General features: G+C 64.3%; 204 protein-coding genes, 1 tRNA gene, 4 pseudogenes and 1 riboswitch (1 of these 210 only partly in view). Of the genes and pseudogenes, 117 read left to right on the top strand and 92 right to left on the bottom strand.

What is annotated here, in order from left to right; genetic code table 11:
- A protein-coding gene (locus ACW7G0_RS11455; protein ID WP_456989719.1) for a hypothetical protein crosses the window boundary here: on the top strand, nt 1-344 show its 3' portion. The gene continues 121 nt to the left of window position 1, outside the view; 344 of the gene's 465 nt are visible here — the last part of the coding sequence; the start codon falls outside the window, past its left edge; its stop codon occupies nt 342-344.
- 233 nt (nt 345-577) lie between these two features.
- Complete coding sequence (locus ACW7G0_RS11450) at nt 578-2,794, top strand: hypothetical protein (protein ID WP_456989718.1); 2,217 nt, start codon at nt 578-580, stop codon at nt 2,792-2,794.
- A gap of 76 nt (nt 2,795-2,870) precedes the next feature.
- On the opposite strand, the gene groL is transcribed toward ACW7G0_RS11450, so the two are convergent.
- Together groL and groES are read right to left on the bottom strand one after the other, a co-directional pair.
- Nucleotides 2,871-4,520: a chaperonin GroEL gene (groL, locus tag ACW7G0_RS11445; protein ID WP_456989717.1), complete on the bottom strand. Its 1,650-nt coding sequence runs from the start codon at nt 4,518-4,520 to the stop codon at nt 2,871-2,873.
- A gap of 76 nt (nt 4,521-4,596) precedes the next feature.
- The gene (gene groES / locus ACW7G0_RS11440) at nt 4,597-4,884 is read right to left on the bottom strand and encodes a co-chaperone GroES (protein ID WP_456963359.1); all 288 of its coding nucleotides are present in this window, start codon (nt 4,882-4,884) and stop codon (nt 4,597-4,599) included.
- 579 nt (nt 4,885-5,463) lie between these two features.
- Here groES and dsbD point away from each other — a divergent pair.
- The 5 genes from dsbD to accC all read left to right on the top strand — a co-directional run bounded on the left by dsbD (nt 5,464) and on the right by accC (nt 11,114).
- Entirely contained in the window at nt 5,464-7,992 is a 2,529-nt protein-coding gene (dsbD, locus tag ACW7G0_RS11435) for a protein-disulfide reductase DsbD (RefSeq protein ID WP_456989716.1), read from the top strand.
- A complete protein-coding gene (locus tag ACW7G0_RS11430; RefSeq protein ID WP_456989715.1) occupies nt 7,989-8,585 on the top strand; it encodes a TlpA family protein disulfide reductase in 597 nt (198 codons plus the stop codon). The genes dsbD and ACW7G0_RS11430 overlap by 4 nt, the downstream gene beginning before the upstream one ends.
- A gap of 143 nt (nt 8,586-8,728) precedes the next feature.
- Nucleotides 8,729-9,172 (top strand): type II 3-dehydroquinate dehydratase, encoded by a 444-nt coding sequence (locus ACW7G0_RS11425; protein WP_456963356.1) that lies wholly within the window; start codon nt 8,729-8,731, stop codon nt 9,170-9,172.
- 69 nt (nt 9,173-9,241) lie between these two features.
- Nucleotides 9,242-9,736: an acetyl-CoA carboxylase biotin carboxyl carrier protein gene (accB, locus tag ACW7G0_RS11420; RefSeq protein WP_456989714.1), complete on the top strand. Its 495-nt coding sequence runs from the start codon at nt 9,242-9,244 to the stop codon at nt 9,734-9,736.
- A 10-nt stretch (nt 9,737-9,746) separates the two neighbouring features.
- Nucleotides 9,747-11,114 (top strand): acetyl-CoA carboxylase biotin carboxylase subunit, encoded by a 1,368-nt coding sequence (gene accC / locus ACW7G0_RS11415; RefSeq protein WP_456989713.1) that lies wholly within the window; start codon nt 9,747-9,749, stop codon nt 11,112-11,114.
- 29 nt (nt 11,115-11,143) lie between these two features.
- Here the strand turns inward: accC and ACW7G0_RS11410 are convergent, their stop codons facing one another.
- Both ACW7G0_RS11410 and ACW7G0_RS11405 read right to left on the bottom strand, forming a co-directional pair.
- Nucleotides 11,144-11,521, bottom strand: a complete 378-nt coding sequence (locus tag ACW7G0_RS11410) for a hypothetical protein (RefSeq protein ID WP_456963353.1) — start codon at nt 11,519-11,521, stop codon at nt 11,144-11,146.
- A complete protein-coding gene (locus ACW7G0_RS11405) occupies nt 11,518-12,477 on the bottom strand; it encodes a hypothetical protein (protein ID WP_456989712.1) in 960 nt (319 codons plus the stop codon). The genes ACW7G0_RS11410 and ACW7G0_RS11405 overlap by 4 nt, the downstream gene beginning before the upstream one ends.
- A gap of 116 nt (nt 12,478-12,593) precedes the next feature.
- Between ACW7G0_RS11405 and prmA the strand changes: the two genes are divergently transcribed.
- From prmA to purH, 4 genes are all read left to right on the top strand, one after another.
- Entirely contained in the window at nt 12,594-13,517 is a 924-nt protein-coding gene (gene prmA, locus ACW7G0_RS11400) for a 50S ribosomal protein L11 methyltransferase (RefSeq protein ID WP_456989767.1), read from the top strand.
- 420 nt (nt 13,518-13,937) lie between these two features.
- Nucleotides 13,938-14,381, top strand: coding sequence for a DUF3426 domain-containing protein (locus tag ACW7G0_RS11395; RefSeq protein ID WP_456989711.1), 444 nt, complete (start codon nt 13,938-13,940; stop codon nt 14,379-14,381).
- Nucleotides 14,382-14,499: 118 nt separating this feature from the next.
- Nucleotides 14,500-14,769 carry a DNA-binding transcriptional regulator Fis gene (fis, locus tag ACW7G0_RS11390; RefSeq protein ID WP_456979970.1) on the top strand — a complete coding sequence of 90 codons (270 nt, stop codon included), beginning with the start codon at nt 14,500-14,502 and terminating at the stop codon, nt 14,767-14,769.
- 124 nt (nt 14,770-14,893) lie between these two features.
- Complete coding sequence (purH, locus tag ACW7G0_RS11385; protein ID WP_456989710.1) at nt 14,894-16,492, top strand: bifunctional phosphoribosylaminoimidazolecarboxamide formyltransferase/IMP cyclohydrolase; 1,599 nt, start codon at nt 14,894-14,896, stop codon at nt 16,490-16,492.
- A gap of 129 nt (nt 16,493-16,621) precedes the next feature.
- Here the strand turns inward: purH and ACW7G0_RS11380 are convergent.
- A pseudogene (locus ACW7G0_RS11380) lies at nt 16,622-17,803 on the bottom strand (type VI secretion system Vgr family protein); the annotation flags it as partial.
- 125 nt (nt 17,804-17,928) lie between these two features.
- Nucleotides 17,929-19,374, bottom strand: a complete 1,446-nt coding sequence (locus ACW7G0_RS11375; protein ID WP_456989709.1) for an alanine/glycine:cation symporter family protein — start codon at nt 19,372-19,374, stop codon at nt 17,929-17,931.
- Nucleotides 19,375-19,496: 122 nt separating this feature from the next.
- Here ACW7G0_RS11375 and purD point away from each other — a divergent pair, with 122 nt between their 5' ends.
- On the top strand, nt 19,497-20,792 hold the full coding sequence (purD, locus tag ACW7G0_RS11370; protein ID WP_456989708.1) for a phosphoribosylamine--glycine ligase: 1,296 nt from the start codon (nt 19,497-19,499) through the stop codon (nt 20,790-20,792).
- Nucleotides 20,793-20,851: 59 nt separating this feature from the next.
- A complete protein-coding gene (locus ACW7G0_RS11365; RefSeq protein ID WP_456989707.1) occupies nt 20,852-22,768 on the top strand; it encodes an MFS transporter in 1,917 nt (638 codons plus the stop codon).
- 36 nt (nt 22,769-22,804) lie between these two features.
- On the opposite strand, the gene ACW7G0_RS11360 is transcribed toward ACW7G0_RS11365, so the two are convergent.
- From ACW7G0_RS11360 to ACW7G0_RS11335, 6 genes are all read right to left on the bottom strand, one after another.
- Nucleotides 22,805-23,734 carry a cobalamin biosynthesis protein gene (locus ACW7G0_RS11360; protein WP_456989706.1) on the bottom strand — a complete coding sequence of 310 codons (930 nt, stop codon included), beginning with the start codon at nt 23,732-23,734 and terminating at the stop codon, nt 22,805-22,807.
- 150 nt (nt 23,735-23,884) lie between these two features.
- Nucleotides 23,885-24,802 carry an NAD(+) diphosphatase gene (nudC, locus tag ACW7G0_RS11355; RefSeq protein ID WP_456989766.1) on the bottom strand — a complete coding sequence of 306 codons (918 nt, stop codon included), beginning with the start codon at nt 24,800-24,802 and terminating at the stop codon, nt 23,885-23,887.
- A gap of 80 nt (nt 24,803-24,882) precedes the next feature.
- Nucleotides 24,883-25,272, bottom strand: a complete 390-nt coding sequence (gene erpA, locus ACW7G0_RS11350; RefSeq protein WP_456963341.1) for an iron-sulfur cluster insertion protein ErpA — start codon at nt 25,270-25,272, stop codon at nt 24,883-24,885.
- Nucleotides 25,273-25,326: 54 nt separating this feature from the next.
- Entirely contained in the window at nt 25,327-26,103 is a 777-nt protein-coding gene (locus tag ACW7G0_RS11345) for a DUF6776 family protein (RefSeq protein WP_456989705.1), read from the bottom strand.
- Between the two features lie 54 nt (nt 26,104-26,157).
- Nucleotides 26,158-26,595 carry a bactofilin family protein gene (locus ACW7G0_RS11340; RefSeq protein WP_456989704.1) on the bottom strand — a complete coding sequence of 146 codons (438 nt, stop codon included), beginning with the start codon at nt 26,593-26,595 and terminating at the stop codon, nt 26,158-26,160.
- A 1-nt stretch (nt 26,596) separates the two neighbouring features.
- A complete protein-coding gene (locus ACW7G0_RS11335; protein ID WP_456989703.1) occupies nt 26,597-27,328 on the bottom strand; it encodes a DUF6776 family protein in 732 nt (243 codons plus the stop codon).
- A 64-nt stretch (nt 27,329-27,392) separates the two neighbouring features.
- Between ACW7G0_RS11335 and ACW7G0_RS11330 the strand changes: the two genes are divergently transcribed.
- Nucleotides 27,393-27,986 carry a DUF4126 domain-containing protein gene (locus ACW7G0_RS11330; protein ID WP_456989702.1) on the top strand — a complete coding sequence of 198 codons (594 nt, stop codon included), beginning with the start codon at nt 27,393-27,395 and terminating at the stop codon, nt 27,984-27,986.
- On the opposite strand, the gene bfr is transcribed toward ACW7G0_RS11330, so the two are convergent.
- The 4 genes from bfr to ACW7G0_RS11310 form a co-directional block, all read right to left on the bottom strand.
- Nucleotides 27,987-28,457, bottom strand: coding sequence for a bacterioferritin (gene bfr, locus ACW7G0_RS11325; protein WP_456963336.1), 471 nt, complete (start codon nt 28,455-28,457; stop codon nt 27,987-27,989). It lies immediately after the preceding gene.
- Nucleotides 28,458-28,586: 129 nt separating this feature from the next.
- Nucleotides 28,587-28,790: a bacterioferritin-associated ferredoxin gene (locus ACW7G0_RS11320; RefSeq protein ID WP_456989765.1), complete on the bottom strand. Its 204-nt coding sequence runs from the start codon at nt 28,788-28,790 to the stop codon at nt 28,587-28,589.
- Nucleotides 28,791-28,869: 79 nt separating this feature from the next.
- Complete coding sequence (locus tag ACW7G0_RS11315) at nt 28,870-29,469, bottom strand: RNA pyrophosphohydrolase (RefSeq protein ID WP_456989701.1); 600 nt, start codon at nt 29,467-29,469, stop codon at nt 28,870-28,872.
- Between the two features lie 114 nt (nt 29,470-29,583).
- A complete protein-coding gene (locus ACW7G0_RS11310; RefSeq protein ID WP_456989764.1) occupies nt 29,584-35,112 on the bottom strand; it encodes an autotransporter domain-containing protein in 5,529 nt (1,842 codons plus the stop codon).
- Between the two features lie 424 nt (nt 35,113-35,536).
- Here ACW7G0_RS11310 and ACW7G0_RS11305 point away from each other — a divergent pair.
- The 3 genes from ACW7G0_RS11305 (at nt 35,537) to ACW7G0_RS11295 (ending at nt 39,068) form a co-directional block, all read left to right on the top strand.
- A tRNA-Met gene (locus ACW7G0_RS11305) sits at nt 35,537-35,613 on the top strand.
- A 1,059-nt stretch (nt 35,614-36,672) separates the two neighbouring features.
- A complete protein-coding gene (locus ACW7G0_RS11300; protein WP_456989700.1) occupies nt 36,673-37,485 on the top strand; it encodes a hypothetical protein in 813 nt (270 codons plus the stop codon).
- Between the two features lie 398 nt (nt 37,486-37,883).
- Nucleotides 37,884-39,068 (top strand): lysozyme inhibitor LprI family protein, encoded by a 1,185-nt coding sequence (locus ACW7G0_RS11295; protein WP_456989699.1) that lies wholly within the window; start codon nt 37,884-37,886, stop codon nt 39,066-39,068.
- A 259-nt stretch (nt 39,069-39,327) separates the two neighbouring features.
- On the opposite strand, the gene ACW7G0_RS11290 is transcribed toward ACW7G0_RS11295, so the two are convergent.
- Nucleotides 39,328-40,149 (bottom strand): hypothetical protein, encoded by an 822-nt coding sequence (locus tag ACW7G0_RS11290; RefSeq protein ID WP_456989698.1) that lies wholly within the window; start codon nt 40,147-40,149, stop codon nt 39,328-39,330.
- Nucleotides 40,150-40,405: 256 nt separating this feature from the next.
- Between ACW7G0_RS11290 and ACW7G0_RS11285 the strand changes: the two genes are divergently transcribed.
- The gene (locus ACW7G0_RS11285; RefSeq protein ID WP_456989697.1) at nt 40,406-41,458 is read left to right on the top strand and encodes a DUF3800 domain-containing protein; all 1,053 of its coding nucleotides are present in this window, start codon (nt 40,406-40,408) and stop codon (nt 41,456-41,458) included.
- Between the two features lie 99 nt (nt 41,459-41,557).
- Entirely contained in the window at nt 41,558-44,182 is a 2,625-nt protein-coding gene (locus ACW7G0_RS11280; protein ID WP_456989696.1) for an AAA family ATPase, read from the top strand.
- A gap of 112 nt (nt 44,183-44,294) precedes the next feature.
- Here ACW7G0_RS11280 and ACW7G0_RS11275 read toward each other — a convergent pair whose 3' ends face one another.
- The 6 genes from ACW7G0_RS11275 to ACW7G0_RS11250 form a co-directional block, all read right to left on the bottom strand.
- A complete protein-coding gene (locus tag ACW7G0_RS11275) occupies nt 44,295-44,912 on the bottom strand; it encodes a hypothetical protein (protein WP_456989695.1) in 618 nt (205 codons plus the stop codon).
- A 140-nt stretch (nt 44,913-45,052) separates the two neighbouring features.
- On the bottom strand, nt 45,053-45,979 hold the full coding sequence (locus ACW7G0_RS11270) for a hypothetical protein (RefSeq protein WP_456989694.1): 927 nt from the start codon (nt 45,977-45,979) through the stop codon (nt 45,053-45,055).
- A gap of 3 nt (nt 45,980-45,982) precedes the next feature.
- On the bottom strand, nt 45,983-47,794 hold the full coding sequence (locus tag ACW7G0_RS11265; protein WP_456989693.1) for a hypothetical protein: 1,812 nt from the start codon (nt 47,792-47,794) through the stop codon (nt 45,983-45,985).
- Complete coding sequence (locus tag ACW7G0_RS11260) at nt 47,787-48,809, bottom strand: PD-(D/E)XK motif protein (protein ID WP_456989692.1); 1,023 nt, start codon at nt 48,807-48,809, stop codon at nt 47,787-47,789. Before ACW7G0_RS11260 ends, ACW7G0_RS11265 begins: the two co-directional genes overlap by 8 nt.
- Entirely contained in the window at nt 48,799-51,444 is a 2,646-nt protein-coding gene (locus ACW7G0_RS11255) for a Z1 domain-containing protein (protein ID WP_456989691.1), read from the bottom strand. The genes ACW7G0_RS11260 and ACW7G0_RS11255 overlap by 11 nt, the downstream gene beginning before the upstream one ends.
- Nucleotides 51,445-51,486: 42 nt before the next feature.
- Complete coding sequence (locus ACW7G0_RS11250; RefSeq protein WP_456989690.1) at nt 51,487-53,043, bottom strand: DNA cytosine methyltransferase; 1,557 nt, start codon at nt 53,041-53,043, stop codon at nt 51,487-51,489.
- 32 nt (nt 53,044-53,075) lie between these two features.
- Here ACW7G0_RS11250 and ACW7G0_RS11245 point away from each other — a divergent pair, with 32 nt between their 5' ends.
- A complete protein-coding gene (locus ACW7G0_RS11245; RefSeq protein WP_456989689.1) occupies nt 53,076-53,564 on the top strand; it encodes a very short patch repair endonuclease in 489 nt (162 codons plus the stop codon).
- Between the two features lie 177 nt (nt 53,565-53,741).
- On the opposite strand, the gene ACW7G0_RS11240 is transcribed toward ACW7G0_RS11245, so the two are convergent.
- Nucleotides 53,742-53,978 (bottom strand): helix-turn-helix domain-containing protein, encoded by a 237-nt coding sequence (locus ACW7G0_RS11240; RefSeq protein ID WP_456963325.1) that lies wholly within the window; start codon nt 53,976-53,978, stop codon nt 53,742-53,744.
- A 130-nt stretch (nt 53,979-54,108) separates the two neighbouring features.
- Between ACW7G0_RS11240 and ACW7G0_RS11235 the strand changes: the two genes are divergently transcribed.
- From ACW7G0_RS11235 to ACW7G0_RS11215, 5 genes are all read left to right on the top strand, one after another.
- Complete coding sequence (locus ACW7G0_RS11235) at nt 54,109-54,363, top strand: hypothetical protein (protein WP_456963324.1); 255 nt, start codon at nt 54,109-54,111, stop codon at nt 54,361-54,363.
- The gene (locus ACW7G0_RS11230) at nt 54,356-55,645 is read left to right on the top strand and encodes an Arm DNA-binding domain-containing protein (RefSeq protein ID WP_456989688.1); all 1,290 of its coding nucleotides are present in this window, start codon (nt 54,356-54,358) and stop codon (nt 55,643-55,645) included. Before ACW7G0_RS11235 ends, ACW7G0_RS11230 begins: the two co-directional genes overlap by 8 nt.
- Nucleotides 55,646-55,659: 14 nt before the next feature.
- The gene (locus tag ACW7G0_RS11225) at nt 55,660-56,565 is read left to right on the top strand and encodes a hypothetical protein (protein WP_456989687.1); all 906 of its coding nucleotides are present in this window, start codon (nt 55,660-55,662) and stop codon (nt 56,563-56,565) included.
- A 133-nt stretch (nt 56,566-56,698) separates the two neighbouring features.
- Complete coding sequence (locus tag ACW7G0_RS11220; RefSeq protein ID WP_456989686.1) at nt 56,699-56,959, top strand: BPSL0761 family protein; 261 nt, start codon at nt 56,699-56,701, stop codon at nt 56,957-56,959.
- A complete protein-coding gene (locus ACW7G0_RS11215) occupies nt 56,956-57,213 on the top strand; it encodes a BPSL0761 family protein (protein WP_456989685.1) in 258 nt (85 codons plus the stop codon). The genes ACW7G0_RS11220 and ACW7G0_RS11215 overlap by 4 nt, the downstream gene beginning before the upstream one ends.
- A 708-nt stretch (nt 57,214-57,921) precedes the next feature.
- Here the strand turns inward: ACW7G0_RS11215 and ACW7G0_RS11210 are convergent.
- Nucleotides 57,922-58,209 (bottom strand): HAD family hydrolase, encoded by a 288-nt coding sequence (locus ACW7G0_RS11210; protein WP_456989763.1) that lies wholly within the window; start codon nt 58,207-58,209, stop codon nt 57,922-57,924.
- Nucleotides 58,210-58,594: 385 nt separating this feature from the next.
- On the opposite strand from ACW7G0_RS11210, the gene ACW7G0_RS11205 reads away from it, so the two are divergent.
- Genes ACW7G0_RS11205 through ACW7G0_RS11195 form a run of 3 tightly spaced genes read left to right on the top strand, consistent with a single transcriptional unit; the run spans nt 58,595 to nt 60,787 of the window.
- Nucleotides 58,595-58,999 carry a DoxX family protein gene (locus ACW7G0_RS11205; protein ID WP_456989684.1) on the top strand — a complete coding sequence of 135 codons (405 nt, stop codon included), beginning with the start codon at nt 58,595-58,597 and terminating at the stop codon, nt 58,997-58,999.
- 13 nt (nt 59,000-59,012) lie between these two features.
- Nucleotides 59,013-59,720 carry a pirin family protein gene (locus tag ACW7G0_RS11200; RefSeq protein ID WP_456989683.1) on the top strand — a complete coding sequence of 236 codons (708 nt, stop codon included), beginning with the start codon at nt 59,013-59,015 and terminating at the stop codon, nt 59,718-59,720.
- Nucleotides 59,717-60,787, top strand: coding sequence for a lipid A deacylase LpxR family protein (locus ACW7G0_RS11195; protein WP_456989682.1), 1,071 nt, complete (start codon nt 59,717-59,719; stop codon nt 60,785-60,787). Before ACW7G0_RS11200 ends, ACW7G0_RS11195 begins: the two co-directional genes overlap by 4 nt.
- On the opposite strand, the gene ACW7G0_RS11190 is transcribed toward ACW7G0_RS11195, so the two are convergent.
- On the bottom strand, nt 60,784-62,625 hold the full coding sequence (locus ACW7G0_RS11190) for an esterase/lipase family protein (RefSeq protein WP_456989681.1): 1,842 nt from the start codon (nt 62,623-62,625) through the stop codon (nt 60,784-60,786). The two genes, ACW7G0_RS11195 and ACW7G0_RS11190, sit on opposite strands and share 4 nt — an antisense overlap.
- 20 nt (nt 62,626-62,645) lie before the next feature.
- The gene (gene wrbA, locus ACW7G0_RS11185; RefSeq protein WP_456961539.1) at nt 62,646-63,245 is read right to left on the bottom strand and encodes an NAD(P)H:quinone oxidoreductase; all 600 of its coding nucleotides are present in this window, start codon (nt 63,243-63,245) and stop codon (nt 62,646-62,648) included.
- A 189-nt stretch (nt 63,246-63,434) separates the two neighbouring features.
- Here wrbA and ACW7G0_RS11180 point away from each other — a divergent pair, with 189 nt between their 5' ends.
- The 7 genes from ACW7G0_RS11180 to ACW7G0_RS11150 all read left to right on the top strand — a co-directional run bounded on the left by ACW7G0_RS11180 (nt 63,435) and on the right by ACW7G0_RS11150 (nt 72,499).
- Nucleotides 63,435-64,316: a LysR substrate-binding domain-containing protein gene (locus ACW7G0_RS11180; protein WP_456989680.1), complete on the top strand. Its 882-nt coding sequence runs from the start codon at nt 63,435-63,437 to the stop codon at nt 64,314-64,316.
- Nucleotides 64,317-64,377: 61 nt separating this feature from the next.
- Complete coding sequence (locus ACW7G0_RS11175) at nt 64,378-66,030, top strand: MFS transporter (protein WP_456989679.1); 1,653 nt, start codon at nt 64,378-64,380, stop codon at nt 66,028-66,030.
- 143 nt (nt 66,031-66,173) lie between these two features.
- Nucleotides 66,174-67,538, top strand: a complete 1,365-nt coding sequence (locus ACW7G0_RS11170) for an alginate export family protein (protein WP_456989678.1) — start codon at nt 66,174-66,176, stop codon at nt 67,536-67,538.
- Between the two features lie 93 nt (nt 67,539-67,631).
- Nucleotides 67,632-67,973: a carboxymuconolactone decarboxylase family protein gene (locus ACW7G0_RS11165; RefSeq protein WP_456961535.1), complete on the top strand. Its 342-nt coding sequence runs from the start codon at nt 67,632-67,634 to the stop codon at nt 67,971-67,973.
- Between the two features lie 197 nt (nt 67,974-68,170).
- Complete coding sequence (locus tag ACW7G0_RS11160) at nt 68,171-68,950, top strand: isochorismatase family protein (protein ID WP_456961534.1); 780 nt, start codon at nt 68,171-68,173, stop codon at nt 68,948-68,950.
- An 84-nt stretch (nt 68,951-69,034) separates the two neighbouring features.
- Nucleotides 69,035-70,867: an amidohydrolase gene (locus ACW7G0_RS11155; protein WP_456989677.1), complete on the top strand. Its 1,833-nt coding sequence runs from the start codon at nt 69,035-69,037 to the stop codon at nt 70,865-70,867.
- 132 nt (nt 70,868-70,999) lie between these two features.
- On the top strand, nt 71,000-72,499 hold the full coding sequence (locus tag ACW7G0_RS11150) for a catalase (RefSeq protein ID WP_456989676.1): 1,500 nt from the start codon (nt 71,000-71,002) through the stop codon (nt 72,497-72,499).
- A gap of 41 nt (nt 72,500-72,540) precedes the next feature.
- Here ACW7G0_RS11150 and ACW7G0_RS11145 read toward each other — a convergent pair whose 3' ends face one another.
- Both ACW7G0_RS11145 and ACW7G0_RS11140 read right to left on the bottom strand, forming a co-directional pair.
- Nucleotides 72,541-73,224: an oxidoreductase gene (locus tag ACW7G0_RS11145; RefSeq protein ID WP_456989675.1), complete on the bottom strand. Its 684-nt coding sequence runs from the start codon at nt 73,222-73,224 to the stop codon at nt 72,541-72,543.
- 130 nt (nt 73,225-73,354) lie between these two features.
- Nucleotides 73,355-74,263, bottom strand: a complete 909-nt coding sequence (locus ACW7G0_RS11140) for a LysR family transcriptional regulator (protein ID WP_456989674.1) — start codon at nt 74,261-74,263, stop codon at nt 73,355-73,357.
- Between the two features lie 116 nt (nt 74,264-74,379).
- Between ACW7G0_RS11140 and ACW7G0_RS11135 the strand changes: the two genes are divergently transcribed.
- A complete protein-coding gene (locus ACW7G0_RS11135; RefSeq protein ID WP_456989673.1) occupies nt 74,380-75,483 on the top strand; it encodes an alkene reductase in 1,104 nt (367 codons plus the stop codon).
- A gap of 249 nt (nt 75,484-75,732) precedes the next feature.
- Here the strand turns inward: ACW7G0_RS11135 and ACW7G0_RS11130 are convergent.
- Both ACW7G0_RS11130 and ACW7G0_RS11125 read right to left on the bottom strand, forming a co-directional pair.
- A pseudogene (locus tag ACW7G0_RS11130) lies at nt 75,733-76,299 on the bottom strand (MFS transporter); the annotation flags it as partial.
- Between the two features lie 207 nt (nt 76,300-76,506).
- The gene (locus ACW7G0_RS11125) at nt 76,507-77,625 is read right to left on the bottom strand and encodes an alkene reductase (protein ID WP_456989672.1); all 1,119 of its coding nucleotides are present in this window, start codon (nt 77,623-77,625) and stop codon (nt 76,507-76,509) included.
- A 119-nt stretch (nt 77,626-77,744) separates the two neighbouring features.
- On the opposite strand from ACW7G0_RS11125, the gene ACW7G0_RS11120 reads away from it, so the two are divergent.
- The 6 genes from ACW7G0_RS11120 to ACW7G0_RS11095 all read left to right on the top strand — a co-directional run bounded on the left by ACW7G0_RS11120 (nt 77,745) and on the right by ACW7G0_RS11095 (nt 82,561).
- Nucleotides 77,745-78,383: a TetR/AcrR family transcriptional regulator gene (locus ACW7G0_RS11120; protein WP_456989671.1), complete on the top strand. Its 639-nt coding sequence runs from the start codon at nt 77,745-77,747 to the stop codon at nt 78,381-78,383.
- A 195-nt stretch (nt 78,384-78,578) separates the two neighbouring features.
- Nucleotides 78,579-79,283, top strand: a complete 705-nt coding sequence (locus tag ACW7G0_RS11115) for a pirin family protein (RefSeq protein ID WP_456961526.1) — start codon at nt 78,579-78,581, stop codon at nt 79,281-79,283.
- 98 nt (nt 79,284-79,381) lie between these two features.
- Nucleotides 79,382-79,954 carry an NADPH-dependent FMN reductase gene (locus ACW7G0_RS11110; RefSeq protein ID WP_456989670.1) on the top strand — a complete coding sequence of 191 codons (573 nt, stop codon included), beginning with the start codon at nt 79,382-79,384 and terminating at the stop codon, nt 79,952-79,954.
- Between the two features lie 39 nt (nt 79,955-79,993).
- The gene (locus tag ACW7G0_RS11105) at nt 79,994-80,932 is read left to right on the top strand and encodes a rhodanese-like domain-containing protein (protein WP_456989669.1); all 939 of its coding nucleotides are present in this window, start codon (nt 79,994-79,996) and stop codon (nt 80,930-80,932) included.
- Nucleotides 80,933-81,000: 68 nt separating this feature from the next.
- Nucleotides 81,001-81,894 (top strand): pirin family protein, encoded by an 894-nt coding sequence (locus tag ACW7G0_RS11100; protein WP_456961523.1) that lies wholly within the window; start codon nt 81,001-81,003, stop codon nt 81,892-81,894.
- A 133-nt stretch (nt 81,895-82,027) separates the two neighbouring features.
- Complete coding sequence (locus ACW7G0_RS11095) at nt 82,028-82,561, top strand: porin (protein WP_456989668.1); 534 nt, start codon at nt 82,028-82,030, stop codon at nt 82,559-82,561.
- Nucleotides 82,562-82,635: 74 nt separating this feature from the next.
- On the opposite strand, the gene ACW7G0_RS11090 is transcribed toward ACW7G0_RS11095, so the two are convergent.
- The 5 genes from ACW7G0_RS11090 to ACW7G0_RS11070 all read right to left on the bottom strand — a co-directional run bounded on the left by ACW7G0_RS11090 (nt 82,636) and on the right by ACW7G0_RS11070 (nt 86,889).
- The gene (locus tag ACW7G0_RS11090; protein ID WP_456989667.1) at nt 82,636-83,583 is read right to left on the bottom strand and encodes a glutathione S-transferase family protein; all 948 of its coding nucleotides are present in this window, start codon (nt 83,581-83,583) and stop codon (nt 82,636-82,638) included.
- Nucleotides 83,584-83,804: 221 nt separating this feature from the next.
- Nucleotides 83,805-85,019, bottom strand: a complete 1,215-nt coding sequence (locus ACW7G0_RS11085; protein WP_456989666.1) for a PQQ-dependent sugar dehydrogenase — start codon at nt 85,017-85,019, stop codon at nt 83,805-83,807.
- Between the two features lie 171 nt (nt 85,020-85,190).
- A complete protein-coding gene (locus ACW7G0_RS11080) occupies nt 85,191-85,673 on the bottom strand; it encodes a DoxX family protein (RefSeq protein ID WP_456961519.1) in 483 nt (160 codons plus the stop codon).
- Between the two features lie 66 nt (nt 85,674-85,739).
- Nucleotides 85,740-86,303: a YceI family protein gene (locus ACW7G0_RS11075; RefSeq protein WP_456961518.1), complete on the bottom strand. Its 564-nt coding sequence runs from the start codon at nt 86,301-86,303 to the stop codon at nt 85,740-85,742.
- 1 nt (nt 86,304) lies between these two features.
- Complete coding sequence (locus tag ACW7G0_RS11070) at nt 86,305-86,889, bottom strand: cytochrome b (RefSeq protein WP_456961517.1); 585 nt, start codon at nt 86,887-86,889, stop codon at nt 86,305-86,307.
- 299 nt (nt 86,890-87,188) lie between these two features.
- Between ACW7G0_RS11070 and ACW7G0_RS11065 the strand changes: the two genes are divergently transcribed.
- Nucleotides 87,189-87,782 (top strand): YceI family protein, encoded by a 594-nt coding sequence (locus ACW7G0_RS11065; RefSeq protein ID WP_456961516.1) that lies wholly within the window; start codon nt 87,189-87,191, stop codon nt 87,780-87,782.
- A 340-nt stretch (nt 87,783-88,122) separates the two neighbouring features.
- Here the strand turns inward: ACW7G0_RS11065 and ACW7G0_RS11060 are convergent, their stop codons facing one another.
- From ACW7G0_RS11060 to ACW7G0_RS11045, 4 genes are all read right to left on the bottom strand, one after another.
- Nucleotides 88,123-89,517, bottom strand: a complete 1,395-nt coding sequence (locus ACW7G0_RS11060) for a carbohydrate porin (protein ID WP_456989665.1) — start codon at nt 89,515-89,517, stop codon at nt 88,123-88,125.
- Entirely contained in the window at nt 89,501-92,047 is a 2,547-nt protein-coding gene (locus ACW7G0_RS11055; protein ID WP_456989664.1) for a membrane-bound PQQ-dependent dehydrogenase, glucose/quinate/shikimate family, read from the bottom strand. The genes ACW7G0_RS11060 and ACW7G0_RS11055 overlap by 17 nt, the downstream gene beginning before the upstream one ends.
- Before the next feature lie 9 nt (nt 92,048-92,056).
- A complete protein-coding gene (locus tag ACW7G0_RS11050; protein WP_456989663.1) occupies nt 92,057-92,476 on the bottom strand; it encodes a DoxX family protein in 420 nt (139 codons plus the stop codon).
- Nucleotides 92,477-92,610: 134 nt separating this feature from the next.
- Nucleotides 92,611-92,853, bottom strand: a complete 243-nt coding sequence (locus tag ACW7G0_RS11045) for a pirin family protein (protein ID WP_456989662.1) — start codon at nt 92,851-92,853, stop codon at nt 92,611-92,613.
- Between the two features lie 278 nt (nt 92,854-93,131).
- Between ACW7G0_RS11045 and ACW7G0_RS11040 the strand changes: the two genes are divergently transcribed.
- Together ACW7G0_RS11040 and ACW7G0_RS11035 are read left to right on the top strand one after the other, a co-directional pair.
- Nucleotides 93,132-93,560, top strand: coding sequence for an OsmC family protein (locus ACW7G0_RS11040; protein ID WP_456961512.1), 429 nt, complete (start codon nt 93,132-93,134; stop codon nt 93,558-93,560).
- 89 nt (nt 93,561-93,649) lie between these two features.
- Nucleotides 93,650-94,861 carry an alpha/beta fold hydrolase gene (locus tag ACW7G0_RS11035; protein ID WP_456989661.1) on the top strand — a complete coding sequence of 404 codons (1,212 nt, stop codon included), beginning with the start codon at nt 93,650-93,652 and terminating at the stop codon, nt 94,859-94,861.
- A 77-nt stretch (nt 94,862-94,938) separates the two neighbouring features.
- Here the strand turns inward: ACW7G0_RS11035 and ACW7G0_RS11030 are convergent, their stop codons facing one another.
- Nucleotides 94,939-95,097 carry a hypothetical protein gene (locus ACW7G0_RS11030; RefSeq protein ID WP_456989660.1) on the bottom strand — a complete coding sequence of 53 codons (159 nt, stop codon included), beginning with the start codon at nt 95,095-95,097 and terminating at the stop codon, nt 94,939-94,941.
- Nucleotides 95,098-95,265: 168 nt separating this feature from the next.
- Between ACW7G0_RS11030 and ACW7G0_RS11025 the strand changes: the two genes are divergently transcribed.
- Nucleotides 95,266-95,550: a hypothetical protein gene (locus ACW7G0_RS11025; protein ID WP_456989659.1), complete on the top strand. Its 285-nt coding sequence runs from the start codon at nt 95,266-95,268 to the stop codon at nt 95,548-95,550.
- Between the two features lie 98 nt (nt 95,551-95,648).
- Here the strand turns inward: ACW7G0_RS11025 and ACW7G0_RS11020 are convergent, their stop codons facing one another.
- From ACW7G0_RS11020 to ACW7G0_RS11010, 3 genes are all read right to left on the bottom strand, one after another.
- Complete coding sequence (locus ACW7G0_RS11020) at nt 95,649-96,437, bottom strand: metallophosphoesterase family protein (protein ID WP_456989658.1); 789 nt, start codon at nt 96,435-96,437, stop codon at nt 95,649-95,651.
- Nucleotides 96,438-96,841: 404 nt separating this feature from the next.
- Nucleotides 96,842-97,267: an antitoxin Xre/MbcA/ParS toxin-binding domain-containing protein gene (locus tag ACW7G0_RS11015; protein WP_456989657.1), complete on the bottom strand. Its 426-nt coding sequence runs from the start codon at nt 97,265-97,267 to the stop codon at nt 96,842-96,844.
- A gap of 236 nt (nt 97,268-97,503) precedes the next feature.
- Nucleotides 97,504-97,773, bottom strand: a complete 270-nt coding sequence (locus ACW7G0_RS11010; RefSeq protein WP_456989762.1) for a BPSL0761 family protein — start codon at nt 97,771-97,773, stop codon at nt 97,504-97,506.
- 217 nt (nt 97,774-97,990) lie between these two features.
- Here ACW7G0_RS11010 and ACW7G0_RS11005 point away from each other — a divergent pair, with 217 nt between their 5' ends.
- From ACW7G0_RS11005 to ACW7G0_RS10965, 9 genes and pseudogenes are all read left to right on the top strand, one after another.
- The gene (locus ACW7G0_RS11005) at nt 97,991-98,635 is read left to right on the top strand and encodes a hypothetical protein (RefSeq protein WP_456989656.1); all 645 of its coding nucleotides are present in this window, start codon (nt 97,991-97,993) and stop codon (nt 98,633-98,635) included.
- A 14-nt stretch (nt 98,636-98,649) separates the two neighbouring features.
- Nucleotides 98,650-98,913 (top strand): annotated as a pseudogene (locus ACW7G0_RS11000) (integrase); the annotation flags it as partial.
- 36 nt (nt 98,914-98,949) lie between these two features.
- Nucleotides 98,950-99,225, top strand: a complete 276-nt coding sequence (locus ACW7G0_RS10995; RefSeq protein WP_456989655.1) for a hypothetical protein — start codon at nt 98,950-98,952, stop codon at nt 99,223-99,225.
- A 140-nt stretch (nt 99,226-99,365) separates the two neighbouring features.
- Nucleotides 99,366-99,779 (top strand): hypothetical protein, encoded by a 414-nt coding sequence (locus ACW7G0_RS10990; protein ID WP_456989654.1) that lies wholly within the window; start codon nt 99,366-99,368, stop codon nt 99,777-99,779.
- A 117-nt stretch (nt 99,780-99,896) separates the two neighbouring features.
- Nucleotides 99,897-100,436: an HAD family hydrolase gene (locus ACW7G0_RS10985; protein WP_456989761.1), complete on the top strand. Its 540-nt coding sequence runs from the start codon at nt 99,897-99,899 to the stop codon at nt 100,434-100,436.
- A gap of 385 nt (nt 100,437-100,821) precedes the next feature.
- Nucleotides 100,822-101,891: pseudogene (locus ACW7G0_RS10980) on the top strand (IS3 family transposase).
- A gap of 531 nt (nt 101,892-102,422) precedes the next feature.
- A complete protein-coding gene (locus ACW7G0_RS10975; RefSeq protein ID WP_456989653.1) occupies nt 102,423-102,599 on the top strand; it encodes a hypothetical protein in 177 nt (58 codons plus the stop codon).
- A gap of 656 nt (nt 102,600-103,255) precedes the next feature.
- Entirely contained in the window at nt 103,256-103,912 is a 657-nt protein-coding gene (locus ACW7G0_RS10970; RefSeq protein WP_456989652.1) for a hypothetical protein, read from the top strand.
- A gap of 43 nt (nt 103,913-103,955) precedes the next feature.
- Nucleotides 103,956-104,681: a hypothetical protein gene (locus tag ACW7G0_RS10965; RefSeq protein ID WP_456989651.1), complete on the top strand. Its 726-nt coding sequence runs from the start codon at nt 103,956-103,958 to the stop codon at nt 104,679-104,681.
- On the opposite strand, the gene ACW7G0_RS10960 is transcribed toward ACW7G0_RS10965, so the two are convergent.
- Nucleotides 104,678-110,065 (bottom strand): hypothetical protein, encoded by a 5,388-nt coding sequence (locus ACW7G0_RS10960; protein ID WP_456989650.1) that lies wholly within the window; start codon nt 110,063-110,065, stop codon nt 104,678-104,680. The two genes, ACW7G0_RS10965 and ACW7G0_RS10960, sit on opposite strands and share 4 nt — an antisense overlap.
- A gap of 430 nt (nt 110,066-110,495) precedes the next feature.
- Entirely contained in the window at nt 110,496-111,317 is an 822-nt protein-coding gene (locus ACW7G0_RS10955) for a flavodoxin family protein (protein ID WP_456989649.1), read from the bottom strand.
- A 90-nt stretch (nt 111,318-111,407) separates the two neighbouring features.
- On the opposite strand from ACW7G0_RS10955, the gene hemN reads away from it, so the two are divergent.
- The 5 genes from hemN to ACW7G0_RS10930 all read left to right on the top strand — a co-directional run bounded on the left by hemN (nt 111,408) and on the right by ACW7G0_RS10930 (nt 117,886).
- Nucleotides 111,408-112,799: an oxygen-independent coproporphyrinogen III oxidase gene (hemN, locus tag ACW7G0_RS10950; protein WP_456989648.1), complete on the top strand. Its 1,392-nt coding sequence runs from the start codon at nt 111,408-111,410 to the stop codon at nt 112,797-112,799.
- A gap of 19 nt (nt 112,800-112,818) precedes the next feature.
- On the top strand, nt 112,819-113,571 hold the full coding sequence (locus ACW7G0_RS10945; protein WP_456989647.1) for a helix-turn-helix domain-containing protein: 753 nt from the start codon (nt 112,819-112,821) through the stop codon (nt 113,569-113,571).
- 171 nt (nt 113,572-113,742) lie between these two features.
- A complete protein-coding gene (locus ACW7G0_RS10940) occupies nt 113,743-116,040 on the top strand; it encodes a nitric-oxide reductase large subunit (RefSeq protein ID WP_456989646.1) in 2,298 nt (765 codons plus the stop codon).
- Between the two features lie 149 nt (nt 116,041-116,189).
- Nucleotides 116,190-117,425, top strand: coding sequence for an NnrS family protein (locus tag ACW7G0_RS10935; RefSeq protein WP_456989645.1), 1,236 nt, complete (start codon nt 116,190-116,192; stop codon nt 117,423-117,425).
- Between the two features lie 59 nt (nt 117,426-117,484).
- Nucleotides 117,485-117,886, top strand: coding sequence for a SirB2 family protein (locus ACW7G0_RS10930; protein WP_456989644.1), 402 nt, complete (start codon nt 117,485-117,487; stop codon nt 117,884-117,886).
- A 172-nt stretch (nt 117,887-118,058) separates the two neighbouring features.
- Here ACW7G0_RS10930 and ACW7G0_RS10925 read toward each other — a convergent pair whose 3' ends face one another.
- From ACW7G0_RS10925 to ACW7G0_RS10905, 5 genes are all read right to left on the bottom strand, one after another.
- Nucleotides 118,059-118,886, bottom strand: coding sequence for an OmpA family protein (locus ACW7G0_RS10925; RefSeq protein WP_456989643.1), 828 nt, complete (start codon nt 118,884-118,886; stop codon nt 118,059-118,061).
- Nucleotides 118,887-118,954: 68 nt separating this feature from the next.
- The gene (locus ACW7G0_RS10920) at nt 118,955-126,082 is read right to left on the bottom strand and encodes a hypothetical protein (RefSeq protein WP_456989642.1); all 7,128 of its coding nucleotides are present in this window, start codon (nt 126,080-126,082) and stop codon (nt 118,955-118,957) included.
- Nucleotides 126,083-126,695: 613 nt separating this feature from the next.
- On the bottom strand, nt 126,696-127,931 hold the full coding sequence (gene fabB, locus ACW7G0_RS10915) for a beta-ketoacyl-ACP synthase I (protein WP_456989641.1): 1,236 nt from the start codon (nt 127,929-127,931) through the stop codon (nt 126,696-126,698).
- A gap of 2 nt (nt 127,932-127,933) precedes the next feature.
- Entirely contained in the window at nt 127,934-128,449 is a 516-nt protein-coding gene (fabA, locus tag ACW7G0_RS10910) for a 3-hydroxyacyl-[acyl-carrier-protein] dehydratase FabA (protein ID WP_456963259.1), read from the bottom strand.
- Nucleotides 128,450-128,653: 204 nt separating this feature from the next.
- Entirely contained in the window at nt 128,654-130,060 is a 1,407-nt protein-coding gene (locus tag ACW7G0_RS10905) for an aminotransferase-like domain-containing protein (RefSeq protein WP_456989640.1), read from the bottom strand.
- 178 nt (nt 130,061-130,238) lie between these two features.
- Between ACW7G0_RS10905 and ACW7G0_RS10900 the strand changes: the two genes are divergently transcribed.
- The 13 genes from ACW7G0_RS10900 (at nt 130,239) to ACW7G0_RS10840 (ending at nt 140,969) form a co-directional block, all read left to right on the top strand.
- A complete protein-coding gene (locus ACW7G0_RS10900) occupies nt 130,239-130,613 on the top strand; it encodes a hypothetical protein (RefSeq protein ID WP_456989639.1) in 375 nt (124 codons plus the stop codon).
- A gap of 287 nt (nt 130,614-130,900) precedes the next feature.
- On the top strand, nt 130,901-132,367 hold the full coding sequence (ccoN, locus tag ACW7G0_RS10895; RefSeq protein WP_456963417.1) for a cytochrome-c oxidase, cbb3-type subunit I: 1,467 nt from the start codon (nt 130,901-130,903) through the stop codon (nt 132,365-132,367).
- A gap of 10 nt (nt 132,368-132,377) precedes the next feature.
- Nucleotides 132,378-132,992: a cytochrome-c oxidase, cbb3-type subunit II gene (ccoO, locus tag ACW7G0_RS10890; RefSeq protein ID WP_456989638.1), complete on the top strand. Its 615-nt coding sequence runs from the start codon at nt 132,378-132,380 to the stop codon at nt 132,990-132,992.
- A gap of 3 nt (nt 132,993-132,995) precedes the next feature.
- Nucleotides 132,996-133,193 carry a cbb3-type cytochrome oxidase subunit 3 gene (locus ACW7G0_RS10885; RefSeq protein ID WP_456989637.1) on the top strand — a complete coding sequence of 66 codons (198 nt, stop codon included), beginning with the start codon at nt 132,996-132,998 and terminating at the stop codon, nt 133,191-133,193.
- Nucleotides 133,190-134,143 carry a cytochrome-c oxidase, cbb3-type subunit III gene (ccoP, locus tag ACW7G0_RS10880; protein WP_456989636.1) on the top strand — a complete coding sequence of 318 codons (954 nt, stop codon included), beginning with the start codon at nt 133,190-133,192 and terminating at the stop codon, nt 134,141-134,143. The genes ACW7G0_RS10885 and ccoP overlap by 4 nt, the downstream gene beginning before the upstream one ends.
- A gap of 41 nt (nt 134,144-134,184) precedes the next feature.
- Complete coding sequence (locus ACW7G0_RS10875; protein ID WP_456963416.1) at nt 134,185-134,436, top strand: hypothetical protein; 252 nt, start codon at nt 134,185-134,187, stop codon at nt 134,434-134,436.
- Nucleotides 134,437-134,446: 10 nt separating this feature from the next.
- Nucleotides 134,447-136,006, top strand: a complete 1,560-nt coding sequence (locus tag ACW7G0_RS10870) for a 4Fe-4S dicluster domain-containing protein (RefSeq protein WP_456989635.1) — start codon at nt 134,447-134,449, stop codon at nt 136,004-136,006.
- Nucleotides 136,006-136,560: a FixH family protein gene (locus ACW7G0_RS10865; RefSeq protein WP_456989634.1), complete on the top strand. Its 555-nt coding sequence runs from the start codon at nt 136,006-136,008 to the stop codon at nt 136,558-136,560. Before ACW7G0_RS10870 ends, ACW7G0_RS10865 begins: the two co-directional genes overlap by 1 nt.
- An 8-nt stretch (nt 136,561-136,568) precedes the next feature.
- A complete protein-coding gene (locus tag ACW7G0_RS10860; protein ID WP_456989633.1) occupies nt 136,569-139,031 on the top strand; it encodes a heavy metal translocating P-type ATPase in 2,463 nt (820 codons plus the stop codon).
- Entirely contained in the window at nt 139,028-139,282 is a 255-nt protein-coding gene (ccoS, locus tag ACW7G0_RS10855) for a cbb3-type cytochrome oxidase assembly protein CcoS (protein WP_456989632.1), read from the top strand. The genes ACW7G0_RS10860 and ccoS overlap by 4 nt, the downstream gene beginning before the upstream one ends.
- Before the next feature lie 2 nt (nt 139,283-139,284).
- Nucleotides 139,285-140,013 (top strand): sulfite exporter TauE/SafE family protein, encoded by a 729-nt coding sequence (locus tag ACW7G0_RS10850; protein WP_456963249.1) that lies wholly within the window; start codon nt 139,285-139,287, stop codon nt 140,011-140,013.
- Between the two features lie 47 nt (nt 140,014-140,060).
- Complete coding sequence (gene queD / locus ACW7G0_RS10845; RefSeq protein WP_456989631.1) at nt 140,061-140,414, top strand: 6-carboxytetrahydropterin synthase QueD; 354 nt, start codon at nt 140,061-140,063, stop codon at nt 140,412-140,414.
- Nucleotides 140,415-140,531: 117 nt separating this feature from the next.
- Entirely contained in the window at nt 140,532-140,969 is a 438-nt protein-coding gene (locus ACW7G0_RS10840) for a phasin family protein (RefSeq protein ID WP_456963247.1), read from the top strand.
- 73 nt (nt 140,970-141,042) lie between these two features.
- Here ACW7G0_RS10840 and bioD read toward each other — a convergent pair whose 3' ends face one another.
- Nucleotides 141,043-141,732, bottom strand: a complete 690-nt coding sequence (gene bioD, locus ACW7G0_RS10835; RefSeq protein ID WP_456989630.1) for a dethiobiotin synthase — start codon at nt 141,730-141,732, stop codon at nt 141,043-141,045.
- Nucleotides 141,733-141,783: 51 nt separating this feature from the next.
- On the opposite strand from bioD, the gene ACW7G0_RS10830 reads away from it, so the two are divergent.
- The 3 genes from ACW7G0_RS10830 (at nt 141,784) to btuB (ending at nt 144,969) form a co-directional block, all read left to right on the top strand.
- A complete protein-coding gene (locus tag ACW7G0_RS10830; protein ID WP_456989629.1) occupies nt 141,784-142,266 on the top strand; it encodes a GAF domain-containing protein in 483 nt (160 codons plus the stop codon).
- A complete protein-coding gene (locus ACW7G0_RS10825) occupies nt 142,263-142,625 on the top strand; it encodes a TfoX/Sxy family protein (protein WP_456989628.1) in 363 nt (120 codons plus the stop codon). Before ACW7G0_RS10830 ends, ACW7G0_RS10825 begins: the two co-directional genes overlap by 4 nt.
- Before the next feature lie 50 nt (nt 142,626-142,675).
- A riboswitch (cobalamin riboswitch) is annotated at nt 142,676-142,937 on the top strand.
- 136 nt (nt 142,938-143,073) lie between these two features.
- Nucleotides 143,074-144,969 carry a TonB-dependent vitamin B12 receptor gene (gene btuB / locus ACW7G0_RS10820; RefSeq protein ID WP_456989627.1) on the top strand — a complete coding sequence of 632 codons (1,896 nt, stop codon included), beginning with the start codon at nt 143,074-143,076 and terminating at the stop codon, nt 144,967-144,969.
- Between the two features lie 145 nt (nt 144,970-145,114).
- Here the strand turns inward: btuB and glmS are convergent, their stop codons facing one another.
- Nucleotides 145,115-146,944, bottom strand: a complete 1,830-nt coding sequence (gene glmS / locus ACW7G0_RS10815; protein ID WP_456989626.1) for a glutamine--fructose-6-phosphate transaminase (isomerizing) — start codon at nt 146,942-146,944, stop codon at nt 145,115-145,117.
- 202 nt (nt 146,945-147,146) lie between these two features.
- Between glmS and ACW7G0_RS10810 the strand changes: the two genes are divergently transcribed.
- The 8 genes from ACW7G0_RS10810 (at nt 147,147) to ACW7G0_RS10775 (ending at nt 157,126) form a co-directional block, all read left to right on the top strand.
- Nucleotides 147,147-148,421 carry an efflux RND transporter periplasmic adaptor subunit gene (locus ACW7G0_RS10810; protein WP_456989625.1) on the top strand — a complete coding sequence of 425 codons (1,275 nt, stop codon included), beginning with the start codon at nt 147,147-147,149 and terminating at the stop codon, nt 148,419-148,421.
- A gap of 28 nt (nt 148,422-148,449) precedes the next feature.
- Nucleotides 148,450-149,172 (top strand): ABC transporter ATP-binding protein, encoded by a 723-nt coding sequence (locus ACW7G0_RS10805; protein ID WP_456989624.1) that lies wholly within the window; start codon nt 148,450-148,452, stop codon nt 149,170-149,172.
- A 9-nt stretch (nt 149,173-149,181) separates the two neighbouring features.
- Nucleotides 149,182-150,507: an ABC transporter permease gene (locus tag ACW7G0_RS10800; protein WP_456989623.1), complete on the top strand. Its 1,326-nt coding sequence runs from the start codon at nt 149,182-149,184 to the stop codon at nt 150,505-150,507.
- Between the two features lie 10 nt (nt 150,508-150,517).
- Nucleotides 150,518-151,732, top strand: a complete 1,215-nt coding sequence (locus ACW7G0_RS10795) for an ABC transporter permease (RefSeq protein WP_456989622.1) — start codon at nt 150,518-150,520, stop codon at nt 151,730-151,732.
- Between the two features lie 96 nt (nt 151,733-151,828).
- Nucleotides 151,829-153,145, top strand: coding sequence for an ABC transporter permease (locus tag ACW7G0_RS10790; protein WP_456989760.1), 1,317 nt, complete (start codon nt 151,829-151,831; stop codon nt 153,143-153,145).
- Between the two features lie 8 nt (nt 153,146-153,153).
- Nucleotides 153,154-154,383: an ABC transporter permease gene (locus tag ACW7G0_RS10785; protein ID WP_456989621.1), complete on the top strand. Its 1,230-nt coding sequence runs from the start codon at nt 153,154-153,156 to the stop codon at nt 154,381-154,383.
- A gap of 25 nt (nt 154,384-154,408) precedes the next feature.
- Nucleotides 154,409-155,764, top strand: coding sequence for a sigma-54-dependent transcriptional regulator (locus tag ACW7G0_RS10780; protein WP_456989620.1), 1,356 nt, complete (start codon nt 154,409-154,411; stop codon nt 155,762-155,764).
- 6 nt (nt 155,765-155,770) lie between these two features.
- The gene (locus tag ACW7G0_RS10775; protein WP_456989619.1) at nt 155,771-157,126 is read left to right on the top strand and encodes a sensor histidine kinase; all 1,356 of its coding nucleotides are present in this window, start codon (nt 155,771-155,773) and stop codon (nt 157,124-157,126) included.
- Nucleotides 157,127-157,172: 46 nt separating this feature from the next.
- On the opposite strand, the gene glmU is transcribed toward ACW7G0_RS10775, so the two are convergent.
- Complete coding sequence (gene glmU / locus ACW7G0_RS10770) at nt 157,173-158,537, bottom strand: bifunctional UDP-N-acetylglucosamine diphosphorylase/glucosamine-1-phosphate N-acetyltransferase GlmU (RefSeq protein WP_456989618.1); 1,365 nt, start codon at nt 158,535-158,537, stop codon at nt 157,173-157,175.
- A gap of 206 nt (nt 158,538-158,743) precedes the next feature.
- On the opposite strand from glmU, the gene ACW7G0_RS10765 reads away from it, so the two are divergent.
- Entirely contained in the window at nt 158,744-159,127 is a 384-nt protein-coding gene (locus ACW7G0_RS10765; RefSeq protein ID WP_456989617.1) for a GtrA family protein, read from the top strand.
- Between the two features lie 101 nt (nt 159,128-159,228).
- Here ACW7G0_RS10765 and ACW7G0_RS10760 read toward each other — a convergent pair whose 3' ends face one another.
- The 12 genes from ACW7G0_RS10760 to ACW7G0_RS10705 form a co-directional block, all read right to left on the bottom strand.
- Nucleotides 159,229-159,654: a F0F1 ATP synthase subunit epsilon gene (locus ACW7G0_RS10760; RefSeq protein WP_456989616.1), complete on the bottom strand. Its 426-nt coding sequence runs from the start codon at nt 159,652-159,654 to the stop codon at nt 159,229-159,231.
- A gap of 23 nt (nt 159,655-159,677) precedes the next feature.
- Nucleotides 159,678-161,087 (bottom strand): F0F1 ATP synthase subunit beta, encoded by a 1,410-nt coding sequence (gene atpD, locus ACW7G0_RS10755; RefSeq protein ID WP_456963230.1) that lies wholly within the window; start codon nt 161,085-161,087, stop codon nt 159,678-159,680.
- A gap of 84 nt (nt 161,088-161,171) precedes the next feature.
- Nucleotides 161,172-162,035 (bottom strand): F0F1 ATP synthase subunit gamma, encoded by an 864-nt coding sequence (atpG, locus tag ACW7G0_RS10750; RefSeq protein WP_456989615.1) that lies wholly within the window; start codon nt 162,033-162,035, stop codon nt 161,172-161,174.
- Nucleotides 162,036-162,048: 13 nt separating this feature from the next.
- Complete coding sequence (atpA, locus tag ACW7G0_RS10745) at nt 162,049-163,596, bottom strand: F0F1 ATP synthase subunit alpha (protein WP_456989614.1); 1,548 nt, start codon at nt 163,594-163,596, stop codon at nt 162,049-162,051.
- Nucleotides 163,597-163,665: 69 nt separating this feature from the next.
- On the bottom strand, nt 163,666-164,193 hold the full coding sequence (locus ACW7G0_RS10740) for a F0F1 ATP synthase subunit delta (protein ID WP_456989613.1): 528 nt from the start codon (nt 164,191-164,193) through the stop codon (nt 163,666-163,668).
- Nucleotides 164,194-164,220: 27 nt separating this feature from the next.
- Nucleotides 164,221-164,691, bottom strand: coding sequence for a F0F1 ATP synthase subunit B (locus tag ACW7G0_RS10735; protein WP_456963226.1), 471 nt, complete (start codon nt 164,689-164,691; stop codon nt 164,221-164,223).
- A gap of 85 nt (nt 164,692-164,776) precedes the next feature.
- Nucleotides 164,777-165,046: a F0F1 ATP synthase subunit C gene (atpE, locus tag ACW7G0_RS10730; RefSeq protein ID WP_456963225.1), complete on the bottom strand. Its 270-nt coding sequence runs from the start codon at nt 165,044-165,046 to the stop codon at nt 164,777-164,779.
- 96 nt (nt 165,047-165,142) lie between these two features.
- Nucleotides 165,143-165,973, bottom strand: coding sequence for a F0F1 ATP synthase subunit A (atpB, locus tag ACW7G0_RS10725; protein ID WP_456989612.1), 831 nt, complete (start codon nt 165,971-165,973; stop codon nt 165,143-165,145).
- A complete protein-coding gene (locus tag ACW7G0_RS10720) occupies nt 165,966-166,340 on the bottom strand; it encodes a hypothetical protein (RefSeq protein ID WP_456989611.1) in 375 nt (124 codons plus the stop codon). The genes atpB and ACW7G0_RS10720 overlap by 8 nt, the downstream gene beginning before the upstream one ends.
- Before the next feature lie 429 nt (nt 166,341-166,769).
- Nucleotides 166,770-168,662, bottom strand: coding sequence for a dihydrolipoyl dehydrogenase (gene lpdA / locus ACW7G0_RS10715; RefSeq protein ID WP_456989610.1), 1,893 nt, complete (start codon nt 168,660-168,662; stop codon nt 166,770-166,772).
- A gap of 12 nt (nt 168,663-168,674) precedes the next feature.
- Nucleotides 168,675-169,808 carry a mechanosensitive ion channel family protein gene (locus tag ACW7G0_RS10710; RefSeq protein ID WP_456989609.1) on the bottom strand — a complete coding sequence of 378 codons (1,134 nt, stop codon included), beginning with the start codon at nt 169,806-169,808 and terminating at the stop codon, nt 168,675-168,677.
- 43 nt (nt 169,809-169,851) lie between these two features.
- On the bottom strand, nt 169,852-171,297 hold the full coding sequence (locus ACW7G0_RS10705; RefSeq protein ID WP_456989608.1) for a dihydrolipoyllysine-residue acetyltransferase: 1,446 nt from the start codon (nt 171,295-171,297) through the stop codon (nt 169,852-169,854).
- A gap of 319 nt (nt 171,298-171,616) precedes the next feature.
- On the opposite strand from ACW7G0_RS10705, the gene ACW7G0_RS10700 reads away from it, so the two are divergent.
- Together ACW7G0_RS10700 and ACW7G0_RS10695 are read left to right on the top strand one after the other, a co-directional pair.
- Nucleotides 171,617-172,300 (top strand): OmpW/AlkL family protein, encoded by a 684-nt coding sequence (locus ACW7G0_RS10700; RefSeq protein WP_456989607.1) that lies wholly within the window; start codon nt 171,617-171,619, stop codon nt 172,298-172,300.
- Nucleotides 172,301-172,483: 183 nt separating this feature from the next.
- A complete protein-coding gene (locus tag ACW7G0_RS10695) occupies nt 172,484-172,681 on the top strand; it encodes a hypothetical protein (protein WP_456963218.1) in 198 nt (65 codons plus the stop codon).
- A gap of 114 nt (nt 172,682-172,795) precedes the next feature.
- On the opposite strand, the gene ACW7G0_RS10690 is transcribed toward ACW7G0_RS10695, so the two are convergent.
- Together ACW7G0_RS10690 and ACW7G0_RS10685 are read right to left on the bottom strand one after the other, a co-directional pair.
- Nucleotides 172,796-173,089 carry a hypothetical protein gene (locus ACW7G0_RS10690; protein WP_456989606.1) on the bottom strand — a complete coding sequence of 98 codons (294 nt, stop codon included), beginning with the start codon at nt 173,087-173,089 and terminating at the stop codon, nt 172,796-172,798.
- 69 nt (nt 173,090-173,158) lie between these two features.
- A complete protein-coding gene (locus ACW7G0_RS10685) occupies nt 173,159-174,040 on the bottom strand; it encodes a DMT family transporter (RefSeq protein ID WP_456989605.1) in 882 nt (293 codons plus the stop codon).
- Between the two features lie 112 nt (nt 174,041-174,152).
- On the opposite strand from ACW7G0_RS10685, the gene ACW7G0_RS10680 reads away from it, so the two are divergent.
- Both ACW7G0_RS10680 and ACW7G0_RS10675 read left to right on the top strand, forming a co-directional pair.
- The gene (locus ACW7G0_RS10680; protein ID WP_456989604.1) at nt 174,153-174,635 is read left to right on the top strand and encodes a YajQ family cyclic di-GMP-binding protein; all 483 of its coding nucleotides are present in this window, start codon (nt 174,153-174,155) and stop codon (nt 174,633-174,635) included.
- 60 nt (nt 174,636-174,695) lie between these two features.
- Nucleotides 174,696-175,256: a DUF1415 domain-containing protein gene (locus tag ACW7G0_RS10675; protein WP_456989603.1), complete on the top strand. Its 561-nt coding sequence runs from the start codon at nt 174,696-174,698 to the stop codon at nt 175,254-175,256.
- A 543-nt stretch (nt 175,257-175,799) separates the two neighbouring features.
- Here the strand turns inward: ACW7G0_RS10675 and ACW7G0_RS10670 are convergent.
- Both ACW7G0_RS10670 and ACW7G0_RS10665 read right to left on the bottom strand, forming a co-directional pair.
- Nucleotides 175,800-176,507 (bottom strand): pseudouridine synthase, encoded by a 708-nt coding sequence (locus ACW7G0_RS10670; RefSeq protein WP_456989602.1) that lies wholly within the window; start codon nt 176,505-176,507, stop codon nt 175,800-175,802.
- Complete coding sequence (locus ACW7G0_RS10665) at nt 176,504-177,622, bottom strand: class I SAM-dependent methyltransferase (protein WP_456989601.1); 1,119 nt, start codon at nt 177,620-177,622, stop codon at nt 176,504-176,506. The genes ACW7G0_RS10670 and ACW7G0_RS10665 overlap by 4 nt, the downstream gene beginning before the upstream one ends.
- A gap of 181 nt (nt 177,623-177,803) precedes the next feature.
- On the opposite strand from ACW7G0_RS10665, the gene ACW7G0_RS10660 reads away from it, so the two are divergent.
- Nucleotides 177,804-178,061 (top strand): hypothetical protein, encoded by a 258-nt coding sequence (locus ACW7G0_RS10660; protein WP_456989600.1) that lies wholly within the window; start codon nt 177,804-177,806, stop codon nt 178,059-178,061.
- Nucleotides 178,062-178,092: 31 nt separating this feature from the next.
- Here ACW7G0_RS10660 and ACW7G0_RS10655 read toward each other — a convergent pair whose 3' ends face one another.
- Nucleotides 178,093-180,702 carry an ABC transporter permease gene (locus tag ACW7G0_RS10655; protein WP_456989599.1) on the bottom strand — a complete coding sequence of 870 codons (2,610 nt, stop codon included), beginning with the start codon at nt 180,700-180,702 and terminating at the stop codon, nt 178,093-178,095.
- Nucleotides 180,699-181,439 (bottom strand): ABC transporter ATP-binding protein, encoded by a 741-nt coding sequence (locus ACW7G0_RS10650; protein ID WP_456989598.1) that lies wholly within the window; start codon nt 181,437-181,439, stop codon nt 180,699-180,701. Before ACW7G0_RS10650 ends, ACW7G0_RS10655 begins: the two co-directional genes overlap by 4 nt.
- 165 nt (nt 181,440-181,604) lie before the next feature.
- On the opposite strand from ACW7G0_RS10650, the gene ACW7G0_RS10645 reads away from it, so the two are divergent.
- The 3 genes from ACW7G0_RS10645 to ACW7G0_RS10635 all read left to right on the top strand — a co-directional run bounded on the left by ACW7G0_RS10645 (nt 181,605) and on the right by ACW7G0_RS10635 (nt 183,627).
- Nucleotides 181,605-182,228, top strand: coding sequence for an arylesterase (locus ACW7G0_RS10645; protein ID WP_456989597.1), 624 nt, complete (start codon nt 181,605-181,607; stop codon nt 182,226-182,228).
- Nucleotides 182,229-182,362: 134 nt separating this feature from the next.
- On the top strand, nt 182,363-182,911 hold the full coding sequence (locus ACW7G0_RS10640) for an RNA polymerase sigma factor (RefSeq protein ID WP_456989596.1): 549 nt from the start codon (nt 182,363-182,365) through the stop codon (nt 182,909-182,911).
- Nucleotides 182,908-183,627, top strand: a complete 720-nt coding sequence (locus tag ACW7G0_RS10635; protein ID WP_456989595.1) for a serine/threonine protein kinase — start codon at nt 182,908-182,910, stop codon at nt 183,625-183,627. Before ACW7G0_RS10640 ends, ACW7G0_RS10635 begins: the two co-directional genes overlap by 4 nt.
- A gap of 189 nt (nt 183,628-183,816) precedes the next feature.
- On the opposite strand, the gene ACW7G0_RS10630 is transcribed toward ACW7G0_RS10635, so the two are convergent.
- From ACW7G0_RS10630 to ku, 5 genes are all read right to left on the bottom strand, one after another.
- Nucleotides 183,817-184,578, bottom strand: coding sequence for a M23 family metallopeptidase (locus ACW7G0_RS10630; protein ID WP_456989594.1), 762 nt, complete (start codon nt 184,576-184,578; stop codon nt 183,817-183,819).
- Nucleotides 184,579-184,618: 40 nt separating this feature from the next.
- Nucleotides 184,619-185,554, bottom strand: coding sequence for a L,D-transpeptidase family protein (locus tag ACW7G0_RS10625; RefSeq protein ID WP_456989759.1), 936 nt, complete (start codon nt 185,552-185,554; stop codon nt 184,619-184,621).
- Between the two features lie 153 nt (nt 185,555-185,707).
- A complete protein-coding gene (locus ACW7G0_RS10620) occupies nt 185,708-186,457 on the bottom strand; it encodes a murein L,D-transpeptidase catalytic domain family protein (RefSeq protein ID WP_456989758.1) in 750 nt (249 codons plus the stop codon).
- A 183-nt stretch (nt 186,458-186,640) separates the two neighbouring features.
- A complete protein-coding gene (gene ligD, locus ACW7G0_RS10615) occupies nt 186,641-189,109 on the bottom strand; it encodes a DNA ligase D (protein WP_456989593.1) in 2,469 nt (822 codons plus the stop codon).
- 12 nt (nt 189,110-189,121) lie between these two features.
- A complete protein-coding gene (gene ku / locus ACW7G0_RS10610) occupies nt 189,122-190,081 on the bottom strand; it encodes a non-homologous end joining protein Ku (RefSeq protein ID WP_456989592.1) in 960 nt (319 codons plus the stop codon).
- Between the two features lie 169 nt (nt 190,082-190,250).
- On the opposite strand from ku, the gene ACW7G0_RS10605 reads away from it, so the two are divergent.
- On the top strand, nt 190,251-190,565 hold the full coding sequence (locus ACW7G0_RS10605) for a DUF3247 family protein (protein ID WP_456989591.1): 315 nt from the start codon (nt 190,251-190,253) through the stop codon (nt 190,563-190,565).
- A 118-nt stretch (nt 190,566-190,683) separates the two neighbouring features.
- Here ACW7G0_RS10605 and ACW7G0_RS10600 read toward each other — a convergent pair whose 3' ends face one another.
- Nucleotides 190,684-190,893, bottom strand: a complete 210-nt coding sequence (locus ACW7G0_RS10600; protein WP_456963202.1) for a cold-shock protein — start codon at nt 190,891-190,893, stop codon at nt 190,684-190,686.
- 289 nt (nt 190,894-191,182) lie between these two features.
- Here ACW7G0_RS10600 and ACW7G0_RS10595 point away from each other — a divergent pair, with 289 nt between their 5' ends.
- On the top strand, nt 191,183-191,446 hold the full coding sequence (locus ACW7G0_RS10595) for a DUF3297 family protein (protein ID WP_456989590.1): 264 nt from the start codon (nt 191,183-191,185) through the stop codon (nt 191,444-191,446).
- 47 nt (nt 191,447-191,493) lie between these two features.
- Here ACW7G0_RS10595 and ACW7G0_RS10590 read toward each other — a convergent pair whose 3' ends face one another.
- Entirely contained in the window at nt 191,494-192,285 is a 792-nt protein-coding gene (locus tag ACW7G0_RS10590) for a ZIP family metal transporter (RefSeq protein WP_456989589.1), read from the bottom strand.
- A gap of 202 nt (nt 192,286-192,487) precedes the next feature.
- Between ACW7G0_RS10590 and ACW7G0_RS10585 the strand changes: the two genes are divergently transcribed.
- Together ACW7G0_RS10585 and ACW7G0_RS10580 are read left to right on the top strand one after the other, a co-directional pair.
- On the top strand, nt 192,488-193,255 hold the full coding sequence (locus tag ACW7G0_RS10585) for a HipA family kinase (protein ID WP_456989757.1): 768 nt from the start codon (nt 192,488-192,490) through the stop codon (nt 193,253-193,255).
- A gap of 10 nt (nt 193,256-193,265) precedes the next feature.
- Entirely contained in the window at nt 193,266-193,682 is a 417-nt protein-coding gene (locus ACW7G0_RS10580) for a DUF3037 domain-containing protein (RefSeq protein ID WP_456989756.1), read from the top strand.
- Here the strand turns inward: ACW7G0_RS10580 and ACW7G0_RS10575 are convergent.
- Nucleotides 193,672-194,433: an ABC transporter permease gene (locus tag ACW7G0_RS10575; protein WP_456989588.1), complete on the bottom strand. Its 762-nt coding sequence runs from the start codon at nt 194,431-194,433 to the stop codon at nt 193,672-193,674. The genes ACW7G0_RS10580 and ACW7G0_RS10575 overlap by 11 nt on opposite strands.
- Nucleotides 194,430-195,371 (bottom strand): ABC transporter ATP-binding protein, encoded by a 942-nt coding sequence (locus ACW7G0_RS10570; protein ID WP_456963198.1) that lies wholly within the window; start codon nt 195,369-195,371, stop codon nt 194,430-194,432. The genes ACW7G0_RS10575 and ACW7G0_RS10570 overlap by 4 nt, the downstream gene beginning before the upstream one ends.
- A gap of 192 nt (nt 195,372-195,563) precedes the next feature.
- Here ACW7G0_RS10570 and ACW7G0_RS10565 point away from each other — a divergent pair, with 192 nt between their 5' ends.
- The 5 genes from ACW7G0_RS10565 (at nt 195,564) to ACW7G0_RS10545 (ending at nt 199,976) form a co-directional block, all read left to right on the top strand.
- A complete protein-coding gene (locus ACW7G0_RS10565) occupies nt 195,564-196,280 on the top strand; it encodes a glycosyltransferase (RefSeq protein WP_456989587.1) in 717 nt (238 codons plus the stop codon).
- A gap of 99 nt (nt 196,281-196,379) precedes the next feature.
- Entirely contained in the window at nt 196,380-197,309 is a 930-nt protein-coding gene (locus tag ACW7G0_RS10560; protein WP_456989586.1) for an alpha/beta fold hydrolase, read from the top strand.
- Entirely contained in the window at nt 197,306-197,890 is a 585-nt protein-coding gene (locus tag ACW7G0_RS10555) for a hypothetical protein (RefSeq protein WP_456989585.1), read from the top strand. Before ACW7G0_RS10560 ends, ACW7G0_RS10555 begins: the two co-directional genes overlap by 4 nt.
- Entirely contained in the window at nt 197,887-198,081 is a 195-nt protein-coding gene (locus tag ACW7G0_RS10550) for a helix-turn-helix transcriptional regulator (protein WP_456963192.1), read from the top strand. Before ACW7G0_RS10555 ends, ACW7G0_RS10550 begins: the two co-directional genes overlap by 4 nt.
- Before the next feature lie 200 nt (nt 198,082-198,281).
- Complete coding sequence (locus ACW7G0_RS10545; RefSeq protein ID WP_456989584.1) at nt 198,282-199,976, top strand: hypothetical protein; 1,695 nt, start codon at nt 198,282-198,284, stop codon at nt 199,974-199,976.
- Between the two features lie 64 nt (nt 199,977-200,040).
- Here the strand turns inward: ACW7G0_RS10545 and ACW7G0_RS10540 are convergent, their stop codons facing one another.
- From ACW7G0_RS10540 to ACW7G0_RS10530, 3 genes are all read right to left on the bottom strand, one after another.
- Entirely contained in the window at nt 200,041-200,628 is a 588-nt protein-coding gene (locus ACW7G0_RS10540) for a DUF6630 family protein (protein ID WP_456989583.1), read from the bottom strand.
- 66 nt (nt 200,629-200,694) lie between these two features.
- Nucleotides 200,695-201,984, bottom strand: a complete 1,290-nt coding sequence (locus tag ACW7G0_RS10535; RefSeq protein ID WP_456989582.1) for an RNA polymerase sigma factor — start codon at nt 201,982-201,984, stop codon at nt 200,695-200,697.
- 69 nt (nt 201,985-202,053) lie between these two features.
- Nucleotides 202,054-202,533 (bottom strand): YciI family protein, encoded by a 480-nt coding sequence (locus ACW7G0_RS10530; RefSeq protein WP_456989581.1) that lies wholly within the window; start codon nt 202,531-202,533, stop codon nt 202,054-202,056.
- Nucleotides 202,534-202,725: 192 nt separating this feature from the next.
- On the opposite strand from ACW7G0_RS10530, the gene ACW7G0_RS10525 reads away from it, so the two are divergent.
- Nucleotides 202,726-203,100, top strand: a complete 375-nt coding sequence (locus ACW7G0_RS10525) for a YciI family protein (RefSeq protein ID WP_456963411.1) — start codon at nt 202,726-202,728, stop codon at nt 203,098-203,100.
- Between the two features lie 9 nt (nt 203,101-203,109).
- Here the strand turns inward: ACW7G0_RS10525 and ACW7G0_RS10520 are convergent, their stop codons facing one another.
- The 3 genes from ACW7G0_RS10520 to ACW7G0_RS10510 form a co-directional block, all read right to left on the bottom strand.
- Nucleotides 203,110-204,309 (bottom strand): HD-GYP domain-containing protein, encoded by a 1,200-nt coding sequence (locus ACW7G0_RS10520; RefSeq protein WP_456989580.1) that lies wholly within the window; start codon nt 204,307-204,309, stop codon nt 203,110-203,112.
- 75 nt (nt 204,310-204,384) lie between these two features.
- Nucleotides 204,385-205,758, bottom strand: a complete 1,374-nt coding sequence (locus ACW7G0_RS10515) for an MFS transporter (protein WP_456989579.1) — start codon at nt 205,756-205,758, stop codon at nt 204,385-204,387.
- Entirely contained in the window at nt 205,755-206,183 is a 429-nt protein-coding gene (locus ACW7G0_RS10510; protein ID WP_456989578.1) for a hypothetical protein, read from the bottom strand. Before ACW7G0_RS10510 ends, ACW7G0_RS10515 begins: the two co-directional genes overlap by 4 nt.
- 194 nt (nt 206,184-206,377) lie before the next feature.
- Between ACW7G0_RS10510 and ACW7G0_RS10505 the strand changes: the two genes are divergently transcribed.
- Entirely contained in the window at nt 206,378-207,673 is a 1,296-nt protein-coding gene (locus tag ACW7G0_RS10505) for an MFS transporter (protein ID WP_456989577.1), read from the top strand.
- Nucleotides 207,674-207,687: 14 nt separating this feature from the next.
- Here ACW7G0_RS10505 and ACW7G0_RS10500 read toward each other — a convergent pair whose 3' ends face one another.
- Nucleotides 207,688-208,359 (bottom strand): SDR family oxidoreductase, encoded by a 672-nt coding sequence (locus tag ACW7G0_RS10500; RefSeq protein WP_456989576.1) that lies wholly within the window; start codon nt 208,357-208,359, stop codon nt 207,688-207,690.
- 303 nt (nt 208,360-208,662) lie between these two features.
- On the opposite strand from ACW7G0_RS10500, the gene ACW7G0_RS10495 reads away from it, so the two are divergent.
- The 8 genes from ACW7G0_RS10495 to ACW7G0_RS10460 all read left to right on the top strand — a co-directional run bounded on the left by ACW7G0_RS10495 (nt 208,663) and on the right by ACW7G0_RS10460 (nt 218,903).
- Entirely contained in the window at nt 208,663-209,991 is a 1,329-nt protein-coding gene (locus ACW7G0_RS10495; RefSeq protein WP_456989575.1) for a metallophosphoesterase, read from the top strand.
- Nucleotides 209,992-210,055: 64 nt separating this feature from the next.
- A complete protein-coding gene (locus tag ACW7G0_RS10490) occupies nt 210,056-210,403 on the top strand; it encodes a RidA family protein (RefSeq protein WP_456989574.1) in 348 nt (115 codons plus the stop codon).
- Between the two features lie 167 nt (nt 210,404-210,570).
- On the top strand, nt 210,571-210,873 hold the full coding sequence (locus tag ACW7G0_RS10485) for a hypothetical protein (protein WP_456989573.1): 303 nt from the start codon (nt 210,571-210,573) through the stop codon (nt 210,871-210,873).
- Between the two features lie 26 nt (nt 210,874-210,899).
- Entirely contained in the window at nt 210,900-211,544 is a 645-nt protein-coding gene (locus ACW7G0_RS10480) for a CPBP family intramembrane glutamic endopeptidase (RefSeq protein ID WP_456989572.1), read from the top strand.
- A 299-nt stretch (nt 211,545-211,843) separates the two neighbouring features.
- Entirely contained in the window at nt 211,844-213,094 is a 1,251-nt protein-coding gene (locus tag ACW7G0_RS10475; RefSeq protein WP_456989571.1) for an alpha/beta hydrolase, read from the top strand.
- 237 nt (nt 213,095-213,331) lie between these two features.
- Complete coding sequence (locus tag ACW7G0_RS10470; protein WP_456989570.1) at nt 213,332-215,554, top strand: CocE/NonD family hydrolase; 2,223 nt, start codon at nt 213,332-213,334, stop codon at nt 215,552-215,554.
- 179 nt (nt 215,555-215,733) lie between these two features.
- A complete protein-coding gene (locus tag ACW7G0_RS10465; RefSeq protein ID WP_456989569.1) occupies nt 215,734-217,881 on the top strand; it encodes a M13 family metallopeptidase in 2,148 nt (715 codons plus the stop codon).
- Between the two features lie 14 nt (nt 217,882-217,895).
- Entirely contained in the window at nt 217,896-218,903 is a 1,008-nt protein-coding gene (locus tag ACW7G0_RS10460; RefSeq protein ID WP_456989568.1) for an extracellular catalytic domain type 1 short-chain-length polyhydroxyalkanoate depolymerase, read from the top strand.
- A gap of 79 nt (nt 218,904-218,982) precedes the next feature.
- Here ACW7G0_RS10460 and ACW7G0_RS10455 read toward each other — a convergent pair whose 3' ends face one another.
- The 4 genes from ACW7G0_RS10455 to ACW7G0_RS10440 form a co-directional block, all read right to left on the bottom strand.
- Nucleotides 218,983-220,815 (bottom strand): 2Fe-2S iron-sulfur cluster-binding protein, encoded by a 1,833-nt coding sequence (locus ACW7G0_RS10455; RefSeq protein WP_456989567.1) that lies wholly within the window; start codon nt 220,813-220,815, stop codon nt 218,983-218,985.
- Nucleotides 220,812-221,504: a PepSY domain-containing protein gene (locus ACW7G0_RS10450; RefSeq protein WP_456989566.1), complete on the bottom strand. Its 693-nt coding sequence runs from the start codon at nt 221,502-221,504 to the stop codon at nt 220,812-220,814. Before ACW7G0_RS10450 ends, ACW7G0_RS10455 begins: the two co-directional genes overlap by 4 nt.
- Nucleotides 221,505-221,580: 76 nt before the next feature.
- On the bottom strand, nt 221,581-224,373 hold the full coding sequence (locus ACW7G0_RS10445; RefSeq protein ID WP_456989565.1) for a TonB-dependent receptor: 2,793 nt from the start codon (nt 224,371-224,373) through the stop codon (nt 221,581-221,583).
- Between the two features lie 34 nt (nt 224,374-224,407).
- The gene (locus ACW7G0_RS10440; protein ID WP_456989564.1) at nt 224,408-224,818 is read right to left on the bottom strand and encodes a CopL family metal-binding regulatory protein; all 411 of its coding nucleotides are present in this window, start codon (nt 224,816-224,818) and stop codon (nt 224,408-224,410) included.
- Between the two features lie 149 nt (nt 224,819-224,967).
- Between ACW7G0_RS10440 and hutC the strand changes: the two genes are divergently transcribed.
- The 5 genes from hutC to ACW7G0_RS10415 all read left to right on the top strand — a co-directional run bounded on the left by hutC (nt 224,968) and on the right by ACW7G0_RS10415 (nt 230,377).
- Nucleotides 224,968-225,693 (top strand): histidine utilization repressor, encoded by a 726-nt coding sequence (gene hutC, locus ACW7G0_RS10435; RefSeq protein ID WP_456989563.1) that lies wholly within the window; start codon nt 224,968-224,970, stop codon nt 225,691-225,693.
- An 11-nt stretch (nt 225,694-225,704) separates the two neighbouring features.
- Nucleotides 225,705-227,396, top strand: coding sequence for a urocanate hydratase (gene hutU, locus ACW7G0_RS10430; protein WP_456989562.1), 1,692 nt, complete (start codon nt 225,705-225,707; stop codon nt 227,394-227,396).
- A gap of 7 nt (nt 227,397-227,403) precedes the next feature.
- Nucleotides 227,404-228,933: a histidine ammonia-lyase gene (gene hutH / locus ACW7G0_RS10425; RefSeq protein ID WP_456989561.1), complete on the top strand. Its 1,530-nt coding sequence runs from the start codon at nt 227,404-227,406 to the stop codon at nt 228,931-228,933.
- Between the two features lie 15 nt (nt 228,934-228,948).
- Nucleotides 228,949-229,857, top strand: a complete 909-nt coding sequence (gene hutG, locus ACW7G0_RS10420; protein ID WP_456989560.1) for a formimidoylglutamase — start codon at nt 228,949-228,951, stop codon at nt 229,855-229,857.
- Between the two features lie 115 nt (nt 229,858-229,972).
- Nucleotides 229,973-230,377, top strand: coding sequence for a CopL family metal-binding regulatory protein (locus ACW7G0_RS10415; protein WP_456989559.1), 405 nt, complete (start codon nt 229,973-229,975; stop codon nt 230,375-230,377).
- Nucleotides 230,378-230,686 lie beyond the last annotated feature (309 nt).

The following is a 230,686-nucleotide window of genomic DNA, read 5'->3' as shown; positions in this document are numbered from 1 at the left end:
TGGTGAAGTGCTCGGGTTCGAACCTCTCCGACGTCGCCGTCAAGAAGGACTGCACGGTCACCATCGAGAAGTTCGACCGGCAGGCCTCGGCCAGCATCAAGGTCAATACCAAGCGGCGCCAGGCGTTCGTGACCGGACACTTCACCGTGCAGCAGGGCACGGTGCGGATCGAACTGCGGGGCAACACCGGCACCAAGGCGGAGGTGATCGTCAGCCCCGGTCACCCGGGCAGCATGGAGAGCACCCTGCGCCTGAACAAGCAGAACAGCAGCTTCCGCCTCCGCTTCCATCCGGAGGGTGAAGTCGCCGGCCTTGACGGCCAAGTGTCCTACGAGGCGCGCTGAGCCACCAGGCTCGAAAAGACGAGGCTGGGTGGGTGAGCGAGATGGACGCCGTCGCCGGCCCTGGACGACGACAAGCGGGGGACGGTGGTCGTGGAATGGCACTTCACGCCGAAGGCTGAGAAAGGCCATTCACAAAAAAAGTCTCATCCCTGTCAGTTCTTGCCGCCCGTTTGCGTGGTTGGAGGGTCCGGCGCTCGTGCGCGGCACGTTCATCCACTACGGAGAGAGACCTCATGCAGTACCCCGCCATCCCCCGCACCCTCAAACTCGTGCCGCTCGCCTTCGCGCTCGGCCTGGCCATCGCGATGCCGGCCCAGGCGGCCGTCGGCGGCCCCGACTGCTGGGTGTACAACACCACGACCAGCGAGTGGGAGCAGGACACCTCGATCGACAAAACCCAGGGCCAGGAGCACGGCGAGGGCAACAGCACCTGCCACGCCGGCGCCAGCGCTTACGGCGAAGGCAACAACGCCAGCGGCACCAACGCCAGCGCGTTCGGCTTCGAGAACATCGTCCGGGGCAGCAACAGCACCGCGATCGGCTACAACAATATCGCCGAGGACAACGAAAGCACCGCGGTCGGCTACCTCAACACGTCCGGCCACCAGGCCAGCGCCGTCGGCCGGTCGAACTCCGCCACGGGGCCGCAGAGCAGCGCCTTCGGCGGCGGGAACGAGGCCAGCGGCAGCACCGCGGGCGCATTCGGCTTCTCCAACACTGCCAGCGGCGATGACAGCACCGCGTTCGGCCGCAGCAACACCGCCAGCGGCAGCTCCAGCATCGCTTTTGGAAACAACAACATCGCCTCGCTCGATCGCAGCACTGCGATCGGCTACGGCAACAACGCGTCCGGCAGTGGCAGCAATGCGATCGGCGGCGGGAACGAGGCCACCAGCACCACCGCAAATGCCATCGGTAGCGGCAATACCGCCAGCGCCAGCTCCAGCAGCGCGTTCGGCCGCAGCAACGAGGCCGGAGGCGATCTCAGCAGCGCGTTCGGCTTCTCCAACAGCTCGTCCGGCCAGCACAGCAACGCGTTCGGACGCCTCAACGAGGCGGCCGGCTTCGGCAGTACGGCATTCGGCTACAGCAACATCGCCGAGGGTTCACAGACAACCGCGTTCGGCCTGCGCAACACCACCACCTCGGAATACAGCACGGCGTTCGGCGCCGACAACGAGACTGCCGGCAACGGCAGCGTCGCCTTCGGCAACGGCAACACCACCACCGCCGACCAAGCCAGCGCCTTCGGCCGCGGCAACACGGCGGGGGGCGCCCTGAGCAGCGCGTTCGGTTACGGCAACACCACCGACGGCGAGCACACCAATGCCTTCGGGCACAACAACACGGCCACCGGCGCCCGCAGCAGTGCATTCGGCAGCCGCAATATCGCCAGCGGCGCGCGCAGTACCGCCCTGGGATACAGCTCGGTGGCGACCGGCGATGACAGCCTGGCCCTGGGCTCGGAAGCTAACGCAGCGGGCCCGAACGACATCGCCATCGGCTCCCGCGCTGCGGTACTGGCCGACAACAGCGTTGCCTTGGGTGCGCAGGCCCAGGTAACGGTTGATGCCACCAACTCGGTGGCGCTCGGCGCCTCCTCGGTCGCCAGCGAGGCCAACACGGTCTCGGTCGGCGCTGTCGACAACGAGCGTCGCATCACCAACGTCGCCGATGCCACCACCGGCACCGATGCGGTCAACCTGCGCCAGATGCAGTCCGCGCTGGACGGGGTGGTCGGCGGTGGCGGCATCAGCGAAGCCCGAGTGCAGGAGATCGCGGACACCGGTGACGCGGCCACCCTGACCAGCGCGAATGCGCACTCCGATGCCGGCGATGGCGCCACCCTGGCCACTGCCACTGCCTACACCGATACCCGCGAGACCGCCATCCGCGCCGACATGCAGACCGGTGATGCCACCACCCTCGCCGGGGCCAACAGCTACACCGACGGGCGCGAGGTCGCCATTCGCGCCGACATGCAGTCCGGTGATGCCGCCACCCTCGCCGAGGCCGGCGAGTACACCGACACCCGCGAGACCGCGGTGCGCGGTGACATGCAGTCGGGCGACACGGCCACCCTGTCGGCTGCCAACACCTACACCGACTCCGCGATCCAGCAGTTGGTCGGTTTCGATGTCGGCGGGATCAACGATCGCATCACGCTGCTGGAGGACCGCTTCGAGGACGTTGATCGCCGCCTGCACCAGCAGGATGGCCGGATCGACCGCATGGGTGCCATGAGCGCGGCGATGCTGAACATGGCGATGAACGCCGCTGGCGGCCAGAGCGAGAACGGCCGCATCGCCGTAGGTGCGGGTTTCCAGGGCGGGGAGAAGGGCCTGTCGATCGGCTACGGCAAGCGCATCGGGCGGGCCTCGTTCTCATTCGGAACCGCCTTCAGCGGCAGCGAACGATCGGCGGGCGTGGGCTTCGGCGTCGACCTGTAACCCCGGCTCGCAGACAAACAAAAACCCCGCCTCGCGGCGGGGTTTTTGTTGGTGCATCCGGAACGGTCGGGCTGGCTTAGAAGCCCATGCCGCCCATGCCACCCATCCCACCCATGTCCCCGCCGCCACCCATCGCGGGCTCGTCCTTCTTCGGCAGCTCGCCCACCATCGCTTCGGTGGTGATCATCAGACCAGCGATCGACGCAGCGTTCTGCAGCGCGGTGCGGGTGACCTTGGTCGGGTCCAGGATGCCGAACTCGAGCATGTCGCCATACTCGCCGTTGGCGGCGTTGTAGCCGTAGCTACCCTTGCCTTCCATGACCTTGTTGAGGATCACCGAGGCTTCTTCACCAGCGTTGATGACGATCTCGCGCAACGGCGCTTCCATCGCCCGCAGGGCAATGGCGATACCGTGGTTCTGGTCTTCGTTGTCACCCTTCAAACCGGTGATCGCGGCCAGTGCACGGATCAGGGCAACGCCGCCGCCCGGGACCACGCCTTCTTCCACCGCAGCGCGCGTGGCGTGCAGGGCATCTTCGACGCGGGCCTTCTTTTCCTTCATTTCCATCTCGGTCGAGGCACCGACCTTGATCACCGCCACGCCACCGGCCAGCTTGGCCACGCGCTCCTGCAGCTTCTCGCGGTCGTAGTCCGAAGAGGTCTCTTCGATCTGCGCCTTGATCTGCTTGATGCGCGCCTCGATGCCACCGGTCTCGCCGGCGCCGTCGATCACGGTGGTGTTCTCCTTGGAGATCTGCACCTTCTTGGCGCGGCCCAGGTCGGCGATGGTCGCCTTCTCGAGCTGCAGACCGACTTCTTCGGAGATCACGGTGCCGCCGGTGAGCACGGCCATGTCTTCCAGCATCGCCTTGCGACGGTCGCCGAAGCCCGGTGCCTTCACCGCGCAGACCTTGACGATGCCGCGGATGGTGTTGACCACCAGGGTCGCCAGCGCTTCGCCTTCCACGTCCTCGGCAACGATCAGCAACGGCTTGCCAGCCTTCGCCACGCCTTCCAGGACCGGGAGCAGGTCACGCACGTTGGAGATCTTCTTGTCGTAAAGCAGGATGAACGGGTCTTCCAGGTCGGCCTGCATCGACTGCTGGTTGTTGATGAAGTACGGCGACAGGTAGCCACGGTCGAACTGCATGCCCTCGACCACGTCCAGCTCGTTGTCCAGGCCCGAACCGTCTTCAACGGTGATCACGCCTTCCTTGCCGACCTTGTCCATCGCCTTGGCGATCAGGTCACCGATGTTGGCATCGGAGTTGGCCGAGATGGTACCGACCTGGGCGATTTCCTTGCTGGTCGAGGACGGCTTGGAAAGCTTCTTCAGCTCGGCGACGGCCTCGGTTACGGCCTTGTCGATGCCGCGCTTGAGGTCCATCGGGTTCATGCCGGCGGCGACCGCCTTCATGCCCTCGCGGATGAACGCCTGGGCCAGCACGGTCGCGGTGGTGGTGCCGTCGCCGGCATCATCGGAAGTGCGCGAGGCGACTTCCTTGACCATCTGCGCGCCCATGTTTTCGAACTTGTCGGCCAGCTCGATCTCCTTGGCGACGGACACGCCGTCCTTGGTGATCGTGGGGGCGCCATAGCTCTTGTCGAGCACGACGTTGCGGCCCTTCGGGCCCAGAGTTGCCTTGACGGCATTGGCGAGCGTGTTGACACCGCGCAGCATCTTGGAGCGCGCGTCTTCGCCGAAACGAATTTCCTTGGCAGCCATTGTCTAAAACCTCAAAAACGTAAATTGGAGAAAAGAGTGGGTGACCGGCCGGGAAACCCCGGCCCTGGCGCCCGGATCAGTCGAGGATCGCGAAGATGTCGTCTTCCTTCACCACCAGCAGGTCGGTGCCGTCCAGCTTGACCTCGGTGCCGCTGTACTTGCCGAACAGCACCTTGTCGCCGGCCTTGACCTTCGGGGCGCGCACGCTGCCATTGTCCAGGGTCTTGCCTTCGCCAACGGCGACAACCTCGCCCTTGATCGGCTTCTCGGTGGCGGAGTCCGGGATCACGATGCCGCCAGCGGACATCTTTTCTTCTTCCATGCGTTTGATGACCACGCGGTCGAACAGCGGCTTGATATTCATTTGCAGCAACCTCGTAGATGGTTGAAAAAATCGTAAAACGGTGGGATTTCGACGCTCGCGCCGACCCGACCGATACCGGATCAACTGCCAGCGCGCCCGACAAGCCGGGACTGCACACGAAGATGGGGCGTGCGGCAGGGCTTTCAAGGGCTCGTCCGCGGATTAATTGCCCACGGCGGCGGCAAGCTCGAAGCCGGCGGTAACCGATAAAGAAAGAGCGCGCCTCCCATGGAAAGCGCGCTCTTCCTGGCTCGGGAATGGCATCCAGCTCGGCGCATCCTGCGCCCCTCCCCTGACCTGACCCCCTCGTCAAAGCCGACTCCTTGTCGGCCAGCGGCAATATTGGCCGATTTTCGTCACTTTTGCCATAGGCAACCACTATCGGCCACCGCCGTCACGAGCAGCTCGCATCAGTACAATCGTCCGCATGTCGGTCGTGATCGTTTATTGCTCAAGAACTCCTGGAGTTGATCGCGGTCGAAGCCGTCGGCGGACACGCCCCGTACCTGGCGTGGATCGCCGAACAGATAAATGATGACGATGACTGAACCGAACCCTTCGCCGCGCTGCATTCGACGCATGGGTGGGTGGACGACCTGGGTCAGCGCCTTTGTCGTGTTGGCGGCTCTGGCATTGCCCGCAGGTGCGGCGATCAATCCCGATGACCTGCTGCCGGTCGACGAGGCATTCGCGGTCAGCGCACGCGCCGGAAGCGCCGATGCGGTCGCCATCCAGTGGAAGATCGCCGATGGCTACTACCTCTACCGCCATCGCATCTCGGTGACCACCGACGCCGGTTTCGAGGCAAGGCCGCTGCAACTGCCCAAGGGCCAGGCCCACGAAGACGAGTTCTTCGGCAAGGTCGAGACTTATCGTGACCGGCTCAGCGCCAGGCTGCCGGGCACGGCGGCGGCCGCCAGCACGACGTTGACGGTCAAGTACCAGGGCTGTGCGGACCTGGGCATCTGCTACCCGCCCCAAACCCGCACGCTGACGGTAGCGTTGCCGGCGCAGCCAGCGCCACTGGACCCATCCGCCGCGGACCCGGAAAACGCGGTGTCGCCGCGTTCCGGGATCGGTCTGTCGAACACGACCAGTGCCAATCCGCTGCTGTCGGGCTCCCGATCATCGGGCTCGTTGCTTGGCGGCTGGACGAACAGCGGCACCGACCCGCTGCCATTGCCGCCCGAGCAGGCGTTCGGCTTCGAGGCCATTGCCGGCGACGGGGACTCGTTGTTACTGCGCTTCACTCCTGCGAGCGGGTATTACCTGTATCGCGACAACACCACGCTGGCGTTGGCCGCAAACGACGCCGGCATCCGCCTGGGCAAGCCTCAATGGCCGCGCGGGACGGACCACAGCGACGAGCATTTCGGCGATGTTGTGGTGTACTTCGACCAGATCGACGTACGCCTGCCACTGATGCGCCAACGCGCGGATGCGACCACGGTCGCGCTGACCGCAACCTTCCAGGGCTGCCAGAACGATGGCATCTGTTATCCACCGATGACGCGAACGGTCGAGGTGGCGTTGCCGACCGGCACGGTGGCCACCGCCACGGCAGCGGCAAACCAGGCGGCGAGCACCGCTGCCGACGCGCCTGCCGCAAACGAAGCGGCCGCCGATACTCCGGATTCGCCGGTAGCGAGCAATGCCGGCCAAGGCTCCAAGGCCGCGATCGGGACATCCACCCCCGAGGCCGCCACGACGGGCACCGACGAGTTTGCCTCCCCCGGCAGCACCGACGGTGCCGGCGCACCAGACGCCAACCAGCTACCGCAAGCGCAGGACAGCCTGCTGGCCGACGCTTTGTCGGGACCGAGCCGCTGGTGGGCGCTGCTGAGCTTCTTCGGATTCGGCCTGTTGCTGGCATTTACGCCTTGCGTGCTGCCGATGATCCCGATCCTGTCGGGACTGATTGCCGGCGCATCCGCCGGCCACGACAAGGGTCTGGGTGCCGGGCGCGCATTCGGGTTGTCCTTCGTTTACGTGTTCTCCAGCGCGCTGGTGTTCACGGTCGCCGGCGTGGTGGCGGGACTGGTGGGCGCGAACGTGCAGATCGCCTTCCAGAACCCGTGGGCATTGGGGACGTTCGCCCTGCTGTTTGTCGCCCTGGCACTGTCCAGCTTCGGTCTGTACGAGCTGCAGCTGCCGTCAGGCCTGCGCAATCGGCTGGGCTCGCTGGCCGACCATCAGCGCGGTGGCTCACTGGCCGGCGTGGCCGTGATGGGCGCGCTGTCGGCGCTGATCGTCGGCCCCTGTGTGGCACCGCCACTGGCCGCGGCCGTGCTCTACATCGGCCAGACCCAGGACCCGATATTTGGTGGCGCCGCACTGTTCCTGCTGGCGATGGGCATGGGCGTGCCGCTACTGGCGTTCGGCGTCGCAGCCGGCAAGGGACTACCGACCAGCGGGCCGTGGATGGTCGCGGTGCAGCGCGCGTTCGGCTTTGTGTTTCTCGGTTTGGCGATATGGATGTTGTCGCGGGTGCTGCCCGACTCGTGGACCCTGGCGCTGTGGGGCTTGCTGTTGATTGCAGCGGCGGCGTCGCTGGCACTGGCAGCCACCAAACCCGCCGTCCGCGACGTGCTGCGAGTGCTGGGCTGGACCGCCGCCATCGCACTCGGCGTGGTCGGGGCGAGCCAGCTGGTCGGCTCGCTGGCCGGCAGCAGCGACCCGATGCGTCCGCTGGACGGCCTGGCCTCGCGCACGACCACTGAATCGCGCGAGCTGCCGTTCCGTCCCATCAAGTCCGTGGCCGACCTGGAACGTGAGGTCGCTGCCGCACGCGAGGCCGGCCAACCGGTACTGCTGGATTTCTATGCCGATTGGTGCGTGGCCTGCAAGGAAATGGAGAAATACACCTTCCCCGAGCCGCAAGTGCACGCAGCGCTGGATGGCTTCGTCCTGCTCAAGGCCGATGTCACCGCCAACGACGCCACGGACCAGGCGCTGATGAAGGCGCTTGGCATCATCGGCCCGCCGGCCACGTTGTACTACGTCGACGGCGCCGAGAAACGCGAATTACGGCTGTTCGGCTTCGAAAAAGCCGGCAAGTTCGCCCAACGCGCGCAATATGCACGCAGCTCGATGGGAGCTGGGGCATGAAGTCCGGCACCCGGATCGTGTTGGTCGCGGTGGCCGCCGGCGTCGTGGGCGCCGCTGCCGGATTGTGGTTCAACGGTTCCGATCCATTGCTGCGCAGTGCTCTCGGCCAGCGCGCCCTGCACCAAGCGATCTCGGCCACGGCACCGCCCGCGCCGGCCGGGCTTGCAGTCGCCGAGCGCGGCGAGACGATACCGACCCTGCACCTGCCGGACCTGGACGGCCGCATCATCGAATTGCCAGCGGCGCACCTCGGCCGTCCCCAGCTGATCAACTTCTGGGCCAGCTGGTGTGGCCCGTGCATCGAGGAGATGCCGGAACTGGACCGTTTTGCCACCAGTCAGGCCGCTGATGGGACGCAGGTCATCGGCATCGCGCTGGACGATGCGGACGCCGTGGACGCGTTCCTGCAGAAGATCCCGGTGAGTTATCCGATCCTGATCGATGCCGCCGGACCGGCCGATTCCGGCGTGCAGTTGGGCAATCTGCGAGGCGTGCTGCCATATACGGTCCTGCTGGATGGCCAGGGTCGGCTGGTCAAGCAGAAGATCGGCCCGTTTCAATCCGGCGAGATTGATCACTGGGTACGCCAATAACCGCCGGGACAGCGGCGTTCCGGACCCTGGCATTTTTCAAACAGCCGCTTAATTTGCGACAACTTCGGCGAAACAACTGCGAACTTCTGGACAGCTGCCCCGCGCTCCGCCACACTGCCGACCTTTCCGATAGCCGGCCCAACATGGCGAAATTGCTGCTCCTGCATGGCCCCAACCTCAATTTGCTTGGAGAGCGCGAGCCGGCCATCTACGGCAGTGCCACCCTGGCCGAGATCGATTCCCGCTTGCGCGCCACCGCCATGGCCGCGGGTCATCAACTCGACAGCCTGCAGTCCAATGCCGAGCACGAACTGGTCGAACGGGTGCAAGTGGCACGCAGTGATGGCACCGCACTGATCCTGCTCAACCCGGCCGCCTTCACTCATACCAGCGTAGCCCTGCGCGATGCACTCGCCGCCGTTGGGATACCTTTTTACGAAATTCATTTGTCCAACCCGCACGCCCGTGAGCCGTTCCGCGCCCACAGTTACTTCAGCGACCTGGCACTGGGCGTGGTCGCAGGCTTCGGTGCCGACAGCTACCGTTACGCCCTCGATGCCGCCCTGTTGCGGCTGGCGGCCGCCTGACCCCCAGGCACATCGACCATTTATTCCGTCGCCTCGGCGGCACCCGATCAAACACCAAGAGGGCCCACCATGGACCTGCGAAAAATCAAGAAACTGATCGACCTGCTGGAAGAGTCCAACCTGGCCGAGATCGAGATCAAGGAAGGTGAGGAATCCGTCCGCCTGGCGCGCACGCCGCGCGGCGGCTTTCCGGCGGTTGCACCAGCGTATGCGCCGGTGGCTGCTCCCCTGCCGCCGATGCCGATGGCCTCGCCAGTGGATGCCGCCACCGGCGGCAGCAAACCGGCCGACAGCGACGCCGAATCGACTCCGGGGCAGGCGTTGCCCGAGGGCCACGTCGTGCGCGCACCGATGGTCGGTACGTTCTACTCGTCCCCGGCACCGGACAAGCCGCCGTTCGTCACCGTTGGCCAGACCGTGGCCGCCGGCGACACCATCGGCATCATCGAGGCGATGAAGATGTTCAACCCGATCGAGGCCGACGCCTCCGGGACCGTGCTCAAGGTCGTGGCCGAGAGCGGCCAGCCGGTCGAGTTCGACCAGCCCCTGTTCGTGATCGGCTGAGGCCGCGGCGATGCTGGACAAAGTCGTCATCGCCAACCGGGGCGAAATCGCACTGCGGATCCTGCGTGCCTGCCACGCATTGGGCATCCACACGGTCGCGGTGCATTCCACTGTCGATCGCAACCTCAAGCACGTTGCCATGGCCGACGAGTCGGTCTGCATCGGCCCGGCGCCATCGACCGACAGCTACCTCAACATGGCCTCGCTGATTGCCGCGGCCGAAGTCACCGACGCCCAGGCGATCCATCCCGGCTACGGCTTTTTGGCCGAGAACGCGGATTTCGCCGAACGCGTGGAGGAGTCGGGCTTCATCTTCATCGGCCCCAAGGCCGAGACCATCCGCCTGATGGGCGACAAGGTCGAGGCCATCCGGGCCATGAAAGAAGCCGGCGTGCCGTGCGTGCCGGGCAGTGGCGGTCCGCTGGGCGATGAGCCGCAGGCCAATATCAAGATCGCCCGCGAGATCGGCTACCCGGTGATCGTCAAGGCCTCCGGCGGCGGCGGCGGGCGCGGCATGCGCGTGGTCCACACTGAAGCCGCGCTGGTCACCGCGATCCAGACCACCAAGGCCGAGGCCAAGGCCGCGTTCGGCAACGACATGGTCTACATGGAGAAGTTCCTGGAGAACCCGCGCCACGTGGAGATCCAGGTCCTTGCCGACGGCCAGGGCGGCGCGATCCACTTGGGCGAGCGCGACTGCTCGATGCAGCGCCGCCACCAGAAGGTGGTCGAGGAAGCGCCGGCCCCCGGCATCAGCGACCAGCAGCGCGCCGACATCGGCCAGGTCTGCGTCGATGCCTGTATCCGCATTGGTTACCGCGGCGCGGGCACGTTCGAGTTCCTGTACGAGGACGGCCGCTTCTACTTCATCGAAATGAACACCCGCATCCAGGTCGAGCACCCGGTCACCGAGATGATCACCGGCATCGACCTGATCCGCGAGCAGCTGATGATCGCCAGCGGTCAAAAATTGAGCATCAAGCAGGAAGACATCGTGGTCAACGGTCACTCGATCGAGTGCCGGATCAATGCCGAGGATCCGGAAACCTTCATGCCCAGCCCCGGCCTGATCCAGGAATTCCACGCCCCGGGCGGCCCGGGCGTGCGCGTGGATAGCCACATCTATGCCGGTTACCGCGTGCCACCGAACTACGACTCGATGATTGGCAAGCTGATCGTGCACGGCCCCGACCGCGAAACCGCGATCGCCCGCATGCGCGTGGCGCTCAGCGAGATGGTGATCGACGGCATCAAGACCAACATCCCCCTGCACCAGCGCATCCTGGCTGATGTCGGCTTCCAGCAGGGTGGGCAGAACATCCATTACCTGGAAAAGCGATTGAAGGAGCAGAAGGAAAAATCGCTCTCGATCGTCTGACCGGGCTGTCGGGCTGTCGGCCCAGCGGGCTATCGCGGCTCGCCGGCCTCTCCCGGTGCCGGCCGCTGCGTCCCCGCGACCGGCTGCACACCGTCGCTCGAGGACACACTGACCACCGTCACGTACTCGCTTGAACCGTCGGGCCAGACCACCTTGAAGGTGCTTCCGGTCGGCAGCGCGGAAAACGGCGCGCCGCTGCCGGCCCGGTAAGCAGCGGCTACCTGCGCGGCCCCCGCCATCCGTTTGTCCAGCGGCGAATGGATCGAGGTAACGGCAACGGCCGACATCTCGCGGTAATCCTGTCCCAGCACGTCGATCATGACCCCGGTGGCGGCGACGGAATACGCCGCGAGCAACAACGTCCAGAACATCATCTTGATCCTGCGCACGGTGGCTTCCTTCTTCATTTCGGCACCTTCTCCTCGCCTGTCAGCGAGTTGACCATTTCATTCACCACGTCCGCCCCCTGTCGCGGAACTGCAGCATCGAATACAAAACTACGGAAATCCTGACCGGGATTCCGCGAACAGATCCCACCATTGGCGCACTGCGACGTCATCAACGTGCTGCCGGCGCTGCAATCCATTCCCAGCTCGCACGCAGCGACCTTCCAGGCCACCTCCGCCAGCTGCGTGCCCGCCACCTGCCCGGCGAAGGCCTGCTGGCCGCTGGCACGGATGCCCATCGCCGGCGACAGCGCGGCAAACGATTCCGGGTCACGGGAGCGCTGCACCCGCTCGACCAGGTCATGCTTGTACGCGTCGCTCGTGTCGAGCGGCTCGCCGACCGCCAGCAGGGCTGCCTCCGCGGCGAGGCTGCCGGCCTCGGCCGCCTCGGTTGTCCGCACGAGGATCGCCGCATAGGACAGGTCATCGCGCGGCACGAACCGGGCACAACGCCCACTTGTTCGGGTTCGGGCGGCGACCACCGCTTCGGAGCTCCGCAGTTGCATCTCGCCGATCGCCTGCGTGTCACGGGCATAGTCGGCCGGTGCCATCGCATAAGCCGAACAGTATTCGTGAACCCGGCTCAGCATCCAGGCCGCCTCCGGATCCCCGGCCCGCACGGCGGGAGCCAGGGTGTTGGCATAGGCATACAGGTCTGGCGCGCTTTCAAGTCCCGCGCGGCGACCGGACTTGCCTGGTAACGTGACTCGGTGCGCCTGGCGACGCAGGTCGAGGGTGACGTGATCGGCTGATGCTCGCTGCGCATTCGCGGGTACCGGAACCGCGATATCGGCCTCGACCGGTCCCGGGCCGGTGGAGGCGATCGTGCCTTCCCCGCCTGGATACGCCAGGACCGCCGCCAGCAACAGCAACGACGCCAGACAGAGCAGGAGCAGTTGGCGAGGTATTGCTGGCAATGGAACGGCGACTCCCGGGTTCGGCCCGGCGCCATCATAAATCAAACCCCGATCGGCCGGTTGCCTGCGCCCGCCCTACGCCCCAACATGCGATGTCCCACATCCACCCCGCCGATATGCCTTTCCTCGAACTCACCCTGCCCTGCACCGAGGCCGACCAGCCGCGCCATGAGCGCGCGCTGGAAAGCGTCGGCGCACTCGCGGTCACCTTGACCGATGCCAACGCCGACGCGCCCGACGAGCAGGCGATCTTCGAACCGGGCGTCGGCAAGACCCCGCTTTGGGGCGAATTGTCGCTGACGGCGTTGTTCGAAGGCGACGCTTTGCCGGAGTTGTTGCTGCATGCGTTGTCGGCCGCCGACGAGGGCATCGACTGGTCGCGCGCAACGTTCCGTGAGGTCGCCGACCAGGACTGGGAGCGCGCGTGGATGGACCAGTACGAGCCGCTGAAGTTCGGTCAGCGCACCTGGATCGTGCCGTGGAACCACGATCTCCCCGACGGCGCGGATGCGGCCGACGCTGCGGTGGTGCGGCTTGATCCCGGTCTGGCATTCGGCTCCGGCACCCACCCGACCACCGCGCTTTGCCTGCAATGGCTGGACGGGCTCGCCAGCGACGGCGTGTTGCCCGGCGCGAGCGTCCTGGACTTCGGTTGCGGTTCCGGCATCCTCGCTCTTGCCGCGCTGAAGCTCGGCGCCTCGCGGGCGACCGGGGTCGACAACGATCCCCAGGCGCTGACGGCCACCGCCGACAATGCCCACCGCAACGGGGTGGAAGCACACTTGGTGGTGTACCTGCCAGAAGATGAGCCTGCCGGGATCCGCTACCCGGTGGTAGTCGCCAACATTCTTGCCACCGCGCTGATCACCCTGGCCGACGTGCTCGCCGCGCGAGTCGCGCCGGGCGGCCACATCGCCCTGTCGGGCATCCTCGCCGGACAAGAGAACGAGGTTCTGGCCCGCTATGAGGCGGACTTCGAGCAACTGCAGGTTGCGCAGCACGAAGACTGGATCCGGATCAGCGGCGTCCGGCGCCGCTGATCCGACGGACAAACCATGGCCATGGTCATACTGATGCGCCGGTCTCGCCATTCGACAGACCGTCCGCAAGCCAGTGCGGAAGCCGGCTTGCCAGTCGGTGTCGGCTAGACTGCGCCGATGTTCGTTCCGTGCCCACACTGTGGCTTCCTTGTTGCACTGATCGTCTCTGGCGCCGGTGCGCCGCAGCGTTGTCCACGTTGCCAGACTGAATTGCGAAGTGAAGCCCACTCGACCAGCCCCCCTCCAAGCGGCCCTGTCGCGGCGGCAACCAAAGCCTCCTCCCTGACCGCATCGAAAGCGCCAGCCGACACCGCTTCGATGCGCACTGGGCGTGGTCGCACAAAGCGGGGCATTCCCAGCTTTGCCCGCATCGCCTCACGGTCCCGGAAGACTGGCCCTCGTTGGCCAAAAGTGCTGTGCGTGTCCGCGCTGGGTCTGTTACTGGTCGCGCAACTGGTACTGGCGCAACGCAATGAGCTCGCCGCCAACGAGCGCTGGCGCCCGGTGATCGGCGCCATCTGTACCGCGCTGTGGTGTGACTTGCCCGCCTGGCACGAGCCGGGCGCATACACCATGCTGGCTCGCAGCGTGCAGCCGGCCCCCGGCAAGACCGGCGTACTCCGCGTCCGGGCCAGCTTCCGCAACGACGCGCGCTGGCCACAACCATGGCCCGCACTGGTGCTGAACCTGTCGGACATCAACGGACAGCCCGTCGCCGCGCGCGTGTTCGACGCGTCGGAGTACCCGCATCCGGGTTCAGGCGATGCCCGCAGCGAGCTGGCGCCGGGCCAGAGCGCCAGCGTCGAATTCGAGATCATCGAACCGGCCGTGCCGGTCGTCGCGTTTGCATTCGACTTCCGCTGATGCGGAGAAAATCGATATGTTGCAGGGCAATCGCACGTTAGACTCCTAGGCCGTCGTCGTCTCGCGCCTCGCGATGGAAACACACGATGACGGACGCCACACGCTTTGGGGGACACCATTGAACGCTGCAAGCCGTACCGACTCTTCCCGTCCCGGGCCACGGGTGCCGTTGCGTGATCACGTTGCCACGTCGATCCGGCGCTACCTGGGAGACCTGGACGGTTGCGACAACGGCGATCTGTATGAGATCGCCCTGCGCGAGCTGGAAATCCCGCTGTTCGCCGAAGTGCTCGGTCATTGCGACGGCAACCAGAGCCGCGCGGCGGCGATGCTGGGTATCCATCGCGCGACCCTACGCAAGAAACTGCGTGAGTACGGGCTGGCCTGATACCCGCTGACGCAAAGCGCGCTGACCAGTCGCCCGGCACTGCCGCCGGCAAGAGCGCAACCGGCCGGACCAGTCGGGTGCCGGCCGGTATAATTAACGGCTTTCCCGACCAAAGCCTGCCGCCATGACCGCAACCTCCACGCTCGGCCCGGTGACCCACCATCCGGTCAAGATTCGCCGTGCCCTGTTGTCTGTTTCCGACAAGACCGGGCTGATCGAACTGGCTCGCGCCCTCGTCGGTCATGGCGTCGAATTGCTGTCGACCGGCGGCACCGCGAAGGCGATCCGCGACGCCGGCCTGACGGTCAAGGACGTCAGCGATGCCACCGGTTTCCCGGAGATGATGGATGGCCGGGTCAAGACGCTGCACCCGGTCGTGCATGGCGGCCTGCTGGGCCGCGCCGGGACCGATGATGCGGTGATGGCCGAACACGGCATCGATGCGATCGACTTGCTGGTGCTGAACCTGTATCCGTTTGAGCGGGTCTCGGCCGACCCGGACAGCTCGATGGAACAGATCATCGAGAACATCGACATCGGTGGGCCGGCGATGTTGCGCTCGGCGGCGAAAAACTTCGCCCGCGTCGCAGTGGCGACTGATCCTGCACAGTACGCGGCGTTGGCCGAGGAGTTGGCGAGCAGCGACGGTGCGCTGTCGGCGCAGACACGTTTCGCGCTCTCGGTCATCGCGTTCAACCGCGTCGCCTTCTACGACGCCTGCATCAGCAACTACCTGTCATCGATCAACGACGACGGCAGCCGCGCCTTGTTCCCGGCGCAGAGCAACAGCAGCTTTGTCAAAGTCATGGACCTGCGCTACGGCGAGAACCCCCACCAGTCGGGGGCGTTCTACCGCGACCTGTGGCCGGTGCCGGGCACGCTGGCCACTTTCACCCAGTTGCAGGGCAAGGCGCTTAGCTACAACAACCTCGCCGATGCCGATGCCGCGTGGGAATGCGTGCGCCAGTTCGACGCTCCGGCCTGCGTGATCGTGAAGCACGCCAACCCCTGCGGCGTGGCGGTGGCGGCAAATAACGGCGACGCCTATGAGGCCGCCTTCGCGACCGATCCAACTTCCGCGTTCGGCGGCATCATCGCCTTCAACCAGACGCTCGACGAGGCCACCGCGAAGTCCATCCTGGACCGCCAGTTTGTCGAAGTCCTGATCGCACCCGACTACGAGCCGGCGGCGCTGGATTACTGCAACAAGAAGGCCAACGTCCGCGTGTTGAAGATTCCCCACGGCAACGGTCGCAACAACATTGACGTCAAGCGCGTCGGTTCCGGCTTGCTGATGCAGACCAGCGACATCCGAGAGGTGACGCACGACGAGCTCAAGGTGGTCACCCAACTGGCCCCGACCAACGCCCAGCTGGCCGACCTGATGTTTGCCTGGCGGATCGCCAAGTTCGTCAAATCCAACGCCATCGTCTACGCCCGCGACCAGCGCAGCATCGGCATCGGCGCCGGCCAGATGAGCCGCGTGGTATCGGCGAAGATCGCCGAATTGAAGGCCGATGAAGCCGGTTTGAGCGTGCCCGGCTCGGTAATGGCCAGCGACGCCTTCTTCCCGTTCCGTGACGGCATCGACGCCGCCGCGGCCGCCGGCATCAAGGCGGTGATCCAGCCCGGCGGCTCGATGCGCGACAAGGAAACCATCGCCGCCGCCGACGAGCACGGCATCGCAATGGTGTTCACCGGCGTGCGGCACTTCCGGCACTGATAGGGCTTTGCTGCGGAAGTTGTCGGCTCTGTGGCGCCGCGGGTTCAAGCGGGTACCGGTATCGTCGGTCAGGATCGGCCGCCACGACAGGTCGCGCGGCACTGCGGTGAAGGCGTTGCCATAGCCGACGGCTTCGGCCCGCACTTGCACCGCGGCCCAGGTGGTGCGGGACAGGTCGGCGACCGGGCTGGCACCGGCGTCGCCAAACAGGCGGGCGGCGCTGTCGCGGACGGTGTCGGGCAGGTTATTGATGCCAGCCTGGTGGACGACGACCAGCAGCAGCTCGTCGGGCGTCGCCTCGCCGTCGGTAGGTGCGTCGATGACGGCGAACCACTGGCCGGCGCGAAAGCTGCGCACGCTGGACTGGCCGAACCACTGGGTGGCCTGGGCGGCGCGGGCCTGGCCGATCAGTTCGGCGTAGCGGCTGGCCTCGGTCTGGTTGGCAAAGGCGTAAGCGCCGGACGGGTCGTAGTCCTCCAACATTGCCGCGCTATCGATTGCCGCGCCCAGTGGCAGGATGGCGCTGAGGCTGTGGCTCTTGTAGTCGTCGCTGAGCAGGGTCAGTACGGTCGACTCAACGCCGTGTGCAATCCCAAGCGCCTGGATGGTATCGCTCGATTCAGTGGCATCGCTGCGGTGGAAACGGACGCCGTTGCCGGCCTCGGCAGTGGCGTCCTGCAAGCCCTGCCCGCTCGCCGCGAACAGCACCATGGCGTGGCCGCCGGGAGCGTCGGCGGATTCTTCCAGCCGCCAACCCAGACCCTCCTCGGCCAACAGACGGCTGATGAAGTCGAAGTCGCTTTCGCGGTACTGGCAGCAATAGCTGCGGGGGCGTACCTCGTTGAGGAACGGGCCGACCTCGTCGCCGACCTGCCACGCCGCCAGCGGCGCGTAGTCGGCGAACACCGCCTCGACGATCTCGATCACGGTCTTGTCCTGGAACACCCGGCTGTGCCGGCCCTGACTCAGCAACCACGTCCACGGAACCACACATAGCCGGTAGCGGGCCAGGCCGCCGTCGGAGCCGACGCACGTGGCCTCGCGGACCAGCCCGCTGCGCGGCAGACGCGTGCCGCCGGCGCTGCGGGTCAGCAGGGTTGCGCGCTTGCCGAGCAGGTCATCCAGCGGCAACTGGGCGTCGGTCGACAACAGGTCGACCCACCATTCAAAGCCCGATGACAGCGACTCCCAGCCCTGCCAACGCTCGACAGTGAGCGAACCGGCGGCCAGCCCATCGAGTTCGAATGCATACAGTCGGTTTGCATCGACATACCGGGCCAATGCCGCCAGTACCGATTGCGCCGCGTCCATGATGTTCACGCCCGTCGCTCCTTGACCGGGGCACTGCCCCGACACGTCCTGTGTGGATGCGCAATCCTACCTCATGGACGGGACGGAGATTCTGTTATCTGGCTATGCGGTCCCGGCACGCATCGCTACCCGCGGTCCTTCCAGATCTCATGATCCACGCCATCGCCGAGCTCGGGATAGTCGGCGATGTGGAATACCGGCGACTTGCCCGCGTCGAGCTGCCGGTCGTAATCGCGGGTCAACTTGACCACCACGCCCGACAACCCCAGCAGCGCGACCAGGTTGAGCGTCGCCATCATCGCCATCGCCGCGTCGGCCGCGTTCCAGACCAGTTGTACCTTCGAGTACACGCCCCAAACGATCACCCCGAGCGCCGCGACCCGCAGCACGAACAGCCCGCGATCACCGCCACCGAGATACAACAGGCCGCTTTCCGCATACGCGTAGTTGCCCAGGATCGTGGTGAACGCGAAGAAAAACAGCGCGATCGCCGCGAACCAGCTGCCCCACGGACCGAAGAACACCACCAGCGCGTTCTGCGTGATCACCACCCCGTCGCCCCCGTCGGCCAGCACGCCCGACAACAGGATCATCAGCCCGGTCGCGGTGCAGATCAGCAAGGTGTCGATGAACACCCCGAGCGACTGCACCAGCCCCTGGCTGGCCGGATGGTGCGGCACCGGTGTCGCCGCTGCGGCAATGTTGGGCGCGCTGCCCATGCCGGCCTCGTTCGAATACAGCCCGCGCTTGACGCCGTTGAGCATCGCCGCGGCCAACCCACCCATCAGTCCGCCGGCCGCAGGCTCCAGGCCGAACGCGCTGCGCACCACCAGCGCCAGCACTGCCGGCACCTCGGTGATGTGGGTGATCACCACCCACCCCGCCAGGCCGAGGTAGGCGACCGCCATGAACGGCACCACCCACTCGGCCACCCGCGCGACCGAGCGCACGCCGCCGAAGATGATCACCGCCGTCAACAGCACCAGTCCGGTCGCGATCTGCGCCTGGCTGAAGCCAAACGCGAGATTCAGCGACTGCGCCATCGCGTTGGCGTGTACGCCACTGAAGATCAGCCCGTAGGAAAACACCAGGCAGACCGAGAACGCCACACCCAGCCACGGCAGCTTCAATCCGCGCGACATGTAATACCCCGGCCCGCCGCGGTACTGGCCGTCCTCGTCGCGGACCTTGTACAGCTGCGCCAGCGCGCTCTCGGCATACGCCGTGGCCATGCCGACCACGGCCACCATCCACATCCAGAACAATGCCCCGGGCCCGCCCAGGCTCAGCGCAATCGCGACCCCGGCGAGGTTGCCGGTCCCGACCCGAGAGGCCAGGCTGGTGCACAGCGCCTGGAACGGCGAGATGCCGGCGGCGTCACCATCGGTGCCACGACCGATCACATGCAGCATGTGCGGGAACCGGCGCAGCTGCAGGAACTTCAAGCGCACGGTGAAGAACACCCCGACCGCGAGCAGGCCGTACACCAGCACGTAGTTCCACAACACCGTGTTGATCAACTCGATCACCGGCGCCAGTAGCGCCTCGATGCCGCCGAGGATGAACTCCATCGCGATTTCCGTTGTTGTCACCGAAGCAGGGGATGCTAGCAGCCGGCAATCCTCCCGCTCCGGTAAAATCTGACAAATCAACGAACCAGCCGATCGACAGACCTATCTACAAGGACCACGCAATGAAAATCCTCGTCATCGGTGCCGGCGGGCGCGAACACGCACTGGCCTGGAAGCTCGCGCAATCGCCCCGTGTCACCGAGGTAGTGGTCGCCCCCGGCAACGCCGGCACCGCGACCGAGGGCAAGTGCCGCAACGTGGATATCGCAGCGACCAATATCGATGGCTTGCTGGCATTGGTCGAGCGCGAGGGCGTTGCGGTGACGGTCGTCGGCCCCGAGGCACCGCTGGTAGCCGGCGTGGTCGACCGTTTCCGCGCGGCCGGCCACCGGATCTTCGGCCCCACCGCCGCAGCCGCGCAGTTGGAAGGCAGCAAGGCATTCGCGAAGGATTTCCTCGCCCGCCACGGTATTCCGACGGCGTTCTACGCGGTGCATACCGAAGTCGACGCGGCGCTGGCCTACGTCCGTGGGAAGGGTGCCCCGATCGTGGTCAAGGCCGACGGCCTGGCTGCCGGCAAAGGCGTGATCGTGGCGATGACATTGGCCGAAGCCGAGGCCGCGATCATCGACATGCTAGACGGCAACGCGTTCGGCGCCGCCGGGGCGCGGGTGGTGATCGAGGAGTTCCTGGATGGCGAGGAAGCCAGTTTCATCTCGATCGTCGATGGCACCACCGCGCTGCCGATGGCGACCAGCCAGGACCACAAGCGCGTCGGCGATGGCGACACCGGCCCCAACACCGGTGGCATGGGCGCGTATTCGCCGGCGCCGGTAGTGACCGACGAAATCCACGCGCGCGTGATGCGCGAGGTGGTCGAGCCCACCGTGCGAGGTATGGCTGCCGACGGCATCGCGTTCACCGGCTTCCTGTACGCCGGGCTGATGATCGACCAGACCGGCGCCCCCAAGGTGATCGAGTTCAACGTCCGCTTCGGCGACCCGGAAACCCAGCCGATCCTGATGCGCCTGCAATCCGACCTGCTCGACATGCTCGAGGCCGCGATCGACGAGCGCCTGCACGAGGTCACCGCGCAATGGGACCCGCGCCCATCGCTGGGCGTGGTGATGGCCGCCGAGAACTACCCCGACACCCCACGCACCGGCGACCCGATCAGCGAACGGGATGTGCCCGATATCGCCGATACAAAAGTCTTCCACGCCGGCACAAAACTTGTCGACGGCCAAGTAGTAACCGCCGGCGGCCGCGTGCTGTGCGTGTGCGCGCTCGGTGACACCGTCGCCGCCGCGCAGGAACACGCCTACGAAGCGGTTGCGAAAATCTCCTGGGAGGGCGAGTTCCATCGCAGCGACATCGGCTGGCGGGCGATTGCCCGCGAGCGTGCCGCGCGTGGATAAAGCGTGGGGGATCGAAAACGCAGTGGTCTGCTAGGCTCGCCGCAGATCCCGGGGGCCGCATGTCGAACAACCAGTACGCATTGCTTGGACAACGCCGTTTCCTGCCGTTCTTCGCGACCCAGTCGCTGGGGGCTTTCAACGACAACGTCTACCGCCAGGCGATCATTGGCCTGCTGTTCTGGTTGGGGGTCAGCAGCGAGCAGAAGACGCTGTATACCAACCTGGCGCCGGCACTGTTCATCCTGCCGTATTTCCTGTTCTCGGCACTGGCCGGGCAGATCGCCGAGAAGACCGAGAAGTCGACGCTGATCCGGATCACCACGGCGATGGAGATCGGCATCATGTCCCTGGCGGCGGTCGGCTTCGTCTTGCAAAGCATGACCGTGCTGCTGGTGGCGTTGTTCTGTACCGGCTTGCAGTCGACCCTGTTCGGGCCGGTGAAGTATTCGATCCTGCCGGCGGTGCTGCACCCGCGTGAGTTGACCGGCGGCAACGGGCTGGTCGAGATGGGCACTTCGTTCTCGATCCTGTTGGGGATGATCCTGGGTGGCTCGATCTTCGCCATGGCCGGCGCCAGCGGTCCGTGGGTCGCCGGCGCGGCCGTGGTCACGCTGGCGATCATCGGTCACCTGGTCAGCCGGGCGATTCCCAAGGCCGGTGCCGGCGCGCCCGGGCTGAAGATCAACTGGAACCCGATCCCCGAGTCGATTGCCGTGTTGCGTCTGGCCAAGAAGCAGTTGGCGGTGCGCAATGCGGTGCTGGGGGTGTCGTGGTTCTGGTTTGTCGGCACCGTGCTGACCTCGCAACTGCCGACCTACGCCGAGGTCAACCTGGGCGGCTCGGCGACGTTGTACATCTTCGCCCTGGCGTTGTTTTCGGTCGGTACCGGCGTGGGTTCGCTGCTGTGCGAGCGGCTGTCGGCACGGACGGTGGAGATCGGGCTGGTACCGCTGGGCGCATTCGGCATGACGGCCTTCATGCTCGACCTGTACTTCGCCCGTCCCGGCGCGGCGACGGTCAGCGGGCTGGATGTGCTCGGCTTCATGCAGCAACCGGGCAGCTGGCGGATCGTGGTCGACCTGCTCGGCATCGGGCTGTTCACCGGCTTCTTCGTGGTGCCGCTGTTCGCGTTGATCCAGAGCCGCACGCCAAAGTCGGAGATGTCGCGGGTGTTCGCCGGGCTCAACATCCAGAACTCGGGTTTCATCGTGTTGGCCGCGGTACTCGGGCTGGCGTTGCAGTTGCCACCATTCGAACTGGCCGGCATGCGCGTGCCGATGCCCGACCTGGACATCCCGCAGGTATTCCTGGCCTTGGCGATCGCCAATGCGCTGGTCGCGATCTGGATCTTCACGATCGTGCCCGAGTTCCTGATGCGCTTCCTGAGCTGGGTACTGGTGCGCACCTTGTACCGGCTTCGGGTGCAGGGGATCGACCACATTCCCGACGAGGGCGCGGCGCTGGTGGTGTGCAATCACGTCAGCTACATGGACGCGTTGCTGCTGGCCGCCAGCATACCGCGGCCGGTGCGTTTCGTCATGTACTACAAGATCTTCAACGTGCCCGTCATGCGCTGGATCTTCCGCACCGCCAAGGCGATCCCGATCGCCGGCGCGAAAGAGAACCCCGAGTTGATGCAGCGCGCGTTCGACGAGATCGACGCGGCGCTTGCGGACGGCCAGGTGGTGGGAATATTTCCCGAAGGCCGGCTGACCAGCGATGGCGAAATTGCCGCGTTCAAGTCGGGGGTGGAGAAGATACTGGAACGACGACAGGTGCCGGTGATCCCGATGGCATTGCGCGGAATGTGGACCAGCATGTGGAGCCGGCGCGAAACACGTTTGGGCCGTATGCGTGTGCCGCGGCGCTTCCGCGCGCAGGTCGAAGTGGTGGTCGGTAGCCCGCTGGAAGGCGCCCACGTGGATGCGGGAGTGCTGGAGGCGAAGGTGCGTGCGCTACGTGGGGATGCCGCTTAAGGACCCCGGCTCCTTGCCCCGGCTTTGTCGCAAGCTCTAGCTCACGAAGCCGGCAATCACGAACAGCGCCAGCGCGGCGAGCCAGACCAGCAGGCAGCGCCAAACCAGGCTCATCGCGTCGTGCAATTCGGGCAGTGCCGCCACGCCCGGCCCGGCCGCATCGGCGTCACCATCGATACCGGCGGCGGGATAATCCAAAGCCGCTCCGTCGGATGCCTCTTCGGCCAGCTCACTTCGCACGCTGGCGCGCGCCGCGGCCCCGAGGAATCGGTTATCGAGCCGCGCCGCGGCCCCTCCGCCGGAACGCCATGCGTCCAGCACGCTGTCGAAGTTTCCAACCAGCGCCAATGACAGGGTCACCAACTGTGCCACCGGCCATTCCAGCACGGCCAACCAGGTTCGCGCTCCACGCCGGGCCTGATCCGGCACCCGGGCGGCGATATCGCCCACCGCCGACAGCACGCTCAAGCGATACAGCACCGCGCCAAACGGACCCAGCACCAGGAACCAGAACAGTACGCCGAACCAGCGTCGCACCGCGCTGCGGAATACCGGCTCGACCAAACCCGCTCCATCCACGGGTGCGTCGGTTTCCTTGCCCGTCAGATTCGCAATGGCATCCCGGCGGGCGGTCGAATCGGTCGCATCCAGGACTGCACCGACATCGCGGTCCAGGTCACGTGGCCCCCATGCGTAGAACAGCATGGCAACGCCGAACAGCAGTTCGGCAATACCCGCCAAGCGGCCTTCGAGCGAGAGTTGCAACAGCCCGACGATCAACAGCCCAGGCGCCAGCGCCAACACGATGCCCCAGCGGCTGCGCCAGAAGGTCTGCTCGCCGAAGCGCCCGTTGAGCCAGCCAGCCAGGTCGCCATACCAGGCGTGCTGACGTACCGCAGCCGCAAACGACGGCGCGAGATGGCCGAGCACGAGCGCGACGACCGTGGCGATCAGGGCGATGGACATGTTGGCTTCCCTCCCAGCGTCGCTGTGGTTGCGACCGAGTGCATTGAGGCCTGATTCTAACGGGGAAACTCCAGCGGGGAAGCCGCTATCGGGATTGCCGACCGGGTACAGGGTGGCGCATCCCGATCGGCGCGGGTTCCGGTATCCGCGTCAGTCGCCCGACGCCGCTTCATCCATGGCGGCCAGCCAGTAATCGATCAGCCAGCGCGAGATCGAGATCGAAGGCGATAGCCGCAGGCCGTCTCCGGCTTCGTCATCGCCGGCCAACACGGCGGCCCGGATCTCATCGACACTGAACCAACTCGCATCCTCCAGCTCGTCATCAACCCGTGGCTCATCGGGATGGGCCAGCGCGATGAACCCCAGCATCAGCTGACCGGGGAACGGCCACGGTTGAGACGCCAGATAGCGCGACGCCCGCACCCGGACCGCGGATTCCTCCAGGACCTCGCGCGCAACGGTTTGCTCGAGTGATTCCCCCGGCTCCACGAACCCGGCCAGGACCGAGTAGCGCCGCGGCGCCCAACCAGCCTGCCGACCGAGCAGCAAACGCTTGCCATCGGTCACCGCGACGATCACCGCCGGGTCGGTGCGTGGGTAGTGTTCCAGACCACAGCCGCTGCAGCGGCCCAGCCAGCCGCCACGCGAAAAACCGATCTCACCGCCGCATACGCCGCAATAGCGGTGTCGGGTGCGCCAGTGTTGCAACGCCCGGGCCTGGGCAAACACGCAAGCGTCGAACGCCGGCCACTGGGCGGCCGCGGTACGCAGATCGATGCAATTGGGTGCGTTGGCGGCGGTCAGCGCGGCATCCAGCGCAAACCAGCCGCGACCATCTCCGTCCTTGCCCAGGAAAATCGCCGCACCGGTGCCTCCCGGGCCCTGGCTGAGGTCTTCGCCCAACGGGGCGTACAGCACGCCGTCGGCATCGGCCAGGGCCTGGCCATCATCGGTGAGCAGAATTACCCGTGCGTGCGCCCAGAGCGCTGACAGCGCTTCGGGATCATCACGCAGGTGATCGGCGCGGTCGAGCGCACCAGATGAGGACGGGTCGTCCCGGGTGGGGATGGCTCTTGCCCGGTTCCCGATGGCGTCACCGGTGGCGAATGCACCCGCCTCGACGAATGCGAAAGGCGTGCGGGCGGCACTCACGCGGCGAACGAGGAACCGCAGCCGCAGGTGGTCTTCGCGTTCGGATTGCGGATCACGAACTGGGCGCCATGCAGGCTTTCGGTGTAGTCGACCACCGCGCCCATCAGGTACTGCAGGCTCAGTGGATCCACCAGCAGCGTGGTTCCGTCGGTTTGCACGGCCAAGTCGTCTCCGGCCTGCTCCTCGTCGAACTCGAACCCATACTGGAAGCCCGAGCAACCACCGCCCTGGATGAACACCCGCAATTTCAGTGCCGGGTTGCCTTCTTCGGCCACCAGCTCGGTGACCTTGGCTGCTGCGGCGGAGGTGAATTGCAACGGGCGATCCAGCGATTGATAGTCCGGCGCGCTGTCGATGCCGGGTAACGGGATGATCTGGCTTTCCATGTGCTCAGGATGGGGGGTTCGACGGGTGCATTCAAGCCGGCGGCGCGAAAAGGTTCATTCCACCGCTGGCGCCTTCGCCGGTGGCACTGCCCCGGTCGCCTCCGCCCAGGTAAATGACTTCTCGACCTGCGCACCGGAACGGGGTTGCAACCGCACCGTTACCCGCACCGGTGTGAAGCCTTCGGGCAGGAACACATCCCCCTGGACCTGCTGGAAATACTTGAAGGAAAATTCCACATCGTCGGCATCGGGCTGCTGACGCAAGGCATCCCAATCGACGGTCTGCAGCTTGTCATTGCGCGAGCCTTCGATGGACAGGCTCAGTTGCCCGCTGCTGACCGCGCCGCGGTTCAGGTTCTGGGTCAGGGTGGTTTGGAAGTGCCAGACGCTGTCGCTTTGCGGCTCCACCTTCAACGCGTGCACGCTCAGCCCACGACGTTGTGCGGTGGCACCTACCAGACGCTCGTAGAAGGCGACATCGGCGCGCAAACCGGCAATCTCCTCGTCACGCTCGGCCAGGGTGCCCTGCAGATCCTGGTTGGCGTCGCGGCTGATCTGGTCGGAACGGCCCAGCGTGGCGACGCGCTGTTGCAGTTCCTCAACGCTCCCCTGCAGTTGCTCGGCGGCATCCTCACTCACGGCCAGTCTGGTGCGCACGTCGGCCGATCCCGGTGCCAGTACCCGCCACAGTCCCCAGCCACCAAATGCCAAAGCGAACACGAACGCCACCAACGCGCCCATCCGTAGCCGGCGGCGCCAATCCACGCCGGCTTGCGCCCCCGTACTGGCGCCGGCTTCATCAGGGGTCTGGGCAGATTCAGGCTCGGTCATGGCGGTCGCCGGCAGTTGCGCGGCGACCAGATTACAACGTCAGTCCCGTGCCGGTCAGCCGCCGACCACCGCGAAGTCGGCGGTTGTTTCCGTTTCATGCAGCTGGGCCCCATGCGGCTCGGTTGCCTGGGCTGCCGCTTCCACGTGCAACAGCCGACCGGTGAGTACCGAGCCGGCGGTCATCTCGACCACCTTGTAATAGACATTGCCCTCCACCCGCGCCTTCGCGCCCAGCTCGATTCGCTCGCTGGCGTGGACATCGCCATCGATCCGACCGTTGACCACCATGACCGGCGCACGCACCTCGCCCTCGATGCTGCCGCTGTCGGCCAAGGTCAGCACGGCCTCCTTGCCCTCCTCGGCAATCAGCTTGCCGACGACCCGGCCTTCGATATACAAGCCACCACTGAAATGAAACTCGCCGTGGATCACCACGTGCGCGCCAATCAACGTGTCGATGTGGCCTGCGGGCACGGATTTGTTCTTGAACATGTCAGATGTCTCCGGTTTGCGCGGGCTGCACCCATGCCAATGCCTGGTCGAACGAGGCATTCTCGCCCCGCAACGACACTCGCACCCGCTGGGGCGTGAAGCCCACGGGCAACATCACGCTGCCCTTGATCTGCTGGAAGTAACGAAATGAATACCCATGCGCGGGTGCGTCCTCGCGCTGGTGAAGCTCGTCCCACGCGATCGACGTGAGTTTTCCGTCGCGTACGCCATCGATGGAAAAACGCAATTTCCCGGCACTGACCGTGCCACGCTCCAGACTCTGGGTCAGCACGATCTGGTAACGCCAGGTGCCGCCGCGCTCGGCGCTGAACTCGGCCGAATGCACACTCAGCCCCTTGGGCTTGCCGGTTGCCCCTGCCAGCCGCTCGTAAAAAGCCAGGTTGGCCTGCAGGTCGGCGATCTCTTCCTCGCGCTCGGCCAGCGATTGCTGGAGTTTGCGGTTGGCGGCACGACTGATCTGGTCCGATCGCTCCAGCGTGGCCTGTTGTTGGCGCGACGCCTGCAACTGCTCCTGGACCTGGTGCAGATGCCCACGACTCGACGTGAGTGCCGAGCTCAGGCCCGGCAGGATCGGCGTGGTATTCCAGTTGGTGACCGCCCATAGCGCCGCCAGCGACAGCAGCCACGCCAGTGCCAGCGCAGCCCACAGCTGCGTGCGGTGGCCGGGCCGGTGCGGCACGATCACGTAACGAGAGTTGTTTTTCTTCCCCATGGTGCAAAGGCGAGGACATCGCCGAAGTTCCCTATACTCGACCCGAGTCTAGCGAGATTGCCCGATGACGGATGCGCACCTGTTCGCAATTGGCATAGTTCTGGCCTGGTTGGCCGGCATTCGCGCCTACATGACCGTGTTCGGAGTCGGCCTGGCGGGGTTCTTTGGCTGGCTCGACCTGCCACAGGCGCTGGAAGTCACCACCTCGCCCTGGGTGATCGGCGTGTCCGGGCTGCTGGCGGCGGTCGAATTCTTCGCCGACAAGATCCCGGGCGTCGATTCCGTCTGGGACCTGCTGCACACCCTGATGCGGGTGCCTGCCGGCGCGTTCCTTGCGGCGGCCACGCTGTCGCCGGACGGCAATCTCGGCGTCGGCGCGCTGGCCACCGGCGCCGGCGTCGCATTGGCCAGCCATGCGCTGAAATCGGGTTCTCGCGCCCTGCTCAATACCTCGCCCGAACCGGTGACCAACTGGACCGCCAGCCTCACCGAGGACCTGACCGCCGTCGGCGGATTGGCGCTGGTGTTCAGTTACCCGTGGATCGCCCTGTCGATCGTGGTGCTGGTCAGCGTGACCATGGCCACCGTGTTGTGGTGGCTATGGCGGACGCTGTTCCGGCGCCGGGCGAAAGGCCCGGTCAGGCCGGCGGCGCGATGATCAACTTTCGGTGCGCGTCAACAGGTAGTTCTGCTCGCCCAGGCGATCCATCAGGCTGAGGTGGGTTTCGATCCAGTCGACGTGCTCTTCCTCCGACTCCAGGATGTCGGCGAACAACTTGCGGCTGACGTAATCGCTGACGCTTTCGCAATACGCAATCGCTTCGCGCAGCACCGGCAGTCCGTCCATCTCCAACGCCAAATCACACTCCAGGACTTCACGTGGGCCCTGGCCAATGCGCAATTTCCCCAGCGACTGGAAGTTCGGCAAGCCGTCCAGGAACAAGATCCGCTCCGACAACAAATCGGCATGCTTCATCTCGTCGATCGACTCGTGGTACTCGTGCTCGGCAAGTTCCTTCAAGCCCCAGTTCTTCAGCATCTTGGCGTGCAGGAAGTACTGGTTGATCGCAATCAACTCGTTGTAGAGCGCCTTGTTGAGAAACTCGATGACTTTGGCGTCGCCTTTCATGGACACGCTCCGTTGGGGGAATGCGACCACTGTAGACGCTTCAGACAGACGCTGACGGAATGCGAATCGAGTGCGCCCGCAGACGCGAATCATTGTCCTGAAGGCTGCGCGGCAAAGCGCGCGGCGGCGTCAAGCGGCGTGACGCAGGACCGGCAGCGGCAGCTCGCGTGCGGCGCGGGTTTCTTCCAGCAAGCTGGTCGCCATGTCCACGCAACTGCCGCAGCAGGAGCCAGCGCCGGTGCGCATGGTCAACTCGGCGAGAGAATTGCAACCGGCCTGCGCAGCCTCACGGATGTCGTGGTCGGTGATCCCGTTGCAGATGCATACATACATACGGACAAGGCCGCGCGGCGACGGCAGGTTGGCAACCGGACTGGCTGCAACGCCATTCAACTACGAATGAGAATGATTGTCAATTCGAAGGAATTCCGCCACCACCATCACCGCGCAATGGGGGCCTCAAGGGGCGGGGGCGGGGTCGTGGGCGATTCCACCCACCATGCCCCGGACCTGGCAGCGGCACCGCCTGTGGGCCCGCCACGTGCCGGGCGAATGGGGCCAGATGTTGCAACGCGCTGGCATACACGCCGCGCTTGAACACCACGACATGCTCCAACGGGTACCAGAAGTCGACCCAGCGCCAATGGTCGAACTCCGGCTTGCTGGTCGCGTCCAACTGCAGGTCCGTTTCCTGCCCGGTCAACCGCAGCAGGAACCAGACCTGCTTCTGGCCGATACAGACCAGCCGGTCGTTGCGGCGAATGGAGCGTTGCGGCAGCCGGTAGCGCAACCAGCCCGGGGTCGCCCCCAGCACTTCGACGTGCCGGGGCCGCAACCCGGTCTCTTCGCGCAGTTCACGGTACATCGCCTCGATCGGCGTCTCATCGGTGTTCATCCCGCCCTGCGGGAACTGCCAACCGTCGCGATGCACCCGACGCGCCCAGAACAGGCGTCCATCGGAATGCATCAGCACGATGCCTACATTGGGTCGATAACCGTCCGGATCGATCACGACGCGGACTCCTGATTTTATTTGACTTGCGTCACTGGTTCCGACTCTGCCACGGGGTTCGCGGTACGACAAGCGTGGAATGGACGCGACCTGCCGCCGCGCACGTCTGCGTGTCTAGGGCTGCATCGACTGGCCCGTGCGTGGGTCAGTGGTCTGTGTGGGGTCCAGGCCGGGGAACACAGTCGACGCCTGCCCGTGGGTAAAACGCAATCCAAAACTGTTGGCGGAGCCGGCTCCCGAAGACTGTTCGCGGCGCAGCAGGAACGACAGGCTCCATCCCGAGTCCAGGTCGATATCCAGTCCGGCGCCAAAGGCCAGGGTGTCGTCGTTGTAGCTGCGCATGCCCAGCAGGTAGTCCTGCGCCACCGGCAGCAGCACGTAGTTCAGCCCTGCGTCGCCGCGGTTTTCCAGCGCCTGTCGGTACTCGATCGACCAGAACGGTCGCAGCGATGCCGAGGTGGTCTTGAACTGGTGGCTGCCCTCCACGCCCAGCGCCAACGTGCTGTTGTCAATCGTTTGCCGGTCATAGGAAAGGTCGTAGATGCCCAGCCCGCGTTCACGGTAGGCGTCGAGCGTGGTGTGGCTCGCATCGTAGCGGCCGTATCCGGCCAGGCGGCCGTGTTCGCCGGCGTGTTCGTAGCCAAAGGTCAGCCCGCCGAACAGCTGGTCGCCATCTCGCCTCGCCCGGGCGGTGGCATCGGCCACTGTGCTCCAGCGCCACAGGTCGAAGTCCAGGCGTCCCAGTCCCAACTGACCGTCGACGAACAGGGGGCCGTCGCCACGCCACAGACCGTAGAACGCCACGCTGCGCTGGCGCGCGTCCTGTTGCGAGGGCGAGTCGTCGAAGTCGGTGTCGTTCCAGCCCAGGCCACCGGCCACGCCCAGCACCAGTTGTTCTCCGAACAGGCGGTCCACGCCGAGAGTCACGCCGTCGCTGCGGAAATCGAAGCCGTTGGCCCCGCCGCGGGTGTCGCGCTCGCCCAGCGCGACGGTGCCCGCCATCCATAGGCCCCAGCCGTGCGCCAGGGTGGGCATGCCACCAGCCACTTGCTCCGCACCCAGCGATAGCCCCGGACCGCGGCCCGCACTCACGCTGAACGCCAGGCTGTTGGCCGAGGGATTGCCGCGGCCGTCGCGCAGCTGGCGCAGGCGGTCGCGGATGTTGTCCTGCTGCGCATTGGCGAAGCGCACGCTGGCGTCCACCTGCGCCTGCAGCCCGCCCACCACTTCCGGGTCGAGCGTCGGGTCCGGGCGCGTCATCACGGCGAGGATCAGGCTCACGGTGCCCTCGGTGTAGTTGCCTTGCGCGGCCTGCGTGGCCACCAGCGTGGTCGTACCGGTACCAATGATCGTCACCGTGGACCCGCTCACCGTCGCCACCTCCGCGTTGCTGCTCTCGAAGCTGAAGGCGCCGGCGCTATCGCTGCTGGGATCGGGCAGGTCGAAGGCCGGTTCGCCGAGGACCTTCTGCAGGTCATCGAGCCAGGCCAGCGTAGGCGTGGCCGCGGCGATCGCCACCTCGAGCGTGGCCTGCGCCGCCGCGGCGTAGTCGTCGCTGCCGGCCTGGTCGGCGGTCAGCGCGCAGGTGCCGGCCGACTGCATCGTCACCGTGCTGCCGCTGACGGCGCAGACCTGCGACGAAGTACTGGTGAAGACCACCGGATTGGCGGAGTCGCCACCGGTCGCCGATACCGCGAACGTGCCGCCCGATGCGTAGGTCGGCGCCTCCGGATTGGCGACGAACCCGGTGATCGCTTGCCCGGCCTTGCCGATCGCGATGGCCCGGCTCACGGTCGCCGCGGCCACGTAGTCGTCGCTGCCCGCCTGGTCGGCGGCGATGGTGCAGGTACCGGCCGACTGCATCGTCACCGTGCTGCCGCTGATGGTGCAGACGGTCGCGCTCTGCGTGGCGTAGCTCACCGTCAACCCGCTGCTGGCGGTCGCCACCGGGTCGAGTGCAAATGTGCCACCGCCGACGAACGTCCTCTCCGCCTGCACGCCGAAGGTGATCGCCTGACTGCCCGCGCCGATGACGACATCCAGACTCGCCTGCGGTGCCGCGCTGTAGTTGGTATCACCGGCCTGGTCGGCGGTCAGCGCGCAGGTGCCGGCCGATTGCATCGTCACCGTGCTGCCACTGACGGCGCAGACCTGTGTCGAAGTGCTGGTGAAGACCACCGGATTGCCGGAGTCGCCACCGGTCGCCGATACCGCGAACGTGCCGCCCGATGCGAAGGCCGGCGCCTCCGGATTGGCGACAAACCCGGTGATCGCCTGCGCGGCCTTGCCGATCGCGATGGCCCGGGTCACGGTCGCCGCGGCCGCGTAGTCGTCGTTGCCCGCCTGGTCGGCGGCGATGGTGCAGGTGCCGGCCGACTGCATCGTCACCGTGCTGCCGCTGATCGTGCACACGCCCGCGGTTTGCGTGCCGTAGCTCACCGGCAGCCCGCTGCTGGCCGTGGCCACCGGATCCAGCGCGAACATGCCGCCCGCTACGAACGCCTGCGGCGCCTGCGCGCCGAAGGTGATCGCCTGGTTGCCCGCGCCGATGACGACATCCAGGCTCGCCTGCGGTGCCGCGTTGTAGTTGGCATCGCCCGCCTGGTCGGCGGTCAGCGCGCAGGTGCCGGCCGATTGCATCGTCACCGTGTTGCCGCTGACGGCGCAGACGGTTGGCGTCGCCGTACCGAACAGCACCGGATTGCCTGACGCACCACCGGTCGCCGACACCGTGAACGTGCCCTCGGGCACGAATGCGGGCGCCTCCGGATCGGCTGCGAACGCGGTGATCGCCTGCGCCGCCTGCCCGATCGCGATGTCCTGCGTCACCGTCGGCGCGGCGGCGTAGTTGGCATCGCCGGCCTGGTCGGCGGCGATGGTGCAGGTACCGGCCGACTGCATCGTCACCGTGGTGCCGCTGATGGTGCACACGCCGGCGGTCTGGGTGCCGTAGCTCACCGGCAGCCCGCTGCTGGCCGTCGCCACCGGATCCAGCACGAACGTGCCGCCCGCCACGAACGCCTGCGCCGCCTGCGCGCCGAAGCTGATCGTCTGACTGCCCTGGCCGATCACGATGTCCTGCGTCACTGTCAGCGCGGCCGCATAGTCGCCATTGCCTGCCTGGTCGGNCACCGGCAGCCCGCTGCTGGCCGTCGCCACCGGATCCAGCACGAACGTGCCGCCCGCCACGAACGCCTGCGCCGCCTGCGCGCCGAAGCTGATCGTCTGACTGCCCTGGCCGATCACGATGTCCTGCGTCACTGTCAGCGCGGCCGCATAGTCGCCATTGCCTGCCTGGTCGGCACCGATGGTGCAGGTGCCGGCCGACTGCATCGTCACCGTCGTGCCGCTGATGGCGCACACGCCGGCGGTTTGCGTGGCGTAACCCACCGGCAGACCGCTGCTGGCCGTCGCCACCGGATCGAGTGCGAACGTCCCGCCCGCCACGAACGCCTGCGCCGCCTGCGCGCCGAAGCTGATCGTCTGGCTACCCTGGCCGATCACGATGTCCTGCGTCACTGTCGGCGCGGCCGCGTAGTCGCCATTGCCTGCCTGGTCGGCACCGATCGTGCAGGTGCCGGCCGACTGCATCGTCACCGTCGTGCCGCTGATGGCGCACACGCCGGCGGTTTGCGTGGCGTAGCCCACCGGCAGACCGCTGCTGGCCGTCGCCACCGGATCCAGCACGAACGTGCCGCCCGCCACGAACGCCTGCGCCGCCTGCGCGCCGAAGCTGATCGTCTGGCTGCCCTGGCCGATCACGATGTCCTGCGCCACTGTCGGCGCGGCCTCGTAGTCGGCATCCCCCGCCTGGTCGGCGGCGATGGTGCAGGTACCGGCCGACTGCATCGTCACCGTGGTGCCGCTGATGGTGCATACGCCAGCGGTTTGCGTGGCGTAACCCACCGGCAGACCGCTGCTGGCCGTCGCCACCGGATCGAGTGCGAACGTCCCGCCCGCCACGAACGCCTGCGCCGCCTGCGCGTCGAAAGTGATGGCCTGGTCGCCTTTCCCCACCAACACGCCGGTCGTGTTGCCCACGGCATTGAGCGCCGGTGCGGCGTCGTTCCCCACGGCATCCCGCAAAGTCGCGCCGTTGGCTTCGATGGTCGCGCCCAGCATCACGCCGTCGTCGTCACGGTCGCCACTGGCGACCGTGTAACTGAAGACCAGTACGCTGGTGCCGGAACCCGACTGATAGCTTGCCTGCCTCAGGGTCGAGCCAAGCGTCAATTCCAGGTGTGGTGTGCCTCCGGACATGTCGACGACAAGGTCTTCGCTCATGTGGACGGCAAAGTCGAGCACGTCGTTTGCGAGGTAGCGGCCGTTGGCCGGCACGTCCACCGACGTCACCGCTGGCGCCGTGGCGTCGACGATGTACGCCTGCCCGCCGGTAAATCCGGCCGCGACGTTGCCCGCGCCATCGATGATGCCTGTGCCGCTGCCGTTGAGATCCAGCCGCAGGGTGCCGTCACCGCCGACACCGTTGACGGTGACGGTGTATTGGATGGAATCGGAGGTCGCGACCTGGGCGACGGTGCCGGCCGCCGTTCCCGTGGTGGTCAACGCGAAGTCGGTGGCGTCGACGCCGGTGACGGCCTCGGAGAAGGTCACCGCGTAGTGCACGCTGCCCGCATTGGTGGGGGAGGCGTCGACGCGGTCGATCGCGGTCACCTCGGGCGGGTCGGTGTCGAGCGCCAGGACGATGATCGTGACGACATCGGTGTCGGTCATCGCGCCGCCGGTGCCTGTGTTTCCAAGATCGTCGCTGACGATGTGCATCGAGGCCGAGCCGCTGTAGCCGGACGTGGGCGTGTACGTGGTCCCGTTCAAGGCGGCATTGATGTTGGAGAGCGTGCCCTGGAACGTCATCGCCGCGTCGCCGGTGCCGTCGCCCACAAGGAAAGTGAGCCCGCCCGCGTTCCCAAGCGTGGTCAAGCCGTTGGTGGCTGCCAGTTCCACCTGCATGGTGCCGCCGCCGGCATCCGGATCGCCGACCGAGATCAGGTTGCCGTTGCCGCTGGAGAACACCAGGGCGCCATCCTGTGCCACCGTCTGGCTGCCGGGCGCGCTGATGACCGGCGGCTGGTTGGCGGCCAGGATGGTGAACGCGTCGGGAAGCGTGGAAGCACCGGCATCAGTGGTGACGGTCACATCGTGGCTGCCGGCGGCGAGGCCGGCGGGCACGGTCACGGTGACCGTATCGCCCTTGTTCTCGGTGATGGTGGCCGCAACGCCACCGATGGTGATCGACAATTCATTGTCGAAGCCATAGAGCGCCTGCCCGCTCAGCGTGACGCTGGTGCCGACCTCACCGCTGTCGGGACTCACGCTGGCCAGCACCGGCAGCGCCGATGCACAACTGATGGTGTAGTCGAACCCTCCCGTATCGGAACTGAGCGAGATGCTGCCGGCACCTCCCGAGTAGTAGTTCCCGACTGTTTCCTGGAATGCGCCGGCATCGTCGAAGCTGGTGGAGATATCGGCGCCTGAAAAGTATCCGGTTGAACCCGCGGTGATATTGGAGATATCGAACGAGACCGTGTCCCCGACGTTCGATGCCCACGAGACGTCATTGAGGTCGACACTGCCGCCATCGGCAACGCTGCCGCTGCGCGGCGTGCCGTCGGGATTGTTGATCATCTGGCAGAACGAGGATGCCGACGCCTGCGGAGCCCAGCAGGCAAGCCCGAGCAACCCCGGGATCAGTGCACAACGCAGCCATCCGGCCAGATCACGATTCATCGCATTCCCCTCCCCAGGTGGTCCCTTAACCGCGGAGGCGGTACCGACCCTGCCTGAGTCGCGACTCCATCCGCGGTGTCGGCACAGTGGGCCGACGGTGGCTTTGCAATTCGCGTCGCATCACGCCTGTACCAGATGCGACGCGACGGAAATTGTAGCGTGGCGGGTTTGCTTGCACATGGGCGCAACGCACGGTTGCGGCAATTGACACGCGGGCCGGAATCAGGAAGAATTCCCGGTTCTCCGCGCGGCTATGTAGCTCAGCCGGTTAGAGCACAGCACTCATAAGGCTGGGGTCATAGGTAGTAAAATTTAAGCAATTGGCTATGTAGCTCAGACGGTTAGAGCGCGAGACTCATAATCCCGAGGTCGGTGGTTCGATCCCACCCATAGCCACCAGATTTCGAAGCAGAAACAATGCCTTACACGACAATAGCCCGCCATCGACGCGGGCTTTTTTGTGACAGAACGACTGTCACACCGAGGTAGAGGGTCACCCCGGAAGAGGCAACCTCGGCCTCTCCCCAAAAGCTGCCGGAATCGTCTGTGACAGTTTCTGTGACAGGTCCATGTGTCACAGGCCTGAGCGAATGCGCAAAAACGACCCCAGCACTCGAATTCAAGCACGCTCCCGAAGCGGTCCACGACCAGGTACTACCTCACTCCCAAGTCCGAGCAAGCTTGCGAGGCTCGATGACCTGAGGCCTTCACTATCGACGAAGGCTGTGGTCGCCCACCAACGCAAACAATCGTTCAGCGGCATACTGGCCCCAAGGGAAAGCTGGAGCCACACCGGGTATGAAAGAAAACCACCTCGAGGACGCCTGCTTGGATTCGCTGGCTAGCGTTGGCTGGAGGGTCGTAGAGGGCAAGGCGGCCGCGCGCCGGCAGTGATACGAAAGCACATGAGCGCTGATACGCGTGTACTGGCTCCGCGGCCCCAGAGAACTACCTCACATCTCGGCACTTCCTTGGACGGAGGTGGTCGCAGGGGCCGACCAAATTACCGGCTTGCAGCCACCAACCCTTTTTGACGGCAACCGCGAGGTCTACGACTGGCTGCGTAATTGCAGGATCACTTGAGCGCATCGCCGCCCATGGCCGCGGTGAGGTGCCGCGGCCACCGATGCTTGACTTCACGGGCAGCAATGGCCTGCTGACACCCCGTTTACTACCGAGCAGGTCGCGAAGCTGACGCGACCGGACATTGTGCTGTTTGCCAAAGGCTTGGCCCTAGCCGCCATCAAACTGAAGGACTCGGGCTGACTCAACAAAAATTGTTGGCGCGCATCCAGAATTAACCCAGCTCTGGGTGATCTGCAAACAAAAGATCCACTGGATCCCACATCCTGAGTGTCTTTGCCCGGGGCTGGTTGAATAACGCGGTTTGGTGCCAGAATTGATTTTTTCGACCGTGACGTGATTTACACGAGCTCACCAAACTTACGGAGATGGATGATGGGTGAACCCAACTTCCACACCTACAGCGAGAACACATGGGACACAGTCGACCACAAAGTAGCGGAAGCTGAATTTTTCCTAGCGCGCCTATTCAACTCATCCGGATTCGACTTCAACTGCTACTTTAGCGCTTATCTGTCCGCATCAAGGACGGTGACGCTGGCGATCCAGCATTTCAATCACGTTCCAGGCTTGAAAGATTGGTACGAACAGCACCGGTCCCGCCTAAAGACGGATGTTCTTTCAAGAACATTTCTAGAGCTGAGGAATAAGCACGTCCATGGCGGAATGTATCCAATATCAGGGGCAATATATTACCAAAATAAGTCCGTGAAGTTCTTGAGAGACAAGGAGTCTGGCCTGACGATCGACGATCTGTCGACAGCAGCGAGAGAGCACTTCCTGACTTTGCTGGAGATTGCTTACGACGCATATGTCGCTCTAGGGCTGCACATAGACCCCCAACAGCACTACACGCGGGAGCACTATGTAGCCATCGGAGGGGGAATTGAGAATGCTGAGCTGGAAATTTTCGGCTGGGTGTGCGACCACCTCATTGAAGAAGGATTCGATGAAGATGATCGCTGGCACGAACTACGCGGCAATCTCGACGAATGTCAGATCAACCACCTCTTCTACGCCTATCTTGGCAAGACAACTCCGGCACCAAAGCTCCCCGACTACTTGGAGGAGATCGAGCCAAGTGTGGCAGATCGAGGCTGGAATCATGTCCCAGCTGGCTATACGTCAGCCGACGAATACTGGATCGAAAATCCTTCACGAAAGCCCGAAAGCCCCTCGAACCAGTGACCAGCGCAGCTGCCCAATCGCGAACCACTAGGTTGACCACTTGAACCAGCCGTCGATGATCGGGTGTCCGATGGTGAGCGGCGACGCCCAATGACAGCTTTCGGCCAGAAGCGGTCGTTCGCGGACACCTGAGTTGAGGAGCCGTAGAGTACGAGCCCACGAACGCAGGCTCGTCCCAAGACATGACGCGTTGGCGGCCACATGCGCGCCGTTCACCCCGCGCCCAATCCACGATCAATCGTAGCGTCCACATGGCGCACGAGGTAGTGCCGACTACTCAGCCCTCAAGCTCGCGCATACTGGACCTCTTCGGGAACATTCTAGGTAGTCCAGTCTTAGAATATGACCTTCGTGCAATTGGAATGTCGGCAGAGGGTATTGCCGCCCGGAGTCTGTCGATGTTGGAAAACCTGACCACTTGGCCTTGGAAGGCTATCTTGACGAGCGCAGCCATATTTACCGCAGTCGTCTCCGGTGTGGGATATCTGCTTCGCCGGCGCATCGAAAATACCGGCGAGTCCGAGGAGCTGGACAAATTGCACCGTGCGGCGGACCTGCACAAGAAGCTGCAGGATCAGCAGATCAGTATCGACGACCTCAGGGAGTTCCGCGGGCAGGTGGCAGCGAAGGAAGTCCAGGCCGCAGCCAATACGGCGCAGTACTTCCTCGATCGAGCTGAGCGCTTGGCATCAGCACCGATTGAGCATGAATTCGCTGGTGGGCGCGGAGGAGCACGTCCTGATGGCACTCAACAGGAAATGAACGCTTACGCGGCCCAGCAGTTCGAGCTCGCGCAAACCCAGTTGCAAGAGCTGATCGACGCGAAGCGTTCCGATATGGATAGTCAGATGCGTGCCGCCTTTGACGAATCCCAAGCGGCGTGGACAGTCTGGCGGGATCGGGAAGCCCAAATGGAGGCACGTGTGTGGGAAGGCGGAAGCATCCGCCCGCTGATGCTCGCCTCCAAGCAGGAGTCACTTACGCGGGCGCGCATTGCCGACCTGCAGCTTGTCGGCTCCTTGTCAGAGCCGACTCTCAACCCTCGCTACCCGCTGACTCCGCGCAATGTCTTCGATTACGTCACACCGGGTGTATCCGCCGAACGGGTTCGTGAAATTCTTGGCACACCGCACCATGCCGACTCCTGGGCGTGGACGTACCGCTATTCCGAAGCGCAGCTGTACATCGTCCTGCAGGAGGGTCGCGTGCGTGACGTAACGCTCGCGATGATTGAGGGACAGATCCTGCCGATCGACTTCGTGCACTTCGACCTCGAGCTGGGCAGAGCCACTTTTGCCGACTTGATCGCGGCAGATCCGCATGTGACCCTCGATCACCGCATCAGCGCGCGGACTAACGAGATCTACGCGACGCCCCGGGTCGGTTCGTCAGGTGCTTGGCAAACGTTCTACTTTGGCGCGCTCGAACCGCTGGGCGCGACTGGCCTGCTATTGCCAACGACGTTCGACTGGGACGTCGACGCCAGTTCGCTTGTGTCTAGCCCGTCTGCCACTCTCATCAATTGGGTGGGCATGAGCAACCAAGATGAGGCGCCTTCGTTCGCGTGGTTCATCACGACTTAGCGGCCTGCGCCCGGGGGTGTGCATCGCTGACGCCTTAGTGTCTGGCGGCGCTGCGCCTGTCGCGTTTGTCGAAATGCAGGGGTGACGTCCCAGTTGGAATCAGGGCAACGATGTCCGCTTCGGGTCGGAAACGGCCCCCACCCAGCAAACGCTTCAGGGTATCGCGAACCCTTTCGGTATAGGGTGCGGATGCAAACGCGCGATGCACAGAAGCAAAGGACTGTCACCCGCCCTGTCCCTTAGGAGGGGAGCGGGAACATCACTGGTCTGGCAGTGGCATTGCTGTGCTGCTGCGGAGTGGCGCATCGGGTGTGGGGGCGGGGGGCACGGGGGGAGTCGAGGACAGTTGATCTATCGATACCCTCTCGGAATTTTTTCCGAAAACGGGCTGCTCATTCTGATGCCTCAACTCAAAAGTTCTCATGAGCGTGCTTGTTGGCTCCGGCATATCGCCCCGCCAGACATAGAACCTCTCTGGGAACATTCCTGGCCATGTCTGCCTATGCGTCTGAACCATCAGCCGCTCCTCACCGTCCACTGTTGTGTGCTTCATTTCCAAAGCAGCGAGAGTGACCGCCTCGCCGCCTTTCATATCCCACACGACAAACTCAACACGACCCCATCGCTTCTCACCGATGACGAAGACGTGCGAGTAGGGGAAGTTCTCGGTGATCACACGGGACGTTATCTCCCCCGTTAGCTCCCCATCCCTCAGTTCGATATCGAGGGAGACTGCCCCCTGATCGGAGGGCGGCGGCACGTAAGCGGGAACAGTCGGCGGACCTGCAACGCTCATCCCCTCGGCATCGTTGGTCCACGTGCCTGAGTAGTTGCTGTCGATGCTCCACCATTCGCTAATTCGCGCGACGGTTCTGGGGAGTTGTTCAACGGAGCTTGTGAAGTTGGCGGTGAAAGAGAACGCTATGCCCAGCAGCGTGAGTACCGCAGTTGCTCTTCCCCAGGTTGTCTTGAGGAACATCTCTGCTCGCTTGGCGAGCGCAGCCAGCCCCGTCTGGTCTGATCCGCCCGCAGCCAAGGCCGAGGTCTTCGGTCGCCGCGCTCTGCCCTTCTTTCTTGCCACCACCCCTCCTGCGCAACCCGTCCCCGGAGCTAAGGATGCCAGCTGCGCAGACAAAAGGCCTCGAGGAACATCCTCGGGGCCTTCAGTGTACTAGCGAGGTGATCTAGAGCCGACCTGCTAATTTGCTGATATGGAAGGGTTTCTTGCAATGGTGCCGGAAATAGGAATCGGCACCAAGAGCAGTCTTTGCACTATGTCCGAAGCCTCTACTGACCGTATCATCATCTGAATCCGTCTTGCTTTAGGGGGCTGGAACTTGGAGTGCTTCCGAATCGACGAAAGCGGCTACACAGGCTTTGACCTGCTGAACCCGGAGCAGAGGTTTCAAGGTGCGACGGCGATCGCCATCGACGACGACGAGGCCAGGCGCCTAATCCGGGAGCATTTTCCCAAGCTGCAGGCGGACGAGCTCAAGTACCGGGCCCTAGCGCGACGACCGGGCAACCGTCCCCGCCTGATGGCGCTGCAACGCGACGTGCTGGGCCACCACAAGTGCGTGACCTACGTCTGCGACAAGCGTTACCTGTTGCTGCTTATGTTCCTGGACTATGCCGTCGAGCCGTTCTACTACGAGCGCGGGATGGACTTCTACCAAGAGGGACAGAACTACTCGCTGGCATCCCTGCTGTACACGGTGGGGCCGACGCTTCTCGGGCCAGGCGCTCTCGACCGTCTGCTGGCAAGTTTCCAGCGCGCGGTGAAGGAAAAGAGCCCGGTGGCGCTCGCCGAACTGGTCCAAGCCGCGCGCGCCGCGCGCTGGCAGGAATTGCCGGAGGCGCTGGGACCCTTGGCGCAGTTCGCCGCCCCCGAGTGCCTGCGAGCGATCGCCACACCCGGCGTCAGCACGGATGCCGCCATGGTGGTGCTGCAGTCACTGGTCAGCCGGGTGGAGGCCATGGCCGACGGTCCCTATCGGGTCGAGCACGACCGGTCGAAGAACCTGCTCACCTATCACGACTTGCTGCAGCGCTACATCCGCCACGAAGACGTGGTCACGTTCCGCCAGTCGGAGATCGCCAGCATCACTTTTCCGCTCAAGCTTCAGTCGGTGACGCAGGTCGATTCCAGGAACAGTCCCGCCGTGCAATTGGCGGACGTGATGATCGGCGCGGCCATCGAAGCGGCGAACACGCTCACGGGTCAACGTGCCGGTGCGCTGGACGCCCGTGAGGTCATGGCGCTTTACGCTGATCACCAGCTGATTCACATGCTGCCCTCGACCGATTTCGATGAGCAGAAGCGGTTCCGCCAAGGAACGCAGGCGTCCCAGGTCATCGACTACTTCGCGGAAAACTTCCACAAGCCATAACCGCGCAGGGAAGCACCACCTACCTGCGCCCGGGCGCGGGTGGTCGATCAACAACGCCAAGGACGCCGTACGGAGCGTCCTTCTGTATAGAGGGGCTGCATGGCAAGCATTCATTCGGAATACCACCGTTTCATGGCGCACTTGGCGCAGCGACACGTGCACGACGACGTGCGGCGACTTGCACACCTGGTGCTCGATCACCTGCAGACACTGGCCGAGGTCGGTGCTGCGCGCCGCGGGCGATCCACGCGTCTGGCACCGCTGGCCATCGCGCATCTGGCGCAGATGCCTGTCGCGTACGACGGAGACGCCCGCGGCCCTGAGACCGGGCCGGCGCTCGGAAGACTGCACCAGCTCGACGTCGGACCGTTTCGCGGATTCATGCGGCAGGAGACGTTCGACCTCAGCCATGACATCACTCTGGTCTACGGTGCCAATGGCACTGGCAAGAGCAGCTTCTGCGAGGCCTTGGAAGTGGCGATGCTCGGTTCGATCAGCGAAGCGCAGGCCAAGCGGGTCGACCAACGGACCTACTGCAACAACGCGCGCCTGCGCCGCCACGTCGCTCCGGTCCTGTCGTCCAGGGCGGCGGATGAGGCGCAGGCCGTCCAGCCCGACGAAGCCGAATACCGCTTCTGCTTCATCGAGAAGAACCGTCTCGACGACTTCGCCCGCATCGCCGCGCGCACCCCGGGCGATCAGCGTCAGCTCATCGCAACCCTGTTCGGCGTGGACCAGTTCAGCGAGTTCGTGCGCGGCTTCAACCCCTCGCTCGATCAAGACCTGATGCTTGCTGGCGTCCAAGCGGCGCAGTTGGCACAACTGCGCCTGCAGTTGGCGAACTCCGAGCAGACGATCGCCTCTTACCCGCAAAAGATCGCAGCGGTTGAGGGCCAGGAGCGAGCCCTCGCGCAGCTCATGTCGCCCGGCGCGACCTACCAGGCCTGCGTGGACTGGCTGCTCGGTACGCCGCAGCAGCAAGGGCGGTTACCGTATGTCCAGGCACAGCTGGACGCCAACCCGCCTGCCATTCACGAGGTGACCCAAGCCCGCCTGCAGGCGTTGCTGGCAGAGGCTTACCGCGTCCAGGAACTGTGGCAGGCGTCGTCCGCGCAACTCGCGGCTCGCGCCGGCGAGGTGTCGTACGCGAAGCTCTACGAGGCGGTGCTGGCCTTGGCCGACGGAGCGACCGCCTGTCCCGCCTGCGGCACAGGACTGGCCGCCGTGGCGCAAGATCCGTTCGCCAAGGCGCGGACGGGCTTGGACCAGCTCGCGCAACTGGCCGCCCTCCAGCAGCAGGAGACCGGGCTTCGGACGCAGCTGAGCGAGGCGGTCCGAGTGCTGTGGGATGAGATGCGCCGCGTGCTGGCGGCGGCTGCGGCCGCCTGTCCTGCCGAATTGCAGGCCGCGGGCCTGCCGCTGCTGCCTCCCACGGCTGCGGGCAACTGGCTCGGCGCGTGGGTCGACGGGGACCAGCGCGCTTGGCAAGCCCTGCTGCGGATCACCCACATCATCGAAGGCTTCGACGCGCAGGCGCGTGACTTACATGCCCAGCGCGGCGCGCTGGCTCAGGAGCGGGACCGACTGCAGCAGCACCAGTTGGAGATCGAACGGCTGCGCACCATGCGCACGACGGCCGATCAGGACCTGTCGGCCGCCCGCCAGACGGTGGCCCAATTCGATGAGGCGAACCGCGACCTGATCCAGGCTGTCGCGGCTGAAGTGCCGGGGGTGGCACACCATCAGCGAATCAAGGCTGCCTACGACGGTTTCCTGCCCGAGATCCAGGCCTACCTGACAGCTCTGCCTGGTGTGCTGCTGCAGGGGCTGGGAGAGCAGGCCCGCCATCTATACAACGCGTTCAACCGAGCCGATCCGCCCGGCGATCTGCTGCACGCGCTTTGGTTACCGGTGGCGGAGAACGGAAAGATCGAGGTGGAGTTCGCCGGGGAGCCGGACATGCGCTACGACGCGCTCATCGTCTTAAGCGAAGGGCACATCAAATGCCTGGGCCTAGCAATTTTGCTCGCCAAGAACATCGCGCAGGGCTGCCCCGTGGTGATCTTCGATGACGTCGTCAACGCGATCGACGACGACCACCGCGATGGCATCTGGCGCACATTCTTCGAGGACGGTCTGCTCGACGACAAGCAGGTCATCCTCACCTCGCACGCCGAGGAATTCCTGCACCGTATCCAGCAGGAGTTGGGCGTCCGGCGCGCTTCTGCCATCAAACGCTACAAGTTCCTCCCGCATCATGGGGAGCACGAACTGCGCGTCGACAGCGACCCGCCGACGAAGAACTATGTTCTGTTGGCCCAGCAGGCGTTGGCGGCCGACGAGAAGCGAGAGGCACTGCGCCAGGCTCGGCCGGCGCTGGAGAGTCTGACGGACCGCCTCTGGACATGGCTGGGCCGGCGGGCGGACGGTCGAATCGACATCAAGCTGGGTGGGCCCCGCTCGCCCTGGGAGTTGAACAACAAGTGCAGCAAGCTGCGATCGGCGGTCGATCGGATCGCGGCACAGCACGTCGGTGCGCCGCAGGCGGTCGCCGCGCTCGCCGCACTGCTCAATGTCAGCGGCGCGAGTATCGAGTGGGGATACCTCAACAGCGGCGTACACGACGCCCAACGTGACCATGAATTTGACCGTGCCACCGTGCGCACTATAGTGGAATCCGTCACTGCATTAGACGCAGCACTAGAAGCGTTGCAGAACCGCTGAGCAACCGCCTTAGGCCGTCCGAGATAAGGTTGACTGAGAGATATCGACCCCACCCAGCATCCTAGACCCATGACCAATACCCAATCGATGTCCGCTTTGGGTCGGCTGCGGACTAATCGACGCGACTCCCTTCATGCGTAAATGCCTCATACGCCAGACGCTTCAGCTCAACATCGTCCAAGGCCACCGCCTCGATAAGTGCTGCTTGCACCCGGAATAGCACCATGGTGCGACGGAGCAGGTCCTCTGCCTCCGTACCCATCAATCCTGTCTCGATCCACGCTTCGGCCACTGCACGCGCCAGCCTGTGATCAGCCGATACCGTCGTTCTCTCAAGTATGGCCATAGCGGCATCCTCTGGAATACGATCCATCAGACCCCACCGGTCACCCGATGCAGCACCCCCGTCGAACACAACACCTCGCAACCAAAGACGACCGAGCGCATTTCGGTGTATGGATCCACTGATACGCGCTTCCGTAATCGCTCCATCCGCCCTTGTCCATCGCCAACTTAAATAGTCTGGCAGCAGATGGATCGTCATCCAGGTCCATACATCTGGGCGGAGCATCTCACCCACCGGCAAATCGAGTTCGGCCAGCGTTCTTGCAATAGCTCTGTCCACGTCTGCCCGCGCGCCAACGCCGCCATCGGGATATCCAGCATTCTCTATCCGGACACGCACTTCCTGCTGCAACGACTTCAGCTCACTCGCAGATACACGCTCCATTCCTGTTGCCGCAAATCGTTCCGTTTCGAGATCAGGAAGTACACGGGACTCCGATCGCAGCTGCTCAATCGACTTCCCGAGTAGTCCGGAGACAGCCACCCTCGCTTGCGCGGCACTGAGGCGGGGAAATCTACGGTCCATCACGCCTCCTCTTCGGACCAGAAAGACCCGGCATTAATCCATGACTGGACTCGACCCTCAAACAGGCTTGGGCTTTCCCTCCGCATAGCCGCTAGAGATCCTCGCGACTCACCGGGAAAGATCGACTGCACCCACGACGTAATCTGTGCACCGATGGAGTCCTGAGGAAGCTCGTCACCTTCCTCGTCGAATGCTTCGGACAGTCCTGCGGAAAGCACTTGCCTCACGACCGAGTCCCAGACCATCACGGTTGCTGATCTCTCGCCACTCTCAAAGCCTGCAACAAAGCGGGGATGATCCGAGTTCAGATAGACGCAAACGGCCTGTTCGAACTCCAGCCTCGGATCGTCTGCCACCGAAACGTGCAGCAGAGCGTTGGGAATCGCAATTGCATGCAACTGCTTGCCAAATGAAACAACCTCGATGGGGAGACGGACTCGACCTCCCTCCAGTTTTGCTGACCATGTTTGGAACCACACCCTGGATCCAGTGAGGGTGGGAGAGAGTACACCGAGATCGCCTTGCGTTGAGCCAACCACGACGCTGCAGGCAACCGAGATGTCCTTTGACAACCATCGACTGTCAGGTGCTATCTGCACTTCAATAGTGCCGTCTCGCGGATCTAGCACCTTCTTCAACTCCACACGGGACATCCTCCCACCGGCGGTTTCAAGGCGAACTACGAACTGGTATTCCGCTTGCCCTGATGGAATTCCCAGATGCGTATCAAGAGCATCCGGGTCGAAAGTGAAGCGCCGACGCAGGGAGAACTTGAGCAATGAGTCCCATGATGGAAATGGTTCCTTGTCGTGAACGATTCGATTTTGTTGGCCGTCGACGAGCAGTTCCCACCCATCGATCGGCTCTGCATCCAGCATCTCGTCGGGCAGGGTCAAATAGGGTGGTATGGGCCTGCGTTTTGCCATTATTTACTGCTCCACAGGCTCGCATCGAACATTAATCGCGTAATCGCCACGGAACTCGACTTCCATCACGTATTCACCTGGTTGATCCAGCCGACATGCGTCGCCGTCAGTACGCATGCCAGATGGGTTCAGCCAGCCGACAACACGGGGAGCTTGCATACCGGACGGCAGGCCTTCCTTGCCGGCCCCCTCAACTTCGGCGAACCCGCGAAGCTCGATTGCTTGCGTATTCTTTGTGAGGGCCGTTTTGAAAAGCGCAAAGCGTCTATCCCCATCAGCGCGCAGCTGTGAGAAAACCGGCGTCCTGAAAGTCGACCCCCCGCCACCGCCACCGCCACCGCCACCTCCGCAGTACCCATCTCCTGGCGCGCTTCCACCACCGGAAATGAAACGCTCGGAGAATCGGTCAGCTGCAGCGGCGAGCGAGGCCTCGAGTCCAGCAACTGACAAATCGCTGACAGGGGTGATTCCGAACCTCTGTCGGACCGCCTCTGGAATCCGCTTTCGCACAGTTACTCGGACAAGAGTGGCGTCCGCTCCCTTCAAACGATCGGGGACCCAATCGTCATGAGCTGGTGGTTCGGATGACGCAAATGCACGCAACGATGATTCGTCCTCACTTGACAGGAAGACGCCTGCCCAATCGGACTCTTCGCGCATCCCGGGAAACTCGACGTAACGAACCACCAACTCACTGGGCCGCATGAGAGCCACATGCCGAACAGGCCCATCGAAGATTCTCTCTGGTCGTTCGCTGATATCGGCTGCGGAGTCAGATGGCGGTCGTTTTGTGGATTCAGCGAATGCCAGATGTCCGGTCACCTTGGTTTTGCGCACCACCATCGCCTCAGCGCCCCTACCTGAATCTCGAGTACGGGCGGTTAGCAGCGCAAAAGCGAACAAGCTGTAGACCGGATGCTGGCCCGGATCAGGTATGGAAACGGGAGCTCCTTCTTCCTCCACCTCGATCTGCATGGCGCGAGGGCCCTGCTTTGAGACGAGCTTGGGCCAAAGATTGTGGAGCAGGATGTCTGCGATCCGTAGCCCAGAATCAACCTTTGTCAGCCCCACCCAGGGAATCAGAATAGTCGTCCCAGTTTCCGCCTCGGACCGTTCTGGCATGCCCAGCGCGCCAGCCAGTCCTGCGGCAGATCTCCCTCGCACAGGTTCGACACCACGATCTTCATTGACCTTGCCCCAGAAGTGCCGCCCTGTGAATCGGACTGGTCGGCCATTGATCTCACGGTGGTAGGAATTTCCTATACGGGCGCCCATGAACCGACGCTCAGCTCCGGCAATGAGCGAATCAACAAGAATGGTTCTGGATTTTCCGGCGAGATAGAGCGAGGAACGACCATAACCATAGGTCCCTCCGTCACCGCTCTCAACATGGGCATTTCCGAAATCAAAGAAGAACTTGACGAACCTGCTGACGGCAGACTGGGGGTCTGTCTCGCCATCCAGCCCAATGGTTCCAAAGTCGCATATCTCCAAGACGCGAACCGGATCCTGCCCCGCCAGGCAGGTCCTGAGCACATTGCTCTCGCGCGGCTCGTCCTCGCAATCGTCACCTGACTCTATAAGTCGTTGCAGCACCCCCGCCTGCCTGTTGTCGAGAGTCCGAAGTCGCACGAGCATTCGGGGAATCCTCAAGTCCCCGCCGTCGGCCCGGTCGCGTGCATCCCAGACATTCTGCCCCGACTCCCGAAGCACAAGAGTCAATGGATCAAATGGCGGTCGGCCAAGCAAGTTCGCAATGCCCTCGCCCTGAATGCTGCCAGTCGTGCCCACACGCTCGGACAAACGCTCAAGCATCAGTACCTTCTCCGAAGAACCTCATCAATACCTTGTTCCAATCCGCGCTGAATGGTTCCGCATGGTCCAAGTCCAGTGCATAACTGACCCCGGACACCCCGGGGGCTTTTCCGGCGAGCAGCATGCTCGGCACAAGTCGCGGAAAGCCGTCGATAACGTGATACGTGCTGCGCTCCTTGACCGAGAACTCCCGGGTGCAGTCGATCAGCGTTTGGTCATACTCGGCAAGCAGCTCATCCAACACCGCAAGGCCTTTGCTATCCAGACGGGACTTGATGGCGTCAAGAAGCGACGGCACAGACCAGTCGCCGTTGGTGACCTGTTCGAGCCGGATCGAATGCAGATGAAGTCCGCCGCCCTCAGGGCTCTCCAACTGGTCCCAGTCTGAGATCTGTACGCGGTTTGCCTTGAGCTCCGATCGCAGTGAGCACTTGACCTCGATTGCCGACTTCCCTTTGCGGAAGTCATGCCGCTCCCCTCGCGGTCCTGCCCAATGCATCACCATGTCCGGCTCGATCCGCACCCCATCAAGAAGGACGAGCAGCTCGCCCACAAGTCCGGTCAGGCGAGGACCATCAAGGACCTCTGCGGCCCCCAAAAGGCGCTCGAACTCGGCATATGACTCCGCCAGAATCACCTCAAGCTTCTTTTCGTCGACTTTCCGATCCAGCAGGAAAACAGAGAAGGCGGTGAAGGCATCATTGCACTTGGGATCCCGGCACCAGACGTGCAATGCATCGGTCGCTTTCGCACCGGCCGAGAACTGCGCTACTTCGGCACGCAGTGCACCACGGGAGCTACTTCGGAACTCCTTCGGGACGTTCACCACTTCCCCGGACTCGATCGGCATTACCAGCCCTCGCCAACCTTCTGGTGTCACGGACAGCTGGACTTGGCGACCCTCCGAGTCGACAGGAACAACTCGCAGCAAGCCACGTTTCGGTGCCTGCCGCTCTGCCGCGAGCCAAGCTCGCACGAGCCTCAGTTCGGGACGCTCCGCCCCGTTATTCGCCATCAATCAGCTCCTCGGGAATGGCGTTCTCGCCCTCGTAGTCTTCCTCCGACTCCAAGGGTGGAATATCCGCCTGCACATAGACCGTTCCAGAACCAGGCTTTCCGGGGAAAACGATTCCGAACCCCAGCACATCCGCCTCTGCACCCATCGGCTCACGATCGCTCTTGGGTCTGGGCTGAGAGTCTCGGTATATCGGATACAGAACGAGCAACGGGGGCATACCCATCGCGTATCGCGCTTCCTTGAGCACCTTCCATCCCTTGTCCCCCAGCTCGGCTGGGACGCTCTCCATATCGGCAAGAACATCACTTCGGGACATGATCGCCTTGACGAAAGCCATTTCACCTGAATTCTTTAACGGATTGCGGGTAACACACGCCACACAATCATCCGACCCAAGCGGTCGCTCACTCATCTGTTCTGCATTGCCCGAGATGGTAACGACATTCCACAGGCGGGCAGCTGGATCTGTTTCTGCCAAATTCTGAATATAAGCTTTTAGGAATTTGCTCTGGAGGGTTCTCCCCTCTTCGATCTGGTACTCATCCAAGAAGCGGTCGATGTGACTTGCGGGCACCCCAGTTGCTACCCGGTTTCTCCGAATCTGGCTGTAAGCTGCCGCACTCTCAACAAGCCGATGTCCTGCATCCCAGTTCGCAACGAGAACATCCCGTTCAGACCGCCTAAACTTGATGGTCTGAACGTGCTCTCCCTCGAAGCCAATGTTCGCTGTCCTGATGTTGCGCAACTTTGTCCTGGCTGTAATCGCCAGGCCGGGGATCTTCCGGATGCGGGTGGCAAACTCGATTGGCTTTACGTTGTCTATTGCATAGGTGTCGATGTCACGCCGTATCTCCTCTTCAACTGTTGCAAGGTCGAAGAACGCATCGCGGACATCTTCTTCCATCCAGACCCGAGGCAGCTCCTCGTACCCAGGGCGATAGCCGAACCATCGCCCCATCTGCATCAGCGTGTCGTACTGACTCGAAGTACGCATGAAGAAGCTGACAACAAGGCCCGACAGGGTCAGGCCCCTTGCAAGGACGTTGCCGCCAATCACGATGTACCGCCGCCCTGGCTCGGAATAGTCAATCCGGTCTTGGCTTCTCCAGTTCTCGACTTTTACATCGATGGATGACGCAACTGCAGCAAGCAATGGCTTCAACCTTTCAAATGGGATCTTCTCGTTTCCGAACTGGGCTGCATCCACGATTTCGGACTCGGTAACCCAGAGCTGTTCCATCTCACGAAGGAGGGAGCCGTCACCCCTGCCCAGCTGGTGTGCAAGATCTCGCAGATAGGGTTCGACAACAGCTCGAGTGGCCAAATGGACCAAGTTGAGCACCGACGTATGGATCAACATCGTCGAATGCTCGTCCTCCTGGCCTTTTACATGCCTGGCCGCAACCGCCAGGATGAAGTAGCGGATTGCCTTGCTGATTGACTCCGTCATCTCGAAGGAAAAACTGGCCGCTTGCTTCGGTGCAGGCCTCAGACCCGGGATCTCCGCCTGATCGACGATCCGAATCATGTTGTAGCCCGAGTCAACGTCGGCATCCTCTCCCTGAAGTGCTTCCCGTCCGAAAAGCTCCTCCGCACCGAAGTACGCATCGGGTTTCATCAGCGGGTGGATGAAGTCGCGCGGGTACAGATCCTGGGGTTCGTTTGGATCAATCAGGATGTTGGCGAACGGAGTAGCCGTATAGCCCGCATAGGCAACCTTGGGAAGCATGGCAACGATCTCTCGGATCACCTGGTTAGTCGCGGAAATTGATGCCTGTAGACGTGCCGAATTGACGCTGGCCTGGTCGCATTCGTCATCGATGATCATGAAGGCAGTCTGGGCGAGAAGAGCCGCAGGAGTGGATTTCAGCTTTCGCTTGAAGCGACGCATGATCGCTGCATTCTTCTTCATCACCGCGATATGGCATTGCGGACCAGCCAGTGGGAAGCCGCTGCGTGGTGGATGATTGAAATCACCTTTTTCAATTCGGCCGTCGTCCTGACGACGATCCACCTGCGTCCACTTGTACCACCTGTCAGCGTGGCCGTTTTCTACAAGGTCGGCATCTAGCCGCGCTTGGGTCTGATTTCTCAGACTATCAGTGAGGCCGGACAGAATCACAAAGAACTTGTACGGCGTATCTGCGGCCTTTGCGACGACTGCAGCCATATTGCCAGTCTTGCCGCTCTGCACGTGACCGAGCACCAAACCCTTGGTGGAGAATCGGACTTGCCCCGGATTGTCGGTCAGAGACAACACCGCAGTACTGTCCATATCGACCGACTCAATCTCGTCCTCGGATCGACCGACCTCCTTTAACCGACGTCGCAGCGCCTGCCAGATCCGTGAGCCGTCGTCCGGACCTCCATACCAGTCAGGCCGTCCGGCCTTCAGTGCGGCCTTGCGCCAGTACGACACCTTGTCCCGCTGAGCGCGCTCGAGACTCAACGCCTCAGCCAGCGCAGCTTCTCGTTCCTCGATGATGTCCGGGTACCGCGCAAATTGCCTACGGACACTCGCAAGCAACTGCTCATGCGCGTCCTCAAGAGCAGCGCCCTGCATGACCCCAAATCGTAGCTCGCGCACATAGCCAGAAATGGCCAGTTCCGCGGCCTCGTCGTGCTCCCCCATGCCCCCTCCAACCGTTATTTACAGCACCTGCTGTTGTTGACCTTAGCGTCCGCTCACGGTCCCCTTCATGCAACCCCAGACAACTTCGGCAATCTTTCTTGCCAGAAGCGGTGGCACGGCATTTCCGACTTGATGGTACTGATCAGTTCTCCCGCCCATGAAGAAGTAGTTGTCCGGGAATGTCTGTGCCCGGGCCGCCTCGCGCACCGTAAAGCTTCTGCATTGGGCAGGATCATGGTGGATGAAGTAGTGTCCGTCTTTCGAGATGTGGCTGACTATTGTTGATGAGGGCGCTTCCGCAGACTGCACCTTAAACCTGTTGGCAAATTTGCCGCTATCCCAATTCTTGTGCTTTGCCTTCAACTTTGACGGGAAATCTTCCCTCCTCGTTGTTGGCGACCTCCCCTCCATGACTTGGGCAAACGCGGCACAGTACAGGTATCGGCCAAGATCACTCGGCATATGCCCCCTTGAGTCATGGTTCAAGGTCACTTTCAGTCGGCAATCGTGATACCAGTCAGCGTAAGTGATATGGCTTCTACCATCGGGCTTTTTACTGGATGCTCGTGGAGCATCACTCAAGATTTGCGTGTCCATGACCGCATACCGGACATCTTGCAGATCTTCGTGTTCCGCAAGTATTTCGACTACTTTTTTTTGCTGCTGTTCAACCGTCTCTAGCCATTGATCGTCCGAATCGCCCCTCGACAGACCGCTGCGCAACTTTGGGAGGTCCCGGATAACTTCCCCAACCGTCACCATCGGCGCGCGCTCCATTGGTTGTGGAATCGCCAATCCATGGTCACGTTTGATACCCAATAAAATTACACGGTGCCGAGCCTGGGGAACTCCTAGGTCTTCAGCCCTTACAAGAAAGCGACTCAACTCGGCCTCTGACTCTCCGTGCTCATATGCTCCGCTGGCTCCGTCCGCTGAAAGTGGGTAGATATCATAAATTGCCCCAGAGCACTCCCCCAAGGCCGTTTTTGGATCATGGAGATCCTGAAGTATCGTGGGAAACATACGCTTGCCGTTAACCGCGGCCGTAAGAATCCCCTTGACATTCTCCATTATGAAAACAGGAGGAGCAAAATCAGAAAGTATCTGTAGATACTCTCGATATAGATAGTGGCGAATATCGTCTTCTGCGACGTAGTCCTTCTTTCCTTTATTCCTGGACCTTCCTGCCAAGGAGTACGCTTGACACGGCGGCCCACCCACAAGCACCCACGGCTCGTCATCCGTCTTGATTCTTGCCTTGATCTCCTTGTGGAGCCGGGCTGACTCAGGCCCCAGTTCAAGCAACAGCGCTTCCTTCTCAGCTTCCTTCCATTGCTCTGCTAGCTGCCCTTCAAGATCTTTCGCACTGATCTCCCCACGAACGATTTGGTAGTACGCTTCCGGGACGTCGTCAGGTGATTTGAACCTTCTAAAGAACGCACGGAGCGTCAATGTCTTGTGCGCGGCCGGGTCCTTTTCTGCAGAAAGAACGATCTTGAATGGGGCCTCGTTTCCTTCTATGAAGCTCGAGAACCCTTCCCCAAGCCCCCCCGGTCCAGCGAATATGTCCACGATCTTGATTTTGGCACTGCTCGCCATAAATGGAACCAATTGATTAGTTGGAGTGTGGAATGGCCGACGTCGTAACGCCGGAAGCACGGTCGCGAATGATGTCAGGCATCCGGAGCAGCAATACGCGCCCGGAGCGACTCGTGCGTTCAGGCCTGTTTGCAGCCGGATTCCGTTTCCGACTACATCGCCGCGATCTTCCGGGCAAACCAGATCTCGTGCTCACCAAGTGGCGAGCCACGATCTTTATCAATGGTTGCTTCTGGCACGCACACCAAGACTGCCGGTTCTTCCGAGTACCCAAGAGTCGTCGTTCCTTCTGGATCGAGAAGCTGGCATTGAACCGGACGAGGGACGCGGCTTGCTCCGCAGCCCTGATCAAGGATGACTGGCGAGTCATCACAGTTTGGGAGTGCGCGCTTCGCGCGGACGTCGCCACCACGCTAGCACTCCTGCAACGCTCGATCAGAGATGACACAGACACCAGCATGTGGACGATTCGCGAGGTCCACGACCAACCAGGCTCAATTGAAGTAGTTCGCTCGACTTGAGCGTGGATGTGCGCTACTGCCGAGCCTTGGAAACCTCTACTTTGCTGCAGGCATAAAGCAACGCCGCCTCTGGCCGCTTCCCAGAGGGTGCGCTTGAATTCGTCGTTGGTCATTTCATCCCCTGCTGATCACAGCGATCGTTGCAGACCCTGTTCTCAGGTGCTGAGTCTGGGGCGGTTAGACCGTCCCCTTGTATTCATCAATGTATGTAAGTAGCTCGCCCGGCTGGCAGCCAAAGTACTTGCAGAGCTTATCGATGATATCCGTACCGATATTTGCTCCGGGCTGGTTGGCGATCTTCGACAGCGTCGCCCGGTGGATGCCCGTTGCATCCGCCACTTCCGTCAGCGGCACTACGCGTCGCTCTTTGAAAGCCTTGTCCGCGATCAGTTCGGCTAGACGGAATCGAATCATGAATAACTCTTAAATACTGCCGCGTATAAACGACATTAGTCGTTGACAAGCACCTTTCGTCGTCTATGATCGTCAACAAGCGTCGTCTATCGGCGACACCCGTTGACTAGACACGACAAGGAGCAACTGCGTGCAAACTTACATCACCACAGACGAACTCGCCACCCGGATTCACTACGACGCCCGGACTATCCGCACCCGGCTGAAGGATGCCGTACTGCTGGAGGGTGTCCACTACATCCGCCCGTTCGGAGGCCGGAAGCTCCTCTTCATTTGGGATGCGATCCAGCGCGACATCGGCAAGTTCTCGGCGGGCCGCGGGCCGGTCTCCGCTGGCATTGCCGACGAGATCCCGATGGCCAACGGAGGGCGGGCTCATGGCTAAGGTCCGCGCCCGGGCCGAGACGGGCACCCTCTACCTGGACTTCTTCTACCGCGGCGTCCGTTGCCGGGAGCAGACGACCCTGCCAGACACGGCAGAAAACCGCAGCCGAGTGCAGGCACTAATGAGCCGTATCTCCAAGGAGATCAAGCAGGGGCTGTTCGACTACGCGGCCACATTTCCCAACAGCCCGAAGGCGGCGCGGTTCTCTGCGCACGTCGCGGGAGAAGTGCTGGCGGCAATCATGCCGCCTACTCCCAAGCAGGCCCTACCCGAAACACCAACCTTCGCCGAGTTCTCGGTGACTTGGCGGGCGGAAATGGCACCCCAGTGGCGCCGACTCCACAGCAGCAGCGTGGACGCCACTTTCGAGGCCCACTTGCTCCCGGAGTTCGGCAAGAAGCGCTTGTCCGACATCACGAAGGCGGACGTGCTCGCGTTCCGGGCCAAGCTGCCGCTGCTGCCAGGGCGCGCCGACAAAACGCTGTCTGCGTCCACCATCAACAAGGTCATCGGCATCCTGCGGCAAATGCTGACCGAATCCAGTGACCGCTATGGGTTGCCGGACGCTTTCAAGGGCGTGAGACGCCTCAGGGCACGCCGCCCCGACGTCCAGCCGTTCTCGCTCGTGGAGGTGGAAAAGATCCGCTCAACCATCCGCGTCGACTTCCGCAACTATGTAACAGTCCGGTTCTTCACCGGAATGCGCACCGGCGAGATCAACGGCCTGAAATGGAAGTACGTCGACATGGAGCGGGGTTTGATCCTGGTCCGCGAGACGTACTCCGCCGGAGAGAGCGAGGAGGCCACTAAAACCCAGCAGTCCGCTCGAGACATCCCAATGCTCCCGGAGGTTAGGCGAGCCATGGAGGATCAATTCGCGCAGCGTGACCTCGGCAACCCGTATGTGTTCACGTCACGCGGTGGTTTTCCTCTTGACGCCCACAACTTCGCCAACCGCATCTGGTATCCGCTGCTGCGCTATCTGGAGATTGAGAAGCGGCGACCGTACCAGACACGCCACACGGCTGCGACGTTGATGCTCGCCGCTGGCGAGAGCCCTGAGTGGATCGCCCGGGTCATGGGCCACGCCAACACCCAGATGCTGTTCACCGTGTACTCGCGCTATGTCCCCAACCTGACGCGGCAGGACGGACTGGCCTTTAGCGGCCTGATCAACACCGGCAGCGGTGCCGACACAACAGCCGTCCTTTCCCCCGACCAGCTCGCTTCGATGGATGTCGACGAGTTGCGTCGCGCCCTCGCCGATCTCGTCGCCCGCTAACTGGAGAACCCAACATGAGCCACTACCCCGCCCTGCCTCACGCCATCACCCTCAACGCGGTTATCGAGCCTGGTCATATCCACCACGATGAGTGTCGACAGGTTCGACTAATTCACGAGCACGGATCTCTCGACGCATTGACTTGGGAGCCCATACCGAAGGTACCGGCAGCCTGCCTGCGAAAAGCCGTTGCGCACCTGATCCCGGTGGGTCAGACGGAGCATGGCCTGCATGTGGTTACCCGCTTTGAGTGGTGTCACACGATGGACGCGCTCAGCTTGGTGCCTCATTCGTTCGGCACGACCGACGAGGTGGTAGCCCGGTGCCGCGACATCGTTGATGCCATGGCGACAAAACCCCTGCGCAGGTTCTTGGGCGATGTGTTCAACACGCCGGAGATTTTCTACGAGTACTGGGACACGCCACTGGAGCATCGTGGTGCCCCCGGCAGCCTCGCCCTGGATGCGGTCGCGCTGGCCGAAGCAGTCCAGGACAGTCGTACCACTGAGGTACGTGAGCGTGACGTCGCCATCACCTTCGCCCTGATTCGTCACGTCGGTGCCATCTGGTGTCTAAGGGATGACTGGAGCAACGGCTATGAGATATCCCAACAGGAGCTTGTAGCACTCAGCCAGCTGGATGGCCCGTTCGATCAGCTGGCATATGAGGCCCCCGCACTGGCAACGGCACTGCGGGAACTGATGTTGGAGCAGCGCTCACCGGCTCGGGACACCACGGCGCAGGCGGTCACGAAGCTGCTTGCTCGTGCGGAAAAGCACCAAGCGATACTGGCCGAGATTGAAGCTGTCCATCGTTACCGGCACGAAGAGATCCGCGAAGGCTCGCCCCCCGGCGGGAACGTAATCGAGTTCCCGCGCCTTCCGATCGGGGTTCGTGCACCCGATGAACACCTGTGGTGAATTCCACGCCGCTTTCAGGCGCCCGCTTCGCCGGGACGGCGAGCTGGCGGGATCCCACCACACGCCTACCGATCTCATCCACTGCGACGACACGTCGCCACACTCCATCCAGTTCACGCCACAGGAAAATCCCATGAGCACTCCCAACGAACGAAGCCTGTGCGTTGTTCAGACGAGACGGTTTCTGCAGTCGCTTCGGAGTGACGACACACTGCCGGAACCAGTGCGTCAAGAGTCGCATCGCCTCCTCCGGCATTACCCGACCGCCACTGACATCCAAACGGAAGCTTTGCTGCAGGAGAAGGGCATGCGCGGCATGTGCTTCGACCCCGAGATCGACCCCGGCTGGTGGCGAGAGTACCTGTACGGTCCTGTCACCAAGGAAAGAACATGACAACGTCTACCGAGCTAACCCGAAACCTCATCCAAGCAGGCAGCTTCCTGAAGGAGCTTCGGGAGGACACGACGCTTCCCGAGCACATCAGGAAAGAGGCCGATCGGCTAGTTCGCCATTACCCCGCGCTCCATTTGGTTGACCTGCCGGACGGCGAAGAAGCCTTTGCCATTGAGGAACCGTGGTTCGGCGCTCAGCTGCCCCCTGATTGGCAGCAAAATTATCCGTTCAAATGGATTGTTCAATCTGATTAATTGTAGGAGCTCTCTGACATCTCGACGAGACGTTCACCGATGGCGATCAATCACTCAGAGCAACAACCTGTACATGCCCCGGCGCTAGGCCACCACTGAAGCTGCAGTGATCGCATCGGAGTCCGGCCGAACGGAATCGAAGCAGAGCGCCGGGGCATCCCTGAAGTCCAAAGGTCGCAGGCATGAAGTACCGCGTTGAGTTGCGAGAAAACGACCAGTCCGGCGATCTGATCCCGAGTCCAGCCGCAAACATGCGTTATCCAACGCTCTATCGAGCTTGGACTGCCGCGATGGCAGACGCCCAACGGTGTTTTGCCACAGAGGGTGTGTTGATCTGCATCCGAGTCTTTGATCAATTCGATCAACTTGCGGTCATGGGGCGCGCGGCATCGAATTCAGTTGGAACCAATTGCCGCATCCTCGAGCGCGCTCCCTAATCACCCGACTGCTGCTTTCACGTTGTAGCGGAAGTCGGTCGTATGGATCGCGGCCTGCTGGAGGTGGACCGTGGTACCGAACAGGTAGTGGCGCCGTCCACGTGCCGATCAATATCGCCTTGTCGGATGCCGACGTCCGCCTCAAGGCGTTCGATTGCTCGGGAGGTTCGATCGCCATGACAGCGTCCTGCTCGTCGGCGGGCATCGAGCCACACGTAGCGATCCCCTGGTCCAACATAGGACCAGACGGTTCCCGTATACCGACAGTGTTCTAACGCCAGCCTAGTTCGCGGCTGAGCAGCTCATCGAGACTTTCTCGGGATCGATCAAGCAGCGCGGCCTTCATTCCGAACGCCAACGGACCTTCCAGGTCGGCCCGCGGACTGTCCCCTATGAAAAGCGCATGTCTGGGCTGAGCGCTCAGAGACTGAATGACGGCGTGGTACATAGCCGGCGCGGGCTTGCACTCGCCCACCTCGCAACTCAACGCGTACGCATCGAGGTCGGGAAGCAACTCTCTTAGGCGAGTCGCGTAGGCATGGGCAGCATTGCTGCAGATGGCAACACGAACCTACCGCTACCGGGACTGATGGAAATCGCCGACAAATGCCCCGTGCACCGGACATTGGCACGAGGCGCCGCGCTGGAAACCGAACCAGGCGGGAGCATGCCTGCTGGAGCCGCCGACAAGCCGGGACAGCACTCGCACGACGTAGCCGCTTCCTCCGACGCCACAACTTCATACACGCCCGGCGCCATGTAATTCGTCATGTACCTAGCGGCGCGTCTAGTCGGAGATGCAACAGCACTTCGCGCTCAATGTCGCACTTCCGGAATCAATGACTTCAGTTTTCATGCCTTTGTCCCACATTTGTTGCGACAGATACTGACCCCGTCAATCAGCGCTGTTGGGCGCCTCCTTCAACCACACGGGATCTTTCACCATGAACAACACTGCACTTCTGACCGGTCGCACCGGCCTAGCCTTGGTCTTCATCCTCTCGGGCGTCACCAAGATCGGTGGTTATGCCGCCACCCAAAACTACATGGACTCCATGGGCATCGCCGGCGGACTGCTTCCGTTGGTGATTTTGCTTGAAGTGGGCGGCGGCCTTGCCGTCCTCGCAGGTCTCTTCACACGCTGGGCGGCTTTGGCATTGGGTGCGTTCTCGTTGGCCAGCGGCTTCCTGTTCCACTTGGACCTGGGCGACGCCAACCAGTTCAACAACCTGTTCAAGAACATCGCCATTGCCGGCGGCTTCCTGCTGCTCACCACGCAGGGTGCAGGTGACTACAGCCTTGATCGTGTGTTGCGCCTTGCTCGCACTCGCTCCCCTGCCCGTGCTTGAAGGGGGCGATGACATGATCACTCTTCGTCCTGCAAACAAGCGCGGCCATGCAAACCATGGCTGGCTCGAGTCCCGGCACAGCTTTTCGTTCGCCGACTACCACGACCCCCTCCATATGCATTGGGGTCCGCTGAGCGTGATCAACGAGGATCGCGTACAACCGGGCCAGGGCTTTGGTACCCACGGCCACCGCGACATGGAAATCATCAGCTACGTCATCAGCGGTGCGCTCGGCCACAAGGATTCGATGGGTAACGGCGCATCGATCGTCCCGGGAGAGGTACAGCGTATGAGCGCGGGCCGTGGGGTCACCCACTCCGAGTACAACCACGATCGCGAAGGCGTGACCCACTTCCTGCAGATCTGGATCATCCCGAGGATCACGGGCATTCCGCCCAGCTATGAACAGAAGGCATTTCCCGAATCGGAGAAACGTGGCCGGCTCAGGGTGGTGGCCAGCCCTGACGGCGCAGACGGATCAGTGACGATCCACCAAGACGCGCGGATGTATGTCGGCCTGTTCGACGGCGCGGAGACCGATACGCTCCGCCTGTCCCCGGGTCGCCTGGGCTATGTGCACGTGGTGAGCGGATCGGCCGTGATCAACAGCCATGCGGTATCCGCCGGGGACGCGTTGCTGTACTCGAACGAAGACGAGGTGCTCGTCGAACGCGGAACCGGCGCCGAGCTGCTGGTGTTCGACCTGCCGGAACTGCCATGAACCGCGGCAGTCTCAGCGGGATCAGCATGGTGCGCATCCTGCTCGCCGTGGTTTTGGGCACCATTCCTCTCACCGCTGCGGCGGTGGAGGGTTGGTCGGAGCCAGAACCGCCGACCAGGCCAGCGGCGACCGTGAACCTGCGCGTGGACAACGATCTGTTCGCCAGCCGCGACCGTGGCTACACCAGCGGTATACAGCTCACCGTCGTTTCCCCAAACCTTGCCGACTACACTGCCGACACGAACCTGCCGCGTTTCGCCCGTTGGTTGAACGACAACTTCGAGTTCATGCAGCCCGCGGGGGCCGAGCAGCAGAACATGGTGCTGCGCATCGAGCAGCGTATCTATACACCTACTGACCCGCTCCGCAGCGACCTGGACACTGGCGACCGTCCCTATGCTGGAACACTGATGGCGGTGGCCGGCTACAACGCGCGCAAGGGCAATACCTTGCGAACGACTCTGCTGGGCGTCGGTATCCTGGGGCCCAGTTCGCTGGCTGAGCGTTCGCAGGATGCGATCCACGACCTGACCGGGTCGGAGAAGTTCGCCGGATGGGAACACCAACTGAAGGACGAGATCCTTGTTGGTGTCCGCCATGAGCGGTCCTACCGCACGAATGCTTTCGACTTGGGGCGAAGCGGATTGCAGGGCGATGCCATCAGCCATTGGGGTGCCGCGTTGGGCAACCCAATGACCCGCATCAACGGGGGCTTCGAGTTCCGCGTTGGGCACAACCTGCCGGATGACTTCGGTTCAAGCCCAGTCCGGCCCGCAGGCGACAACACGGCACCGCCATCGAACGGCAGGGATCCGTCCTTTGCGTGGCATGTCTTCCTCGCCGTGGATACATATTGGTCAATTTACGACCCTTCGCTGGACGGAAACCTGTTCCATGACAGCCATGACGTCGACAAAAAGTCTATCGTCGCTGAAACGGCATTGGGCTTCACCGTGAATCGCGGCCCCTGGAAGCTGGCTTTCGCGCGATATTTCCGCACGCGCGAGTTCAATGAACAGCATGAAAGCCCGCGGTTTGGTAGCGTCACTCTGAGCCGGTCATTCTAAAGAGGGGCAGTATTGATCCGCTTAAGCAGAATCCTCTTCAAAATCGAAATTGTCGCGGGTTCGGTCTGTAAGTCGTGACCGGCAGTCACGTGATCCACGCTCCCGGCCGTCCAGGTCGCGCTTTCCAGCGACACTACACCGTCGCCTTTTTCCGGCCTGGCGGGGTCCTGGATACCGACGATCGAATGGATCGCGACGCCATCGATCACTGGCAAGGCCCGAGCGGCATGTATCACTGGCTGGTCAGGCGACAGGGTCCCCAGGCTGGTCGGACCACCCTGACGATAGTTGTCGAGCACTGAAGGCTGGACGCTCTCTGGATGCTCGACCGCCAACTGGACCAGGTAGTCCATGGTGTCGACCGGCAAGCGAATGAAACGCTGAACCAGGCGCGCCACGAGTCCCTCAGCCCGCGTGCTACCACCGTGGGGAGCAGCAATCATCACCAGTTCGTCCACGCCCTGGATCGGCTGGAACACGAAGAGTTCGCGCGCGCGATCCACGGCTTCACCTGGGTCGAAGGTGTCGGGATCGGCAGTGAAGGCGGCGTTCCAAAGCGCGGTTCCAGGATCCGTCAGCAACAGGCGTGAAATCACGCCTCCCATGGAGTGCCCCACCAGCACCGCATGCCGGTAACCACCGGAAGCTGCTGAGGCTCGGCTGCGGAAGTCCTGCAGCGTCCCGGCCAGCTCCTGCCGGTTGACCAACACGGGCATGCCGGTCGAGTAGCGCGCCATCCAGAACTGGTAGTGCTCGGAGATGTCGGGATCGCCGAGCAGTTCGTTGACCATGTTCGCCCAAGTCATCGGACTGCTCGCAAAGCCGTGTACGAGGATCACCGGCGTCTTGTTCGGATCCACGGGCGCCAAGAGCCGGATCTGGGAATCGTCGCGGCCCGTTTCGGCAGCAAACAGCGCACTCAGATAGCCAAGCTCATTCTCAAAGCCAACCGCGGCCCTCGCGTAGGCGGCGCTCATGTCGCGCGAAAGCGTGATTGGACCGAACGCGGTGTCGATGGAGCCCGCCCGAGATGCGTCACGAGCGACGAGCCGCTCCCCCCCGCTGGCAAGAGGCTCGAACAGAATGTTGATGGCCAAAGCGAAGGGCTGTGGGGGAAAGGACCCGATGGCGGCGTCAGTACGGCCGCTGGCGATCGCTGCGACCCCGATGCCGTCCTCGACATGGCGTGTCCTGAGACCGCGCACCTTGACTTGGTTCGCCAGCACGACGTTTGTGACCGCCGGACGTGGGAAGTGGGCGGCCTCAACGTCCCATTCGAAGCCCTCGGGTCCCCGGACTGCGATCGCGTTCAGCGCAAGCCCGGCCGTGCAGGCATTGTGCAGTCGGAGTGCCAACTGCGTCCGCGCGGTGATTGGCCCTTGCCGTCCCGGAAGCATCGGGGCGTGCAGGTAGCGATGGGTATGGTGGGCACAGGCGCGCCAGTGCGCGACCCGGGTGTCCTGGGGGCCGTGCTTGGCCGCTTGATAAAGGACGTCGGAAGCGGCGATCAACCGCGTGCCCTCGCGGATCGTGCCCGTAGCGTCGATAATCCGTGAGGCGCATTCGTTGCTCGCGCGGGAACACGTCGTGCGAAGATCCAGCATCGACACGACTTCATTCGTGGTGTTGGAAAGATGGCCCGCGAGTGCCAAGCCATCCAAGCTCATGCGCGAGCGCAGCGCGGCATTGTCGTGGACCCGAAGAGTTGAGCAGGCGCCGGCCAACAGCGGGATGACCGCCACGATGAGCCAGCGGCTCCAGTTCCTTCGTGATGGTGATCTTGGGTGCTTCAGATGCTCCATGCCTTCCGCCAATGCAGGATCGCGAGGATCCTGCATTGTGCGTCCGACAGCCCGGATCAGCCAGCGAGCTTGGTAGTGACCTCGGCCACCAGGCGCCCCTGGAAGCGGGCACCTTCGAGTTCGTTTTCGCTCGGCTGGCGCGAGCCGTCGCCGCCGGCGATGGTGGAGGCACCGTAGGGTGTGCCGCCAGTCACCTCGTCGAGCCGCATTTGGCCCTGGAAGCTGTAGGGCAGGCCGACGCACACCATGCCAAAGTGCATCAGATTGGTATGGATGGCCATGAGCGTGGTTTCCTGGCCGCCATGCTGCGTGGCGGTGGAAGTGAACGCTGAGCCGACCTTGCCATGCAGCGCACCCCGCGCCCAGAGGCCGCCGGTCTGGTCGAGGAAATTCGCCATCTGCGAGGCCATGCGGCCGTAGCGCGTGCCCGTGCCGATGATGATCGCGTCGTAATCCGGCAGTTCGTCCACCTTGGCAACCGGTGCTTCCTGGTCGAGCTTGTAGTGCGATGCGCGCGCGACCTCCTCGGGCACCAGCTCGGGCACGCGGCGGATGTCCACGGTCGCGCCGGCCTCGCGCGCCCCTTCGGCCACGGCCTGCGCCATGCGCTCGATGTGGCCATAAGCCGAGTAATAAAGGACCAGGATTTTGCTCATTGTCGTCTCCGCAGTGGTTAAGGCGTCCGACCGTAGCCGCGGCGGTGAAATGAAAATAGTCACTCAGGTGGAATCTTACTGTTTCCAATAACGATACAAACGACCACTTTTCTTGCGGTGCCGCCATTATTGTGGGAACAATGCCCGACCAATCATGCGCTGGAGCTGTTGATGGATCGGATGGAATGCATGCGCGCCTTCGTCGAGGCCGTGCGGGCGGAAAGCTTCGCCGCGGCGGCGCGCACACTTGACGTTCCGCGCTCGAAGGTGAGCAAGCAGGTCCAGTCGCTGGAAGCGGCACTCGGTGTCCAGTTGTTGATGAGGACCACCCGTAGCCTGCACCTGACCGAGGCCGGCGCGACGTACTACGAAGACGCGCAGGACGTGCTGGCCGCGATTGACGAGGCCGAGGAGCGGGCACGGGGAACCTCCGGCATCCGCGGCATCGTGAGGTGCAATGTGCCGGTGTCCTTCGGGATGCGTGTCATCTCCGGGCTGGTTCCGCGCTTTCTGGAGAAGTATCCGGACATCGAGCTGCAGATCTCGCTCACCGACCATCTGATCGATCCGGTGCGGGGAGGTTTCGATGTCACCATCCGCATCGCCGACCTTCCTGACTCATCGTTCGCCGCCCGCAAGATCATGCCGGCACCGCGCAGCCTGCTGGCTTCGCCCGACTACCTTGCCCGACAAGGGGTGCCTGGCGTTCCGGAGGACCTGGCGTCGCACGCCTTCCTCAACTATGGCTGCCTGCAGGGTGGCATCACCATCCAGCTCACCCGTGGGAAGGAAATGCAGCGCGTGCGTACGCGGGGATCGGTCATGGCCGACAACGGTGATTTCCTCGCAGAGATGGCCCTAGCCGGGCTGGGCGTTGTCTTGCTTCCAGACTTCATCGCTCAGGATGCGGTGGACGCGGGGCGCCTCGTTCGCGTCCTGGAAGACTGGAGCGCGCCTGCAATCGCGGTGCATGCACTGTTCCCGCAGTCGCGCAACATGCCTTTGCGCCTGCGCCGATTCGTCGATTTCCTGGTCGCCGAGCTCGGCGGAGAGGATGGCCAGATAGTCTGATCATCAACGATGCCGGTTCCCTTCCCCGCCCAGACGGGAGGGACACAAGAAAGAACATCCCATGAGCCAACCCGCACCACAGGCAGCCCCGACCGCTACCGGCCCATGGACGCCGCTGACCCAGTCCACGTTCCGCAACCTGTGGCTGGCGATCCTCGTCGCCAACATCGGAACCTGGATTCATGACGTCGCCGCGGCCTGGATCATGGCCGAGAACACCGGCTCGCCGTTCATGGTCGCGGCAGTGCAGTCGGCAACCACGCTTCCAGTCGTCCTGCTGGCGGTGATCGCCGGCACCCTCGCCGACATCGTCGATCGTCGCAAGTACTTGATCCTCGCCCAACTGTGGATGGTGTTGGTTGCCAGTGCCCTCGCGCTGGTGGCGCACCTGGACATGCTGACGCCATGGCTCCTGGTCGCGCTGACCTTCGCGCTCGGGATCGGTGCCGCCATGGCGATGCCGGCGCAGCAAGCAACGACGCCGGAACTGGTTCCCAAGGCCATGCTGGGTCCGGCAGTCGCACTGGGTTCACTGAGCATGAACATCGCCCGCTCCATCGGACCTGCCCTTGGCGGCCTGATCGTGGCGAGCGCGGGAATCGAATGGGCGTTCGCGATCAACGCGCTGAGCTTTCTCGGCGTGGTGCTGGTGCTGGTCACCTGGCGTCGGGAGCCCGGCAAGTCGACCCTGCCACCCGAATCGTTTGGCGTGGCACTTCGTGCAGGACTGCGGTACGCCACCCAGGCCACGGTCTTGAAGTCCGTGCTGATCAAGGCGGCAAGCTTCTTCGTGTTCGCCAGCGCGCTCACAGCGCTGCTGCCGATCGTGGTCAACCGTGAACTGCAAGCCAGCGCCGGCACCTACGGCCTGCTGCTGGGCTGTATCGGCATCGGCGCGATCACCGGCGCAGTGCTGTTGCCGAAGCTGCGCGCGAAGTACGACTCCGACCGCCTGGTGCTGGTTGCGACCCTGGTCTACGCGGCCTGCATGCTTGCGCTCGCACTGGTACGGAACATTCCTGTCCTTTACGTGGTGTCGCTGGCCAACGGCTTCGCCTGGATCACCGTGCTGTCTTCGCTGCAGATCGCCGCACAGACATCGGTCCCGGCCTGGGTGCGCGCCCGCGCGCTCTCGCTGTACATCGTCGTGTTCTCCGCGGGCATGGCGGTCGGCAGCCTTGGCTGGGGCACGCTGGCGCAGCAGACCAGCACGCCCGTCGCATTGATGGTCGCTGCCGCAGGCACCGCACTGGCTTCGCTGTTCGCATTGCGCTACCGGTTGGGCGAGGCGGCGAACGTTAACGTCACTCCATCCGGGCACTGGCCGGAACCGGTTCTGGTGGAGGAGATTGCCGGCGACCGTGGTCCGGTGCTGGTCACCATCGAATACCGGATCGCGCTGGACCAGCGCGTCGAGTTCCTCCGCAGCATGCGTCTGCTCGGGCGCAGCCGTCGTCGCGATGGCGCGATGCAGTGGGGCGTGGCCGAAGACACCACCGAGCCGGGCACCTATCTGGAGTATTTCCTCGACGCATCGTGGGTTGAACACTTGCGCCAGCACGAGCGGGTGACCGAGGACGAACAGGTGCTGCAGGAGCAGATCATGGCTCTGCTGGCGGATCCTGCCCAGCGCCCGCGCGTGCGTCATTACGTGGGCGGCACACCGGGTGCGGCCCTCGAGCATCCGCCGGAAAGTGCCAGGGAGATCGTATGAGCCTCAGGTTCCTGATCGGACTGCTGCCGGGTTCGGCATCGAATGCCGGCCTCCGACCATCCTCCTGCAGGTGCATCGATGCCTGCAGGGAGATTGGCGATAGCCGCGATATGCCTGGCCATCCTTTGGGACGATCGAATGCAGTGCTGAGGAGCCGAGCAGGCCTGCTCGCGCTGCCACTGCTGGCGGCAGCCGGGGGCGCCGCGGCGGATTTCCGCCAATTGCGCCATGAGGACGATTTCATTGCCCAACGCCAGATGTGCGCGGACGACAATCGCATCGCCTGCTGGAAAGCCCGGCCGGTCGCCGGCGGCATGCACCTGAGCCTGGGCGGCGATTTGCGTTGGCGCTATGAGTACGCCGACAATCCAGGCCATGGTGAAGATCCGCAGGATCACTGGGGAGCCTGGTTGCAGCGCCACTCGCTGTTCGCCGATGTGCGTCTGGGCGAACACTGGCGCGGCTTCGCCCAACTGGGCACCTCGCTGGCGAACGGTCGCGCCGGAGGCCCCGCGCCCGTGGACGAGAACCGGCTTGACCCGATGAACCTGTTCGTCGAACTGCGCGGAGCGACCGCTGGCGACAGGGAGTTCGGTCTGCGTGCAGGCATCCAGGAGATGCGGTTCGGATCGGCCCGACTGATGGACGTGCGTGACGGTACCAACGTGCGCCGAAGCTTCGACGCGATACGTACGTATGTGGAAGGCGCCGACTGGCGCATTGACGCCTTCGCGGCAACGCCAAGGCTGAATCGCCAGGGCAGCTTCGACGATGGCCATTCGGACGTCCAAGCGCTGCGAGGCATCTACGCCGTCCGGACCGGTGTCGACCGCGTCTGGGATGTCTACCTGCTTCATTATGAAGACCTGACTGCACACTACGTCCAAGGAGATGCGCATGAGCGCCGCTGGACGCTGGGACTGCGTGTGTCCGGAACACAGGGCAGCTGGGACTGGAATTGGGAATCCGCGATGCAGGGTGGCCGCTTCGGCAGCGCCAGCATCCGTGCCTGGACAGTTGCGACCGAAACAGGCTACCGCTTCACCAATGCCACGTGGCAGCCGCGGCTGGCCCTGCTGGCGGCGGTGGCCAGCGGCGACCGTAACCCCGATGACAATCGCCTGGGCACCTTCAATCCGATGTACCCGCGCGGCAACTACTTCGGCGAGGAGGCGACTCTAGGGCCACGCAACTTCTTCAACGTCCAGCCCACGATCTTCCTGCACCCCACGCCGCGGCTGGAGCTGAACGCAAGTCTCGATCTGTTCTGGCGGCACAGCACGAACGATGGCGCGTACGCGCCCAACGGGACGCTGATCCGCACGCCCGGCGACAGCAGCAACCGACACGTGGCAACCATCGCCTCATTTGGAACAACCTGGACGCCGTCGCCGGGTTGGACAACGGGCGCCGTCTTGGCCTGGTCCCGGCCCGGCTCGTTTCTACGCGACAACGGTCCGCATGAGCCGTTGCGCTATCTGGAGTTGACCCTGCAGCACCAGTTCTGAGATGCACCCTGCCCTCGCCCGGTGCCTGGAACCGGGCCGTTTCCCTGAAACACATGACTCGCGTCGAATTGCGACGCCTACGGAGGAACCACCATGCTCGACTGGAACAACTATCGCGATGAACTCAAGGGCCGGATCGGCGAGATCAGCAAGCTGTCCCCCGATACCGTGCGCGGCTACGCGACGCTCAGCGGAGCCGGTGCCAAGACCCAGCACCTCGATGCCAAGACCCGCGAACTGATCGGCTTGGCGGTCGCGGTAACCACGCGCTGCGACGGCTGCATCACCGTGCATGTCGATGCCGCGCTCAAGCATGGCGCTAGCCGCGAGGAAATCGCCGAAGCGCTGGGCGTTGCGGTCGCACTCAATGCCGGGGCGGCACTGGTTTACTCGGCTCGCGTCATGGACGCGGTGGCTGCCCATCCCGGCTCGTGACCGCCCGCGCGGTCTCGGATCGTATCAATTCCAGAAACAATGAAGTGTCGATCATCCGGTCTCTGCGGGGCCTGGGGAGATCTACGCTTCGATGGCGCGCTGCGAACGACTGAACTTTCGAGCGCTGGTACACGGGCAACACGTTCGATGAGCTTGCTCCGGTCATCGTCATTCATTTCAAACGAGAGGCAACCACCATGAAGCACTCGAACTTCCTCGGCAATTTCTTCCACACCGTGGCGATGGTCGCGGTAATGTCCATCCCCCTGGCGTATTCGCCCATGGCGAGTGCGCAGCAAGCCAGCGCCCAGGCGCCCATCGAAGGGCTTTCACGCCAGCCGACGCCGGCGGCACGCGCGGCGCTCTATGACCCCGACGATGCCGTCTTCTTGCTGCTGGACCATCAGACGGGTCTTTTCCAGACGGTAAAGGACATTCCACTTGCCGAGCTGCGTGCCAACACGGTGGCCTTGGCAAAGATCGCCGTACAGGCGGGTATCCCGGTCATCTACACGGCATCGGAGCCGGGCGGCCCGAACGGTCCCATCATGGAAGAATTGCTTGAGGCCGCGCCCAATGCGATCTACGTCGGCCGCAAGGGCGAGGTCAGCGCATGGGACAACGCCGACTTCGTGAAGGCCGTCGAGGCCACCGGCCGCAAGACCCTCGTCATGGCGGGCGTGTGGACCAGCGTCTGCGTCGCGTTCCCGGCCCTGCAGGCAGAGGCCGATGGATACAACGTGCTGGCGGTGATGGATGCCTCGGGCGACGTCAGCAAGCTGGCATCCGACGCGGCCATGCTGCGCATGGCGAATGCCGGTGTTGTTCCGGTCACGACCAACACCATCCTCAGCGAAACCCACCGCACCTGGAACCGCGACGATGCCGCCGCGTGGGGCGCGCTCTACTCCGAGCTCGTGCCGCACTACCGGGCCGTTTCCGAGAGCTACCAGCGGGCCCAGGAAGCTGCGAAGTAAGACCTCGCCGTCCACGCTTCCCCGAGAAGCGATTGAACGCGGGGCCGGACCGACCCGTCCGGCCCCGCCATAAAGGAGGCATCCATGCGATACCTACTCTTACTCGCCGTGACGCTATTCGCGGCGGCGTGCACCAATCCGGCGCCGCCTGCCACGGCGCAACAATCCGGGACACAACAGCAAGCAGGCCAGGCCGATCTCATCGTGACGAACGCGAACGTCGTCACCATGGATACGAAACGCCCCAGCGCCCGCGCCTTCGCGGTGGTCGACGGCAAGATCGTAGCTGTCGGCGACGACGCGGAGATCGCAGCGCAGCGCGGCGACAGGACGCGCGTCATCGACGCGGGCGGCCGGACCGTCATTCCCGGCCTGAACGACTCGCACACCCATGTGGTCCGTGGCGGCCGCTTCTACAACCTGGAGCTTCGCTGGGATGGCGTCGGTTCGCTGGATCGCGCCCTGGAGATGGTGCGCGAGCAGGCAGAGCGGACGCCTGAAGGTCAGTGGGTCCGGGTCATCGGCGGCTGGTCGCCGTACCAGTTCGAAGAAAAGCGGATGCCGACCATCGCGGAATTGAACGCGGCGGCGCCCGATACACCAACGGTCGTCGTATTCCTCTACAGCCAGGGCATGATCAACCGGGCCGCCGTGGAGGCTCTTGGCCTGACGGAAGATACCAAGGCACCGGACGGCGGTAGGTACGAGTTTGTCGATGGCGGCGCGATCCTGCATGCGGAACCGAACCCCGCCATCCTCTATTCAATGATCGCCAAGCCGCCAGCTCTCTCGGCCGACGACCAGGTCAACTCCACCCTGCACTTCTATCGCGAGCTCAACCGGCTGGGCATGACCAGCGCCGTTGATGCAGGTGGTGGCGGCCAGCTGTTTCCCGACGATTACGCCACCAGCCTGAAAATCGCGACCGACGGCAAGCTGCCCCTGCGCGTGAGCTATTACCTCTTTGCGCAGACCGCTGGCCAAGAGGCGGCCGATTTCCGCCGTTGGGCCGACGGTTACGGGTTGGACGACAACCAGCACGAAGCGCTCGAGCATGGCTACGAGCTGGAGGGTGCGGGTGAGTTCCTGGCGCACAGCGTTGGCGACTGGGAAAACTTCATGGCGGCAAAGCCCGACCTCGACGAGCGCAAGGCGCGCGGCATCGACTGGGACACCGATCTCCACGAGGTCGCCTCCATCCTGGTCGAGAAGCAGTGGCCGCTGCGGCAGCACGCCACCTACGGCGAGAGCGTGAGCCGGATCCTGGATGTCTTCGAGCGGGTGAAGGAAGAACAGGGCCGGTTCGTGCCGCGCTGGGCGATCGACCACGCGGAAACCGTGACCGACGAGGACCTGCAGCGGATCAAGGACATGGGCGGCGGCATCGCCATCCAGAACCGCATGGGCTTCGCGGGCGAATACTTCGCCGAACGCTACGGGAAGGAAGCGGCTTTGAACGCCCCACCGGTCCGCAAGATGCTCGACCTTGGAATCGTGGTCGGCGGTGGAACCGACGGCACGCGCGTGAGCAGCTACAACCCGTGGCCGGCCATCCATTGGCTGGTGACCGGCAAGACGATGGGCGGCACGCAGCTGTTCGCAGACGAAAACCGGCTGTCGCGCGAAGAAGCCCTGCGGCTGTTCACCGCGAACGCAGCGTGGTTCAGCCAGGAAGAGGACGTCAAGGGTCGGATCGCCCCCGGCCAGTACGCCGACTTCGCCATCCTGACCGAGGACTACCTGACCGTTCCGGAAGAGCGCATCAAGAACCTGGAGTCACTGCTCACCGTGGTGGGCGGAAACGTGGTCTACGCGGCAGGACCGTTTGATGACTTTGCGCCACCTGAGCTTCCTGCAGTGAGCCCCGCCTGGTCGCCGGTGGCACATTTCGGTGGATATCAGAACGAGGGCCCGTGACATCTGCTGAAGATACTGCTGGCCGCGACATGATCCGCAGGAGCAAAGGCGCCGGTGCCCCCGGCTCGACGTCGCGGAACCGCAACACAACCAGAGGCAACATCCACACACGCTCTTCATGAGGATATTCCCATGGCAAAACAAGACGACAAGCACGCGACCGGTTCGACCATGAGCACCGGTGCGCCCGCGCCCAGCGACCGCAACTCGCTGAGCATCGGCGCCGACGGTCCGATCCTGCTGCACGACGTGCACTTCCTGGAGCAGATGGCGCACTTCAATCGCGAGAAGGTGCCCGAGCGCCAGCCGCACGCCAAGGGCGCGGGTGCGTTCGGCGTGCTCCAGACCACCGAGGACGTCTCGAAGTACACCAAGGCGGCGCTGTTCCAGAAGGGCGCGTCGACCGACATGCTGGCGCGCTTCTCCACCGTCGCCGGCGAGATGGGCAGCCCCGACACCTGGCGCGACGTGCGCGGGTTCTCGCTGAAGTTCTATACCGATGAGGGCAACTACGACCTGGTCGGCAACAACACCCCGGTGTTCTTCGTGCGCGACCCGATGAAGTTCCCCCACTTCATCCGCAGCCAGAAGCGCCTGCCCGACTCCGGCCTGCGCGACAACCACATGCAGTGGGACTTCTGGACCAACAATCCCGAGACCGCGCACCAGGTCACCTACCTGATGGGCGAGCGCGGCCTGCCGCGCACCTGGCGGAACATGAACGGCTACGGCTCGCACACCTACATGTGGATCAATGCCGCCGGCGAGAAGTTCTGGGTCAAGTACCACTTCCACACCGAGCAGGGCATGGCGTTCTTCAACAACGCCGAAGCTTCCGCGATGGCCGGTCAGGACGCCGACTTCCACCGCGGCGACCTGTTCAACGCGATCAAGCGCGGCGAGCACCCCAGCTGGGTCCTGTCGGTGCAGGTCATGCCGTACGCGGACGCCAAGAGCTACCGCTTCAACCCGTTCGACCTGACCAAGACCTGGTCGCACAAGGACTATCCGCTGATCAAGGTCGGCACCATGACCCTGAACCGCAACCCGGAAAACTTCTTCGCCCAGATCGAGCAGGCCGCATTCTCGCCGGGCAACACGGTGCCGGGCATCGGCCTGTCGCCGGACAAGATGCTGCTCGGCCGCGCGTTCGCCTACGCCGACGCCCAGCGCCACCGCATCGGCACCAACTTCCACCAGCTGCCGGTCAACCAGCCCAAGGTGCCGGTGAACACGTACATGTTCGACGGCCTGATGACCTACCACCACCGCGGCAACGCGCCGGTGTACGCACCCAACAGCGGCGGCCGCACTTGGGCGGATGAAACCGGCCCGGTGGCAGACGGCTGGGAGACCGACGGCGAGATGGTCCGCAGCGCCTACACCCTGCATGCGGAGGACGACGACTTCGGCCAGCCCGGCACCCTGGTGCGCGAGGTCTGGAACGACGCCCAACGCGCCCAGTTCGTCGACCAAGTCGCCGGCAGTCTGCTCGGCGGCGTCCGCAGCCCGGTGCTGGAACGCGCGTTCGAGTACTGGAAGAGCGTCGACCCTGGCGTGGGTGCGCGCATCGAGCAGAAGGTGAGATCCGGGAGTGCTCCCGAGCCGGCAGCGGGCATGGGCGAGAGCTGAGCAGACGCGCGCCGGCAGGCGCACGATGACCGCGGACCCGGCTACCTGGATACACAGGCAGCCGGGCTTTCATCCATCACCGGTGACGTAGCGACCACTGAAGCAGGATTCCGGGCCAGGCGTGATACCCAGGCAGCATCAGCCAACAGCCGACGGCCAACCGCGATCAGGTCGAACTCCTCTTGCTCGATCCGCTCGGTCAGGCGCCTCAAGTCCGGCCCGCTACTCGGCAGTCCAGTTGGCTCAAGCCCAACCGAGCCAACGGCGATAGTCGGAAGCTCCGTCAGTTCCTTGACCCACACGGCCAGGCTGCGATCCGATCCTGAAAAGGCCGGGCGATCGAAATGTCCATCCGATGCATGCAGCAGGGTGGCACCCGCCTGGACGATCGGGCCAAGCAGTTCTTCCAGGTCGTGGGGGCTGGTCACGATGGCGGCATTGCGGGCGCCGACCTTCCACTGCGAGAGCCGGAACGAGATCGGAAACGAGGGCCCGGTTGCCTGGCGTATCGCCGCTACGACCTTCGCCGCGAAGCGTGCGCGGCTGCGCGCCCCGCCGCTATAGGCATCCTTGCGCCGGTTGGTATGTGCCCACAGGAACTGGTCGATCAAGTAGCCGTGCGCACCGTGGACTTCAACACCATCGAAGCCGACCGACTGCGCGTACACCGCCGCCCGTGCATAAGAGGCGGCGACGCTGTCGATGTCGATGTCGTCCAGCGTCATCGCCTTGCCGTAGCTTCCCCGGATGCGTGCGCCGGGGCGATCGCATCACCAGACCGAACCTTGATGATCAGGCCGCCGACTGCATGCTCAGACGGCTTTCGACCCAAAGCGGCCCTTGAGGGGGGATTCGTCAATCGAACGTTCCTCGCGCCGCCAGCTTCGCCAACTCGTCCACCACGTGACGCACTTTCGGCCGTAGATGGCGCGTCTGCGGCCAGAGTGCATGGATCTCAATGTGCTGCTGCGAGCAATCGTCGAGCACCAGCTGCAACGCGCCGGACTGCAGGTGCGGCCGGACCAGCGAGATCGGCATCTGGCAGATGCCGAGGCCGGCGACAGCGGCGTCGATGACAGCATCGCCATCGCTGAACTGGTGGGTGCCGACGGGTACGAAAGCATCGGCCGAGGCGTCGGTACCGATCCGCCATGCCATCGGTTGCCCATGCCGGAATCCGACGATGCTGCGGTGCGAATGCAGATCCTCCACCGATAGCGGGACGCCTTGTGCCCGCACGTAGTCGGACGAGGCGCACAGTACCAGCCGCTGGCTGCCCAGTCTGCGCGCGACCAGGTTGCCTGCTTGTTCGAGCCCGCCGAAGCGGATGAGCAGGTCGATGCCCGCCTCGGCCGGATCGAGCAGGTGGTCGTTGAAGGTCACGGTGAACTGCAGGTCCGGATGCGCCGCGCCTATGCGCAACAGAATGGGCAGGATCACGTGGCGCCCGAACGAGGCTGGCATGTCGATGCGCAACCGCCCGACTGGCAGACGCGACTTCGAGCCAAGGCCAGCCTCGGCGGCAGCAATCTCCTCCAGCGCGGCGGCGCACGACGCGTAGTAGGCCTCGCCGTCTGCGGTGAGCGAGATACGCCGCGTCGTGCGGTGGAACAGGCGCACGCCAAGGCGCCCTTCCAGGCGGGCGATGGCCTTGCCTACTGCCGAGCGGGATACGCCCAGCGTCGCCGCAGCCTCCGTGAAAGTGCCTGCCCGGGCGGTCGTAACGAAGGTGATCAGGCCGTTCAAGGAGTCAAGCGGCATCATTCTTCGCAGCCTATTGGGGACAACATTTCCCTATTATCGGGACATTAGCCTCTATTGTGCGCGTCAGTGTCAACCTCATATCGTTGTCATCGCCTTGCACCGAGACAAACGACAACATGACATCTGCACTGTTCCAACCGTATGACTTGGCGGGCACGCCCTTGCGCAACCGCGTCGCCATGGCGCCGATGACCCGCGCCCGCGCTCCCGGTTGTATCGCCAACGCGCTGACCGCTCAGTACTACGCGCAGCGTGCCAGCGCTGGCCTGATCATCAGCGAGGGCACTCCGGTGTCGCCGGAAGGGCAGGGCTACATCGACGTGCCCGGCATGTGGTCAGCCGAGCAGGTGGCCGGCTGGAAGCCGGTGACGGAGGCCGTGCATGCCCGGCAAGGTGTGATCTTCGCCCAGCTCTGGCACGTGGGCCGCATGTCGCACACCTCGCTGCAGTCCGGCGGCGGTCAGCCGGTGAGCTCGAGCACACGTCGCGTGGCGAGCGATCCGAAGAGCATGGCATTCGTCTACCGCGAAGACGGTACGCGCGGCCAAGCCGAGCCAAGTCCGCCACGCGCGTTGGCCACCGATGAGGTGCCGCGGATAGTCAACGACTTCGAACAGGCCTCGGCGAATGCGATCGCCGCCGGCTTCGACGGCATCGAAGTGCATGCCGCCAACGGCTACCTGTTCGAACAGTTCCTAAATCCAGTGGTCAACGACCGTGGCGATGCCTACGGTGGATCGCTGCTCAACCGAGCACGCCTCATCTTGGATACCGTGGATGCGATCACGCGCCGTATCGGTCCGCACAGGGTTGGCATCCGCCTGGCGCCACACAACCGGCAGTTCGACATGCCCGAGTACGTGGACAACGAAGCGAGCTATCTCTACCTGGCCGAGGAGTTAGGCAAGCGTGACCTGGCCTACGCGCATCTCAACGACAACCACGCCCGCGGCGTGTCAGTGCTGGACGAGGCGTTCCTGCGGAAATTCAAGGAGATGTACGGCGGTACCGTGATCCTCGCCGGCAGCATGATGCGCGAGCGGGCCATCCGGCTGGTCGAAGAACGCACCATCGACCTGGCGGCATTCGGGCAGCCGTTCATCGCCAACCCCGACCTGGTTGAGCGCTTGCGGCGCGATGTGCCGCTCGTTCTGCCCGACCGCGAGACCTACTACGGCGGGGGTGCCAAGGGCTATACGGATTACCCGGTCACCAGCTGATCGAGCTCTGTCGTATCGGCGCTTGTAGCCGGTACGGCTGCTCTTGGCCGGAAGCCGACATCCGGTTGATGATCGAATCGGTATGCTGATCGCCCTGAATTGGGCGCGTTGCTCAGCTTCATCGGTGCGCGCACCCCGACCGCGGATATCCCTGAAGGGCTGTAAGCAAGCTCCGGATTGACGCGTCCGTCGTCGTTTGCGCCCTGGTGGAACAGCTGCACGAAGATCTTGCCACGGTCGCCAGCCGATCAGCAGCCCAGCCGCTGCGCTCAACGGGATGCCGAGGCTCATGGCAGCGACGTTTCCAGCGAAGATCGCCGACAGCGCGCGTCCGCGCTGCGTCACTGGCACCATGCGGGTGGCCAGTGAGCCGATCATGCCCCAGAAAATGCCATGCATGATGCCCGTGACGAAGCGGATGACGATATCCAGCGCGTAGCTGTCGCTGAACGAAACAGCGATGTTGCCTAATGACAGGACGGTCAGGATCGAAACCAGCAGCGGTCGCCGCGGCAGTGTTGCCATGATGCCGGCCAGCGGTGCAGAGGTCACAACGACTGCGAACGCGAAGATCGACACGAGGAAGCCGATGCGTGCTTCGGTTTGCCCAAGATCACTGGCCATCACCTGGAGCACGCCCATGGGCAGCAACTCTGCGGTGATGAAATTGAACGTGATGGCGAACAGCAGAATCAGGACCCATGCGGGCTGTTTCACCAGACGCCATTCTTCTGTTCGGGCAACGGCGGCTCCTCCTTCGACAAGGTTCGGAGAAGTCGCAGTAGCTGGCACCAAGCCGTCCGGCTTGCGCTGCATTGTGATAATCCCTCGATACAGGAAGTCCCCCAACGGCCAAGAGGCCGCGAAAGGCTTCCTCAGATCGGGGCTTTTGAACGGTTTGGGATGGCGCCAGGGGTGTTACATCGAACGCTGCACTGTCCACCGCGTGTTCAAGCAGTGGCAGTGCGATGGCGCATCAGGGGCAGAAAATGCCCATGACGAAGTCGATCTCCAGCGGCGTGCTCATGAGGCCGGCGCCATTTCTTCCGCGGCGTACTCCGGGTAGTCGACATATCCGACCGTGGTACCGCCATAGAAGGTGTCGCGGTCGGGCTCGGCCAAGGGCCATCCATGCTGCAGCCGCGCCACCAGGTCGGGATTGGAGATGAACGGCCGTCCAAACGCCGCCAGGTCCGCCAGTCCCGCAGCAAGGTCGGCCTCGGCGGTCTCGCGGGTGTAGCCGCCGGCAATGATCAGGGTGCCGACATAGGCCTGGCGGAATGCTTCGAGGAAACGCTTGCCTTCATCGGTCGCCACCAGCACGTCGCGGTTGCTGATATGCACGTAGGCGAGCTGCCGTGAAGAGAGCTGCCGCGCCAGTTCCAGCCACGTGTCCGCCTCGTCCTCGAACGCGGGCATGTCGAAGATGCGGTTGAACGGGGACAAGCGGATGCCGACGCGACCCGGGCCGATCGCCGCGGTGACGGCGTCCACGGTCTCGAGGGTGAAGCGAAGGCGATCCTCGATAGTCGCGCCGCCATAGCGGTCATCACGCGTGTTGAGCCCTGCGTTGATGAACTGCTCCAGCAGGTAGCCGTTGGCGCCATGCAGTTCGACTCCGTCGAAGCCGGCGGCCACAGCGTTGTGGGCGGCAGCGACAAAGTCCTGAGTGATCCGCGGGATCTCCGCGGTTTCCAGAGCGCGTGGCATGCTGGCCTGCACCGGGCCGGGCTGACCCTGCTGGTCATAGGCGAAGGCGGTGGTGCCTTCGGCGACCTTGGCGACCGAGCTGACCGGTGCACGAGCTTCGGCCTGCACCGACACATGCGATACACGCCCGACGTGCCAGAGCTGGGCAAAGATCGCGCCGCCCCGTGTATGCACCGCGTCGGTTACGCTCTTCCAGCCCTCGACCTGGGCCGGGGTGTGCACCCCGGGCGTGAACAGGTAGCCGCGGCCTTCGTCGGAGACCTGCGAGCCTTCGGTGACGATCAGACCCGCGGTCCCACGCTGCTGGTAGTACGCCGCGGTCGCCGCATCGGGCACGGTGTCGGCGGCGCGGGAACGGGTCATCGGCGCCATGACGACGCGATTGCGCAGCGCCCGGCCCGCCAGGTTGTAGCGATCGAAAAGAGTGGTCATTGGTGCTGCCTCGATAGTTGTGGATCGAATGTTCCACAACTGTACAGAGCACCGGTCCGCCTTGGGTGTAGAATTATGGAACGATCAGTACCGAATTCGTTCCGCCCTTGGAGACAGCCATGGCCACCCTCGGCCGACCACGCACCTTCGACCGTCAGCAAGCGCTGGAAAACGCCATGCACGCGTTCTGGCGCCATGGTTACGAGTCAACCTCCCTGGCACAGCTACGCTCGGCCATGGGCGGACTCTCGGCGGCCAGCTTTTACGCGGCCTTCGGTTCGAAAGAAGCCCTGTACCGGGAAACGGTCGAGCTGTACCTGTCGACGGACGGCAGTGCGGTCCGTATTGCTCTGGAGGACGCCTCGAGCTCGCCGCGCGAAGCTATTGCACGCGCGCTCCGCAGCGCGGCCAGGATCCAGACGGCTCAGGAGCACCCGTATGGCTGCATGGTCGTGCTGTCGGCACTGAACTGCTCCCCTGCCAACGATCATGTTCGTCAGTCGATGACGGACGAGCGTGCGAGTACGCAAGCGCTGGTCCACAACTGTGTACTCAAGGCGACCAAGCTTGGAGCGTTGTCACGCGGCATCGACGCCGAAGCCCTGACGCTGCTCGTCGTTACGCTCCTCAATGGCATTTCGATCCAGGCCCGTGATGGGGCATCACTGCCAGAGCTCGACGGCATGATCGACCTGGCCATGACCATGTGGGATGCCACCGCGCAGAGCGACTCTCAGAGAAGCCTTTCGTCACGCTGAGCGCTCGTTCGGCGTCGTAAAATTCGGCACGGATGATGGGTGTCGTTGCGGCGCATTACGACGGATAACCCCGATGCATAACGGAAAGTGATCGTATCAATTTCAGAAACAATGAAATGATATTTGCCCGGTTTTTACCACGCCTCTGGAAACCTAGACTGCAATCATCGAATCCACTCCATGCAGGAAAACATCATGATTGAACGTCGCCCCTTCAACGCCCTCGGCGGAGCCAACCACGGCTGGCTTGACGCCAAGCACCATTTCTCGTTTGCCGAGTACCAGGACCCGGAACGCGTCCACTGGGGCGCGCTGCGGGTCTGGAACGACGACACCATCCAGGCGGGTACCGGCTTCCCTCCCCACGCACACGCCGACATGGAAATCATCACCTACGTCCGCGAAGGTGCCATCACCCACGAGGACAACCTGGGCAACAAGGGGCGCACCGAGGCCGGTGACGTCCAGGTCATGAGCGCGGGCACCGGTATCCGCCACTCCGAGTACAACCACGAACCGGGTACCACACGGATCTTCCAGATCTGGATCATCCCGAACCAGCAGGGACGCCCGCCCTCGTGGGGCGCCAAGCCCTTCCCCAAGGGCGAGCGCTCAGGACGCTTTATCACCCTCGCCAGCGGCATCGAAGGCGATGGCGATGCGTTGCCGATCCGCACCGACGCACGGGTGCTTGGCGCGACGCTCAAGGCCGGTGAAACCACTGAGTACCACTTTGCGGGCCCCGGCCGCTTCGGCTACCTGGTGCCCGCCACAGGCAAGATCGAAGTCGACGACGTTGTCCTCGATGCACGCGATGGCGCCGCGATCAGCGAAGTGGAAAGCATCCGGGTGAAGGCCCTCGAGGATTCCGAGCTCGTGCTGGTCGATACCGCGGCCTGACCGCCTGCCGCCCACATCGAGTCCGTGCTGATCGTGACCGGTGCGGTATAACTTGCAACGCGACCATAAGGTCGCGTTGCAGCCCAAGGAGACGAATGATGAAAACATACAAAGTCGGCTACCTGATCGGAAGCCTCGCGAAGGAATCGATCAACCGCAAGCTCGCCCAGGCGTTGGTCAAGCTTGCGCCGCAGCAGCTCCAGTTCCACGAGATTTCCTACAAGGACCTGCCGCTGTACAGCTATGACTACGACGCCGACTACCCGGAGGTCGGAAGCAAGTTCAAGGAAGCCATCGAAGGCTCCGATGCGATCCTGATCGTTACCCCGGAGTACAACCGCTCCATCCCCGGCGGGCTCAAGAACGCCATCGACTGGGCCAGCCGCCCATGGGGCACCAACTCCTTCGCCAACATCCCCTCGGGCGTGATTGGCACCTCGCCCGGCGCGATCGGCACCGCGGTGGGCCAGCAGCACCTGCGCAGCATCCTCGGCTTCCTCAATTCGCCGCAAATGAACTCGCCGGAGGCCTACATCCAGTTCACTGACGGCTTCCTCAACGACGCCGGCGAGGTCGCCGATGCATCAACCGCCGAGTTCCTGCGCGGCTATCTCAAGGAGTTCCACGAATTCGTTGCGCGCGTGTTGACAGTTCTTCCGCGCGGCGCGTGATGCGCCCGCGGACATGACGGAGGTGGCACGGGCCCGACCATGGAGGCACTGAACGAACTGCTGTCGATCTACGGTCTGTGGCTCGTTTTCATCGTCGTCCTGCTCGACCAAGGCGGGATCCCGATTCCCGCCTGGCCGCCGCTTGTGGTCGCCAGCGCGCAGGCCACGGAGCGCCTGGAACCCGTGTGGCCCATTCTGCTTGCGGCCACGGCGGCGGCGCTGCTGGCCGACATGCTGTGGTACTTCGCCGGGCGTCGGCACGGCGCCCGGATGCTGCGCCTGATCTGCCGCGTCTCGCTCTCTCCCGACAGCTGCGTGTCCAGCACGCGCGCGATCTACGCGAAGTGGGGTCCGCCCTCGCTGATACTGGCCAAGTTCATCCCCGGCTTCGCCGCGGTCGGCACCACGCTGGCCGGGCACCAACGCACGCCGCTGGGCCGCTTCGCGATCTATGACGGCACCGGGGCCATGCTCTGGGCCGGTGTCGCGATCGCCACGGGCGTGGTGTTCCACGACGCAGTCAACGAAGCACTGCTGACCCTGGAGTCTCTGGGGCGCGTCGGAATTGGCCTTGTGCTGGTGGCGCTGCTGGTGTTCGTCCTGCGCAAAGTCTGGAAGCGCCACCTGTTCCTGCGCGAACTGCGCATGGAACGTATCTCCGTGCCCGAGCTGCATGCGTTGATGGAGCATCCCGAAAGGCCGCTCGTCGTGGACGTCCGCACCGACGCCGAACGTGCCGAAACCGGATGGATTCCCGGCGCGGTCCACGCGACCCGGGTAGCCGATCTGGTGTCCCGCGTCAGCGGCGAAGTGGTGGTCTATTGCGACTGCCCGAACGAAGCTTCAGCCGCACGCGTGGCCAGCCAGCTCAAGCAGCTCGGCTTTGGCCGCGTACGACCGCTGGCGGGTGGACTGGAAGCCTGGCGTCTGCACGGCCTGCCAATGGAGACCCTCCGGCCTCAACCGGATGACGCCTAACCACCGCCACATACCGTTGCTGCAATCGTCGTCCACTGCAGCTCGCCCACCCTGTCAGGAGGTTTCCCATGATTGAACTCATCATCCAGCAGCGCCGCCGCGACCTGGGCGCCTTTGAAGTCGGCCGCGTCTTGCCGTTCTCCAAGCGCCGCATGATCGGTCCCTACATCTTTTTTGATCGAATGGGCCCCAAGCAGATCGAGCGCGGCCTGCCTCGCGAAGCCGATGTCCGGCCCCACCCGCACATCGGCCTGTCGACGATCACCTACCTGTTCGACGGCGAGATCATGCATCGCGACAGCCTTGGCTCCGAACAGCCGATCCGGCCTGGCGAGGTCAACTGGATGACGTCCGGCAGTGGGATCACCCACTCCGAGCGTTTTGAAGAACTCCGCGCCAACGGCGGCCCGATGGATGGCATCCAGGCCTGGGTGGCGCTGCCGAACGAGCGCGAGGAGGTGGACCCAGGCTTCTGGCATTACCCGAGCGAGGCGCTGCCCGTGTTCGACGGGGACGGCATTGTCGGGCGCCTGATCGCTGGACGCCTGGCGGGCATTGAGTCACCGGTGAAGATCGATTCCCCGCAGTTCTACGTGCACTGGCAGGTGCCTGCCGGATCCCGGGTGACGCTGCCGGCGGAATACAGCGAGCGTGCGGTCTATGTCGCCAGGGGTGATGTTGAAGTGGCTGGCCAGCGCGTCGAGGCCGGAAGCATGGCTGTCCTCGCACCCGGCAAGGCGGCGACGGTTGCAGCGCTCCGCGACGCAGTGGTCATGGCGCTGGGTGGTGAGCCCGTCGGATCGCGCTACATCGATTGGAACTTCGTGTCCTCGTCCAAGGAGCGCATCGAACAGGCGCGCGCCGACTGGGCGGGGGGCCGGATGAAGCTGCCCGACCTGGACAACGAAGAGTTCATCCCGCTGCCGCCCAAGATTGGGGCGGCGCCGGAACCAATGTCCTGATCAGCTTGGGAATGGATTGGCTGGTTTTCGGAAACAATGAATATGCTTTTGTCGTCTTTGTTTCGCTATTCGCAACCTCCATCCTTCTTGTCAGCGAGATTCCTCGCAAGAATCCCAAGAAGGAGCTTCCAAAATGAGCAAGACCCCCATCCTCGCCGCTTCCGTTCTCGCCCTTGCCCTTGGCACGCTGTCCCTGGGCGCCCAGGCCGCCGAGCCCACCGGGTTTTATGCGGGCGCCGGCGTCGGCCAGGCGATGGTCGACGAATCATTCGTCGACGATGAAGACGTTGGCTATCAGGTGTTCGGTGGCTACCAGTTCAATCCCTACTTCGGGGTGGAGGCGGCCTACACCGACTTCGGCGAGGTCGACCTGACAGGTAACGTCGGCAAGCTCGAGGCCGATACGTGGTCCCTGGTCGCCGTCGGCACCCTACCCTTCACCGACAAGTTCTCCGGCTATGCCAAGGCCGGCTTCCACAGCTGGGACGCCGAGGTCAGCGCCCCGGGGATCGGTCGCGCCGATGACGACGGTACCGACCCGACCTATGGCCTGGGCCTGCAATACCGCTTCAACGACACCGTCGCGCTGCGCGGCGAGTACAGCCGCTTCGAGCTGGACGATGTCGACGTTGACCTGGCGCAGGTGCAGGTGCGGTTCGATTTCTGATCGGGCTGCAAGGCACCTGCTCACGAGGCCGGCCCCGAAACGGGCCGGCCTCGTGCTTCCCGGGGATGGCATGCTCAGAACGGCTGCAGCGGCCCCAGGGGCACCACCCCGGTCGGATTGATGGTCGGGTGGCTCTCGTAGTAGTGCCGTTTGATGTGGTCGAAGTGAACCGTTTCGCCGACCCCGGGGACTTCCATCATCCGCACAGTGAACGCATGCAGGGCCGGGTAGTCGGCGATCCTGCGCAGGTTGCACTTGAAGTGTCCGTGGTAGACCGGATCGAAGCGCACCAAGGTCGTGAACAGGCGGATGTCGGCCTCCGTCATCAGGTCGCCAACGAGCCAGTTCCGGGTTGAAAGACGCTCCTCGAGCCAGTCCAGTGTTTCGAACAGAGGCCGGACCGCGTCCTCGTACGCGTCTTGGGTGGTGGCGAAGCCGGCTCGGTACACCCCGTTGTTGACGGTCGCATAGACCCGCGCGTTGACCGCGTCGATCTCCTCGCGCAGTGGCGCCGGATAGTAGTCGCCCGGCTTCGCGCCCAGAACGTCATACGCCGCATTGAACATGCGGATGATCTCGGAAGACTCGTTGCTGACGATGGTGTCCGTGGCCTGGTCCCAGAGCAGCGGCACCGTCACCCGACCCGTCATCCCGGGTCGTGCCCGGGTGTAGAGCTGGTGCAGGTACTCCGCGCCCATCACCGGATCAGGCGTGACCCCCGTGCCATTGGCGAAAGTCCAGCCGTGCTCGAGCATGCGCCAGTGCACGACCGACACCGGCACCAGCTCCTCGAGCCCTTTCAGGGCGCGCACGATCAGGGTGCGGTGCGCCCAGGGGCAGGCGTAGCTGACGTACAACCGGTAGCGACCGGGCTCGGCGCGGTGTCCACGCTGCCCATCCGGTCCGACGCCACCGTCGGCGCTCAGCCAGTCTCGGAAGCTGGCCTCCTCGCGCCGGAATTGGCCGTCCTCAGCCGTGTCGTACCACTTGTCGCGCCATTTGCCTTCAATCAACAGGCCCACGGGATTCTCCTGCGTTGTGTGCAATCGTTGGAATGCGAACAGCTGCGTATGAAAGGACGCCCTGTTCGATGACGGCCGTGTCCTGTCGAAGCTGATCGGCCGGCCGACCACGTCGCTGAAGGACTCCGTGGCTGCCACGCCAGAACAGGTCTGATGCCGCTTTGACGAGGTTTGACCACGAAATTCCCGGAGTCAAACCTCGCCCTGCATGATTGGAAGGGTCAGCTTTCGGTCGCCGACGTTGCTTGCTCCGGCGTCAGCTTCAACAACCAACCCTCGCCCTGGCGGGTGCCGTCTTCAAGCAGCCAGATGGCGCCATCGGGGCCCTGTTCAACTTCGCGGATGCGCCGCTGCATGTCGAATCGCTGTGCTTCGCGTGCGCTGTCGCCATCGAACTCGATGCGCACCAGCGACTTCGACGACATGCCGCCGATGAAACCGTTGCCCTTCCACGCCGGGAACAGGTCACCGCTGTAAATCATGAGGCCAGCGGGCGAGATCACCGGATTCCAGCTCACCACCGGCGCGCGGAATTCCGGGCGGGTGTCGTGGTCGGGGATCACGGTGCCGTCGTAGTGGTCGCCATTGGAAACGATCGGGTAGCCATAGTTGGCGCCCTTCTCGATGCGGTTGAGTTCATCGCCGCCCATGGGCCCCATTTCCTGTGCCCACAGCTGGCCGCTGGCGTCGAAGGCCAGGCCGAGGATGTTGCGGTGGCCCAGCGTCCAGATCTGCGCGGTCACGCCGCCCTGGTCGGCGAATGGATTGCCCTCTGCAGGCGTGCCGTCGTCGTTGAGGCGCACGATCTTGCCCAGGTTGGTGCCCAGGTCCTGCGCCGGGTCAAACTCCTTGCGCTCGCTCGAACTGATGAACAGCTTGCCGTCGCTGCCGAAGGCGATGCGGTAGCCGAAGTGGCCGTCGCCGCTCTTCTTCGGGTCCTGGCGCCAGATCACCTCGAGGTTCTCGAGCGCGCCACCACCCTGACCATCGAGCATCAACTTGCCGCGCGCAACCGCGGCACCCATCAGGCCCCCGTCGCCGGGTTCGTTGAAGCTGAGGTAGACCAGTCCGTTCTCGGCGTACCCGGGATGCAGGACGACATCGCCCAGACCGCCCTGGGCCACATGCTTCACCTCCGGCACCCCACTGATGTTGCCGGTCTTGCTGGTCGCCGGGTCGTAGAGGCGCAGCGTGCCCCCCATCTCGGTCACCAGCAGACTGCCGTCAGGTAGGAAAGTCATCGCCCAAGGGGTGTTGAACTTCGTTACTTCGGCAGTGGCGAAGCTGCTGGCCGCTGCGTTTTCAGGTGCGGGGAGTGTCGCCGGTGCGGTCTGCGCCGGCGTTACGACTGCGGCCTCTTCGCCGACATTGCTGTCACAGGCGGTCAGCACTCCGGCGATGGCAGCCACGATCAACATTTGTTTGAACTGGATCATTGTTTGTCCTCGGTGGATTGGAAGGAAACGCCCGGCATGAGTGATTACCCGGGTGATGCCATGGCTCCGAGCAGAGCCAGCTTGTCAATCAACAGGCCCACGGGATGCTCCTATTTTGTGTGCAATCGTTGGAGTGCAAATAGCTGCATATGACAGGCTGCCAAGCTGCGGCTAACGCGTGTGGATTTCCGGATTCGACGGTGATTCCAGCCACGCTCGTAGGCGGGAGCTGGATTGAAGCTTGATGTCCATGCACCTGCTGACCGTTGCTTCGAGCGACCCCTGCGGGTTGCCGGCCGCGTGCCCATTGGCGGTCCTGCAAGCGGTTTCCGCCCCCGCAATCCTTCGGGAATGGACCCATTCATCCATGCTGAAGCCTCCGGCGCCGAGCACCGCGATCACGAACAGGACCATGGTGAACACGCTGGTGCCGGCGAACTCGAGGAATGCCGACTGTGAGATGAAGTCCCAAGGCTGCACGGCCAGCGCCGACAGTCCGAGCACTCCAAGCACGGCAGCGGCATACCGGGTCTTGAAGCCGGCCAGGAGGAACAGAGCGCCGACCCAGTTGAGGATCTCCGGATGCGATAGCTCGATCGAAACGAGGACCGCTGCCGCAAGCAGGCGTAGAAGCAGCGCATTGAAGTCGGTCATGGCGTAATTCCAGTCAGCGTTCGTTTTGTGGGCGCCGCTATGGCGGCTCCCACAGGAGAGATGGCCTCAGGGCGCCAAGCGGAAGGTCACCTTGGTCGACACGGCGACGTTGTTCGGGAGGATCGACAGATCGCCCCAGTCGCCCGCGCCCACGCCGAAGTCCAGGCGCTTGACCGTGGCCTTGCCGGCCAATACGGGGCGATCGCCCGGCGTCCAAGTGATGGTCAGGCTCACCGGCTTCTTGACCCCACTCAGCTCCAGCGTGCCGTCGGCGACGTAGCGGTCATTGCCCAGGCTGCGGAAGCCACTCGCGGTGTAGCGGGCAGTGGCGAACTTCGCCACGTTGAAGAAGGCCGCGGTCCTGAGCGTACCGTCGCGGTCGGCGTTCTTCGTGTCGGCGGTCGCCAGCGGAATCGTCACGTCGAGCTTCGCGTCCTGCGGCGCGGCCGGATCGAAACTCAACCTGGTCTGGAATTCGGGGAAGAGGCCGACGAAGGTCTCACCCTGGTACTCACTGGCGAAGGTCAGTGCGCCCGAGGACTGGACGTAGTCGGCAGCGGCGACGGGGGCCGCGTTGGTGGCGAAGGCGGCGGCCAGCGCCAAGGGAAGGATGCGGTTACGGATGTTCATTTCAGTTCTCCGGAAGGGGTTCGGTGGGCGTGGCAGAACGACGCAGGATGGGGAGCATGCGGCGCAAGGTTTCGTCGCCCTGGAAGATGTGGTGATAGAAGGCGGCGCCGGCGTGTGCCAGCACCAGCAGGAGCAGCAGCCAGAAGCCGTATTCGTGCACTTGGATGGATAGCGCTGCCAGTTCCTCGCTGCGCCCGGCAATCGCCGGCAGGTTGAACTTCTTGAACCACTGCAGCGGATAGCCCGAGGCGGAGTTGAACGCCCAGCCGCTGAGCGGGATCGCGAACATCAGCACGTACAGCGCGATGTGGGTGGCGTCTGCGATGCGTGCCTGCCAGGTCGGCGTGCCGGTCACCGGCTTCGGCGCGCCGGCAAACAGTCGCCAGACCAGGCGCAGCGCAACCAGGGCCAGCAGGGTCAGGCCCAGTGACTTGTGCAGCGCATAGGCGTTGATCTTGGCCGGCGTGGGCGGCATGTCGACCATGGTCAGACCGAGCCAGGCCAGCCACACGATCAGCACCAGGATGGCCCAGTGCATCAGCTGGCTGATGGCGCCCCAGCGGCGGTTGGAATTACGAAGTTGCATGGACTGCTCCGTCTTGATCGAGGCGGCTGATCCGCGACGAAGCCATTCTCAGTGTCTCAAAGGGGACGATAAAGAGGCGGGAAGAAACATCATTGTTTCTTATTTCATGACAACCCCGCCTGTGTGGCGCGCCCAACGCTTACTCGCAAGTCCACGGCCATTGACTCCGATTTAGGGACATTCTTGTTCCAGTAAGCGGCTTTATCCACGAAACGAGAACAATATCCTTGTCCAAGTGGTCGGCAACTGCTGTCTCGACCTATCGCCACCCGTCTTAAACCACACAACTGGAGCTTTCCATGAAAAACCGTCTTTCCCGCAGCATCCTCGCCGTCGCACTGCTCGCCTCTTCGGTCTACGCGTTTGCCGCGCCGGTGACCTACAAGATCGACCCGACCCACACCGACGTCGTGGCCCAGTGGAACCACTTCGGGTTCTCCAAGCCGATCGCGCACTTCGGCCAGGTCGACGGTTCGATCACCTACGATCCGGACAATGTCGCTGCTTCCAGTGTCGAGGTCGTGCTGCCGCTGGCCGGACTGTCCTCGCACGTGGCCGCCTTCGACGACCACTTGCGCAGCGCCGACTTATTCGACGCCGAGAACTTCTCCCACGTCACCTTCAAGAGCACGTCCGTGAAGGCGAATGGCGCCGGGAAGCTGGCCGTTACCGGTGACCTGACCATCAAGGGCATCACCAAGTCCGTGGTGCTGGATGCCAGCATCAATCAGATCGCCGAGAACCCGATGAACGGGCAGCCGACCGCGGGTTTCGACGCGGTTGCCACGATCAAGCGCACGGACTTCGATCTGGGCATGTTCGCGCCGAACGTGAGCGACGAAGTGCAACTGCGCATCACTACGGAAGCATCTGTGCCGAAACAGAGCCAGTAACCGAACTTGCTTGTGGACAAGGCCGTCGTATCCATGAGGAGCGACGGCCTTGCTTTGTCCGGATGATCCGTCGAGGGTGACGCCACAAAGCATGCCGGCCCAGGCTTTACTCAGCCCGCGCTTAGGATCTCGGAGACCAAAGCCTGGCGGAGACTTGAGAAGCGTCGTCTGAATCAACTTATCAAGCGCCCTTCTGCTTCTGGGGAGCCAATTAGCTCCCCCGGGGCTGACGCGCTCCACGCGCAAGTAGGTCGGGACAGTCTGCGGATCGAGACTGACTAAACGTGGGGCATCTTTTCCGCCGCAGCGCGGAACATGGGGCGGCTCGTCCGTACAGGCGTCAGAGCCGAATGACCATGTGCAGCCCCAGCACCAGGGCATTGCTGCGATCGTCGTTGCCGCCGGGCTGCACGATGTACTGCAGGTTGGGCTGCAGCAGCAGCCACGGCGTGGCCTGGATGCCGTAGTCGACCTCGATCACCGTTTCCCAGTGCTGCACCGGCACACTGCCCGGAACCATGCGATTGCGATCCTGCTGGTAGCGCATGAGCCGCAGGTTGGTCGGTGACCAGGCCACCATGAAGGCGGCGTAGTCATTGGGGCGTGACGCGAACGGCCCGCGGTACAGGCCGCCCACGATGGCGAAATGGCGGAACCGCGCGGTCGCGCTGTCGCCGACGCCGGCGATGCCCCCGAACGACAGCCCCCGGTCCGGGTTGCCGGGGTCCGGTCGGTACACCACCTGGCGCCCCATGACATAGCCGCCGTGGCGCCCGCCGTGCTGCAGGAAAGGCTGCCCGGTGAGGCCGGCCGGGCCGCCGTCGATGTCGGTGTGCACATCCGGGGTGGTTGCGCTGTTGTAGTAGACGCCGATCGCAATCAGTCCCTCCAGTCTGTCCGGCGCGCGCTGCCAGCCCAGCTCGATGGGGTAGAAGTTGCCGTCGTTGTCGAGCGACAGGTCGAAGCCGTCGTCGGTGCCGCCATCGGGATTGTTCCGGTAGACGCCGGTGTTGATGTAGAAGCGGTCGGTGGGCCAGTACTTGATGCGCGCGCCCCACTGGCTGACCGGGCCGTTGATCGCGCCGCTGTTGATGGTCATCGCGTTCGCATGGCCGCAGATGACCACGTTCTGGAACTTGCAGAAGGCATCCAGGCGCGCCAGGTCGTTGCCCAGCGGCGACCAGCCCAATTGCACCGTCAGCCGGCCGTCGTCAAAGTGCTGCAGCCAGTTGAGCTGGCTCAGGCGCAGGATCTGCGCGTTGGTGTACAGCTGCTGCACCGAAAACTGGTTGTGCAGGACATCGGCGCTGAGGCTGCGCCCGGTGCGGTGGTTGAGCGTGATCTGCACGCGCGCGTCGTCGATCCCGGCCAAGCGCTCCATGTCGAGCAGGGTCTCGAGTTCGAGCTGCTGGGTATAGCGTGCGGTGCGCTTGTCACCGCCGGACAGGTTGCCGGCCACTTCGGCGGCATAGCCTGCATTGAAGATGACACCGGCGTCCTTCCAACGGGTGCGGGCGCCGCCCCAATCGCCACTGAGGGTGTCGCGTTCGCGCCAGTCGGTGGTTTCCTGCGCATGCGCTGGTATGCCCGTGCCCGCTGCGCACAAGGCGAGGAGTGCACAGACGGCTATCGCCAGCGCCGGACGACGCCGATGGCTGCGTCCGCAGCCCCGGGTATCGACGGATTGGATCCCGGTGCTGGCGGCGGCCCTGATCCTGTCAGTCGAGGGCGCCATCGGTTCGACCCTGCGGCAACGCATAGGCGATCACATAGTCGCCGCGGTCGGGCGAGGTGCGTGCACCACCGGCGGTCACCACCACGTACTGGCGGCCGGTATCGGGCGAGACGTAGGTCATCGGCCCCGCTTGGCTGCCGACCGGCAACCGCGCCTTCCACAATTCCTTGCCGGTGCGGCCGTCGAGCGCGCGCAGGTAGTAGTCCTGGGTGCCGGCGAAGAACACCAGGCCGGACTGGGTGGCCAGCGAGCCGCCCAGGGTCGGCATGCCGACCGGGATCGGCAGATGCATCTTGATGCCCAACGGGCCGGTGTCCTGCACGGTACCCAGTGGCACCTGCCAGAGGATCTCGCGGCTGGCCAGGTCGATCGCGGTCATGGTGCCGAACGGCGGCTTCTGGCAGGGGATGCCGAGCTGCGAGAGGTAACGCTCGCGCATCGCACCGTAAGGCGTGCCGTCCTGCGGGACGATGCCCATCTCGATGCCGCTGGCGGAGGTCGGGACGTCCGCGCGCGGCACCATGTAGTTGGCCAGCCCCAGGCGCATGTCGTTGACGAACATGGTGTGGGTGGTCGGGTCGACCGAGACGCCGCCCCAGTTCATGCCGCCCAGCGAGCCCGGCATCTGCAGCGATCGGTCCAGCCCCGGCGGGGTGTACACGCCCTCGTGGCGCAGTGACTTGAACTGGATCCGGCACAGCAGTTGGTCGAACGGGGTGGCGCCCCACATGTCGGACTCGATCAGGGTCTCGTTGCCGATCGAGGGCATGCCGACCGAGTACGGCTGGGTCGGCGCATAGCGCTCGCCGGGCAGGTTGCCCTGCGGCACCGGCTTTTCGACGACTTCGGCGATCGGCTCGCCGGTGAGCCGGTTGAGCATGAAGATCTCGCCCTGCTTGGTGATCTGCACCAGGGCCGGCAGGGTGCCGCCGTTGCCGTCGGGCACGTCGTACAACAGCGGCTGGGCCGGGATGTCGAAATCCCACAGGTCGCGGTGGGTCATCTGGAAGTGCCAGCGCGGCCGGCCGGTGGCGACATCCACCGCGACCACCGCCGATGAATACTTGTCGTCGAGTTCGCTGCGATGGCCGGACCAGAAGTCGGGGGTGGCGTTGCCGGTCGGCAGGTACACCAGGCCGAGTGCGGGGTCGTAGGCCATCGCCGACCACACGTTGGGCGTGCCGCGGGTGTAGGTCTCGCCTTCGGGCGGGCGCAGGGTGGTGGCGGGGTTGCCCGGATCCCAAGCCCAGGCCAGCTCGCCGGTGACTGCGTGGTAGGCACGGACCACGCCGGGCGGTTCGCCGACCGAGAAGTTGTCGGCGACGCGGCCGCCGACGATCACCAGGTCGCCGGCCACCAGCGGGGTCGAGGTCTGCTGGTAGTAGCCGGGCTTGATCTCGCCCATGTCGATGCCGAGGTCGACCGTACCGTTGTCGCCGAAGTCCGCGCACGGTTGGCCGCTGTCGGCATCCAGGGCGATCAGGCGGGCGTCGATGGTGGGCAGGAACAAGCGGCGGCGGCACGTGGCGGATGCGGACAGGGTCTCGACCGCGACGCCTTCGGCGGCCTTCGCGGCGGCAACGGGCTGGGGCATGGGCGCGGCTTCCGCGACCCGGTCCGTGGTGGCGCCAGAGGTTCCAATGTTGCCGGTAGCCGCGGAGGGGGTCGACGCTTGCGACGCGCCGCTTTCCACCTCGCCTGCGTCGGTTGCGCGCGCGGCATCGTCCAGCTCGTAGTAGCCCAGCCCGCGGCAGCGCTGCCAGTTGGGCGCGGTAGCCTGCGGGTCGAAGCGCCACTTCTCCTCGCCGGTGTCGACATCGAGCGCGACCACGGTGCCGTAGGCAGTGCACACGAACAGATCGGTGCCGATCTGCAGCGGCGTGTTCTGGTCCTCGGCGCCGGAGCCGGTGCTCTCGGGGATGTCGCCCGTGCGCGCCGTCCACGCGACCTCAAGCTGGTCGACGTTGTCGCGGTTGATCTGGTCGAGCGCCGCGAAGTGCGTGCCGGCCGTCGTGTTGCCCCAATGGCGCCACTCCTTCTGTGCCTCTGCCGGCGATACCGGTGTCACCGCTGGATATGGGCCGCTGGCCTGCACTATCGGGCTCGGCTGGAACGCCCGAATGCCGGTGGCGACCAAGGCCACGGCGAGCACGGCGGCGACGACCCAAGCGCCGCGATTGCGGGTACCCGTCAGTGCGGGCCAAGCCAGCGCGACCAGCAGGCTCAGCACGCCGAACGCGAACAGCCGCGAGACCAAAGGCCAGAACTCCAGGCCCACGTCCCACAGCGCCCAACCGAGCGTCGCCAGCATCACCAACGCATACAGCCAGGTGCCGGCGGCCCGGCGGCGGAACATCAGCACCGCCGCGACCACCAGACCGATGCCCGCGAGCACGAAATACGGGCTGCCGCCGAGCATCAGCAGCCGGGTCCCGCCGATCGCCATGAACGCCCCGATTAACAGCGTCAGCGCGCCTACGACCGGTACCACCCACCGGGTCCCAGCACCGCTTTGCGGCAGACGACTCACGGACGGCACCTACGATTGACGCCGCATCAACGCGTAGCGACCAGCTCCGGTGACGGCAAGCAGCAGCAAGCCGCCGACGATCGCCAGGTTCTTGTAGAACTGGGTCATGTTCATGGCACGATCGGCGCCTTCCATGGACCAGAACGGATGGCCGATCAGCCCCGTCCCCAGCACGAACAGGGCCATCAGGAGCGTCAGGGGACGCACCCACACGCCGGCGATCAAGGCGAGGGCGACGAAGAATTCCATGATCACCGCAACCGCCACGGCAATCGGTGGTACGGGGGTGCCGATCGACGCCAGATACCCGACCGTTCCCTGGTAATCGATCAGTTTGGACCACCCCGAAATGACGAAGAGCACCATCAGCAGAAAGCGGGCCAGCAGGATCAGCGCATCGCGATGCCGGTCGATCAGGGTGTCGATCATGTGGAATTCCCCTATTGGTTCCCCCAAACAAACCACCGCCGACGTTATCGACGCGTGAAAAGTGCTCCACACTCCCAATCCACGATTGAAAGCGCCAACGCCGCAAATCCCTAGCCCTGGCGGATCTCCTGCTCCTAGCCAAGGCTCTCGCGGTGCACGATCTCGCCGTCGGACAGATAGGTGATGGTCGACAGCCCGATGTGCGGATGCGGGCGAACTTCTGCCTTTCGCGGCAGTCCTGGCGCGAGGTCCTTGGGGCCCATGCGGTCGAAGAATATGTAAGGCCCGACCATGCGTCGTTTGGCGAACGGCAGTATGCGGCCCACCTCGAAGCTACCGAGGTCGCGGCGGCACTGCTGAATGATGAGTTCGATCATCGAAAGACTCCAGTCTTGAACCGAGCGGGTCCGTGGTGCTCCAACTGGCACCAGCATGCAGGTGGATCGGGCCCTCCCAGATACCTGACAAGGCAGCTTCGATCAGCAGACCGAGCGAACGCCAAGCCTCCGTCGACGGTGGACAGCTCAGGCTTTAAGCAATAGCGAACGATGCCCCGTCCGGCTGCAGGAATCTTCAACCACGACCAAACCCATCATAGACAAGCGCATGATGAGACTTCGCAATTCCGCGCCACGCGACTTCGAGGAGCAATGCAATGAGCGACCATGAACTTCCAGCAGGCGATCGCCTTATTGCTCGGGCGACAAGCACTATCGGCACCGACAATTACCGGGTCGATGTAGCGGCTGGCCACCACACCCTCGTCGCAGACGAGCGCAAGGCCCATGGCGGTAGTGACAGCGGACCGACACCCTACGAGCATCTTCTGTCGGGCCTCGGCGCCTGCACCGCGATCACCCTGCGCATGTACGCCGAACGCAAGCAGTGGGAACTGCAGCGGGTGCGTGTCGAACTGCGCTTCATCCGCCATGGCGACGCTGCTCGCATCGAGCGGATCATCGCGCTTGAAGGCACGTTGACCGATGAGCAGCGCGCGCGTCTGGCCGATATTGCCGAACGCACACCCGTCACCCTCACTCTCAAATCCGGCGTGCCGATCGAGACGGAGCTTCGCGGCACATGATGTACCGTTTATAAAAACCCGGAAGAGCAGAAACTATGTCGACACAACCATTCGATTTCACCGGCGCGGATGGCCAACAGCTTTCCGGCATGCTGGACCTGCCGGAGGGTCCGGTATCGTCCTATGCGCTGTTCGCTCATTGCTTCACTTGTACGAAGAACTCGCTCGCTGCGGTTCGGCTCGGCAAGGCACTGACCGCGCTTGGCTATGGCGTGCTTCGCTTTGACTTTACCGGCCTCGGGCAAAGCGGCGGCGAGTTCGCTGACAGCAGCTTCAGCGGCAGCATCGCCGACCTGATCGCCGCCGCCGATGCGATGCGACAGGCGGGGCGGCCGCCGGCATTGTTGATCGGCCATAGCCTGGGGGGCGCCGCGGTTCTGGCGGCCGCCGGTCAGATACCTGAAACACGGGCTGTGGCGACGATTGGCGCACCTTTCGATGTCGACCATGTCACGCGGCTCTTCGCTGGCGGCATCGAGGAACTGCGCGAGAAGGGCGAGGCGGAAGTCCGGATCGGCGGGCGACCGTTCCGGCTCCGCCAGTCCTTCGTCGACGATCTTGCATCCCACGACCAGGGGGAGCGGATCCGGGCGCTCAGGAAACCCCTGCTGATCCTGCATTCGCCGCAAGATTCAATCGTTGGCATCGACAATGCGACGGCGATCTACAAGGCGGCGCTCCATCCCAAGAGCTTCATCTCGCTGGACGGCGCGGATCACCTGCTCACCGATCGCCAGGATGCGGAGTTTGCCGCCACCATCATCGCTGCCTGGTCATCGCGCTCCCTGAAGAGTGCACTGCCGGCGCGCAGCGACGCGCAGTCCGGCGTGGTGACCGTGGCGGAGACCGGTGAAGGCGACTTCCAGGTCGAGGTCAGCGCCGGTGGCGTCCATTTTCTTGCCGACGAGCCGCCCGAGGTCGGTGGCCTCGGGTCAGGTCCCACACCCTACGATCTGCTCGCCGCCGGGCTCGGCGCGTGCACGGCCATGACGCTGCGCATGTACGCGCGCGGCAAGCAACTTCCACTGGACCGGGTGACGGTTACGGTGGGTCATAGCCGGCGAGGGGGAACCGAGCCCTCGGACCTGTTCACGCGGCGTTTGCTGCTGAAAGGCGACCTGTCCGACGAGCAGAGGCAGCGACTAGCGGAAATCGCCGACAAATGCCCCGTGCACCGAACATTGGAAAGGGGCGCTGCGATGGAAACCGAACTCGGCGAGACCATGCCTGATGGAGCCGCCGACAAGCCGGGACAGCACGCACACGACATGGCCACCTCCTCCGACGCCGAAGCATCGTAGAAACCTGCCGCTACGGCACATTCGGCTTTCTGTGCTCCGTACGGTTCCACGATCGCCGGGGGCGAAGGCTCGCAGCCTCAGGCGCCGCGCGGCAACACCGTCAGGACACGGGCGATGAACTCGTGGAATTCCTTAAGGTACTTGCCGAGGAACTCCGCCGTGGAGGCGTCGGCGATTTCGCCGGCGTCGTTGATCATCCCGTCCTTGAACTGGATGTAGGCCTCCGGCGAGTTCATTTGCGGCGCGTTGAGGAAGCCGAGGATGCTGCGCAGGTGGTCCCGCGCGCTTTAGCTTGCTGGTCTGAGGGCGGGCCAACTGCCCCCGGCCGCTTGATCAGATGGGGGCTCGGAGATTTGTGTCAAAACGGCCGACCTCCAGGGTCGTGCGGTCGGTAGCATGGCGTTATGCCTGTGTTCCTCCCGCGCCAATTCTGCTGGCGGCCCTTGTGGGCGGGCATGGTGCGCCTGGATGCCTACGGCTTCTTCGACGGCGACACAGAGGTCGCCCGAGTGACGGCCCGGATCAACAACGATGGGTGGTGGGCCAGCATCAATCGCCACCTAGAACGCGACCGCCAACGCGGCGCCCGGTACAGTCGGATGGACAAGGCATTCCGCGCGGTCGAGAGTTGGGCCGCCGCTAACTCCCGCCTGTTGCCGGGCGGAGACGACTTCAGCGGAGCCCGATAGGCCTGCATCGCCGTCTGCCAGAAACATCCATCGAGCAATATCGACAAGCTGTTGCGTTGACCGGTTGAAACCGCCGCCAGGAGCGGTCGTCCTTGGCTTTACCTGGCGCCAATTTGGACGACGTAGTTCGGGTCGAACCGAGTGTTCTCTGCCTGCCTCGCGCGGTCGGGATAGCCCCGCGGATTGCACACGACGCGGCATCGTCCAACCGAGTAGTCGAACGAGTCGTGCGTGTGACCATGAATCCACAGGTCCGCCTGTGAGACGAGATCCTCGAGGCACGACGCGAACGCGCAGGAGAGAATGTCATCTCGGTAGCGCGAGGCTACGGAACCTAGTGAAGGCGCCATGTGGGTGATGACGACGGTCGGGCCGTCGAACGGCATTGCCAGTCGCTTCCGAAGCCAGAACGCGTGTCTGTCGTGCCATTCGGCGGTGTCAGCCGGGTGAAGAGTGCGATCGCCCTGGTTGGCGAGCCGGATCAGACGGTAGTCATTGATTGCACAGAGCGAGGCCGACATGGCCTCGTGGCGCCGGTCTTCGCCGAAGAGCTCGAAATCTGTCCACAGGGTGCAGCCCAGAAAGCGTACGCCGCCAATAAAAATCTCTTTTTGCTGCAGATACTCGACCGTCGAAGATGTCGCACAGGCCTCCGCGATACCTCGCTCGACGGCGTCGATACGGTTGCCGTAGCCCTCATGGTTGCCGCTGACATAGAGCGTCGGGATACCCGGGAAAGTGTGCTCAGCCCATTGCACGCAGCGCGCGCCACTGTCGATGTCTCCGGCTAGGATCACGACGTCAGGACAACTGACCGCCAAATCGATGCCGACGGGCGTCTCACCCCAGACTTCGCGGTGCAGGTCGGACAGGATCAGCAGGCGCATCGTCGGTAGGCTCCAAGGGACGGCGGCGGCCGAAGTGATCGATCACTGATTGGTACGCCCGCACTCAACCTGCCGATGTTACACAGGGTGGAGTTGCTCCTAAGCTTTACGAAATGCGAGGCAGTGCAGCAATCAACTTCGCGCGTCGATTTCAGGTCCGCTTCGGGTCGGAAGCCGCCCGTTCCCTACCCCCGATAAACAATGTTTCGTCGGCGTCGATCTGGATCATGCGCACACCATGCTGGAGTCCTAAGGTGAGCGCGCAGCAACCCTGGTCAAGGGCGCACGCTGGGTGAAAATCATGCTGAGTAAAATCAAGCGCGCGATCAGCGGCTGCTGCCATGCCATGCGGCTAGTCAACGCAGCTACACGATCTCTTCCATCAGCACTCTGGACGCGCGCCGTTATTGGCCGAGTTGGAAGTCAATGAAACGGGCTATCCTGACAACGCCCACGAGACCGTCATCGAGCATCACCTTCAGCGGCGTCTTGCCCTCCAGTACACGATTGGGGAACTTGACCCAGCCGTACCGCATTTCGGCGTTCTCTGGAAACAGAAGTCGAAGCCCCTTGTGAATGTTTAGCAAGTACCTCGCCCGTTCCAGGGTGTCAGGGGAATCTGGCAGGGTGCGTTCGCCACGTCGGTACGCCGCCAGAACCTTGCGACTCTCAAGACTCATGCCGAGCAGACTCAGCTCTTCCTCGGCACTCAACCCCCACTTCTCGAATAACGTGGCCACAACCCGCGCCAGGTCCTTGTGCATGTCACCAGCCTTGAGATCGTTGATCTGACGTATTTTTTGATGGGATTGCTTACGGGATGAGTTCATCTCTGAATTACGCGCTGAAACACGGGCGTATGGTGGCGGTCTCCTACCGATGTATCCGCGAGCTCGCAACAGCGGGATGCCCATGGTTTGAGCGCATACCGACAATGCAGTTCGGGGTTAGGCCTATCTTGAGCGAGTCGATGGCAACAGCAATTGAGCCTGACAAATTCCCTCTTGCAGAAGCCATACGACGGCTCGACCATACTGGTTTCGGACTATCCCATGCATCCGGAAAACTATTCCTCAGGCCAACTCAGTCTCGTGGAGTAACGAAGGGGGCCTAACCGGCAGTCGTCAGCCCACTCCGGGTGCGCATCGGGATCCTCGAGCCCAACGCCGGTCAAAGGACCGGGATTGGCCATGGACGACACCTGCTCAATGGTAGGGAAGTGTCGCGCGATCTGCACGGCGTTCTGCCTGATGGCGAGAGGTAAGCCTTTGTCTCTCGCGAGTTCGATCAGGAAGCCGCCGGCCCAGACAAGCGCCCGTGACCTTTCGTTTGGCATGGTCATGATTGATCCTCATTTCGATGAAATTGAAGGCAGCATCCCACTAAGCTGTCGCACAGACTGCGACCTTTCCCCGTGAGGGGATCGTCGGTCCAACGTGTAACGGCGCGCGAAAACTGGAAGGGCCACGAGTTCGCGTCTGTTGTAATAAAATTACATTTTCGGGGCGTTTCCGCCTGATCGATATCCGTCCGCGTGTTGACGTGCCAGTTCGATGTCCTGGTTTCTGGACTACGTTACGACCGTCTCTGGGGAAATGACTATGTCGAAGAGAGAGGAGGCGCTTCAGCGCCTCACGCTTGCGCGGGACACCTTTCACTTCAGCGCAGCCGCTTACGCGTTGTTGACGTCATCGGCGACCGGGCCTTCCTTGCTCGAACACGTATTCGTGTTCGACGAGTCCACATTTCATGTGTGCCGTCTTGGCGAGACGGCCAGACGAGGCATCAGCAAGACAATCCGGTTCCAGGGTGTGATCCCGAAAGAGGCCGCTGAATCCATGATGGGCGTTGTCTACGAAAAGATGATCACCGACAGCGTCGAGGCCACCCGCATATATGCCCGGTCTGTAGGTGAGCTTGATGCCTTGATCCAGGAACAATGGTTCGCGGTCGCCCAGCATCTTCGCCATGCCTTCAGCCACGGTGGTAAGTGGACATTTAGACGTGGCCACCCTCCGTTGCCTGCAACCTGGAACTACAAGTTCACCGTCACTAAGGACATGAATGGAAGCCCCGCACGCGGCTTCCTCCCTTGGATGTGGGGTGAGATGTTGTGCAGCCAAATGACGCTCTATGTGAGCGGCATTGTTGACTATCGGCAACAGCACATTCCCCCAGATCTGCGCACGCAAGGGTGATCTGACGATTAGCCAGACTATGGAAGGGTCGTGTGGGCCCTGCCCTCCTCCCCGGTTCCGTCGCCTCGATCGTAAAGCGGCGGGCCCGTTTGGCGGGCTTGACAGGGGACTTTGGGGCGCACAGTCTGCGGTCGGGGTGTGTCACTGAGGCTGGGAAACAAGGGTTGCCCCTGCCAGCGGTAATGGCCAAGACGGAGCACCGTTCCGTGGCGAGTGTGATTGGGTACTTTCAAGCAGGCGCCGCCGAGGAGAATCCTGCCGCGCAATTGCTCAAGTAGGCTATTTTCGGCACATGTCATTGACCGGGGGACGCCGTGGCTGTTTTACCAGTTCCGCCTGAGGAGCAGATTATCCAGCTTAGTGACGCCGGCAACCTTGCCGCCGAGCTCGCGGAATACCATCTTCCAGCCGAGGACGGAAGCGACACGTTCCTGCAGCGCTGCGTCGCCTTGCACAGCAACGGCGACATCGATCTCGTCGCCGTCCGGGTCAGCCGGCGTTCGACGCCATCGACACGCACTCGTTCTTCAGGGCGCAGCAATTCTATTGCGATGCCATCCCACAGCTCCGCACAAATGCTGCCGCGTTGATGGCGTGCTGCCGCATCCTGATCGAACGTGCGGGGAACGACGGTGTCGCCCACATGCCGAACGGCGCGTTCCGGCAATGGTGCAAGAGCAATCCGGAGGGCGCTGCCGGCGTCATCCGGGAGGCGTAGGCCGGAAACGACTTGGCCACGCAGTTCGTCACGTTTGCCCTGCAAGGCGCCAACGACGTCGAGACGGCCACCGAGTTCGTTCGGGAGGACGACGACAGCCGGCGGCTTTACGGCCTGTCGGCGCTGGGACAGATGACGTTCGCAGACACTGCCAGCGCCCGGCATGCGATCACGGACGTGGAACCGTTCATCGCCAGCAACAACGACGATGCCGTCCGCGTGACCGCGTTGTCCGCAGCCATCAGGCGGCACGCCGTGCAGATCGCACGACACTTTCCAACTATTGAGCAGGTGTCGTCCATGGCCAGTCCCGGTCCTTTGAACAGCGTTGGGCTCGAGGTTCCCGGCGCGCCCCCCGAGTGGGCTGAGGACTGCCGGTTAGGCCCACTTCGTTACTCCACGAGACTGAGTTGGCCTGAGGACTAATCGTCCATCCGCGAGAGGATCCCTCTCCGAAGGCGTTCACATCGGGCGATAGGCACTTGACTTGCCCGCCACCATTGCGAGCTAAGGTCACGTCATGATCGCTGTAAACCTCGATGCATTCGGTACAACACTCCTCGGCGACGTAGTGCCTATGTCCGGCTCGCGCCTGCGGGCGAGCGGCGTCAGTTCTTGTCACGGAAGGAGTCGATCCAGACTGTCGCCACAGAAATGGGGATGGCTTACCTTATCCCCGTGCTGGAGAGAGAGGTGGCTTCGGAGCTGCAGGTTCTGAGTCTCTATCCTGATGTGATGGGAGTTTTAAGCAAGCTCCGGTCCCGTGGAATTCGCGTGGCAATCTGCAGCAACGTTGCGGCTGCCTATGCTCCTGCCATCAGGAAACTGCTTCCAGGCCTCGACGCCTACGTGTTGAGTTGCGAGGTCGGTGTTTGCAAACCTGCCCCGGTCATATACCGCGCTGTCACCGAAGCGCTGGCGGTTCAGCCTAAACACACACTTTCTATAGGCGACAGTCCACGAGCTGACGTAGAAGGGCCGGTCGCGTTTGGAATGAAGGCCGCTTTACTCAATCGGTCCGCGGTGTCCCGGATCTCTCTGCCACCGACGAAAGATCTTAATCCACCAGCGGTGATGGGTTAGTGCCGCGGGCCGCCTGACAAGGTCCACCAAACGACCTTGCCTACCAGAACGATTGGCGCAAAGAAGTCTCGAGTGGCTTCGGCAATGCTGCGTATAACGAGGGCGGGAATCGTTTCCATTATTTGACGATAGCACATGGTCGCGTAAACGTTTCTTCGCTGAAGGCATTTGGGTCCTTACGCAGCGCTGCCCATATATCGTCCTCTCGACGCCGCGTGATGAGAGCGCCGTGCTTTCTGCTGTCACGACTTTGCGTCAGCGCACCGACGGTTAGCCAGCCGCGGTCGACCCAAGCGTTCACCGGAGTATGGTAATTCGATAAACCCCCACCGGTTAGCTGACCCCAGAAGTGGAACTTTCTCGTACGCTTTCCCGGGGAGGTTCGATGAAAAAGTCCCGCTTTACCGACAGCCAGATCATCGCCGTGCTCAAGCAGGCGCAGGCCGGCATGCCCGTGCCGGAGTTGTGCCGCGCGAGCACGGCATCAGCTCGGCCACCTTCTACAAGTGGCGCAGCAAGTTCGGCGGCATGGACGCCTCGATGATGTCTCAGCTCAGGGAGCTGCAGGACGAGAACCGGCAGCTGAAGAAGATGTACACCGACGCGCAGCCCAGCGCCGAGCTGCTGAAGGAAGCGCTGTCAAAATGGTGAGGCCATCTCAGCGCCGGGAGATGACCCGAACGCCGGTGGAAAGAGGGCGAACGAATATCCGGCACGCCTGCCAGACCTTCGAATTGAGCGAGGCCTGCTACCGCTACCAAGCCCAGGCGAGCCAGGAGAATGCCTGGATCGCCGACTGACTGGTTCGGTTAACCACCGCCTACAAGGACTGGGGCTTCGCCCTGTGCTATCTGCACCTGTGCAACGTCAAGGGCTTCGGCTGGAACCACAAGCGCATCTAGCGGGAGTTGGAATTGAATCTGCGGATCAAGCCGAAGAAGCGGCTAGTCGCGAGAAGCCCGAGTCGCTGGCAGTGCCCGAGACGATCAACCAGACATGGTCGGTGGACTTCATGCTTGACCAGCTCAGCGACGGCCGCAGTTTCCGCCTGTTCAACGTGATCCGATTTCAACCGCGAAGGATTGGGCATCGAAGTCGACCTGTCGCTGCCCGCGGCCCGTGTGATCCGGTCGCTGGAATAGATCATCGAGTGGCGCGGCAAGCCACGCGGGATCCGCTGCGACAACGGTCCCGAATACATCAGTGGTGCGCTACTGGCTTGGGCGGCACGGCACGATATCCGCATCGACCATATCCGGCCGGGCAAGCCGCAGCAGAACGACATCGAGCGCTACAACCGCACCGTGCGTTACGGCTGGCTGGTCCGAACCCTGTTCGAGACCATTGAACAAATGCAGGACAAGGAACGCGTTGGCTATGGACTTACAACCACGAGCGGCAAACAAGGCGCGCGGCGGCATCACTTCGATGCAGAAACTGGCACTTGCCGCTTAGCTCGACCGACCAAAAGGCGTGGAGGTGTCGTTGGCCGAAGCGCCGCTAGTGGGACACCTTTCTACAAGCGCCCGCGCGCCGAGCAATGCCGCGTCGTCGACGTTGGCGAACTACTTAGGGTTTTCATAGAGTTGCCGATAACACGGTGTCTATCCGAATCGCCCTAAACGCCAAGCTGAGCGGGCAGGCACGATGGTGGTGCTGCGAAATCCTAGGTTGCGAGGGAGAGTTCGCGAAGGGCCAGCTGCCCCGGCAGAGTCCGGGGAGACTCCAGTACACGCGGGGCACGCTGCAGGGGAGGCAACGTTGCTGGAGCAGCAAATTTACTGCATAGGGATTCATAAATGTATCAGGAAATTCCTTACACGAACCCGCCACGATCAGAAGCTGGTAGGTGTGCTCCATTCGAATCGATACCCTGCTAACCCGAACCCCTCCCTGCGGCGGCATCGTTGGGAGCTCAGCCCCTGAGGCGCGCGCCAAGCTCCGTTATGCCATGACTCTCTCAGCGCACCAGGCGCGACAGAGGCCTTGACCATCGACAACATGGGATGCCGCCATCCCACTGCAGAAGCGGTGTTTGCCTGGAATTTGGCGATGGCTTCCAGATTCGGCCAGAAGCACCACGCTACCTGCCAGGAGTTGCTCCAGAGCGTCATCGACGCCGAGTGGGGTGCGGAATATTTTGAGCCGGCGCTTGATGGTTGAGCGGGCCACATGCCGACTGGCGTCCAAGCATGTTGCGTCCTTCCGGCTAAGATGATAAATATCCACTTGCAGGCTTCATCATTCGTGATACGGCTTGTCTCACGAGCGAGTGCGCTCGCACACGCAGTGTCCGATCGCCTTTCGCGTCGCCACTGCAGATGCGTTCCAGTACGTTGGAACAATGATCGTCCGTTAATCAGACGGTTGAATCAGTTGGGCTCTCGTTGCCCACGATGTACGCGCTAAGTATCGACGCTCGTACATCTACCCAAGAGCCATACGGCGATAAGCCCCTGCTCGCGACGGCCGGCTCGTTCGCGCTCGACCTCACTTGATCGACTAACCGCTCATATCGCGGGTCCAACTGCGGCCCGTGCTTGGAGTGAGCATGAGCTGGCGATTCACCTGCCGCAGCACGACCTAACGCCTCGGGCTTGGGTCGTACGTTCATTCCATGCCCGTCCTTGGGCCATTCCCTGACTCACACGTGCGCGCCGTGTGGGGGCCGATCGTGCGCGCGCAACAAATTCCATCCGCCCGTGGATCCGCGAACCAATGCCAAGACCGGATCGGCCCACCCTAATTGTGAGTACGAGAAAATGGACACAAATATCCGCCTGAGTAGAACCGGTTTCGATGAGCATGGAAGATCGACGTTGGCCGCCAAGTCACTTGTGCAGAACATCGCGAATGGGCGCGCGGTTGCCATATTCGTGTCGGCGACCTGCCCCACGATCCTCTCCTCGACCTACCTCGAGCTGAGGCGCGACGGCACATATTTGGTGATTACAAATACCCAGTCGACCGAAAATATCAAGAGCGCGTTGGCGTCAGTGGCTCGTCTGACGGCCGCCGTCGAGGCGTATACCGCCAATCCGTCCCGTGAGGCGGAAACGGCGCTCGAGGTCGCCGAGCGTGCGTTCCAGCCGACGGAATTGCGCAGCCTGACGAATGCTCTGGTCGACGTCAGTGGCGCGGACCGTCGCGTGATCGATATGGACATCGATGGCGTTTCCGTCCAACACATCATTGCCCATCGTAGTCAGACCACCGCCTACAGCGCGGGAGCGAAAGCTGTGAAGACAGAGGTTGCTGGAGCTGCGCCGAGAGATGCTGTCACCATCACCCGAATGCAGTCTCAGCGTGATGTCCAATTCGTCGACGGGAGTGCCGCGCTCATGAAGCAGGGACCGTCGACAAATTCGATCGCGCCGGGGCAGCGCGTGCTGGTTCAGCAACGTGCACCAAAAACTTTTTTTCTGATGAATCCATCGACCTCCTATGACGACCGTAGTACAGCCGAGATCGGCTGATGTACGACCTCCGCATTGCCGCCCCGGGAATTGAATGATCGCAATGAATCAGACCGATACATCTACGAGCCAACAGACCGTCATCACCTGTCGCATTCCTGGCATCAGCACGTACAGGAACTCAGTCAGGATTCCTCTGGAGCAGGGCAATCGGATTGAAAAGACCGTCGCGGCAATCCGCGTTCTCGCCGATCAGTTCGACGGATGCTGTATTGACGCAGTGCCGCAGTACGCCGACGACGCAATCCTGATCTCCGTCCAATCGCGGGAACAGGCCGACGGCCCGATTGATCCACACCAACTTGACGCGTTCATCCGCAACGTTGCGGAGTTCCTGGATGCCATCCGCCAAGGCCGAGCGCCGCGACTTGACCCAAGGCTGGCTGATGAATCGGAGTCCAAAATTCCCGCCACCTGCAAAGCCCTTCTGGGGCACGGCACGCTCGATCTCGCCATTGAGGGCCGTCCGCCCATAACGCTCAAGTGCCAGAGCAAATCCAGTCGGGACTCAGCGCTTCCGGTAGCGCAGGAGGTACATCGCGCGGAAGACGTCGTTCTCGTGTCCCACGATCACGGGCAATTTCTCACCTCTGCCGATCAAGCCGCGGGCCTACGGCTGGGAGACCGGATCACACTGGACGACCTCCGCACCACGACGCAGATTCGCCGAGCGCGCGGCATATTGATTCATGGCCCCACGACTCAGTGTCAACTGTTCCCACCTGAGCCGAGCGTGGATGCGGAGGAAACGCGCGATGTCACCCCCTAGTTGGCGGGGTTTTCGATAGCCCCCAAGCGCCCTGCAATCCAAGCCGTTGCAACGGCGCGCCTGACCACGCCATCCAGTCGCGCATCTTCCCCAGAATCAGCCAGCCCGCCAGTGTCGTGGCAGCGCCATGCCCGGAGCTTGGCGTGGGCATGGTCCGTGTTCGTGATCTCCAGCCTGACACGCTTTGGAACGGCCTGCTCCCACGCGCGAGCGAGGCCGTCCAAAGCCGCGGCCTCCCCTTCGATCCCATCTCGATCGAAGGCGCTCATGATGTCGACTATGGATTCGAGCAACTGAAGGACACCCGTGCGCTCATCGAGGAGGAGAGCGTCGAACCATGAAAGGAACGCGTCCAGCATGGCGTGGTCTTGGCGCTTCAATACGCGCGACGGCCCGTTTTGTAACTCATGGGTTTCCTGGTTCCGGAACAGGGCCTTCCCCATCCTTCGTTCGACGAGGGAGACGCGTCGCCGTATCTCCGCAACGTCCGCCGCGGTGGCACCGTACACGCGGGCCGCTGATTCCAACCCACCCAAGCGGTCGGCCATGCGGAACAGGGCGTCGATTTCGCGACTGGTCCATCGGGTCCGCACTGTCTCGCCAACCGGATCCTTTGGCACCGGCGCCAAAGGAAGTCGCCGTGTCGTGCGTACGTGGGCAAGCCACATCAATGCCGGAGCCAAATGTTTGGTCTGCTGGGTAATCTTGTCGACCGCCGGCAGGCTCACGCCCATGGCGAACGCGATCTCACGTCGCTTCATGTACGTCTCAGCCAATGCGCGGTCCTGTCTGGACCGCATCAACCACGGCAGGTGCAGGTAGCTTCGAACGGTGGTCCGCCAATCCACATGACCCAAAGTGACAACCCGTTCCATAAGGTCACGCGGCAGGATCACTTGGGCGCCCGGCGACGTCGATACAGCGATACCGCAGCTCTGCAACCAGACAGAATCGGCATCGTCCAGAAGCAAGGGCATGGTGCGCTCGAATGCCACCAAGTGCCGCAGCCGGTGGAGCCGTTCGCGGCCACGTGATGTAACGTCGCGGACGAGTTCCACACAGGCCCGCGCTATCGCATCCCTGCCCTCTGCAGCCATCGGCTCCCCGGATGGGGAGAAAATGTATGCCCGCGCTCGCTGCCATGGTGCGCTCCGCAATCCGTCGATGCCTATCCACTCAAGCGCGTGGCTGACACCTAGCTGACATGTGCTGTCGAACAGCAAGGTGCGACGCGCCGCCGCAGTTTTGAGCCTGCGCGATCGATTGCGTCGTACACGGATGCCTGCCTGCTCGCCCACGAACCAGACATCTCCGAGCCGCAACCCAAGCACTTCCGCGCAGCGCGCGCCTCCCCATGCATACAGAGGCAGCGCAACCGCTGCCTGCCGGTAAACCCTGACGTCGTCGGGCGTGCGGCCCGTACCATCGCGTGCCCGCGCGAGTGCGTTGTCGAGAATGGCCACACGCTCCTGCGGCAGGATGAGCCGTGCATCCACCGACTGCGTGCTGTTGCGTAGATGGGACCGGACCTCATCAAGGTCCACGTCGGGCATGTCGAAGTGCCGCTGACTGCATCGGTGAAACTCCAGGATTGCCGATGCGGCCTGCGCGCGATTGCTACCCCCAGCCAGAACCGCCGCTTGGTAGGCCTCGCTCAACTCGACGTCATCGAGGTCCGCCAGCGAGCTGTTTCCGAGCAGCTCAACAAGGGTCCCACCGATTCTTGTTAGATACGTGTAAAGAGTCTTGTCCGCCGGGTTGCGTTGGGCGGCTGTCCCTTCTACGAGCATCTTGCACAGCCACATGGCCAGCATCCTGACGACCGGACGAAGGACCGACTCGGGTCGCGTCTGCGACAGCAGCGCGTCCACTTCGGCAATGACCCGGCGCCGCGTTCCCACCTGAAACAGCTGGCTCGCGGGAACCGTTCCCTGCGTCAGCGGTAAGACGAGTGTGTTGCCCGTACTGGGCAGCGTCCGGCACAGGGCCAGATATTGCGACCGCGCGCTCCCCTTGGCTCCGATCACCGACGGGAGGACGCCTGCGGACTCGATATCGACGTCGGCACCATCGTGAAGCTCCATCCGCGGAATGGTTCCCACCGGATCTCCATCAATCAGCGCCAATTGGTCGGTGATACACGCATTGGTGGCTCCTGATTCAGTACTAAGCGCAAATCGGGCAGCCGGCGAAAGCTCGAAGCGGTTCGCCACGCCAACGGTCTCGCACAACATGACCAGCAGCCCCGATGGCCGAGTTCGGCCGGTCGGAAGCGCCCAACCCGGGAGGAATTCTGCCAACGCCGCACTGAGCGTCTCGCGGTCAGGCATCGACTGCCCTACGTAGCGCCGAGCCAGGCGCGCCAATGCAACTGCCGCCAGATTCCGCAGGGCCACAACCTGCTCTGGGCGGTCGCCCCACGGCACCAAGACCACATCGGACAGATTGGCCGGCCCGCTATAGGATTCCCTGTGCCGGATCACCCCCTCGATTTGTTCGGGGTCATCCATGTACCCAAAAACCGCCAGGACGTAGGCCACGCGCGCGCAAGCGCGAGGGAAGTCGCGCCAATCGCCAGGTCCGGCGGCGCCCAATGCAGCGGCATGGCGACGCAGTGCGTCAACCTGCCGAACCGCGTGCATCATCCCGGGTATGAAAGCGTTGTCGAGCGGACGCCTGAACGTCCCCAGCGCTCCGGGATCCTGACCGGTGATGCCAAGTGCCTTGTTTACGCGACGCAGAATTCGACGCAGAGCGCGCGATCGGGCGATTCCAAGAGCAACGTCATCGTCCGCGGCCTCAAACAGCATGTCCCGCAGTGCCTCGGCTTCCTCGCGTTGCAGTGGCTGGACCGTCCGACCCTCGACCTGATCCCGAAAGGCCTTGTCGATCCCGCGTTCGATCAGGATGCGGTGCGACAGCACGTCCTGCTCAGCCTGCTGCCGATAAGTCGCAATCTCTGCCAACTGCCCCTTGCGCCATTGGCGGATCTGAGCTTGGGCATCGGCCTGGTGATCGGCTACAACGGTGCTCCAGCTTTGCAACGGAGGCAAATCGCGGATGCCTTTCGCCTCGGCGTTTGTAGGGAGTCCCGACCGAACGCGCCAGCCCATGCTCCGCGCCAATGCCTCCAGATGCGGCGCGATCATCCCGATCGCCGCGGTTGGGGCGGTCGGACTGGCATTCGAAAACGGATATCCCACCGCCTCCAGGTGTCCAAGCTGCACGGAAGCCCATTCCGGCGATAAGCCCGCTTCCACACCACGCGTTCGTATCCAGGTTCGCCCCCAGTTCAAGGGCTGTTGCGTCCACCCTTCCGGCAAGCTCTTGCGCCAAGTCGCCATCGCGAGCGGCATGGGATTGCCATCCCTATTAATGCCGAACAGCAACGGCTTAAGGCCAGCGAGCACAGCGCGAACATGAGACTCCAGCCGGGGCTGGATCGCGACCAGTCCATGTAAGTGTTCCAGATACTTGGTGATCTGCCGGACCAGACATGGGGCCAATGCCGCAAACCTGGGATCGTGGGCGGCGTCATGGACCTTGTCGCGGAACAGAGCCATGCCGCCTTCGGTTTCGAGGTGGACCTCTCCCACAGTCAACGCGAACAGTGCGTCGACCGGACGATGCCCCGCCACCACCAAGAACATGCAAGCGGTGTGCGTGACCATGGTCTCGTGAACTGTCCGCCACTCTCCATCGTTCCGCCGAACAGCCACACCTTTGTTTAGTACGCCTCCCGAGCCCGCAGCCAAGCGCCGGACCCGGATGACTTCAGGGAGGCTGGCGGCTCCGGTCCTGGTGGAGCTGACGAACCCGGCTGGGATTGCCAGTCCGATCTGCAGCAATGATTGCAGGAAGGACCAATAGCCCTGGGCCACGTCACGTTGGCGTGGCGCGTAGTAATGCACAGGAGCGTCGGACTGTCCAAGCGAATCCGCGCAGATGAGTTGGGTTAACGCGACGTCACGGGTTTGCTCGTAGACGTGCACGGCGCAGGATCGCCTTACCTGGCCTGCAGTGAACCGGAACCCGGCCCTGTCAGCGACATGACGCGCGGCTTTGCGTAAAACCGCCGCCAGGTTGGTAGTGTCACCGGTCGCCAGCTGTTCAAACACCGCCACATGGGACCTGATCACGTGCACGACAGCAGGCGCCAGGGGTAGCCGGAATGACGCATCCACAGATTCGAAGTGGTGCGCCGACTCGGGTAATGGCTCAAAAAAGCCAGTGGCCCCTGTGTGATCCTTGGGCAGCACTCGCCAGAACACGTCCATTTCCAGGTAGCCCTGCTTCAGTGACAGCGTGCAGGTTCCTAATGGACGGGCGCGCGCCGACGCGCCCTCCAAGCGGATTGCAGCCAGCGTGCGAGCCGTCCGGCCGGTAAGTGCCTGCAGCAACAATCCAACCATTCCCATCGTCAGGTCTCCCGTGGTTTCCGGGGAGTCCAACTCATCCAGCAGCACACGCACGACACGGCGGAACTGCTTCAATGGCAGCACCTCCGCGTGGTTGGTCAACAGCAGGAAATTGCCGTTCCAGATCGCCTGCTGTGCTTGGTACCGAGCCAGACGCCGCGCATCCGGGTTGGCACGTCGCTCCGGGATGGTGGCGACAAAGTTTGGGATTGTGGCTTCGCTAGCTGGCTCTCCCAGCTCCAAGTCCGGAGTACCGAAGCGGGAGCGGGGTATTTTTCGACGGATCGGCCGGGCCGGCCGATCTGATTCGCTCTCTTCCTCCCCATCCTCAGCTTGAGATGGCCGGGTCGCGTGAGGTGCTGGCGGCGTCGGAGCGACAGGGATTGAGCCAAGGGCATGAGCCAACTCGGGCCTGAAGTGCCGGTGCCACACTTTCTCGAGCCCGGACAGCCCACAGGTCTCCAGGATCAGGGAAGCATCTATGAAGTCCTGCAGCGCCGTGGCCGCGCCCAACCTCGGCAACAGGGAAACTACGGGGGACTCCGCGCCTATGTATCGATCATGTTCCGTCACCTCGCGGATCGCGGCAGCGAGATCCTCCAAAGCTGTTCGCCTGGGCTTCCCGTCCCGGTTCCAGCGCAAGCTGCAGATCAACAATGTGGCACGCAGGGACTCGGGCCCCGGCGCCGGGGCTGGCTCCTTCCCGATCAGAGCGCGCGTGAGACGGAACCCGCCGGTCAGATCCCTGGGGTTAGCCTGTTGGATGCGACCTTGCGTTGAGACGAGTCGCTCGTCCATCTCGGCGATAACCTCCCCGAACCCGGAGATGCCGAGGGCGGCCTCGAACCAGACAACTGAATTGGCAATTCGGGTAACGGCCCGCACCAACGGGAGCGCGTGTGCCCGGGTAGGTATCGGATAGACGGTCACCAGATCATGCAGCAGCCGACTGGCGCCGGGCGTCATTTCGCCAAGTGCCTGGAGCAACTCGCTGGGGCTGACGCTATGCAGTGCGGGGGTCAAAGCGGCCGTCGCTGTCGTGACTGTACCGCGTCAATTTCTTATACTTTTAATGCACCGTCAACCACTTCATTGGCCTTGGCTGCAACAGTCCTTTCAAAAAGCCGTACTCCTACATCTTGCTGATTAGGATGATTTATCCTACACATGATGTAGATCTTGTACTTTTTACCTAACGCTGCTTCCTATCTCTCATAATGCTGTGGTTCGAGTCCACCCATAGCCACCACGTGATGATCACCCTGGAGCGAGACCAGGGAAACAGCCAACCCCGTGTAATTGCGGGGTTTTTTGTGCCCGGTGGCGTGCAACGCCCATGCGGCTGGCGACGACCTACCCACGCGAAATCAGGTCGCTACTCCAAGGATCAGTCTCGCTATTCGGGATTCTCGTGGTCGAACCTGCTGCCCGCCTCCCAGGCCTCGCGGTCGTTGCCGTGGTTCGGAAACCCTCCGGCGTCCTTGAGCATGCGCGCCATGTGGAGCAGGTTCCAGGTCATGATCGTCGTGTTGCGCTGGGTGAACTCGTTGTCAAATCCGATGGGCCCCTGTTCCGACTTGTCGCCATACGATGGCCCCGGACCGGCCTCGCCGATCCAGCCGCAATCCGCCTGTGGGGGAATCGTGTAACCCAGGTGCTGCAGCGCGTACAGGATCGTCATCGATGAATGCTTGATCCCATCCTCGTTACCCGTCACCACAGCTCCGCCAGTCTTTCCGTAAAAGATGCTCTGGCCCTTGGCATTGAGCAGTCCAGACATCGCATACAGACGCTCGATCAGGACGCGACAAACCGAGCTTTCTTCGCCCAGCCAGATGGGTGTTCCGACAACCAGGATTTCGGCTTTGGATATTTTTTTCCAGAGCTTTGGCCAATCGTCCCGGCCCCAGCCATGCTCGGTCATGTCCGGCTGGACGCCAAAGGCGACCTGATGATCCAGAAAATGGATGTGCTCCACCTGGACGCCATTTTTTTCCATGATCTTCTCCGACACGCTCATCAGGGCGCGGGTATGGGAACCGGCCCCGTCCTTCTTCAGCGACGTATTGATGAAGACTGCGGAGAGATCCGTGTAGTCCGCGTTCGGCTGCCTATCCATCATCACGATTCCTGTGTTGGTTTCACGGAGCTTGGGGTTGACATCTAGTGCGGGCCCTGGGATCCAGCACGCAGGACAGATGCCGCGCGCGTCGGCCACTTAACCGACTGTAGCTGCTCCTCCCACTCATCCCCAGTCATTTGACACCGATCAAGGCGCGCGATCGGTCGGGTCGATAGCCTGACTCGCATGCTCACTCCCCTTCTCTTCGACCCGGCGCTGCTCAAGCGCTATGACCGGCCCGGGCCGCGGTACACCTCGTACCCGACCGCGCCGCAGTTCTCCTCCACCTTCGGCGAGGAGGCGCTGCGCGAGGCGGTGATGGCCAGCAATGGCGACCCGATCCCGCGCCGGCTGTCGCTGTACGTGCACGTGCCGTTCTGCATGAGTCCGTGCTTCTACTGCGGCTGCAACCGGATCATCACCCGCGACCTGACCCGCGGCGAAACCTACCTGGTACGCATGTACCGCGAGATCGCGATGACCGCGGCGCTGTTCGACCGCGACCGCGAAGTGATCCAGCTGCACTTCGGTGGTGGCACCCCGAACTTCCTGTCGCCGACGCAACTGGGCGATGTGGTGGACTCGCTGCGCAGCCATTTCCATTTCTCCGACTCGCCCAAGCGCGACCTGTCGATCGAGCTGGACCCGCGCTTCATCTCGCCGGCGGATGTCGGCGAGCTGGCCGCGATCGGCTTCAACCGGGCCAGCCTGGGCGTGCAGGACTTCGACCCGGCGGTGCAGGAGGCGGTCAACCGCATCCAGTCGGTCGCCGAGACGGTGGCGATCATCGAGGCCTGCCGCAAGCACGGCATGCGCTCGGTCAATGTCGACCTGATCTACGGGCTGCCCAGGCAGAACCTCGCAGGTTTCTCACGCACTCTGGACACGGTGATCCAAGTGCGTCCGGATCGGCTGGCGGTGTACAGCTACGCGCACCTGCCGGAACTGTTCAAGGCACAGGGACAGATCAACGCGGCCGACCTGCCGTCAGCGGACGTCAAGCTGGGCCTGCTACAACTCGCCATCGAGAAACTCACCGATGCCGGCTACTGCTATGTCGGCATGGACCATTTCGCCTTGCCCGACGATGACCTCGCCACCGCGCAGGACCGCGGTGGCCTGCATCGCAACTTCATGGGTTACACCACCCACTCCGATACCGACCTGATCGGCTTGGGCGTTAGCGCGATCAGCCATGTCGGCGACAGCTTCAGCCAGAACCCGCGCGACCTGCCGAGCTGGCAGATCTCGCTCGACGAAGGCCGGCTACCGGTGTTCCGCGGCATGCGCCTGAGCGAGGACGACCAATTGCGTGCCGATGTGATCCAGCGCCTGATGTGCCAGGGCGAGATCCCGATCGACGCGCTGGAACGGCGGTACCTGATCGACTTCCACGAGTACTTCGCCGATGCATTGGAACAGTTGCAACCGCTGATTGACGACGGCCTGGTGCGGGTCGAGCCACGACGCATCGTCGCAACGTCGCGCGGCCGGCTTTTGCTGCGTAACATAGCCATGTGCTTCGACCATTACCTGACCCGGCCCACCACCTCGCCCCGCTTCTCCCGCGCCATCTGAGCGCGACACGGAGGCGCGGGTGAGCCCGACCGCATTTCCGCGGCAGGATGCGAACACGCTGGCCGATGACGGCGACGAGCTGACATTCTGCTCGACCTGCGCATTCTCCCAAGCCTGCCTCTCCGAGGGCATGGACAAGCGCTCGCTGAAGGATCTTCACGTGCTGGTGGAGCATGTCGGCCCGTACCACGCCGGGGATCACATCTTCCGCGAGGGCGACCCGTTCGAGGCCATCGCGGCGGTGCGGGCAGGCACCGTCAAGACCTACATGATCGACCGCGATGGGCGCGAACACGTGTTGGGCTTCCACCTGCCCGGCGAGGTCATCGGCCTGGACGCGATCGACGGCGAGACCTACCCGTGCAACGCGGTCGCACTGGATACGGCGATGTTGTGCCGGTTCTCGTTCCCCAAGATCGCGGTATTGGCAACCAAGTTGCCCGGCCTGCAACGGCACTTGTTCCGGCTGCTCAGCCGCGACATCGGTCGTGCGGCGATGCTGGCCGGCGACTGGACAGCCGACCAGCGCATGGCCGCGTTCCTGATCGGCCTGTCGCGGCGACTGGCCGCGCGCGGGTTTTCCGCCCACCGGTTCCAGTTGACGATGGCGCGCACCGATATCGCCAACTACCTGCGTCTGGCACCGGAAACGGTGAGCCGGGTGTTACGCCGGTTCCAGAAGGATGGATTGTTGCTGGTTGATCGGCGCGAGCTGGAGCTGCTGGATCGCGACCGGCTCGACGCGTTGGCCGATCCCATATTGCATCGCTGACGGCCAGTTGCCTTTGCCGCCGGTGATATCCGGCGTCATAACAGCAAACTGCCGACCGGACAGGTATAAGCAAGACACGCCGAAGGGGATGGCGGTCCAGGCTTGACTCAAATCAACGTGCCCGCGCCGGCAACCGGCGAACATGCGGCACCTGTCCGGAGAACGAATGCTATGGAACCAAAAAGCGTGCTAGTCACCAGGCGACTCTGGTGGGGCTTGGGGGCCCTGTTGGTCGTCAGCTTCGGCATCATGTTATGGATCGGCAAGGACCTGTACCAGACGGCACCGCCGATGCCGGAACAAGTCGTGACCGAAAGTGGCGAGGTGGTTTACACCCGCGACGAGATCCTGACCGGCCGTCACGTGTGGCAAAGCATAGGTGGGCAACAGAACGGTTCGATCTGGGGCCACGGCGCGTTGATTGCACCGGACTGGTCGGCCGAATGGCTGCACCTGGAGGTCATGGCGTGGCTGGAGTTGCGCGCGCAGTCCGAGCTAGGGATGTCCTACGAGGACCTCGACGACAGCAACAAGGCCAAGCTGCAGGCAGAGATCAAACCGGAGATCCGTCGCAATACCTACGATCCCGAGACCGGCAACATCGTCATCTCCGACGAGCGTGCGCAGGCAATCTCGCAGGTCGCCGCGCACTACATCAGCGTGTTCTCCGCAGATCCGGCAACCGCGCATCTGCGCGAAGCCTACGCGCTGCGCGAGAACCCGGTCCCCGATGAAGAGCACCGCCGCTTGATGACCGGGTTCTTCTTCTGGGCATCCTGGGCGACGGTGACCAACCGTCCCGATGACGTGAAGTCGTATACCAACAACTTCCCACACGAACCGCTGGTGGGTAACAAGCCGACCTCCAGCAGTTTCATGTGGTCGATGTTCTCGATCCTGTTCATGATTGCCGGAATCGCGTTGCTGGCCTGGCATTACGCGGCCTATCACGGCAAGGAAAAACCACTGGTGCCGCCCGTCGAGGATCCGGTCGCCAAGATCGTGGTCACCCCATCAATGCGCGCCACGGCCAAGTACTTCTGGCTGGTGATGGCGTTGTTCCTGTTCCAGATACTGATGGGCGCGACCACCGCGCATTACCAGATCGAAGGCCAGCAGGCCTACGGCTTCGAACTTGCGAATTACCTGCCTTACGCGGTGACCCGAAGCTGGCACACGCAACTGGCAATCCTGTGGATCGCAACCGCGTGGCTGGCCACCGGCTTGTATCTGGGGCCGGCCATCTCCGGACACGAGCCCAAGTATCAAAAGCTCGGGGTCAACTTCCTGTTCATCAGCCTGATCATCATCGTGGTGGGTGCCTTTGCCGGCCAGTGGTTCGCGGTGATGCAAAAGCTCGGCCTGGCCAACAATTTCTGGTTCGGCCACCAGGGCTGGGAATACACCGATATCGGCCGCTTCTGGCAGATCTACCTGTTCATCGGGCTGATGCTTTGGGTGGTCCTGCTGGGCCGCGCGCTGTGGCCGGCGATGCGTCGCAAGGACCAGACGTCCTCGATTGCCGGCTTGCTGTTCCTGTCCACGGTGGCAATCGGCCTGTTGTATGCAGCCGGCCTGATGTGGCGCGAGGACACCCATATCTCGATCGTCACCTACTGGCGTTTCTGGATCGTCCACTTGTGGGTGGAAGGGTTCTTCGAGGTGTTCGCGGTCGCGGTGATCAGCTTCATCTTCGTCAAGCTGGGGCTGGTGCGCGGCAAGTCGGCGACAATCAACGTGCTGTTCGCGACCATCGTGTTCATGTCCGGCGGCGTGCTGGGCATGTTCCACCATCTGTACTTCGCCGGTGTCACTACCGGCGTCATCGCACTGGGCGCCAGCATCTCGGCGCTGGAAGTGGTGCCGCTGGCGTTGATCGGACTGGAAGCCCATGAGACCTGGAGCAACAGCCGCGCCACGCCATGGATGCAACGCTACAAGTGGCCGATCATGTTCTTCCTCGCGGTCAGCTTCTGGAACCTGATCGGTGCCGGCCTGCTGGGCTTCCTCATCAACACCCCGCTGGCGCTGTTCTACATGCAGGGCACCAACATCACCGCCGCCCACGGTCATACCGCGCTGTTCGGCGTGTACGGCATGCTGGGTATCGGCCTGATGCTGTACTGCCTGCGCGGCCTGCGGCCCGAGCGGGTGTGGATGGAAGGACTGATCCGCAGCGGCTTCTGGTCGCTGAATATCGGACTGGCCCTGATGACCCTCCTGACCCTGCTGCCGATGGGCGTGCTGCAACTGGAAGCCAATCTGGAGCACGGCTACTGGTATGCACGCTCGGCGGAGTTCATGAACCGCCCGATCATCGACCTGCTGGTATGGCTGCGTGTGCCGGGTGACACGGTGTTCGCGATCGGCGCATTCCTGATCGCACTGTTCGTTGTCTCGCTGTGGTTGGGCCCGCGTCCAGTGCAGAAGCCGGCCCCCGCCCGGATGAAGGAGACCGGAAGGCGCTAAGCCGTCGTCATCCTGCAATGACCCGGAAAAGGGGGCGGCTTCGGCCGTCCCCTTTTTTGCTCATATGATCCAGGTCAATGTCCGCGCCAACGTACCGGCCCACACTGTCGCCCATGGATACTCGACCCGCCCCCTCCCCAGCCGCGCCCATGTCCGCGCGCCTGCTGGCAACCGCGCCGCATCGAATGATGTTCTTCATTGGTGCGACCAATGTGCTGATCGCGATGGCCTGGTGGGCCGCATGGCTGCTGGCGGCACGCTGGCCGGCGTGGACGATGCCGCAGTCGCAGCCATATGCCGGCTGGATCCACGCGTTCGTGATGCAGTACCAGGTGCTGCCGAGTTTCTTCTTCGGCTTCCTGCTGACCACCTTCCCGAAATGGCTAGGCCTGCCGGACATCGATCGCTGGCGGTATGTCCCGGTTGGCCTGGGCCTCTTCGGTGGCCAAATCGCGACCCTGCTGGGCGCACTGGGCTGGGAGGCCGGGGTCGTCATCGGTATGTGGATGACCGCAGCTGGCTGGCTGGCTGGCCTGCTGACCCTGGGGCCGCTGCTGTGGCGGGAGAAGGGGGTCACTTGGCATGCACGTTCGTGCTTCGCGGCTTTGGCGCTGGGCTTTTTCGGCGTATTGGCGTGGGGTGCATTCCTGCTTGGCGCATCACCGGCATGGCTGTTTGCCAGCATCAAGATCGGCAGTTTCGGATTGCTGCTGCCGGTGTACCTGACCGTTGCCCACCGGATGTTCCCGTTCTTCGCCAGCCGTGTCGTGCCGGGCTACCAGCCGTGGCGACCGATGTGGCTGCTCGGCGTGTTCTGGCCGCTGTGCCTGGGCCACCTGGTACTGGAACTGCTACACGTCTACCAGTGGCTGTGGCTGGTCGACCTGCCACTGTTGGCGTTGACCGCGACGATGTTGTGGCACTGGTGGCCGAGAGGCATGGATGCCCAGGTGCCGCAAGCACAAGCTCGGTCGAAGCCTCCCGGACTGCTGACGGTACTGTTCATCGGCATGGCCTGGCTGCCATTGGCATTCGCGCTGTACTCGACGCAAAGCATCGTTTACGCGATGACCAACATCTACTGGCTGGGTCGCGGCCCGGCGCATGCGTTGTTCATCGGCTTCTTCGGCAGTGTGCTGATCGCCATGGTGACCCGGGTCACCCAGGGCCATGCCGGCCGCGCACTGGTGATGCCGGGCGTGGCATGGTTTGCCTTCATCGCGATCCAGATCGTCGCAACGATGCGGGTGGTGGCCGAGGCCCTGCCCGATGCGGGCGCCTGGCAGGCATTGGCGGCACTGGGCTGGCTGGTCGCGTTCGCGCCGTGGGTGATACGGATCGCTCGCATCTACCTGATGCCGCGTGCGGATGGGAAGCCGGGCTGAGGCACCCGCCAACCAACCCAGCGCCCGGCACTGATGACGATGTTCCCGAGGACGTTCCGATGATCGAATTCTACCTGCAGATCAAGCAGGCCCACATCGCCATGGCACTGACCAGCGGCGCGATTTTCGCGCTGCGCGGCGCCGGGGTGCTGGCCGGGATGCGCTGGCCGCACCGGCTGGTGGTGCGCTGGACCAGCTACACCGTCGATACCGCGTTGCTGACCGCGGCGCTGATGCTGCTGACGATCCTGCCGGGGGCTATGTTCGCCAATGGCTGGCTGACCGCGAAACTGCTGCTGTTGGTGGTGTACGTCGTGCTGGGCACGTTCGCGATCAAGCGCGGGCGCACGCGGGCGGCCAAGGCCGGGTTCTACGTGGCCGCGCTGCTGACCTTCGCGATGGTCTATTCGATTGCCCGCGCGCACAGCCCCTGGGGGTTGCTGCATGGCATTGTCGGCTGACGTCACGGCGCTTGGCGCGCCGGTGGCGAGCGCGCGACCTTGGCGAAGTGGCACCCGGCGGCCTGAAACAACGCTCCAGGACTGGCCGGCACCCACCTGCTGCGGCTGGGAATTTCCCGGCCCCAACCCAGTCTGCACGAGGGCTGGCACCGGGAATCGCTCCGGATCGAGGCTACCTGGAAACCCGGATTTCCACCCGTCGGTCGGGCTTGAGGCAGGCCACCAGATCGTTGCGTGACAGAGTGTTGTCGCAGATGGTGACAGGCTCCAGGGCGCCGCGTCCGTAGGCCCCGATACTGGTGCCGGGAAGGCCTTCGTCGACAAGCAACTGGCGAACGGTGACCGCGCGCCGTTCCGACAGCCCCTGATTGTAGGAAGAGCTGCCCAGCCTGTCGGCGTGCCCGACCACGGTGATGCGGACGGCCTGTGCACCGGACAGCTCCTGCGCCAGCTTCGCCACTTCGGTCCGGCCCTGCGGGAGGATGTCCTCTACCCCGGACCGGTCGAAGGCGAACAGCGCATCGGCCGACAAGGTATGCACCTCCGGTGCCGCGACCGGCGCCGGCTGGGCATTCAATAGGTCCAGGCATACCGTTCCGTCCCAGTGCATCGAGTCGACGAGATACTTCCCGCTGGAGCGTTCGTAATTGATCTGGTACTGGCAGGTGACGTGGGTGTCGATCCCGGTGCGGAAGTTGAAGACATAGTCCCAGCGCGACACCCCGAAAATCCCTTCGCTGAAGTGCGGGTTGCCGAGCAGGCGACGGACCTGGCTCTTGCCCAGCCCGCGAGCGACTTGACGCAGATTGTCGACAGTGACGAAGTCCCCGTGGCTGATACGGGTATGGGATGCGTCCGGAAACTCCGTGCCGCCCACCACACCCTGCACGGCCACGCTGGCGGACGGAAGCATTACTTCCTCTGCCATCGCGCCGACCGGGACGACCAGCAGCGCAACGGCAGCCGCAAGCGCACCCGGGAACATGTTCCTGATTGACATGTGAGTCATTCCTCTTGATTCGTGTTCATCGGTTGCCGACCCGCTCGCGAGAGAGGGTCGGCACTGCGTCACTTCCCGCCCAGAACGCCGCTCAGGCCGACGTAACCACCGGTGCCTTCGCTGTTGGCCGAGAAGCCACCTTCCAGGCTCCAGCGCCCGTTGTCCGCCGTGCGCCTCAGGCTCACGCCCATTGCGCCCTCACCCTTGTAAGCACCGAAGCCGGCGTAGTAGGTAGTCGCTCCCGCCACGTACGGCGCCTGCCGCAGGGACATCGCAGTAGCAATACCGGCGTTGATGTCGCGTTCGAGCTCATCGACCCGGGTGTTCAGATCCCAGACGTCGGTCTGGACCTGGTTGAACCGCTGGTCGGTGTAGCTGTTGGCGGTGATGACGGCGTGCGAGACGCCGGACTGCAGTTGGCTGACGTTGACGGCGTCAGTGTCGGCCACCCCGGCGGCCACACCGCTGACGGTGCGGTTGCCGACGTTGACCTCGCCCGACGAGCTGCTGTTGCCGACGTAGGCGGCGTCGTAGCCGGACTGGGCACCCACGGTCGTCGCCGACCCCTGCCCCAGTGCCACGCTGTTGTCGTGCGTGGCCTGCGCGCCCTGGCCGACCGCGGTGCTGTTGTCACCGCTGGCCACGGCCTGGTTGCCCAGTGCAGTGCTGTTGGCACCCGCCGCTTCCGCGCCGCTGCCGCCGGCCGCCGAGTTCTCGCCGGTCGGGGTGGGGGCCACGACCGGCGCGTCCTGGCTGACCTGGAACGGGCCGGTCGCGCCGGCCTGCAGGTCGCCCACGTCGCCTTCGACCACATCCATGCGGTCGCCCAGGTCCAGGACGGACTCGTTGACTTCACGGATCTGGCCGACGTTGGCCGCATCGGTATCTTCCACGCCGGCCGCCACGTTGCTGATGACCTTGTCGCCGGCGTCGATGCCGTCCTCGGTCACGCTCGGGCCGCCTTCGATCACCAGACCGGTGTCGCCCAGGTGCACGTTGTCGCCAACCCGCACGCCGTCGGTATCAATCACGGTGTCGCCGGCGGTGATGCTGTCCACGTCGAGGTCACGATTGAGCGTGATTTCAATCTCACCGCTGTTGTCCTCGCCGGTTTGGGCCACGCTGATGTTGCCGTCACCGGTGAAGTTCACCGTGCCGTTCGGGCCGATGTTGGCGTCATTGCCGTTGGCATCGGTCGCCGTCCAGCCGGCGTTGGCCGCATCGTTGGCCGAGCGGATCGCATCGTCGATGTTGTCGTGACCGGTACCACCGATGTCGCTGGTGGTGATGGTGCCATCCGGGTTGAGCTCGGCGTTGCCGCCGATGATCGTGGTGATCGAGTCGCCCATCCCGTGCAGCTGGCTGCCGTTGATGGCGTCGGTGCTGGTCGCGCTGACCTCGCCCGGTGCGACGTTGGTGATCACCAGATTGCCGGCGTTGATGCCGGACATGGTCACGCTCGGACCACCGTTGATCACCAGGCCGGTGTTGCCAAGGTGCACGTCGCCGCCCACCGCCACACCGGTGGTATCGACCACGGTATCGCCCGTGGTCAGGCTGTCCACCGTGATGTCGTCGGCCAGGTCGACCGTCAGATCGGTCCCGTCGCGGCTGATCTCGACATTGCCGTCGCCGTTGCTGAAGTCCACCGTGCCGGCGGGGCCGACGTTGTTGTCGGCCACTGCGCCCTCGCCGTCCACCGACACGTTCCAGCCCATGTTGGCCACGTCGGACACTTCCTGCAGCTGCTCTTCCGTGGCCGAGCGGCCGGTGCCGTCGGCGAAGCCCGGGTAATCGATGGTCTGGTTGGCCAGGCCGCCGATGGTGCCGGCGTTGCCGTCGATCACGACCGGGCTGGTACCGCCGACCACAATCTGGCTGCCGCCGATCATCGTCGTGCCATCTGCGTTGGTCAGAGACGCCACGCCCGCACCCACCGTCGTGCTGTTGCCAGCACCGTCGGCTACCGTGGTGCCGCCCGCCGCAACGTTGGTCACGTTACCGGCGCCGTCATCCACTGTCAGGCCGTCGTTGTCGAGCGCGGTGTCGCCGATCGCAACACTGCCGTCCACACCCAGGTCGATATCCTCGTTGAGCGTGATTTCCACCACGCCATCCTGGTCGAGGCCGGTCTGCGCCACACTGATGTTGTTGTCGCCTTCGAACGTCACCTGGCCGTCGGGACCGATATTGGCCGTGTTGCCGTCGGTATCGGTTACGTTCCAACCAGCATTGGCCGCGGTGTTCACCGAGTCGATCGCATCGTGGATGTTGTCGTGACCGGTGTTGCCGATGTCGCTGGTGGTGAGGGTGCCATCCGGGTTGAGATCGGCATTGCCGCCGATGATCGTGGTGATCGAGTCGCCCATCCCGTGCAGCTGGCTGCCGTTGATCGCGTCGGTGCTGGTCTGGCTGACCTCGCCCGGGGCCACGTTGGTGATCACCAGGTTGCCGGCATCGATGCCGGTCATGGTCACGCTCGGACCGCCATCAATCACCAGACCGGTGTCGCCCAGCGTCACGTCGTCGCCGACCCGCACGCCATCGGTATCCACCACCGTCTCGCCGGCAGTCAGGCTGTCCACGTCCAGGTCGCGATTGAGCGTGAACTCCACCACGCCTTCGTCGTCCAGTCCGGTCTGCGCCACAGCGATGTTGTTGTCTCCCACAAACTGCACTTCGCCGTTCGGGCCGATGTTTGCGGCATTGCCGTCGAGGTCGGTCACGTTCCAACCGGCGGTGACCGCATCACTGACCTGCTTGAGCTGGTCCTCGGTCGCCGCTTGGCCGCTGGTGTAGCTGTCCGGGTCGAAGGTAGTGTTAGTCAGGCCGCCGATGGTGCCGGCATCTCCGTCGATCATGATCGGGCTGCTACCACCGACCGTAATCTGGCTGCCGCCGATCGTCGTCGTGCCATCTGCGTCGGTCACAGCCACCGTGCCGGCACCCACTGTCGTGCTGTTGCCAGCACCGTCGGTCACCGTGGTGCCGTCCGCCGCAACGTTGGTCACGTTGCCGGCGGCATCGGTCACTGTCAGGCCGCCGTTGTCGAGCGCCGTATCGCCGATCGCAACGCTGCCGTCCGTACCCAGGTCGATATCCTTGTTGAGCTTGATCTCCAAGGTGTCGCTGCCGTCGGCGACTACGCCGATGTTGCCTTCGGTCAGCGCGGTTTCGTCGAGCGCGCCGCCGACCAGGTTCACCGTCTCACCGAGCAGGCGCTCGACGTTCGTGCCGGCATCGCCCGCAAACGTCAGCGGGGTGTCGGCCAGTTGGGTGAGCTGGTTCACGTTCACCGCATCGGTGCCGACCGCGCCTGGCCCCACGTTGCTGATCACGCTGCCACCGGAATTAATGCCGCCCATGGTCACGCTCGGGCCGCCGTCGATCACCAGACCGGTGTCGCCCAGGTGCACGTTGTCACCGACGGTAACGCCGGTGCCGTCGACCACGGTGTCACCGGCGGTCAAGCGGTCCACTTCGATTTCGTCAGCCAACTCGAACACCAGATCGGTGCCGTCGCGGCTGATCTCGATGTTGCGGTCGGTGTTGGCGAAGTCGACCGAGCTGCCCGGCGCGACGTTGGCACCAACAGCCTCGCCGTTGGCGCTCACATCCCAACCCTGGCCCACGTAGATCAGGGCGTCCTGCACGTTGCTGTAGTTGTTGCCCTGCACCAACAGGCCCGCGGTCACTTCATGGGTAACCGGGTTGTAGGACGAAGTGCCGCCCAGCGCGGCGGCAACGCTACGCCCAGCTTCATCCAAATTCCCACCCAGCGCGGTCACAGCCGTATTGGTCTGGTACAACTGGCTGCCGTTGATGGCGTCGGTGCTGGTGGCGCTGACTCGGCCGGCGGCGACGTTGGTGATGGTGCGCTCCTGGCCCACGTCGCCGACGCTGACGGTCGCCACCGGCGCGGCGCCTGCGTAGGTGTAGGTCACGTTGTCAATCATGCTGCTGGCGGTGCCGATCGCTGCCGTGGTGGCGGCGCCGCTGCCCAGCGCCACAGAACCCTGGTGCGTGGCCTGTGCGCCCTGGCCGAAGGCCGAGGCGTTCTCTGCTGTGGCACGTGCGGCAGTACCGACTGCCAGCGCGTCAGCGGCGGTGGCCTCGGCACCGTCGCCGATCGCGGTCGCGGACTCGGCGGTGGCATCGGCACCGACGCCCATCGCCATCGCATTTCGATCATTGGCGAGCGCGCTACTGCCAATGGCAATACCGTTGAGGTTGCGAGTTTCCTCACCCGGCAAGGGGCTGGCGTAGCCGACTACCGCGCCGGTGCCCATGGCAATGCCGTCAGTGGCGTAGCCGCGCGAGTTGGTTCCGGTGGCGATAGCATCGCTGCCACTGGCCAGCGCGCCGGTACCGCTGGCCTGGGAGTTCACACCGCTGGCATACGCGCGCGTACCGAAGGCCTGGGAGTCAGCAGCCTCGGCATGGGCATCGTAGCCTTGGGCAACGGCGCGCTCCGCGGATGCCAGCGCACTCTGACCGATGGCGATGCCGTCCGCGGCGGTAGCTTCGGCCACCGTACCGATGACGATGGCGTTGTCTACCGTGCCGCCCGACTGGGGGTCGGCCTCTGCGCCGGTGCCCATGACGATGGAGTTCTGGCCCCTGCTGACGGCCGCCTGGCCGATAGCCACGCCGCCCTGGTCGTAGGCCGCGGTTCCGCTATTGCCAATGACGGTTGTGTTTTCCGCCTTGGCATTGACACCTTGGCCGATGGCCACGCCGTTGTGTGCACCGACGTCAACGGAAGCAGCATGGCCGATCGCCAATGACGAAGTAGCACCCGCAACCGCCTCCGGGCCGATGGCCATGGCATCGGTACCGGTAGCACCTTCATTCGCCCTGTTGGCACCGATTATGGTGTTGGCGCTGAAGTATTTCACGCCATTCTCAGCGACTGCCTGGTTGAGCTGTTCAACATTGACGGCATCGGTACCAAGCACACCCTCGGCTACCGTGATGGTGCCGTTGGAGTTGTAGATCACGGCATCGCCGGGCAGAACGTTGATCGCTCCGCTCGACACCGCGTTGATCGCCTCCGCAACCGTCGTGTACTGATGCGTGGCTCCGTCACTATCCTCCAGTTCGATGACATAGCCGCCGAAGTTGCCGTTCGGCTCTGCGGTCACGTTGCCGCCGACCAGTTGCGCCACGGCTTGCTGCGCACCCTGCAGCTGGCGTACGTTGACCGCGTCGTAACCCTGCGCACCATCGGCCACGTTGACAATGCGGCGCTGGAAATTCTCCCCGGGATTCGAATTGCCCACGGATACCGCGCTACCGGGCGCGGCCGCGCCGGTCAGGTATCCACTGCCACTCACGTCGGAAATCTGCGCCGCCGAATTGCGGCCCAGCGCGATGTTGCTGCCTTCGGCCGTGGAGTGGGCGCCTACCGCAACGCCATTTCCGCCTGCACTCGAGTCCTTGCCCAGCGCCAGCGTCTCGCTGCCCTCGGCCTGGGCTCCACTGCCAAGCGCCACGGAATTGGTACCCGCCCGGGTCCTGTCACCGATCGCAACAGCTTGCGCCCTGGCTCCTGCGCCATCGTTGGCTCCGGTACCGATGGAGATATTGTTGTTTCCGGTCAGGCTTCCGCCAGCTTGGGTACCGAGTGCGACGTTGTCGTCGCCCACCACGCCCTGGCCTGCTCCGTAACCGATCGCGGTACTCTGGTTGCCGGCCACGTTCTGCCCGGAGTTGGTACCGATGGCGATATGGTCGGTACGGTCACCGGCCACGTTGCCTTCGGTCCCGACGCCTGCGCCACTACCCAATGCGATGCCACGCGTGGTACCGGCATAGGCGCCGTCACCCGCCGCGAGGGCACTGCCCCCGGCCGCATGGGCCTGGCCGACGGCGATGCTGCCACCGCCGGAAGCCTGCGCAGCGGCGCCCAGCGCCGTGGCATTGGCCGCGCTGGCGTGCGCATTGGAGCCCACCGCTGTGGCCTGCTGGCTCAACTGGCCGGTGACCCGGGCGCCGGTGCCCAGCGCCATCGCGCCGGTCACATACTCGGACTCCACGCTGGCGCCGTCACCAACTGCCAGCGTGCTGTTGCCCGCAGCCTGGCTGTCGCGGCCGATGGCGATGGAGCCCACGCCATCGCCGTCTACGCTCACTGCGTCCACGGTCCCAGCGGTGGCACCCTGACCCAGGGCGATGGCGCCCTCGGCGGTTTCGGTGGTGGTCGCACCGTCACCGGCGGCGAAGCTGCTGTCGCCTGCGGACACGGTGTTGGGCCCGATGGCGATGGACTCATCGCCCTCCGCCTCGGAGTCGGGCTGCGCCGATTTGGCGTGGAAGTACCTGACGCCACCGGCGCCTTCTTCAATAAACAGGTCGAAAATCTGCCCGCCCGTGACCGCGTCTGTGCTGGTCGCGGTCAGGTCACCCGCCGCGACATTGGTGATCTTGCTGCCGCCGGCATCGATGCCGGCAGCCGTCACGCTCGGACCACCGGTGATCGTCAAGCCGGTGTTGTCCAACTGCGCATTACCGGTAGTCACGCTGTCGGCAGTCACGCTGTCCAGCTCGAGGTCGCGATCCAGCGTGATGGCAACCGCGCCATTGTCATCGGTGCCGCTCAGCGCGACATCGATGTTGTCGTCACCGGTGAAGGCCACGGCGCCATCCGGGCCGATGTTGGCGTCGCTGGTGCCGTCGGAGACATTCCAACCGGCACCGGCGGCGGTGGAGGCCGCATCGGCTGTGGCCTGCGCGGCGGCGGCGGCGTTGGCGGCCGTCTGCGCGGCGCCGAACGCATCGGTGCGCACGGTATCAAGCTGCCCCAGATTCACCGCATGATGGCTCGCGGTGCCGTCGGAGACATTAGTGATTGCGTGACTTCCGGCGTTGATGCCGGTAGTGGTGACGCTCGGCCCGCCGATGATCGTCAGGCCAGTGCTGTCAAGCACGGCCGGGCCTGCAGTCACACTGTCCACATCCAGGTCGCGGTCGAGCGTGATCGCGATTACGGCAGCATCGTCATCGCCGGTCTGTTCCACCGTGATGTTGTCGTCGCCCTCGAAGCTGACGGTACCGCCATCGCTTATGGTGGCGCTGCTACCGCCAACGTCGGTCGCGACCCAACTGAAAGCATCCTGGGCGAAGGCGGGCGCGGCGACCGTCCCTGCCAGCGCCAGCAACGAGGCAATGGCCGACGCCAGAGTGGACAACCTCAAGCCATTCTCAGCGCCGGTGGGCTGGACTGTACCGCCGCTTGTGTGGATATTGTTCATTTGACGCGTCCTCTCGATAGCTCGCAAAACGGTTGGAGTAGCCGCCGGCAGCCCGCACTCCTCCCAGCAGCTGGCCATGGCTGTAGCCGCCGCGCGTTGGGAGGTAATGCATCGATTACGACCGCGACTAGACCCCGTCGGGGTCGGTGTTCCATCGGATCTACGGAATCCCCTGCTGGCACCACAGCCTGCTAAGGGCTGGGGCTAATAGCCCAACATGATAACGTGTGACGGCCATCAAGGACAACCGGACCCAAACATGCCATAGCGCCTGGATCAGGCGAGGTTGAGTTGGTACGCGTTGCATTTCCCATCGAAACAGCGTTCGCTGTTGACGAGTACCGGGCCGCCCCCGCTCACACGCTTGCCAGGCGTTGCACGGACTCGCCGACCGGGGTGTCGCCTCCGGTCAGTTCGATGATGACCCAGTCCAGGTCCGTCACGGCCAAGTGCACGTCGGCGCGCTTCTGTAGCTCTCCCCAAAGCAAAACGCGCCGCCCTTCCGGACGACGCGCCTGCATCAATCATCAGTCGCAGCCGCCGCAGCGGCCCTTCGTCACACCCGCGCGAACACCAGGGTGCCGTTGGTGCCGCCAAAGCCGAAGCTGTTCGACATCACCGTGTCCAGCGTCGCGGCGCGGCTCTCGCGCACGATCGGGAAGCCTTCGACCTTCGGGTCCAGGTTCTCGATGTTGGCGGAGCCGGCCATGAAGCCGCCCTGCATCATCAACAGACAGTAGATCGCCTCATGCACGCTGGCCGCACCGAGTGAGTGGCCGCTGAGCGCCTTGGTCGAGGACAACGGCGGCACCTTGTCGCCAAAGACGTTGCGCACCGATTGCAGCTCGACCACATCACCCAGCGGGGTCGAGGTGCCGTGCGTGTTGAGGTAGTCGATCGTGCCAACCTCCCGGCCGCCGAACCCTGCCAGCGCCATCTGCATGCAGCGCACCGCGCCTTCGCCGGACGGGGCCACCATGTCGACGCCGTCGGAGGTCACGCCGTAACCGACGAGCTCGGCAAGGATGTTCGCGCCGCGCGCCTTGGCGTGCTCGTACTCCTCCAGCACCAGCATGCCGCCACCGCCGGCGATGACGAAGCCGTCGCGGGCGATATCGTACGGGCGCGATGCGGTCAGCGGTGTCTCGTTGTGCTTGGTCGACAGTGCGCCCATCGCGTCGAACTGGGCGGTCATGCCCCAATGCAGCTCCTCGCCGCCGCCGGCAATGATCACGTCCTGCGCGCCATGGCGGATCAGGTCGGCGCCGGCGCCGATGCAATGGGCCGAAGTCGCGCAAGCGGCGGAAATCGAATAGCTCAGGCCACGGATGCCGAACGCCGTCGACAAGGTCGCTGACACCGTGGAGCCCATCGTGCGCGGCACCATGTACGGGCCGACCTTGCGCACGCCGCGGTTGCGCAGCAGGTCGCCGGTTTCAATCTGCCATTGCGGCGAGCCGCCGCCGGAACCGGCAATCAGCCCGGTGCGCACGTCGTGTACCTGCTCGTCGCTCAGGCCCGCCTGGGCAATCGCATCGCGCATCGCGACGTAGGCGAAACCGGCGGCATCGCCCATGAAGCGCTTGAGCTTGCGGTCGATCTGTTCGGTCAGGTCGATCTGCGGCTCGCCAGCCACCTGGCTGCGCAACCCCAGCTCGGCATATTCGGGGATGAAACGGATGCCCGGACGGCTGTCGCGCAGCGAATCGGAAACGCTGGCCAAGTCATTGCCCAGGCACGAAACCACGCCCATCCCGGTGACGACTACGCGTCGGTCGGATGCATGCGCCATGCTCAGAAACCCTCCGTTGAGGTAAACAATCCAACCCGCAGGTCGGACGCATTATAGATCTCGCGGCCGTCGACCAGGGTCCGTCCGTCGGCGATGACCAGCTCCAGCTTACCGCGCATGACCCGGCGGATATCCAGCTCGTACGTCACCAGTTTTGCGTCCGGCAGCACCTGGCCACTGAACTTGACCTGGCCCACGCCCAGCGCACGGCCGCGGCCAGGCGCACCCAGCCACGGCAGGTAGAAACCGCACAGCTGCCACATCGCATCCAAGCCTAGGCAACCGGGCATGACCGGATCGTTCTCGAAGTGGCAAGGGAAGAACCACAGGTCGGGACGGATATCCATTTCGGCGCGAACAAAGCCCTTTCCGTACTTGCCGCCGTCGGTGGTGATCTGGGTGATGCGATCGAACATGAGCATCGGCGGAGCAGGCAGGCGCGCGTTGCCGGGGCCGAACATCTCGCCACGGCCGCAGGCCAGCAACTGCTCGTAATCGAACGAAGAAGGTCGAGTCATGTGTTCACGCAACAGGGGAAACCATGGATTTTGCCGGTTTGGCGTAAAAAATGTATTGACGCGCATCAATGACTGATTTCCATACGGATGCGTATCTATGCCGTAACCCCGGCCCGTCGGCGGATGGCCGTAATGTTGCGACGGCTCAAGCTGCTCGGTCGACTGCCCGGGACACTGTTCCGCCCGTGCTCACTGCGCGCGCGCTCAACCCGCCAGTCGCCCCAACGTCGCCAGCGCCGAGTGCACGCGCGCATCCAGCGGATGTCCGCAATTGAGGCGCAGGCAGTGGCCGAAGCCGCGGCTGGCGGAAAACATCGGCCCCGGTGCGATGCTGATACCCAGTGCGGCGGCGCGTTGCTGGATCGCCAGCGCGTCCGCGCCCTGGGGCAATTCCAACCACAGGAAATATCCGCCAGCCGGCCGTGGCACCCGCGTGCCGCGCGGGAAATGCCGCGCTATCGCTTCCAGATAGTCCGCCTGCTGCTCCGCCAGGGTCTTGCGCAGGCGCCGCAGGTGGCGATCGAAACCACCGCGTTGCAGATACTGCGCCAGCGCCGCCTGGGTGGGCACGTTGGTGTTCAAGGTGGTGGTCAGCTTGCGACGGGCGACCCGCCGGGCAAAGCGGCCCGGCGCGGCCCAGCCGATCCGGTAACCCGGTGCCAGGCTCTTGGAGAACGAGGAGCAATGCAGCACCAGGCCTTCCCGGTCGAAGGCCTTGGCCGGCAGCGGCCGCTGCGTATCAAAGTACAACTCGGCGTAGACGTCATCCTCGACCAGCGGGATCCGGTGACGCGCCAGCAATTCCACCAGCGCGCGCTTGTGATCCTCCGGCATGCTCGCCCCAAGCGGGTTCTGGAAGCTGCTCATCAGGCAGCATGCGCTCGGCGAATGGCGGGCGATCGCCACCTCCATCGCCGCCAGGTCGATGCCTTCACGCGGATGGGTCGGCACCTCGATCGCGCGCAGGCGCATCCGTTGCAGCATCTGCAAGGTCGCGTAGAAACACGGCGATTCAACCAGCACCGCATCGCCGGGTTCGGTCACCGCGCCGATGCAGAGGTTCAGCGCTTCCATCGCGCCGTTGGTGATCACGATCTCGTCGGCGCCCACGTGCATGTCGGCCAGCAGGTAGCGCAACGCGATCTGCCGCCGCAGCTCGGCGTTGCCCGGGGTCAGGTCGTCAACCGTGCTCCACGGATCCAGGTGGGTCGCGGCGGACGCCAGCATCCGGCCGATACGATCCAGCGGAAACAGCAGTGGGCTGGGGAACGCCGACCCCAGGGGCACGACGTCGCGGGTCATCGAGGATTCCAGCACCTGGAACACCAGATCGCTGACGTCCACCGCGCGCGACTCGCCATCCGGCTGCGAAGACAAGTCCGCCTCCGGTGGCCGCATGACGGCGGCGCGAGTGACGTAGTAGCCCGAACGCGGCCGCGACTCCACCAGGCCACGGGCTTCGAGGAGGTAATAGGCCTGGAAGACGGTCGCTGGACTGACCTTGCGCGCCGCACTGGCCTGGCGCACCGACTGCAGCCGGTCGCCGGGTTCCAGCAGGCCCTCGTGGATCGATTCGGCAATGTCGTCGGCAAGCGTCTGATACAGCGTCATCGCAACTCCCGATGGCCCTAGCCAAAATTCCGGCAAAGCTCGGCGGAACTGAACGGAGTCATCTGATACGGTCATTTGGTCGATTTTTGAGTCTACGCCAACTGATCCGGTCGCCCTATCCTGAGACCCGCTGAACTGGATGTCCCATGACTGGAGCCCCGACGGGGGACGACCGCCGATGAACCCGCTAGTCGAACTCAACCTTGCCCTGATCCTGTTCGTACCGTGGTTTTCGATCCTCGCGGTGCTGTTCTGGGTCTACCCCCGGCAGCCGCGTACACGGGCGCGAAAACTGTTCGATGCCACCAGCCTGGTAATCGCCACCGGCCTGGCCGCGTACGGGATGTATTGGGGCTTCAACGACGCCACTGCGATGCACGGCGGCATGTGGAAACAGGTGGTCGCCACCATGTGCGCCTACACCATGTTCCTGCTGGTGATGACCGTCGCGGTATGGCTGCGCCATCGCTGGCTGCGGCGCATTCGCCTCGGCGGGTCGCGGCAGCCAGAACCGGCACCGGCACCGGCTGCCGTGCGGGAGACGACGCCATGAGGCGCCCCCGTATCCTCGGCTTCCCCCGGTGTGATCATCTACAATCGCGGTGCCAACCCTTGGCTCGAGCCCGTCTGAACTGGACGGCAAACACATGGCCAACGCGCTGAGCAGGCATTCCCGTCATCGATCCACACGGATCGAACGTGATCGCCTGCACAGCCATGACCGTAGTCCCGCCCCACCCAATTGACCCAGATCAACTATCCACACGCTGATCCCGGGGAAAATACATGCTTATAAAATGGAAGGTCTCCTGAATGTCTGTGCATGACGATGCCGTGGCAATGCCGGCTGACACCGGTGATTCCGCGCTGGCCGCGCCCCGCGGTTACTACAACGACAAGGTGGTCCACCAGTTCGTGGTCGCGACCATGGTCTGGGGCATTGTCGGCATGGCGGTCGGTGTGTTCATCGCCGCCCAGCTGTACTGGCCGGCGCTGAACTTCGACACCCCCTGGCTGAGCTACGGCCGGCTGCGGCCGCTGCACACCAACGGGGTGATCTTCGCCTTCGGCGGCTCGGTGCTGTTCGCCACCAGCCTGTACGTCGTCCAGCGCACCTGCCATGTCCGGCTGGTCTCCGACAAGCTGGCCAGCTTCGTGTTCTGGGGCTGGCAGGCGGCAATGGTCGGCGCGGTGATCACCCTGCCGCTGGGCATCACCCAGAGCAAGGAATACGCCGAGCTGGAATGGCCGCTGGACATCCTGATCGCACTGGTCTGGGTCGCGTACGGCTGGCTGTTCTTCCGCACCATCGCCAAGCGCCGGGTCAAGCACATCTATGTCGCCAACTGGTTCTACGGCGCCTACATCATCGGCGTGGGCTTCCTGCACGTGGTCAACAACCTGGTGCTGCCGGCCAGCCTGACCAAGTCCTACCCCATCTACAGCGGCGCGGTCGATGCGATGGCGCAGTGGTGGTACGGCCACAACGCGGTGGCGTTCCTGCTGACCGTCGGCTACCTGGCAATGATGTACTACTTCGTGCCCAAGCAGGCGCAGCGGCCGATCTACTCCTACCGGCTGTCGATCGTGCATTTCTGGGCACTGATTTCGGTCTATATGTGGGCCGGGCCGCACCATCTGCACTACACCGCCCTGCCCGACTGGGCGCAGTCGGTCGGCATGGTGTTCTCGGTGATCCTGCTCGCCCCCAGTTGGGGCGGCGCGATGAACGGGCTGCTGACCATGTCGGGGGTATGGCACAAGCTGCGCACCGACCCGATCCTGAAATTCCTGATCGTCGCCATCAGTTTCTACATGATCGCGACCTTCGAAGGCCCGTTGCTGTCGATCAAGACCGTCAACTCGCTCAGCCACTACACCGACTGGACCATTGGCCACGTCCACGCCGGCACCCTGGGCTGGGTAGCGATGATCTCGTTCGGCTCGGTCTACTGCCTGTACCCGAGGCTGATCGGTGCCACCAAAATGTACTCGACCAAGATGATCGACGGCCATTTCTGGCTGCACACCATGGGCGTGGTGTTCTATATCGCCTCGATGTGGATCGCCGGCATCACCCAGGGCCTGATGTGGCGCGCCACCAACGCCGACGGCACCTTGACCTACAGCTTCGTGGAAGCGCTCAGCGCGACCTACCCGTACTACCTGGGCCGCCTGCTGGGCGGACTGATGATCCTGGCCGGCACCTGCCTGATGGCCTGGAACCTGTGGCGCACCCATCAGAGCGTGCGTGCGTTGGCAAACCATCCGGTACTGGCACCGCACCCGACTGCGGCGCGCGGCTGAGGACGAAGAAATGAGTTTTGGTCACGAAAAAGTAGAAAAAAACATCGCCCTGCTGGCCATCTTGACTGCGGTTGCCGTGTCATTGGGCGGCCTGGCCGAGATCGTGCCGATGATGTATCAGGCCGAAGCGATCGAGCCGCTGCCCGGGGTCGAGCCGTATCCCGCACTGGAACTGGCCGGACGCGATGTCTATGTCCGCGAAGGTTGCTACAACTGCCACTCGCAGATGATCCGTACGCTTCGTTTCGAGACCGAACGCTACGGCCACTATTCGCTGGCTGGCGAGTCGGTCTACGACCGCCCGTTCCAATGGGGCTCCAAGCGTACCGGCCCGGACCTGGCCCGGATCGGCGGGCGTTATTCCGACGACTGGCACCGGGTCCACCTGATTGACCCGCGTGCGGTGGTGCCCGAGTCCAACATGCCGGCGTTCCCATGGCTGGAGACAACCGCCGTGGACGGTGCGGACATCGCCGGCCGCATGAAGACCCTGCAGCGACTGGGCGATCCCTACACCGATGAGCAGATCGAGCAGGCCGCGGAAGACGTTGCCGGCAAGAACGAGCTGGACGCCGTGGTGGCCTATCTGCAAGGCCTGGGCATCCACGGCCCGAAGGGAGGCTGAGCCATGCTTTCTGGAATCATCACCGTCGCCTTGATGTTGCTGTTCCTCGCCATCTGCTATTGGGCGTGGCTACCGGAGCACAAGCAGGCATTCGACGCCACCGCACGCCTGGCCCTGGACGACACGCCCAGCGATACCAGGCACGACGCTGACGGCAACAACGACAACGAAAACGAAAACCCAGTGGAGCCACGCCCATGAGCACTGGCTGGTCGTGGTACCTCATCGCTCTTACCGCGCTCAACATCCTTGGCGTGGTCTGGTTGCTGTGGTGGACGTCCAAACGTCGGCCCGGCGACCCCAAGCCGGAGGAGACCAGTCATTACTGGGACGAGGACATCACCGAATACAACAAGCCGATGCCGCGTTGGTGGATCCAGGGCTTTTTCATCTCCATCGCCTTCGGCATCGGTTACCTGGTCTGGTACGGCGGTCTGGGCAACTACGAGGGCATCAGCGGCTGGAGCTCGCAGGGCGAGCATGCCCAGGACAAGAAGGTCTGGGATGCGACGCTTGACGAGACTTTCCGTCCCTACAATGGCCTGCCGATCGACCAACTCGCCGCCGATCCGGTCGCGCGGGAGCTTGGTCGGTCGATCTTCGCCAACACCTGCGCCACCTGCCACGGTTCGTCCGCGCGGGGCGCCATCGGCTACCCCAACCTGAGTGACGACATCTGGCACTGGGGCGGAGCGCCGGAGCAGGTCCTGCAGACCGTGCTGGATGGTCGCGACGGGGTGATGCCGCCATGGGGCAAGGTATTGACCGGCATGGGCGGGGACAACGCGGTCGACTACGTGATCGCCTACGTGCGCGTACTTGGCACGCCCGACCAGTCGGTACAGAACAACTACCTGGCCGCGCAAGGCAAGAAGCTCTACGACGGCGTCTGTGTCGCCTGCCATGGCGTGGAAGGCAAGGGCAATATCGAGCTGGGGTCCCCGGACCTGACCGACAACTACTGGATGTACGGCGACAGCAACGCCAGCCTGCGCGAGACCATCGTCAACGGACGCCATGGCGTCATGCCGGCGCACCGCGACTTGCTGGGTGAAACCCGCACGCGTCTGGTAGCCAGCTATGTCTGGTCGTTGTCCAACCCGCCCGCAACTGCCGGCGACTCCGCCCCGGCGTCAAGCGAGGCATTGTGAGGGTGCCGGCGCCGCCACCGATCGACCACCCGCCGCGTCCGATGGTGCAGCGGGTCGGCGCCATTCTCTGGCCCAGCTTCTTTGCCGCCTGCGTGGCGACGATGGTGTTTTTCGCCTTCGTCGACCCGTTGGAACTGTGCGAGATGACCTTCCCGCACCTGACGATCAACCGCGGTCTGGGCTACACGATCGGTGGCCTGATGTTCTGGCTGGCAACGGCATCCTCCAGCCTGTTCACCTGGCTACTGCTGCGTCCGCCGAGCCGCTTCAACAAATCATTACCCCGGGAGTAGAAGTTTCGCGGTGAGCAAGAAAATTGACATCGATTTGCTGGATGGTGGGGGTTTTTCGACCTACTCCAAGGACAGCAAGGTGTACCCGCGGGATGTATCGGGTCCACTCGACCGGTTGCGCAAGATCTCGGTGTTCTGGCTGCTGGGCATGTATTACGTCTTTCCGTGGCTGCAATGGGATGGCCGCCAGGCGGTGCTGTTCGACTTGCCCGCGCGCCAGTTCCATATCTTCGGGCTGACCTTCTGGCCGCAGGACTTCACCTTCCTGGCGATGCTGCTGATCATCCTGGCGCTGGTGTTGTTCTTCGTGACCGCGCTCGCCGGCCGGGTCTGGTGCGGCTATGCGTGCCCGCAGACGGTGTGGACGGAAGTGTTCCTGTGGATGGAGCGCTGGACCGAGGGCGACCGAGCCAAGCGGATCAAGCTCGATGCCGGCCCGTGGAACCGCGACAAAATCCTGCGCAAGGGCTCTAAGCACGTGCTGTGGCTGACTTTCGCGCTCTGGACCGGCTTCACCTTCGTAGGCTTCTTCACCCCGATCGTCAGCCTGGCAGAACGGACCATGCCGTTCGACTGGAATGGCTGGGAGACGTTCTGGGTGCTGTTCTACGCCGGGGCCACCCTGGGCAATGCGGGCTTCCTGCGCGAGCAGGTGTGCAAGTACATGTGTCCGTACGCGCGCTTCCAAAGTGCGATGTTCGATCGCGACACGATGATCATCGCGTACGACCCGATGCGCGGCGAGCCGCGTGGCCCGCGCCGGCGCGGATTGGGCGATGTCATCTCCCGCGGCCGCGGCCTGCTCGACAAGGCGCTTGCCTATGAGCTGGTATTCCGCGCCAGCGGCCACGACGCGGCCGGAAACGCCATGGTGGAGGCGCGCGAAGACGCGGGCCTGGCCAACGACGCGGCATTTACCGCCAGCCTGGATCACCCGTTGACCCGGCCGGAAACCGACACCGCCGGCGACTGCATCGACTGCACCATGTGCGTGCAGGTCTGCCCAACCGGCATCGACATCCGCAACGGCCTGCAATACGACTGCATCGCCTGCGGTGCGTGCATCGACGCCTGCGACGATGTCATGGACAAGATGGGCTACCCGCGTGGCCTGATCCGCTATTCCACCCAGAACGCCATTGATGGCAAGCCGACCCGGATCCTGCGCCCGCGGGTGTTCGTGTATGCGGCGCTGCTGCTGGTGCTGGTGGTCGGCTGGGGCTGGGGCGTTGCCACCCGCAGCCCCTTGATCGCCGACGTATTGCGTGACCGCAACGCGCTGTACCGCGAGGTCAGCGACGGTATCGAAAACGGCTACACGCTCAAGCTGGTCAACAAGACCAACCAGCCGCAGGAGTACCGTGTGAGCCTGGATGCGGCCACCGGCGGGATGGTCTTGCGCAGCGGCCCGCAGAGCGTGAAAGCCGGAGCCGCCGAGGTGGTGTCACTACCGTTGGCCGTTACCGCGCCGGCCACCATCACCGGTCGCCACGACCTGCGATTCGTCATCGAATCGGCCGACGGCAGTACCCGTGAAATCGTAGACAGCAGTTTCTTTGGACCCCAGTAATGAGCACACCCGATTCCCCCCGCCGTGACCAACCCGCCGCCGACGAGTCCCCCGAGGTCAGCCGGTCGCCCTGGCGCCAGCCGATCGTCTGGCTGGTAATCGCGTTGCCGACTGTGGTCGTGTTGGCCAGCGTGGTGATGATTTTCATCGCCAGTGGCGAGGGCTACAGCGACCAGGTCATCGATACCGTATCGCGTACCGCGCAGATCCAGACCGCCGACCTGGGGCCGGATGCGATCGCGCAACAGGAGAAGCTCAGCGCGATCGTGCGCATCGACACCGAGCAGGCATTCATCGAGGTGCTGCCGGTCAGTGGCGACTTCGACCGTGCCGCACCGTTGCAGCTGACCCTGATCCACCCCACCCGTGCCGCCGTCGACCAGGTGCTGCTGTTGCAACCGGGCGAACTGGGCTGGCGCCTCCCGACCGCCATTGATGCCAGTCACGACTGGAAGCTCCAGTTGGAGCCCCAAGACGCACGCTGGCGACTGAAAGGCCGCCTGCCGAAAGGCCAACTGGCGGCGAACCTGCACCCGTCGCTGCAGGCACCATAGGTCATGCAATGGCGGTGGCACTGACTCCCGGCGTGCCAGCACGCAACGAAGCGCTACTGGCCGATACCGACGGCTGCTATCACTGTGGTGAGGTCTTGCCTGCCGGCCCCGCACGGGTCGAGCTGGACGGCGCAACGCGCAGGTTCTGCTGCGACGGTTGCGCCGCCGCCGCGCAGTGGATCCGCGAAGCCGACCTGGGCGACTACTACCGGCTGCGCAGCGAACACGCCGGCCGGGTCGGTGTCGAACCGGTCGACCTGTCGGTGTGGGACCGCAACGAGCTGCTGTCCGAGCATGCCCACGATATCGACGGCGGGCGCGAGATCACCCTGCTTACCGACGGCATGCGCTGCGCGGCTTGCGCGTGGTTGATCGACCGCGTGCTGGCGCGCGAGCCGGGCGTGCTGGAGGCCGGCGCCAACGCCGTCACCGGTCGCATCCGGTTGGCCTGGGATCCACGGCTCACCAACCTGTCGCAACCGTTGCAACGCCTGGTCACCCTGGGCTATCGGCCCTACCTGGCCAGCGGCGAGGCGCGTGAGCGTGCCCAGCGGACACAACGCAACCGTGATCTGATCCGGATTGGCGTCGCCGGACTGGGTTCGATGCAGGCCATGATGCTGGCCGGCTCGCTGTACCTGGACACCAACGGCAGCATGCCGCTGCCGACCCGCGACTTCTTCCGCTGGCTGACCTTCCTGGTGTCCACCCCGGTGGTGTTCTACGCCGGCTGGCCGTTCATCGCCGGCGCCTGGCGCGAGCTGCGCCATCGCCAGCTGGGCATGGACACACTGATCGCCGGCTCCACCCTGCTGGCCTACTTCGCCAGCGTGGTCGGCACCATCCGCAGCAGCGAACACGTCTGGTACGACGCGGCGGTGATGTTCGTATTCCTGTTGCTGGTCGCGCGGATGCTGGAGCAGCGCGCGCGCCGGATTGCCAGCGCCCAGGTCGACGCACTGGCACGGGCACGCCCCGCATTCGCGACCCGCGAGTTGGCCGACGGCAGTCGCGAATCGATTCCGCTGGCCGCGCTGGTGGTCGATGATGTCGCCTGCGTGGCGGCCGGCGAAGTGGTGCCGGCCGATGGCGAATTGCTCGATGGCCACGCCCGCTTCGAGGAAGCGCTGCTGACAGGCGAATCCAGCCCGGTCGACAAACAGGCCGGTGCAACCGTGTACGCCGGCACCGTCTGCCGCGAACGACCGGCGCGGTTGCGGGTGACCCGGACCGGCAGCGCCACACGCCTGTCGCAACTGGCGCGGCTGGTCGAGCAGGCCCAGTCGCAGCGACCGGCACTCGCACGTGCCGCCGAGCGCATCGCCCATTATTTTGTCGCCGGATTGTTGCTGGCGGCCGTGCTCGTCTACTTCGGTTGGCACGCCTACGACCCCTCGCGCGCGTTCGAGGTCACCCTGGCCTTGCTGGTGATCAGCTGCCCGTGCGCGTTGTCGCTCGCGGTGCCAACGGCGCTGACCGCCGCCCATGGCGCACTGGCCCGGATCGGCGTGCTGGCGGTGCGCGAAAACGCCCTGGATCGACTCGCCAAGGTCACCGACATCGTGTTCGACAAGACCGGCACGCTCAGCGATGGGCGCCCGGTACTGGCGGGCATCGAGACCTTCGGCGGCATCGATCGTGACCACGCCATGCGCATCGCCGCCGCGCTGGAACGCGACAGCGGCCATCCGATCGCATTGGCGTTTGCCGCGGTCGCCGATGCGCCGCATGCCCGCGACGTGCAGGCGGTCCCGGGCCAGGGCATTGAAGGCGTCGTCGATGGCGAACGCTGGCTGCTGGGCCAGGCCGGCTTTGCTGCCGGCGGCGAGGATGATGGACGGTTGTGGCTCGGCAACGGCAAACGCGCGGCGGCACGGTTCCAGCTGGCGGAGTCCGAGCGTGCCGATGCGCGCGCCGCCGTGTCGCTGCTGGGCAACCAGGGACTCGCGGTGCATCTGTCCAGCGGCGACGCCGCCGAGCCGGTGCGGGGTTTCGCGCAACGGGTGGGGATCGACCAGGCGCATGCACGGCAGGCCCCGGAGGACAAACTCGCCTTCGTTCGCGACCTGCAACAGCGCGGCCGGGTGGTGGCCATGGTCGGTGACGGGCTCAACGACGCACCGGTACTGGCCGGTGCGGATGTATCGCTGGCGATCGGAGAAGGCGCTGCACTCGCCCAGCGCGCCGCCGACCTGGTGCTGACGGGGCACTCGCTGACACGCGTGCCCGAGGCGATCGCGATCGCCCGCCGCACCCGTCGGGTCATCCGCCAGAACATCAGCTGGGCATTGGGCTACAACATCCTGGCACTGCCATTGGCCGCCGCCGGCATGGTCACGCCGTGGATCGCCGCGCTGGGGATGGCGGTATCGTCCTTGATCGTCACCGCCAACGCGTTGCGGCTGACCCGGTCGCCGGCACCGGGCGACGCGCCGACACCTGCCCTGGCTACCGCGGACCTGCACCCATGAACATCCTGCTGTTCCTGATTCCCGTCAGCATGTTGGCCCTGGGCGTCGCGCTGTGGGCATTCATCTGGGCGGTCAAGCGCGGCCAATTCGAGGACCTGGATACCCCGGCACTTGATATCCTGCGCGAGGACGAGCACGACCGCGTCGCTCCCTTGCCGCCTCCGGTCACTGGCAACGCTGATGATGTCGACATCGATGCTGTCGCGCCGGCAGACGGCAGCCGAACCCGCGAAGACCGGCAAGCTGATTGAGCATGCCGATTGACTGGCTCACCCTCGGCGCCGCCCTGCTCACCGGTCTCATGGGCGGCGTGCATTGCGCGGCGATGTGCGGCGGCATCGCCACCGGGTTCTCGGCGATGGGACCGAAGGCCAGCTGGAAATACGCCATCGAACCCAATCTCGGCCGCGTGCTGGGCTACACCGCGGCCGGCGCGATCGCCGGCGGCATCGGTCACGGCATCGTCGACCTGGCCCGGCTGGATTGGCTGGCGTGGGGGTTGCGCGCGGCGGTCGGATTGGTCTTGATCGTGGTCGCGGTGCGGCTGCTGGATCGCAAGGGCCGGCTGGCGTTCCTGTCCGGGCCGGGCACCGGCGCGTTGTGGTCGAAACTGCGACCGTTGCAACGGCGGCTGCTGCCCGCCAACACCAGCGCAAAACGGATCGGGCTGGGCATGTTGTGGGGCTGGATGCCATGCGGCCTGAGCACCACCATGCTGGCCGCAGCGTGGCTCCAGGCCGATGCTCGCAACGGTGCGTTGACGATGGCCGCGTTTGGCCTGGGCACACTGCCGTTGATGGTGTCGCTGACCTGGTCCGGGGCGCGGCTGGGCCAGCGCCTGCAACGTGGCGGCTGGCGTGCCGCGGCCGGTTTACTGGTGCTCGCGGCCGGATTGCTGACCCTGGCCTCGCCGTGGCTGATGCAGGTGCCGGCGATGCATGGCCTGCTCGCGGCACTGGGTTGCCTGCCGCGCCCGGTCTGAGTAGCGTCAATGCCGCTCGACCACCGGCCACGGCGATACAATGGCGCATGGACATCTTCAAGATTTTTACCCTGGAAGCCGCGCATCGGCTGCCCAACGTTCCCGAAGGACACAAGTGCGCGCGCCTGCACGGTCACTCCTTCCGGGTCGAGATCCACCTGGAAGGCGAGCCCGGTGTTGAAACCGGCTGGGTGGTCGACTTTGCCGACGTCAAAGCCGCCTTCCAGCCGCTGTACGACCAGCTCGACCACAACTACCTCAACGACATCGAGGGTCTCGACAACCCGACCAGCGAACGCATCGCAATATGGATCTGGGATCGGCTCAAGCCCACCTTGCCGTTATTGAGTGAAGTGGTGGTGCATGAGACCTGCACGTCCGGCTGCCGTTACCGGGGGTGAAAGCTGAACGATATTCAGCTTAGCGCTTGCTGGATGTTGCATCGCACCATAAGCACGGTTATGCTGCAACGCACAAATCGACAAATCTCTTGTCGACGCCAGCAGGAGCCTCCCGCCATGTACCAGCAGTTCAACGAGCAGTTCGCCGCCGCCACGCGTCAGTTCGCGGATGCCGCGGCCCAGGTCAACCGCCTCGCGATCGAAAATGTCGAAGCCGTATTCGGCCTGCAGATGGCCGCGATCGAAGACCGCGCCAATGCCACCTTTGCGTTCCTCGGTGAAGCCGCCGAAGTGCGCGACGCCGACGGCCTCAAGAAGATCTGGCCGAAGGGCGTGCAGGTCGCCCGCGAGAACGTCGAGCGCGGCGTCGCCATCAGCCAGGAAGTGATCGGCCGCACCACCAAGGCCAACGAGCAGATCAGCGACATCACCAAGTCGCAGCTCGAAGCTACCGCCAAGACCACCCAGGCCAATGCCGAGCAGGTCGCCAAGGCCGTGACCGAGAAGGCCGAGTCGTTCACCAAGGGTGCGACCAAGGCTTCCAAGTCCAAGTAAGTCTCTCTCTCCAGCTACGGCCGGAACACGAAACCCGGAAGCGCAGGCTTCCGGGTTTTTTGTTGCCCACCGATCAGGCCGGGAGCACGGTGTCGGGCAGTTGCAGGTGCCCGGCCAGGGCAGCGGGATCAGGCTGGGGTCGATGGGGCAATCGCCCCCAGCACGGCACGGGCAGGCGATCGCACAGCGTCTGGAAGTTGTCGTCGATGCGCGCCATCGCCGGGTCCACTTCATTGGCGATCCAGCCCAGCAATGGCACGCCATCGGCCTGGATCGCACGCACGCTCAGCCGTGCATGGTTGATGCAACCCAGCCGCAGACCCACGACCAGCACTACCGGCAGGTCCAGCGCGCGTACCAGGTCGAGCTGATCCAGCCGTGCCGACAACGGTGCGGTCCAGCCGCCGACGCCTTCGACCACCACCGTATCGGCCTGCGCCGCCAGCCGCGCATGGGCGGCCAGCAACGGTGCAAGTTGCAACTCGACGCCCTCATCGCGCAACGCCAGTTCGGGCGCAATCGGCGATTGCAGTGCAAACGGATTGATGTCGGCATACGCCGGTCGCGGGTCACTGGCGGCCTGCAACAACAAGGCGTCCTCGTTGCGCCAGGCACCGTCAATGAACCCACAACCGCTGGCCACCGGTTTCATCCCGACCGCGCGCTGGCCGCTTGCGCGCAGGGCGTGCAGCAAGCTCACGCTGGCGACGGATTTTCCCACCCCGGTGTCGGTACCGGTGACATAGAAACTGCGGATAGCCATGGCCACATGGTAGTCCCGGCCCACCGACATCACCGCTGCTAGACTGGAACAATGTTCAATCCCACCTCTCTGTCCGGCAGCAAGCCGGAACAATATGCCGACCTTGCGGCCCAGGTCCGCGCCCTGCTCGCTGACGAGCGCGACCGGATCGCCAATGCGGCCAATTTGTCGGCGCTGGTGTATCACGCACTGCCGGCGCTGAACTGGGTCGGATTTTATTTTTTCGATGGTCGCGAACTGGTGGTCGGACCATTCCAGGGCCAGCCGGCCTGCGTGCGCATCGCGCTCGACAGGGGCGTTTGTGGCGCGGCGGCAACCACTCGCAAGACCCAACGCGTTGCCGACGTCAATGAGTTCGAAGGCCATGTGGCCTGCGACTCGGCCTCGCGATCGGAACTGGTGGTCCCGCTGTTTCGCGGCGATGAGCTGATCGGCGTGTTCGATATCGACAGCCCGCAGACGGACCGCTTCGACACGGACGACCAAAGCGGGATGGAAGCGATTGCGCAGATATTTGTGGAGTCGCTGGAATGAAGGAAAAGCTGCGCAATATCGGTCCAAAATCCAGTGCCTGGTTGCGGCAGGTCGGCCTGCACAGCCGCGACGAGCTGCTCGAACTCGGTCCCGTGGAGGCGTTCATGCGGGTCAAGCGCGCTGGCTTCAAGCCGACCCTCAACCTGCTGTATTCGATCGAGGGCGCGTTGCTGGATTGCCATTGGCAGGACGTTCCCGAGCAGCGTCGCAACGAGCTGGTCGCCGCCGCCGAAGCGGCCATCGAGCAACTGCCGCCGCCACGGCACAGTCCAGCGGCCGGCCCGGTCACCACGACCGTGTTGACCGCCGACACCGTGCCCCTCAGGCCCGACCCCGACGAGCCCTACCGGCGCAACTGAGCCGCCGCGTTGCCGCCGCCACCCTTTGCGCCGGCAGCCACCGATCGCTTAGACTGGCGCCGCTTCGAGGTGACCCGGCGGCGTCCTGCCAACGGGTTGAAACGGGAAGCCGGTGACGCCGTCAACACGGTCACCCCGGCACTGCCCCCGCAACGGTAAGCGAGCCCAGCCGCGGCTCACCGCCACTGTGTGGCAAGTCTCTTGGGACTTGCAGGCATTCCATCAAGAATGCTGCATGGGAAGGCGCCACGGCCGGTGTCGACAACGACACCACTCGCGAGTCCGGAGACCGGCCTGGATGCAGGGTTTCGACCCACTATTGGTTGCGATGCGGCGGGCATTGCGGCGACAACGCCGGTGCCTGTCCGACCGTTTTCGCAACAGCTCCCCTCCACGCAGCTTCCCCAAGCCCGGCACGGCGATTTCCGTGCGCGTTGGAGAACCATCGATGCAGTCCCGTTCGCTGTCCCTGGCCGTCGCGGCCGTTCTTGTCCTGCCTGTTGCTGCCCTGACGGGGCTGGCCCACGCCGCCGGACCCCTGCCCGAAGGCGCTCCGCAATCGGCCACCGATCTCGACGGCGTAGCGGTCACCGCCACCCGTACCGCGATCGACGTCGACACCGCGCTTGCGCCGGTCGAGGTGATCGACCGGGCCGAGATCGAACGCAGCCAGGCGCGCTCGCTGCCGGACCTGCTGCGCGGCCGCGCCGGCGTGTCGATGTCCAACCAGGGCGGCACTGGAAAGCTGACTACGCTATTCCTGCGCGGCAGCGAGTCCGACCACGTCGTGGTGCTGGTCGACGGCATCCGGATCGGTTCCGCCACCTCTGGCCTGGTCTCGTTGCAGAACCTGCCGCTGGCGCTGGTCGAACGGGTCGAGATCGTCCGCGGGCCGCGCTCCAGTCTGTACGGCAGCGAGGCGATCGGCGGAGTGATCCAGATCTTTACCCGTCGGGTTGGCGATGCCCCGGGCTACGCGCCGCGTCTGCACGTCGGCGGCGGCAGCCACGGCGCGCACGAGTACGGCGTCGGTTTCGGTGGACGCAACGAGCGCACGTGGTTCGGTGTCGACTACGAGTTCCAGCGTACCGAGGGCTTCAATGCCTGTGACGTCGCGACGCCGGACCCCTTCGCCGGTGGCTGCTTCATCACCACGCCGGAACCCGATCTGGACGGCTACATCCAGAACGCACTGGCATTGCGCGGCGGCATCGACCTCAACGACGCCTGGCAGCTCAGCGCGGTGGCCTTGCGCAGCGAAGGGGAGAACGACTTCGATGGCGACTTCACCAACCGCTCCGAGACCGTGCAGCAGGTGGTCGGCGGCAGCGTGCGCTGGCAGCCGTCCGACACGATGCAGTTGAAGCTGACCGCCGGCCGCAACGTCGATGCCTCCGAGCAGTTCAAGGACGGCGCCAACCTCGGCAATTTCGACACCGACCGCGACAGTGCCAGCCTGCAGGGCGACTTTGGCATCGGCGACCAGCAAATGATCAGCGCCGGCGTCGACTGGCTGCGCGACCGGGTCGCCGGCAGCACCACGTACGACGAGAGCGAGCGCAGCAACCGCGCCGCGTTCGCGCAGTACCAGGGACGCTTCGGCGCGCAGTCGCTGCAGGCCAGCGTGCGCCGCGACGACAACGACCAGTTCGGCGGCCACACCACCGGCAGCGCGGCCTGGGGCATCGATTTCGCCGATAACTGGCGGCTCAGTGCCGGCTACGGCACCGCTTTCAAGGCGCCGACCTTCAACGAGTTGTACTACCCGTTCTTCGGCAATGCCGAGCTGCGTCCGGAGGAATCGAAGAGCGCCGAACTGGGCCTGGGCTGGAACGGCGACCGCTTCGATGTCCGCCTCGACGCGTTCCAGACCACCGTCGACGACCTGATCGCGTTCGATGCCGCGATCGGCTTGCCCAACAACATTGATCGCGCGCGCATGCGCGGCGCCGAACTCGGCATCGACACCGAACTCGCACAGTGGCAGGTTGCCGCCAGCGTCAGCTTCCTGGACACCGAGAGCCTGACCGGTTTCCAGGCCGGCAACGACCTGCCACGCCGTGCCCGCGAGAGCGCCCGACTCGAACTCGACCGCGCGTTCGGCGACTTCCGCATCGGCCTGACCGGCGCCGCCGAAGGCGCGCGCTTCGACGACGTCGCCAACACTCGCCGCCTACCCGGCTACACGACCCTCGACCTGCGCGCGGAATACGCCTTGACCGATGCGCTGACCCTGCAGGGCCGGCTGGCCAACGTGTTCGACCGCGACTACGAGACCGTGTCGTTCTACAACCAGCCGGGGCGCGAGTGGTTCGTGACCTTGCGTTACGCGCCGGCGCAGTAGGTCCAGGGAAAGCCTGAACACCCCCGCTTTCGCCGGTCATTCCCGCTATCGCCCGTCATCCCCGCGAAGGCGGGGATCCATGGACCTGGATTCTCAAGCACTTAACGTCCATGGATTCCCGCCTTCGCGGGAATGACGGCGGTTGTTACTCCACCGTCACCGACTTGGCCAGGTTTCTCGGCTTGTCCACGTCGGTACCGCGTGCCAATGCCACGTGGTAAGCGAGCAGTTGCACCGGGATGGTGTGGATCACCGGCGAGAGCACGCCGACGTGGCGGGGGGCGCGGATGACATGGACGCCTTCAGAGGGGCCGAACTGGCTGTCCTCATCGGTGAACACGAACAACTCGCCGCCGCGGGCGCGGACTTCCTGCATGTTGGATTTCACCTTCTCCAGCAGGCTGTCGTTGGGGGCGATCACCACCACCGGCATGTCCGCAGTCACCAGTGCCAGCGGGCCGTGCTTGAGCTCGCCTGCGGGGTAGGCCTCGGCGTGGATGTAGGAGATTTCCTTGAGCTTGAGCGCGCCTTCCAGGGCAATCGGGTAGTGCACGCCGCGGCCGAGGAACAATGCGTGCTCCTTGGGGGCAAAGCGCTCGGACCAGGCGATGATCTGCGGTTCCAGGTTGAGCGCGTGCTGGACACTGCCGGGCAGGTGGCGCAGGGCGTCGAGATACTCGGCCTCGCGGGCCTCATCGAGCCGCCCCTGCAGCTTGGCCAGGGTTGCGGTCAGGGTGAACAGCGCGACCAGTTGGGTGGTGAAGGCCTTGGTCGAAGCGACGCCGATCTCGGCGCCGGCGCGGGTGTAATAGACCAGACGGCTGGCGCGCGGGATGGCGCTCTCGGGGACGTTGCAGATCGACAGGGTCTTGTCGTGGCCGAGCGACTTGGCGTATTTCAGCGCCTCCATCGTGTCCAGCGTCTCGCCCGACTGCGACAGGGTGACGACCAGGTGCTTCGGGTTGGCGACGGCGTCGCGGTAGCGGTACTCGCTGGCAATCTCTACCGAGCACGGCAGCCCGGCGATCGCCTCGATCCAGTAACGCGCGGTCAGACCGGCGTAGTAGCTGGTGCCGCAGGCGAGGATCTGCACGCCTTCGACGCCGGCCAGCACTTCCGCCGCATCAGCGCCGAACAACTCCGGCGCGAACCCGTCGATATCGATCACGCCTTCGATGGTGTCGGCGATCGCGCGCGGCTGCTCGTGGATCTCCTTCTGCATGAAGTGGCTGTAGGGCCCGAGCTCCAGCGACGCCAGCGACACGTCCGACAGGTGCACCTCACGCTCGACCGGGGCGTGGTCGGGGCCAAATACCTGCACCGCATCGCGGGTGATCTCGGCGGTGTCGCCTTCTTCCAGGAAGATCACCTTGCGGGTCGCCTGCAGGATCGCGGAGACGTCGCTGGCGATGAAGTTCTCGCCCTCGCCCACCCCGATCAGCAGCGGGCAGCCCATGCGGGCGGCGATCAAGCGGTTGGGTTCCTTGCGACTGACCACGGCCAACGCATAAGCACCGTGCAACTCCTGCACCGCGGCCTGCACCGCGTGCAGCAGATCCTTGCCTTGGGTGAGGAAGGAATGGATCAAATGGGCGATGACCTCGGTGTCGGTCTGGGACTCGAACTCGTAGCCCATCGCGATGAGTTTTTCGCGCTGCTGGTCGTGGTTCTCGATGATGCCGTTGTGCACCAGCGCGACGCCGTGGCTGACGTGTGGGTGCGCGTTGGCTTCGGTCACTCCGCCGTGGGTGGCCCATCGGGTGTGGCCGATGCCGAGCTGGGCGTGGAAGCCCTCGGCCAGCGCGGCACCTTCCATCTGTGCGACCCGGCCGGTACGGCGCACCCGGCGCACGTCCTGACCGTCGATCACGGCAATGCCGGCCGAGTCGTAGCCGCGGTACTCCAACCGCTTCAGGCCTTCGATCAGGACCGGAACCACATCACGATCCGCGATCGCACCGACAATTCCACACATGGCTAGAACTCCTGCAGGTAGCCGCATAGTTTAGCCGGGACCGTGCGGGAATATTGGTCGGGATTTTTCCCGGAGTGGCCGTCCGGCCGGACGCGGAAGACCGTCCGCCGGACGTAACGCGACGATGCATTTCATTTGATATCAATTGGTTACGCGTTGGCATGGAACCTGCTTGGCTGTTGGTAACCACCAAGGGGAACCCATGAGCATCCGCGACACCTCCGCGCAGGACCAACCCGTTTCCGGCGCTTCCGGACAGGCGCGCAAGCGTCGCAACCGGCTACTGGCCGTCGCCTCCGCAATTGCCCTCGTGTTGCTGGCCGTCTGGCTGGTATTGAGCTGGAGTGCGGGTAGCCGGTCGTTCGACGCCGGCCGCGTGCGTATCGCCGAAGTCACCCGCGGCGACCTGGTGCGTGACATCTCCGCCGATGGCCGGGTGATCGCCGCCAACAGCCCTACCCTGTACGCGATTGCCGGCGGCACCGTCACCCTGGACGTGGTCGCCGGCGATGTGGTGAAGAAGGGTGCCGTGCTGGCGGTGATCGACAGCCCCGAGTTGCTCAGCAAGCTGGCCCAGGAGGAGGCGACACTGGCGAGCCTGGAGGCCGAGGCCAACCGCGCCACGCTGGATGCCCAGATCGCCCGCTCCGCTGCACGCCAAAGCCTTGACCAGGCCGGTATTGATCGTCAGGCCGCCGAGCGCGATCTGCAGCGCAACCAGCACGGCTACGAGGGCGGTGCGGTCGCGCAGATCGATGTCGCACGGGCGCAGGACGACCTCAAGAAAGCCGAGATTGGCCTGGCCCATGCGCGCCGCGAGTTCACCCTGCAAGGCAAGGGCGCCGGCCTGGACAGTCGCAACAAGCAACTGCTTGCCGACCGCCAGCGCGCGGTCGTGTCCGAGTTGCAGCGCCAGGTGGATCTGCTGACCTTGCGGGCGCCGTTCGATGGCCAGGTCGGGCAGGTGCTCGTGGACCAGCGTGCCAACGTCGCCGCGAATGCACCGGTGCTGGGCGTGGTCGACCTGACCCGGTTCGAAGTGGAGATCAAGGTGCCGGAAAGCTTCGCCCGCGATCTGGCCATCGGCATGCCTGCACAACTGTCCGGCGGTCGCGGCGAGTACTCGGCCAAGGTGTCGTCGGTGTCGCCTGAGGTGGTCAACGGCGAGGTCACCGGTCGCCTGCGCTTCACCGACCAGCAGCCACCGGGCCTGCGCCAGAACCAGCGCATGCGCGCACGGATCCTGCTCGACACCCGCGACAACGTGCTGCAGGTCGAACGCGGACCGTTCCTTGAGCAGGGCGGCGGCACCCGCGCCTACGTGATGGACGGCGACATCGCGGTGCTGACCCAGATCCGCACCGGCGTCAGCAGCCTCGGTGCGGTCGAGATACTCGAAGGCGTACAGCCTGGCGACCGCATCGTGGTCTCCGGCGCCGACCAGTTCGGCGACGCCGAGCGCGTCGTCATCAACTAATCAATTATCACCTGCAAGGAACAATCCCATGCTCGACATGCGCCAGGTCACCAAGGTCTACCGCACCGAACTCGTCGAAACCCACGCGCTGCGATCGCTCGACCTGCACGTACGCGAAGGCGAGTTCGTCGCCGTCACCGGTCCGTCGGGCTCGGGCAAGACCACCTTCCTTAACATTGCCGGGTTGCTGGAAACCTTCAGTGGGGGTGTCTACAAGCTCGATGGCGAGGACGTAAGCACCCTGTCCGATGATGCCCGCAGCAAACTGCGCAACCAGAAAATCGGCTTCATCTTCCAGAGCTTCAACCTGATCCCGGACCTCAACCTGTTCGACAACGCCGACGTGCCATTGCGCTACCGCGGCATGCCGGCGGCCGAGCGCAAGCAGCGCATCGAGGCGGCGCTGGCGCGGGTCGGCCTGGGCTCGCGGATGAAGCACTATCCGGCCGAGTTGTCCGGCGGCCAACAACAACGCGCCGCGATCGCACGCGCCCTGGCCGGCAGCCCGCGCCTGCTGCTGGCCGATGAGCCCACCGGCAACCTGGACTCGCAGATGGCCCGCGGCGTGCTCGAGATGCTCGAGGAAATCAACGCCGAAGGCACCACCATCGTGATGGTGACCCACGACCCGGAGCTGGCGGCCCGCGCACAACGCAACGTGCATATCGTCGACGGCATGGCGACCGATATCTCGACCAACCACGGCCTGGCGCGGCCCGTCGACCCCGCCGTCGCCACCCCCGAAAACTGAGGCAAACCCGTGTTTGGCTACTACCTTGAACTGGCCCTGCGCAGCCTGCGCCGCAACCCGGTACTGACCGCGTTGATGGTGCTGGCGATTGCTATCGGCATCGGCGCCAGCATGACCACGTTGACGGTGTTCCATGTGCTCTCTGGCGACCCGCTGCCTGGTCACAGCGGCAGCCTGTTCTATGCACAGGTCGATGCCACACCCGATGCAGACACGCGCCAGGGCGAGCCATTCGACGTACTCGACCACCGCTCAGCGATGGACCTGTGGAGCGCCGGGCGCGCGGACCGCCAGACCTTGGTCAACGACAGTCCGGTCAAGGTGTATTCGCCCGATGCCAGCCAGCCGCCACTGATGACCTCGATGCTGTCGACCACCGCGGATTTCTTCCCGATGTTCAACGTGCCGTTCCGCTACGGCGGCGGTTGGCAGGCAGCCGATGACGCCCAGCGCTCGCGGGTAGCGGTGATCTCCTCCAGCCTCAACAACCGCTTGTTTGGCGGCGCCGACAGTGTCGGTCGCAGCCTGCGCGTGCGCGACACCACCCTGCGCGTCGTCGGGGTGCTGGACGAGTGGCGCCCCTCGCCGCAGTTTTACTCCGTCGCCGGTGGCAATTTCGGCGACGGCGATACCAGCTACTTCTACCGCGAGCCGCAGGACGTGTTCACGCCGTTCTCCACCGGCGTGGAAGTCAACGACGGTCATTTCCAGCAGTTCACCTGCTGGGGCGTGCCGGAGACGCCAGGCCACCTGCTGGACTCGCCCTGCGTCTGGATTGGCCTGTGGGTGCAGCTCGACAGCCCGGCCAAGGTCGCCGGGTATCGCCGCTTCCTGGCCGGTTACGCCGCCGAGCAGAAGGCGCTCGGGCGCATCGGCAACGCCGGCAATACCCGCCTGCGCACGTTGATGCAGTGGCTCGACTACAACCACGCGGTACCCAGCGACGTGCGCCTGCAAGCCTGGCTGGCATTGTCGTTCCTGGTCATCTGCCTGTTCAACACGGCCGGCCTCCTGCTGGCCAAGTTCCTGCGCCGCAGCGGCGAGATCGGCGTGCGTCGTGCGCTGGGGGCCAGCCGTGGTGCGGTGTTTGCGCAGTGCCTGGTCGAGGCGGGGGTGATCGGCCTGCTCGGTGGCTTCGGTGGCTGGTTGCTGACGTTGATCGGCTTGTGGCTGGTGCGGCGGCAGTCGACTGACTATGCCGATCTCGCGCAGTTGGACCCGCTGATGTTCCTGTCCACGTTCGCGCTCGCGATCGTCGCCAGCCTGCTGGCCGGAGTGCTGCCGGCCTGGCGCGCCAGCCGGGTGGCGCCCGGGCTGCAACTCAAGACCCTGTAACGGAGCTCACATGCAGATCGGACTCATCCTTGCGGCATTGCAACGGCACCGGCTCTCGGCGTTGATGATCGCGCTGGAGATCGCACTGGCCTGCGCCGTGCTGTGCAATGCCTGCTTCCTGATTGCCAACCGCTTGCAGGCCATAAACATCATCAGCGGCGTCGACGAGTCGGCGTTGGCGGTGGTGCGGCTGGACGGCTACGACGCGTCGCAGGTGACCGACTTGAATGCACGCATGCTCGCCGGTCTGGCGGCGATCTCCGGGGTGCAATCTGCCAGCGTGATCAACGGCGTGCCGTTCGGGGCACGTACGGGCACCGCCGGCATCGTGCTGGACCCGGAAGGCACGCACTTTGGCGACGTGGTCGACTTTTACGTCGGCGGGCCGGGCAGCCTGGAGGCATTGGGCGTCCGGGTCGCCGCCGGTCGGGCGCCGCTACCCGGCGATTACCAGCCGATGGCCGGTTTCCTCCCGAGCGAGGCATCAGTGCTGGTCACGCGCGCGCTGGCCGAGCACCTGTGGCCGGGCGTCGACCCGCTGGGCCAGGAGTTCTGGATGAGCGACTGGCATTACCGCGTCATTGGCGTATTGGAGCATCTCGCCATTCCCGCCCCCGGCGGCCGCGGCGCGGCCAGCAGCCAGTGGTCGGTATTCGTTCCTGCCCAACCTGGCCCGGGATTGGCGGGCAACTACCTGTTGCGCGGCGAGCCCGGCCGCATGGACGCGATCATCGACGAGGCCCGCACCGCCGCGACACGGATCGCACCCGACGCGGTGCTGGTGGACGAGGAAAGCCGGACCCTGGGCGAGTTGCGTGAAAGCTACTTCCAGCAGGACCGCGACATGACCGTGTTGCTGGTCGGCGTGGTGGTCGCGTTGCTGTTGGTAACCGCACTCGGGATCGTTGGCCTGGCCAGTTTCTGGGTCGCCCAGCGCCGCAAGCAAATCGGTATCCGCCGCGCGCTGGGTGCCACCCGCAGCGACATCCTGCGCTACTTCCAGACCGAGAATTTCCTGATCGTCAGCGCCGGCGTGGTGCTGGGCATGCTGCTCGCCTACACCATCAACCTGAGCCTGATGCAACGCTACGAGTTGCCGCGGCTGCCGGCGATCTACCTGCCAATCGGCGCGGTCACGCTGTGGTTGCTGGGCCAACTCGCCGTACTCGGCCCGGCCCGACACGCGGCCTCGGTGCCACCGGCGGTGGCGACACGCTCGGTGTAGAAACTTCCAATCCTGCCTTCCACCACCTTCTTTCCACGCAACGTCACCGACCCCATCCACGCATTGCCCGAGGCCACCACGATGTTTCGCAACAGCATGTTCGGCTACTACTTCGACCTCGCACTGCGCAGCTTCAGGCGCAACAAGGTTCTAACCGCGCTGATGGTGCTGGCGATCGCGCTCGGCATCGGTGCCAGCATGACCACGCTGACGGTGTTCCACGTGTTGTCGGGCGATCCGCTGCCGGGCAAAAGCCAAACGGTGTTCTATCCGCAGATCGAGCCGCGCTCGATGGGCGGCTACGTCGCGGGCGAGGAGCCGTCGGATCAATGGACCCGTTTCGACGCGGAGGCGTTGCTGCGTGACGCCAAGGGTGACCGCCAGGCGATGATGTCCGGCGGTGCGGTGGCGGTCGAGCCGCAAGTCGAGGGGCTGGCGCCGTTCTACGCCAACGCGCGCTACACCTCGGCTGACTTCTTCTCCATGTTCGAGTTGCCGTTCGCCCATGGCAAGGGCTGGGGCACCGCCGAGGATGCCGCCGATGCGCGCGTCGCGGTGATCTCCGGGTCTCTCAACGAAAAGCTGTTCGGCGGCGGCAACAGCGTCGGCAAGACCATCCAGTTGGACCAGCTGACGTTCCAGGTGATCGGCGTCCTCGACGAATGGCGACCGACGCCACGCTTCTACGACCTGACCAATGACCGCTACGGCGACGCCGAACAGGTGTTCCTGCCCTTCTCCACCTCGCGCGCGCTGGAACTGATCACCCGCGGCAGCATGAACTGTTGGGACGCCGCCGGCGATGCTGTCCAGGACGGCGACAATTACTCGATCAACGCCCCGTGCGCCTGGATCCAATACTGGGTCGAATTGGGGACCCCGGAGAAGGTCGAGGCGTATCAACGCTACTTGACGAATTATTCCGATCAGCAGCGCGCCGCGGGCCGGTTCGAGCGCCCGACCAACATACGCCTGCGCGACGTGATGGGCTGGCTCGACTACAACGGCGTCGTGCCCGGCGACGTGCGCCTGCAGGTGTGGCTGGCGATGGGCTTCCTGCTGGTGTGCCTGGTCAATACCGTCGGCCTGCTGCTGGCCAAGTTCCTGCGCCGCTCCACCGAGATCGGCGTGCGCCGGGCGCTGGGGGCCTCGCGGCGCGCGATCTTCGCCCAGTGTCTGGTCGAGGCCGGGACGATTGGCCTGGCCGGTGGCGTGCTCGGTCTCGGGCTCGCGCTGCTCGGATTGTGGGCGGTTCGCCAGCAACCGACCGGTTACGCCGAGCTCGCCCAATTGGACCCGGCCATGCTGCTGCTCACGTTCGTCATCGCGGTCGTCGCGAGCCTGCTGGCCGGCATGTTGCCGGCCTGGCGCGCCTGCCAGATCGCCCCCGCCATCCAGCTCAAGAGCCAGTGAGGCACACCATGGCCGATATCCGCCCCATCCTGTCGACCCTGCGTCGGCACAAGACCGCCGCCGCGCTGATCGTGCTGGAGGTCGCGCTGAGCTGCGCGATCATCTGCAACGCGGTATTCCTGATCAGCGAACGGCTTGAACGCATGGACCGGCCCAGCGGTCTTGCCGAGTCCGAGATCGTCCGGCTGCAGCTGGCCGGCATCGGCCGCGACGACAACGCCGAGGCACTCAGCCGCGAGGACGTCGCCGCATTGAGCGCCATTCCCGGGGTCAAGTCCGCCGCACTGACCAACCAGTTGCCGTTCGGCAACTCCTCGTGGAACAGCTCGGTCAACCTGACGGCGGACCAGCAGGTCCCGACCCTCAACGCCGCGATTTACCTGGGTGACGATCAATTGCTGGAAACGCTCGGCCTGCGCCTGGTGGCTGGCCGCGACTTCAACCCTGACGAGTACATCGACTGGGAGGCGTTCAACGCGCCGAACTCGGGCATCCAGGCGCACTCGGTGATCCTCTCCCGCGCGGTCGCCGAGCGGCTGTACCCGGGGGAAAACGCCATCGGCAAGCAGCTCTATTCCTGGGGCGAGGAGCCGATCCGGGTGGTCGGCGTGGTCGAGCACCTGATCAGGCCCAATGAGCAGGGCGGTTCGTCGGAGGTCCAGCTGTCGCTGATCCTGCCGATCCGGGTGCCGTTCACGCTGGGCAGCAACTACGTACTGCGCACCGATCCGGATCGACGCGAAGAAGTGCTCAAGGCCGCGGTGGCGACGCTCGACCAGGTCAATCCGAACCGGATCCTGATGGACCACGAGACCATGGAAAAGAGCCGTGCCGACTATTACGCGCAAGACCGTGCCATGGCCTGGCTACTGGCCGCGGTGATCATCGGCCTGCTGGTGGTGACCGCGCTGGGCATCGTCGGGCTGGCCAGTTTCTGGGTGCAGCAGCGCACCAAGCAGATCGGCGTGCGTCGTGCACTGGGCGCCACACGCGGCCAGATCCTGCGCTACTTCCAGGCCGAGAACTTCATCCTTGCCACGGTCGGCATCGTGATCGGAATGGCGCTGGCCTACGGCATCAATTTGATGCTGATGGAGCGTTACGAGCTGGCGCGGCTACCGGCGATCTACCTGCCGGTCGGCGCGATCACACTATGGCTGCTGGGGCAGATCGCGGTGTTCGGGCCGGCCCGGCGCGCGGCCGCGGTGCCGCCGGCGGTGGCCACGCGCAGCGTTTGACTGCGGCCTCCAGTACGCTTGCCCGATGCCCACCATCCTCGTCATCGATGACAACCCCGCCGTCGCCACCGCGCTGGAGGTGCTGTTTTCGCTGCACGAGATCGACACCTGCACGGCAACCAGCCCCGAAGCCGGGCTCGCGTTGCTCGACCGCTCCCCGATCGACCTGGTCGTGCAGGACATGAACTTCCGCGCCGACACCACCTCCGGCGCGGAAGGCATGGCGCTGTTCGGCCAGATCCGCGAGCGTCATCCGGACTTGCCGGTGATCCTGCTGACCGCGTGGACGCACCTGGAGTCGGCGGTTGATCTGGTCAAGGCCGGCGCCGCCGACTACCTCGCCAAGCCGTGGGACGACCGCAAGCTGCTGGCCACGGTGAACAACCTGCTGGAGTTGTCGGAGGCGCGGCGGGAGCTGCGACACCACCGCCAGGGTGAGCGCCGTCGCCGCGATGCGCTGGCACGCGAATATGATCTGTGTGGGCTGGTCTATGCCGATCCCGCCAGCGAGAACGTGCTGTCGCTGGCCTGCCAGGTCGCACGCTCCGACCTGCCGGTGCTGATCACCGGCCCCAATGGCACCGGCAAGGAAAAGTTCGCCGAGATCGTCCACGCCAACTCATCGGTGCGCGACGGCCCGCTCGTCGCGCTTAATTGCGGTGCGCTCCCGGGTGAGTTGATCGAGGCGGAGTTGTTCGGCGCCGAAGCGGGCGCCTACACCGGCGCGAACCGTGCCCGCGAGGGCAAGTTCGAGGCCGCCGACCGCGGCACGTTGTTTCTCGACGAGATCGGCACACTGTCCCCGGCCGGCCAGGTCAAGTTGCTGCGGGTGCTGGAAACCGGGCGTTTCGAGCGCTTGGGCGGCAACCGCGAGCGCAGCGTCAAGGTGCGCATCATCAGTGCGACCAACGCCGACCTGCCGGCACTGATCGCCGACGGCCGCTTCCGTGAGGACCTGTACTACCGACTTAACGCGATCGAGCTGAAACTGCCGGCGCTGGCGGACCGGCCTGACGACATCCTGCCGCTGGCGCGCCATTTTTTACCGCCAGGCAAGCAACTCGATACCGGCGCGGAACATGCCCTGCTGGCCCACGCCTGGCCCGGCAACGTGCGCGAACTGCGCAACACCCTGCAACGTGCCGCGCTGCTGGGTCGCGGCCAGCGCATCGTCGCCGACGATCTCGGCCTGCCCCCCCCTGCGGCCGGCAATCCCGCGCCGGGAACCGCCGCCATCGTCAACGATGAACCCGACCGCAGCCAGATCGAAGCCGCGCTGGCGCGCAATGGCGGTGTACTGGCGCAGGCGGCGAGCGAGCTGGGACTGTCGCGTCAGGCGCTGTATCGCCGCCTCGACCGGCTCGGCATCAAGCGCGACTGAACCGCCATGAGCTGGCTACGTCGACTACCGATCAGCCTTGTCTTCACCTTGTTGGCGCTATTGCATGCCGCCGGCGTCGCCGCGCTTGCGCTGTGGTTCACGCCCTGGCTGTCGCAACCCTGGATGGCCTGGGCGCTGTCGCTGGCCATTGACCTGCCGTTGCTGGCTTACCACGTGCGGCGTGTCTTCGCGCCAATGAACTCGCTGTTCCGGGCCCTGGCCGGCACCGTCGCCAGCTACCGCGACGGCGACTACAACTTCAGCCTGGTATCGAACGTGCATGGCGAACTGGGCGAACTGGTGCAGGCCCACAACCACCTCGGCGACACCCTGCGTGACCAGCGGCTGGCGCTGGTGGAGCGCGAGCTGTTGCTGGACACGATGGTGCAGAACACGCCGGTGGCGATGCTGCTGGTCGACCCGTCGCGCCGGATCGTCCACGCCAACCTCGCCGCCCGCACGCTGCTCGGCGAGGGTCACAAGCTGGAAGGGCAGTCGTTCGACGCGTTGGTGTCGCGAATGCCAGACGCACTGCACGACGCCCTGGAGCGCGGCGGCGACGGGATATTCACCGTCAGCGATGACCCGGGCGACATCAACCAGGGCAGCGACAACGGGAACGAGGAGATCTATCACCTGAGCCGGCGTGAGTTCCGCCTCAACGGCCGCCGCCACGAGCTGGTGCTGTTGCGCGCGCTGACCGCCGAGCTGCGCCGTCAGGAAGTGCAGACCTGGAAGAAGGTGATCCGGGTCATCAGCCACGAGCTCAACAACTCGTTGGCACCCATCGCTTCGCTCGCCCACTCGGGCGCCGAGCTGCTGCGGCGTGGCCAGTACGAACGGTTGCCGACCGCCTTCGCCACGATCGAGGAGCGGGCCCGGCACCTGGAAGGTTTCATCCGCGATTACGCCCACTTCGCCAAGCTGCCCGCGCCCCGACGCGAGCCGGTGGCGTGGTCGCGCTTCATCGAGCAGTTGCGCAGCCAGGTGGATTTCGCCACCGACGAAGGCAGCATCGACGGCATCGCCCGTCTGGACGCGGCGCAGCTGGAACAGTGCCTGCTGAACCTGCTGAAGAACGCCCACGAGTCCGGCTCGGCACCCGAAGATGTCCGCCTGTCGCTACGCCGCATGCCCCAGGCGTGGCGTATCGACGTGCTTGACCGCGGCAGTGGCATGAACGAGGCGGTGCTGGCCAACGCGCTGCTGCCGTTCTATTCGACCAAACGCCATGGCACCGGTCTGGGATTGGCCCTGGCACGCGAAATCGCCGAAGCCCATGGTGGCCGCGTCGCGCTGCTGAACCGCGAAGGTGGCGGGCTGTGTGTGACCTTGCTGATCCCGGACGCAAGGAGTCCGTAACGGCCCATCTGCGTATGGGCCGTGGGTCGCGACTTCAGTCAAGCCGCTACTTTTTCTTCGGCCGCTGCCAGCCCTCGACCACCGACTGCCGCGAACGCGCGACGCTGAGCTTGTCCGCGGGAGCCGTGCGCGTGATCACCGAACCGGCGGCAATCGTCGCCTGCTTGCCGACCGTCACCGGCGCGACCAGCGAGGTGTTGGAGCCGATGAAGGCGCCGTCCTCGATCACTGTGCGCGACTTGTTCACCCCGTCGTAGTTGCAGGTGATGGTGCCCGCACCGATGTTGACGCCGCTGCCGATGACCGCGTCACCGAGGTAACTCAGGTGGTTGGCTTTGCTGGACACGCCCATGGAGGTGTTCTTGATCTCCACGAAATTGCCGACGTGGGCGCCGTCAGCCAGCACCGTGCCGGGACGCAGCCGCGCAAACGGACCAATCGTTGCTGCACCTTCGACCACCACGCCGTCAAGGTCGCAATGCGCACGCACCTCGGTACCGGGACCGAGCTTGACGTTGCGCAGGCGACAGAACGGCCCGATGCGCACGTCATCGGCCAGTTCGACCGTCCCCTCGAACACCACGTCGACGTCGATCTCGACGTCACGTCCGACGCTGACCTCCCCGCGCACGTCGACCCGCGCCGGGTCGGCCAGTCGTGCGCCGGCCACGCACAGCGAGCGGGCGGCGCGTAATTGGTAAGCGCGTTCCAGTTGCGCCAGCTGCCACGGATCGTTGGCACCCTCGACCTCGATCGGATCGTGGACGTGGACCATCTCGGCGGCGCTGAACTCCTCGGCCGCCGCCGCGAACACGTCGGTCAGGTAGTACTCGCCCTGTGCATTGTCGTTGTCCAGGTGCTCCAGCCAGCGACGCAGCGGCTCGCCGTCGGCCACCAGGATGCCGCTGTTCACGGTGTGGATATCGCGTTGCTCCTGGTCGGCATCTTTCTGCTCCACGACCCGGGCCACGTTGCCCTCGGCATCGCGGATGATCCGCCCGTATCCGTTCGGGTCCTCCAGGTCGGCCACCAGGACCGCCACCCGGCCAGAAACCGCAAGCAGTCGACGCAGGGTCGTCACGGTGATCAACGGCGCGTCGCCGTAGAGGACCAGCACCCGCGCATCCATCGGCACCGCCGGCATCGCCTGTTGCAATGCATGCCCGGTACCCAGGCGCAGGGACTGCTCTGACCAGGTCAGGTCCGACTGCAGGGCGAAAGCATCACGCAGCTGCTGCCCGCCGTGCCCGAACACCACATGGATGCCTTCCGCGTTCAACGCCCGGGCGGTATCGATGACGTGACCCAGCATCGGCTTGCCGGCGACCTGCTGCAGCACCTTGGGCCGTGCCGACTTCATGCGTTTGCCCTCGCCGGCAGCGAGGATGACGACGTGCAATGGGGGGGACATGCGGACTCCGACGTGCGAGGTGATCTGCAACCGGGATTCTAGCCGGGATGAGTCGGGTCGGGATGGCTGGGGTCGGGATGATCCTGCCCGCGTGGTGCCTGCTAGGATGCCGCGGTGCCCGATCCTTCATTGCTCCCTGTCAGTTCTACCCCGCGTGCAGCCTGCCGGAGCGGCGCCTTGGTAACGTCGAGCGCGGTCGCCGGCCGATGAGCCTGTCGCGCGAAGGCAAACATTACCTGATGATCGGCATCGTCCAGTGGCTGCTCGATTGGGCGGTAATGGTGGCGCTGAGCCATTACGGGATGCCGGTGGAGCCGGCGAACGTCGCCGGCCGGATCAGCGGCGCGCTGTTGGGCTTCTGGCTCAACGGCCGGATCACCTTTGCCGGCGACCACACCACCGTTGGCAAGCGCCAGTTCTTCCGGTTTCTGCTGATGTGGATGTTGACCACCGCGGTCAGCACCTGGTCCCTTGGAGCGATCAACCAGATGGCCGGACTGAAATGGGCATGGTTGGCGAAGCCGGGGGTGGAAGTCGTGCTCGGCGGCGTCGGCTTTTTGCTTTCGCGGCATTGGGTGTATCGGCGCTGACGCGGCTGGGTGGCGCATTGTTGATGCGCCCTCTACCGTCCCGTACACGACGACGCCGGCACGGGGCCGGCGTCGGGCATTGCTGTCGCGGGAATCGCTACCTAGTGCTTCATGTTCTTGCGCAGCCGCTCCAGCGCTTGCAACTGAACGGTGACCTCGGCCAGGCGCGCCTGCGCCTCGGCAATCTCCATCGGCTCGCCGCGGCCGGAAAGAATGCGCTCGGCCTCATCCTTGGCGGCGCGCACGGCGGCTTCGTCGATGTCCTGGGCGCGCACGGCGGTGTCGGCCAGCACGGTGACCACTTGCGGCTGCACTTCCAGGATCCCGCCGGTGACGGCGAAGTCCAGTTGCTCACCGCCCGGCAGGGTCACCACGACCTTGCCTGGCTTCAACCGGGTGATCAACGGGGCATGCCTGGGCGCAATACCCAGCTCACCCATCTCGCCAGTGGCCACCAGCATTTCAGCTTCGCCGCGGAAGATCTCCTCCTCGGCGCTGACGATGTCACAACGGAACGTGCTGCTCATGGACATTCTCTTTGCTCAATGAATCAGGCTGCTTCGCCGATGATCTTCTTGCCCTTCTCGACCGCGTCCTCGATGCTGCCGACCATGTAGAACGCCTGCTCCGGCAGGTGGTCGTACTCGCCATCGACGATGCCCTTGAAGCCACGGATGGTGTCCTTCAGCGGCACGTACTTGCCCGGCGAGCCGGTGAACACTTCGGCGACGTGGAACGGCTGGCTGAAGAAGCGCTCGATCTTGCGCGCGCGCGATACCGCCTGCTTGTCTTCTTCGGACAGCTCGTCCATGCCCAGGATCGCGATGATGTCCTTCAGTTCCTTGTACTTCTGCAAGGTCTGCTGGACGCGCTGGGCTGTGTCGTAATGCTCGTTGCCGATCACGTTCGGATCCATCATGCGCGAGGTGGAATCGAGCGGGTCGACCGCCGGGTAGATACCCAGTGAGGCGATGCTGCGCGACAGCGCGACGGTGGAGTCCAGGTGGGCGAAGGTGGTCGCCGGCGACGGATCGGTGTAGTCATCGGCAGGCACGTAGACGGCCTGGATCGAGGTGATCGAGCCGGTCTTGGTCGAGGTGATGCGCTCCTGCAGCACGCCCATTTCTTCGGCCAGGGTCGGCTGGTAGCCCACCGCCGACGGCATGCGGCCCAGCAGCGCGGACACTTCGGTACCGGCCAGGGTGTAACGGTAGATGTTGTCGACGAAGAACAGCACGTCGCGGCCCTTGCCGTTCTCATCCTTCTCGTCGCGGAAGTACTCGGCCATGGTCAGCCCGGTCAGCGCGACACGCAGGCGGTTGCCCGGCGGCTCGTTCATCTGGCCGTAGACCATCGCGACCTTGTCCAGGACGTTGGAGTCCTTCATCTCGTGGTAGAAGTCGTTGCCCTCACGGGTACGCTCGCCCACGCCGGCGAACACCGACAGGCCCTCATGCGCCTTGGCGATGTTGTTGATCAGCTCCATCATGTTGACGGTCTTGCCGACACCGGCGCCGCCGAACAGGCCGACCTTGCCGCCCTTCGCGAACGGGCACATCAGGTCGATGACCTTGATGCCGGTTTCCAGCAGGTCGTTCGCCGCAGCCTGCTCTTCATACGAAGGCGCCTCGCGGTGGATTTCCCACTGGTCGTTGGCTTCGACCGGACCGGCTTCGTCGATCGGGCGACCCAGCACGTCCATGATCCGGCCCAATGTGCCCAGACCAACCGGCACCGTGATGCCCTTGCCGGTATTGGTCGCCATCAGGTTGCGCTTCAAACCGTCGGTAGAACCCAGCGCGATCGCACGCACCACGCCATCACCCAGTTGCTGTTGCACTTCCAGCGTGATCTCGGTGTTGTCGACCTTCAAGGCGTCGTAGACGCGCGGAACGGATTCGCGTGGGAACTCGACGTCGACGACGGCACCGATGATCTGAACGATCTTGCCCTGGCTCATGATGTTTCCTCGTATCTCTAAATGCTGCTTGCGGATCGCAGGTCGCGGCCGCTGGATGTTGGATTGGAACCGTTGTGATGCCGGTCAGACTGCTGCCGCACCACTGACGATTTCGGAAATTTCCTGGGTGATCGCTGCTTGCCGTGCCTTGTTGTAGACCAACTGCAACTCGTCCATCAGCTTGTTGGCGTTGTCGGAGGCGGACTTCATCGCGACCATGCGAGCGGCGTGCTCGGAGGCCACGTTCTCCAACACCGCCTGATACACCAGCGACTCGATGTAACGGGTCAACACGTGATCCAGCACGGTCTGCGCGTCGGGCTCGTAGATGTAGTCCCAATCGTGCCGGGAGACCGGCGCGTCCGATGGCGGCAGCGGCAACAGCTGCTCGAACTTCGCCTGCTGGGTCATGGTGTTGACGAAATCGTTGTAGCAGACGAACACGCGGTCGATGTTGCCGCCGCTGTACCCGTCCAGCACCACCTTGACCACGCCGATCAGCTGCTCCAGCTTGGGCTGGTCGCCCAGATGGGTAACCGTGGCCAGCATGTTGACCTTGACCCGGCGGAAAAACACCGAAGCCTTCTGGCCGATGGTGACCACGTCGACCTCGACGCCCTGCTGCTGCCAGTTGCGGATCTCCCCCAGCAGCTTGCGGAACAGGTTGTTGTTGAGGCCGCCGGCCAGTCCGCGGTCGGACGACACGATGATGTAACCGACGCGCTTGGGATCCGCGCGCTCGGTCATGTACGGATGCTGGTAATCGGAGTTGGCCTGGGCCAGGTGCCCGATCACCTGCTTCATCACCCGCGCATACGGCCGCGATACCTTCATCCGCTCCTGCGCCTTGCGGATCTTGGAAGCCGAGACCATCTCGAGCGCGCGCGTCACCTTGCGGGTGTTCTGCACGCTCTTGATCTTGGTTTTGATTTCACGTCCGCCTGCCATCGTCTTGTCCGCCTTACCAGGTGCCGGTTTTCTTGAACTCTTCGATGCCCTTCTTGAAGGCCGCCTCGATCTCGTCGTTCCACGCGCCGCTGGCGTTGATCTTGCCGATCAGCTCGCCCTGGGTATTGGCAAAGTGCGCGTGCAGGCCTTCCTCGAACGCCAACAGCTTGTTCACCGCGACGTCGTCCAGGTAACCCTCGTTGACCGAGTAGATCGACAATGCCTGGTTGGCGATCGACATCGGCAGGTACTGCTTCTGCTTCATCAGCTCGGTCACGCGCTGGCCGCGCTCAAGCTGCTTGCGGGTCGCCTCGTCCAGATCGGAAGCGAACTGCGCAAACGCCGCCAGCTCGCGGTACTGGGCAAGCGCGATGCGGATGCCGCCCGAGAGCTTCTTGATGATCTTGGTCTGCGCCGAGCCACCCACGCGCGACACCGAGATGCCGGCGTTCACGGCTGGACGGATACCGGCGTTGAACAGGTCGGTTTCCAGGAAGATCTGGCCATCTGTAATTGAGATGACATTCGTCGGCACGAACGCGGACACGTCACCGGCCTGGGTCTCGATGATCGGCAGCGCGGTCAGCGACCCGGTCTTGCCCTTCACTTCGCCATTGGTGAACTTCTCCACGTAGTCCTCGGACACGCGCGCGGCGCGCTCCAGCAGACGGGAGTGCAGGTAGAACACGTCACCCGGATACGCTTCGCGGCCCGGCGGGCGCTTCAGCAGCAGCGAGATCTGGCGGTACGCCACGGCCTGCTTGGACAGGTCGTCGTACACGATCAGCGCGTCTTCGCCGCGGTCCATGAAGTACTCACCCATGGTGCAGCCCGAGTAGGCGCTGATGTACTGCATCGCCGCCGACTCGGATGCGGTCGCGGCGACCACGATGGTGTGGTCCATCGCGCCCTGCTCTTCCAGCTTGCGCACGACGTTCGCCACCGAGCTGGCCTTCTGGCCGATCGCGACGTACACGCACTTGATGCCGGTGCCCTTCTGGTTGATGATCGCGTCGATCGCCATCGCGGTCTTGCCGGTCTGGCGGTCGCCGATGACCAGCTCACGCTGGCCGCGACCGATCGGGATCATCGAGTCGACCGACTTGTAGCCGGTCTGAACCGGCTGGTCGACCGACTTGCGCCAGATCACGCCCGGGGCGACGCGCTCCACCGGCGCGGTCAGCTTGGCGTCGATCGGACCCTTGCCGTCGATCGGATCGCCCAGCGCATTGACCACCCGGCCCAGCAGCTCGGTGCCGATTGGCACTTCAAGGATGCGTCCGGTGGTCTTGGCCACGTCGCCTTCGCGCAGGTTCTCGTAGCCGCCCAGCACCACGGCGCCGACCGAGTCGCGCTCCAGGTTCAGGGCCAACGCGAAGATGTTGTTCGGCAGCTCGATCATTTCGCCCTGCATCACGTCGGCCAGGCCGTGGATGCGCACGATGCCGTCGGCCACCGAGGTGACCGAGCCTTCGTTGCGCGACTCCGCGGACAGCTTGACCTTCTCGATGCGGGTCTTGATCAGTTCACTGATTTCGGACGGGTTGAGCGTGGTTTGCATGGGTGTTTCCCTTGTGCCCGGCGCGAGCGCCGGAAGTAAACGATGATTCGTGGATGCGACCGGGGTCGGTCAGTGGGCCAGGGCCGCTTGCAGGCGCGAGAGCTTGCCTTTCAGCGATCCGTCGATGACCACGTCGCCGGCGTCGATCACCGCGCCGCCAATCAGCGACTCGTCGATCGCGGTTTCCAGCTCGACCTCGCAGTCGAAACGTTTCTTGAGCGCGACCCGGATCGACTCCAGCTCGCCTGCCGGCATTTCACTGGCCGAGGTGATCCGCGCCTTGACGAGGTTCTCCGACTGCGCGCGCAACTGCTCGAACAGCCCAGCAATCTCGGCCAGCAGTGGCAAGCGGTCGTTGTCGGCAAGCAGCCCGATGAACTGCCGGAACTCCTCGTTCGCGCCGTCATCGGCCAGCAACGCGATCGCATCACCGGTCGACAAGCGTGGGTGCTTCAACAGTGCCTCTACCGTCGGGTCGGCGGCGACACGGGCGGCGAGCCCGAGCGCCTGCGACCAATCGGCGGCGTGGCCGTCATTGCTCGCCGCCGCGAAGGCGGCACGCGCATAAGGGCGGGCGAGGGTCATGTTCTGGCTCATCGCTTGTGGCCTCTGGTCATGGCTGGCTCAAAGCTGGGCTGCGAGTTCGTCGAGCAACGCCTTGTGGGCATTGGCGTCGATTTCACGATGCAACAGCTTCTCCGCACCGCTGATCGCCAGCGACGAGACCTGCTTGCGCAAGTCTTCGCGGGCACGGTTCTGCGCCGCAAGGATCTCCGCGTCCGCCAGCGCTTTCTGGCGCGTGGCCTCGACCATCGCATCGGTCTTGGCCTGCTCGATGATCTGGTTGGCGCGATGGTGCGCCTGCTCGATCACCTCGTTGGCCTTGGTCCGCGCTTCGCGCATGGCAGCGTCGACGCTGTGCTGCGCTTCGGCCAGGTCGTGCTGGCTGCGCTCGGCAGCCGCAAGGCCTTCGGCGATTTTTTTCTGGCGTTCTTCGATCGCCCGGTTCAGGGGCGGCCAGATGAACTTCATGGTGAACCAGATGAGCAACGCGAACGAGAGCATCTGGCCCAGGAAGGTCATGTTGATATTCATGACAGCTCCGTAGGGACGCTGCGGGCATGAATGCCCGGGAGAACCGCCCGGAAACCCGGACGGCTCAGGAAGTCAAAACCGTGGATCAGGCTGCGCCAACCGCGCTCAGCAGCGGGTTGCCGAAGGCAAACAGCAAGCCAACCGCCAACGCGATGATGAACGGGGCGTCGATCAGGCCGGCCAACAGGATCATGCGGCCCTGCAGCATCGGCACCAGCTCGGGCTGGCGCGCGGCCGACTCGAGGAACTTGCCACCCATGAGCGCGATGCCGAGGCATGCGCCGATGGAGCCCAGGCCGACCATCATGCCGATCGCGATCGCGGTCATGCCCTGCAAATTGGCGATAAATTCCATGGTTTTCTCCTACTTGAATGTGTGATTTGAACTGGCGGAAGGATGAAGCAATGAGGAACTCGGGAAATCGGGAACTGAAAAACGGGGTTTACCGGATCAATGACTCTCGTAGGCGCTGGCGATATAGACGACCGAGAGAATCATGAAGATGAAGGCCTGCAGCAGCACGATCAGGACGTGGAACACCGCCCAGGCGAAGTTGAACAGTACGCCGGGCACGAACATCAGCAAGCTGCCGCCGAGCATGCCGGCGATCAGCATGAACACCAGCTCGCCACCGTACATGTTGCCGAACAGTCGCATGGCCAGTGATACCGGCTTGACCGCGTACTCGATGACGTTCATGCCCAGGTTGACCGGCACCAGGATCGCCCGGGTGACCTTGCCCTCGGCGTGGAACGGCGAGGTCAGCAGTTCCTTGCCGAAACCGAAGCCGCCCTTGGCCTTGATCGAGTGGTAGAAAATCAGGAAGAACACGACCAGCGAAATACCCACGGTGGTGTTCAGGTCGGCGGTCGGCACCCAGCGGAAGAAGGTGTGGCTGGCCACTTCGGCACCGGCAACCACCTGGATCGCCATGCCAGGGGTATCCAGCGGCAGCAGGTCCATCGCGTTCATCAACACGACCCACATGAAGATGGTCAGCGCCAATGGCGTCAGCGAGCTGCGATCACCATGGAAGTTGTCTTTGACCTGGTTGTCGACGAACTCAAGGATCAGCTCGACGAAAGCCTGCCCCTTGGTGGGCACGCCGGACGTCGCCTTGCGTGCGAAATAGCCGAACCACGCAATGAATATCAGCCCCAGCGCCAACGACACGGCCCACGTGTCGATGTTGAAGCTGCCGCCTACCAACTCGATCGTGTTCTGCTCGAGATGGTGCTGGATGTATTCGTTCAGGCCGCCAGAGCCGGTCTGTTCACTCACGAAGGACACCTTTCCGTTTCAGGATTTGGGCCGGCACGAAGGCCAGCGTCGCCGCTACTACGCCGGCCAACATCGGCAGCGGCGGTAACTTCAACCCGGCCAAGCCGAGCGTGAATACTGCAAACACCACCACCCACTTCAACAACACGCCTGCCAGCAAACGGCCCATGACCGCGCCAGCCGGTTGAACCCCGCCGCCCAGCGCAACCAGTGCCGCCACCACGCTGCCAGCGACAACTGCACCACCACCGACAAGGGCGCCGAGCGCCGATGGCGCACCCTGTACCAGGAAAATCAGCGCAACCAACACCGTCACGCCAGCCTGGAAGGCAATGACGCGCGATGCCAGTCGGCGACCTGCGAACATTGGATCGTGCACGCTTGCCTGTCGTCCGGGAGTGGGTAGAAGATCGCCCGATGAAGCCGCCGAATTATAGAGGGCGCGGATGGTTGCGGCAACTGCCGGTAGCCACCGTTACGTAAACGTCCCTGAACGGGGCTTGCCGAGAGCAATTAAACACCGGTTCAAATACGAGCAACACCGTCGCCTGCCACTTCCACGAGAAGGTCCGGACGCCCATCCAGCAACGCAGGCAGGGCGTCATGCCGCGACTGGGGCGAGATCAGATTTCACTGCCGCGGAACCTTTCCGCAGGACGCCGGTCAATAGTGGGGCACGCCCCCGTCGTCTCTCTCTCCTCGTCAAGGCAAAAAAGTAGCGACGGGCTCGAAGCCCCGGCCTGATCCGCCGGGGCTTCTCTTTTTAACCCGGTTGGGCCGGCAAACGCCGGTCCGCTCAGCCCTTCTTCGGCGCGCCCTTCTTCGGTATGTACAGATCGGTGATGGTGCCGTCGAATACCTCGCTCGCCATTGCGACCGACTCCGACAGGGTCGGATGCGGATGGATGGTGTGGCCGATGTCGCCGACTTCACAGCCCATCTCGATCGCCAGCGCGATCTCGGCGATCAACTCACCCGCATGCACCCCGACGATGCCACCGCCGACCACACGCTGGGTTGCCTCATCGAACAGCAACTTGGTGAATCCCTCGGTACGGCCGATCCCGATCGCGCGCCCGGACGCCGCCCACGGGAACTTGCCGACACCGATCTTCAGGCTCTTGGCCTTGGCCTCGGTTTCGGTCAGGCCGACCCAGGCGATCTCCGGGTCGGTATACGCCACCGATGGGATCACCCGCGCCACCCATTCCTTCTTTTCGCCCGCGGCCACTTCCGCGGCCAGCTTGGCCTCGTGGGTGGCCTTGTGGGCGAGCATCGGGTTGCCGATCAGGTCACCGATGGCAAAAATGTGCGGCGCGCTGCTGCGCATCTGGCGGTCGACGGGAATGAACCCTCGATCGGTCACCTCGACCCCGGCCTTCTGCGCATCGAGCTTGCCGCCATTGGGCGCGCGACCGACGGCGACCAGCACCCGGTCGTAGAGACTGGGATCGGGCACGCTGCCACCTTCGGCCGCCGGCTCGAAGCTGACCTTCAGGCCCTTCTTCTGCGCCTCGACCTTGGCCGCCTTGGTCTTCAGATGGACCGTTACGCCCTGCTTCTTCAGCCGGTCGGCCAGTGGCTTGACCAGGTCCTTGTCGGTGCCAGGCATCAACTGGTCCATGAACTCGACCACGGTGACTTCGCTGCCCAGCGCGCGATACACCGTCGCCATTTCCAGGCCGATAATGCCGCCACCCACCACCAGCAGCTGCTTCGGGATATCGGCCAGCTCCAGCGCGTCGGTTGAATCCATCACGCGCGGGTCGTCCCACGGGAAGCCCGGCAACTTCACCGCCTGGCTGCCGGCGGCAATGATGCATTGTTTGAAACTCACCAGCTGCGGCTTCCCATCCTCGCCCTGGATCTCCAGCTCGTTGGCGGAAATGAACGTGCCGACGCCCGTGATCACGCGCACCTTTCGCTGCTTGGCCATGCCGGCCAAACCCTTGGTCAGCTGGCCGACGACGTTCTGCTTGTAGTCGCGCAACTTGTCCAGGGCGATCTTCGGCTTGCCAAAGTCAATCCCGAAATCACCCGCATGCGCGGCCTCGTCGACCACTGCAGCGGCGTGGAGCAAGGCCTTGGACGGGATGCAACCCACGTTGAGGCAGACGCCGCCCAATTGCGCGTAACGCTCGACCAGCACGGTATCCAGGCCCAGGTCAGCGGCCCGGAACGCCGCGGTGTAACCCCCCGGTCCCGCGCCAAGCACCAGCATCGCGCATTCGACATCGGCTTTACGGCCAGACGCAGGCGCGGCCGTCGGCGCAGTCGGTGACGCCTTTGGAGCGCCCTCACCCGCCACGCTGCGCGAGTCGACCTCTCCCGCTGGCGGGAGAGGTGATTTGTCGGCGGTGTCGGCGGCCACCGCTTTCGCATCCTTCGGTGGTGCGTCTGCCTTGGCATCGTCGCCCTTGCCGTTGCTCGCGGCCTCACTCCCACCTTCGGCTTGGGTTTCAATCACCGCGATCACAGCGCCGTCGGCCACGGTGTCGTCGACCTTGACCCGCAGCTCCTTGACCACCCCGGCCACGCTGGATGGCACCTCCATGGTGGCCTTCTCAGACTCCAGCGTGACCAGGCCCTGATCGACGACCACCGTGTCGCCGACGGCGACCAGCACCTCGATTACCGGCACGCCATCGTAATCACCGATGTCGGGAACCTTCACTTCAATCTGTGCCATGGCTGTGTCTCCTTATTGGCCGCGCGATGGGTCGGGCGCAGCGGGATGTTGATGGGATTCGGGGGAGGGTGCGGCATAGTCCTGCGCGTCGTTGTTTCCCAGCGTCTCGCGTTCGGCCGCGCTGAGCTCGCTTGCCGCTGGGGCCCGGGTGTCCGGGCTCGATATCGGCTGTCCCCGCAGCAGCGCAATCGCGTCCTCACCAGTGAGTCCGAACACGCTACGCAGGTTGAGGTCGCGCTGTGGCAACGGGATCTCGATGCCATGTTTCTTGAACGACGTATCCAGCTCCCACAGGTACGCGGCCTTGATCGCGGCGTTGCGCTTGGTCGCCTCCTCGGTCAACCACACTGCCAGCAGGTATTCGACCGCGCCATCGCCGAAATCGGCCAGCCAGACCTGTGGCCGGTGGCGGCCCTCCATCGCCAGGGTGAACGGCACCTTCTCGGCGGCTTCCAGAGCGGCCTTCTTGACCAGTTCCTTGTCGACCCCGTAGGCGACCTTGAACGGCACGCGCATGCGACGCAGGACGTCGCGGTGGGTCCAGTTGACCACGCGCCCGGTCATGAACTCGGCGTTCGGCACCATGATGTCGATGTTGTCGTTGGTGATGATGCGGGTCGCGCGCATGTTGATGTCGCGCACGGTGCCGCGCACGTCGGCATCGAGCTCGATGAAATCGCCGACCTTCAGTGACTGATCGAACAGCAGCACCAACCCGCCGATGAAGTTCGCGAAGATCTCGCGCAGCCCGAACCCCAGGCCGATACCGAGCGCGCCGGCAAACACCGCGAACTCGCCAACTGGCACGCCGGCCAGTTGCAGCGCCAGCATTACCCCGATCAGCAACAGCAGGTAGTGGGCGACCCGCGCGACCGTGTACAGCGCAGCGTGATTGACGTTCTGGCGCTGCTTGCCGTAACGGACCAGCGTGCGTCGCAACAGCATCGACACCAGCAGCGCACCCAGCACCGCCAGCACCGCCGCAACCAAGCCGCCAACGGTCAACTGGAAGCCAGACAGGCTGATCAGCTGATACTCCAAAATGGGTTGCAGGCCCAGCCAGCCCTCCCGCGTGGCCGCATCAACCGAGTCGACCACGCGGCCACCGGCGTGCTCGATCCGCTCCGCGGGCGTGCTGGCTTGCACGGACTGGCTCAGCCAGCCTCGCGCAAGGATCGCCCAGGCCCGGTCACAGCAGCATCCGGCGCATGTCGGCGAGGATCTTCGCCATATAGCTGGTGAAACGTGCGGCAGCGGCGCCGTCGATCACGCGGTGGTCGTAGCTCAGCGACAGCGGCAGGGTCAGGCGGGGGACGAACTCCTTGCCGTTCCAGACCGGTTTCATGTCCGAGCGCGAGACACCGAGAATCGCCACTTCCGGGGCGTTGACGATCGGGGTGAATGCAGTGCCGCCGATGCCGCCCAACGAGCTGATGGTGAAGCAGCCGCCGCTCATCTGGGCCGGACCGAGCTTGCCATCGCGCGCCTTGGCGGCGAGCTCGCCGGTCTCGGCGGCGATCTGCATCACACCCTTGGTGTCGCAGTCGCGCACCACCGGTACCACCAGTCCGTTGGGGGTGTCGGCGGCAAAGCCAATGTTGAAGTACTGCTTCAACACCAGGTTCTCGCCGCTGGCGTCAAGCGATGCGTTGAAGTCGGGGAACTTCTTCAATGCACTGACGCTGGCCTTCATCAGGAACGCGAGCATGGTCAGCTTGGTCGCGTTGCCCTTGGCGATGGCTTTCTCGTTTTCCTTGTTGAGGCTGACGCGCAGCGCTTCCAGCTCGGTGATGTCGGCATCGTCGAACTGGGTGACGTGCGGGATCACCGCCCAGTTGCGTGACAGGTTCGCGCCGGACAACTTCTGGATGCGGGTCAGCGCACGGGTTTCGGTCGCCCCGAACTTGCTGAAGTCCACCTTCGGCCACGGCAGCAGGTCCAGGCCACCACCACCCGACGCCACGCCAGCGGCACGGCCTCCCTGCATCGCGCCCTTGACGAACTGCTGCACGTCCTGCTTGCCGATCCGCCCGCCACGCTGGCTACCGGTCACCTGCATCAGGTCGACGCCCAGCTCGCGTGCAAACAGGCGCACCGCCGGGCTCGCGTACGCGACTTTGTCGGGCAGCAATTCATCGGCGTCAAACACCACCGGTGGGGAGCGCTGCGTCGAGCCCTGGCCCGCCGCTTCAGTGTCGCGCGCGTCGGCGATCTCGCGCTGCGCCAACTTGTTGGGCGTGCCCACTTCGGTGGGCGGGACGCTGGTCGCCGTCTCCGCCGCCTTGGTGCGCTGCTCCGGTGCGGCAGGCTCGGCACGGGGCGGCTCGCTGCTGGCGGCGGTTTGATCGGACTCTTTGGCGCTGTCGGCAGCTGGTTCGGCAGCTGGCTCGATCAGCGCCACCACGGCCCCTTCGGTGACTTCATCGTCCAGCTTGACCTTCAGCTCACGGATGACCCCGGCAAAGGGAGACGGCACTTCCATCGTCGCCTTGTCCGACTCCAGCGTGACCAGACCCTGGTCGACTTCCACCGTATCGCCGACGGCAACCAGCACCTCGATCACCGGAACGCCGTCGTAACCACCGATATCGGGGACCCGTGCTTCCTTCAACTCAGCCATGTTCGGCTCCGCCATGCGCGAAAGCCTTATTGTGGCTGTTGCGGGCCGTACGCGCCAATGTTTGGCCCGCCGCACGCGACACCTCACCGCGCTCCCCAAGCCACTCCGACGCCCGGGCCGAGCGGCTGCCGCGCAGACGCCAGCACACGGTGCAGCGGCGGTTCAGGACCAAAAAACGTCGCTGGACCAATGGGTTGCCGCAAGGTTTCATGAAAGTTCCCCGGCCCTGGCACTGCAAGCCAAGTGATGTTCATTCCCGGCTGGCTAGGGTGGCGCGGTCTGGCCAGACAAACGGCCGGGCTCCCCCACAAGTCACAAGAACTTGGAGAACCACATGATTCGTTTTCGCCATTTGAGCATCGCCCTGTTGGGCACCATGGCCGTCGCTCCAGCCGTCGCTTTCGCGCAGGACGTGGACCAGCAAACTGTCCAGGACAGTTACGCCACCCAGACCACCAATACCGACGCGAAGCCTTGGGCGATCGTGGGCGGTTTCGCGCTGAGCGAGCCGACCAGCAACCCGACCATCGCCGGCGAGCGCAGCAAGCTCGACGGCGGCACGGCAGCCACCCTCAGCGCCAGCTACTACGTCACCGACAACATCGCGGTTGAAGCCTGGGGCGCGGCGGACAAGTTCGACCACCGCGTACGCAACGCCAACGGCGGCAAGATCGGCAGCGTGGAATCGCAGCCCTACGCGGTCAGCGGCCAGTATCACTTCGGTACCAGCAAGCAGGTGGTGCGCCCGTTCGTCGGCCTGGGCTACTACGAGGCCAATTACGACGGTGAAACCGCCGAGCCGACCGGTGCCCTGGCGGGCCAGCGCATCGGCGTGGAAACCGCCAAGGGCGCCATGGCGACCGCCGGTGTCGACGTCAAGTTGAGCCCGCGCTGGTTTGCCCGTGCCGACGTGCGCTACCTGCACGGCGATTCGGACGTGATGCTCGATGGCCAGAAGGTCGGCAATGCCGAACTGAACCCGGTCGTGGCAGGACTTGGTCTGGGCGTGCGCTTCTAATTAGTCGGTCAGCCGACACTCTGCGTCTCCGGTCGCGACCCTACCAGGCCGTGACCGGATTGGCGTGCTGCAGCACTGATGCGCCGTCTGCCAGCCAAGGTCGCACCGCATTCACGGCGCCTTACCGTCGGATCGCTACGGTAAGCCACAGGCGGTCCCATCCACACTCCGCCAGGAGCCCCCATGACCACCAAACTCGAAAAGCCCGTCCGCCGGGAGATCATCGTGGATGATCGCGCCTACACCCTGACCATCGACCCATTGGGTCTGAAGTTGGTCGAGAAGGGCCATCGCAAGGGCCAGGAGCTGCTCTGGACGGATCTCGTCAATGGCGATGCCGCCATTGCCGCCGCGTTGCAGGGAAGCCTCGCCGGCAACTGAGCCATCGTTCGATGTGGCGGTTTGCAATGCGCTTTTACGTTGACATGACAAGGCCGGACTGAATTGTCGCGGCACGGAGAAAGCCGTGCAGAACCCACCCCCTATCGCGTCCCCTCAACCCCGTTCGTCCCTGGTTTGTTGCCAAGCCGGCATTGGATCGATGGCAGCGTTGACCTTCTCGCTGCTGGCGATATCCATGGCGATTGGTTGCAAACCGGCGCCGGCACCGCACCCGGGAACATCGGCGGCGACACCCAGCCGTCCGGTCCCCACGCTTGGTCCGGACGATGCCGTGCCGCGAGGGCCCGGGAACGCGAACTCCGCCCCGCCCGGCTCCAGCCACCCCGAGCTATCGGCCGAGGTCTCGGCCAGCAACCCCACCGATCCCTTGCCTCTGACGGGTGCCAAGGCGGCACCCGGGGCGGCGCAACCGAAGCCGGACGAGCCTTGAGCTAACTGGCGCATTGTTAATGCGCCCTACGGATGCTCGGCTTCGGCGTGCACGCGCTCGCGGCGCAGCATGTACAGACCGCTGGCGACGATGATGCCCGCGCCCAGCCAGGTCACCGCGTCAGGCAGCACGCCCCAGATGCTCACGTCGAGCAGCACGCCCCAGACCAGCGCGGTGTATTCCAGCGGCGCCAGCAACGACGCCGAGCCGGTCCGGAATGCTTCGGTGATGGCGTACTGGCCAATCGCGCCGGCCATTCCGACCCCCAGGATCACCCAGCCATCCTCCAGCCGCAGCGGCACCCAGTCCGGCCATGCCAACGCGCCGGCGCCCAGCGCCAGCATCACCAACAGCCAGACGATCATCGAAGCGCTTGAATCGGTCCGCGCGAGCACCCGCACGGTGATCGCGCTCACCGCATAGCCGGTGGCCGCGAACAGCACCGCCAACGCCGCCCAGCTGAGCATGCCCTCGCCGCTGGGGCGTAGCAGCACCAGCATGCCCACCAGACCGATCGCGATCGCGGTCCAACGGCGTGGGCCGACGTGCTCGCCCAGTATCGGCACCGACAAGGCCGTGATCAGCAGCGGCGCGACGAAGAAGATCGAGTACGCGGTGGTCAGCGGCAGGCTGCGCAAGGCGAACGCGAACGACGCCATCATCGTGATCCCGATTGCGCCGCGCAGCAGATGCAGCGACCAGCGCACCCGCAGCAGTGGCGCCAGGCCGGTAGTCGCCAGAACCCAGACCAGGATGAACGGCAGCGAGGAGGCACCACGCAACGAGGCCACCTGCATCGCGGGATAGATCCCGGCCAGCTGCTTCAACCCCGCATCCATCAGCGCGAACGCGGCGACGGCCACCAGCATCATCAACGGCGCCGGCAGGCGGGGCGGCAAGGCAGTCATGGGGAACGTTCAGCGGGCGACGGGCGGCCAGCATAACCGGTCCAGACCCGCCGCCCGGCAAGTTTTCCAACCCTGCGCTACCCTTCCTCATCATCCATTCCCGGAGCCCGCCATGCCCTCCTTCGACATCATCTCCGAAGTCGACAGCCACGAACTCACCAACGCGGTCGACCAGGCCAGCCGCGAGCTCACCACGCGCTTCGACTTCAAGGGCGTGGATGCCAGTTTCAGCCTTGACGACGAAGTGGTCAGTCTCACCGCGCCCAGTGAATTCCAGCTCCAGCAGATGACCGATATCCTGCGCGCACGCCTGATCGCCCGCGGGATCGACGCTCGCTGCCTCGAATTTGGCGACGTGGAGACCAACCTGGCCGCCGCGCGGCAGAAGGTCACCGTCAAGCAGGGCATCGAGCGCGAGTTGGCGAAGAAGATCCAGACCACGCTGAAGGACGCCAAGCTCAAGGTCGACAGCCAGATCAACGGCGAGAAGCTGCGCGTCAACGGCAAGAAGCGCGACGACCTGCAGGCAGCGATGGCGCTGCTGAAGGCGACCGAGTTCGAGCGCCCGCTGCAGTTCGACAACTTCCGCGACTGACGTGACCGGCGGGGTCGCCCTTGCTGACCTCGCCCACAATTGAGCTGCGCGCCGCCAACCATGCCCGCCGACATCCCTGCGATGACTCACGAAGACCCGATCACCGCGACCCGCAACTGGCTGCAACGCGCGGTGATCGGTCTGAACCTGTGTCCGTTCGCCAAGGCGGTGCAGGTCAAGGACCAGATCCGTTACGTGCTCAGTGAGGCGGACACGCCCGATGCGTTGCTGGAGGAATTGGCGACGGAGCTGACCTGGCTCAACGATACCGATCCTGATGTGGTCGATACGACCCTGCTGATCCACCCGCAGGTGCTGACCGACTTCTACGACTACAACGACTTCCTCGACCAGGTCGACGTCGCCATCGACGCACTCGGCCTGGAAGGCGAGATCCAGGTCGCCAGCTTCCATCCCGATTACCAGTTCGCCGGCAGCGACATCGACGATCCCGCGAACTGCACCAACCGTTCCCCTTACCCGATGTTGCACCTGTTGCGCGAAGCCAGCGTGGAGCGCGCGGTGGACGCATTCCCGGATCCGGACGCGATTGTCGAACGCAATATTGCGACGCTGGAAAAGCTGGGAACCGACGGCTACCGGCGCCTGCTGGAGCCGTAGGATTTCGTCGTGTGGTGTGGGTCAAAAGCTCGGTTCGGGGGGAGCGGCGCCCTGGATGGGTATTGCTCCTCGGCTCGGTCGGCCATCCATGGCCGACTCGCCGCCGCGGACATCCATGTCCGCTCTACGCAACACCCATCCAGGACACCGCATCGGCCAGTGATTGACGCGGGGGTTTATCGTCATCCCCGCGAAGGCGGGGATCCAGGGGCTTTAAGTGGGTTGATTGCAACGTTCCCGGTTGCTCGCTTCGCTCGACCGCAGCACTTGCTTCTTCACCCCAAGCCATCGACCGATCAGCGGGAGGCGGGGTGTGGGGGTATTGCGGAAAGCAGGCCATGGATGGCCTGCGGCCCCGAGTCAGGGCAGGACGCCCTGACCGAGGGGTGTAGCAATCGCCCCCGCGCCCCGCCTCCCGCACCGCGAAGACAACCGAAGCCGCTCTGCTCTACGTTCCCGCCTTCGCGGGAATGACGAGCAAGAGCCGGGTTGTTTCAGATCTTTCCCGGCGCTGTTCTGACGCCTATCCGTACCGCATCGATATCAACCAGCAGCGCCAAACAACCGCTCCAGATCGTCCGCTCCAAGCACCCGCCACTCCCCCGCAGGCAGCCCGTCCAACTCCAGGCCGCCGACCCGGCTGCGGTGCAAAGCCTCAACGTGGTTGCCGACCGCAGCGAACATTCGCCGTACCTGGTGGTAACGGCCTTCGGTCAACGTAAGGTGCGCGGCGCGCGGGCCGGTCACTTCCAGAAGCGCGGGCGCGAGCGCGGTGGTTTCCGACTCCAGCAGCAACTCGCCGCTGGCAAACACCGTGGCCTCGTCGCCACGCAGGTCCTCGGCCAAGATCGCATCGTAAACCTTGCCGAGCCGGGCCTTGGGCGAGACGATCCGATGCAGCAACTGGCCGTCATCGGTCATCAGCAGCAAGCCACTGGTGTCACGGTCCAGCCGGCCTACCGACGACAACGATGGCGCCCGCAGGCGGAAGCGCGGCGGCAGCAGGTCGTAGATGACCCGGCCACGATCCTTGGTCGAGCAGGTGTAGCCGACCGGCTTGTGCAGCATCAGCGCCAGACCGGCAGGCGGATCGAGCGGCTCATCATCGACCCGGATCGTGTCCCGCTCGACCTTGTCGTCGGCGTACAGCACCTCGCCGGCCGCATCGGTGATGCGTCCCTCGCGGAACATCAGCGAAACCTGCTTGCGGCTGCCGTAACCCAGGTTCGCGATCAGCTTGACCAGCTTCACCGGGACTGCCTGCGCAACTCGCCGCGATTGAATGGCCTCGGCTTCGGTTCGGGCTTGACGGGCAGCGCCTTGATCGCCTCGATGATCTTGAAACCGTCGTTCTGGGCCACCGTGCGCACGCTGCCGAAGCTGTCGTTCAGCACTGATTCGTATGGCAGGTGGCGGTTGGCAACCAGCCACAGCCGGCCCCCGGGCTTCAGCGCCTCGGCCGCGACGGCGATGAAGCGACGACCGATGTCCGGCCGGTCGGCCCGGCCCTGGGTGTGGAACGGTGGATTGCTGACAATCACGTCGTACTGCGTCGGCAGGCCGGCGGTGACGTCGTGCCAATGGAAGCCAAGGCCCGCTGTCGTTTCTACTTCAGTGAGGTTGGTGCGGGCCAAGTCCAGCGCGCGCCCCTCGGCCTCATACAGGTCGATTGCGGTGATCCCCGGGCAACGTGCAAGCAACTCTGCCGACAGGTAGCCGAACCCCGCGCCCAGATCGGCGGCAACACCCGCCAGGTTGGCCGGCAACTGCTCGGCGAGCAAGGCCGAGGCCGGGTCGATGCGATCCCACGCGAACACACCCGGCCGACTGGTGAAGCGGTCGCCGGCGATCCGGCGTGGTGCATCCAGGCCCTGCCATTGCGCCAACAGCGTGGTGTCGAGCGACGCCGGGCTGTCGTCCACGTGCAACGGCGCGGTCCAGAACACCCGGCACTTGTTCTTGGTCAGGTTGCCCAACGCGCCGGCCAGCTTGCCAAGGTCGTCCTGGGCGGAGCGCGCACCCTCGTTGTTGCTGGCGCAGGCGACCACCCGCCCACCGGGGGCGACATGCTGGACCGCGCGCGCGTACAGCGCACGTGCCTCGTCTCGCTGGCGCGGTGGCAGTACCAGCACCAATGGGTAACGCGTGTCATCGTCGGGCTCGACCAGTGTCAGGCCCGCGTGCTGCAGTGCGTCGGCGTCGGGCTTGAAGCTCTGTTCGCAGACCAGGCCGGGCAACGGCCGCTGATGCAAGGGCTGGCCATCACGGGCGCGCAGGAATAAGACGCCCCCGCTGTCCGGCCACGACAACAGGCCTTGCGCGAACGGCAACAACAGGGTTTCCAGTGCGGGATCGTCGGCAGCCACGTCGCTTATTCACTACTTGGGGAAGGCGCGCAGTCTAGCGCGGCCCAACCATTCACGATCCTCCCAGCCAGGCAACGGTGTGCGCCACACCCCCATTTTTCGCCACGGCAACGGATAGTTCATTGCCACGCAACACCCGTTCAGCCACTCTGGAGCCTGGATCCAAACCGGAGCAGCACGCATGCGCGCACTTTTCGTTGGCGGCACCATCGACAACAGCGAGTTGGACATCGACGGCGAACCGCCGGTCCATTACCCGGAAAATACCGGTGCCGGCCGGCCACGCTACCGCCTGCATCAGATCGGAAAGCGCGATGGCGCCGTGGCTTATGCGGTGTATGCCGCGCCCGAGATGGCCGCCGATGAAGTGAAGCGCATCATCGACGAGCGCGACTACGCAAGGCGCTTTTCCGCTACCGAGCAGATATCGCCGCAGTAGCCTCGGCCAGCGAGGCCGGGACAGGCCAGCATCACCCTTGCAGCTCGCGCAAGGTCACCGAAGGCGGTGCGTCGAGCACCTTGCGGGTGGCAAACATGCCGGCCGCCAGCGCCGCCAGCATGCCCAACAGGGCGCCCACGGCCGCCATGCCCCAGTTGGCCTGCCACGGCAGGTCAAACACCTGCACGGCGATCACGCCGGCCAGCACCGAGGCGGCAACCGCAGCCACCACACCTGCCAACAAGCCGATCGCGGCGAACTCGGACGCCTGCGCCAACCGCAACTGACGCCGGCTGCCGCCCAGCACCCGCATCACCCCGCCTTCGAGCAAACGCTCGTCCTGGCTGGCACTGACCGCGGCCATCAATACCAGCAGGCCCGCCAGCACCGAGAACCAGAACACCACTTCGACCACGGTCGAGACCTGATCGGCGATGTCCCGGACCTGGGCCAGCACCGCATCGATATCGATCACGCTCAGGTTGGGGAACCGGGCAACCAGTTCCGCGGTAAAGCGCGGGTGCGCCGGCGATACGCTGACCGCGGTGATGTGACTGGCGGGAAATCCGTCCAGCGCGCCGGGCGAGGCGATCACGAAGAAATTGGGCCGGAAACTTTCCCAGTCGACCTCGCGAAAGCTGGTGATGGTGGCGCCCAGGCGCTGGCCGGCAATATCAAAGACCACCTGGTCGCCAATCTGCCAACCCAGCGATTCGGCATAACCCTGCTCCACCGACAACTCCGGCGCGGCAGTAGGCGTGGCGCCCCAGAAGCTGCCGGCGACGACGCGGTTGTCATCGCGCAACGTGGCGGCGGTAGACAGGTTGAACTCGCGATCAGCGCGGCGGCGTGAGCGCCCGCGGTCACCGTCAGCGGCTTCGCTGGTGTCGAGGCCTGCATCGTCGCTCGACTTGTCGGCAAGGTAATCCTCCCCGGAGACCGGTTCGCCGTTGTGCGTAAGCAGGCGCCCGCGAACCATCGGGTACAGCGTCGGTGCGGCAAGGCCCTGGTCGGTGATGAATGCACGCACCGGATCGACCTGGTTGTCCTGCACGTTGATGATGAAGCGGTTGGGCGCCTCGGCGGCCAGTTGCAGTTGCCAGCGGTCGAGCAAGTCGGTGCGCACGAAGGTCAGCAGCAACAGCGCCATCAACCCGAGCCCGAGCGAGGCGATCTGGGCGATGCTGGTGGTGGGGCGACGACTGACGTTGGCCAGGCCATAGCGCAGGCTCCCGCGCAAGCGCGAACGCAGCCGCCGCAGCAGCACGATCAGCCCCCATGCCAAGATCGCCAGCACCGCGAAGGTGACCATGATGCCGACCAGCATCGCGGTGCCGAGGACGGCCGAACCGGCTTTCCACCACAGCAGCGCGCCCAGTCCGATCAACCCGGCCAATGCCACCAGCCAGGCGCTGGGCTCGGTCGGGTCGAGGTCGCGACGCAACACCCGCAGCGCCGGCACCCGGCGCAATGCGAGCACCGGCGGCGCGCCGAACGCGAGCAGCACTACCAGACCGACCCCGTAACCCTGCAACGCCGGCAGCCAGCTGGCGGGCGGAATGGTCATGCCGAGCACCGGCGCCAGCCACAAGCCGACCCCCCATTGGAGTGCGAATGCCACGGCAACGCCGATGGTGCTGGCGAGCAGGCCGAGCAGCACCAGTTCGCCGATGTGGACGCCAGCCAGGACGGTCTGGCTGGCACCGAGGCAGCGCATCACCGCGGTGCCCGACAAGTGCCGTTCACTGTGCTGGCGTGCGGCCATCGCCACCGCAACGGCAGCCAACACCACCGATACCAGCGCCGCCAGGCCGAAGAAACGGCCGGCGCGATCCAGCGCGGAGCGGATCTCCGGTCGTGCATCACTGGCGGTTTCGAGTCGCTGGCCACGAGCCAGCGCCGGCTTGGCTTCGCGCACGAAGCGCTCGACCTCACCCGCCTCGCCGGCCACCACCAGGCGGTAGCCGATCCGGCTGCCTTCCTGCACCAGGCCGGTCTCTGCCAGGTCACCAAGGTTGAGAAACACCTTGGGCGCAACGTTGAAATAATCCAGTGCCGCGTCAGGCTCGGCGACTACCAGTGCGGACAGGGTCAGTTGTAGTTCGCCGAGGCTGACCCGGTCGCCAATACCTGCGTCGAGGATGTTGGCGCCGGCGCGACTCAGCCAGACCGTGCCACGCGCGGGCACCGCCGCCGCATCCCGCTCGATGCCATCGGCAGCGACGATGCGGAACGTCCCGCGCAACGGAAAACCGTCGCCGAGCGCACGCAAGTCACCAAGCCGCAGCCGCGCATCATTGCCGTCGCCGACACCGATCATGGTGTTGAGCTCGACCGTGTGGGTGCGCTGCAGTCCGGCCGCCGCCTGTTCGATTGCCGCACCGATCGGCGCATCCCCACGCACCACGGCGTCACCACCGAGCATGCGGTTGGCTTCGATCGCCATGGCCCGGTCCGCGCGATCGGTGATGAAACCGACCGCGGTCACCGCCAGTACCGCCAGCACCAGCGCGGCCAGCAGGATGCGCACATTCCCCGACCTGAGGTCACGGCGCATCTGTCGCCAGGCCATCGCCAGCAGCTTGACCGGTCCCAGGCCGGGGCGGGCATTGGCTGAGGCGCCGTTGCGAACCCGGCTCACGCGACGACGCGCTCGTCGGCGACCAACTCGCCGCCGTCCAGCCGCAGCCGGCGGCTGCAACGTGCAGCCAGGTGGTCGTCGTGGGTGACCAGCACGAGTGTGGTGCCGGCCTCGGCGTTGAGCGCAAACAGCAGGTCGATGATCGACTGCCCGGTGTGGCTGTCGAGGTTGCCGGTCGGTTCGTCGGCAAACAGCAACGAGGGCTCGGTCACGAACGCGCGCGCCAGTGCAACGCGCTGCTGCTCGCCGCCCGACAGTTGTCGGGGGTAGTGGCCCAGCCGCTCACCCAGGCCGACCTTGCGCAAGATGGTCTGCGCCGGCACTTCGACCTCGGCATCGCCGCGCAACTCCAGCGGCAGCATCACGTTCTCCAATGCCGTCAGGGAGGGCAGCAGCTGGAAGTTCTGGAACACGAAACCGACCTTCTCGCCCCGCACCCTGGCCCGTCCATCCTCATCCAGTGTCGACAGCGACTCGCCGTCGAGGGTGACACTGCCGCTGCTGGGGATGTCGAGGCCCGCCATCAACGAAAGCAGGGTGCTCTTGCCGGAGCCCGACGCGCCGACAATGGCGACCGTGTCGCCTTGGCCGATGGTAAAGCCGATGCCATCCAGGATGGTCAGCGGCCCGGAGGGCAATTGCACCCGCTTGCCGAGCCCGATAACGTCGAGCGCGGCGGGTACGGAAGTGGCAGGCATTGATACGCTGGCAAGCTGGGAAACGCGGTGATCGGCCATGATGGATCCTGTGGCGGCGCCCTTGCCGCGCGCATGGCGGCAGCGACAGGAGACGGATGGATGAATGGTTTGGCGAGCAACGTGACGTGCCACCCGAGGCACAGATATGCGGCATGGTGGGGTTTGATTCAATGTGCCATCGGTTTGACCTCGGTGCTGCTGGCCGTGCTTTTCATCGCAAATGTCGCCCCCGCCCATGCCAGCCTGGCCGCTCCGGCCGCCGCCAATGGACCTGGAGACCCCCGTACGGTGCTCGTGATGGGCGATTCCCTGTCGGCCGCTCATGGCCTGTCCACCGCCCAGGGCTGGGTCGCCCTGACCGCCGAACGGATCGCCGAGCGCAAGCCCGGCTGGCGGGTCGTCAACGCCAGCATCAGTGGCGAAACCAGCGCCGGTGGCGCGGCACGTATCGTCGGTGCGCTGGTACGCCATCGTCCCGAGGTCGTCATTATCGCGCTGGGTGCCAATGACGGCCTGCGCGGGCTGCCGACCGACCTCACCGCCGCCAACCTTGCCCGCATGATCGGTGCCGCCCACGGCGCCGGCGCGAAAGTGTTGCTGATCGGCATGCAGATGCCACCGAACCTGGGCGCCACCTACACCAAGGCATTTGAACAGAACTACCGCACCCTGGCCGAGCGCTTCGATGTCGCCCTGCTGCCGTTCCTGCTGGAGCCGATTGCACTTGATCGCGACGCCTACCAGGCCGACAACTTGCACCCGGTGGCCGCCGCACAGCCCAAGTTGCGCGACCACGTGTGGACGAAGCTCGCGCCGTTGCTCGACTAGCGTCGCGATGTGACCGTCCCCTTGTAGGAGACCATTCAGTCGGCTGGAAGAACCCCGCACGAAGTTATGGTCGGCGATCCGGCTCGTGGGCATCCACGGTGTGATATTTCTCGCGTCGACGCGAATCACCTTGCATGGACACCGCAACGGACCCGACCGTCATCGCCACCGAAATCGCATCCACACAGGAACGATTCGCCGCGCTGCTCGACCAGCACCGCGGGATCGTGCTGAAGGTCGCTCACGGTTATCGCCGCGATCCGGAAGACCGCCGCGATCTGGTGCAGGACATCAGCATCCAGGCTTGGCGCGCGTTCTCCGCGTTCGACCCGTCGCGCAGCCGGTTCTCGACCTGGCTGTACCGGATTGCGCTGAACGTCGCGATCTCGCAGGTGCGCAGCACCCGCCTGCGCCAGCGTTACCACGCCCCGCTCGATGACGACGCGATCGCCGCCCTGCCCGACCCCACGGCGCGCGACACGCACGAAGCCGATGCCGATGCCGGCATCCGCGCGTTGTACGCAGTGATCGACCGGCTCGATCCACTCAATCGCGCGCTGATGCTGTTGTACCTGGACGAACGCAGCCAGCGTGAGATCGCCGAGATCCTCGGCATCAGCGAGAGCAATGTCGCGACCAAGATCGGTCGCCTCAAGCAGCGCATCCGCAACGATCTTGCGTGAATCCGACAACCCGGCGTGACGGCCACGGTCGCTATGCCCACTACGAGGAATCCTCCATGGAACTCGACGACTTCAAGCTGGCCTGGCAGACCCTCGACCAGCGCCTGCAGCAGCACAACGCTCTTGGTCTTCAACTGCTGCGCGAACGTGGCCTGGATCGGGCCCGCAAGCACCTGCGACCGCTCTGGTGGGGTCAGGTCGCACAGATGCTGTTTGGCCTGGCGTGCGTGCTGCTCGGGGCGACCTGCTGGAACCTGCACACCGACCAGCCACCGTTGCTGGTGGCCGGCATCGTGGTACACGCCTACGGCATCGCGACGATGATTGCCGGCGGCGTCACCCTCGGCCTCATCGGAAAGATCGACTACGCCGCGCCGGTGGTCCGCATCCAGAAGCAGTTGGCGAAGCTGCGACGGTTCTACATCGCCAGCGGGGCGGCGGTCGGGCTGGCGTGGTGGGTGCTGTGGGTGCCGTTCCTGATGGTGCTCGCCGGACTGGATCGCAATGCCGAAGGACTGGCGTGGTTGCAGTCGTGGGTCTACATCAGCCTCGCGTTCGGCTTCGCCGGCTTGCTGGCAACGTGGTGGTTCCATCGCTGGTCGCGCCACCCCAGCCGACCGCGACTGACCAAGGCGATGGACGACAGCGTCACCGGCGGCAGCCTGCTGCGGGCACAGGCACGAATCGACGAGATCGAACGGTTCGAGCGTTCGTGATCCGTTGCTCATGTAGGAGCGGCTTCAGCCGCGATCGTGGAGTTGGCGCGGGCGACCGATCATCCGATCGCGGCTGAAGCCTNACCGCAATCGACCTGTATGAGGCCGAGGGGCGCGCGCTGGACTTGGCCCGCACCAACCTCACTGAAGGATCATCCGATCGCGGCTGAAGCCGCTCCTACAAGGCGGTTACAGGGACTGCTTGCCGGCGAGGATGGGATAGGGGTTGATCGCGGTGCCTTCCCACCAGCGTTTCTCGGGACCGAGCACGAAGATCGCGAAGTGCAGGTGCGGGGCGTCCTCGCTGGCGTTGCCGGTGCTGCCGACGTAGCCGATCACCTCGCCCTGCTTCAGCACTTTGTCTTCCTCAAGCCCGGCCGCGTAGCGGTCCAGATGGGCGTAGTAGTAGGCATAGCGGCCACTGGGTTCGAACTGGTAGATCGTCAGCCCGCCCGGGACGCTTGTGAACAGTTTTTCGACCTTGCCGTCGGCCGCCGCCAGCACCGGGGTGCCGCGCGGCGCCATGATGTCGATCGCCTCGTGTACCCGGCCCTGGCCGCGGGCGTCATCGAAAGTGTTGTCGAGCTGGGTCGGTTTGATGCCCCGCACCGGAACAATCAGGTCCGCGCCGGTGGTGGCCTCCGTCGGTACCGATGCCGATGCCGATGGAGGTGCGGTGGAGAGCGGCGGCGACAACAGCGGCGTGTCAATCCGTGCCGATGGCGGTACGACCGGTTGCCGGGCGGGGTCGGGTTGCTGCGTGGGGTCGGCCGTGCGCGGTTGCATGGTCGTCGTCGATGACGCGGACGCGGGTGCCGGCTCAGCATGCTGGCTGCGTTCGCGCTCGAACATCACCGCTGCGTCCGTATCGGCGTCGTCCCCGGTCATCACGAAATACACGGCGTTGGCCCCAATCAGCAGCCCGGCGAGGAACACCAGCAGCGCTTTCATCGGCCACCCCTGCGCTTGGTGACAAACCGCATCGTCGTGGTCATTCGCGCAACACCGCCTGCGTCCCCGGGACCACCGCCTCGGCCAGCGCGCGGGCGCTCCAGTTGGTCATCCGGATGCAGCCGTGCGACTGGGTCTTGCCGATCGTCGACGGCACCGGCGTGCCGTGGATGCCGTAGTGCTCCTTCGACAGGTCTATCCAGACCACGCCGACCGGGTTGTTCGGGCCGGCGGCGATCTCGGCCTTCTGGTGGCTCGGGTCGGCATCCCAGAACAGATCGGGGTTGTAGTGGAACGGCGGATCCTTGGCGACGCCCTTGATCGTCCACTCGCCGATCGGCAGCGGGTCGTGCGAGCTGCCCATCGTGGCCGGCCACTGCGCAAGCGTCTTGCCGGCGTCGTCGACCAGCATCACCACCGAGTCGGACTGGTCGACCACGACCTTGCCGCCTTCCGGCAACGCGGTCGTGGTGACATTCGGCACCAGCCAGGTGGCGCCCGCTTCAACCGCGGCGCCCGGATTAAGCCGCTGCAGCAATGCCGGGCTGGCGTGGAACCGTTCGCCCAGCGCCTCAAGCGCGGAGCCGTAGCCGAGGTGGTCGAGTTTGGCCTTGGCTTCCATGTCGGTCGGGATGGCCACGAACGGCCCGGCGACGTCGGCCGCGGCCAAGGTGTAACGCACGACGGCGTCGACGGTGTCGGCATTGAGCGCGGCCCAGGTCTCGGTATCGATCGTGCCGGTCGGATCGAGCTCGCGGCTGCGCTGGAAGCCTTCGATCGCGCGGCGGGTGTTGGAACCGAAGCCGCCATCGATCTCGCCCGGCGAGAAGTGCGCGCGGTCGAGCAGGATCTGCGCACGCAACACTGCCGCGCTGGCGGCGTCGACGTCGGATCCCACGGGTGCCTGGAGGGTAGCGTCGTTGACACTGGCGGCATCCAGCGGATCGGTTTCGGTGGCCGACGTTGTCGATGCCATTGCCGGCGCCTTGTTGTCCTGCGTGTCCTGCGTGTCCTGCGCGCTTGCGACCAGCGGAGACAGGGCCAGCGCACAGGTCAGCACCAGCCATCGGCGCCGGTGGACATGGATGGAGGTGGACGGATGCGGGTCTGAAATCACGGCAATCTTCCGTTATCGAGTGCCCTCGATCCTGCTGGAGCCTTGTTCGCGGTTGCGTGAAAGCCGATCGCCAGCCTTGCTCGCAACTGAAGCGATCGCCCCGTCCGGCTCACCCTCACCCGCACAGCCGAGGAAGCGCGAGCCTTTGAGCCACTCCATGTCGGGGTAGTAGGCGAACAGCAACTGGCCGCCCTTGAGGCTGTCGATCACCTCGCGGACAACGCCGCTGCGCAGCGCGGGGCAGCCGAAGCTGCGACCCAGCCGGCCCTGCCGCAGCGCCTGCACCGGGTCGACGTAATCGGCGCCGTGGATCACGATCAAACGCTCACGCGCGTGGTCGTTGACGCCGGGTTCCAGGCCATCCATCCGCAGCGAGTAGCCGTGGCCACCGATGTAGGTCTCCGCGGTACTGAACAAGCCCAGGCTCGACTGCAGGCTGCCCTCGGTGTTGGAGAACTCGGTCGCGAGGTTGGCCCCGCTGTGCTTGCCGTGAGCGACGTGCTCTACGTACAGCAGACGCGCATCGGCCAGCGCGAACACCCACAGCCGCGGCTCGGTCGATGGCCGCGAATAGTCGATCACCGCCAGCCGCTGGACCGGGTCCACCGTGCCACTGCCGACCGCACACCGCTGCGCCTGCACCGCGAGCGCCAGCACCTCCGGATCGGCCTCCGGCGCGGCGCGCGCGAGGCGTTCGGCGAGGGTGGGTTGCGGCGGCACGGACACCGCCGGCGACGGCACGGCGGACGCCCCGGCAGGCATCACGGCGGGCGCGACCGGTGGCGCGCTGGTGCAGCCGGGCAACAACGCCACCAGCAGCACCGTGGACAGCCATGCCAGGCGGCGGGCCAGTGCGCGTGGCGATGCCGGGTTGGTCGAGCGTGAACTCATCCTTCACATTTTATCGACCGACGCATGTACGCGACTGAACGGCGCTGAACGACGTCAGGCCAGCGCGACCAACTTCTGCCGGGTCGCCTTGTCCCAGCCATCCCAGGGGTCCGTGCGCAGGCTCGCCGCACGCCGCAGGGCGCGCGCCATGGTGTAGTCGGCGCCCGATCGGGTGCGGCCGAGTTCCTCCCAGCGCAATGGCATCGCCACCCCCGCGCCGGGGCGTGCGCGCAGCGACCAACTGGCGACGCTGGTCGCGCCACGACCGTTGCGCAGCCAGTCGATGAAGATCACCCCGCGCCGCTTGGCCTTGGACGCGGTGGCGACGTACTTGCCTGGCGCCCGGGTCGCCATCGCATCGGCGAACGCCTCGCAGAACCCCTTGGCCTCGGCCCAGTCCGGTCCCGGCGCGATCGGCACCACCACGTGCAGGCCCTTGCCGCCCGTCAGTCGCAGGAAACTGGCCATGCCGATCTCCGCCAGCCGGTCGCGCACGTCGCGCGCGCCGGCGCGGACGGCAGCCCACGCCACGCCCTCGCCGGGATCGAGGTCGAACACCAGCCGGTCGGGGCGTTCCATATCGTCGATCCGCGCCCCCCACGGATGCAGCTCCAGCGTGTTCATCTGTACCAGGTCGAGCAGGCCGTCGGCGTCCTCGATGTAGACGTAGTCCTCGTGACCGCCGCCCTTTTCCTTGATCGCCACCGCGTGCACCGCGTCACCCAGGGCGTTGGCGTGGTGCTTCTGGAAGAAGCACTGGCCGCTCAGGCCTTCGGGGCAACGCAACAGTGAAAGCGGACGTCGCGCGACCTCGGGCAACAGCCGTGCGGCGACGGCGCGGTAGTAGTCGGCGACCTGTTGCTTGGTGATCTTCTCCGCCGGGTAGACCAGCTTATCCGGGCTACTCAGCCTGCCAGTGCCCATGGTTTCCACACCCTTTTCCATGTCCTTCACCTCTTTGTCCTCGCGCAGGCGCAGGAAGCTGGCCTGGCGCAGCAGGCCCTCCTTGCCCCATCCGCGGAATGCCAGTTCGGCCACCAGCCGCGGCGTGACCCAGGTCACCTCGCGCGGCGAAAACGGGATGTGGCCTGGCAAGGTCACGGTCGGTTCCTTGCGCGCAAGCTTGCGCAGGCGCGCTGTCATGTCGCGCAATCGCGCGTCGTCGAAGCCGGTGCCAACCCGGCCGACGTACTTCAGTCGTCCCGACTCGCGGGTCGCCATCAGCAACGAACCGAAGCCGACCCGCGACCGCTTGGGCGCAGTGAAGCCGACGATGACGAACTCGTCGGTCTGCGCGTGCTTGACCTTGAGCCAGCTGCGCGAGCGTCCCGGCGTGTAGTGCGCATCGATCGCCTTGCTGATGATGCCTTCCATCTGCTGGGCCTTGCTGGCGGCGAACACCTCGGCGCCATGGCCGACGATGTGCCGGCTGTAGGCGAGCGTTCCGTTCGTTCCGATGCCGGCCAGCAGTTGTTCCAGCAATGCCTTGCGATCCTCCAGGCGGGTGCCGGCAAGGTCGATCCCGGCAAGCGTCGGCAGGTCGAACAGCACGTAGCGCAGGGTCGCGTTTGCGGTGCCCTGGATCGTGTGTTGCAGCGCGCTGAAACTGTTGTGCCCCTTCGCGTCAAGCGCGATCAACTCGCCATCGAGGCTGGCATCGGTCGCGCCGAGCGACTCCAGCGCGGCGACGATGTCGGGATAGTCGGCGGTCCAGTCCAGGCCGTTGCGCGAGCGCAGGCTGGCCTTGCCGGCGTCGATCCGGGCCAACAGGCGATAGCCATCCCATTTCAGCTCGTGCAGCCAGTCATCGCCGGTCGGAGGCGACTCGCGCAGGGTCGCCAATTGCGGGGCGACCTTGGTGTCGCCCCGCAGCGGCCTGGCACCGGCCAGCGCGGTGGCGCGCGCGCTCCAGTCGACCTTTCGTCGGCGGGGGGACTTCATCGCGGGACTTTTCTTCGCGGGCTTCGCCGGAGCCGAAGGTCGCCGTCCCTTCCAGCCCCGTGGGGTCGCGCCCTCAACCAGGTCATCGGATTCCAGGTCGGCGGCGTGTTCGTCGTCGCGCTTGATCAACAGCCACTGCGGCTTGCTCGCCGGCTTGGCGGTGCGCACCAGCTTCCAGCCGCCGCCGAGCTTGCCACCATGCAGGACGAAGTCGATCTTACCGGCCGCCAGCGCCTCCAGCGGGTTGCCATCGCAACTCCAGACGCCGTGGTCGAACACGTCGACGTGGCCGGCGCCGTAATGGCCCTCGGGGATGTCGCCCTCGAACGAGGCGTACTCCAGCGGGTGGTCCTCGACCTCGACCGCCAGGCGCTTCTCGCCGACCCGCAGCGAGGGCCCCTTCGGCACCGCCCAACTCTTCAACGCGCCGTCCATCTCCAGCCGGAAGTCGTAGTGGCGAACGCTGGCATGGTGCAGCTGGACGACGAAGATCGGCCGCTTGCCGCGCCGGCGCCGGGCGTCATCGGCCGGCTCGGGCGTGGCGTCGAGGCGGCGCTTGCGGGCATAGTCGCGCAGGCTCATGCCGACGGCGGCCTAGGCGGCCTTGCTGCGCTTCTTCACCGCTTTCTTCGCCGCCTTCTTCGTCGCTTTCTTCGCGGCCTTTTTTGCCGGCTGCTTCACGGCGGATTTTTTGGCGACCTTCTTGGCGGTCTTGCCGGTCGCCTTCTTCGCCACCGACTTCTTCGCCGGGGTGCGTTTGTTCTTGGCGATGCTTTGCTGCAGCAACTCCATGAAGTCGACCACGTTGGTGGTGGCGTGCTCCTCGACCTCCGGTTCCTCGTCGCCGTGGTGGACCACGCCCTTGTCCTTCATCCGCTTGGCGATGACCTCGTGCAGGCGATGGCGGAATTCGTCCTGGTAGCTTTCGGGCTCCCAGTCGCCCGACATGGTCTCGATCAACTGCTCGGAGAACTTCAGCTCCTTGGGCGTGATCCGGTAATCCCCGGCCTTGCCCTCGGGAATGCGGTACTCGTCGATGTCGACCAGTTCCTGCGGGTAGCGCATCATCAGCAACAGCAATGCATCGCCCTGCGGCATCACCGCGCACAGGCTCTCGCGGGTACGGATCACGACCCGCGCAATACCGATCCTGCCGGTGCTGGCCAGCGCTTCGCGCAGCAGCACGTAGCCCTTCTCGGCCTTCTTCGCCGGGACCAGCACATACGGTTTCTCGAAGTACTGCGGGCCCACCGAGGCGACATCGACAAACGCCTCCACTTCGATGGCGTCATGGCTTTCCGGTGCCGCCGACTTGATGTCGCCCGGGTCCAGCACGACGTAGTTGCCCTTGTCGTACTCGAACGCCTTGACGATGTCCTTCCAGGCGACCTCCTCGCCGCTGTCCGCGTTGACCCGCTCGTAGCGGATCGGGGTGTTGTCCCGCGCGTCGAGCATGCGGAACGAGATGTCGGTCTTGCGCTCGCCCGACATCAGCGACACCGGGATGTTGAGCAAGCCGAACGACAACGTTCCAGACCAGATGGGGCGGGCCATGACGGGCTCCTGCGTGGCGACGGACGGTGGGCCATGGAGTATTGAAAGTCCGGCGTGATGCGCGTGTCGAGTCCGCCAGGCACAGGCAATCGCTTCGTGCGGCCCCGTTCACCACGACGTTGCGCTGTCGAAGCTAGGGTTGGACTGGAACCCCACTCGAGCTATCAACATGTCCCGCATCGCCTATCGGGTCCACACCGCACCTGCCGAAATCACCCGCCTTCAACAACTCATCGCGCAGCTGACCGGCGGCGCACATGTGGCATTGCAGATGGAGGACGGCAGCGAGGTCCTGGGTATCGTGGTGGTGCAACCCAGCGCCCAGGCGTTCTTCGATCACGATGGCACCGAAGGCACCAACGCCATGGTCCGTCTGGTCCAGCCCGGGATGTACCAGCCCGAGCGCGCCGGCTGGCGTGACGTCTGGGTGGACCGGATCCAGTCCATCAACCGGATCGACCCATGCCCGGTGTTGCCAAGCTGATCAGTGCGACCTGCGAGGTTTCCGCACGGGTCGGACCGCTCCCAAAAGAAAACCCGGCCGAGGCCGGGTTTTCCTGATATCTCGTGTGGTCGCCGAGGCGACTACAGTTGATCGACGCTTAGACCGCTTCTACCGCGTCAGCCTGCAGTCCCTTCTGGCCCTGGGTGACGGTGAAGGTGACCTGCTGGCCTTCCTGCAAGGACTTGAAGCCCTGACCCTGGATCGCGCGGAAGTGAACAAACACGTCCTCGCCATTCTCACGGGAAATGAAGCCAAAGCCCTTGGCATCGTTGAACCACTTGACGGTACCGGTTTCACGGTTCGACATTTTCTTGCTCCTTGGAACAGTTTTTGAAATACCGCTTTCGCGGCGGTTGTGCTGATTGCAAGGAGTAAGCGAGGTGCAACGATGTAGCGGATCAAGGATCTACAGCATCGGGCCACGATTCACGGTGACCCTGACAAACAGCAAGCGCACCGTAACGGCACTGGCGACGGATTGCAATACCCCTGTTCGGCCCGGGCGCGTTTCGTTCACAATGGCATTCCAGCTATCACTCCAATACCACGCTTGGCCGCCATGCTGGCCGTCAATCCGCCCATCCAGAGCCATCCTCATGACTGACCCGCAGACCCCACCCGACCGCCTTGCCGCCAACCCGCGCAGCCCGTACTACGACGCAGAGCCGTTCGAACGCGGCATCGGCATCCGCTTCAACGGCGAGGAAAAAACCAACGTCGAGGAGTACTGCGTGAGCGAAGGCTGGGTACGCTTGCCGGTCGGCAAATCGCTGGACCGCCGCGGCAATGCGATGACGATGAAGTTCAACGGGACGGTCGAGCCGTACTTCCTGGACGCCGAAACCCCGCCAGCGGAATGACAGGCCCGGGTCGGCGCCCGATCAAGCGTCAGGCCCACCGCTCCCCGTCAGGCCATCGCGGTGTCCAGCACCATCATCAACACGAAGCCCACCATCAAGCCGGTGGTGGCGAAGTTCTCGTGACCCTGCCGGTGTGATTCGGGGATGATCTCGTGGCTGACCACGAACAGCATCGCGCCAGCGGCGAAACCCAACCCCACCGGCAACAGCAACGGCATGCTCATCAGCAGGCTGGCTCCCAGCACCGCGCCAACCGGTTCGATCAAGCCTGACGCCATGCCGACCCACACCGCACGCTTGCGGTCGTAACCCGCAGCAATCAGCGCGATCGCCACCACCAGCCCCTCGGGAATATCCTGCAGCGCGATGCCGGTCGTCAGCGCCAGTCCATGCTGGAAGTCAGACGCATAAGCGGCCCCGATGGCCAGGCCTTCGGGCAGGTTGTGCAGGCAGATCGCGAACACGAACAGCCAGGTACGCTTGAGCCGCGTTGATGCCGGCCCTTCCGGACCCTTGATGAAGTGCTCATGGGGGATCAGCCGCTCCAACGCCATGATCAGTCCGGCGCCCAGCAGGATCGCCGCGCCCACCATCCATCCGGCGCTCCAACGGCCCGCGCCGGCTTCACGCGCGGCCTCGATCCCCGGCAACACCAGCGAAAATGCACTGGCGGCCAGCATCACCCCGGCGCCGAAGCCCAACAAGGCATCCTGGGTGCGCTGCTCGATCCGGCTCGCGAACCACGCCGGCAACGTGCCGATCGCCGTCGCGGCCGCGGCCACCGTGCCGCCCGCGAACGCCGCGAGCACCGGGTTCGCCTCAAGCGTGGACAGGAGCATCGTCGCCTCGTTGGTTCATTCCCGACCGCCTTGCTGATGAGCCGACAACGGATGGCGGCGACGATGGTTGCCTGAAACGATGCCGGCGAACCTGCAGCGTACGACGGTTTACGGGCTGGATAAAGTTCACACTGCCAGCTTCCGGAGCCCGGGTACTTTACGCTGGCAATCCTGCCCTCCAGGACCGACCAATCCGATGCAGCTGCGAACCGTCAACACCACCCGCTATGTCACCCCGTTGCGCGAGGGCGGCTCGCTGCCGGCCGTAATCGAAGCCGATGACGAGGGCATGTATGTGCTCAAGTTCCGCGGCGCCGGCCAGGGTCCCAAGGCATTGGTGGCGGAGCTGGTGGCCGGCGGTATCGCGAAGCTGCTGTCGTTGCCGATACCCGAGATCGTGCTGGTGGAGCTGGACCCCGAGCTGGCGCGCACCGAACCCGATCCCGAGATCCAGCACCTGATCCGCGCCAGCGCCGGCCTCAACCTGGCGCTGGACTACCTGCCGGGCGCGATCAACTTCGATCCGGTCGCCGATCAGCCGGAGGCCGATCTAGCCTCGCGCATCGTCTGGTTCGATGCCTTCACCAGCAACGTCGACCGCACCTGGCGCAACACCAATCTGATGACCTGGCACGATCGGCTGTGGCTGATCGACCACGGCGCGGCGCTGTACTTCCATCACGGCTGGGACGGCTCCAACGCCAATGCCGGCAGCGCCTTCCCGATGATCAAGGAGCACGTGCTGCTGCCGCTGGCCGACTCGATCGCCCATGCCGATCACGAGCTCGCGCCCCACATCACCCGCGAGGCGCTGGAGGTGATCCTGGCCGCCGTCCCGGACAGTTGGCTGATCAGCGACGGCCCGCTGGCCGAGCCGGATGCGCACCGGGCCGCCTACGTCGAGCACTTCCTCCAGCGGCTGGCGCAACGCCAGCGTTTCGTCGAGGAGGCCATCCGTGCACGACGCTGAACATACGGCAATGGAGCCGCAGCCCCTGCACACCTACGACTACGCGGTGATCCGGGTAGTGCCGCGGGTGGAGCGCGAGGAATTCATCAATGTCGGCGTGGTCCTGTCCTGCCCGGCGACCGCGTTCCTGCAGGCCCGCATCGAATTGGACGAGTCCCGACTGCTCACACTGGCCCCGTCGATCGATCTGGCCTCGGTGCGGCGCCACCTGTCAGCGTTCACCACTATCTGCAGCGGCGGGCCGGGCAGCGGACCGATCGGTGCGCTGCCGGCGCGTGCACGCTTCCACTGGCTCACCGCGCGGCGCAGCTCGATGATCCAGACCTCACCGGTGCATCTGGGCCGCTGCCCCGATGCCGCGGTCGCGCTCGAGCACCTGCTGGCGCAGATGGTACGGGTGTTGCCGAAGCCGCCGGTCAGGCCTTGAGCTTCCAGCCGGTCTTGAAGATCCACCACACCGCAACCAGGCACGCCGCCAGGAACCCCAGGATCACCGCGACACTGATCCCGACATCAACGTCCCCCGCTCCGTAGAAGCTCCAGCGAAAGCCGCTGACCAGGTACACCACCGGGTTGAACAGGGTGATCGTCTGCCACACCGGTGGCAGCATCTTGATCGAGTAGAACGCACCGCCCAGGAAGGTCAGCGGCATCACCACCATCAGCGGAATCACCTGCAGCTTCTGGAAGTCGTCGGCCCACAGCCCGATGATGAAACCGAACAGGCTGAAGGTGACCGAGGTCAGCAGCAGGAAACACACCATCCAGAACGGATGGGCAATCTCGTAGGGCACGAACACCCGCGCGGTGATCAGGATCAGGATGCCGACCAGCACCGACTTGGTCGCCGCCGCACCGACATAGCCCAGCACCACCTCGACATAGGACACCGGCGCCGACAGCAGCTCGTAGATGGTGCCGGCCCATTTGGGCATGTAGATCCCGAACGAGGCGTTGGAGATGCTTTCGTTGAGCAGCGACAGCATCAGCAAGCCGGGAATGATGAAGGCGCCGTAGCTGACCCCGTCGATGTCACCCATGCGCGAGCCGATCGCCGCGCCGAACACCACGAAGTACAACGAGGTCGACAGTACCGGGGAGGCGATCGACTGGGTGATGGTGCGGAAGGTACGCGCCATCTCGAAGCGGTAGATCGCGCGGACACCGTGGATATTCATGCGCGCACCTGCTGGTTCGACTGCCGCACCAGGTGGACGAAGATGTCCTCGAGCGAGCTCTCGCTGGAATGCAGGTCCTTGAAATCGACGCCCTGCTCGGCCAGTTGCCGCAGCACGCTGGCGATGCCGGTGCGCTCGGACTGCACATCGAAGGTGTAGACCAGCGACGCGCCATCCTCCGCCAGCTCCAGCGGCAGCGCCGACAGCCCCTCGGGGATGCGTTGCAGCGGCTCCTGCAGGGTCAACGTCAGCTGTTTCTTGCCAAGCTTGCGCATCAGCGCGTCCTTGTCCTCGACCAGGATCAACTCGCCCTTGAGGATCACCCCGATGCGGTCCGCCATCTGCTCTGCCTCCTCGATGTAGTGGGTGGTCAGGATGATGGTGACGCCTTGCTCGCGCAGGCGATGGACCATCTGCCACATGTCGTGGCGCAGCTCGACATCGACGCCGGCGGTGGGCTCGTCGAGGAACAGGATCTGTGGCTCGTGCGCCAGTGCCTTGGCGATCAGCACCCGGCGCTTCATGCCACCCGACAGCGCCAGGATCTTGCTGTCCTTCTTGTCCCACAACGACAGCTCGCGCAGCACCTTCTCCAGGTGCGCCGGATCGGGCGCCTTGCCGAACAGGCCGCGACTGAAACGCACGGTCGACCACACGCTCTCGAACGCGTCGGTCGACAGCTCCTGCGGCACCAGGCCGATCTTGCCGCGCGCCGCGCGGTAGTCGGCGACCACGTCATGGCCGTCGGCCAGCACCGTGCCGCTCGTCGGGTTGACGATGCCGCAGATGATGCTGATCAAGGTGGTCTTGCCGGCGCCATTGGGCCCAAGCAACGCGAAGATCTCGCCCTTGCGGATATCGAGGTTGATGCCCTTCAGCGCTTGGAAGCCGGAGGCGTAGGTCTTGTCGAGGTTGCGGACGGAGATGATTGGTTGCACGCGTGTTCCGGTGGCGGCGCCAGGGACGGTGATCGTAGCGCCATGTGGAGTGCAGGTTAGCGGGCTGCGGGCTGCGGTTAAACCCCGATCCGGAGGAAGCAACATCCCGCCCACGGGACACTCGGCGTCGGCCGGCTCAGACCGCGGCTCAGACCGTCCGGAGACGACGCAGCCGTATGCAACGATGGAGGCATGATTTCCTTCATCGTCCCGGCCCATGACGAGCAGCGGTTGATCGCCGACACGCTCGACGCGATCCACGCCAGCGCGCGCGGGGTCGGACTCCAGATCGAACGCGATTACGAGATCATCGTCGTCGTCGACGCATCCAGCGACCGGACCGCCAACATCGCCACCGAGCATGGCGCGCGGGTGATCCACGTCTCTCATCGACAGATCGCCGCTACCCGCAACGCCGGTGCAGCCGATGCGCGCGGCGAATGGCTGTTCTTTATCGACGCCGACACGTTGATCAACCCCGACTACCTGGCTACCGCGCTCACCGCGATGCGGCGCGGAGCGGTCGGCGGTGGCGCAGGCGTGAAGCTGCTGGGCAAGGCGGCGCTGCACGAGCGGATCGGGCAGGTAATGCTGATCCACGTCTTCCGCTGGGTGGGCGTGACCCCGGGTTGCAGCCTGTTCTGCACCCGCGCCGCGTTCGATGCGGTCTGCGGTTTCGATGAGACCTACTACGCCGGCGAGGATGTCGCGATGGGCCGTGCACTGGCCCGACACGGACGCCTGGTGATCCTGAAGGAGGTGGTGATGACCTCGGCGCGCAAGTTGCGCACCCATACCCTCGGCGAACAGTTGCGACTGCTGGCCCGGTTCCTGTGGCGTGGCCGGAAGATGCTCCGGTCACGACACGAGTTGGGCATGTGGTACGGCAAGCGGCGGGACGAGCCCTGAAGGCGACTGGCGGAAAACTTCATGTAAAGCATGCTTGACATATGCGATGGCCACTCCTACTGTTCGTGTCAAGCAACCTTTACATAGACGGAGCCGCCCATGCACCCGCTGATCCCACTTGCATTGCTTTCCCTGCTGGCGTTGCCCGCAGTCGCCCGGCCGGCCGCCGAGGTGGCGGTGTCGGCTGATGAAACCTTCACCATCGGCACCTTGCGCGTGCAACAACACGGCGTCAGCGGCCAGCCAGTGGTCCTGATTCCGGGGTTGGCCAGCGGAGCATGGGTCTGGGACGACACCATCGCCCACCTGCGCGATTCCCACGTGGTCTACGCTGTGACCCTGGCGGGCTTTGACGGTGTGCCCGCGCCGCAGGGTGATGAAAGTTATTTTGATCGCGCTGCCGAATCGCTGGTCGAGCTGATTGACTCGCGCAACCTCGAGCAGCCGGTGCTGATCGGCCACAGCCTCGGCGGCACGCTGGCGCTGGATATAGCAAGCCGCCACGCCGACAAGCTGGCCGGCGTCGTTGCCGTCGACGGCCTACCCGTGTTCCCCGGGTTCGAGCGGCTGTCTGCCAGCGACCGACAGGCCCATGCGAAACAAATCGGCGCGCAGATGGCGAAGGCCAATGCCGAGCAGTTCCAGGCCATGCAACTGGGCTACATGCAGGCCATCGGAGTGATTGATCCAGCCCTGGCGATGAAAACCGCGACCTTGACTGCGCGCAGCGATCCCGCCGCGACTGGGCGCTACGCCGCCGAAGACCTGGCACTGGACCTGCGCGACCGGCTATCGGCCGCGACGGTGCCCATCCTGGAGATATCGCCCTACAACGCACCGGACTTCAGCGCCCCGCCAATGGTGATGAGCGAGACTGAGAAGGTCGATTACTACCGGCAACTGCTCGCCGGCGCGCCGCAGCTGGACGTGGTGTCCATCTCCCCGTCCCGGCACTTTGTGATGCTCGACCAGCCACGGAAGTTCCTCGAGACCGTGGATGATTTCCTCGCCACACTGGTGTCGCCATGACTGCATGGAACAAGCTGACCAATCGCAATTTCATGTTGGCTATCGGCCTGGTCGCCACGGCCACGGGTATCGCACTGCTCTTCGCGGGTTGGCTGATCGGCCATGGGACACTGCTCTACGGAGGCGTTGTCTGCTGTGGCACCGGCGCAATCTGGCTGGTGTGCGCACGGTGGACCAACACCGACCGCATGCGCACTGTTGATCGGCGCTATGCGCGTGAATTCTTCCTCGCCATTGGAAGCTACATGGCCATCATGCTGCTGGTCTGGCCAATGCTCGAATACGTGCAGGGCACAGCGGCGCGGGCCCTGATCGCCCTGTCTCCGGTCCTTCCAGTGGTGTTCATCGGTCGGTCGGTGATGCGTCGGGTTCGCGACGGCGATGAGCTGGAGCGGCGGATATTCCTGGAGGCTGCGGCCATCGCCGGGTTGACGGTCGGCGTACTGAGCATGGCCGCCGCTTTCCTGCAGACCGCGGGTCTCGTTCACCTTCACGGCGGCTTGATGTGGGTATTTCCCGGCCTGTTTGCGGTGTTCGGCATCGCGCTGTGGTGGACCAAGCGACGGTATCGCGAAGAATGAAAAACCACCTGCGCACGTTGCGTAATCAGCAAGGATGGTCGCAGGCCCACCTGGGCGAGCAACTGGATGTATCGAGGCAGACCATCATCGCGATCGAGACCGGCAAGTACGATCCCAGCTTGCCGTTGGCGTTCAAGATTGCGCAGTTATTCGACTTGCCGATCGAATCGATCTTTATTCCCGGGCCGTGATCGGATCAACCACGGCAGCGCCTGCGATGGATGCCCTCGTCACCGGACGGACTGTTGCTGGTGTCCCAGGTCCATTGGAGGGCGTGGCACTGGCGTGATTTTTGCTTGCTTTTCCTTGTGGGTTCGCCCTCGAATATTGCACTTGCGGTCGACTTCTCGCAGGCGTAGAAAAGATTCAGGGGGAGCTTCGGAGGCTCACCATGAACCGATCCCATCACTCCGCCCTGTTCGCCGCCGCGATCACCCTCGCCGCCGCCTGCACCGGCCCGCACGATGGTCCCGCGGCCACTGTGCAAGCCGCCTCACCACCGGAGCTCGCACTCGGGGTCAACCTGCTCGAAGGGCTCGGCGACTACCATTTCGCGGTCACCAGCGACCACCCCGAGGTGCAGCGCTGGTTCGACCAGGGCCTGATGCTCACCTACGGTTTCAACCACGACGCCGCCGAACGGTCGTTTCTGCGCGCGACCGAACTCGATCCGAAATGCGCGATGTGCTGGTGGGGTGCGGCTCTCGTACTTGGGCCACACGTCAACGCGGCAATGGACCCGGAAAACACTGCGCGCGCCTGGGAGCGCCTGCAAAAGGCACGCTCACTCGCACCCGAGGCCAGCACGCGCGAACAGGCCTTCATCAAGGCCCTGTCGGCGCGCTACGCCGATAGCCCGCCCGCGGACCGTGGTCCGCTCGACGAGGCCTACGCCGATGCCACTCGCGTGCTGATACACGAACGTCCCGAGGACCTCGACGCCGCCACCCTCCACGCCGAGGCGCTCATGGACCTGCAGCCGTGGAACTACTACGACGCCAAGCGGCAGCCGAAGGGCAACACCCGTGAGATCGTCACGACGCTGGAATCGGTGATCGAACGCAACCCAGACCATCCAGGCGCGCTGCATCTGTACGTGCACGCGGTAGAAGCGTCCGACAATCCACAACGCGGGGTCGTTGCCGCCGATCGCCTGCGCGAATTGATCCCCGGCTCCGGCCACCTGGTCCACATGCCCGCTCACATCTACTCGCGGGTCGGCCGCTGGCACGACGCGGTGATCGCCAACCAGCGCGCGATCGAGGCCGACGACGCCTACCTGGCGCTGTGCCGCGGCAACACCGGCGGCGTCTACCCGCTCGGCTACGTACCGCACAACCACCACTTCCTGTGGTTCGCCGCAAGCATGGAGGGTAACAGCGAGATCGCCCGCACCGCCGCGCTGGAGACCGCCGAACGCACTCACCTGCCCGAGCTGATGCGCCAGCCGGGCTTCGCCGCCCTGCAGCACTACTGGATGACGCCGTGGTTCGATCGCGTGCGTTTCGGCCGCTGGGAAGAGATCGTCGGCCAGCCCAACCCGGCACCGGACCTGCCGTACGTCAGCGCGATCTGGCATTACGCCGAAGGCACTGCGGCGGCGCGGCAGCAGCGCGCCGCCGATGCACAACGCCACCTGGCCGCGTTGCGCACGCTGGCCGATGACCCGAGCATGGAGACGCTGATGGTCTGGGACCGTTATCCGCTCAGCCACGCCGTGCGTATCGCCGAGCGCAGTCTCAGCGCCGAGGTGGCGAACGCGAGCGGTGACCTCGATACCGCGATCATCGCGCTGCGCGAGGCGGCCGTGACCGAGGACGCGATCCCCTACGATGAGCCGCCGGGCTGGCACGCGCCGGTACGCCATACGCTGGGCGCGTTGCTGCTGGCCGCCGATCGTCCGGTGGAAGCCGAGGCGGTGTATCGGGAGGAACTGGAACGCAACCCGGCCAACGGCTGGTCTCTGCATGGCCTGTCGCAAAGCCTGCAAGCGCAGAAGCGCCCGAGCGATGCCGCAGAGGTTGAACGGCAGTTCGCGCAAGCGTGGCAGCACGCTGATGTGGAACTGCTGGCGTCACGGCTGTAAGCCGATCCATCGCACGGTCACAACGCGTGGTTGTCCGGCGAAACGACGCCGGTCGGCGCAACCATCAGCCAAATGGATCGCTGCCCGGACGCAGTTCGATATCCAGTGCGTGCGCCAGTTCCTGCATCGCCTCGTCGTCGCTGCTCAGGGTGATCCAGCCCGCGTGCATATCGTCTTCGCCGGAGGGCCCGCTTGCGGCATTCCATGTCCACAGGCTGTAGCCGTACTCACGTAGCCGGTCGTATGCGACCGCCATCAGCGATGGCACGTCGGCGTCGGCCAGGAAGTCCTCGTCACTGGCGTCCTCCACGCCCCAGTCGACGCTGAGGTTCCAGCGCGCGGCCAGCTCGGTGATGGTGTCGATGAACGACACCGCATCGGCGCCATCGACGTAGAACCCGGCCTTCCAGTCGACCACGTCCTTGAGCAGCCAGACCGGCTCGGCCTGGTCCGGGTCGGCCTCGTCCAGCGCTTCGCGGTACTCGGCGAACTGCTGCAAGGCCGCCTCCTCGTCGCCGGGGTTGATCAACAGCAGCAGCTGCCAGACCAGCGTCTCGGGTGTGTCGTCGGCATCCGGATCGATGCCGGCGCTGGCCCGGGAACTGTTGGCGAAGTTGTCGTCGGGGTCGTATTCGGGTTCGTCGGCGTTCATCGGAGTGTTCCGCAAGGAGGTCGGACGAATCGTGACACGCCCGGTGGTGCATGCAACGTCATGTCGCTAGTCGCCGCAACCGGGTGGATCCGCGCAAGACGCCGCACGCGCCAGCAACAGCATGCGTTCGCGGCGATTGCGAGTGAGCGAAGCGGCACGCTCGAACTGGTGGCGCGCCTCCTCATGGCGACCGAGTTTCCATAGCAGGTCGCCACGCACGGCCGGAAACAGATGGTAGCGAGCGAGCAGTGGCTCGCTGTCCAGTGCATCGGTCAGGGCCAACCCCGCCGCCGGGCCGTAGGCCATCCCCACCGCCACCGCGCGGTTGAGTTCAACCACCGGCGACGGCGCCACCACGGCGAGTGTTGCGTACAACCCGGCGATGCGTGCCCAGTCGGTGTCGGGCGCGGCCGATGCCCGCGCATGGCACGCCGCAATGGCGGCCTGTAACGCATAGACGCCGTGCTCGCCGCCGAGTCTTTCGGCGAGCTCCAGCGACGCGAACCCACGGCCGATCGCCAGCCGATCCCAGCGGGCGCGGTCCTGCTCCAGCAACACGATCGGCTCACCCGATGGTCCCAGTCGCGCTTTGGCACGTGAAGCCTGGATCTCCATCAAGGCCAACAAGCCGTGCACTTCCGGCTCACCCGGCGCCAGCCCGGCCAGCACCCGGCCCAGCCGCAGGGCCTCGTCGCACAGCGCCGGTCGCATCCAGTCATCGCCGGCGGTCGCTGAATAGCCCTCGTTGAAGATCAGGTAGATGACCCCGAGCACCGATGCCAGGCGTTCGGGCAACTGGTCCTTGCGCGGGACCTCGAACGGCACCTGCTTGGCGGTCAGGGTGCGCTTGGCGCGCACGATGCGCTGGGCGATGGTCGCCTCCGGCAGCAGGAAGGCACGCGCGATCTCATCGGTGCCCAGCCCGCCAAGCAGGCGCAGCGTCAGCGCGACCTGGGCATCGGTGGACAGCACCGGGTGGCAGGCTGTGAACACCAGCCGCAGCAGGTCATCGCCAATGTCGTCGTCCAGGCGTCGGTCGCTGTCCGGGCGGTCCATGTCGCGGCCCTCCAACTCGTGGCCGAGCTGCTCATGCTTGCGCTGCTGCAGCTGGTGGCGGCGCAGGCGGTCGATAGCGCGGTGTTTCGCGGTCGCCATCAGCCAGGCACCGGGGTTGTCGGGCACACTCGATTCCGGCCAACGCTCAAGCGCGGCAACCAAGGCGTCCTGCGCCAGCTCCTCGGCTATCCCGATATCGCGCACCATCCGTGCGAGGGCCGCGATGATCCGCGGCGCCTCGATCCGCCAGACTGCCTCAATCGCGCGGTGGGCGTTACGTCGTGGGTCGTGATCGGTCATGACAACCGATCAGAGCACCGCCGCCGCCATGCCACAAGTGCGGACCGCGAACCCTCCAGGCCGGACTGGTCAGGAATCGCTATGAAGGATCTCCCGAGAAGGCCGTTGACCGGATTCCTGCAAGCCTGGTTGCACCGGCAATCGTTCGCGCAGCCGCTGCTCCTGCTCGCGCAACCCGGGAGTGAACTCGACACCAAAATCTTCCGCCTCGAAGACCTGGCGGATCTCGATCTCGCAAACTCCCTCGTGCGGATTCGGACAGCGCTTGACCCATTCGATCGCCTCCTGCAACGAGCGCACCTGCCACAGCCAGAACCCGGCAACCAGCTCCTTGGTCTCCGCGAACGGCCCATCAACGACCCGCCGCGAACTGCCAGAAAACCTTACTCGTGCGCCCGTGTTGCTGGGCTGCAAGCCCTCGCCGGCAAGCAGGATGCCCGCCTTCGCCAGTTCCTCGTTGTAGCGGCCCATCTCCGTCAACCGTTGCTCGCTCGGCATGGCGCCGGCCTCGGATTGCCGGGTCGCCTTGACCATCACCATCACTTTCATGTCGTTTTTCCTCGCTCGTGGATGAGGCACCCAATGGAGCCGCGGCCCGGTCACCAGGTGCGCTCCTGCAGATACGACGAACCGGAAGGCGGGGAATCGACAGGAGGGGAAAACTTTAAACTGGAGACCCAGCCACGGCGCACACGCCTGATCTCCGGCATGATGCAGCCGCCTCCCCCACAGGACGAATTCATGCAATTCCTGCTGCTTGTCTACAACGACGACACCGAGCTCGACGCATTGCCCGAGGGCGAATTCGATACCCGGATGCGCGGCTGTTTCGTCCACGCCGACGCGTTGCGCGCCCGCGGCCAACTGATCGAATCGCAGCAACTCGAGTCCGCCAGGAAGGCCCGGTCGGTGCGTATCCGCAATGGCCGCACCACCGTCGTCGATGGTCCTTTCGCCGAGACCAAGGAAGTCCTGGCAGGCTTCAACCTGATCGAAGCCGACAGCTTGGACGAGGCCGTCCGCATCGCGGCGGAATTCCCCTGGGCACGCACCGGGTGCATCGAGGTTCGCCCGATACGCGACATGGCTGCCGTGCGCCGGCAGGTCGGCGCCTGAGACTTCGCGCTATGGCCGCAGCAAGGTTCGCTCGCTGCACCACAGTTCGCTCGCGCTAGCGACCAACGCCTGGTATTTGCGTGGCGGCACGGTCTCGGTAATCGCGTACGCCGGCAACGCCGTGTCGCGTTGCGCGGCAAGTGCGGCCAGCGTGCCGTTGGCGTTGATCAGCCGCGCGACGATCGGCTGCGTGGCGCCTTGGCCTCGACGCAGCACCACCCCGACTTCCCGGTTCGCCAGCCGCACCGGGGTTCCCGGCGGAAATACACCGATCTCCCGAACCAGCAGGATTGCCAACCCTTCATCAACGGCCTTGCCACGCTCCAGGAACAGGCTGCGCAGGGCGTGCCGCGCATGCACCGCTTCGCGATAGGCACGTGGGCGCACCATCGCTGAATAGATATCAACAATCGCCAGCTTTCGCGCGCCACGGCTGATCGCATCGCCCGACAGGCGGTTGGGATACCCACTGCCGTCAATGCGCTCGTGGTGCTGCAACACGGCAGCCAGCCAAACCGGATCCTCCACCCCGGCCGCTTGCAACAGCTCGACGCCGGCCTGTGGATGGCCGGCAATCACCAGGCGTTGGTCAACTGACAGCTCGGATTCCTGTCGGTTCATGGCGGCGGCAAACGGACCCAGCGCGACGTCATAGCTCAATGCGGCAGCGACAACTGACAAGCTCTCGTCCTCGTCCCAGCCACGCGCGCGCACCAGCAACTCGCACAGGGTCGCCGCATGCAACAGCCGCGCCACGTGGCCGTCATCGCCGACTTCCAGTTGCATCGCCGCCAGAGCCGCATCGGTGTCGCGAGCGACCAGGCCGCGCAGGCGCCGCGCAATCTCAAGCAACTGCTCGCCCAAAGCGTCGCCTTCACGCATTGCCAAGTGCCGGTGCAGCACTTTCAGCTCATGGCGCAGCACTTGCATTTCGCGGAACACGGGAGGCTCCGGCTCGGCCGGAGGCCCCGCCGGCGTAGTCTCGTCGCGTTGCTCCGCCTCATCGGCCTGGTCGGCAGCGTGATCGAACTCCGCCACCAGCACGCCTGCGCTGGTCTCGGTGTCGGGCACCAACATGCCGCGCTCCAACACCACATCCAACTGGTCCGGGCTTGCCAGCACCATCCCCTGCACGAACAACAGCTTGCCCTCGCGGTCGTATACCGACCACGCCAATGGCGAACCAAGCTCCACTTCATCTGCAACCACCGGACGCACGTGCACCCCCAACGGCCCGCCGGATCGCCGGGCTTCGGTACGTTATCGGTCGTCTTGGCCGGAGCTTTAACTTCCGCTCGGCGCAAGGGTTGCTGGCCGCACACGGGCCGCCAGCAACAATCCGAGCACGGCCAGGCTGCCGGTTATCGCAAATCCCGACAGATACGCCGCAATCGGCGAACGTGCCAGCAAGGCGGCGAACAGGGACCCGCCCACGGCCAACATGGTGGCGGTGAACAAGGCGTCGCACAGCTGCAACGCCGAGGCATTGGCGCCCTGTCGCTCCGGCGGCGACAGTTCCAGCGTCAGTATCGACAGGCTGGGATACACCGTGCCCATGCCCAGCCCGGCAACCACCCAGCCGGCCATCGCGACCTGGAGCGGCACCGCCGGCATCACGGCCAGTGCGACGCAAGCCACGCCCAGTGCGATCAACCCCATGCCGGCCTGCAACAGGCGTGTCGGCGAAGGATCGATCAGCCGCCCCCTATTCCACGAGCCCAGCGACCAGCCAATCGCGCCGATGGTCAATGCCAGCCCGGCCCAGGTCGGCGACAGGCCGCGCTCGCGGGTCAGCAATAACGGCAGGAATATCTCGGTGCCAAAGAAGGCCGCCGAGGCAATCCCGCGCAAGGCGATGACGGACGGAAGCCCGCGGCCGGCGCGCAAGGTGCCGGCGGGGAGCAGCTTGACCATGCTGGCCAGCAACCCGACACCGGCAGCACCCAACAAGACGATCGCCAGCCAGTCACGTCGTTGGCCGGCGTAGTGCAGCAGCAACGCGCTCACCGCCGCGACCACCGCCCAGGCGATCCGCTGCCGGTTGCCGCTGGCGTCAGTGGACGTCTGCTGCGGCAAAGGACCCATCCCACGCAGTGCCGGCAACACCATGGCCGCGGCCAGTGCGGCAACAAACGGGACCAGCAGGAATACCCAGCGCCAACCCAGGTGCTCAACTACCAGGCCGCTGATGGTCGGACCTATGATCGCCGGCAACACCCATGCCGCCGCGAACGCGGCGAAGATTGGCGCCCGCATTTGCGGTGGGTAGGCCCGACCCACCACCACGTACAAGGCGACCGACATCAGCCCGCCGCCAAAGCCCTGGATCACCCGCCCCACCAACAGCACCCACATCGTCGGCGCCAGGCCAGCGATCACCAGGCCGATGCCAAACCACACGATGCCGTGTTTGAGCGGCGCGCGCGGGCCACTGCGATCTGCCCAGGGGCCGCTGGCAACCATCCCGACCACCGCCGCGGCCAGCGTACCGGCAAAGGCCATCGCGTACAGCGACAACCCATCCAGCGCCAGTGCCACCACCGGCATTGCGGTGGCCACGGCCAGCGCCTCGAACGCATAAAGCGCGACCAGCGATACCGCGCCCAGCGTCAGCGCCCGATAGCGCGGGGCAAACAACCGCTCTGGAGCTGTCGTCACCGGCCGCCGGCGTGCGTCGCGGCTCCACGGAATGCGGTGTCGGCAGGGAACTGGGCGCGCGCAGGCAGCGAGGACGGGACGACCGTATTCGGCGCCTTCGGCGTCGACTGGTCCATCGCCTCGGCAGCGCCACGCTGTGCGGCCTTGTGCGGGATCCGCCACAACTCGGCGGGGTCGTAATACGACGACCCCCGGGTCCAGCGCGAGTTCCCCGATTTGCCCTCTTCGGCAATCTCGAGGCGATGGTCCCCACGAGTGGCGTGGAGCGGTGTCCACAAGCCTTCCGTCGCGTTGGCGGACAAGCACACGAAGTAAGTTTGCGCATCGACGGCATCGGCCGGCTCAACGGTGTGGCTGGCGCCAAACTTGAGCAGGGTGTCCGGAAACATGTGGAGTGCCAGTCCGGGGGAGTGGATATGGGCCATGGTGCTGGGTCCTGGTAACAAGGCGATCATCGGATCGCGGAGGAGCGTGGCACGCACCGCTCGTAAGGGTCGTGGTCGACAACCGATGGTAAAGGTTCCGTTCCCGCTCGGCACACTCCGCACAATCACTGCCGGCGGGCGCTCCTATAATGGCGGACTCGACGGCACGGCCGCCCTCGCCCTTGCAGGCGCCCATGACTCCCCCTACCCCGCGCGAACACGCCCCGCGCGAGCACGCACCTGACGTTCGCCTGCCGCTATGGCGCGGTCGTGGCCTGATCCTGCTCGGCATCGCGCTGTCGGCGCTGAACTTGCGCACTGCCGTCACCTCACTGACCCCGCTGCTGGACAGCCTGGGCCAGACGCTGGATTTCGGCCCGACCATGACCGGGGTGTTCGGCATCGTGCCCACCGCGGCGTTTGCGGTGTTCGGCGTCGCCACCCCGGCCATCGCCCACCGTCTGGGTCTGGAGCGCACCGCCTTGCTGGCGATGCTGCTTGCCGCGGTCGGTTTGCTGGCGCGTGGTTTTGTCGGCGGGACCGGTCAATTGCTGCTGACATCGGCGCTCGCACTGTCGGGCATGGGCATCGGCAACGTGGTGTTGCCGCCGCTGGTCAAGCGCTACTTCGCTGATCGCGTCGGCGGCGTCAGCGCGATGTACATCACGATGTTGCAGATGGGCACCATCCTGCCTGCGCTGGCCGCGGTACCGGTCGCCAATGCGCTGGGTTGGCGCGTGTCGCTGGGCGCGTGGTCACTGGTGGCGGTTGCCGCGGCTTTACCCTGGGCGATAACCCTGTACCAGGAGCGTCACGGCCGTTCCACCAACGCACAGGCGCTGGCATTGCTCCACGACCGCGCCGTCACGGCGGACGATGCGGCGCCGGAACTCGCCGCTCCCCCGGTGTCCGGCCGTGTCTGGCGGTCACCGGTGGCATGGGGAATGGCATTGATGTTCGGCATGACGTCACTCAACAGCTATTCGATATTCACCTGGCTACCGGCCGTGCTGGTGGATGCCGGCGGCAGTCCGTTACTGGGCGGCACGATGGTCGGGCTGTACTCCGCGTTCGGGCTGGTCAGCGGCTTCCTGATGCCGGTCGTCGCGGTGCGGGTGAAAAATCCGTTCCCGATCGTGATCCTGTGCTGCCTGTTGCATCTGTCCGCATTCCTCGGGCTGCTGCTGGCGCCGATGACCTTGACCCTGCTGTGGGTTGCACTGCTGGGGCTGGGCCCCAGCACGTTCCCGCTCGCGTTGACCCTGATCAACCTGCGCACTCGCACTCCGGCCGGCTCGGCCGCGTTGTCGGGCTTCACCCAGGGCGTAGGCTACGCGTTGAGCTGCGCCGGCCCTTTCCTGTTCGGCCTGCTACGCGGTTGGTCCGGTGGCTGGCTGTGGCCATTCGCGTTTCTGAGCGCAAGCCTGCTGCTGCTGGCCGCAGGCGGCTATCTGGCGTGCAAGCCACGAATGCTGGAAGACAGCTGGTAGACGCGGCAAACCCATCACCAGGGCAGTTCACTGCCGTTGGCGTGCCAGAACGTGCCGGTCTGCTCCAGACCGAGCGTATCCAGCCGTTCGACCAGCTGCCCGGCCGCATGCTCCGGGCTGACCTCACCACTGCCGCCCACCATCTCGGTGGCGACGAAGCCCGGATGCAGCAGGAACACGGCGATGCCGCGCGGCGCAAGGTCCACGGCCAGGGATTTGCCGATCGCGTTGACCGCCGACTTGGACGCGCGATAGCCGTAGCGACCGCCCGAGCCGTTGTCGGCCACCGAGCCCATGCGGCTGGTCATGATGCCGATCTTCGCGCCTTCGCCCAGATGGCCCAGCAACGCCTGCGCTACCCGCAACGGCCCCATCGCATTGACCTCGAACTGGCGGCGCATGTCTTCCCATCCGGCCGCGTCGATGTCGCCCAGTACCTCGCGGGTCATGATGCCGGCGTTGAGCACCAGCACGTCGATGCGCGTGTCGCCCAGTCGCTCCACCAATGCGGCGAGGGCCGCATCATCGGTCACATCGACCCCGGCCTCGACCTGCGCACCGGTCGCCTGCAACGCATCGCTGGCCTGGCGGCATGCCGCAATCACGCGATCGCCGCGAGCGGTGTAATGACGGGCGAACGCAAGACCGATGCCGCGATTGGCGCCGGTGACAAGGACGGTTTTCATGTCGGACTCCGTGACTGTGATGTCCCAGTCATGGCGTCGCCAGCGCCGACAATCAAGGTGCTTGGCTGATGATCCGACGGGCATCGCATGTTTTTGGTTCGCGGTGCTCACACCCAACCTGCCGGACTGCATGTCAGTTAGGCAGTCATTTCCACAGCGAGCAAGGCTTCAGTATTCTCTGTCTGACAGGTCATTCTCCTTCTCGTCAAAGACCGACGAAGGATCACCACTGGCCTGCCGCTCTTCAGCGGCGCGGGCCCAAGTGCAGAAGGAATATGCACCAACTTGAGGGGAGACTTCCGGATGACGGGGACATCGAAGCGGACGATACTGAAGCGCACCAGCTGGACGCTGCTGGGTCTTGCGGCAGTCTTTATGGCAGCGGCATTCGTGGCACTGTCATGTGCGCGGGTCGAGATGACTGCCGGTGGTGCTCACACCCGATTGCTGGTGCCTGTCGTACGCGGCGCCATTGGTGTACGCGTGTACTCGGGTACTGGAGAGAAAGTCGCCATCCCGGGCTTTCTGGCCGGCCCGGTGGTACGCCGCGGCATTGATGGAGCTTGGTCGGCGACCTGGTTCTGCGAGAACGCGATACAGCTCGCGAAAGGCCACGAGGACGCATTGCAGGTCGCATGCGGGGGTAAGACGCACATTTTCCCGCTGGTTACCGCTCCCGTAGCGGACGCCGTCGCGCCGATGCCAGGCGAGCTGGTGGTGCTTAGCGATATCGAGGGCAACAACGAGTTCCTTGAGGCTGCGCTGCGCAAGCTCGGCGTGGTCGATGCATCCGGCGAGTGGGGCTTCGGCGCCGGTCACCTGGTGATACTCGGCGATTCGGTGGATCGCGGGCGCGAGGTCTTCGCGGTCCTGTGGCGCCTGCACGGGCTTGCGGCGCAAGCGCATGCGGCAGGCGGCGCGGTGCATGTGCTACTTGGCAACCACGAGCAATACCTGCTGCGTGGCAATACCTCACGGGCCCACCCGGAGTACCGCTACGCCCTGCAACAGCTTGGCGGCTATGCACAGGCGTTTGCCGATGACAACGTGATTGGCGAATGGTTGCGCAGCCAACCGGTAGTTCTGAAGCTCGGCCCCGTGTTGTTCACCCACGCAGGTATTTCGCCGGAGGTGGTGAATTCCGGCCTTTCGGTCGATGCACTGAACCACGCGATGCGCGATTACTGGCGCACCGCCGGCTCGGCTGCCGCAAACCATTCCGCTGCACTGGACGCGGTAATGGGCCTCGGAGGCGTAACCCAGTATCGGGGTTATTTCCGCGCATCCAAGGACAAGTACCCGGCCGCGACACAGGCAGAGGTGGATCAGGTGCTCACGCACTACGGCGCCGAACGGATTGTCGTTGGCCACACTCTGGTCGAAAAGGTGACGTACCCGTACGGCGGGCGGGTTGTCGCCGTCGACGTCAATGACCCGGATGCGCAATCCGAGGTACTCATGTTCAGCCATGGCGAGCCGCGCGCCGTCGACATCGGCATCCCGCGTGGATTGCAACCGGACGCCTCCAGGCGACTGCGCGGGTTCAGCCTGTTCGACGCAGGCGACCGCCACCTGCTGGCATCGATGTATCGCGCCAACCGCGCACTGTCGCGCATCCCTTATCCGTATTGACGCGTGTAGCGAGCACGCCTCAATCCGGTAACAATGGCTCGATACCCCCACAGGAAAGCACTCCATGATCCAGCGTTTCGATACCGGTCCCCGCATGTCCAAAATAATCATCCACAACGGCGTGGCCTACCTCTCCGGGCAGGTGCCCAAGGACGCCAGCGCCGACATCGCCGGTCAGACCGGGCAGGTGCTGCATGCCATCGATGATCTGTTGCAGCAGGCTGCGACCGACAAAGCGCACATCCTGCGTGCGGACATCTTCCTGGCCGACATGGCCGATTTCGATGCCATGAACGAAGCCTGGGAAAAGTGGGTACCGCAAGGCGCTACGCCGGCGCGTGCCACGGTGCAAGCCAGGCTCGCCAGGCCGAACCTGAAAATCGAGATCGTGATAATCGCTGCGGTGCCGTGATCAAGCGGGAGCCGCAAGGACAGACTCACCCGATGACGATCCGACGCGACTCGGCGAGATTGGCGATCAGCTCGGCTTCGTAGCTGGATACAACCCACCACCCAGGCTGTCCTGTCATCATTCACGGCCGCGTCGCCGTCGCGCCGCCACCAACCCAGGGCAACTCAATGGCCATGTCGGAAAGTGATATCCAGGCCGGCTGGATCTACCAGACCAGCCACCAGCAGCAGCGATTGGTACTGGGCTGGGACCGTGACGGTCGCGTCGTCTACTGCTCCAAGGGCAAGGACGCGGACGCGCCGTTCCAGAACTGCCACGTGCGTATCACCACCCGGAAGTTCGCCCAGCGCGCCATTGGAAAGCTGCGCCAAGTCGACGACGTGCAGCCTTATATCGTGGCCAACAAGGCGACCACCGTGGTGGTGCCGCCCGCGCGCCGACGCCCCGGCAACGTCAACCCGGGCGTGTAAACAGGCGTTAGGCAGCAGGGGAAAGCATGTCGCAAACTGATGCACGACGCAGGCTGCTCTTTGCTTTTTCACCACTCGCACTTGTCGCTATCTGTGCTTCCATCCAGCTCATAGCGGGGCGCTACGTCGGTGTATGGGCATGGGTCCCAACCATGCTTGGCTTCTGGCTGGTCATTGCCTTTCTGCTGCACAAGTACCCAGCCTCACGGCCGCGGCAGAGATTTCAGCGCGCTTCTGGCTCACGGTTTTGGTCAATCCTCGCACTGTTGGCTGGCTTGCTCTCCTTGCATGGCTTTCTAGGCAACTGGACACTACTGGATAACACCCAGCTAATTGCCGCATGGCTTGTATTCGCTTTAGTCAATCCGTGGTTCGAGGAGTCATACTGGCGTGGTCTGCTCATTGACTCCACGGCTTCGTGGGGCAAACTCGCTAGCGTGCTGTATTCATCGGTATGGTTCGCTGCGAGTCACCCGCTCGTCTGGGGAATCTACTCGCTCCCACTTCGCAAGCCCGAGGCAGTTGGAGCACTCTTGCTCGTTGGGCTGATCTGGGGATTTGCGTATCAGCGCACTGGCAGTTTGCGTTGGTGCGTGGCCGGGCACATGCTAGCCAACCTGCTCGGGCTTGCCGCACTCGTTCTGCTCAACATATATGATCCAACCATTTAGGTAGCGAGCTGCTGCCTAACAATTCGTTCAAGCCCAAACCGCTTCGTTCCAGTAAAACGCGGCACAAACAGCGTGCCACATTTTGCTTCCACTACGCAGCTCGGCTTAACTCAGGCGTTAGGCGCCAATGATCGGATCCCGCGAACTTCATTACGCCCTTCATAGAGCACTTAAAGGTACGTCGCAGGTATTTCCCTCCACGTTGAAGATGCGGAGGCGTACATCACAGAGGGTGGAAACCCATCTTCGTAATGTTAGTGTTAACTGTTTACTTGGAACCTAGTATCGGGGTTCAATTGATGAAACGAATTGGGTTTTTTATTCTGTTTTCGTTAACGCTTCTCGTAACCGCAGTTGTTGCCGCAGTCGCAGGCTGGTTTGCGATGCCAATGACAGCACCAATAGTGGACTTGCCGCTGTTTTATCTGTTCCCGTTGATGACGGTCATCTTTGTGGTGTTCGCGGGGGCATACCTATTTGGGAAACTCCTGAAACAAAAGAAGTTCACGACGATGATTTCAGCCGGTGCGGTTGTGGCTTTACTGCTGGCTGGTGGTTGGCAATGGCTGTTCCGGCCCGCGCATGAACTGCTAGGGGTCGAGCCGCCGACGAGAATGACGGACAGCCCGGCCGATTATTGGGAGCTTTCAACGGGATCACGCATCGCCTATCTCCATTTTGATTCCAGCCAAGAAAATAACGCGATCGTAATCTGGTTGCATGGTGGGCCCGGGGCCTACGCGGTGGGCATGAATTCCCTTCATAAAGTGCCACAAGCCTTGGCTGATGCTGGTTACGAAGTGTATCTGTATGATCAGATTGGCAGTGGACTTTCAGCGCGCCTGGAAGACCCGCGTGACTATACACTGGAACGCCACCTCGAAGATTTGTCTGCTATTCAGAACAAAATCGGAGCCCAGCAAGTGATCTTGATAGGATCATCTTGGGGAGCAACTTTAGCGACACACTATATTGCAAGAAACCCAAGCCGCGTGTCGGCAGCGATTTTCAATGCGCCAGGCGAGATCGTCCCTCTGACAAAAGATGAAACTACTGGCCATGAGAGGTCAGAATCAGATAGGAAAGCTAAAGAAGCTCAGCAGCTCGCCATTGGCCCGCGCTTCCTTCTGATGCGTGAAATTCGTCTGCGAAACCCTACGCTGTTTAACGAACTATCCTCCGATGCCGAATGGGATGCGGTAATGGATTATGACATAAACCGTTTTGAGCTAAAGCGCGGATTATGCAAAGGGAAACGGGTGGCGTTTTCAGTCAATGGTTTTGGCTTGTTCGCCCACAACTACACCTATCGGGACTTCCAAACGAATGCCAATGACCCGCGAGCGAGGCTTCAGCAGAATCCATTGCCTGTCCTGCTTCTGCGGGGGGAATGCGAGTTTCTCAGTGAGTCCATCGCGGATCAATACGGGGAAAGCTTTCAGAACCTCCAATACGCGAATATAGTCGGCGCCGGCCATTTTATTACGATTCAAAAACCGAACGTATTTGTGGGCAAGGTGAAGGAATTTCTTATGAATGTGGTTGAGTGAATCAATTTACCTAAAGTAATCGGCTGGGCTCGGGTCAACTCATTTAGGGCTTAGCGGCAGAGAAAGCTTGCCACCTGATCCACTCCACTGCGCGGGTCGGCTTAACTCAGGGGGTTTAGACGGCAACAGATAGCAGATGGGGAGAAACCGGTGATTCGAAAGCTTGTGATGATGGGTCTTGTTCTCGCCCTGGCTGGCTGCTCGTGGAGAGCGCCCCTCGCTGCACCTGCGGTCCCAATGACTGTCGGGAAGTCCGCGCCGGTTGCCGATGCATTTCCGTTCCCGGCGGCGGCGGCCGATGACGAAGAACGGCTTGCCGTGGCCATGCCGGAACTCGCCAGGCAGGTCATCGCCTGGTACGCAGAGAGTGACCGCCAGCGTTACCTGGACAACCTGCTGCGCTTTCAGTTGGTCTCCGCAGACTCTGCTGCCGCCCTGACTACGCTCGCTGCACTGCGGGATCCCTCGGCACTCACGGTGAACGCTGATCCAGCGCTGGTCGTCCTCGATATCTATGCCACTGCCAAGACGAGGGCGTCAGCCGGCGGCCGAGACTTCGATGAGGCCTATGGCGATGCGTTCCGGCACGCCTACGCAGGACTGAATGACCTTGAAGCTTCGGACGTTACCTACTGGCTCGAAACTCCTGGCTTCGTCTACGACCGGAACCTGGGCGATGCGCTGAACCGGGCAGGTCCTGAAGATATCGGGCAAGCGGATGCCATACAGCTGGTTCGGGCCTATCTCGCGCAACAGATGTATGCCCAGACGCAGCCCTATCTGCCTGCGCTCATCGCCGCCGAGAAGGAGCGACGGTATGAGGTCGCCGACGATATCCTTATTCGCACGCCCGACGGTGCGACGCTTTCGGCCGTTGTCGTGAGGCCGCGAAGCGCTCATGGCCCGCTGCCGACGGCGCTTCTCTTCACCATCTATACGGACGAGACTGGTAACCGGCAGATGGCCGAGACAGCGGCTGCCCACGGATATGTCGGTGTCGTCGCCGACACCCGGGGCAAGCGCCTGAGTCCGGACAGGATCGAGCCCTACGAACATGAGGTGGACGACACCTACGCCGTGATCGACTGGATCAGCCGGCAGCCGTGGAGCAACGGCGAGGTCGGCATGTTCGGTGGCAGTTATTCGGGTTACACGGCGTGGGCGGCCACCAAGCGGCTCCATCCGGCGCTGAAGACGATCGTGGCCTACGCCGCCGCCATTCCCGGACTCGGGTTGCCGATGTGGAACAACGTGTTCCTCAACGCCAACTACGGCTGGGGCTTCTACGTCAGCAACAACAAGTCGCTGGACGACGCCACGTACCGTGATCCGGATAGGTGGGACGCGCTGAATAGCAACTGGTACACGAGCGGTCGCTCGTACCGGGAGATCGACAAGGTCGACGGCAGCCCGAATCCACTCCTGCAACGCTGGCTGGACCACCCGGCGTACGACGCGTACTGGCAGGCCAAGGTTCCCTACAGGCAGGACTACGCCCGCATCGACATCCCCGTGCTGTCGATCACCGGCTACTACGACGATGGCCAGATTTCCGCTTTGCATTACCTGACCGAGCACTACAAGTACAACAAGGATGCCGAGCACTACCTCGTGGTCGGCCCGTACGACCATTCCGGCGCGCAGTCGAGGCGAAAGCCCCGCGAGCTCCGTGGATACACCCTGGATCCCGTCGCGCAGTTCGATACCCAGGAACTCACCTTCCAGTGGCTGGACCATGTGCTTCGGGATGGAGAACGGCCGGCGTTGCTCGAAGACCGGATCAACTACGAGGTGATGGGCGCGAATGTCTGGCGCCACGCGCCGTCGCTGGCCGCCATGAGCAACGAGACGCTGAAGCTGTACCTGAGCGCTGATCCCACTGGCGGGAAACGCTACCGCCTCGCGAAGGAGAAGCCTGGGAAGCCCGCCTCCGTGAAGCAGGTGGTGGATCTCGCGGATCGCACTACCTCACGCAACGACTATTACCCCGACCCCATCAAGGGCAAGGAAGCCGGCTCCAGCGGACTGTCCTTCATCAGCGAACCTTTCGACGAGCCGGTCTCGGTGAATGGGATGTTCAGCGGCACGCTGAAAGTCACCATCAACAAGCGGGATTTCGACTTCGGCGCCGTGTTGTATGAAGTCATGCCTGATGGAACCCTGTTCCAGCTTTCCTATTACCTCGGGCGAGCGAGCTTCGCCAACGACATGAGCGTTCGCAGGTTGCTCACGCCAGACCGAACGGAATCGATCCCCATCAAGCGATCCTTGCTGGTAAGCCGGCAACTTCAGAAGGGCAGCAGGTTGCTGGTCGTGCTGGATGTCAACCTGAACCAATATCATCAAATCAACTATGGAACCGGTCGCGACGTCAGTGACGAATCGGTTGCCGACGCAGGCGAACCTCTCATAGTGGCTTGGCATAACAACAGCTATTTGGAAATTCCGATCTGGAAATAGATGTCGTCCAACAAATCATTCAAGCCGACGCCGCTTCGCGGCGCGGCTTAATTCAGGCGTTCGCCGCCCCAGCGATAGCCCGTGGCCGCAGCCGACGGTCGGCGCAATGGCTTGTGCTCTTTGCGTCCAGCCCTCGTCGACCCTAGGCTGGCAGGAATCCCCCAGCCGGTTTGCCTGCCATGTCCCACCAGCCCACTCCCACGTTGCTCTCGTTGGCCCTGTCCGCACTGCTTGCCCTCGGCCTGCCCGGCTGCTCGGTCGAGCAACCGGCAACCGACGCCACGGCAGACGCTGCCGACACGGATACCGCGGGTGCCGGGGCAGCCGCCCAGACCGATGCCAAGGCCCCGGTGTTGGGTAGCTTCGGCTTTGATATCGCCGGCATGGATCGCGAGGTCGCGCCGGGCGACGACTTCTTCGAGTTCGCCAACGGGACCTGGGTCGACACCACCGAAATCCCGGCCGACCGTTCCAGCTTCAACAGCTTCACCCGCATCCTGATCGACAACGAGAAGAACGTCCGCAAGATCATCGAGGACGCCGCCGCCGACACCGCGGCCACGGGCGAAACCCGCAAGATCGGCGACACCTACACCGCGTTCATGGACCAGGCCGGGATCGAGGCCAATGGCGTCTCGGCAATCCAGCCCCGGTTGGACGCGATCGCCGCGATCAGCGACAAGCCCGCGCTTGCGACCGAACTGGGCAGCCAGCTGCGCGCCGATGTCGACCTGCTCAACGCCACCGATTACTACACCGACCGGCTGTTCGGCCTGTGGGTCTCGCAGGATATCCACCAGCCCGATCGCAACGCGCCCTACCTGGTACAGGGCGGACTGGGCATGCCCGACCGCAGCTTCTACCTGGGCGATGGCCGCATGGTCGAGCTGCGCAAGGCGTACCAGGCCCACGTCGCCAAGATGCTGGAGCTCGCCGGGATCGATGAGGCCGCGGCCAAGGCTGAACGAATTGTCGCGCTGGAGACCGCGATCGCCCGCGTGCACGCCACCCAGGAGCAGACCAACGACGTCGAGGCCGGCGCCAATGCCTGGACCGCTGCCGACTTCGCTGCCAAGGCGCCAGGTCTGAACTGGGAGGCGTTCCTCCTGGCCGCCGACCTGGGCGAACAAGCCGACTTCATCGTCTGGCAGCCGGACGCCGTTGCCGGCATCTCGGCGCTGGTGGCCTCGCAGTCACTGGAAACCTGGAAGGACTACCTCGCGTTCCATGCGCTCGACCGAAATGCCGCTTACCTGCCCAAGGCCTTCGGCGACGCGCAGTTTGCGTTCCATGGCAAGGCCCTCAACGGCACGCCGGAGCAACGCGAGCGCTGGAAGCGCGGCGTCAGCGCCACCAACAACGCGCTCGGCGAGGCGGTCGGCAAGCAGTATGTCGAACGCCATGTCAGCGCCGCGACCAAGACCCGCGCCGAAGCAATGGTGGCCAACATCATCGCCGCGTTCGGCAAGCGCATCGACGCGCTGGAGTGGATGAGCCCGCAGACCAAGGCGGAAGCCCGCGCCAAGGTCGCCGGCCTCACTGTCGCGGTCGGCTACCCGGACACCTGGCGCGACTACAGCGCCCTGGAAGTGAAGCCCGACGACGCGCTGGGCAACGCACGACGCGCGGCCCGGTTCGAGTATCGACGCAACCTGGCCAAACTCGGCCAACCGGTCAGTCACGACGAGTGGTACATGCTGCCGCAGACGGTCAATGCGCTGAACGTGCCGCTGGAAAACCGCCTGATCTTCCCGGCCGCGATCCTGCAGCCGCCGTTCTTTGATCCCAATGCCGACGACGCGGTCAACTACGGCGCAATCGGCGCGGTCATCGGCCATGAGATCAGCCACAGTTTCGACAACCTCGGTGCGCTGTTCGACAAGGACGGCAAGCTGCACAACTGGTGGACGCCGGACGACCTGGCTCGCTTCGACGCCGCCGGGCAGGCACTGGCGAAACAGTTCAGCCAGTACCAGGCGTTCGACGATCTGTCGGTCAATGGCAAGCTGACCCTGGGCGAGAACATCGCCGATGTCGCCGGCCTGGCCACCGCCTACGACGCTTACCACCTGGCACTGGATGGCAAGCCGCCGCAGATGCTGGAAGGCTTCAGTCCCGACCAGCGCTTCTTCCTCGGCTTCGCGCAGGCCTGGCGCGGCAAGTACCGCGAGCCGGCGCTGCGCAACGCCATCCTCACCGACGTCCACGCCCCGGGCCGCTTCCGCACCCAGACCGTGCGCAACCTGGATGCGTGGTACCCGGCGTTCGAGGTCGAACCAGGCCAGGCGCTGTACCTGGCGCCGCGGGACCGGGTGAAGATCTGGTGATCGGAAGAAACCAGATGAACTTCGCCAGGAAGCTGCTTGCCCGTTTCAAGGGCAATGCGCGTGCGGCTTTCGTCGCCGGGCACGCTGCCCAGGCTTCCCGCGCCGGCAGCGTCGAGCCGCCCGCCGCCCGCGCATCGGTCACCCCCGAGCTGGCAGGGACATTCACCAGCCACTCGTTCACCAACGACGCCGGCACCCTTGACTACAAGTTGTACATCCCCAGTGGTCACCTCGCTGCCAATGGTCCACCGGTGCCGCTGGTGGTGATGCTGCATGGCTGCACCCAGTCGCCCGATGATTTTGCGGCAGGCACACAGATGAACCGGCTCGCCGAGGTGCATGGCTTCCTGGTCGCCTACCCCGAGCAGTCAGCGAGGGCGAACATGAACCGGTGCTGGAACTGGTTCCAGCCCGAGAACCAGAAATACGGTCACGGCGAACCATCGCTGATTGCCGGCATCACCGAACAGGTCGCCTCGGACCATCGCGTCGATCCCGAGCGTATCTTCATCGCCGGGCTGTCTGCGGGCGGCGCCATGGCGGTGATCCTGGGCGAGTGCTATCCCGACGTCTTCGCCGCGGTTGGCGTGCATTCCGGCCTGGCGTTCGGCGCCGCCGATGGCCTGGTGTCTGCACTGTCTGCGATGAAGTCCGGTGCCCGTGGTTCGCGCAGCGGCTCAGCCGTGCAACGCGATGCACACCGACCGGTACCGACGATCGTGTTCCAGGGCGACGCCGACCATACCGTGGCCCCGAGCAACGCCGAGCTGATCGTAAGCGACGCGACCGCATCCGCCATCGAGCCACTGACCGCGACCACCGAGAAAGCGGAAGTGCCCAATGGGCGTTCCTACACCCGCGAGGTACTCAGCGATCCCGCCGGGCATCCACAGGTCGAGTACTGGCGCATCCACGACGCCGACCATGCATGGAGTGGCGGCAGCCCGCAGGGCAGCTATACCGATCCCGCCGGGCCGGATGCCTCGGCGGAGATGGTGCGGTTCTTCCTCCAGCAGGGCTGAGATGGCCTGAATAGATAGATTCAGAAGAACACGCTATTCACTTCGTCAAACCTATGGATGGGAGACTGGGTTGCGCTCCCTATATCTTGAAATCGTCATAGGCGACCTGCTCCTCAGCAATGCCCAAACGGGTCAGCAGGCTTCGGGTGGCAGCAAGCATCGCCGGGGGCCCGCAAAGGTAGAACTCGCAGGACTTCAGATCGGGATGCTTTTGCAACAGCCCTTCATCGGTGGCTTCGTGCACCAATCCCCTGATCAAGCCCGCGCCATGCTCTGCGGCTTCGGACAGCACCAAGTGCCATGTGAAATTCGCATGCTTCCTGGCCAGTGTTTCCATCTCCTCGACATACGGCGCCTCCCGCATGTTGCGCGCGCCGTACCAGAAGTGGATGCGCTCCTCAGCACCGGATTCAAGCAGCGAGTGCACCATCGCCCGCAGAGGCGCCATCCCGGCCCCGCCGCCAATGAATACCTTCTCCTTGGCGCCGGACTTTATCGCGAAGTCGCCGAATGGACCGCTGAAGCAGACATGGTCGCCTGGCTTCAGTGAGTAGAGATAGGTCGATCCCTTGCCGGCGGGCTGTCGCCTCTTGTCCTGTCGTCCGGGGCTGAACCGCGCAAGCAGGGTCACATTCCCGGCCGTCTTTTCCATTGGAAGAGACAGCGAATAGGAGCGGCGAACCGGTTCCTTGCAGACCAGATTTTCGGGCAGGTTCAGACCGGACCAGTCCTGACGATGATGCTCCGGATGATCCAGGTTGTTCCGTTGCAGGCGGTAACCGGGAACATGGACCTGCAGATACGCGCCAGGCTGGAACTCCGGCCCCAGCGGCACCTCCGGCGCCAGCACGAACTCACGCAGGAAGGGAGTCACTGCCGTGACGCTGACCACCTTGGCGACGCGTTCGGTCCATAGCGCGGCGCCTCCGGCCACCTCGATCTGGCCGTCCGACTTCACCGGCAGGTTGCAGGCCAGCCGATAGCCAGACCTGAGACGGCTCTCATCAATATGCATTCGATCGGCACTGGTCGGAGGTGGTGCATGGCCACGCACACGCACCATGCACAGTCCGCAACTCTGGCCTCCCCCACAGTTGGAGGGCAGCTGAAGTCCGTTGCGTCCCAGCGCGAGGTAGACCGTGTCGCCCGAGTGCGACTCCACGGATCGCAACTTGCTCCCATCGGCGCCGTACACCGTCAATTCGCGCCGTGGCCGCCAACGAGCCGGAATGAACTCGCCAAGACGGAAGCTGGCGATGAACAGCCAAATGCCGGACAGCGCAAGCCACAGTCCGCCCGCGCCGGCCATCACGATCAGCGGATTGTTGAAATCCTGCTGCCTCGTGTAGTCCATGAAGTGCAGCATCATGACGAAATCAAACAATCGCCATGTGTCGTTCCGCCGCTCCAGGATGCGTCCGTCCTGCCCTGAGACATACAACGTGGTCGCATCGTCATCGGAGAACCCGACGCGCCAGATGGGCCCGGTGTGACCACGCACCTCCCAGGTGACTTCCGGCATGAGTTCCGGCAACGCGGCGTGTCCATCCCCCACGTAATCCCGGGCGGCAATGGCGGCGACATCCGCCGTCGTCACGGGCACCGGGCTTCCGTCCCGGATATCTGCAAGCCAGCTGCTGGTGCCGTCGCTCAGGCGATAGACCGGCTCCGCGGCCAGCCAGTGGGTCTCTACCATCCGGACCGGGCGACTTTCCCGGTCAACAATGATGGCTGGCGAGATCGCCGCTTCCGGCCACGGTCGCGACTGGGCCGCGGGTGCCAAATGGTGCAGGTTGTTCACGGTCGCGGTGTCCAGCAGGCTCATGACCAGCCCGCTTGCCGTCCAGATCACGAATTGCAGACCGATGATCAGGCCAACCCACTTATGCAGTTTCTGGATCCAGGGAGTCATGCCGCCGACCTCCTGCGAAAACTGTAGAACAACAACCACACTCCGCTGAGCATGAACAAAAGACCCACGGTTGCGGCAATCCGCAGAAACGTATTGTTGACGTTCGCGCGCTCCTCATAGTCCATGATGTGGAGCATCCAGAGAAAGTCGAACACCCGCCAATAGGTGTGCCGGGTAGCAAGCAGGTTTCCGGTCTGCGGCGAGAAATACAAAGCGGTGTTGCCGCTGTCTCCGAACTTCGCCTGCCACATCGGCACCGGTTGGCTACCGACTTCCTGCGGCGCGTTGTCGAGCAGTTGCAACGACTCCAGCGATCCATCGCCCTGATAGGTCGACAACGCCAGTTGCCGGACTTTCTCCTCGTCGATCGGACCGAGCAACCGGCCAGTGCCTGCATCGACTAGATCCACGCCGCCGGCATGGTGGACTTCATAGACCGGATCGCCCAGAAGTCGCTTGAGGCGAAAGCCGTTCATCGCCGGGTACCGCGCGGCAATGACGGCGGGATCGATCAGGCTGCTCTGTTTCGGGAGCGGCTGGGCCGCCACGTGATTGAGGTGGTCGCCATGGATGAAGTCGATCGACATGGCGGTCATGTACAGCCCGCCTATCGACCACAGCAGCGCCTGCACGCCGATGACCAAGGCGATCCACTTGTGGGCCCGACGGGCCCAGAATGCGGGTTTCATAGTTGATTCCTGACGGATGCCGCGAAGAAGGGAACGTCACCCTCTCCGGCTTGGTTGCCGGAGAGGGTTGAGCCGGTCACCAGCGGTAGGTGAGCTTTGCGTTCCAGCGACGTCCCAGCAAATCGTAGGTCATCGTGTCGGTGTTCGCGTCGGTGTAGCTCTGGATGAATGGAGCCTTCTTGTCCCAGAGATTGTCGATACCAAAAACGATGTCGGCGGACTTGTTGAACGAATACTTTGCCTGGGCGTTGTGGTAGCTCAAGCTCGACACGTGGTCTCCGATATCGCCCTTCGACGCGTTGATGTCGTCCGCCGAACCGATGTACTGGATGCTGTAGGAACCCGACCACGGCCCCTGCTCCAGAGTCAGCGATCCGAACGAGCGCCACTGGGTATAGCTACCGCGGCCCCCGGTAATCTTGCCGGCGTACTGGATCTCTTCTGCGGAGGGGAACGGACGGACGTCGTAGTTTTTCAGGTAGGACGTATCCAGGCTTAAGCTCGCCCGCATACCCGCCAGGTCGAACTGGTAAAGGGCGCCCAGATCGATGCCTGAGACGCGCTCACTGGCCGCGTTCACCGGCTGGGCAGACAGGTAGTTGATCTCGCCGGTGAGCGAATTGCGGGTGAAGTTGGACGCGCTGCAAAACTGATGGGAAAGACCGGGCGTGTTGTAACAAACTGCCAATTTGGTGGATCCGGGAATTCCCTGGATCGCGTTGTCAATCTTGATGTTGAAGTAGTCCAGCGTAAGGGTGAGGTCGTCCACGAATGTGGGCATCCAGACCGCACCAACGGTCAACGTTTCCGCATCCTCCGGCTCCAGATTGGGATTGCCGCCAACCGTGGTCTGGATCGCCTTGCCCAACTGCGTATAGCCCACTGGCACGCCCGATGCTTGGCAGTTCTGATAAACCACCGAGGAGGAAGGCAGGCTGGTCCAGCCGCTGCATGGATCGGTGGTGGTCAAGCCGCCTTCCGAAACGCCGCCAAACAGCTCGGGCACATTGGGAATTCGAAACGCCGTTGAATAGTTCGCGCGCATTTTCAGCGACGGCACGAGCTGCCAGTCCAGACCGACCTTGTAGTTGGTGTCTGCCCCGAAGATGTCGTAATCAGAGTAGCGAAACGCCGTATTCAGCGTCACCGACTGCGCGAGGAACTTGTCCTGGAGGAGCGGAATCGCGATCTCCACGAATGCCTCTTTCGCGGTGTATTCGCCAGCGATCGGATCCTGCCGGTTGGTGTTGGCCATGCCAAGCACGGTCAGCGGATCCGGGTCGCGCCACCCGCTTTCGCGGCGGACTTCCACGCCAGTCGCCATGCCCACCCAACCGGCAGGCAGCTCGAACAGCTGGCCGCTCACGTTCGCGGTGAAGCTCTTCTGCTCGTTTCCACCTACGTCGCGCGAGGTGTACAGAATGTAATCGAGCACCTCTTGGGAGACATCGCCGTACCCCAGGTAATCACCGCACGGGACGGCTGCACCCGGTGCATTGCTGCACAAGGACGTGTCCATGGTGTTGTCGAAGCGATCCAGGTTGGCGACGCCGGTGGAACCGTCGTCGCCCGTGTTGCGGCCCCAATTGATCGCCATCGACCAGTCCCAGTAGGTCCCGATTCCACCCTCCACGCCGAGTACCGTGCGAAACGTGTTCACGTCCTGATAGAACTCGCGGTTGCCGCCTTCTTTCAGGCTGCGCCGCTGCAACAGGATGTCCTGTCCAGTGGGGTTGGTCGGATGATCTGCGGCGATATTGATGTCGCGGTAGATCCCGAGGGTGCCGGGCGTCGCCAACTGATCTGACTGGCGGTTGGTGTACATCAGTTCGGCAAAGCCCCGGACATTGTCCGTAAGTGCGTAGTCGCCGAATGCGCTGAAGCTCAGGCGCTTGATCGGATTGACGGCATTGAGCGCCGGATAGGAGTTCTGGTTGTGCTTCTCCGGTGAATAGGCCTCGTAGAAGTCACCGTCACCGTTGGGGTCCTGGTTGAAGTTGATGCGCGTGCCATCGGGCAACAGCGCACGACCACCGATGGTGCTCGAGCTGCCCACGCATTCGAGCTTCCCGTTGACTTCGCCCAAGCCGCACGGGGCCCGGTCGGCCATGTTGACCGTGCCACTTTCGGAGTAGTTGATGGCGGCCATCAACGAGCCTCGATCCGAGTTCACACCCCACGCCACATCCACGGCACCTCCTTCGCCGTCCTGCTGGAACGTTTGGCCATAGCTGACGGATGCTTCGACCCCCTCGAAGTTCTGCTTGGTGATGATATTCACCACACCGGCCACGGCGTCAGCACCGTAAATGGCGGACGCACCGTCTTTCAGTACCTCGATACGCTCGATCAGTGCCACCGGGATGATGTTGAGATCCACCGAGCTGTTCGCACCGGTGCCACCGTTAACGATCCGGCGGCCGTTCAACAGGACCAGCGTGCGGTTGATGCCCAGGCCGCGCAGGTTGACCTGCGTCGTCCCGTAGCCGTTGCCGGCCCAGTACGCGTTGGTCTGGCTGCCGGCAAATCCGGCCGATGCAGGCAAACGCTGCAACAGGGTTTCGACGGAAATGGCGCCTGAGCGCTCAATGGTTTCGGCATCAATCACGGTTACGGGCCCGACGCCCGAAATCGCCGCACGCTTGATGTGACTACCAGTGACCTTCACGGTGTCCAGCGTGGTCGCCGATGATGACTGGCCCTCGCCCGTGGACTGCGCGGAGGCTGTGGTGACGACACCGACCGACAGCAACGCGCCGATCGCCAGCGCGAGATGATTGCGTTTACAGAACATGGTGAACTCCCAAACGGTAATTTTCAGAACTTGTCGGCAAATGTTCGGGCCGGCCTTGACAGCCAGCGCCCGCAACTAAAGAGGCCACCACGCAGGCAGCCGGACAAGATCAACCGATGGGAGGTCGAAAGAGCGAGGAGGATGTACCTTTGCCGACCGTTGTCAGATCGCCAGAGATCGGCACGAAGCCGATCCAGAGGGTATCGGCAAGCGGAATGCGTCTGGCCAACGCCAGGGTAACGAAGCCGCACGCGCACGCGCACCCGCCATCACTGCAATCGCAGTCCTCGTGCGCAGCTTCGGAAGGAGTTGTCGTGGTGGTGTCTTCACAGTCCGAAGCGGCAACCGCGTCCGGCCCGTGATCTGCGCTTCCATGCCCGTCATTGGCGACATGGGCGTCGGCATGAACATGATGGACAGCACCGACCGCCATCGCAGTCTTTTGCCACGCCATTGCACTGCCGTCGAGGCAGAACGCCAAGACGATCAGGCAACGGAGCAGTAGCGGAAGATTGCGCATGAATTACGGCGGTCCTTCAGTTGTCTATACCACCAAGTACCACGACCAAAGAGAGAGTGTCAACCTAGCTCCCCCATGAAGTTTCCAGACCTCTGCGAATGGTTCTGGCGGGCCTTCCACAAGATGTATAGACATGCCATGCTGAGTTCATGGAAAAGCCACAGCCCGAGTACGCGAAGCTGAAGCAGTACATCCTCGGTCAGATAACGAGCGGCGTCTGGCCGCCGCACAGTCGAATCCCGAGCGAAAATGACTTGGTGCTCCGGTTCGGCGTTTCGCGGATGACCGTGAATCGCGCGATCCGCGAACTCAGCGATTCCGATGTGGTCATCCGGGTGCAGGGAGTCGGAACATTTGTCGCCGTCCCGAAAGTCGAGTCGCCGATGTTCGAGGTGCGGTCGATCCGCGACGAGATCCGCGCGCGGGGACAGCTGCATGTGGTCAGCGTCCTGGTGCGCGAAGCCATCGCGGCGCGTGCTCCATTAGCACGCGAGTTTTCCCTGCCGGCGGGCGCTGAACTGTTCCACTCGCGATTGCTTCACCTCGCGGACGGAAAGCCCCTCCAACTTGAGGATCGCTTCGTCAATCCCTCCAGCGCGCCTGAGTACCTGGAGGTTGATTTCACCATTGAGACTCCGCATGAATACCTGACTCGTACGGCACCGCTCGAGCGAACCGAACACACGATCGAAGCCGAGCTGGCCAACAAGGGCACCGCCAAGTTGCTGCAGATCGACGCGGGCGATCCGCTGCTGACCTTGAGCCGGCGGACCTGGTCGCGCGGACGAGTGGCCAGTTTCGTACGTCTTACGCATCCCGCTGCCAACTATCGTTTCGTTGGCACTTTCCATGTGGGCAACGCGCCCCATTCGTAATGGAGTCATCGATGGATACTGGCCTCAGCCCGGCGGTCCCGGGCCCGCGCACTGTGCGCAGCCCCCGGGGCACCACGTTGTCCTGCAAGTCATGGCTGACCGAAGCGGCCTACCGGATGCTGCAGAACAACCTGGACCCCGAAGTCGCCGAGCGTCCCGACGAGCTGGTGGTCTACGGCGGCATCGGCAAGGCCGCGCGCGACTGGCCCAGCTTCGACCGCATCCTGTCATCCCTGCAGGCGCTGGAGTCCGACGAGACCCTGCTGATCCAGTCGGGGAAACCGGTAGGCGTATTCCGGACCCATTCCGACGCGCCACGGGTCCTGCTGGCCAACTCCAACCTGGTCCCGCATTGGGCGACCTGGGACCACTTCAATGAGCTGGATCGCAAGGGGCTGATGATGTACGGCCAGATGACGGCCGGCTCGTGGATCTACATCGGCTCCCAGGGAATCGTGCAGGGAACCTACGAGACGTTTGTCGAACTCGGACGTCAGCACTACGAGGGAGACTGGTCGGGCAAGTGGATCCTCACCGCGGGCCTGGGCGGAATGGGCGGTGCGCAACCACTGGCCGCGACCCTGGCCGGCGCAAGCAGCATCGTGATCGAGTGCGAGGAGTCGCGGATCGATTTCCGGATGCGCACCCGATACCTGGACCGGAAGGCCCATTCCATCGAGGAGGCCCTGCAGATCGTCGAAAACGCCACGTCGCCGGTGTCGGTGGGCCTGCTCGGCAACGCAGCGGAACTGCTGCCCCGCTTTGTCGAACTGGCCCGGCAAGGCCGAGCCACACCGGCGGCGGTCACCGACCAGACCTCGTCGCACGACCTGATCAACGGATACCTTCCCTCCGGCTGGTCGACGGCGCAGTGGCAGGCCGCGCGCACCGATGCTTCCGCGCACAAGGCCTTGCAGTCGGCCGCCGCCGCTTCGTGCGCCGAACACGTGCGCGCGATGCTCGATTTCCACCGTATGGGTGTGCCGACGATCGACTACGGCAACAACATCCGCCAGGTCGCCCTGGAACAAGGCGTCGCGGACGCGTTCGACTTCCCCGGCTTCGTGCCGGCCTGCATCCGGCCGTTGTTCTGCCAAGGCAAGGGACCCTTCCGCTGGGTGGCCTTGTCGGGCGATCCGGAAGACATCTATCGCACGGATGCCAAGGTCAAGGAGTTGTTCCCCGACGACGCCCACCTGCATCACTGGCTCGACCAGGCGCGCGAGCGCATCGCGTTCCAGGGCCTGCCGGCACGCATCTGCTGGCTCGGCCTGGGACAGCGCCATCTCGCCGCGCTGGCATTCAACGAGATGGTCCGCACCGGGGAGTTGAGAGCGCCCGTGGTGATCGGCCGCGACCATCTCGACTGCGGCTCGGTGGCCAGTCCGAACCGGGAAACCGAAGCGATGCGCGATGGCTCCGACGCGGTGTCCGACTGGCCGCTGCTCAACGCGATGCTGGCGGTGTCGGGCGGCGCGACGTGGGTGAGCCTGCACCACGGCGGCGGCGTCGGCATGGGCTTTTCCCAGCACTCCGGCGTGGTGATTGTCTGCGACGGAACCGAGGAGGCCGACAAGCGGCTGGCCCGTGTGTTGTGGAACGACCCCGCCACCGGCGTCATGCGCCATGCCGATGCCGGCTACGACGAAGCACTGACGTGCGCCCGGGACAACCACCTCAACCTGCCATCGATAACGGGATGACCGACGCATGCCCATGCTGACCCCCGGACAGATTCCGCTGTCCCAGTTGCGTTCCATCGCCCTGCAGTTTGCTTCGGTTTCCCTTCCGCCGACGGCAAAGAGCCGGGTCGACGAGGCGGCCCGCACGGTCGCGGCCATCGTCGCCGCCGGCGCGCCGGCCTACGGGATCAATACCGGATTTGGCCTGCTTGCCAGCATCCACATTCCGCCCGACCAACTGGAACAACTGCAGACCAACCTCGTGCGCTCGCATGCCGTCGGCGTCGGGCGCTTGCTTGACGACGACACCGTCCGCCTGATCCTCGCGCTGAAAATCGCCTCGCTGGCGCGCGGGCATTCCGGGGTGCGCTGGGAACTGCTGGAAAGCATGGTTGGGCTGTACAACGCGCAGGTCTGGCCATGCATCCCGGCCCAGGGCTCGGTCGGCGCCTCCGGGGATCTGGCCCCGCTGGCCCATCTGACCCTGGCCCTGATGGGCGAGGGATCGGTCCGCATCGACGGCGAAGTCGTGCCCGCCGATGAGGGTTTGCGCCGCGCCGGTTTGACACCGATCCGGCTGGGCGCCAAAGAGGGCCTGGCGCTTCTCAACGGCACCCAGGTGTCCACCGCCATCGCGTTGGTCGCCCTGTTCCAGGCGGAACAGGCGTTCGCCGCCGCGGTCCTGGCCGGCGCCTTGACGGTCGATGCCGCCCGCGGCTCGGACACGCCATTCGATGAGCGCATCCACGCGTTGCGCGGCCAGCCCGGTCAGATCCACGTCGCCCGCCTGTACCGCGACCTGCTCCATGACAGCGCCATCCGTGAGTCCCATCGAACCGGTGACTCCCGCGTGCAGGATCCTTACAGCCTGCGCTGCCAGCCGCAGGTGATGGGCGCGTGCTGGGATCTGTTGAAGCAATCGGCGAACACCTTGTTGATCGAGGCCAATGCGGTTTCCGACAATCCGCTGCTGTTTCCGGACACCGGCGAAGTCCTGTCCGGCGGAAATTTCCACGCCGAGCCGGTCGCCTTTGCGGCCGATCAGATCGCCATCGCGACTTCCGAGATCGGCGCGCTTTCAGAGCGCCGCATCGCACTTCTGGTTGACGCCCACCTGTCGGGCCTGCCGGCATTTCTGGTCGAAAACCCGGGCATCAACTCCGGCTTCATGATTGCCCATGTGACCGCGGCAGCACTGGCCAGTGAAAACAAGACCCTGGCGCACCCTGCCAGCATCGACTCGATCCCGACATCGGCCAATCAGGAAGACCACGTCAGCATGGCCACGTTCGCGGCCCGCAAGGCGGGCGATGTGGCGATCAACGTGCGCCGCATCGTCGCCATCGAACTGCTGGCGGCATGCCAGGGAATCGATTTTGTGCGCCCGCTGCGCTCCTCTGTCCGGCTAGAACAGGCGTTCGACCTGATACGCACGGTCGTCCCCCGGTATGACGAGGACCGCTACTTCGCCCCCGAGATCGCGGCGGCGGACACGCTGATTGCCAGCGGCCAGCTCGCTGAGCTGGTACGCACCGAGTTTCCGGACGAGCTGGGCTGATGGACTTATGAACTGATGGAAAGCTGGCACGGTCGAATCGATGACGAAGCGGACCCCGAGACCTTCCGCTGGCACCAGGTCGTGCGTCCAATGGAACGCCACGCCGCCCCGGGCGTCGCTCTGCTGGGATTTGCCAGCGACGAAGGCGTGCGCAGGAACAACGGCCGGACCGGCGCGGCACAAGGCCCATCGGCGTTGCGACAGGCCCTGACCAACCTGCCTGTCACCCACTCGCGCCCTCTGTATGACGCAGGCGACATCGCCTGCACCGACGGCGATCTCGAAAGCGCGCAACAGCGCTACGCCGACCGCATGACTGAACTGCTCGCGGATGGCCACTTCCCGGTCGGCATGGGCGGTGGGCACGAGATCGCTTTCGCCAGCTATCTGGGATTGGCGAACAGCCGCGATCCCGGTCGCATCGCCATCGTCAACCTGGATGCGCACTTAGACTTGCGCGACAGCCCGATCGCCACCTCCGGAACCCCGTTCCGCCAAGCCATCCAGCACGCCGAAAAGCATGGCATCGCGCTGGATTACTTCTGCCTCGGGGTCAGCAACGCCGCCAACACACGTCGCCTGTTCCACACCGCACGGGAGACCGGCACACGGTTCCTGATGGATCAGGACATGACAGCGGCCAACTCCGCCGCGCAGGTCGAACAACTCCTGCAGTGGCTACAACCGGCCGACTCGATCTATCTGACTCTATGCCTCGATGTCCTCCCGCACGCGGTGGCGCCCGGCGTCAGCGCTTCCAACGCCCGGGGCGTGGCCATGGAGGTGCTGGAACCGTTCATCGCCGCCATTGTGGGAACGGGCCGGGTGAAGGTCTGCGATATCGCGGAACTGTGCCCGCCACTGGACCGGGACAATGCCACGGCCCGGGTCGCTGCCCGCCTGATACACGGCCTGGTGCAGTGAATACCCATTCACCGGCGGCTTCGCTGAGTGTTCTGCGATCCTCCCAGACCGCCGTCGACCTGCGGTTCATGAAATACCCAGCAACGCCAGCGTGTTCTGGTTAAAGTAACCGACCATGTCGCTCCAGCACCTACTACTGCGTGTCCTGCTCTGCATCGCCCTGATCCTCAATGGATCGGGACTCGCGGTGGCGGCGACACAGATGCAGGTGCAACATGCGACCACGGTCGCTTCGACGACGCCGGATTCAGCGTCCACTCCGGACGAGCACACGACCTGCGCGGAGCATTCGGCACCGGCAACTGCTGCGACCGAGGCACCGCTTGGAGACCATTCCGCCGCGGCGGACTGCTGCGAAGGTACGGCATGCGATGTCGCCTGCCCGGCAGGGTTGCTGGCGACGCTGACGGTACCGGTGCAGGAATGGCGAATGGCGCCGCACGTCCTGGCAGCCCGGCCGGCCCTGGCCGACCATCCGGCCCCCGCGCTTCACGACCGATACCGACCTCCGATCCGTTGAGTCCGGGTGCCGTTGTCCGGCGCCCGCTTCTGCCTGCCTGACGACGCGCTATCCATCGATGCCGACGCGGCAGATGCCGGAATGTTCCGCCCTCCAGGCGGAGCTCCGACTTCCCCGAATTCACGGAGTGTTTCCATGTCCAGCAATTCTTCCGGGCTCCCCCCGGCGGCGCCCGCCCGACGTCGTTTTGTCACCGGCCTTGGGGGGGGGGGGGGGGGGGGGGGGGGGGGGGGGGGGGGGGGGGGGGGGGGGGGGGGGGGGGGGGGGGGGGAGAAAAAAGACAAAACAAAAGAAGAAAAAAAAAGAACA

This window comes from Lysobacter sp. A286 (genome assembly GCF_054052105.1).
This window is presented reverse-complemented; position numbering and strand designations above follow the sequence as displayed.

Excerpts from the sequence above, each read along its gene's own strand:
- ACW7G0_RS11450 (WP_456989718.1), top strand. The coding sequence starts at position 578 with ATGCAGTACCCCGCCATCCCCCGCACCCTCAAACTCGTGCCGCTCGCC.
- groL (WP_456989717.1), bottom strand. The coding sequence starts at position 4,520 with ATGGCTGCCAAGGAAATTCGTTTCGGCGAAGACGCGCGCTCCAAGATG.
- groES (WP_456963359.1), bottom strand. The coding sequence starts at position 4,884 with ATGAATATCAAGCCGCTGTTCGACCGCGTGGTCATCAAACGCATGGAA.
- dsbD (WP_456989716.1), top strand. The coding sequence starts at position 5,464 with ATGGGTGGGTGGACGACCTGGGTCAGCGCCTTTGTCGTGTTGGCGGCT.
- ACW7G0_RS11430 (WP_456989715.1), top strand. The coding sequence starts at position 7,989 with ATGAAGTCCGGCACCCGGATCGTGTTGGTCGCGGTGGCCGCCGGCGTC.
- ACW7G0_RS11425 (WP_456963356.1), top strand. The coding sequence starts at position 8,729 with ATGGCGAAATTGCTGCTCCTGCATGGCCCCAACCTCAATTTGCTTGGA.
- accB (WP_456989714.1), top strand. The coding sequence starts at position 9,242 with ATGGACCTGCGAAAAATCAAGAAACTGATCGACCTGCTGGAAGAGTCC.
- accC (WP_456989713.1), top strand. The coding sequence starts at position 9,747 with ATGCTGGACAAAGTCGTCATCGCCAACCGGGGCGAAATCGCACTGCGG.
- ACW7G0_RS11410 (WP_456963353.1), bottom strand. The coding sequence starts at position 11,521 with ATGAAGAAGGAAGCCACCGTGCGCAGGATCAAGATGATGTTCTGGACG.
- prmA (WP_456989767.1), top strand. The coding sequence starts at position 12,594 with ATGCCTTTCCTCGAACTCACCCTGCCCTGCACCGAGGCCGACCAGCCG.
- purH (WP_456989710.1), top strand. The coding sequence starts at position 14,894 with ATGACCGCAACCTCCACGCTCGGCCCGGTGACCCACCATCCGGTCAAG.
- ACW7G0_RS11375 (WP_456989709.1), bottom strand. The coding sequence starts at position 19,374 with ATGGAGTTCATCCTCGGCGGCATCGAGGCGCTACTGGCGCCGGTGATC.
- purD (WP_456989708.1), top strand. The coding sequence starts at position 19,497 with ATGAAAATCCTCGTCATCGGTGCCGGCGGGCGCGAACACGCACTGGCC.
- ACW7G0_RS11365 (WP_456989707.1), top strand. The coding sequence starts at position 20,852 with ATGTCGAACAACCAGTACGCATTGCTTGGACAACGCCGTTTCCTGCCG.
- ACW7G0_RS11360 (WP_456989706.1), bottom strand. The coding sequence starts at position 23,734 with ATGTCCATCGCCCTGATCGCCACGGTCGTCGCGCTCGTGCTCGGCCAT.
- erpA (WP_456963341.1), bottom strand. The coding sequence starts at position 25,272 with ATGGAAAGCCAGATCATCCCGTTACCCGGCATCGACAGCGCGCCGGAC.
- ACW7G0_RS11345 (WP_456989705.1), bottom strand. The coding sequence starts at position 26,103 with ATGACCGAGCCTGAATCTGCCCAGACCCCTGATGAAGCCGGCGCCAGT.
- ACW7G0_RS11340 (WP_456989704.1), bottom strand. The coding sequence starts at position 26,595 with ATGTTCAAGAACAAATCCGTGCCCGCAGGCCACATCGACACGTTGATT.
- ACW7G0_RS11335 (WP_456989703.1), bottom strand. The coding sequence starts at position 27,328 with ATGGGGAAGAAAAACAACTCTCGTTACGTGATCGTGCCGCACCGGCCC.
- ACW7G0_RS11330 (WP_456989702.1), top strand. The coding sequence starts at position 27,393 with ATGACGGATGCGCACCTGTTCGCAATTGGCATAGTTCTGGCCTGGTTG.
- bfr (WP_456963336.1), bottom strand. The coding sequence starts at position 28,457 with ATGAAAGGCGACGCCAAAGTCATCGAGTTTCTCAACAAGGCGCTCTAC.
- ACW7G0_RS11320 (WP_456989765.1), bottom strand. The coding sequence starts at position 28,790 with ATGTATGTATGCATCTGCAACGGGATCACCGACCACGACATCCGTGAG.
- ACW7G0_RS11300 (WP_456989700.1), top strand. The coding sequence starts at position 36,673 with ATGGGTGAACCCAACTTCCACACCTACAGCGAGAACACATGGGACACA.
- ACW7G0_RS11295 (WP_456989699.1), top strand. The coding sequence starts at position 37,884 with ATGTTGGAAAACCTGACCACTTGGCCTTGGAAGGCTATCTTGACGAGC.
- ACW7G0_RS11280 (WP_456989696.1), top strand. The coding sequence starts at position 41,558 with ATGGCAAGCATTCATTCGGAATACCACCGTTTCATGGCGCACTTGGCG.
- ACW7G0_RS11275 (WP_456989695.1), bottom strand. The coding sequence starts at position 44,912 with ATGGAGCGTGTATCTGCGAGTGAGCTGAAGTCGTTGCAGCAGGAAGTG.
- ACW7G0_RS11270 (WP_456989694.1), bottom strand. The coding sequence starts at position 45,979 with ATGGCAAAACGCAGGCCCATACCACCCTATTTGACCCTGCCCGACGAG.
- ACW7G0_RS11265 (WP_456989693.1), bottom strand. The coding sequence starts at position 47,794 with ATGCTTGAGCGTTTGTCCGAGCGTGTGGGCACGACTGGCAGCATTCAG.
- ACW7G0_RS11260 (WP_456989692.1), bottom strand. The coding sequence starts at position 48,809 with ATGGCGAATAACGGGGCGGAGCGTCCCGAACTGAGGCTCGTGCGAGCT.
- ACW7G0_RS11255 (WP_456989691.1), bottom strand. The coding sequence starts at position 51,444 with ATGGGGGAGCACGACGAGGCCGCGGAACTGGCCATTTCTGGCTATGTG.
- ACW7G0_RS11250 (WP_456989690.1), bottom strand. The coding sequence starts at position 53,043 with ATGGCGAGCAGTGCCAAAATCAAGATCGTGGACATATTCGCTGGACCG.
- ACW7G0_RS11245 (WP_456989689.1), top strand. The coding sequence starts at position 53,076 with ATGGCCGACGTCGTAACGCCGGAAGCACGGTCGCGAATGATGTCAGGC.
- ACW7G0_RS11240 (WP_456963325.1), bottom strand. The coding sequence starts at position 53,978 with ATGATTCGATTCCGTCTAGCCGAACTGATCGCGGACAAGGCTTTCAAA.
- ACW7G0_RS11230 (WP_456989688.1), top strand. The coding sequence starts at position 54,356 with ATGGCTAAGGTCCGCGCCCGGGCCGAGACGGGCACCCTCTACCTGGAC.
- ACW7G0_RS11225 (WP_456989687.1), top strand. The coding sequence starts at position 55,660 with ATGAGCCACTACCCCGCCCTGCCTCACGCCATCACCCTCAACGCGGTT.
- ACW7G0_RS11220 (WP_456989686.1), top strand. The coding sequence starts at position 56,699 with ATGAGCACTCCCAACGAACGAAGCCTGTGCGTTGTTCAGACGAGACGG.
- ACW7G0_RS11215 (WP_456989685.1), top strand. The coding sequence starts at position 56,956 with ATGACAACGTCTACCGAGCTAACCCGAAACCTCATCCAAGCAGGCAGC.
- ACW7G0_RS11205 (WP_456989684.1), top strand. The coding sequence starts at position 58,595 with ATGAACAACACTGCACTTCTGACCGGTCGCACCGGCCTAGCCTTGGTC.
- ACW7G0_RS11200 (WP_456989683.1), top strand. The coding sequence starts at position 59,013 with ATGATCACTCTTCGTCCTGCAAACAAGCGCGGCCATGCAAACCATGGC.
- ACW7G0_RS11195 (WP_456989682.1), top strand. The coding sequence starts at position 59,717 with ATGAACCGCGGCAGTCTCAGCGGGATCAGCATGGTGCGCATCCTGCTC.
- ACW7G0_RS11190 (WP_456989681.1), bottom strand. The coding sequence starts at position 62,625 with ATGCAGGATCCTCGCGATCCTGCATTGGCGGAAGGCATGGAGCATCTG.
- wrbA (WP_456961539.1), bottom strand. The coding sequence starts at position 63,245 with ATGAGCAAAATCCTGGTCCTTTATTACTCGGCTTATGGCCACATCGAG.
- ACW7G0_RS11180 (WP_456989680.1), top strand. The coding sequence starts at position 63,435 with ATGCGCGCCTTCGTCGAGGCCGTGCGGGCGGAAAGCTTCGCCGCGGCG.
- ACW7G0_RS11175 (WP_456989679.1), top strand. The coding sequence starts at position 64,378 with ATGAGCCAACCCGCACCACAGGCAGCCCCGACCGCTACCGGCCCATGG.
- ACW7G0_RS11165 (WP_456961535.1), top strand. The coding sequence starts at position 67,632 with ATGCTCGACTGGAACAACTATCGCGATGAACTCAAGGGCCGGATCGGC.
- ACW7G0_RS11160 (WP_456961534.1), top strand. The coding sequence starts at position 68,171 with ATGAAGCACTCGAACTTCCTCGGCAATTTCTTCCACACCGTGGCGATG.
- ACW7G0_RS11155 (WP_456989677.1), top strand. The coding sequence starts at position 69,035 with ATGCGATACCTACTCTTACTCGCCGTGACGCTATTCGCGGCGGCGTGC.
- ACW7G0_RS11150 (WP_456989676.1), top strand. The coding sequence starts at position 71,000 with ATGGCAAAACAAGACGACAAGCACGCGACCGGTTCGACCATGAGCACC.
- ACW7G0_RS11145 (WP_456989675.1), bottom strand. The coding sequence starts at position 73,224 with ATGACGCTGGACGACATCGACATCGACAGCGTCGCCGCCTCTTATGCA.
- ACW7G0_RS11140 (WP_456989674.1), bottom strand. The coding sequence starts at position 74,263 with ATGATGCCGCTTGACTCCTTGAACGGCCTGATCACCTTCGTTACGACC.
- ACW7G0_RS11135 (WP_456989673.1), top strand. The coding sequence starts at position 74,380 with ATGACATCTGCACTGTTCCAACCGTATGACTTGGCGGGCACGCCCTTG.
- ACW7G0_RS11125 (WP_456989672.1), bottom strand. The coding sequence starts at position 77,625 with ATGACCACTCTTTTCGATCGCTACAACCTGGCGGGCCGGGCGCTGCGC.
- ACW7G0_RS11120 (WP_456989671.1), top strand. The coding sequence starts at position 77,745 with ATGGCCACCCTCGGCCGACCACGCACCTTCGACCGTCAGCAAGCGCTG.
- ACW7G0_RS11115 (WP_456961526.1), top strand. The coding sequence starts at position 78,579 with ATGATTGAACGTCGCCCCTTCAACGCCCTCGGCGGAGCCAACCACGGC.
- ACW7G0_RS11110 (WP_456989670.1), top strand. The coding sequence starts at position 79,382 with ATGAAAACATACAAAGTCGGCTACCTGATCGGAAGCCTCGCGAAGGAA.
- ACW7G0_RS11105 (WP_456989669.1), top strand. The coding sequence starts at position 79,994 with ATGGAGGCACTGAACGAACTGCTGTCGATCTACGGTCTGTGGCTCGTT.
- ACW7G0_RS11100 (WP_456961523.1), top strand. The coding sequence starts at position 81,001 with ATGATTGAACTCATCATCCAGCAGCGCCGCCGCGACCTGGGCGCCTTT.
- ACW7G0_RS11095 (WP_456989668.1), top strand. The coding sequence starts at position 82,028 with ATGAGCAAGACCCCCATCCTCGCCGCTTCCGTTCTCGCCCTTGCCCTT.
- ACW7G0_RS11085 (WP_456989666.1), bottom strand. The coding sequence starts at position 85,019 with ATGATCCAGTTCAAACAAATGTTGATCGTGGCTGCCATCGCCGGAGTG.
- ACW7G0_RS11080 (WP_456961519.1), bottom strand. The coding sequence starts at position 85,673 with ATGACCGACTTCAATGCGCTGCTTCTACGCCTGCTTGCGGCAGCGGTC.
- ACW7G0_RS11075 (WP_456961518.1), bottom strand. The coding sequence starts at position 86,303 with ATGAACATCCGTAACCGCATCCTTCCCTTGGCGCTGGCCGCCGCCTTC.
- ACW7G0_RS11070 (WP_456961517.1), bottom strand. The coding sequence starts at position 86,889 with ATGCAACTTCGTAATTCCAACCGCCGCTGGGGCGCCATCAGCCAGCTG.
- ACW7G0_RS11065 (WP_456961516.1), top strand. The coding sequence starts at position 87,189 with ATGAAAAACCGTCTTTCCCGCAGCATCCTCGCCGTCGCACTGCTCGCC.
- ACW7G0_RS11060 (WP_456989665.1), bottom strand. The coding sequence starts at position 89,517 with ATGGCGCCCTCGACTGACAGGATCAGGGCCGCCGCCAGCACCGGGATC.
- ACW7G0_RS11050 (WP_456989663.1), bottom strand. The coding sequence starts at position 92,476 with ATGATCGACACCCTGATCGACCGGCATCGCGATGCGCTGATCCTGCTG.
- ACW7G0_RS11045 (WP_456989662.1), bottom strand. The coding sequence starts at position 92,853 with ATGATCGAACTCATCATTCAGCAGTGCCGCCGCGACCTCGGTAGCTTC.
- ACW7G0_RS11040 (WP_456961512.1), top strand. The coding sequence starts at position 93,132 with ATGAGCGACCATGAACTTCCAGCAGGCGATCGCCTTATTGCTCGGGCG.
- ACW7G0_RS11035 (WP_456989661.1), top strand. The coding sequence starts at position 93,650 with ATGCTGGACCTGCCGGAGGGTCCGGTATCGTCCTATGCGCTGTTCGCT.
- ACW7G0_RS11030 (WP_456989660.1), bottom strand. The coding sequence starts at position 95,097 with ATGAACTCGCCGGAGGCCTACATCCAGTTCAAGGACGGGATGATCAAC.
- ACW7G0_RS11025 (WP_456989659.1), top strand. The coding sequence starts at position 95,266 with ATGCCTGTGTTCCTCCCGCGCCAATTCTGCTGGCGGCCCTTGTGGGCG.
- ACW7G0_RS11020 (WP_456989658.1), bottom strand. The coding sequence starts at position 96,437 with ATGCGCCTGCTGATCCTGTCCGACCTGCACCGCGAAGTCTGGGGTGAG.
- ACW7G0_RS11015 (WP_456989657.1), bottom strand. The coding sequence starts at position 97,267 with ATGAACTCATCCCGTAAGCAATCCCATCAAAAAATACGTCAGATCAAC.
- ACW7G0_RS11010 (WP_456989762.1), bottom strand. The coding sequence starts at position 97,773 with ATGCCAAACGAAAGGTCACGGGCGCTTGTCTGGGCCGGCGGCTTCCTG.
- ACW7G0_RS11005 (WP_456989656.1), top strand. The coding sequence starts at position 97,991 with ATGTCCTGGTTTCTGGACTACGTTACGACCGTCTCTGGGGAAATGACT.
- ACW7G0_RS10965 (WP_456989651.1), top strand. The coding sequence starts at position 103,956 with ATGAATCAGACCGATACATCTACGAGCCAACAGACCGTCATCACCTGT.
- ACW7G0_RS10960 (WP_456989650.1), bottom strand. The coding sequence starts at position 110,065 with ATGACGCCCGGCGCCAGTCGGCTGCTGCATGATCTGGTGACCGTCTAT.
- hemN (WP_456989648.1), top strand. The coding sequence starts at position 111,408 with ATGCTCACTCCCCTTCTCTTCGACCCGGCGCTGCTCAAGCGCTATGAC.
- ACW7G0_RS10940 (WP_456989646.1), top strand. The coding sequence starts at position 113,743 with ATGGAACCAAAAAGCGTGCTAGTCACCAGGCGACTCTGGTGGGGCTTG.
- ACW7G0_RS10935 (WP_456989645.1), top strand. The coding sequence starts at position 116,190 with ATGTCCGCGCGCCTGCTGGCAACCGCGCCGCATCGAATGATGTTCTTC.
- ACW7G0_RS10930 (WP_456989644.1), top strand. The coding sequence starts at position 117,485 with ATGATCGAATTCTACCTGCAGATCAAGCAGGCCCACATCGCCATGGCA.
- ACW7G0_RS10925 (WP_456989643.1), bottom strand. The coding sequence starts at position 118,886 with ATGTCAATCAGGAACATGTTCCCGGGTGCGCTTGCGGCTGCCGTTGCG.
- fabB (WP_456989641.1), bottom strand. The coding sequence starts at position 127,931 with ATGGCGCATGCATCCGACCGACGCGTAGTCGTCACCGGGATGGGCGTG.
- fabA (WP_456963259.1), bottom strand. The coding sequence starts at position 128,449 with ATGACTCGACCTTCTTCGTTCGATTACGAGCAGTTGCTGGCCTGCGGC.
- ACW7G0_RS10905 (WP_456989640.1), bottom strand. The coding sequence starts at position 130,060 with ATGACGCTGTATCAGACGCTTGCCGACGACATTGCCGAATCGATCCAC.
- ACW7G0_RS10900 (WP_456989639.1), top strand. The coding sequence starts at position 130,239 with ATGAACCCGCTAGTCGAACTCAACCTTGCCCTGATCCTGTTCGTACCG.
- ccoN (WP_456963417.1), top strand. The coding sequence starts at position 130,901 with ATGCCGGCTGACACCGGTGATTCCGCGCTGGCCGCGCCCCGCGGTTAC.
- ccoO (WP_456989638.1), top strand. The coding sequence starts at position 132,378 with ATGAGTTTTGGTCACGAAAAAGTAGAAAAAAACATCGCCCTGCTGGCC.
- ACW7G0_RS10885 (WP_456989637.1), top strand. The coding sequence starts at position 132,996 with ATGCTTTCTGGAATCATCACCGTCGCCTTGATGTTGCTGTTCCTCGCC.
- ccoP (WP_456989636.1), top strand. The coding sequence starts at position 133,190 with ATGAGCACTGGCTGGTCGTGGTACCTCATCGCTCTTACCGCGCTCAAC.
- ACW7G0_RS10875 (WP_456963416.1), top strand. The coding sequence starts at position 134,185 with ATGGTGCAGCGGGTCGGCGCCATTCTCTGGCCCAGCTTCTTTGCCGCC.
- ACW7G0_RS10865 (WP_456989634.1), top strand. The coding sequence starts at position 136,006 with ATGAGCACACCCGATTCCCCCCGCCGTGACCAACCCGCCGCCGACGAG.
- ACW7G0_RS10860 (WP_456989633.1), top strand. The coding sequence starts at position 136,569 with ATGGCGGTGGCACTGACTCCCGGCGTGCCAGCACGCAACGAAGCGCTA.
- ccoS (WP_456989632.1), top strand. The coding sequence starts at position 139,028 with ATGAACATCCTGCTGTTCCTGATTCCCGTCAGCATGTTGGCCCTGGGC.
- ACW7G0_RS10850 (WP_456963249.1), top strand. The coding sequence starts at position 139,285 with ATGCCGATTGACTGGCTCACCCTCGGCGCCGCCCTGCTCACCGGTCTC.
- queD (WP_456989631.1), top strand. The coding sequence starts at position 140,061 with ATGGACATCTTCAAGATTTTTACCCTGGAAGCCGCGCATCGGCTGCCC.
- ACW7G0_RS10840 (WP_456963247.1), top strand. The coding sequence starts at position 140,532 with ATGTACCAGCAGTTCAACGAGCAGTTCGCCGCCGCCACGCGTCAGTTC.
- bioD (WP_456989630.1), bottom strand. The coding sequence starts at position 141,732 with ATGGCTATCCGCAGTTTCTATGTCACCGGTACCGACACCGGGGTGGGA.
- ACW7G0_RS10830 (WP_456989629.1), top strand. The coding sequence starts at position 141,784 with ATGTTCAATCCCACCTCTCTGTCCGGCAGCAAGCCGGAACAATATGCC.
- ACW7G0_RS10825 (WP_456989628.1), top strand. The coding sequence starts at position 142,263 with ATGAAGGAAAAGCTGCGCAATATCGGTCCAAAATCCAGTGCCTGGTTG.
- btuB (WP_456989627.1), top strand. The coding sequence starts at position 143,074 with ATGCAGTCCCGTTCGCTGTCCCTGGCCGTCGCGGCCGTTCTTGTCCTG.
- glmS (WP_456989626.1), bottom strand. The coding sequence starts at position 146,944 with ATGTGTGGAATTGTCGGTGCGATCGCGGATCGTGATGTGGTTCCGGTC.
- ACW7G0_RS10810 (WP_456989625.1), top strand. The coding sequence starts at position 147,147 with ATGAGCATCCGCGACACCTCCGCGCAGGACCAACCCGTTTCCGGCGCT.
- ACW7G0_RS10805 (WP_456989624.1), top strand. The coding sequence starts at position 148,450 with ATGCTCGACATGCGCCAGGTCACCAAGGTCTACCGCACCGAACTCGTC.
- ACW7G0_RS10795 (WP_456989622.1), top strand. The coding sequence starts at position 150,518 with ATGCAGATCGGACTCATCCTTGCGGCATTGCAACGGCACCGGCTCTCG.
- ACW7G0_RS10790 (WP_456989760.1), top strand. The coding sequence starts at position 151,829 with ATGTTCGGCTACTACTTCGACCTCGCACTGCGCAGCTTCAGGCGCAAC.
- ACW7G0_RS10785 (WP_456989621.1), top strand. The coding sequence starts at position 153,154 with ATGGCCGATATCCGCCCCATCCTGTCGACCCTGCGTCGGCACAAGACC.
- ACW7G0_RS10780 (WP_456989620.1), top strand. The coding sequence starts at position 154,409 with ATGCCCACCATCCTCGTCATCGATGACAACCCCGCCGTCGCCACCGCG.
- ACW7G0_RS10775 (WP_456989619.1), top strand. The coding sequence starts at position 155,771 with ATGAGCTGGCTACGTCGACTACCGATCAGCCTTGTCTTCACCTTGTTG.
- glmU (WP_456989618.1), bottom strand. The coding sequence starts at position 158,537 with ATGTCCCCCCCATTGCACGTCGTCATCCTCGCTGCCGGCGAGGGCAAA.
- ACW7G0_RS10765 (WP_456989617.1), top strand. The coding sequence starts at position 158,744 with ATGAGCCTGTCGCGCGAAGGCAAACATTACCTGATGATCGGCATCGTC.
- ACW7G0_RS10760 (WP_456989616.1), bottom strand. The coding sequence starts at position 159,654 with ATGAGCAGCACGTTCCGTTGTGACATCGTCAGCGCCGAGGAGGAGATC.
- atpD (WP_456963230.1), bottom strand. The coding sequence starts at position 161,087 with ATGAGCCAGGGCAAGATCGTTCAGATCATCGGTGCCGTCGTCGACGTC.
- atpG (WP_456989615.1), bottom strand. The coding sequence starts at position 162,035 with ATGGCAGGCGGACGTGAAATCAAAACCAAGATCAAGAGCGTGCAGAAC.
- atpA (WP_456989614.1), bottom strand. The coding sequence starts at position 163,596 with ATGCAAACCACGCTCAACCCGTCCGAAATCAGTGAACTGATCAAGACC.
- ACW7G0_RS10740 (WP_456989613.1), bottom strand. The coding sequence starts at position 164,193 with ATGAGCCAGAACATGACCCTCGCCCGCCCTTATGCGCGTGCCGCCTTC.
- ACW7G0_RS10735 (WP_456963226.1), bottom strand. The coding sequence starts at position 164,691 with ATGAATATCAACATGACCTTCCTGGGCCAGATGCTCTCGTTCGCGTTG.
- atpE (WP_456963225.1), bottom strand. The coding sequence starts at position 165,046 with ATGGAATTTATCGCCAATTTGCAGGGCATGACCGCGATCGCGATCGGC.
- ACW7G0_RS10720 (WP_456989611.1), bottom strand. The coding sequence starts at position 166,340 with ATGTTCGCAGGTCGCCGACTGGCATCGCGCGTCATTGCCTTCCAGGCT.
- lpdA (WP_456989610.1), bottom strand. The coding sequence starts at position 168,662 with ATGGCACAGATTGAAGTGAAGGTTCCCGACATCGGTGATTACGATGGC.
- ACW7G0_RS10705 (WP_456989608.1), bottom strand. The coding sequence starts at position 171,297 with ATGGCGGAGCCGAACATGGCTGAGTTGAAGGAAGCACGGGTCCCCGAT.
- ACW7G0_RS10700 (WP_456989607.1), top strand. The coding sequence starts at position 171,617 with ATGATTCGTTTTCGCCATTTGAGCATCGCCCTGTTGGGCACCATGGCC.
- ACW7G0_RS10695 (WP_456963218.1), top strand. The coding sequence starts at position 172,484 with ATGACCACCAAACTCGAAAAGCCCGTCCGCCGGGAGATCATCGTGGAT.
- ACW7G0_RS10685 (WP_456989605.1), bottom strand. The coding sequence starts at position 174,040 with ATGACTGCCTTGCCGCCCCGCCTGCCGGCGCCGTTGATGATGCTGGTG.
- ACW7G0_RS10680 (WP_456989604.1), top strand. The coding sequence starts at position 174,153 with ATGCCCTCCTTCGACATCATCTCCGAAGTCGACAGCCACGAACTCACC.
- ACW7G0_RS10675 (WP_456989603.1), top strand. The coding sequence starts at position 174,696 with ATGCCCGCCGACATCCCTGCGATGACTCACGAAGACCCGATCACCGCG.
- ACW7G0_RS10660 (WP_456989600.1), top strand. The coding sequence starts at position 177,804 with ATGCGCGCACTTTTCGTTGGCGGCACCATCGACAACAGCGAGTTGGAC.
- ACW7G0_RS10650 (WP_456989598.1), bottom strand. The coding sequence starts at position 181,439 with ATGGCCGATCACCGCGTTTCCCAGCTTGCCAGCGTATCAATGCCTGCC.
- ACW7G0_RS10640 (WP_456989596.1), top strand. The coding sequence starts at position 182,363 with ATGGACACCGCAACGGACCCGACCGTCATCGCCACCGAAATCGCATCC.
- ACW7G0_RS10630 (WP_456989594.1), bottom strand. The coding sequence starts at position 184,578 with ATGAAAGCGCTGCTGGTGTTCCTCGCCGGGCTGCTGATTGGGGCCAAC.
- ACW7G0_RS10625 (WP_456989759.1), bottom strand. The coding sequence starts at position 185,554 with ATGGCATCGACAACGTCGGCCACCGAAACCGATCCGCTGGATGCCGCC.
- ACW7G0_RS10620 (WP_456989758.1), bottom strand. The coding sequence starts at position 186,457 with ATGCCTGCCGGGGCGTCCGCCGTGCCGTCGCCGGCGGTGTCCGTGCCG.
- ligD (WP_456989593.1), bottom strand. The coding sequence starts at position 189,109 with ATGAGCCTGCGCGACTATGCCCGCAAGCGCCGCCTCGACGCCACGCCC.
- ku (WP_456989592.1), bottom strand. The coding sequence starts at position 190,081 with ATGGCCCGCCCCATCTGGTCTGGAACGTTGTCGTTCGGCTTGCTCAAC.
- ACW7G0_RS10605 (WP_456989591.1), top strand. The coding sequence starts at position 190,251 with ATGTCCCGCATCGCCTATCGGGTCCACACCGCACCTGCCGAAATCACC.
- ACW7G0_RS10600 (WP_456963202.1), bottom strand. The coding sequence starts at position 190,893 with ATGTCGAACCGTGAAACCGGTACCGTCAAGTGGTTCAACGATGCCAAG.
- ACW7G0_RS10595 (WP_456989590.1), top strand. The coding sequence starts at position 191,183 with ATGACTGACCCGCAGACCCCACCCGACCGCCTTGCCGCCAACCCGCGC.
- ACW7G0_RS10590 (WP_456989589.1), bottom strand. The coding sequence starts at position 192,285 with ATGCTCCTGTCCACGCTTGAGGCGAACCCGGTGCTCGCGGCGTTCGCG.
- ACW7G0_RS10580 (WP_456989756.1), top strand. The coding sequence starts at position 193,266 with ATGGAGCCGCAGCCCCTGCACACCTACGACTACGCGGTGATCCGGGTA.
- ACW7G0_RS10575 (WP_456989588.1), bottom strand. The coding sequence starts at position 194,433 with ATGAATATCCACGGTGTCCGCGCGATCTACCGCTTCGAGATGGCGCGT.
- ACW7G0_RS10565 (WP_456989587.1), top strand. The coding sequence starts at position 195,564 with ATGATTTCCTTCATCGTCCCGGCCCATGACGAGCAGCGGTTGATCGCC.
- ACW7G0_RS10560 (WP_456989586.1), top strand. The coding sequence starts at position 196,380 with ATGCACCCGCTGATCCCACTTGCATTGCTTTCCCTGCTGGCGTTGCCC.
- ACW7G0_RS10555 (WP_456989585.1), top strand. The coding sequence starts at position 197,306 with ATGACTGCATGGAACAAGCTGACCAATCGCAATTTCATGTTGGCTATC.
- ACW7G0_RS10550 (WP_456963192.1), top strand. The coding sequence starts at position 197,887 with ATGAAAAACCACCTGCGCACGTTGCGTAATCAGCAAGGATGGTCGCAG.
- ACW7G0_RS10545 (WP_456989584.1), top strand. The coding sequence starts at position 198,282 with ATGAACCGATCCCATCACTCCGCCCTGTTCGCCGCCGCGATCACCCTC.
- ACW7G0_RS10540 (WP_456989583.1), bottom strand. The coding sequence starts at position 200,628 with ATGAACGCCGACGAACCCGAATACGACCCCGACGACAACTTCGCCAAC.
- ACW7G0_RS10535 (WP_456989582.1), bottom strand. The coding sequence starts at position 201,984 with ATGACCGATCACGACCCACGACGTAACGCCCACCGCGCGATTGAGGCA.
- ACW7G0_RS10530 (WP_456989581.1), bottom strand. The coding sequence starts at position 202,533 with ATGAAAGTGATGGTGATGGTCAAGGCGACCCGGCAATCCGAGGCCGGC.
- ACW7G0_RS10525 (WP_456963411.1), top strand. The coding sequence starts at position 202,726 with ATGCAATTCCTGCTGCTTGTCTACAACGACGACACCGAGCTCGACGCA.
- ACW7G0_RS10510 (WP_456989578.1), bottom strand. The coding sequence starts at position 206,183 with ATGGCCCATATCCACTCCCCCGGACTGGCACTCCACATGTTTCCGGAC.
- ACW7G0_RS10505 (WP_456989577.1), top strand. The coding sequence starts at position 206,378 with ATGACTCCCCCTACCCCGCGCGAACACGCCCCGCGCGAGCACGCACCT.
- ACW7G0_RS10500 (WP_456989576.1), bottom strand. The coding sequence starts at position 208,359 with ATGAAAACCGTCCTTGTCACCGGCGCCAATCGCGGCATCGGTCTTGCG.
- ACW7G0_RS10495 (WP_456989575.1), top strand. The coding sequence starts at position 208,663 with ATGACGGGGACATCGAAGCGGACGATACTGAAGCGCACCAGCTGGACG.
- ACW7G0_RS10490 (WP_456989574.1), top strand. The coding sequence starts at position 210,056 with ATGATCCAGCGTTTCGATACCGGTCCCCGCATGTCCAAAATAATCATC.
- ACW7G0_RS10485 (WP_456989573.1), top strand. The coding sequence starts at position 210,571 with ATGGCCATGTCGGAAAGTGATATCCAGGCCGGCTGGATCTACCAGACC.
- ACW7G0_RS10480 (WP_456989572.1), top strand. The coding sequence starts at position 210,900 with ATGTCGCAAACTGATGCACGACGCAGGCTGCTCTTTGCTTTTTCACCA.
- ACW7G0_RS10475 (WP_456989571.1), top strand. The coding sequence starts at position 211,844 with ATGAAACGAATTGGGTTTTTTATTCTGTTTTCGTTAACGCTTCTCGTA.
- ACW7G0_RS10470 (WP_456989570.1), top strand. The coding sequence starts at position 213,332 with ATGACTGTCGGGAAGTCCGCGCCGGTTGCCGATGCATTTCCGTTCCCG.
- ACW7G0_RS10465 (WP_456989569.1), top strand. The coding sequence starts at position 215,734 with ATGTCCCACCAGCCCACTCCCACGTTGCTCTCGTTGGCCCTGTCCGCA.
- ACW7G0_RS10460 (WP_456989568.1), top strand. The coding sequence starts at position 217,896 with ATGAACTTCGCCAGGAAGCTGCTTGCCCGTTTCAAGGGCAATGCGCGT.
- ACW7G0_RS10455 (WP_456989567.1), bottom strand. The coding sequence starts at position 220,815 with ATGACTCCCTGGATCCAGAAACTGCATAAGTGGGTTGGCCTGATCATC.
- ACW7G0_RS10450 (WP_456989566.1), bottom strand. The coding sequence starts at position 221,504 with ATGAAACCCGCATTCTGGGCCCGTCGGGCCCACAAGTGGATCGCCTTG.
- ACW7G0_RS10440 (WP_456989564.1), bottom strand. The coding sequence starts at position 224,818 with ATGCGCAATCTTCCGCTACTGCTCCGTTGCCTGATCGTCTTGGCGTTC.
- hutC (WP_456989563.1), top strand. The coding sequence starts at position 224,968 with ATGGAAAAGCCACAGCCCGAGTACGCGAAGCTGAAGCAGTACATCCTC.
- hutU (WP_456989562.1), top strand. The coding sequence starts at position 225,705 with ATGGATACTGGCCTCAGCCCGGCGGTCCCGGGCCCGCGCACTGTGCGC.
- hutH (WP_456989561.1), top strand. The coding sequence starts at position 227,404 with ATGCCCATGCTGACCCCCGGACAGATTCCGCTGTCCCAGTTGCGTTCC.
- hutG (WP_456989560.1), top strand. The coding sequence starts at position 228,949 with ATGGAAAGCTGGCACGGTCGAATCGATGACGAAGCGGACCCCGAGACC.
- ACW7G0_RS10415 (WP_456989559.1), top strand. The coding sequence starts at position 229,973 with ATGTCGCTCCAGCACCTACTACTGCGTGTCCTGCTCTGCATCGCCCTG.